The 193,337-nt window shown below is 66.8% G+C and carries 167 protein-coding genes and 9 pseudogenes (1 of these 176 only partly in view); 86 read left to right on the top strand and 90 right to left on the bottom strand.

All coding sequences use genetic code 11. The annotated features are described in order from the left end of the window. Positions 1 to 33: 33 nt before the first annotated feature. Positions 34 to 705 (bottom strand): annotated as a pseudogene (locus tag C1I89_RS03280) (porin); the annotation flags it as partial. A gap of 74 nt (positions 706 to 779) precedes the next feature. Between C1I89_RS03280 and C1I89_RS03275 the strand changes: the two are divergent. Beyond that, on the top strand, positions 780 to 1,745 hold the full coding sequence (locus tag C1I89_RS03275) for an IS5 family transposase (protein ID WP_102770808.1): 966 nt from the start codon (positions 780 to 782) through the stop codon (positions 1,743 to 1,745). Between the two features lie 157 nt (positions 1,746 to 1,902). Here C1I89_RS03275 and C1I89_RS03270 read toward each other — a convergent pair. From C1I89_RS03270 to C1I89_RS03260, 3 genes and pseudogenes are all read right to left on the bottom strand, one after another. Beyond that, a pseudogene (locus C1I89_RS03270) lies at positions 1,903 to 2,304 on the bottom strand (porin); the annotation flags it as partial. A 321-nt stretch (positions 2,305 to 2,625) separates the two neighbouring features. Beyond that, on the bottom strand, positions 2,626 to 3,927 hold the full coding sequence (locus C1I89_RS03265) for a TRAP transporter large permease (protein WP_102771343.1): 1,302 nt from the start codon (positions 3,925 to 3,927) through the stop codon (positions 2,626 to 2,628). After that, positions 3,920 to 4,390 carry a TRAP transporter small permease gene (locus C1I89_RS03260; protein WP_102771342.1) on the bottom strand — a complete coding sequence of 157 codons (471 nt, stop codon included), beginning with the start codon at positions 4,388 to 4,390 and terminating at the stop codon, positions 3,920 to 3,922. Before C1I89_RS03260 ends, C1I89_RS03265 begins: the two co-directional genes overlap by 8 nt. 2 nt (positions 4,391 to 4,392) lie before the next feature. Here C1I89_RS03260 and C1I89_RS03255 point away from each other — a divergent pair, with 2 nt between their 5' ends. Continuing rightward, complete coding sequence (locus tag C1I89_RS03255) at positions 4,393 to 5,664, top strand: IS256 family transposase (protein WP_047350851.1); 1,272 nt, start codon at positions 4,393 to 4,395, stop codon at positions 5,662 to 5,664. Between the two features lie 68 nt (positions 5,665 to 5,732). Here C1I89_RS03255 and C1I89_RS03250 read toward each other — a convergent pair. The 3 genes and pseudogenes from C1I89_RS03250 to C1I89_RS03240 form a co-directional block, all read right to left on the bottom strand. After that, a pseudogene (locus tag C1I89_RS03250) lies at positions 5,733 to 5,822 on the bottom strand (TRAP transporter small permease); the annotation flags it as partial. A gap of 7 nt (positions 5,823 to 5,829) precedes the next feature. Further along, entirely contained in the window at positions 5,830 to 6,810 is a 981-nt protein-coding gene (locus tag C1I89_RS03245) for a TRAP transporter substrate-binding protein (protein WP_102771341.1), read from the bottom strand. Beyond that, positions 6,800 to 8,020 (bottom strand): ISL3 family transposase, encoded by a 1,221-nt coding sequence (locus C1I89_RS03240; protein ID WP_102770835.1) that lies wholly within the window; start codon positions 8,018 to 8,020, stop codon positions 6,800 to 6,802. Before C1I89_RS03240 ends, C1I89_RS03245 begins: the two co-directional genes overlap by 11 nt. 417 nt (positions 8,021 to 8,437) lie before the next feature. On the opposite strand from C1I89_RS03240, the gene C1I89_RS03235 reads away from it, so the two are divergent. The 4 genes from C1I89_RS03235 (at position 8,438) to C1I89_RS03220 (ending at position 14,736) form a co-directional block, all read left to right on the top strand. Beyond that, positions 8,438 to 9,403: an IS5 family transposase gene (locus C1I89_RS03235; protein WP_102770808.1), complete on the top strand. Its 966-nt coding sequence runs from the start codon at positions 8,438 to 8,440 to the stop codon at positions 9,401 to 9,403. 196 nt (positions 9,404 to 9,599) lie between these two features. Further along, positions 9,600 to 10,370: an NAD(+) diphosphatase gene (gene nudC / locus C1I89_RS03230; protein WP_102771843.1), complete on the top strand. Its 771-nt coding sequence runs from the start codon at positions 9,600 to 9,602 to the stop codon at positions 10,368 to 10,370. A 130-nt stretch (positions 10,371 to 10,500) separates the two neighbouring features. Beyond that, a complete protein-coding gene (locus tag C1I89_RS03225) occupies positions 10,501 to 11,010 on the top strand; it encodes a winged helix DNA-binding protein (protein ID WP_102771340.1) in 510 nt (169 codons plus the stop codon). A 102-nt stretch (positions 11,011 to 11,112) separates the two neighbouring features. Further along, positions 11,113 to 14,736 (top strand): hydantoinase B/oxoprolinase family protein, encoded by a 3,624-nt coding sequence (locus C1I89_RS03220; protein WP_102771339.1) that lies wholly within the window; start codon positions 11,113 to 11,115, stop codon positions 14,734 to 14,736. 36 nt (positions 14,737 to 14,772) lie between these two features. Here C1I89_RS03220 and C1I89_RS03215 read toward each other — a convergent pair whose 3' ends face one another. Beyond that, the gene (locus C1I89_RS03215) at positions 14,773 to 15,807 is read right to left on the bottom strand and encodes a C45 family autoproteolytic acyltransferase/hydolase (protein ID WP_102771338.1); all 1,035 of its coding nucleotides are present in this window, start codon (positions 15,805 to 15,807) and stop codon (positions 14,773 to 14,775) included. A 162-nt stretch (positions 15,808 to 15,969) separates the two neighbouring features. On the opposite strand from C1I89_RS03215, the gene glnH reads away from it, so the two are divergent. The 3 genes from glnH (at position 15,970) to glnQ (ending at position 18,178) form a co-directional block, all read left to right on the top strand. Next, complete coding sequence (gene glnH, locus C1I89_RS03210) at positions 15,970 to 16,722, top strand: glutamine ABC transporter substrate-binding protein GlnH (protein ID WP_102771337.1); 753 nt, start codon at positions 15,970 to 15,972, stop codon at positions 16,720 to 16,722. Between the two features lie 74 nt (positions 16,723 to 16,796). After that, a complete protein-coding gene (gene glnP / locus C1I89_RS03205; RefSeq protein WP_102771336.1) occupies positions 16,797 to 17,453 on the top strand; it encodes a glutamine ABC transporter permease GlnP in 657 nt (218 codons plus the stop codon). Continuing rightward, positions 17,450 to 18,178 carry a glutamine ABC transporter ATP-binding protein GlnQ gene (glnQ, locus tag C1I89_RS03200; RefSeq protein WP_102771335.1) on the top strand — a complete coding sequence of 243 codons (729 nt, stop codon included), beginning with the start codon at positions 17,450 to 17,452 and terminating at the stop codon, positions 18,176 to 18,178. The genes glnP and glnQ overlap by 4 nt, the downstream gene beginning before the upstream one ends. 12 nt (positions 18,179 to 18,190) lie before the next feature. Here the strand turns inward: glnQ and C1I89_RS03195 are convergent. Beyond that, a pseudogene (locus tag C1I89_RS03195) lies at positions 18,191 to 20,044 on the bottom strand (RelA/SpoT family protein); the annotation flags it as partial. Positions 20,045 to 20,165: 121 nt separating this feature from the next. Between C1I89_RS03195 and tnpA the strand changes: the two are divergent. Next, the gene (gene tnpA / locus C1I89_RS03190) at positions 20,166 to 20,597 is read left to right on the top strand and encodes an IS200/IS605 family transposase (protein WP_026437438.1); all 432 of its coding nucleotides are present in this window, start codon (positions 20,166 to 20,168) and stop codon (positions 20,595 to 20,597) included. A gap of 108 nt (positions 20,598 to 20,705) precedes the next feature. On the opposite strand, the pseudogene C1I89_RS03185 reads toward tnpA, so the two are convergent. The 5 genes and pseudogenes from C1I89_RS03185 to C1I89_RS03165 form a co-directional block, all read right to left on the bottom strand. Further along, positions 20,706 to 21,149, bottom strand: a pseudogene (locus C1I89_RS03185) (HD domain-containing protein); the annotation flags it as partial. A gap of 22 nt (positions 21,150 to 21,171) precedes the next feature. Further along, positions 21,172 to 21,375, bottom strand: coding sequence for a DNA-directed RNA polymerase subunit omega (gene rpoZ / locus C1I89_RS03180; RefSeq protein WP_102771334.1), 204 nt, complete (start codon positions 21,373 to 21,375; stop codon positions 21,172 to 21,174). Between the two features lie 44 nt (positions 21,376 to 21,419). Beyond that, positions 21,420 to 22,052: a guanylate kinase gene (gmk, locus tag C1I89_RS03175; RefSeq protein WP_168202110.1), complete on the bottom strand. Its 633-nt coding sequence runs from the start codon at positions 22,050 to 22,052 to the stop codon at positions 21,420 to 21,422. Positions 22,053 to 22,148: 96 nt separating this feature from the next. After that, positions 22,149 to 23,069 (bottom strand): c-type cytochrome, encoded by a 921-nt coding sequence (locus C1I89_RS03170; protein ID WP_102771332.1) that lies wholly within the window; start codon positions 23,067 to 23,069, stop codon positions 22,149 to 22,151. Next, on the bottom strand, positions 23,066 to 23,755 hold the full coding sequence (locus tag C1I89_RS03165; protein WP_102771331.1) for a c-type cytochrome: 690 nt from the start codon (positions 23,753 to 23,755) through the stop codon (positions 23,066 to 23,068). The genes C1I89_RS03170 and C1I89_RS03165 overlap by 4 nt, the downstream gene beginning before the upstream one ends. Before the next feature lie 198 nt (positions 23,756 to 23,953). Between C1I89_RS03165 and C1I89_RS03160 the strand changes: the two genes are divergently transcribed. Continuing rightward, positions 23,954 to 24,724: an SDR family oxidoreductase gene (locus tag C1I89_RS03160; RefSeq protein WP_102771330.1), complete on the top strand. Its 771-nt coding sequence runs from the start codon at positions 23,954 to 23,956 to the stop codon at positions 24,722 to 24,724. A gap of 40 nt (positions 24,725 to 24,764) precedes the next feature. Here C1I89_RS03160 and C1I89_RS03155 read toward each other — a convergent pair whose 3' ends face one another. Then, on the bottom strand, positions 24,765 to 25,364 hold the full coding sequence (locus tag C1I89_RS03155) for a C40 family peptidase (protein ID WP_102771329.1): 600 nt from the start codon (positions 25,362 to 25,364) through the stop codon (positions 24,765 to 24,767). A gap of 261 nt (positions 25,365 to 25,625) precedes the next feature. Between C1I89_RS03155 and C1I89_RS03150 the strand changes: the two genes are divergently transcribed. Together C1I89_RS03150 and C1I89_RS03145 are read left to right on the top strand one after the other, a co-directional pair. Beyond that, positions 25,626 to 27,125: an AMP nucleosidase gene (locus C1I89_RS03150; protein WP_440130614.1), complete on the top strand. Its 1,500-nt coding sequence runs from the start codon at positions 25,626 to 25,628 to the stop codon at positions 27,123 to 27,125. A 157-nt stretch (positions 27,126 to 27,282) separates the two neighbouring features. Beyond that, positions 27,283 to 28,842 (top strand): amino acid permease, encoded by a 1,560-nt coding sequence (locus C1I89_RS03145; RefSeq protein ID WP_102771328.1) that lies wholly within the window; start codon positions 27,283 to 27,285, stop codon positions 28,840 to 28,842. A 48-nt stretch (positions 28,843 to 28,890) separates the two neighbouring features. On the opposite strand, the gene C1I89_RS35080 is transcribed toward C1I89_RS03145, so the two are convergent. From C1I89_RS35080 to C1I89_RS03090, 11 genes are all read right to left on the bottom strand, one after another. Continuing rightward, the gene (locus tag C1I89_RS35080) at positions 28,891 to 29,163 is read right to left on the bottom strand and encodes a PIN domain-containing protein (RefSeq protein ID WP_258231325.1); all 273 of its coding nucleotides are present in this window, start codon (positions 29,161 to 29,163) and stop codon (positions 28,891 to 28,893) included. 145 nt (positions 29,164 to 29,308) lie between these two features. Further along, a complete protein-coding gene (locus C1I89_RS03135) occupies positions 29,309 to 29,560 on the bottom strand; it encodes a type II toxin-antitoxin system Phd/YefM family antitoxin (RefSeq protein WP_102771327.1) in 252 nt (83 codons plus the stop codon). A 61-nt stretch (positions 29,561 to 29,621) separates the two neighbouring features. Then, on the bottom strand, positions 29,622 to 29,972 hold the full coding sequence (locus C1I89_RS03130; RefSeq protein WP_102771326.1) for an L-rhamnose mutarotase: 351 nt from the start codon (positions 29,970 to 29,972) through the stop codon (positions 29,622 to 29,624). A gap of 11 nt (positions 29,973 to 29,983) precedes the next feature. Beyond that, positions 29,984 to 30,760, bottom strand: a complete 777-nt coding sequence (locus C1I89_RS03125) for an SDR family oxidoreductase (protein WP_102771325.1) — start codon at positions 30,758 to 30,760, stop codon at positions 29,984 to 29,986. A gap of 23 nt (positions 30,761 to 30,783) precedes the next feature. Continuing rightward, positions 30,784 to 31,629: an amidohydrolase family protein gene (locus C1I89_RS03120; protein ID WP_258231324.1), complete on the bottom strand. Its 846-nt coding sequence runs from the start codon at positions 31,627 to 31,629 to the stop codon at positions 30,784 to 30,786. A 41-nt stretch (positions 31,630 to 31,670) separates the two neighbouring features. Continuing rightward, entirely contained in the window at positions 31,671 to 32,948 is a 1,278-nt protein-coding gene (locus C1I89_RS03115; RefSeq protein WP_102771324.1) for an L-fuconate dehydratase, read from the bottom strand. A gap of 37 nt (positions 32,949 to 32,985) precedes the next feature. Further along, complete coding sequence (locus tag C1I89_RS03110) at positions 32,986 to 34,005, bottom strand: ABC transporter permease (RefSeq protein WP_102771323.1); 1,020 nt, start codon at positions 34,003 to 34,005, stop codon at positions 32,986 to 32,988. 7 nt (positions 34,006 to 34,012) lie between these two features. Beyond that, entirely contained in the window at positions 34,013 to 35,527 is a 1,515-nt protein-coding gene (locus tag C1I89_RS03105) for a sugar ABC transporter ATP-binding protein (protein ID WP_102771322.1), read from the bottom strand. After that, a complete protein-coding gene (locus C1I89_RS03100) occupies positions 35,524 to 36,564 on the bottom strand; it encodes a sugar ABC transporter substrate-binding protein (RefSeq protein WP_102771840.1) in 1,041 nt (346 codons plus the stop codon). The genes C1I89_RS03105 and C1I89_RS03100 overlap by 4 nt, the downstream gene beginning before the upstream one ends. Positions 36,565 to 36,786: 222 nt before the next feature. After that, the gene (locus C1I89_RS03095; protein WP_102771321.1) at positions 36,787 to 37,071 is read right to left on the bottom strand and encodes a helix-turn-helix domain-containing protein; all 285 of its coding nucleotides are present in this window, start codon (positions 37,069 to 37,071) and stop codon (positions 36,787 to 36,789) included. 189 nt (positions 37,072 to 37,260) lie between these two features. Continuing rightward, on the bottom strand, positions 37,261 to 38,202 hold the full coding sequence (locus C1I89_RS03090; RefSeq protein ID WP_102771320.1) for a YicC/YloC family endoribonuclease: 942 nt from the start codon (positions 38,200 to 38,202) through the stop codon (positions 37,261 to 37,263). Between the two features lie 186 nt (positions 38,203 to 38,388). On the opposite strand from C1I89_RS03090, the gene rph reads away from it, so the two are divergent. Beyond that, the gene (gene rph / locus C1I89_RS03085; RefSeq protein WP_440130613.1) at positions 38,389 to 39,123 is read left to right on the top strand and encodes a ribonuclease PH; all 735 of its coding nucleotides are present in this window, start codon (positions 38,389 to 38,391) and stop codon (positions 39,121 to 39,123) included. 39 nt (positions 39,124 to 39,162) lie between these two features. On the opposite strand, the gene C1I89_RS03080 is transcribed toward rph, so the two are convergent. Further along, positions 39,163 to 40,539 (bottom strand): MmgE/PrpD family protein, encoded by a 1,377-nt coding sequence (locus C1I89_RS03080; protein ID WP_440130612.1) that lies wholly within the window; start codon positions 40,537 to 40,539, stop codon positions 39,163 to 39,165. A gap of 2 nt (positions 40,540 to 40,541) precedes the next feature. Next, a complete protein-coding gene (locus tag C1I89_RS03075; RefSeq protein WP_102771317.1) occupies positions 40,542 to 41,699 on the bottom strand; it encodes an acyl-CoA dehydrogenase family protein in 1,158 nt (385 codons plus the stop codon). Positions 41,700 to 41,929: 230 nt separating this feature from the next. On the opposite strand from C1I89_RS03075, the pseudogene C1I89_RS03070 reads away from it, so the two are divergent. Further along, positions 41,930 to 43,363, top strand: a pseudogene (locus C1I89_RS03070) (methyl-accepting chemotaxis protein); the annotation flags it as partial. A gap of 135 nt (positions 43,364 to 43,498) precedes the next feature. Here the strand turns inward: C1I89_RS03070 and C1I89_RS03065 are convergent. After that, complete coding sequence (locus C1I89_RS03065) at positions 43,499 to 45,349, bottom strand: EAL domain-containing protein (RefSeq protein ID WP_102771315.1); 1,851 nt, start codon at positions 45,347 to 45,349, stop codon at positions 43,499 to 43,501. A 108-nt stretch (positions 45,350 to 45,457) separates the two neighbouring features. Between C1I89_RS03065 and rdgB the strand changes: the two genes are divergently transcribed. The 5 genes from rdgB to ntrC all read left to right on the top strand — a co-directional run bounded on the left by rdgB (position 45,458) and on the right by ntrC (position 51,625). Then, on the top strand, positions 45,458 to 46,081 hold the full coding sequence (gene rdgB / locus C1I89_RS03060; protein ID WP_102771314.1) for an RdgB/HAM1 family non-canonical purine NTP pyrophosphatase: 624 nt from the start codon (positions 45,458 to 45,460) through the stop codon (positions 46,079 to 46,081). Between the two features lie 7 nt (positions 46,082 to 46,088). After that, positions 46,089 to 47,312, top strand: coding sequence for a radical SAM family heme chaperone HemW (gene hemW / locus C1I89_RS03055; RefSeq protein ID WP_102771313.1), 1,224 nt, complete (start codon positions 46,089 to 46,091; stop codon positions 47,310 to 47,312). 183 nt (positions 47,313 to 47,495) lie between these two features. Beyond that, positions 47,496 to 48,908, top strand: a complete 1,413-nt coding sequence (gene glnA / locus C1I89_RS03050; RefSeq protein ID WP_102771312.1) for a type I glutamate--ammonia ligase — start codon at positions 47,496 to 47,498, stop codon at positions 48,906 to 48,908. Positions 48,909 to 49,067: 159 nt separating this feature from the next. After that, complete coding sequence (gene glnL / locus C1I89_RS03045) at positions 49,068 to 50,132, top strand: nitrogen regulation protein NR(II) (RefSeq protein WP_102771311.1); 1,065 nt, start codon at positions 49,068 to 49,070, stop codon at positions 50,130 to 50,132. Continuing rightward, a complete protein-coding gene (gene ntrC / locus C1I89_RS03040) occupies positions 50,132 to 51,625 on the top strand; it encodes a nitrogen regulation protein NR(I) (RefSeq protein WP_102771310.1) in 1,494 nt (497 codons plus the stop codon). Before glnL ends, ntrC begins: the two co-directional genes overlap by 1 nt. A gap of 21 nt (positions 51,626 to 51,646) precedes the next feature. On the opposite strand, the gene C1I89_RS03035 is transcribed toward ntrC, so the two are convergent. Then, positions 51,647 to 52,561, bottom strand: coding sequence for a LysR family transcriptional regulator (locus tag C1I89_RS03035; protein WP_102771839.1), 915 nt, complete (start codon positions 52,559 to 52,561; stop codon positions 51,647 to 51,649). A gap of 170 nt (positions 52,562 to 52,731) precedes the next feature. On the opposite strand from C1I89_RS03035, the gene C1I89_RS03030 reads away from it, so the two are divergent. From C1I89_RS03030 to C1I89_RS03020, 3 genes are all read left to right on the top strand, one after another. Further along, the gene (locus C1I89_RS03030) at positions 52,732 to 53,430 is read left to right on the top strand and encodes a pirin family protein (RefSeq protein ID WP_102771309.1); all 699 of its coding nucleotides are present in this window, start codon (positions 52,732 to 52,734) and stop codon (positions 53,428 to 53,430) included. Between the two features lie 81 nt (positions 53,431 to 53,511). Beyond that, the gene (locus tag C1I89_RS03025) at positions 53,512 to 54,417 is read left to right on the top strand and encodes a pirin family protein (RefSeq protein WP_102771308.1); all 906 of its coding nucleotides are present in this window, start codon (positions 53,512 to 53,514) and stop codon (positions 54,415 to 54,417) included. A gap of 62 nt (positions 54,418 to 54,479) precedes the next feature. Then, entirely contained in the window at positions 54,480 to 55,457 is a 978-nt protein-coding gene (locus tag C1I89_RS03020; protein WP_102771307.1) for a Bug family tripartite tricarboxylate transporter substrate binding protein, read from the top strand. A gap of 6 nt (positions 55,458 to 55,463) precedes the next feature. Here C1I89_RS03020 and C1I89_RS03015 read toward each other — a convergent pair whose 3' ends face one another. The 3 genes from C1I89_RS03015 to C1I89_RS03005 all read right to left on the bottom strand — a co-directional run bounded on the left by C1I89_RS03015 (position 55,464) and on the right by C1I89_RS03005 (position 59,109). Next, positions 55,464 to 56,240: an ABC transporter ATP-binding protein gene (locus tag C1I89_RS03015; RefSeq protein WP_102771838.1), complete on the bottom strand. Its 777-nt coding sequence runs from the start codon at positions 56,238 to 56,240 to the stop codon at positions 55,464 to 55,466. A 5-nt stretch (positions 56,241 to 56,245) separates the two neighbouring features. Then, positions 56,246 to 57,916 carry an ABC transporter permease gene (locus C1I89_RS03010; RefSeq protein WP_102771306.1) on the bottom strand — a complete coding sequence of 557 codons (1,671 nt, stop codon included), beginning with the start codon at positions 57,914 to 57,916 and terminating at the stop codon, positions 56,246 to 56,248. Between the two features lie 149 nt (positions 57,917 to 58,065). Next, on the bottom strand, positions 58,066 to 59,109 hold the full coding sequence (locus tag C1I89_RS03005; protein ID WP_102771305.1) for a Fe(3+) ABC transporter substrate-binding protein: 1,044 nt from the start codon (positions 59,107 to 59,109) through the stop codon (positions 58,066 to 58,068). Positions 59,110 to 59,447: 338 nt separating this feature from the next. Here C1I89_RS03005 and C1I89_RS03000 point away from each other — a divergent pair, with 338 nt between their 5' ends. Further along, positions 59,448 to 60,224 carry a ferredoxin--NADP reductase gene (locus C1I89_RS03000; protein ID WP_102771304.1) on the top strand — a complete coding sequence of 259 codons (777 nt, stop codon included), beginning with the start codon at positions 59,448 to 59,450 and terminating at the stop codon, positions 60,222 to 60,224. A gap of 157 nt (positions 60,225 to 60,381) precedes the next feature. On the opposite strand, the pseudogene C1I89_RS02995 reads toward C1I89_RS03000, so the two are convergent. The 3 genes and pseudogenes from C1I89_RS02995 to C1I89_RS02985 all read right to left on the bottom strand — a co-directional run bounded on the left by C1I89_RS02995 (position 60,382) and on the right by C1I89_RS02985 (position 63,204). Beyond that, positions 60,382 to 61,426: pseudogene (locus C1I89_RS02995) on the bottom strand (Bug family tripartite tricarboxylate transporter substrate binding protein). Positions 61,427 to 61,462: 36 nt separating this feature from the next. Further along, a complete protein-coding gene (locus C1I89_RS02990; RefSeq protein WP_102771303.1) occupies positions 61,463 to 61,846 on the bottom strand; it encodes an AtuA-related protein in 384 nt (127 codons plus the stop codon). Next, positions 61,843 to 63,204: an acyclic terpene utilization AtuA family protein gene (locus tag C1I89_RS02985; RefSeq protein WP_102771302.1), complete on the bottom strand. Its 1,362-nt coding sequence runs from the start codon at positions 63,202 to 63,204 to the stop codon at positions 61,843 to 61,845. Before C1I89_RS02985 ends, C1I89_RS02990 begins: the two co-directional genes overlap by 4 nt. Before the next feature lie 99 nt (positions 63,205 to 63,303). On the opposite strand from C1I89_RS02985, the gene C1I89_RS02980 reads away from it, so the two are divergent. The 10 genes from C1I89_RS02980 to C1I89_RS02935 all read left to right on the top strand — a co-directional run bounded on the left by C1I89_RS02980 (position 63,304) and on the right by C1I89_RS02935 (position 73,961). Next, complete coding sequence (locus tag C1I89_RS02980; RefSeq protein ID WP_102771301.1) at positions 63,304 to 64,239, top strand: LysR family transcriptional regulator; 936 nt, start codon at positions 63,304 to 63,306, stop codon at positions 64,237 to 64,239. Between the two features lie 45 nt (positions 64,240 to 64,284). Next, entirely contained in the window at positions 64,285 to 64,671 is a 387-nt protein-coding gene (locus C1I89_RS02975; protein WP_102771300.1) for a Rid family detoxifying hydrolase, read from the top strand. A gap of 42 nt (positions 64,672 to 64,713) precedes the next feature. Beyond that, the gene (gene recG / locus C1I89_RS02970) at positions 64,714 to 66,804 is read left to right on the top strand and encodes an ATP-dependent DNA helicase RecG (RefSeq protein WP_102771299.1); all 2,091 of its coding nucleotides are present in this window, start codon (positions 64,714 to 64,716) and stop codon (positions 66,802 to 66,804) included. 62 nt (positions 66,805 to 66,866) lie between these two features. Beyond that, positions 66,867 to 67,817 carry a LysR substrate-binding domain-containing protein gene (locus tag C1I89_RS02965; RefSeq protein WP_102771298.1) on the top strand — a complete coding sequence of 317 codons (951 nt, stop codon included), beginning with the start codon at positions 66,867 to 66,869 and terminating at the stop codon, positions 67,815 to 67,817. A 117-nt stretch (positions 67,818 to 67,934) separates the two neighbouring features. Further along, entirely contained in the window at positions 67,935 to 68,435 is a 501-nt protein-coding gene (locus C1I89_RS02960; RefSeq protein ID WP_102771297.1) for a Dps family protein, read from the top strand. A gap of 102 nt (positions 68,436 to 68,537) precedes the next feature. After that, positions 68,538 to 69,611: a phytanoyl-CoA dioxygenase family protein gene (locus C1I89_RS02955; protein ID WP_258231323.1), complete on the top strand. Its 1,074-nt coding sequence runs from the start codon at positions 68,538 to 68,540 to the stop codon at positions 69,609 to 69,611. Next, positions 69,604 to 70,410, top strand: a complete 807-nt coding sequence (locus C1I89_RS02950) for an SDR family NAD(P)-dependent oxidoreductase (protein ID WP_102771296.1) — start codon at positions 69,604 to 69,606, stop codon at positions 70,408 to 70,410. The genes C1I89_RS02955 and C1I89_RS02950 overlap by 8 nt, the downstream gene beginning before the upstream one ends. After that, complete coding sequence (locus C1I89_RS02945) at positions 70,403 to 72,013, top strand: LTA synthase family protein (protein WP_102771295.1); 1,611 nt, start codon at positions 70,403 to 70,405, stop codon at positions 72,011 to 72,013. The genes C1I89_RS02950 and C1I89_RS02945 overlap by 8 nt, the downstream gene beginning before the upstream one ends. Positions 72,014 to 72,218: 205 nt before the next feature. Further along, the gene (locus tag C1I89_RS02940; RefSeq protein WP_102771294.1) at positions 72,219 to 73,325 is read left to right on the top strand and encodes an ABC transporter permease; all 1,107 of its coding nucleotides are present in this window, start codon (positions 72,219 to 72,221) and stop codon (positions 73,323 to 73,325) included. Between the two features lie 129 nt (positions 73,326 to 73,454). Next, on the top strand, positions 73,455 to 73,961 hold the full coding sequence (locus tag C1I89_RS02935) for a polysaccharide biosynthesis/export family protein (RefSeq protein ID WP_258231322.1): 507 nt from the start codon (positions 73,455 to 73,457) through the stop codon (positions 73,959 to 73,961). A 146-nt stretch (positions 73,962 to 74,107) separates the two neighbouring features. Here the strand turns inward: C1I89_RS02935 and C1I89_RS02930 are convergent, their stop codons facing one another. After that, positions 74,108 to 75,073 (bottom strand): IS5 family transposase, encoded by a 966-nt coding sequence (locus C1I89_RS02930; RefSeq protein WP_102770808.1) that lies wholly within the window; start codon positions 75,071 to 75,073, stop codon positions 74,108 to 74,110. 187 nt (positions 75,074 to 75,260) lie between these two features. Between C1I89_RS02930 and C1I89_RS02925 the strand changes: the two genes are divergently transcribed. Genes C1I89_RS02925 through C1I89_RS33950 form a run of 6 tightly spaced genes read left to right on the top strand, consistent with a single transcriptional unit; the run spans position 75,261 to position 80,177 of the window. Further along, positions 75,261 to 75,644: a hypothetical protein gene (locus C1I89_RS02925; protein ID WP_258231321.1), complete on the top strand. Its 384-nt coding sequence runs from the start codon at positions 75,261 to 75,263 to the stop codon at positions 75,642 to 75,644. A gap of 9 nt (positions 75,645 to 75,653) precedes the next feature. Further along, the gene (locus C1I89_RS02920; protein WP_102771292.1) at positions 75,654 to 76,448 is read left to right on the top strand and encodes an ABC transporter permease; all 795 of its coding nucleotides are present in this window, start codon (positions 75,654 to 75,656) and stop codon (positions 76,446 to 76,448) included. Positions 76,449 to 76,453: 5 nt separating this feature from the next. Beyond that, a complete protein-coding gene (locus tag C1I89_RS02915) occupies positions 76,454 to 77,110 on the top strand; it encodes an ABC transporter ATP-binding protein (RefSeq protein ID WP_102771291.1) in 657 nt (218 codons plus the stop codon). 36 nt (positions 77,111 to 77,146) lie between these two features. Further along, positions 77,147 to 78,274 (top strand): non-hydrolyzing UDP-N-acetylglucosamine 2-epimerase, encoded by a 1,128-nt coding sequence (gene wecB / locus C1I89_RS02910; protein WP_102771290.1) that lies wholly within the window; start codon positions 77,147 to 77,149, stop codon positions 78,272 to 78,274. After that, on the top strand, positions 78,271 to 79,776 hold the full coding sequence (locus C1I89_RS02905; RefSeq protein ID WP_102771289.1) for a capsular polysaccharide export protein, LipB/KpsS family: 1,506 nt from the start codon (positions 78,271 to 78,273) through the stop codon (positions 79,774 to 79,776). The genes wecB and C1I89_RS02905 overlap by 4 nt, the downstream gene beginning before the upstream one ends. Further along, entirely contained in the window at positions 79,776 to 80,177 is a 402-nt protein-coding gene (locus C1I89_RS33950) for a hypothetical protein (RefSeq protein ID WP_146196861.1), read from the top strand. Before C1I89_RS02905 ends, C1I89_RS33950 begins: the two co-directional genes overlap by 1 nt. A gap of 108 nt (positions 80,178 to 80,285) precedes the next feature. On the opposite strand, the gene C1I89_RS02900 is transcribed toward C1I89_RS33950, so the two are convergent. Beyond that, positions 80,286 to 81,251, bottom strand: a complete 966-nt coding sequence (locus tag C1I89_RS02900) for an IS5 family transposase (RefSeq protein WP_102770808.1) — start codon at positions 81,249 to 81,251, stop codon at positions 80,286 to 80,288. A gap of 535 nt (positions 81,252 to 81,786) precedes the next feature. On the opposite strand from C1I89_RS02900, the gene C1I89_RS02895 reads away from it, so the two are divergent. From C1I89_RS02895 to C1I89_RS02885, 3 genes are all read left to right on the top strand, one after another. After that, positions 81,787 to 82,752: an IS5 family transposase gene (locus tag C1I89_RS02895; RefSeq protein ID WP_102770808.1), complete on the top strand. Its 966-nt coding sequence runs from the start codon at positions 81,787 to 81,789 to the stop codon at positions 82,750 to 82,752. Between the two features lie 206 nt (positions 82,753 to 82,958). Continuing rightward, on the top strand, positions 82,959 to 84,017 hold the full coding sequence (locus C1I89_RS02890) for a glycosyltransferase (protein WP_181390875.1): 1,059 nt from the start codon (positions 82,959 to 82,961) through the stop codon (positions 84,015 to 84,017). 108 nt (positions 84,018 to 84,125) lie between these two features. After that, positions 84,126 to 85,676: a glycosyltransferase family A protein gene (locus C1I89_RS02885; protein WP_102771287.1), complete on the top strand. Its 1,551-nt coding sequence runs from the start codon at positions 84,126 to 84,128 to the stop codon at positions 85,674 to 85,676. 50 nt (positions 85,677 to 85,726) lie between these two features. Here C1I89_RS02885 and C1I89_RS02880 read toward each other — a convergent pair whose 3' ends face one another. The 8 genes from C1I89_RS02880 to C1I89_RS02845 all read right to left on the bottom strand — a co-directional run bounded on the left by C1I89_RS02880 (position 85,727) and on the right by C1I89_RS02845 (position 102,688). After that, on the bottom strand, positions 85,727 to 87,040 hold the full coding sequence (locus C1I89_RS02880) for a capsule biosynthesis protein (RefSeq protein ID WP_102771286.1): 1,314 nt from the start codon (positions 87,038 to 87,040) through the stop codon (positions 85,727 to 85,729). A 53-nt stretch (positions 87,041 to 87,093) separates the two neighbouring features. Beyond that, positions 87,094 to 89,160, bottom strand: a complete 2,067-nt coding sequence (locus C1I89_RS02875; RefSeq protein WP_258231320.1) for a capsular polysaccharide biosynthesis protein — start codon at positions 89,158 to 89,160, stop codon at positions 87,094 to 87,096. Positions 89,161 to 89,176: 16 nt separating this feature from the next. Then, entirely contained in the window at positions 89,177 to 90,136 is a 960-nt protein-coding gene (locus tag C1I89_RS02870) for a KpsF/GutQ family sugar-phosphate isomerase (RefSeq protein ID WP_102771285.1), read from the bottom strand. 44 nt (positions 90,137 to 90,180) lie between these two features. Further along, on the bottom strand, positions 90,181 to 91,479 hold the full coding sequence (gene kdsB, locus C1I89_RS02865) for a 3-deoxy-manno-octulosonate cytidylyltransferase (protein ID WP_102771835.1): 1,299 nt from the start codon (positions 91,477 to 91,479) through the stop codon (positions 90,181 to 90,183). Between the two features lie 5 nt (positions 91,480 to 91,484). Next, positions 91,485 to 92,339, bottom strand: a complete 855-nt coding sequence (gene kdsA / locus C1I89_RS02860; protein WP_102771284.1) for a 3-deoxy-8-phosphooctulonate synthase — start codon at positions 92,337 to 92,339, stop codon at positions 91,485 to 91,487. A 76-nt stretch (positions 92,340 to 92,415) separates the two neighbouring features. Then, positions 92,416 to 93,756: an aminotransferase class I/II-fold pyridoxal phosphate-dependent enzyme gene (locus C1I89_RS02855; RefSeq protein WP_102771283.1), complete on the bottom strand. Its 1,341-nt coding sequence runs from the start codon at positions 93,754 to 93,756 to the stop codon at positions 92,416 to 92,418. Between the two features lie 7 nt (positions 93,757 to 93,763). After that, positions 93,764 to 101,371, bottom strand: coding sequence for a type I polyketide synthase (locus tag C1I89_RS02850; RefSeq protein ID WP_102771282.1), 7,608 nt, complete (start codon positions 101,369 to 101,371; stop codon positions 93,764 to 93,766). A gap of 720 nt (positions 101,372 to 102,091) precedes the next feature. Next, complete coding sequence (locus tag C1I89_RS02845; RefSeq protein WP_102771834.1) at positions 102,092 to 102,688, bottom strand: RBBP9/YdeN family alpha/beta hydrolase; 597 nt, start codon at positions 102,686 to 102,688, stop codon at positions 102,092 to 102,094. Positions 102,689 to 102,956: 268 nt separating this feature from the next. Here C1I89_RS02845 and C1I89_RS02840 point away from each other — a divergent pair, with 268 nt between their 5' ends. The 5 genes from C1I89_RS02840 (at position 102,957) to C1I89_RS02820 (ending at position 108,325) form a co-directional block, all read left to right on the top strand. Continuing rightward, complete coding sequence (locus C1I89_RS02840; RefSeq protein WP_102771281.1) at positions 102,957 to 104,084, top strand: branched-chain amino acid ABC transporter substrate-binding protein; 1,128 nt, start codon at positions 102,957 to 102,959, stop codon at positions 104,082 to 104,084. 96 nt (positions 104,085 to 104,180) lie between these two features. Beyond that, positions 104,181 to 104,882, top strand: coding sequence for a response regulator (locus C1I89_RS02835; RefSeq protein ID WP_102771280.1), 702 nt, complete (start codon positions 104,181 to 104,183; stop codon positions 104,880 to 104,882). After that, positions 104,875 to 106,188 carry an ATP-binding protein gene (locus tag C1I89_RS02830; RefSeq protein ID WP_102771279.1) on the top strand — a complete coding sequence of 438 codons (1,314 nt, stop codon included), beginning with the start codon at positions 104,875 to 104,877 and terminating at the stop codon, positions 106,186 to 106,188. Before C1I89_RS02835 ends, C1I89_RS02830 begins: the two co-directional genes overlap by 8 nt. 117 nt (positions 106,189 to 106,305) lie before the next feature. Further along, positions 106,306 to 107,400: a serine hydrolase domain-containing protein gene (locus C1I89_RS02825; RefSeq protein WP_102771278.1), complete on the top strand. Its 1,095-nt coding sequence runs from the start codon at positions 106,306 to 106,308 to the stop codon at positions 107,398 to 107,400. Between the two features lie 34 nt (positions 107,401 to 107,434). After that, positions 107,435 to 108,325 (top strand): MipA/OmpV family protein, encoded by an 891-nt coding sequence (locus C1I89_RS02820; protein ID WP_102771277.1) that lies wholly within the window; start codon positions 107,435 to 107,437, stop codon positions 108,323 to 108,325. A gap of 48 nt (positions 108,326 to 108,373) precedes the next feature. Here C1I89_RS02820 and C1I89_RS02815 read toward each other — a convergent pair whose 3' ends face one another. The 4 genes from C1I89_RS02815 to ugpB form a co-directional block, all read right to left on the bottom strand. After that, positions 108,374 to 109,462, bottom strand: coding sequence for a sn-glycerol-3-phosphate import ATP-binding protein UgpC (locus tag C1I89_RS02815; RefSeq protein ID WP_102771276.1), 1,089 nt, complete (start codon positions 109,460 to 109,462; stop codon positions 108,374 to 108,376). A gap of 53 nt (positions 109,463 to 109,515) precedes the next feature. Then, entirely contained in the window at positions 109,516 to 110,367 is an 852-nt protein-coding gene (gene ugpE / locus C1I89_RS02810) for a sn-glycerol-3-phosphate ABC transporter permease UgpE (protein WP_102771275.1), read from the bottom strand. A gap of 18 nt (positions 110,368 to 110,385) precedes the next feature. Further along, positions 110,386 to 111,267, bottom strand: coding sequence for a sn-glycerol-3-phosphate ABC transporter permease UgpA (gene ugpA, locus C1I89_RS02805; RefSeq protein ID WP_102771274.1), 882 nt, complete (start codon positions 111,265 to 111,267; stop codon positions 110,386 to 110,388). A 370-nt stretch (positions 111,268 to 111,637) separates the two neighbouring features. Continuing rightward, on the bottom strand, positions 111,638 to 112,951 hold the full coding sequence (gene ugpB, locus C1I89_RS02800) for a sn-glycerol-3-phosphate ABC transporter substrate-binding protein UgpB (protein WP_102771273.1): 1,314 nt from the start codon (positions 112,949 to 112,951) through the stop codon (positions 111,638 to 111,640). A gap of 194 nt (positions 112,952 to 113,145) precedes the next feature. On the opposite strand from ugpB, the gene proC reads away from it, so the two are divergent. The 7 genes from proC to C1I89_RS02770 all read left to right on the top strand — a co-directional run bounded on the left by proC (position 113,146) and on the right by C1I89_RS02770 (position 117,410). Continuing rightward, on the top strand, positions 113,146 to 113,979 hold the full coding sequence (proC, locus tag C1I89_RS02795) for a pyrroline-5-carboxylate reductase (protein WP_102771272.1): 834 nt from the start codon (positions 113,146 to 113,148) through the stop codon (positions 113,977 to 113,979). After that, positions 113,976 to 114,530 carry a queuosine precursor transporter gene (locus tag C1I89_RS02790; protein WP_102771271.1) on the top strand — a complete coding sequence of 185 codons (555 nt, stop codon included), beginning with the start codon at positions 113,976 to 113,978 and terminating at the stop codon, positions 114,528 to 114,530. Before proC ends, C1I89_RS02790 begins: the two co-directional genes overlap by 4 nt. Positions 114,531 to 114,673: 143 nt before the next feature. Then, complete coding sequence (locus C1I89_RS02785) at positions 114,674 to 114,967, top strand: hypothetical protein (protein ID WP_102771270.1); 294 nt, start codon at positions 114,674 to 114,676, stop codon at positions 114,965 to 114,967. Between the two features lie 11 nt (positions 114,968 to 114,978). Beyond that, positions 114,979 to 115,671 (top strand): hypothetical protein, encoded by a 693-nt coding sequence (locus tag C1I89_RS02780; protein WP_102771269.1) that lies wholly within the window; start codon positions 114,979 to 114,981, stop codon positions 115,669 to 115,671. Positions 115,672 to 116,073: 402 nt separating this feature from the next. Further along, complete coding sequence (locus C1I89_RS33945; RefSeq protein WP_146196860.1) at positions 116,074 to 116,340, top strand: hypothetical protein; 267 nt, start codon at positions 116,074 to 116,076, stop codon at positions 116,338 to 116,340. A 101-nt stretch (positions 116,341 to 116,441) separates the two neighbouring features. Continuing rightward, positions 116,442 to 116,762, top strand: coding sequence for a TolC family protein (locus tag C1I89_RS02775; protein WP_308810264.1), 321 nt, complete (start codon positions 116,442 to 116,444; stop codon positions 116,760 to 116,762). Between the two features lie 12 nt (positions 116,763 to 116,774). Further along, positions 116,775 to 117,410 (top strand): TolC family protein, encoded by a 636-nt coding sequence (locus C1I89_RS02770; RefSeq protein WP_102771267.1) that lies wholly within the window; start codon positions 116,775 to 116,777, stop codon positions 117,408 to 117,410. Positions 117,411 to 117,435: 25 nt separating this feature from the next. Here the strand turns inward: C1I89_RS02770 and C1I89_RS02765 are convergent, their stop codons facing one another. The 3 genes and pseudogenes from C1I89_RS02765 to C1I89_RS02755 form a co-directional block, all read right to left on the bottom strand. Next, complete coding sequence (locus C1I89_RS02765) at positions 117,436 to 118,452, bottom strand: Bug family tripartite tricarboxylate transporter substrate binding protein (protein ID WP_258231318.1); 1,017 nt, start codon at positions 118,450 to 118,452, stop codon at positions 117,436 to 117,438. 46 nt (positions 118,453 to 118,498) lie between these two features. Next, positions 118,499 to 118,732 (bottom strand): annotated as a pseudogene (locus C1I89_RS02760) (transposase); the annotation flags it as partial. A gap of 65 nt (positions 118,733 to 118,797) precedes the next feature. Then, positions 118,798 to 119,277, bottom strand: a pseudogene (locus C1I89_RS02755) (CoA transferase); the annotation flags it as partial. 116 nt (positions 119,278 to 119,393) lie between these two features. Here C1I89_RS02755 and C1I89_RS02750 point away from each other — a divergent pair. The 6 genes from C1I89_RS02750 (at position 119,394) to C1I89_RS02725 (ending at position 125,569) form a co-directional block, all read left to right on the top strand. After that, positions 119,394 to 120,299 (top strand): LysR substrate-binding domain-containing protein, encoded by a 906-nt coding sequence (locus tag C1I89_RS02750; RefSeq protein ID WP_102771266.1) that lies wholly within the window; start codon positions 119,394 to 119,396, stop codon positions 120,297 to 120,299. A gap of 337 nt (positions 120,300 to 120,636) precedes the next feature. Next, complete coding sequence (locus C1I89_RS02745; RefSeq protein ID WP_102771265.1) at positions 120,637 to 121,752, top strand: high-affinity branched-chain amino acid ABC transporter substrate-binding protein; 1,116 nt, start codon at positions 120,637 to 120,639, stop codon at positions 121,750 to 121,752. A gap of 190 nt (positions 121,753 to 121,942) precedes the next feature. Next, a complete protein-coding gene (gene livH, locus C1I89_RS02740) occupies positions 121,943 to 122,869 on the top strand; it encodes a high-affinity branched-chain amino acid ABC transporter permease LivH (protein ID WP_102771264.1) in 927 nt (308 codons plus the stop codon). Then, positions 122,869 to 124,104, top strand: coding sequence for a high-affinity branched-chain amino acid ABC transporter permease LivM (locus tag C1I89_RS02735; RefSeq protein ID WP_181390873.1), 1,236 nt, complete (start codon positions 122,869 to 122,871; stop codon positions 124,102 to 124,104). The genes livH and C1I89_RS02735 overlap by 1 nt, the downstream gene beginning before the upstream one ends. Next, entirely contained in the window at positions 124,101 to 124,868 is a 768-nt protein-coding gene (gene livG, locus C1I89_RS02730) for a high-affinity branched-chain amino acid ABC transporter ATP-binding protein LivG (protein ID WP_102771262.1), read from the top strand. Before C1I89_RS02735 ends, livG begins: the two co-directional genes overlap by 4 nt. Next, on the top strand, positions 124,868 to 125,569 hold the full coding sequence (locus tag C1I89_RS02725; protein WP_102771261.1) for an ABC transporter ATP-binding protein: 702 nt from the start codon (positions 124,868 to 124,870) through the stop codon (positions 125,567 to 125,569). The genes livG and C1I89_RS02725 overlap by 1 nt, the downstream gene beginning before the upstream one ends. Positions 125,570 to 125,693: 124 nt before the next feature. Here the strand turns inward: C1I89_RS02725 and C1I89_RS02720 are convergent, their stop codons facing one another. The 3 genes from C1I89_RS02720 to C1I89_RS02710 are packed head-to-tail and all read right to left on the bottom strand — an operon-like array spanning position 125,694 to position 128,885. Then, entirely contained in the window at positions 125,694 to 126,437 is a 744-nt protein-coding gene (locus C1I89_RS02720) for an aspartate/glutamate racemase family protein (RefSeq protein ID WP_102771260.1), read from the bottom strand. A gap of 1 nt (position 126,438) precedes the next feature. Then, positions 126,439 to 127,905 carry an N-acyl-D-amino-acid deacylase family protein gene (locus tag C1I89_RS02715; protein WP_102771259.1) on the bottom strand — a complete coding sequence of 489 codons (1,467 nt, stop codon included), beginning with the start codon at positions 127,903 to 127,905 and terminating at the stop codon, positions 126,439 to 126,441. A gap of 2 nt (positions 127,906 to 127,907) precedes the next feature. Continuing rightward, on the bottom strand, positions 127,908 to 128,885 hold the full coding sequence (locus tag C1I89_RS02710; protein ID WP_102771258.1) for a Bug family tripartite tricarboxylate transporter substrate binding protein: 978 nt from the start codon (positions 128,883 to 128,885) through the stop codon (positions 127,908 to 127,910). A 132-nt stretch (positions 128,886 to 129,017) separates the two neighbouring features. On the opposite strand from C1I89_RS02710, the gene C1I89_RS02705 reads away from it, so the two are divergent. After that, a complete protein-coding gene (locus C1I89_RS02705; protein WP_102771257.1) occupies positions 129,018 to 129,986 on the top strand; it encodes a LysR family transcriptional regulator in 969 nt (322 codons plus the stop codon). On the opposite strand, the gene C1I89_RS02700 is transcribed toward C1I89_RS02705, so the two are convergent. Next, positions 129,983 to 130,603 carry a glutathione S-transferase family protein gene (locus C1I89_RS02700; protein ID WP_102771256.1) on the bottom strand — a complete coding sequence of 207 codons (621 nt, stop codon included), beginning with the start codon at positions 130,601 to 130,603 and terminating at the stop codon, positions 129,983 to 129,985. The two genes, C1I89_RS02705 and C1I89_RS02700, sit on opposite strands and share 4 nt — an antisense overlap. A gap of 116 nt (positions 130,604 to 130,719) precedes the next feature. Between C1I89_RS02700 and C1I89_RS02695 the strand changes: the two genes are divergently transcribed. After that, entirely contained in the window at positions 130,720 to 131,889 is a 1,170-nt protein-coding gene (locus C1I89_RS02695) for a PQQ-dependent sugar dehydrogenase (RefSeq protein WP_102771255.1), read from the top strand. Continuing rightward, on the top strand, positions 131,886 to 132,524 hold the full coding sequence (locus tag C1I89_RS02690; RefSeq protein ID WP_102771254.1) for a glutathione S-transferase family protein: 639 nt from the start codon (positions 131,886 to 131,888) through the stop codon (positions 132,522 to 132,524). The genes C1I89_RS02695 and C1I89_RS02690 overlap by 4 nt, the downstream gene beginning before the upstream one ends. On the opposite strand, the gene C1I89_RS02685 is transcribed toward C1I89_RS02690, so the two are convergent. Together C1I89_RS02685 and C1I89_RS02680 are read right to left on the bottom strand one after the other, a co-directional pair. Next, the gene (locus C1I89_RS02685; protein WP_102771253.1) at positions 132,475 to 133,437 is read right to left on the bottom strand and encodes a DMT family transporter; all 963 of its coding nucleotides are present in this window, start codon (positions 133,435 to 133,437) and stop codon (positions 132,475 to 132,477) included. The genes C1I89_RS02690 and C1I89_RS02685 overlap by 50 nt on opposite strands. Before the next feature lie 67 nt (positions 133,438 to 133,504). Further along, a complete protein-coding gene (locus C1I89_RS02680) occupies positions 133,505 to 133,882 on the bottom strand; it encodes a DUF423 domain-containing protein (protein WP_102771252.1) in 378 nt (125 codons plus the stop codon). A 183-nt stretch (positions 133,883 to 134,065) separates the two neighbouring features. On the opposite strand from C1I89_RS02680, the gene parS reads away from it, so the two are divergent. Together parS and C1I89_RS02670 are read left to right on the top strand one after the other, a co-directional pair. Next, complete coding sequence (gene parS / locus C1I89_RS02675) at positions 134,066 to 134,533, top strand: type II RES/Xre toxin-antitoxin system antitoxin (protein WP_102771251.1); 468 nt, start codon at positions 134,066 to 134,068, stop codon at positions 134,531 to 134,533. A 40-nt stretch (positions 134,534 to 134,573) separates the two neighbouring features. After that, on the top strand, positions 134,574 to 135,083 hold the full coding sequence (locus C1I89_RS02670) for an RES family NAD+ phosphorylase (protein WP_102771250.1): 510 nt from the start codon (positions 134,574 to 134,576) through the stop codon (positions 135,081 to 135,083). A 6-nt stretch (positions 135,084 to 135,089) separates the two neighbouring features. Here the strand turns inward: C1I89_RS02670 and C1I89_RS02665 are convergent, their stop codons facing one another. The 4 genes from C1I89_RS02665 to rocD form a co-directional block, all read right to left on the bottom strand. Next, positions 135,090 to 136,148, bottom strand: a complete 1,059-nt coding sequence (locus C1I89_RS02665; protein ID WP_102771249.1) for an alcohol dehydrogenase — start codon at positions 136,146 to 136,148, stop codon at positions 135,090 to 135,092. Positions 136,149 to 136,181: 33 nt separating this feature from the next. Further along, on the bottom strand, positions 136,182 to 137,390 hold the full coding sequence (locus tag C1I89_RS02660; protein ID WP_102771248.1) for an ABC transporter substrate-binding protein: 1,209 nt from the start codon (positions 137,388 to 137,390) through the stop codon (positions 136,182 to 136,184). A 207-nt stretch (positions 137,391 to 137,597) separates the two neighbouring features. Then, positions 137,598 to 138,539: an arginase gene (gene rocF, locus C1I89_RS02655; protein ID WP_102771247.1), complete on the bottom strand. Its 942-nt coding sequence runs from the start codon at positions 138,537 to 138,539 to the stop codon at positions 137,598 to 137,600. Positions 138,540 to 138,564: 25 nt separating this feature from the next. Continuing rightward, complete coding sequence (gene rocD / locus C1I89_RS02650) at positions 138,565 to 139,773, bottom strand: ornithine--oxo-acid transaminase (protein ID WP_102771246.1); 1,209 nt, start codon at positions 139,771 to 139,773, stop codon at positions 138,565 to 138,567. A 146-nt stretch (positions 139,774 to 139,919) separates the two neighbouring features. Between rocD and C1I89_RS02645 the strand changes: the two genes are divergently transcribed. Then, entirely contained in the window at positions 139,920 to 140,741 is an 822-nt protein-coding gene (locus tag C1I89_RS02645) for a MetQ/NlpA family ABC transporter substrate-binding protein (protein WP_102771245.1), read from the top strand. Positions 140,742 to 140,910: 169 nt separating this feature from the next. Beyond that, positions 140,911 to 141,888: a GGDEF domain-containing protein gene (locus C1I89_RS02640; protein WP_102771244.1), complete on the top strand. Its 978-nt coding sequence runs from the start codon at positions 140,911 to 140,913 to the stop codon at positions 141,886 to 141,888. 24 nt (positions 141,889 to 141,912) lie between these two features. Here C1I89_RS02640 and C1I89_RS02635 read toward each other — a convergent pair whose 3' ends face one another. Next, positions 141,913 to 143,121 (bottom strand): MFS transporter, encoded by a 1,209-nt coding sequence (locus C1I89_RS02635; RefSeq protein WP_258231317.1) that lies wholly within the window; start codon positions 143,119 to 143,121, stop codon positions 141,913 to 141,915. A 91-nt stretch (positions 143,122 to 143,212) separates the two neighbouring features. Between C1I89_RS02635 and C1I89_RS02630 the strand changes: the two genes are divergently transcribed. After that, a complete protein-coding gene (locus tag C1I89_RS02630) occupies positions 143,213 to 143,668 on the top strand; it encodes an Lrp/AsnC family transcriptional regulator (RefSeq protein ID WP_102771242.1) in 456 nt (151 codons plus the stop codon). 5 nt (positions 143,669 to 143,673) lie between these two features. Here the strand turns inward: C1I89_RS02630 and C1I89_RS02625 are convergent, their stop codons facing one another. From C1I89_RS02625 to C1I89_RS02610, 4 genes are all read right to left on the bottom strand, one after another. Next, on the bottom strand, positions 143,674 to 144,834 hold the full coding sequence (locus tag C1I89_RS02625; protein ID WP_102771832.1) for a metallophosphoesterase: 1,161 nt from the start codon (positions 144,832 to 144,834) through the stop codon (positions 143,674 to 143,676). 86 nt (positions 144,835 to 144,920) lie between these two features. Beyond that, entirely contained in the window at positions 144,921 to 146,150 is a 1,230-nt protein-coding gene (locus C1I89_RS02620) for an alpha-hydroxy acid oxidase (protein ID WP_102771241.1), read from the bottom strand. A gap of 103 nt (positions 146,151 to 146,253) precedes the next feature. After that, positions 146,254 to 147,117, bottom strand: a complete 864-nt coding sequence (asd, locus tag C1I89_RS02615; RefSeq protein ID WP_102771240.1) for an archaetidylserine decarboxylase — start codon at positions 147,115 to 147,117, stop codon at positions 146,254 to 146,256. Positions 147,118 to 147,252: 135 nt separating this feature from the next. Further along, a complete protein-coding gene (locus tag C1I89_RS02610) occupies positions 147,253 to 149,607 on the bottom strand; it encodes a cytochrome P450/oxidoreductase (RefSeq protein ID WP_102771239.1) in 2,355 nt (784 codons plus the stop codon). Positions 149,608 to 149,721: 114 nt separating this feature from the next. On the opposite strand from C1I89_RS02610, the gene C1I89_RS02605 reads away from it, so the two are divergent. Then, positions 149,722 to 150,558, top strand: a complete 837-nt coding sequence (locus C1I89_RS02605; protein ID WP_102771238.1) for an IclR family transcriptional regulator — start codon at positions 149,722 to 149,724, stop codon at positions 150,556 to 150,558. Here the strand turns inward: C1I89_RS02605 and C1I89_RS02600 are convergent. Further along, positions 150,543 to 151,481: a LysR substrate-binding domain-containing protein gene (locus C1I89_RS02600; protein ID WP_102771237.1), complete on the bottom strand. Its 939-nt coding sequence runs from the start codon at positions 151,479 to 151,481 to the stop codon at positions 150,543 to 150,545. The genes C1I89_RS02605 and C1I89_RS02600 overlap by 16 nt on opposite strands. 126 nt (positions 151,482 to 151,607) lie before the next feature. On the opposite strand from C1I89_RS02600, the gene C1I89_RS02595 reads away from it, so the two are divergent. Both C1I89_RS02595 and C1I89_RS02590 read left to right on the top strand, forming a co-directional pair. Beyond that, positions 151,608 to 152,570 (top strand): Bug family tripartite tricarboxylate transporter substrate binding protein, encoded by a 963-nt coding sequence (locus tag C1I89_RS02595; protein WP_102771236.1) that lies wholly within the window; start codon positions 151,608 to 151,610, stop codon positions 152,568 to 152,570. Beyond that, positions 152,567 to 154,159: a sulfatase family protein gene (locus C1I89_RS02590; RefSeq protein WP_102771235.1), complete on the top strand. Its 1,593-nt coding sequence runs from the start codon at positions 152,567 to 152,569 to the stop codon at positions 154,157 to 154,159. The genes C1I89_RS02595 and C1I89_RS02590 overlap by 4 nt, the downstream gene beginning before the upstream one ends. 16 nt (positions 154,160 to 154,175) lie before the next feature. Here C1I89_RS02590 and C1I89_RS02585 read toward each other — a convergent pair whose 3' ends face one another. From C1I89_RS02585 to C1I89_RS02560, 6 genes are all read right to left on the bottom strand, one after another. Then, positions 154,176 to 155,807, bottom strand: coding sequence for an ATP-binding cassette domain-containing protein (locus tag C1I89_RS02585; protein ID WP_102771234.1), 1,632 nt, complete (start codon positions 155,805 to 155,807; stop codon positions 154,176 to 154,178). Between the two features lie 113 nt (positions 155,808 to 155,920). Beyond that, on the bottom strand, positions 155,921 to 156,946 hold the full coding sequence (locus C1I89_RS02580) for an alpha/beta hydrolase family protein (RefSeq protein ID WP_108627523.1): 1,026 nt from the start codon (positions 156,944 to 156,946) through the stop codon (positions 155,921 to 155,923). 24 nt (positions 156,947 to 156,970) lie between these two features. Further along, positions 156,971 to 157,840 (bottom strand): HpcH/HpaI aldolase/citrate lyase family protein, encoded by an 870-nt coding sequence (locus C1I89_RS02575; protein WP_102771232.1) that lies wholly within the window; start codon positions 157,838 to 157,840, stop codon positions 156,971 to 156,973. Positions 157,841 to 157,851: 11 nt separating this feature from the next. Then, positions 157,852 to 158,565, bottom strand: coding sequence for a response regulator transcription factor (locus C1I89_RS02570; protein WP_102771231.1), 714 nt, complete (start codon positions 158,563 to 158,565; stop codon positions 157,852 to 157,854). 256 nt (positions 158,566 to 158,821) lie between these two features. After that, a complete protein-coding gene (locus tag C1I89_RS02565) occupies positions 158,822 to 159,292 on the bottom strand; it encodes a hypothetical protein (protein ID WP_102771230.1) in 471 nt (156 codons plus the stop codon). A gap of 31 nt (positions 159,293 to 159,323) precedes the next feature. Further along, complete coding sequence (locus C1I89_RS02560) at positions 159,324 to 160,445, bottom strand: 3-deoxy-7-phosphoheptulonate synthase (RefSeq protein WP_102771229.1); 1,122 nt, start codon at positions 160,443 to 160,445, stop codon at positions 159,324 to 159,326. A gap of 227 nt (positions 160,446 to 160,672) precedes the next feature. On the opposite strand from C1I89_RS02560, the gene C1I89_RS02555 reads away from it, so the two are divergent. Together C1I89_RS02555 and C1I89_RS02550 are read left to right on the top strand one after the other, a co-directional pair. Next, a complete protein-coding gene (locus tag C1I89_RS02555; RefSeq protein ID WP_102771228.1) occupies positions 160,673 to 161,899 on the top strand; it encodes an EAL domain-containing response regulator in 1,227 nt (408 codons plus the stop codon). Positions 161,900 to 162,026: 127 nt separating this feature from the next. Continuing rightward, a complete protein-coding gene (locus tag C1I89_RS02550) occupies positions 162,027 to 163,337 on the top strand; it encodes a ferredoxin reductase family protein (RefSeq protein ID WP_102771227.1) in 1,311 nt (436 codons plus the stop codon). Here C1I89_RS02550 and C1I89_RS02545 read toward each other — a convergent pair whose 3' ends face one another. Continuing rightward, positions 163,338 to 164,978 carry a mucoidy inhibitor MuiA family protein gene (locus C1I89_RS02545; protein ID WP_258231316.1) on the bottom strand — a complete coding sequence of 547 codons (1,641 nt, stop codon included), beginning with the start codon at positions 164,976 to 164,978 and terminating at the stop codon, positions 163,338 to 163,340. 110 nt (positions 164,979 to 165,088) lie between these two features. Further along, positions 165,089 to 165,985, bottom strand: coding sequence for a LysR family transcriptional regulator (locus tag C1I89_RS02540; RefSeq protein ID WP_102771226.1), 897 nt, complete (start codon positions 165,983 to 165,985; stop codon positions 165,089 to 165,091). Between the two features lie 127 nt (positions 165,986 to 166,112). Between C1I89_RS02540 and C1I89_RS02535 the strand changes: the two genes are divergently transcribed. From C1I89_RS02535 to C1I89_RS02525, 3 genes are all read left to right on the top strand, one after another. Next, positions 166,113 to 167,366, top strand: a complete 1,254-nt coding sequence (locus tag C1I89_RS02535) for an MFS transporter (RefSeq protein WP_102771225.1) — start codon at positions 166,113 to 166,115, stop codon at positions 167,364 to 167,366. Between the two features lie 62 nt (positions 167,367 to 167,428). Further along, positions 167,429 to 168,112: a DUF2325 domain-containing protein gene (locus C1I89_RS02530; RefSeq protein WP_102771224.1), complete on the top strand. Its 684-nt coding sequence runs from the start codon at positions 167,429 to 167,431 to the stop codon at positions 168,110 to 168,112. 55 nt (positions 168,113 to 168,167) lie between these two features. Continuing rightward, complete coding sequence (locus tag C1I89_RS02525; RefSeq protein ID WP_102771223.1) at positions 168,168 to 171,158, top strand: PAS domain-containing protein; 2,991 nt, start codon at positions 168,168 to 168,170, stop codon at positions 171,156 to 171,158. On the opposite strand, the gene C1I89_RS02520 is transcribed toward C1I89_RS02525, so the two are convergent. Then, positions 171,155 to 172,552: an RNA polymerase factor sigma-54 gene (locus C1I89_RS02520; RefSeq protein ID WP_440130611.1), complete on the bottom strand. Its 1,398-nt coding sequence runs from the start codon at positions 172,550 to 172,552 to the stop codon at positions 171,155 to 171,157. The genes C1I89_RS02525 and C1I89_RS02520 overlap by 4 nt on opposite strands. A 193-nt stretch (positions 172,553 to 172,745) precedes the next feature. Next, positions 172,746 to 173,687, bottom strand: coding sequence for a sigma-54 interaction domain-containing protein (locus C1I89_RS02515; protein WP_258231348.1), 942 nt, complete (start codon positions 173,685 to 173,687; stop codon positions 172,746 to 172,748). A 238-nt stretch (positions 173,688 to 173,925) separates the two neighbouring features. Here C1I89_RS02515 and C1I89_RS02510 point away from each other — a divergent pair, with 238 nt between their 5' ends. Continuing rightward, positions 173,926 to 175,302, top strand: coding sequence for a sigma-54-dependent transcriptional regulator (locus C1I89_RS02510; protein ID WP_102771220.1), 1,377 nt, complete (start codon positions 173,926 to 173,928; stop codon positions 175,300 to 175,302). A 4-nt stretch (positions 175,303 to 175,306) separates the two neighbouring features. On the opposite strand, the gene C1I89_RS02505 is transcribed toward C1I89_RS02510, so the two are convergent. Continuing rightward, on the bottom strand, positions 175,307 to 175,687 hold the full coding sequence (locus tag C1I89_RS02505; RefSeq protein ID WP_102771219.1) for a hypothetical protein: 381 nt from the start codon (positions 175,685 to 175,687) through the stop codon (positions 175,307 to 175,309). A 125-nt stretch (positions 175,688 to 175,812) separates the two neighbouring features. Between C1I89_RS02505 and C1I89_RS02500 the strand changes: the two genes are divergently transcribed. The 3 genes from C1I89_RS02500 (at position 175,813) to C1I89_RS02490 (ending at position 177,279) form a co-directional block, all read left to right on the top strand. Beyond that, positions 175,813 to 176,031: a hypothetical protein gene (locus C1I89_RS02500; protein ID WP_102771218.1), complete on the top strand. Its 219-nt coding sequence runs from the start codon at positions 175,813 to 175,815 to the stop codon at positions 176,029 to 176,031. 70 nt (positions 176,032 to 176,101) lie between these two features. Then, the gene (locus C1I89_RS02495) at positions 176,102 to 176,674 is read left to right on the top strand and encodes a hypothetical protein (protein WP_102771217.1); all 573 of its coding nucleotides are present in this window, start codon (positions 176,102 to 176,104) and stop codon (positions 176,672 to 176,674) included. Further along, entirely contained in the window at positions 176,671 to 177,279 is a 609-nt protein-coding gene (locus tag C1I89_RS02490) for a DUF4142 domain-containing protein (protein WP_258231314.1), read from the top strand. Before C1I89_RS02495 ends, C1I89_RS02490 begins: the two co-directional genes overlap by 4 nt. Positions 177,280 to 177,297: 18 nt before the next feature. Here C1I89_RS02490 and C1I89_RS02485 read toward each other — a convergent pair whose 3' ends face one another. The 5 genes from C1I89_RS02485 to C1I89_RS02465 form a co-directional block, all read right to left on the bottom strand. Beyond that, positions 177,298 to 178,185: an SDR family oxidoreductase gene (locus C1I89_RS02485; protein ID WP_102771216.1), complete on the bottom strand. Its 888-nt coding sequence runs from the start codon at positions 178,183 to 178,185 to the stop codon at positions 177,298 to 177,300. Positions 178,186 to 178,247: 62 nt separating this feature from the next. After that, positions 178,248 to 180,716, bottom strand: a complete 2,469-nt coding sequence (gene ligD, locus C1I89_RS02480; protein WP_102771215.1) for a DNA ligase D — start codon at positions 180,714 to 180,716, stop codon at positions 178,248 to 178,250. 20 nt (positions 180,717 to 180,736) lie between these two features. After that, complete coding sequence (gene ku, locus C1I89_RS02475) at positions 180,737 to 181,648, bottom strand: non-homologous end joining protein Ku (protein WP_102771214.1); 912 nt, start codon at positions 181,646 to 181,648, stop codon at positions 180,737 to 180,739. A gap of 75 nt (positions 181,649 to 181,723) precedes the next feature. Beyond that, complete coding sequence (locus C1I89_RS02470; RefSeq protein ID WP_102771213.1) at positions 181,724 to 182,065, bottom strand: DUF883 family protein; 342 nt, start codon at positions 182,063 to 182,065, stop codon at positions 181,724 to 181,726. A gap of 74 nt (positions 182,066 to 182,139) precedes the next feature. Beyond that, positions 182,140 to 182,469, bottom strand: a complete 330-nt coding sequence (locus C1I89_RS02465; RefSeq protein ID WP_102771212.1) for a four-helix bundle copper-binding protein — start codon at positions 182,467 to 182,469, stop codon at positions 182,140 to 182,142. 147 nt (positions 182,470 to 182,616) lie between these two features. On the opposite strand from C1I89_RS02465, the gene C1I89_RS02460 reads away from it, so the two are divergent. Beyond that, positions 182,617 to 182,880 carry a hypothetical protein gene (locus C1I89_RS02460; protein ID WP_102771211.1) on the top strand — a complete coding sequence of 88 codons (264 nt, stop codon included), beginning with the start codon at positions 182,617 to 182,619 and terminating at the stop codon, positions 182,878 to 182,880. Here the strand turns inward: C1I89_RS02460 and C1I89_RS02455 are convergent. After that, entirely contained in the window at positions 182,866 to 183,933 is a 1,068-nt protein-coding gene (locus C1I89_RS02455) for a DNA topoisomerase IB (RefSeq protein ID WP_102771210.1), read from the bottom strand. The two genes, C1I89_RS02460 and C1I89_RS02455, sit on opposite strands and share 15 nt — an antisense overlap. A gap of 100 nt (positions 183,934 to 184,033) precedes the next feature. On the opposite strand from C1I89_RS02455, the gene C1I89_RS34390 reads away from it, so the two are divergent. Together C1I89_RS34390 and C1I89_RS02450 are read left to right on the top strand one after the other, a co-directional pair. Further along, entirely contained in the window at positions 184,034 to 184,195 is a 162-nt protein-coding gene (locus C1I89_RS34390) for a hypothetical protein (protein WP_181390871.1), read from the top strand. 49 nt (positions 184,196 to 184,244) lie between these two features. Continuing rightward, entirely contained in the window at positions 184,245 to 184,397 is a 153-nt protein-coding gene (locus C1I89_RS02450) for a DUF3309 family protein (protein ID WP_102771209.1), read from the top strand. Positions 184,398 to 184,440: 43 nt separating this feature from the next. On the opposite strand, the gene C1I89_RS02445 is transcribed toward C1I89_RS02450, so the two are convergent. Further along, a complete protein-coding gene (locus C1I89_RS02445) occupies positions 184,441 to 185,274 on the bottom strand; it encodes a universal stress protein (protein ID WP_102771208.1) in 834 nt (277 codons plus the stop codon). Between the two features lie 497 nt (positions 185,275 to 185,771). Between C1I89_RS02445 and C1I89_RS02435 the strand changes: the two genes are divergently transcribed. Next, positions 185,772 to 186,686, top strand: coding sequence for an EAL domain-containing protein (locus C1I89_RS02435; RefSeq protein WP_102771207.1), 915 nt, complete (start codon positions 185,772 to 185,774; stop codon positions 186,684 to 186,686). A 151-nt stretch (positions 186,687 to 186,837) separates the two neighbouring features. Continuing rightward, on the top strand, positions 186,838 to 187,005 hold the full coding sequence (locus C1I89_RS34385) for a hypothetical protein (protein ID WP_168202118.1): 168 nt from the start codon (positions 186,838 to 186,840) through the stop codon (positions 187,003 to 187,005). A 78-nt stretch (positions 187,006 to 187,083) separates the two neighbouring features. On the opposite strand, the gene treY is transcribed toward C1I89_RS34385, so the two are convergent. The 3 genes in view from treY to treZ are tightly spaced (each overlapping or abutting the next) and all read right to left on the bottom strand, a layout consistent with a single transcriptional unit that may run on beyond the window. After that, a complete protein-coding gene (gene treY, locus C1I89_RS02430; RefSeq protein WP_102771206.1) occupies positions 187,084 to 189,708 on the bottom strand; it encodes a malto-oligosyltrehalose synthase in 2,625 nt (874 codons plus the stop codon). Beyond that, positions 189,705 to 191,762, bottom strand: coding sequence for a 4-alpha-glucanotransferase (gene malQ, locus C1I89_RS02425; RefSeq protein WP_102771205.1), 2,058 nt, complete (start codon positions 191,760 to 191,762; stop codon positions 189,705 to 189,707). The genes treY and malQ overlap by 4 nt, the downstream gene beginning before the upstream one ends. Then, positions 191,759 to 193,337, bottom strand: partial view of a malto-oligosyltrehalose trehalohydrolase gene (treZ, locus tag C1I89_RS02420; RefSeq protein ID WP_102771204.1) — the 3' portion only. 209 nt of this gene lie beyond the right edge of the window; 1,579 of the gene's 1,788 nt are visible here — the last part of the coding sequence; its start codon lies off the right edge, out of view; the stop codon is at positions 191,759 to 191,761. Before treZ ends, malQ begins: the two co-directional genes overlap by 4 nt.

Raw genomic sequence — 193,337 nt, 5'->3', positions numbered from 1 at the left:
AGCCGGGCTCCGCGGAGCCCGGCGCGAGAGACATCAGAAGATGTGGCGGAAGCCCACGGCGGCGCCGACCTGGTTGCTCTTGCCGGCGATTTCGCCGCTGGCGGCGTCGCTGACCTTGTTCCAGTCCACGGTGCCGTACAGCTGCGAGCGCTTGGACAGCGAGTACTCGGCCACGGCGACCAGCGCGTAGCGCTTGCCCTTGTCGCCTTCTTCCTCGACGTTCTTGCTCTGGTCGAAGTAGGCCGCGCCGGTGATGGCCCAGCGCGGCGTGGCCTGCCACGTTACGCCGGCGAAGTAGCCGTTGTCCTTGCGGTCCAGGTTGGCGGTGGTGGTGCCGCCCATGACGCCGTTGACCCAGCCGGTTTCGTCGCGGCCGTTGTAGTAGCCGACGAACAGCTTGGCGCCGTCGAACTGGTACGAGGCGTTCAGGTTCCAGACGCGCTGGCGCAGGTCGGAATCGGTGCCCGCGTAGGTCTGCTGGTATGCCGCGCCCAGGCCCAGCTGGCCGATGGTGTAGCGCAGGCTGGCGCCGTACTGCTGGCCGGCCTTGTGGTCGTCCCAGTCTTCGCCGTTGGCCCACGACAGCACCATGGACAGGTCGCCGAAGGTATTGGCGTACTTGGTCATGTTGTTGGTGCGCACGCGCGACATGGCGGCCGGCAGCCAGGCGTTCTGGTCGTAGTTGCCCACGGTCAGCGGATCGAAGGGAACCTCTGAACAAGTCCAACGAACCTGTCAGAATATAAGTTATTGAAAACAGTCCGATCCGAGTGAACCCGATGAGCCAGTTGAGTTTTTCCGAAGCCGAGTACGTTGGCAAACGCAAGAAAACGCGCCGTGAGAAGTTTCTGGCCAAGATGGAGCGTGCGGTGCCGTGGAAGCTCTTTGCCGATCTGGTCGATCCGCATTACCCCAAACCGGGCATCGGTCGTCCACCGTATCCGCTGGAAACGATGCTGCGCATCTACTTCATGCAACTGTGGTTTTCGCTGTCGGACCCGGCCATGGAAGAGACGCTGTACGACAGCTTTTCGATGCGCCAGTTTGCCAAACTGCCTGGAGGTCGTGTGCCGGACGAGACCACCATTTTGAACTTCCGTCATCTGCTCGAGCAGCACAACATTGCCGACCAAGCGCTTGAGGCGGTCAACCTGCTGTTGCAGGATCAAGGCATTCAGGTGCGCAAAGGCACCATTGTGGACGCCACAATTATCGATGCACCCAGCTCGACCAAGAACGCCAGCGGCACGCGGGACCCCGAGATGCATCAGACCAAAAAGGGAAACCAGTGGCACTTTGGGATGAAGGCCCACATTGGGGTTGATCTTCACAGCGGGCTGGTCCACACGGTGGTGGGCACCGCTGCCAATGAGCATGATGTTACTCAGGCGGCTGCGTTGCTGCATGGTGAAGAAACGTTGGCTTTTGGCGATGCCGGTTATCAAGGCGTAGACAAACGACCCGAGCACCAAGGGCGTGACGTAACCTGGCACATTGCCATGCGCCCCGGCAAACGGCGCGCCTTGGGTAACAGCGCAATTGATCGTTTGACGCAAAACATTGAGCGGGCCAAATCCAGTCTTCGAGCCAAGGTTGAGCATCCGTTTCGTGTCATCAAATGCCAATTCGGGTTTCGTAAAGTCAGATTCCGTGGACTGGCCAAGAACACTGCGCATTTGAAAATGTTGTTTACGCTGTCCAATATCTGGATGGCACGCCGCCCGTTGACGGCGGTGGCAGGGTAAGTGCGCCCAAAAAGCGCCAACAGGCCCGAAAACGGGCCTGATCGGGGTGCAAACAACCCGAAAGTGGCGATGATTTGAGCAGTTTTTAACCATTTTTGAATACTTTGGTCATGAGGTCGATTTTTGGATGTTTGAAATCGAGTTCTTCAGACCTTCCGAAGTAATCGGCCAGCAGGTCGAACATCGGCGTGTTCTGCAGGCCCAGGGTGAGCGTACCGATCTGGCCGCCGTCCAGGCCCACGTAGGCCAGGCGGCTGAAGGCCTTGCTGGTGTCCGAACCCCTGCCGTTCTGCAGGTTGATGCCGTTCTCCAGGCGGAAGAAGGCGCGGTTGCCGCCGCCCAGGTCTTCCGAGCCGCGCAGGCCCCAGCGGCTGTTGGAAATGGCGCCGTTCTCCATCGACACTCGGCTGCCGTCTTCGCCGACCGCGCCGGAGCTGGTGCTCAGGTAGCGGATGCTGACGTCGGCGATACCGTACAGGGTGACGCTGGTCTCGGCGGACGCCGTGCCGGCGGCCATGCCCAGGCCGGCAAGGGCGAGCGATAGGGTGATGCGTTTCATGCGGGTCTCCTCCTGATGTAGCTGTTCTTGGTTGCGCCGGGCTTGTGGCCCGGCCAGATGCGCGCGGCGGATCGCCGGGCGCCGGGCCGGCCGCTCCGACGCTTGGGGTAAGCGCGGGTCCGGGCGGCCGCCCAGGTGGCACAACTGAACCCATGCCGGCAAGCGGCATGGGCGCCTCGGGATTCTAGAAAAGTTGGCGCGCCAGCAGGGGACGGATTCGTTCGGCGTTTTCCCGGGTTTACAGAATCGCAAACCGCGAGAGCGCCGGAAAAATAAAAAACCCCGGTGCAAACCGGGGTTTTCGGGGCGAGGGGCCCGGCACTACAGCGTCATGTGCTGCGGCAGCCAGGTCGCTATGCCGGGCACCAGATAGAGCAGCAGCACGGCCAGGATCATCAGGAAGAACATCGGCATCGAGGCGCGCGCGATGTACGGCAATTCCCTGCCGCTCATGCCCGAAAGCACGAACAGGTTGAAGCCCACCGGCGGCGTGATCTGTGCCATTTCTACAACGAACACGATGAAAATGCCGAACCAGATCAGGTCCAGGCCGGCGGCCTGCACCGTCGGCAGCAGCACGCCCATGGTCAGCACCACGATGGAAATGCCGTCCAGGAAGCACCCCAGCACGATGAAGAACACCATCAGCGCCATGATCAGCCCGAATTGGGACAGGCCCAGGCCGCCGATCCACTCGGCCAGCGCGCGCGGCAGGCCGATGTAGCCCATCGCCAGCGTCAGGAACTGCGCGCCCGCCAGGATCAGCGCGATCATGCAGTACAGCCGGGTGGCGCCCAGCAGCGACTGCATGAAGCTGGAGCGGTTCAGCGAGCCCTGCAGCGCCGACAGGATCAGCGCGCCCACCACGCCCACCGCCGCGGCTTCGGTGGCGGTGGCGATGCCCGAATAGATCGAGCCCAGCACCGCCGCGATCAGCAGCAGCACCGGGATCAGGTGGCGCGAGCGCGACAGCTTCTGCATGAAGGTCAGGCCCGGATCGGCCGCCGGCACCGCCTTGGGATTGCGGATCGCCCACCAGGCGATATAGCCCATGAAGAGCCCGGCCAGCAGCAGGCCGGGCACGATGCCGGCGATGAACAGCTTGGCGATGGACACGTCCGCCGCCACCCCGTACACGATCATGATGATCGAAGGCGGGATGAGCAGGCCCAGCGTGCCGGCGCCCGACAGCGTGCCGAGGATCTTGTCCTCGGGGTAGCCGCGGCGCGTCAGCTCGGGGATGGTCATCTTGCCGACGGTGGCGCAGGTGGCCGCCGACGAGCCCGAGACCGCGGCGAAGATGGCGCAGCCGATCACGTTGGTGTGCAGCAGGCGGCCCGGCAGCCGGTTGAGCCAGGGCGCGAGGCCCTTGAACAGGTCTTCCGACAGGCGCGTGCGGAACAGGATTTCTCCCATCCACAGGAACAGCGGCAGCGCGGTCAGGGTCCAGCTGGAGGCCGCGCCCCAGATGGTGACGGCCATGGCGTCGCCGGCCGGACGGCTGGAGAGGATCTCCATGCCGATCCAGGCCGTTCCCGCCAGGGTCAGGCCGACCCAGACCCCGCAGCCCAGCAGCGCGAAGATCGAGACGACCAATAGGGTAATGACGAGAATTTCATTCATGGGTTTGCTGCGAAGTGGCGGCGGCCTGGCCGCGTAGGCGTCGGATCAGTTCGTCGATCAGGGCGACCAGGAACAGCACCGTGCCGATCGCCATGCTGATCTGCGGAATCCACAGCGGCGTGGCGTCGTTGGACGTGGAGATGTCGTTGAACTGCCATGAGTCGTACGTCAGCTTGATGCTGAAGAACGCGAAGGCGGCGGCCAGCACGCAGCCCACGGACAGCGCGAAGAGGTCCAGGCGGCGGCTGGCGGCCGGGTTGAGCGAATTGAGCAGCAGCGTCACACGGATGTGTTCGCCGTGCTTGAAGGTGCTGGACAGGGCGAGAAAGCCGGCGGCGGCCATGAAGTACCCGGCATAGGCGTCCGTGCCGGGGATGTTCATGTGGAGCTGGCGCGCGATGATCGCGGCCAGGAGCTTGTCAGAAATTTTGTGTGTGAGGCATAGCATGTCGACAAGGAGCATGAATGCCACGCAAGACCAAACCCACCGCTTTGGCGGACCAGGCGGCACAGCCGCAATTTCACATCCCGGCCGAGCTGCTTGACCAGTTGGTGACCGGGCCCATGACGCCGGGCCAAGTCCAAGGGCTGTTCGATCAGTTCAAGAAGTCAATTCTTGAGCGGGCGCTGGGCGCCGAGATGAGTCATCACCTAGGCTATGCGCCCGGCCAAGCCAAGCCCACAGGCGGATCAGCCAACCACCGCAACGGCAAGAGCACCAAGACCGTACTGACCGATGTGGGGGCGCTGCGCATCGATGTCCCACGCGATCGCGAAGGCAGCTTCGAGCCGCAGCTCATTGGCAAGCACGAGCGGCGCTTTACGGGTTTCGACGACAAGATCATCGCCATGTACGCACGCGGCATGACGGTGCGCGAGATCCAGGGTTTCCTGGCTGAGATGTACTCGGTGGACGTCTCGCCCGAGCTCATCAGCCGTGTCACCGATGAGGTGATGGGCGAGGTCACGGCCTGGCAGACACGGCCGCTGGAGGCGATGTACCCGGTGGTGTTCTTCGATGCGCTGCGGGTCAAGATTCGCGAGGATGCGGTGGTGCGCTCCAAGGCCGTCTACCTGGCGCTGGGCGTACTGCCTGACGGCTCGCGCGACATCCTGGGAATCTGGATCGAGAACACCGAGGGGGCGAAGTTCTGGATGAAGGTCTTCAACGATCTGAAGACGCGCGGGGTGCAGGACATCCTGATTGCCGTCACCGACGGCCTCAAGGGCATGCCAGAGGCGCTGGGCGCAGTGTTCCCGGCGACGACGCTGCAGACCTGCATCGTGCACCTGATCCGGGGTGGCCTGGACTTTGCGTCATGGAAAGACCGCAAGGCGCTGGCCGCAGCCATCAAACCCATCTACACCGCGGTGAGCGCCGAGGCGGCCGAGGCCGAGTTGGATGCGTTTGCGGCCGGCCCCTGGGGGCAGCGGTTCCCGACCGTGGTCAGCGCCTGGCGCCGGGCCTGGGACAAGGTCATCCCGTTCTTCGCCTTCCCGCCCGAGGTGCGGCGCGTGATCTACACCACCAACGCCATCGAGAGCGTGAACGCACGGCTGCGCAAGATCATCAAAACGCGCGGCCACTTCCCCAGCGACGAGGCGGCCACCAAGCTGATCTGGCTGGCGCTGCGCAACATCACCGCGGACTGGGGGCGGGCGGCCAACCACTGGAAATCAGCGATGAACCAATTTGCGATCCTCTACGAGGACCGATTTACCAGATCGGGCCAGTAAGATCACCAAGCCGCCTCACGATTGAGTGACGGATTCAACAGCCTCACACACAGAAATCCTGACACTCCCGCGGCCAGCACCGAAACCAGTACGCCGATCGTGCACAGGCCGGCCAGCAGGCCGGCCGCGCCGTAAAGACCATCTAGAAAGCGGCGCATGGAAATATCACTGCTTCTTGTAGGCGTCGATCATGGCCTGGCCGTCCGCGCCGGCCTTCTTGAGCCAGTCATCCAGCATGCGCTTGCCGATTTCCGACAGGCCCGACTTCAGTTCGGCGGTGGGCTGGATGGTCTCCATGCCGTTCTTGGCCAGTTCCTGCTGGTACCACTTGTTCTTTTCCTGCGACAGTTTCCAGCCGCGTTCCTCGGCCTGCGCGCCGGCCTTCTTCAGCGCGGCCTGGGTGGCCGGATCGAGCGCGTCGAACGCCTTCTTGTTGACGATGATGGCGTTCTTGGGCAGCCAGGCCTGGGTGTCGTAGAACTTCTTGATGTACTCGTAGGTCTTGGTGTCGTAGCCGGTGGAGGCCGAGGACATGTAGGAATCGATCACGCCGGTGGCCATGGCCTGCGCCAGTTCGGCCTGCTGCACCGTCACCGGCTGGGCGCCGACCAGTTCGGCGATCTTGGCCGTCACGGGGCTGTAGGCGCGCCACTTCAGGCCCTTCATGTCGGACACCTGCTTGATGTCGCGGTTGGCGAAAATGCCCTGGGGCGGCCAGGCCACGGCGTACAGCAGCGTCATGCCGTGCGCGTTCAGCTTCTTCTCCAGGAACGGCTTCTGCGCCTGGTACAGCTTGAACGAAGCGTCGTAGCCGGTGGCCAGGAAGGGCAGGCCGTCGAGTTCGTAGACCGGATCTTCGTTGGCGAAGTTGGTCAGCAGGATTTCGCCGATCTGGGCCTGGTTGCCCTGCACCGCGCGCTTGATCTCGGGCGCCTTGTACAGCGAGGCGTTGTTGTGCAGCGTGATCTTCAGCTTGCCTTGCGACAGCGTGTCGACGTCCTTGATGAAGGAGGTCAGGTTTTCGACGTGGAAGTTGCTGGCCGGGTAGGCGCTGGGCAGGTCCCATTTGGTCTGGGCCTGCGCGCCCGCGCTGAACGCCAGGACGATGCTGCCGGCCAACAGGGAAAGTTTCGGTTCATCGAGTATTACCGGGGAAGGCTGCGCGGATTTTCAGGAAGAAGTACTCCTGATCGCGGTAGCCGTAAGCGCGGCGCTTGATGACCTTGATGGTGTTGTTGATACCCTCAACGATGCTGGTGTTCAAGGGATGGCGGCATCTGGCCAGGATGCCGTGCAGGTACGCTTTGAGACGCTGAGCAAAGGTACTGAGCGCGTCAATGCCGCTGCACTCGGCCTGCTCACACCACTGCTCCCAGGCCTGTTGAGCCCAGGCGGGCTTGCGATAGAACCACAGCCGCTTGAGCTCATCACGCAAGACATAGACGGTGAGTAACGGCTGATTGGCGTGCAGCAATTCATCGAGCCGCACGCGCTGCTGGCGATCCAGGTTGTCTCGGTTGCGTAGCAGCAGCCAGCGGCTGGACTTGATGACTTTGCGCGCCGGGCGATCCTGCCGGAGTCGATTGGCTTGATCAACGCGCACCCGATCGATGACCTCACGCCCGTACTTGGCCACGACATGGAACAGGTCGTAGACGATCTCGGCTTGCGGGCAGTGCGCGCGGATCTCCAGTTCGTAGGCGGTGGTCATGTCGATGGCCACCGCCTTGATGCGTTGGGCGGCACCTTCGGGCAGTTGCTCGAAGAAGGCCCGTGCCGTCTCGCGCGAGCGGCCCAGACCAAGCCACAGCACCTGGCGGCTGGTGGGGTCGACCACGACGGTGGCATACCGATGGCCCTTGTGCAGGGCAAACTCATCCATTGCCAGGTATTCGATACGCGACCAGTCCGGCTCCGGGATCGATGCACGCAGTCGCGCCTTATCCACCGTCTTGACCGTGTGCCAGCCCAGATCAAAGAACCTGGCCACCGCCTGCACGTTGCTCGATTGCAGCAGTTGGCTGCAGGCTTGTGCCAGCCGATCCGTGACACGCTGATAGCGTCCCAGCCAGCCGAGCCGCTCCAGACGCGGGCCGCCGCACCGCTCACACCAAAGCCGCCGTCGCGGCACATGCAGCACCACCCGATACTCGAACAAGGGCAGGTCGCGCACGCGTCGCACCGTCGTCTCGTGCACCTGGCGACACCGCGCGCCGCACTGCTCGCAATGCATGGCCTTGGCCGTGGGCTTGAGATACAGCGACACCGTGCGCCCATCGCCTTCAGGCCACACCACGCGATCCACCCGATAGCCGTCCCAGCCACCCAGGGACTCCAACAGCTTGCGATCCAGCATCGTCCGATCCTCCTGAACACCAGAAACTGGCCTCAAGAGTACGAAATCTGGCCAAATCGCTCCACGCTATTCTGCGATGAACCAAAGTTTCTTGTACATGGGTGGTTCTTCCTTGCGTATGGTAGAGCCGGGCGGTGCCCGACAGGCATTGCGAAAGCGAGCGCTGCGGCAATGACGCGCAGCTGAAAAGCCGTGCCATTCTAAGTTGCCGTGCGGCGGCGGGGCGCGTGAAATCGCGTCTTTACGGGTTATTCCTAGGGCGGCGCGCGGGCCCACGATGCTTGAGGGTTCAATCGTTGGACGCTGCGCGTTCGCGCCGCTTGCGGCCGCTGTTTTTCTTCTAAGGAACCTCTGAACAAGTCCAACGAACCTGTCAGAATATAAGTTATTGAAAACAGTCCGATCCGAGTGAACCCGATGAGCCAGTTGAGTTTTTCCGAAGCCGAGTACGTTGGCAAACGCAAGAAAACGCGCCGTGAGAAGTTTCTGGCCAAGATGGAGCGTGCGGTGCCGTGGAAGCTCTTTGCCGATCTGGTCGATCCGCATTACCCCAAACCGGGCATCGGTCGTCCACCGTATCCGCTGGAAACGATGCTGCGCATCTACTTCATGCAACTGTGGTTTTCGCTGTCGGACCCGGCCATGGAAGAGACGCTGTACGACAGCTTTTCGATGCGCCAGTTTGCCAAACTGCCTGGAGGTCGTGTGCCGGACGAGACCACCATTTTGAACTTCCGTCATCTGCTCGAGCAGCACAACATTGCCGACCAAGCGCTTGAGGCGGTCAACCTGCTGTTGCAGGATCAAGGCATTCAGGTGCGCAAAGGCACCATTGTGGACGCCACAATTATCGATGCACCCAGCTCGACCAAGAACGCCAGCGGCACGCGGGACCCCGAGATGCATCAGACCAAAAAGGGAAACCAGTGGCACTTTGGGATGAAGGCCCACATTGGGGTTGATCTTCACAGCGGGCTGGTCCACACGGTGGTGGGCACCGCTGCCAATGAGCATGATGTTACTCAGGCGGCTGCGTTGCTGCATGGTGAAGAAACGTTGGCTTTTGGCGATGCCGGTTATCAAGGCGTAGACAAACGACCCGAGCACCAAGGGCGTGACGTAACCTGGCACATTGCCATGCGCCCCGGCAAACGGCGCGCCTTGGGTAACAGCGCAATTGATCGTTTGACGCAAAACATTGAGCGGGCCAAATCCAGTCTTCGAGCCAAGGTTGAGCATCCGTTTCGTGTCATCAAATGCCAATTCGGGTTTCGTAAAGTCAGATTCCGTGGACTGGCCAAGAACACTGCGCATTTGAAAATGTTGTTTACGCTGTCCAATATCTGGATGGCACGCCGCCCGTTGACGGCGGTGGCAGGGTAAGTGCGCCCAAAAAGCGCCAACAGGCCCGAAAACGGGCCTGATCGGGGTGCAAACAACCCGAAAGTGGCGATGATTTGAGCAGTTTTTAACCATTTTTGAATACTTTGGTCATGAGGTCGATTTTTGGATGTTTGAAATCGAGTTCTTCAGACCTTCCCTAAGATTGCGCTATTTACTGCATGGGCCGAGGCTGCGCGTGAATTTCGTTTTTCGTCGTGATGAATTGTTGGTCCAAGCCGATTCCGGCGTGCTGCCGGACATGGATCTGTGCGAACGCATCGGCGTGCGCGCCGAGGTGCTGCAGCCGATCTGGATGCTGCCCGACACGCCCCACCGCACCGTGCACGTGGAGCCCGGCGTCGACGCGCCCGAGGGCTATGCGTTCCGCAAGCTGCGTTCGCTGTTCGGCGTGCTCGACGACGAGCGCATGGCGCTGGCCGGGCGCGCCTACCAGATCGCCGAATGGGCCCGCACGCACCGCTACTGCGGCGCCTGCGGCGAGCGGGCGCAGCGTTCGCCCACGGAATTCTGTCTGCGCTGCCCGTCCTGCGGCTTCTCGGCCTATCCGCGGATTTCGCCGGCCATGATGGTGCTGATCCGCAAGGGCGACAGCATCCTGCTGGCGCGCCACACCGCCACGGCGACGGCGCGCTACACGGCGCTGGCGGGCTTCGTCGAGCCGGGCGAGAGCATCGAGCAGACCATCCACCGCGAGGTGCTCGAAGAGGTCGGCCTGAAGGTCGGCAACCTGCGGTACTTCGGCAGCCAGTCCTGGCCGTTCCCGCATTCGCTGATGGTGGCGTTCACGGCCGACTACGTCTCGGGCGAGATCCGCGTGCAGGAAGACGAGATCGCCGACGCGCGCTGGTTCGGCCCGGGCGATCCCATGCCCGAGATCGCGGCGCGTATTTCCATTGCCGGCTCGCTGATCCGGGCCAATCTGCCGATGGGCTGGTCGGCGCCCTGACGATTTTTTTCAAGGCCTAGGGGTATTCCCTGTAAAGCGGGGAAATCGGCCGTCTGACGATTACTTTTTATTGATGAAATGTCGATAAATTATTAGTATTTCGTCCAGACCAACCCGGCTCCCGCTTTCCATGAAATCCGCCTTGATCGCTTCATCGGCCCATCTCGCCAGCGGCAGCGCGCCTGACCTGTCCGAGGTGGAATTCGGCCTGATGATCGCCGGCCACGCCTTCGACCGCTGGACCGTGCGCTGCATGGCCGCGGCCGGGCTGCCCGACCTGACCGCCACCGACGTGATGGTGTTCCACCACGTCTATCACCGGCAGCGCGCCAAGAAGCTGGCCGACATCTGCTTCACGCTCAACGTCGAGGACACCCACATCGTCAGCTATTCGCTCAAGAAACTGGAGCGCATCGGCGTGGTGCGCGGCGAACGCAGCAGCAAGGAAGTGTTCTACAGCGTCACGGAAGAGGGCGCGGCGGTGCTCAAGCGCTACGCCGACATCCGCGAGCAGTGCCTGACCTCGGGCCTGAACGCGCCGGGCGCGGGCGGGCTGGAGTTCAGCCGCCAGCTCGCGCATACGCTGCGCGCGCTGTCCGGCCTGTACGACCAGGCGGCCCGGGCCGCGACGTCGCTCTGAGCGGCCCACGCACCCATATCAATAAAGATCCGGGGCAAGTCCCCGCCATTGGCAACCGGCCGCGCCCAGCGCCGCGGCGGCTTTCTGTATTCAAGGACACCTATGAAGTGGCAATTCTGGATAGACCGTGGGGGCACCTTTACCGACATCGTGGCGCGCCGTCCCGACGGCACCACCACCACGGCCAAGATGCTGTCGGAGAACCCCGAGCAGTACCGCGACGCGGCGGTGGCCGGCATCCGCAAGCTGCTGGGCATCGCGCCCGGCCAGCCGGTGCCCGCCGAGCAGGTCGAATGCGTGAAGATGGGCACCACGGTGGCCACCAACGCGCTGCTCGAACGTAAGGGCGAGCGCACGCTGCTGGTGACCACGCGCGGCTTTCGCGACGGCTTGCGCATCGCCTACCAGAACCGGCCGCGACTGTTCGACCGCAACGTGGCGCTGCCCGAGATGCTGTACGAGTCGGTGTTCGAAGCCGACGAGCGCGTGGCGGCCGACGGCGCGGTGATCCGCGAGCTGGACGAAGCCAGCCTGCGCGCCGGCCTGCAGGCCGCCCATGACGCCGGCATCCGCGCCGTTGCAATCGTTTTCATGCACGCCTGGCACGCGCCGCAGCATGAAGCGCGCGCCGCCGCCATCGCCCGCGATATCGGTTTTCCGCAGGTCTCGGCCTCGCACGAGGTCAGCCCGCTGATCAAATTCGTGTCGCGCGGCGACACCACGGTGGTCGACGCCTACCTGTCGCCCATCCTCAAGCGCTACGTGGATCAGGTCGCCGGCGAGCTGCCCGGCATCCGCCTGATGTTCATGCAGTCCAGCGGCGGCCTGACCGACGCGCACCGCTTCCGCGGCAAGGACGCCATCCTGTCCGGCCCGGCCGGCGGTATCGTGGGCATGGTGCGCACCAGCGAGACGGCGGGCTTTCCCAAGGTGATCGGCTTCGACATGGGCGGCACCTCCACCGACGTGTCGCACTACGCCGGCGAGTTCGAGCGCGAGTTCGAAACCCTGGTGGCGGGCGTGCGCATGCGCGCGCCGATGATGAGCATCCACACCGTGGCCGCCGGCGGCGGCTCCATCCTGCATTTCGACGGCGCGCGCCTGCGCGTGGGCCCGGATTCGGCCGGCGCCAATCCCGGCCCGGCCTGCTACCGCCGCGGCGGCCCGCTGGCGGTGACCGACTGCAACGTGCTGCTGGGCAAGATCCAGCCGGATTTCTTCCCCAAGGTGTTCGGCCCCAACGCCGACGAGGCGCTGGACCGCGACGTGGTGGCGCAGCGCTTCCAGGCCATGGCCGATGAAGTGCGCGCCGCCACCGGCCGCGACATGACGCCGGAACAGCTGGCCGAGGGCTTCCTGGAAATCGCCGTGGGCAACATGGCCGAGGCCATCAAGCGCATTTCGGTGCAGCGCGGCCACGACGTGACCGAGTACGCGCTGACCGTGTTCGGCGGCGCGGGCGGGCAGCACGCCTGCCTGGTGGCCGACGCGCTGGGCATGACCACCGTGTTCGCGCATCCGCTGGGCGGCGTGCTGTCGGCCTACGGCATGGGCCTGGCCGACCAGACCGACATGCGCCAGAAGACGGTGGAGAAGGTGCTGGACGCCGGACTGATGGGCGAGCTGGCGGGCGAGCTGGACGAACTGGCGGGCCAGGCGGTGGGCGAACTGCGCCGCCAGCACGTGGCCGAGGGCGACATCGCGGTGCAGCGCTGCCTGCACCTGAAATACCGCGGCACCGACACCGCGCTGGAAGTCGCGTACGGCGGGCTGGAGCAGGTGCGCCGCGATTTCGAGGCCGCCTACCGCCAGCGCTATTCCTTCCTCATGCCCGACCGCGAACTGGTGGTGGAGACCATTTCGGTCGAGGCCACCGGCGGCGGCGAACGCGTCGCCGCGGCGCAGGCGGCCCGGGTGCGCGAAGGCGCGCTGGCCGCCCGCCGCAGCGTGCGCATGTACAGCGGCGGCGCCTGGCGCGACACGCCCCTGTACGTGCGCGAGGACATGGCGGGCGGCGACGTGGTGGCCGGTCCGGCCATCATCTCCGAGCCCAACCAGACCACCGTGGTCGAACCGGGCTGGCAGGCCGAGCTGACCGCGCAGGATCACTTCGTGATCCGCCGCGTCGAGGCCCGTCCGGAGCGTCGCGCCATCGGCACGCAGGCCGACCCCGTCATGCTGGAGGTGTTCAACAACCTCTTCATGTCCATCGCCGAGCAGATGGGCTACCGCCTGCAGAACACGGCTTATTCGGTCAACATCAAGGAGCGTCTGGACTTTTCCTGCGCGATCTTCGACGCGCAGGCCCGCCTGATCGCCAACGCGCCGCACATGCCGGTGCACCTGGGTTCCATGGGCGAGTCGGTGCGCACCGTCATGCAGGCCAACGCCGGCCGCATGGCGCCCGGCGACGCCTATGTGGTCAACGATCCCTACCACGGCGGCACTCACTTGCCGGACGTGACCGTCATCACCCCGGTGTTCGACCGCGAGGGACGCGAGATCCTGTTCTACGTGGGCTCGCGCGGCCACCATGCCGACATCGGCGGCACCACGCCCGGCTCCATGCCACCCGATTCCAGGACCGTGGAAGACGAAGGCGTGCTCTTCACCAACTTCCAGCTGGTCAAGAACGGCGAGTTCCGCGAGGCGGCGGCGCGCGGCATCCTGGGCTCCGGCCGCTGGCCGGCGCGCAACCCGGACCAGAACATCGCCGACATGCACGCGCAGATCGCCGCCAACGAGAAAGGCGTGCAGGAACTGCTGCGCATGTGCGATCACTTCGGCCTGGACGTGGTGCGCGCCTACATGGGGCACGTGCAGGACAACGCCGAAGAGGCGGTGCGCCGCGTGATCTCGGTGCTCAAGGACGGCAGCTACGAGTACCCGCTGGACAACGGCGCGGTGATCCGCGTGGCCGTGCGGGTGGACACCGAGGCGCGCAGCGCGGTGGTGGACTTCACCGGCACCTCGCCGCAGCTGGACAACAACTTCAACGCGCCCGGCGCCATCGCGGTGGCGGCGGTGCTGTATGTGTTCCGCACCCTGGTCAACGACGACATCCCGCTGAACGACGGCTGCCTGGTGCCGCTGTCCATCATCCTGCCGGAAGGCTCGATGCTGCGCCCGAATCCGCCGGCCTCGGTGGTGGCGGGCAACGTCGAGACCTCGATGTGCATCGTCAACGCGCTGTACGGCGCGCTCGGCGTGCTGGCCGCCAGCCAGGGCACGATGAACAACTTCACCTTCGGCAACGCGCGCCATCAGTACTACGAGACCATCTCGGGCGGCACCGGCGCGGGGCCGGTGCGCATCGACGCCGCCGGCCCGCACGATCCGGGCTTCGCGGGCACGTCGGTGGTGCAGGCGCACATGACCAACTCGCGCCTGACCGATCCGGAAGTGCTGGAGTTCCGCTTTCCGGTGCGGCTGGAGTCCTACGAGATCCGCAAGGGCTCGGGCGGAGCGGGGCGCTATCCGGGCGGCGACGGCGGCATCCGCCGCGTCCGCTTCCTGGAGGAGATGACGGCGGCCATCCTGTCGAACAACCGCCGCTATGCCCCCTTCGGCCTGGCCGGCGGGCAGCCCGGCGCGATGGGCCGCAACGCCGTCGAGCGCGCCGACGGCAGCGTCGAGGAGCTGGGCCCGCAGGACAGCGCGCAGCTGCATCCGGGCGACGTGTTCGTGATCGAGACGCCGGGCGGCGGCGGCTACGGACAGGCCTGATGCCGCCGGGCGCCGCGCTGGCGGCGCCCGTGCGCTTCACTCCGGTTCCGACATGACGTCCAGCGCGATCTCCGCCTTGTTCCTGCGGTCGTAGACGCGCAGCGTCACGTCCGGGTCGCGGATCTCGAAGACCGCGGTGGCGAGGGTGTTCTCCTCGTCGGGATCGTCCGCGGCCATGCGCAGAATGGGCAGATCGCCCTCGGTGTCGTGCAGCGCGGCCAGCAGGTCGGCGCTGCCGGCGCCGGCCGACCAGCCGTCCACGATGCGCTCGATGCGGTGCTGGCGCGCCCGCGAAGAGTCGGTGATGACCTGCGCCAGCCCGGCGGTCTGCGCGTGCACCATGTGGTTGGCATGGCCGTAGCGCGGGCCGGTATCGAGCACCGAGGTGGCGCCGGGCGCGACCTCCACGCTGAACATGCGCGGGTCGCCCGCGGCGCCCAGCAGATGGTGAAAGCCCCCGGAATGCGGCAGCGCGCGCAAGAGCGCCACGGCCTCGTCGAGCGTGGCGCAGTCGAGCACGGCGCGCGCCAGCAGCATGCGCGGCACGCCGGGATGGCGCTGGCGCGTGCGCAGGTTGTTGATGGTCTGGACCAGGCCGGCGCGGTTGGCCCCGAAAGTGTGGCCCGGCAGCGAGCCGGGATAGTAGAAGCTCAGATAGCCGGGCGCGTCGTCCAGCGCCACGTCCACCAGGTGGCAGCGCCCGCGCAGGTAAGGGTCGCCGTCTTCGTTGTGGGCGATCCAGCGCGCGCCGTCGGCGGTCCGCAGGGCCACCGACGTGCAGCCGTCGGCCGTGCTGTGCAGCAGGTCGCCGCGGCAATTCCACAGCAGCACGTCCTCCAGCGGCAGGCGCAGGCCCTCGGCCAGCCCCTCCAGCTCTTCCCAGACCGCCGGCAGCGCGGCGCGGGCCTGCTGCCCGAGTTCGTCCAGGAAGGCGTGGCCGCGCCACGGCCGCAAGGCTTCCCAGGTGCCGCTTTGCGCCAGATAGGCGGACATGATGGGGCGGGCCAGCTTGCCCAGCGCCACGCCGGCCTGGCGGCGGTTTCCACAGATGCGCACGTACTTGTAGGCCATGTGATTCTCCGGGTGTCCAGCCGATTGTATTTTTTCGGAAGCAGCCGGTGTAGGGGATGCGTTAAGATCCTCGGTAAGTTGCCCCGAGGACTCGGTGTAGCCCAGGAATCATGCCCTTACAACAACCGAGGGGGGCCGACGGTTCCCCAAGAGGAGAGTTTCATGATCAAACGCAAAGTCGCCGCCGCGCTGGCCGGCCTGTCCCTGGCCATGTTCGGCGCCGTCTCCGCCGCCCAGGCCCAAGGCAAGGAATTGGTGGTCGCCACCGATACCGCTTTCGTTCCGTTCGAGTTCAAGCAGGGCAACACCTACACGGGCTTCGACGTCGATCTCTGGGCGGCCATCGCCAAGGAACTCAACCTGAAATACAAGCTGCAGCCCATGGACTTCGCCGGCATCATCCCCGGCCTGCAGACCAAGAACATCGACGCCGCGCTGGCCGGCATCACCATCCGCGACGACCGCAAGAAAGTCGTCGACTTCTCCGATCCCTATTACGAAAGCGGCCTGTCCATCCTGGTCGGCGAAAAGAACACCGACATCAAGGACGCCAAGTCCCTGGCCGGCAAGAGCGTCGCGGTCAAGACCGGCACCGCCACCGTGGACTTCCTGAAGGCCCAGGTGCCGGACGCCAAGCTCAAGCTCTTCCCCAACATCGACAACGCCTACCTGGAACTGGCCACCGGCCGCGTGGACGCCGCCGTGCACGACACGCCCAATGTCCAGTACTACGCCAACACGGCGGGCAAGGGCCGCGTCAAGGTGGTCGGCTCGGTCAAGAGCGGCGACTTCTACGGCATCGCCTTCCCCAAGGGCAGCGACCTGGTGCCGCAGGTGAACAAGGCGCTGGCCACGCTCAAGTCCAACGGCGAATACGACAAGATCTACGAGAAGTGGTTCGGCAAGAAGCCCTGACGTCCCGGGCTTGAGCCGCTACCTGGGCGCCCGCGCCTTGCGGGCGCCCCTTGCCGGATCATGGGGGGACTATCGTGGAGTTCGACTGGACTGTAATCAAAGACGCGTTACCCAACCTGCTGGAGGGTACGCTGATGACGATCAAGATCACCTTCTGGGGCTTGGTCGGCGGTTTCCTGCTGGGGGCGCTGTCGGGCGTGACCCGCGCCTACGGGCATCCCATTCTTTCGGCCATCGCGCAGGTCTACGTCGCGGTCATCCGCGGCACGCCGATCGTCGTGCAGGTGATGTTCATCTACTTCGCGCTGCCGCTCCTGGCCGATATCCGGGTCGAGGCGGAGTGGGCCGCCATCGCCACGCTCATCATCAACTCGGGCGCCTACATCTCCGAGATCGTGCGCGGCTCGCTGCTGTCGGTGCACAAGGGCCTGAAAGAGGCCGGGCAGGCCATGGGCCTGCCGTTTCACAAGATCCTGTTCTACATCATCGGGCCGGTGGCGTTTCGCCGCATGATCCCGCCGCTGGGCAACCAGTGCATCATCAGCCTGAAGGACTCGTCGCTGTTCATCGTGATCGGCGTGGCCGAACTGACCCGCCAGGGCCAGGAAATCATGGCGAGCAACTTCAGCGCGGTCGAGATCTGGTCGGCGGTGGCCATCATCTACCTGATCCTGACCGGCCTGCTGGCGCTGACGCTGCACCTGGTCGAAAAAAGGATGCGCATACTATGAGCATGGTCGAATTTCACGAAGTCACCAAACGATTCGGCGAGTCGACGGTGCTCGACGAGATTTCGCTGAGCATCGACGCGGGCGAAGTGGTGGTGGTGGTCGGCCCGTCGGGTTCGGGCAAGTCCACCTTCCTGCGCTGTATCAACGTGCTTGAAACCATCAACGGCGGCGACCTGCTGGTCGACGGCCTGAGCGTCCTGGGCGGAGCGGCGCAGGTGCGCGAAATCCGCCGCGAAGCCGGCATGGTGTTCCAGCAGTTCAATCTGTTTCCGCAGATGACGGCGCTGGAGAACGTCATGTTCGGGCCGGTGCACACGCGCGGCCAGAGCCGCGACGAGGCGCGCGAACTGGCCGAGGGCCTGCTGGCCAAGGTCGGGCTGGCCGAGCGCATGAACCACTATCCCTCGGAGCTGTCAGGCGGCCAGCAGCAGCGCGTGGCGATCGCGCGCGCCCTGGCGATCAAGCCCAAGCTGATGCTGTTCGACGAGCCCACCTCGGCGCTGGACCCGGAGCTGCGCCACGAGGTGCTGAAGGTCATGCGCGACCTGGCCGAAGAGGGCATGACCATGGTGGTCGTCACGCATGAAATGGAATTCGCCCGCAAGGTCGGCAGCCGCCTGATCTTCATCGACGCCGGCAAGATCGCCCACGACGGCCCGCCGGCCGAACTGCTGGGCAACCCGCCCAGCCAGCGGTTGAAGGATTTCCTGCAGCACGTGGCCTGACGCGGCCGGCGCCTACCCCTTCACCCGCACGATCTTCTGCACCTGCGGCACGTGGCGGATGGCGCGGATGACCTGCGCCAGGTGCTTGCGGCTGTCGACCTGGATGGTCAGGTGCAGCGACACCGTCGAGACCGCGTCGTCGTGCATGGTGACGTGCATGATGTTGGCGTCGGCCGCGGTGACTTCGGCGGCCAGCCTTCCCAGCACGCCGCGCTCGTTGCGGGTGACGATGTCCAGGCGCGTGGACAGGTGCTTGGCGGTGTGGGCGTCCCAGCCCACGTTGATCCAGCGTTCGGGTTCGCGCAGCCGCTGGCGCAGCGCCACGGGGCAGTCGGCGGTGTGCACCACCAGTCCGTGCCCCATGCGCATGCCGGCGACGATGGGATCGCCCGGCAGCGGGCCGCAGCAGGGCGCCAGTTGCACGGCCTGGCCTTCGTTGCCCCGGATCAGGATGGGCGCGCTGCGCGCCGAGGTCAGTTCGTCCACGGCCGCGGCGGTGGTGGCGACCAGCTGGTGTTCGGGCGCGAAGCGGCGCGCCACGACGGCCGCCAGGCGCTTGCCCAGGCCGATGTCGGCCAGGATTTCCTCGCGCGAGCTGGCGCCGGTGCTGCGCGCCAGTTTCTGCCAGGCCGGGTCGTCGGTGGCCGGCAGCGGCATGCGCAGTTCCTGCATGGCCTGGCCGAGCAGGCGCTCGCCGAAGGCCACCGATTCCTCGTACTTGACGGTGCGCAGGTAGTGGCGGATCTCGGAGCGCGCGCGGCCGGTGCGCACGTAGTTGAGCCACTGCGCATTGGGCCGCGAAGCGGGGGAGGTGACGATCTCCACTGTGTCGCCGCTGTTGAGTTCGGTGCGCAGCGGCACGAACTCGCCGTTGACCTTGGCCGCCACCGCCTGGTTGCCGATGTCGGTGTGGATCGCGTAGGCGAAGTCCACCGGCGTGGCGCCGCGGGGCAGCGAGATGATCTTGCCGCGCGGCGTGAACACATAGACCGCGTCGGGGAACAGGTCGACCTTGACGTGCTCCAGGAATTCGCCGGAGTCGCCGGTCTGGCTCTGGATGTCCAGCAGCGATTGCAGCCACTGGTGGGTGCGCTTCTGCAGGTCGTTGAGCGTCAGGTCGGCGCCCTTGTAGAGCCAATGCGAGGCCACGCCTTCCTCGGCCACGTGATGCATGTCGCGCGTGCGGAACTGGAATTCCACCGGCGTGCCGTAGGGGCCGACCAGTGTGGTGTGCAGGGACTGGTAGCCGTTGACCTTGGGAATGGCGATGTAGTCCTTGAACTTGCCCGGCACCGGGCGGTAGAGCTGATGCAGCGTGCCCAGCGCCAGATAGCATTCCGGCAGCGTGTGCACGATGACGCGAAAGCCGTAGATGTCGAGCACGTCGGAGAACGACTTCTTCTGGTCGACCATCTTGCGGTAGATGCCGAACAGGGTTTTCTCGCGGCCTGTGACTTCGGCCTCGATGCCGGCGGCGGGCAGGGCGGCGCGCACCGAATCGGCGATCTTGGTGATGACTTCGCGGCGGTTGCCGCGCGCGGCCAGCACCGCCTTGTACAGCACCTGATAGCGGTTCGGGTACATGGCCGCGAAGCACAGGTCCTGCAGTTCGCGAAACAGCAGGTTCAGGCCCAGCCGGTGCGCGATGGGCGCGTAGATGTCCAGGGTTTCGCGGGCGATGCGGCGGCGCTTTTCGGGATTGACCGCGTCCAGCGTGCGCATGTTGTGCAGGCGATCGGCCAGCTTGATGAGGATGACGCGCACGTCGCGCGCCATCGCCAGCAGCATCTTGCGAAAGCTCTCGGCCTGCTGCTCGGCCTTGGTGGCGAAGTCCAGGCGGTCCAGCTTGGACAGGCCGTCGACTAGCTACCAAAAGGAGGCCCCCCGGCTCTGCCGGGGAGGCAGTAGAAGTTTGACTTTTCAGGAGGTTGTCCACCGTAGAGACTTTCAATCGTGAGCCGCCAAGCAAACGAAAGGAAGAAACACGATGGACAAGTATGAAAGTTTGAGTCACACGGCCTGGGATTGCAAATATCACGTGGTCTTCATCCCCAAGTGTCGAAGGCGAACGCTGTACAAGCAGCTACGCGAACACCTGGGTGAGGTATTCAGAAAGTTGGCCGCGCAAAAGGAATGCAGGGTTGAAGAGGGGCATCTGATGCCCGATCACGTGCACATGATGCTGTCGATCCCACCGAAGTACTCGGTGTCGCAGGTGGTGGGCTTTATCAAAGGCAAGAGCGCAATCCACCTTGCGCGGGTGTACGGAGAGCGAAAGCGCAACTTCGTGGGTCAGCACTTCTGGGCGCGAGGGTACTTCGTCTCGACGGTGGGACGCGACGAAGCGGTGATACGGGAGTACATCCGAAACCAGGAGAAGGAAGACGAGAGGTTGGACCAACTCGGTCTATGGAGGTGAGTAGCCACCGATAGGTGGCCCCAAGAATGAGGGGCCGCGTTAGCGACCCCTTACAGCCGCTTTGAGCGGCTCACATCCCGAATGCCCCCGGCTTTGCCGGGGGATGGTTACTTCCGCGACCTCGGGGCCGAATTTCTCGGCCAGCTCGTGCTTGGCGATGCCCTGGTCTTCCATGACATCGTGCAAAAGCGCCGCGGACAGCGCGTTGGCGTCGAGCTTCCAGCCGGCGCAGATTTCAGTGACCGCGATGGGATGCGAGATGTAGGGCGAGCCGCTGGCGCGGAACTGGCCCAGGTGCGCCTGGTCGGCGAAGCGATAGGCTTCGCGCACGCGCTCCACATCTTTCTTGTCGAGATAGCTGCCGATGATTTCGGTCAGCGGCGCCAGCGAGGCGACCGGCGAGGCGGTCGCGTCCGCCGCTTCCTGGGCGGCGACGGACGGCGGCGCGGGGAGGTTCTTGGCTTTCTTGCCCGTGCGGCGCCCGAGACGGGAGCCGGCGCGCAGTGCGGCAAGCAGACCAGATGAGGCGTACTTCAGCCCGGGAAAAGCCATGCTTGCCGCCCCCCGAATCGGATCAGGTCGGAACCTTGCGCAGCATTTCCACGCCGGTGAGGCCGCCGGCGATTTCGCGCAGGGCGGTGACCGTGGGCTTGTCTTTGCTGTCCAGGCGCGGGGCATGGCCTTGCGCCAGCTCGCGGGCGCGGTAGGTCGCGGCCAGCGTGAGCTTGAAACGATTGGGGATTTGAGTCAGACAGTCTTCGACGGTAATGCGAGCCATTAGGACACCTGGTGCTGATGGAGGATAGGGAGAATGCTTGCGCTTCAGTGTTCGGCCGGGATGCCGAGTTGCGAGAACAACTGGCTGTGCCGGGCGGCCTGAGACGAAAAACGTAGCCGGGCGGCGCTGACTATTTGAGTCAATTCCGACAAGGCTACGCTAAATTCTTGATTAATAATAACATATTCGCATTCAGGCGCGTGCGCGATTTCGCCGCCGGCGGCCATCAGCCGGCGCGCGATCACTTGCGGTTCGTCCTGGCCGCGCGCCTTCAGCCGGCTTTCGAGTTCGTCGATGGACGGCGGCAGCACGAACACGCCGATCGCGCCCGGAAAGCGCTGGCGGACCTGGCGTGCGCCCTGCCAGTCGATCTCCAGCAGCACGTCGCGTCCGGCGCGGGTGGCTTCGTCGATGCGGTCGCGCGGCGTGCCATAGAAATTGCCATGCACTTCCGCCCATTCCAGCAGGTTGTTGGCTTCGCGCAGGCGCTGGAATTCGGCCGTGGACACGAAGCGGTATTCGCGGCCGTCTTCTTCGCCGGGGCGCGGGGCGCGGGTGGTGCAGGAAATGGAGAGCAGGATGGAAGGGTCTTGCTGCAGCAAGGCCTTGACCAGGCTGGACTTGCCGGCGCCGCTGGGCGCGACGACCATGAAGACGTTTCCGGGGTTGGCGTGCATGAATGTGATCGGGGCGTAATGCTAAGACTGAGAGGATAGCAAATCGCGCGGCGCGGCAGGGCGAAAACCCTGGCCGCGCCGCATATTCCGCGATCCTCAGCCGCCGGTACTGGCGCCCGCCGCGTTCAGCTTGCCGCCGGGGGCCGGCGCCTCGCTGCCCAGCAGATGGCCGTTGACCTCGATCCCGTACAGCGAATCCTCGCTGTCGTGATACTTGGCCCGCGTGGCCGCGACCGACTCGGTATAGCGCGGGTCCTGCGGGCGTTCATGCGCGTTCATGAAGTAGGCGACGTCCCAGGCTTCCTGGTCGCTCAGCATGCCGGCCTGTCCCAGCGGCATGTTGGCCTTGATGAAGCCGGCGGCGTTGCCGATCTGGTGCATGCCCGCGCCCCAGTTGAAGGAATCCGGACCCCACAGGGCCGGGAACACCCAGTGCTTGCCGTTCTTCTGGCCCTGGCCCTCGGCGCCGTGGCAGAGCGCGCAATATTGCGCGTAGACCTTGCTGCCGCGCACGTAGTCGGCCTTGCTGGCCGGCGGCGGCAGCTTGCGGTAGCCCTGGCCCTCCAGCTTGACGCCGGTGGGCGCCTTGCTGGCCAGCCAGAACATATAGGTCTGCAGGGCCGTGAGCGTGGGATCGTCGGCCGGCGGCGCCTTGCCGTTCATGCTGAAGCGGAAACAGCCCTGCAGGCGCTCGGCCAGCGTGTTGACGTGGCCGTTCTTGGCGCGATAGGCGGGATACAGCACGTAGGCGGCCCACATCGGGGCGGAATCGGGACGGCGGCCGGCGTCCAGGTGGCAGCTGACGCAGTTCAGGTCGTTGCCGACGAACTTGCCGGCCAGTTTCGGCGTGTGCAGGAAGATCTGCTCGCCTTCGCGCACGGCCTTGCCGAACTCGTCGTCGGGCAGGGACGCGGCCGAAGGCGGCGTGAACGAAGGACGCGGCTCGGCGGCCGACAGCGAGGCGGACGCGGCCAGGCCGGCGGCGGCGCAGAGCAGGCGCAGGCGCAGGGCGGTCATTGTTTTGCTCCGGTAGCGGCGGTGGAGGTGGCGGCCTTGGGCAGGCCGGCGTAGTAGGCGGAGACGGCGTCGATTTCGTCTTCGGAGAGGCGGGTCGCCACGGCCGGCATCAGGCCCAGCGGGCCGGGCGGGCGCTGGCCCTGGCGCCAGGCGCGCAATTGTCCGGCGATATAGGCCGCGGGCTGGCCGGCCAGCGCGGGGAAATTCTGGCCCACGCCGATGCCGCCGGGTCCGTGGCACTGGTTGCAGGCGGGCACGTTCTTGTCCCAGGCGCCGCGGGTGGCCAGCCAGGCGCCGGTGTCGGCCGGCCTGGCCGGCTGCATGGCGGTGGCGGCCAGGCGGTCCAGGTCCAGCGGCGAGGGCAGTTCGGCGTAATAGCGCGCCACGGCTTCGCGCTGCGCGGGGTCCAGCGCCTTGGCCGTGGCGGCCATGACCGGGCTGACGCGCGAGCCGTTGGCCATGGCGTCGAGCTGCTCTTGCAGGTAGCTCGCGCCCAGGCCGGCCAGCTGCGGGAAGCCGGCGGCCGGATTGCCTTCGCCGCGCGCGCCGTGACAGGTGATACAGGCCGGCGCGCCGTTGGCGCCCTGCGTGCTGATCTGTTTGCCATCTGGCGCGCCCTGGGCGGCCGCCGAGGCGGCGTACAGCGCGCCCAGCATGAGCGCGCCGGATAAGGACCGTGGGGTCATGAAACCTGCTCCGTAGTGGTGAATCTGGTAATAAGCTAATTCCTCAAAATTATATAAATACTTGTGACGGATCAACACCAAAACGGTCGTTTGATGGCGTAACGCCTGGGGAAACGGTGTTCGGATTGGAACCTTCGCTTGCAGCATCCGGCAGGCGATTCGGGTAGCATCTCGCGGATTGATAACAAGGAGAATCCGATGCAGACGAACGAGATCGATCCCCCGCGCGTAGCCCTGGTGACCGGCGCCGGCACCGGCATAGGACGCGCGGTGGCGCTGGAATTCCTGGCGCAAGGCTATCGGGTCGTGCTGGCCGGACGCCGGCGCGATCCGCTCGAGGCAACCCGCACGGCGGCGGGCGAAGACGGGGTGAGGGCGCTGGTGGTGCCCACGGACGTATCGGACGAACAGGCGGTGCGCGAGCTCTTCGACGCCACGCAGCGGGAATACGGCCGCCTGGACGTGCTGTTCAACAACGCCGGGCGCGGCACGCCGGCCATGCCCATCGAAGAACTGCCGGTGGCGCTGTGGCGCGAGGTGGTCGACACCAACCTGACCGGCATGTTCCTGTGCGCGCAGGCCGCCATCCGCGTGATGAAGGCGCAGAATCCGCGCGGCGGGCGCATCATCAACAACGGCTCGATCTCGGCGCATGCGCCGCGGCCGTTCTCCATCGCCTATACCGCCACCAAGCACGCGGTGACGGGGCTGACCAAGTCGATTTCACTGGATTGCCGGCCGTACAACATCGCCTGCGGCCAGATCGACATCGGCAACGCGGCCACCGACATGACCGAGCGCATGGCCGCCGGCATTCTTCAGGCCGACGGCAGCACCAAGGTCGAGCCGCGCATGGACGTGGCCCATGTGGCCCAGGCGGTGGCCGCCATGGCGCGCCTGCCGCTGGACGCCAACGTGCAGTTCATGACCATCATGGCCACCAACATGCCTTTCGTCGGGCGCGGCTGATACCGGGCGCGGCGCTGCGCCGCGCCTTTGCAGCGACCCGTCAGTTCGAATCGACCTGGGCCAGCATCTGGCCCGGTTTCGTATCCAGGTAGCGCCGCGCGCCGACGTAGCGCTTGGCCCAATAGGAATTCTGCATTTCGTCCACGCGCACCTTGGTGCCGCGGCGCGGCGCATGCACGAACTTGTTCTGGCCGATATAAATGCCCACGTGCGAGGTCACGCCGCGTCCGCGGGTGGCGAAGAACACGAGGTCGCCGGGGCGCAGTTCTTTCTTGTTGCCGACCGACTCGCCGGCGGTGCGCTGGGCGCGCGCAGTGCGCGGCAGTTCCAGGCCGGCGATCTCGCGGAACACATACAGCACCAGCCCGCTGCAATCGAAACCTTCGGCGTCGTCGCCGCCCCAGCTGTAGGGGGTGCCGATGGCGTCCAGGCCGGCCTGCACCACGCGGTCGCGCAGGGTGGGCACAGTGGGTTCCTGGGCCAGGCGCAGGCCGTTGAGCGTCGGGCGGGCTTGTTCGGATCGCAGCGACGCCTGGGCGGCGTCGGGAATCCAGGAGAGCGTCAGGGCGATGATGGGCGCTGACAGGAATACGGGGATGCGGAATCGGGCAGTTCGGGCTTTTCGCGTGGGCGGCGTCATTACGTCACTTCAGGAATCGGAGTGGGCGGCATGGCTTTGCCTGGGCAGGCAAGCCGGCGGAAAGGGGGCGGTTCCGGGACGCATGACCCCGGATTGCCACGACATTGTAATGGAATAAAGTTTCATTACATTTGTAGTGCAATGCAGCATCGTTGTCGGCAGACGTTACCGGCCGCCGCCGTCGGCCGGCGCCGGAATATGACGCTCCCGGACACCCGCGCTCGGGCATAATCGGCGGGATATGCAAGGGAGCAGAACTCGATGATGAACGCAGTACATCCGTTGTCTTCCATGAACCGGCCGGACCCCGTGCCTTTCGAGCCGTTCCAGGATGCCGTGTCGGCGGTCGAGCGGCTGATCGAAATCTACTCGCGCAATACCGCGTTCCTGCGGGCGGCGTTTCACGACGTGCTCCAGGGCGCCGGCAACGGCCGCGCCCGCGTCCGCGCCTACTATCCCGCCATCCGCATCGTGGTCGAGACCTACGACCCGATCGACACCCGGCTTTCCTACGGCCACGTGGCCGAGCCCGGCATCTACCAGACCACCATCACGCAGCCGGCGCTGTTTCGCGACTACCTGATCGAGCAGGTCGGCCAGCTGCTGCAGAACCACCGCGTGGCGGTGGAAGTGGGCGAATCCGATTCGCCCATCCCGCTGCATTTCGCCTTCCCCGAGGGCGCCTACGTCGAAGGCGAGCACCTGGAGGCGCTGCGCCGGCCGCTGCGCGACCTGTTCGACGTGCCGGACCTGGCCGTGACCGACGACGCCATCGTCAACGGCTCGTGGCGCGGCAAAGAGGGCGAGCCCAAGCCGCTGGCGCCGTTCACCGCCCAGCGCGTGGATTATTCCCTGCACCGCTTGCAGCACTACACCTCGACCGCGCCGGCGCATTTCCAGAATTTCGTGCTGTTCACCAACTACCAGTTCTACGTCGACGAATTCTGCGCGCGCGCCCGCGCGCTCATGGCCAGCGGCAACGAAGACTATGAAATGCTGGTGGAGCCGGGCAACCGCATCACGCGGCGCGGCGAAAGCGGGCCGGGCAACGAGGAGCAGGGCGTGCGGCTGCCGCAGATGCCGGCCTACCACCTGGTGCGCGGCGACCATTCCGGCATCACGCTGGTCAACATCGGCGTGGGCCCGTCCAACGCCAAGACCATCACCGACCACATCGCGGTGCTGCGGCCGCACGCCTGGCTGATGCTGGGCCATTGCGCCGGCCTGCGCGACTCGCAGAAGCTGGGCGACTACGTGCTGGCGCACGGTTACGTGCGCGAAGACCACGTGCTCGACGACGACCTGCCCACCTGGGTGCCGGTGCCGGCGCTGGCCGAAGTGCAGGTGGCGCTGGAGCAGGCGGTGGAAGAGGTGGCCGGGCTGTCGGGCTGGGACCTCAAGCGCATCATGCGCACCGGCACGGTCGCCACCATCGACAACCGCAACTGGGAGCTGCGCGACCACCTCGAACTGGTGGAGCGCTTCGCGCAATCGCGCGCCATCGCGCTGGACATGGAATCCGCCACGATCGCCGCCAACGGCTTTCGCTTCCGCGTGCCGTACGGCACCCTGCTGTGCGTGTCGGACAAGCCGCTGCACGGCGAACTGAAGCTGCCCGGCATGGCCAGCGCCTTCTACCGCCGCCAGGTGAACCAGCACCTGGAAATCGGCATCCGGGCGCTGGAGCGCCTGCGCGGCATGCCGCCCGAACGGCTGCATTCGCGCAAGCTGCGCACCTTCATGGAAACCGCCTTCCAGTAGCTACGCAGCGGGCCGCGGCGGCGGCCAGGTGATCCGTCCCCGAAGCACTTTCATTTCGCCAGTCGGGGCCGATTGCGCTATTCTCGCCGGTTGCTTGGAAATCCCCAGGCGCCGGCGCGACCCGCGCGGGCGCCTTCATGACCTGAAGGAATGCATTTTGGCAGCATCGGAACACGATGAACGCCGCGCCGGCGGCTCGCGCGCGACACAGGCCGGGCGGCCGTCGGAGCTGCGCCGCTCCCTGTCCGCGCGGCACCTGACGATGATCGCGGTGGGCGGCTCCATCGGCACCGGCCTGTTCGTGGCCTCGGGCGCGACCATTGCCAAGGCCGGCCCGGGCGGGGCGCTGCTGGGCTATGTGCTGATCGGGCTGATGGTGTATTTCCTGATGACCAGCCTGGGCGAACTGGCCGCCGCCATGCCGGTGTCGGGTTCGTTCTCGACCTACGGCGCGCGCTACGTGGAAGACGGCTTCGGCTTCGCGCTGGGCTGGAACTACTGGTACAACTGGGCGGTGACGGTGGCGGTGGACCTGGTGGCGGCCCAGCTCGTCATGGCGTACTGGTTTCCGGACGTGCCGGGCTTTTACTGGAGCGCCTTGTTCCTGCTGCTGACCTTCGGCCTGAACGCGATGTCGGCGCGCGGCTTCGGCGAAGCGGAATTCTGGTTCGCGCTGATCAAGGTGATCGCGGTGCTGGCCTTCGTGGCCATGGGCGTGATGATGCTGCTGGGCATCATCCGCGGCGGCGAGGCCGGCGGGCTGGAGAACTGGACCGTGGGCGATGCGCCGTTCGCGGGCGGCTTCGCCGCGCTGATCGGCGTGGCCATGGTGGTGGGCTTTTCGTTCCAGGGCACCGAACTGATCGGCATCGCCGCCGGCGAGTCCAAGGACCCGGCGCGCAACCTGCCGCGCGCGGTGCGCCAGGTGTTCTGGCGCATTCTGCTGTTCTACGTGATGGCCATCCTGGTGATCGGCCTGCTCATTCCCTATACCGACCCGCACCTGCTGCGCAACGAAGTCGAGGACATCAGCGTCAGCCCGTTCGCCCTGATCTTCGAACGCGCCGGCCTACTGGGCGCGGCCTCGGTCATGAACGCCGTGGTGCTGACCTCGGTGCTGTCGGCCGGCAACTCGGGCATGTACGCGGCCACGCGCATGCTCTACAGCCTGGCCCGCGAGGGCAAGGCCCCGCGCATCTTCGGCCGCATCTCGCGCACCGGCGTGCCGCTGTGGGCGCTGCTGGCCACCACGGCCGTCGCCGCGCTGTGCTTCTTCACCTTCCTGTTCAGCCCCAACGCCGTCTACATCTGGCTGCTGAACACCTCGGGCATGACGGGCTTCATCGCCTGGCTGGGCATCGCCATCAGCCACTACCGCTTCCGCCGCGGCTACCTCAAGCAGGGCAACAACCTCGCGGACCTGCCGTACGTGTCGCCGTTCTTCCCGTTCGGCCCGATCTTCGCCTTCGTGCTGTGCCTGGTCATCACGCTGGGCCAGAACTACCAGGCCTTCCTGCAGGACCGGATCGACTGGGGCGGCGTGGTCGCGACCTATATCGGCATCCCGCTGTTCCTGCTGATCTGGGCCGGCTACCGCCTGGCCCGCGGCTCGCGCTTCGTCAGCTACCGCGACATGAAATTCCCGGACGCCCGCGCCCGCAGCGAGTATCTGGACTCGGCCCTGCGCGGCGAGCCGGCGGCGGGGGAGGCGCGCTGAGGCAGGGCGGATCGAACCCGGGCCGGCATGGCCTGGACGCCGCTGTCCTTAGGGATGAGCGGATTCCCACGGATTGATGATATCGAGGCCGTGGTGTTGAAAGTCCCGCTCGTTGCGCGTGACCAGTGTCAGTCTGTGCGTAAATGCGGTGGCCGCAAGCAAACTGTCTATGGCGGGCATCGCCCGCCCGGCCTTGGCCATCAGGCGTCCCCAGCAGTCCGCGACCGCTTCGTCAACGGCCAGCACGCGCCCACTGAAGAATCGGGGCAGCTCGACCTCCAGCCAATCCAGGTAGCGGCGCTTTCGGTCGTCATCCGACATCTGCTCTATGCCTTTGCGCAGCTCCCCAGCGTCAGTACGGATAGGAACAACGCCGTGGGTGGGCAATTCTCCATCCAGCCGACCACGTTGCCATCCGGTTGTTTCCGGCGCAATTCCGATAGGACATTGGTGTCGATCAGATAGCTCAAAGTCCTTCCTCGCGGGTCAGGCTGCGGTCACGGGAAAAGTCCAGATCTTCGTCTCCGGCCAGCGGAGATCGGCGCATGAAGGCGACGAGAGATTCTCCGGTGCCTGCAAGCTTGTCGTAGTCGGCCCGGGAAAGGACGATCGCCACAGGTCGACCGTGGACGGTAATTTCCTGCGGACCTTGGCTTGCGGCCGCCTTGACGAGTTCGGACAAGCGGGATTTAGCTTCCTGCATTTGCCAGGCATGCATACCTACCTCCTGGTTCTGACTAGACTGGTCAGATTTTAACGGCTATCCCCGAGTGCGCCAATCAAGTGGCGAGCGGCTGCTCGTCCAGATTGAAAATGCGCCGCATCGGCGTCCATTTCTCCCCAGGAGGCGTCCACGGCGTCGGCGCCTGGAAGGTCCACATCAGCGCTTCCCATTCCCGCAGCCGGGTGTCGCTCCCGGCGGACCGCGCCATGGCCTCGGGGTCGTATACGGCGTCGTCGGTGTCCATCACCATCACCATGCGGGTGCCCAGGCGGTAGATCTCCATACCCAGCACGCCGTGGCGGCGCAGGTGCGCCGCCACTTCGGGCCAGATGCGGCGGTGGTGGGCTTCGTACTGCGCGATCGATCCGGCGTCGTCGCGCAGGTCCAGCGCGTAGCAATGGCGCATGGCTGTCTCGTTCAGGTCAGGGCGCGGTCCAGGTGGGTGTAGCCGCCGTCGACGAAGAGCCACTGGCCGGTGGTGTGGGACGCGCGGTCCGACAGCAGGAATACGACGGTGTCGGCGATTTCGTCGGACGTGGTCATGCGGCGTTCCAGGGGGATTCTGGACACGATGTCCGCCAGTTTGCGCGGCGGATCGTCGAAGCCGTCCAACCAGCGCCGATACAGTGGGGTCATGACTTCGGCCGGCGCCACGGCGTTGACGCGCACGCCGTGTTGGGCCAGCGCCGCGGCCCATTCGCGCGTGAGCGAGAGTTGCGCGCCCTTGGATGCGCAATAGCCGCTGGTGCCGCCCTGGCCGGTCACCGCGGTCTTGGACGAAATATTGACGATGGCGCCGCGGCTTGCCTTCAGGTGGGCGAGGCAGTGGTGGGCCATCACGTAGTAGTGGATCAGGTTCGCTTCCAGCGAGCGCACGAAGGCTGCGCGTCCGGCGTCCAGACCCACGCCGTCGTTGACGCCGGCGTTGTTGACCAGCCCATCGATGCGTCCGCATGCGGCGGCGGCCTGTTCGACCGCGTCGCGGCAGGCCGCCTCGTCGGTCAGGTCGAGCAGGAAGAAGCGCGCCTTCGGCTGCAGGCCCAGCAACTCGCGCTCGAATGCGCGCGTCATCGGGCGCTTGCCGCAGATCAGCGGAATCGCGCCTTCTTGCGCCAGGCGCAGCGATATCGCCGCGCCGATGCCGCTGGCGCCGCCGGTGACGAAGATGGTCTTGTCTTGCAGGTGCAGGTCCATGGAAGCCTCGCTCTTCGGAAAAGTCACGTCAGGCCGTAGCACGCCGCGGCGGCGCCGCCCCATAGCGCGGCCCGTTCGTCGGCCGACAGGCGGCCGCGCGCCCAGTCCTCCACGATTTGGTGGGCCTCGCCATAGGCGCCGGCAAGCAGGCAGACCGGCCAGTCCGAGCCGTACATCAGCCGGCGCGGTCCGAAGACGCGCAAGGCGGCGTCCAGGCAGCGGATGATGTCTGCCCTGTCCGTGGCTTGCAGGCCGCGCCGCCAGTCAGCCTCGGTGACCAGGCCGGACAGCTTGCACGCGACGTGCCCCATGTCCCGGAATTTGTCTAGCGAGGCGCGCCAGCGGGCATGGGCGCCGGCGTCCGAGGCCATGGCCGCCAGGGGCGGCTTGCCCAGGTGGTCCAGCACCAGCCAGTGCGCGTCATGCCGGGCGCAAAAGGCCGCGGCGGCGTCCATCTGAGGGCTGCGCACCAGCACGTCATAGGCATGGCCCCGGGCCTGCAGCAACGCGATGCCGCGCCGCACCGCCGGCGAGGCCAGAAAGGCGTCGGGATCGGGCTCGTCCTGCACCTGATGCCGCAGGCCGCAAAGGCGCGGCGTGCCGCGCCAGGCTTCCAGCCGCGCCTCCAGGTCGCCGCCGGCCAGGTCCGCCCAGCCGACCACGCCGCGTATCCAGCCGTGCCGGCGCGCCAGTTCCAGCAGAAAATCGGTTTCGGCGATGCTGCCGCGCGCCTGCACCGCCACGACGCCGTCCAGCCCGGCCGCCTGCAAGGCGGGCAGCAGGTCGGCCGGGTTTCTGTCCTGCCTGAGCGCGGCCATGTCGGCGCCGATCCAGGGATGGCCTTCGGCCGAGTAGCGCCAGAAATGCACGTGCGCGTCGATGCGCGGCGGGACGGCGGGCGTGGCATGGTTCAGGGGCGGTGCCGGTACCGCTCCAGCGATTCGGGTTTCATCTCGATCGAGAAACCGGGGGCGCGCGGCGGCATATAGGCGGCATTGCGTATGACGCAGGGGTCGATGAAGTGCTCGTGCAGATGGTCCACGTACTCGGTCACGCGGCCCGCGCGGGTCCCGCTGACGCAGACATAGTCGATCATGGACAGGTGCTGCACGTACTCGCACAGCCCCACGCCGCCGGCATGGGGGCACACCGGCAGGCCGTACTTGGCGGCCAGCAGCAGCACCAGCAGCACTTCGTTGACGCCGCCCAGCCTGCATGCGTCGACCTGCACGATGTCGATGGCGCCCCGCATGATCATCTGCTTGAACAGGATGCGGTTCTGGCACATCTCGCCGCTGGCGACCTTGATGGGCGCGACGCCCAGCTTCACGGCGCGGTGGCCTTCCACGTCGTCGGGGTTGGTGGGCTCCTCGATGAACCAGGGCTTGGCGAAGGCCAGCTGGCGCACCCAGTCTATGGCCTGGCCGACTTCCCATACCTGGTTGGCGTCGAGCATCAGGTGCCGGTGCGGCCCCAACGCTTCGCGGGCGATCGTCACGCGCCGGATGTCGGCGTGCAGATCGCGGCCCACCTTGAGTTTGACGTGATTGAAGCCGTTGGCCAGGGCTTCATGGCACAGGCGCCGCAGCTTGGCGTCGTCATAGCCCAGCCAGCCGGCCGAGGTGGTGTAGCAGGGATAGCCCTCGCGTTCCAGCGTGCGTATGCGCTGCGCCTTGCCGGCTTCCTGCCGGCGCAGCAGGACCAGCGCCTCCTGCTGCGTGATGCCGTCGGTCATGTAGCGGAAATCCAGGGCGCGCACGAACGCCTCGGGCGAGAGATCCGCGACCAGGCGCCACAGCGGCTTGCCCTCGGCCTTGGCCCACAGGTCCCAGGCCGCGTTGACCACCGCCGCGGTGGCCAGGTGGATCGCGCCCTTGTCCGGACCGATCCAGCGCAGCTGGCTGTCCGAGGTGACGTGGCGCCAGAAACCGCCCATGTCGGCGCGTATCGAGTCCAGGCTCAGGCCTTCCACCAGGTGCCGCAGGGCCTTGATCGCGGCGCAGCAGATTTCGTTGCCGCGGCCGATGGTGAAGGTGAGCCCGTGGCCTTCGAGCCCGGGCTGGTCGGTCTCCAGGATCACGTAGGCCGCGGAATAGTCCGGATCGGAATTCATCGCGTCCGAGCCGTCCAGCTGGCGGGAGGTCGGAAAACGCAGGTCCAGCACACGCATGGATCGGATTCTGGTCATGGTCGCCCCATGGGGAAGTTGCGCAAGCGGTCGTGGGTCATTGCTGGTTTTCGCCCGTAAGCTTGGCCACCATCAGCGCGCCCAGGATGATGGCGCCGTAGATGGCCTGGATCCAGAATGACGGCACCTGGGCCAGCGTCAGCAGGTTCTGCACCATGCCCAGCAGCAGCACCCCGCACAGCGCGCCGAACATGCCGCCCTTGCCGCCGTCCAGCGATACGCCGCCGATGACCGCCGCGGCGAAGACGGTGAAGATCATGCCGTTGCCCTGGTTGGCGTTGATGGCGCCCACATAGCCGGTCAGGATCAGTCCGCCCAGGGCGGCCAGCGTTCCGGCCAGCGTGAAGACGCCCCAGGTGACGCGGTCCACGTTGATGCCCGCCGCGCGCGCCGCCGGCGCGTTGCCGCCGATCGCGTACACGGCGCGTCCCAGACGGTGGTAGCGCAGCATGACGCCGGCCGCCGCGAAAACCAATGCCGCCAGCCACACCGACCAGGGCAGGCCCAGCAGCGTAGAAGAAGCCAGCGCGAAAAACGGCTGCGGCATGTCGAACAGCGTGCTGCCGCGGGTCGCGCCCACGAGCATGCCGCGCAGCACGATCAGCATCGCCAGCGTGACGATGAAGGCGTTGAGCCGCAGCTTGACCACGAGCAGGCCGTTGAGCAGGCCGACGCAGGCGCCGGTCAGCAGCGTCGCCGCCAGGCCCACCGCGACCGGCAGCTCCGTGCCGAAGCCGCCCGCGGCCGCGGGGATGACCAGCATCGCACCTATGGCCGGCGCGAAGCCGACGGTGGACTCGACGGACAGGTCGAACTTGCCGGTCAGGATGATCAGGGTTTCGGCCACCACCACCAGCGCCAGCGCGGCCGAGGCGCCCAGGATGCCGATCAGGTTGTCGCGCGTCAGGAAGCTGGGGCTGACCAGCGCGCCCAGCACGAACAGGATGACCAGGGCCGGAATCAGGGCGAAGTCGCGCAGCCGTCCCAGCCCCGGCCGGCCGCCCAGGCGCCTGCCCGTGGCGTGGATCGTCGGCTCGGGGCTGGCGTGCGCCGCCATGGCGGAATCAGTTTTCATGCAGGCTGACTCCTTCGATGCGGGCGATCAGTTCGCTGTCGTTCCAGCCGGCCGCGAATTCGGCCGTGACCTCGCCGCGCGTCATCACCAGCACGCGGTCGCAGATGCGCAGGTCGTCGAGCTCGCTGCTCGACAGCAGAATGGCCTTGCCTTCCTGCCTGACCGCGTCCACCGCGGCCAGCAGGGCTTCCTTGGACTTGATGTCCACGCCGACCGTGGGGTCGATCAGCACCAGCACGTCCGGCGTATTGGCCAGCGCGCGCGCCATGACGATCTTCTGCTGGTTGCCGCCCGACAGGCCCGAAACGATCTGCCCGGGGCCGCTGGCCGCGATGTCCAGCGCATCGATCGCCGCCTGGGCCGACTGCCGCTTGCGGCGCGGGCAAATGAAGCCGAACCGGCCCAGCCGGCCGGGGATGGTCATGGTTGCGTTCTCGCCGACCGACTGCGTCAGCACCAGGCCTTCCTGGTGACGGTCCCGGGGCACGCAGCCCACGCCGCGCGCCAGCGCCGCCGCCACGTTTCCCGGCGGCAGGGCTTCGTCACGCACCGTGATCGTGCCGCCGGCCGCGCGCCGGAGACCGGCGACCGTCTCGGCCACGCCGCTGCGGCCGCTGCTGGCGCTGCCGACCAGGCCCACGATTTCCCTGCTGCGCACCTGCAGGCTGACGTTGGCGAAGTCGGCGCCGTGCAGGCCGCGCACGTCCAGCACCACGGGCGTGCGGAGCTGGCGCGGGCGTCCGGCCGCGTCCGGAATCTGCAGGCCGCCGCGTTCGCCCGTCATCGCTTCGATCAGCGTTTCCTTGGGCAGCTCGGCCACCGGCAGGGTCAGGATATGGCGCGCGTCGCGCAGCACCGTCGCGGTCTGGCAGATCTCGTAGGTTTCCTGCAGATGGTGCGAGATGAACAGAAAGGTGACGCCGCCGTCCTGCAGGTCGCGTATGCGGCGGAACAGGCGCTTAATTTCCTCGCCGTCCAGCTGGGCCGTGGGCTCGTCCAGGATGATGAAGCGCGCGCCATGCGACAGCGCGCACGCGATCTCGACCAGCTGGCGCGCCTCGACGCTCAGGTCGCCGGCCCGCGCGTCTTCGTGCACGTCTACCTGCCAGGCGTCGAGCAGGGCGCGCGCCTGGCGGCGCAGCGCCTTCCAGTCGATCAGGCCGCCGCGCAGCGGCTGGCGGTTGATGAAGAGGTTTTCGGCGACGCTCAGGCCTTTGATGATGGTCGAGTGCTGGTACACGCAGGCGACCTGCCGGCGCCACGCGATGCTGTCGGCCAGCGGCGGAGCCGGCTGCCCGTTGAAGGCGATGGCGCCGGCGTCGGGCCGGCGCAGGCCGGTCAGCATGGAGACCAGCGTCGACTTGCCGGCCCCGTTGCGTCCGAGCAGCGCGTGCGATTCGCCGGGCATCACGGTCAGGCTCACGTCGCGCAGCGCGTACGTGGCGCCGAACCGTTTCGACAGCCCGCGTGCCTGCATCACGGGCGTCGGCTGCCGCGCGCTCATTGCTGGTTGGCCCACAGCGACTGGTCGTCGACGTTCTGCCGGGTCACCAAGGGCGCGGGAAGCTGGTCTTCCAGCACCCCGGGCAGGACTTCGACCACCACGCTGCCGTGGTCGGTCGGACCGGGCTTGAACGCCTGGCCCGCCATCGCGGCCTTGACGTAATAGAGCCCGAATTTGGCGTACAGGTCGGCCGGCTGCGACAGGGTGGCGTCGATATGGCCCTTGCGGATCGCGTCGTACTCCTGCGCGATGCCGTCGTTGCTGACGATGACGATATGCCTGGCGTCGCCGGCCGGATGCAGCAGACCCTTGCGCCGCAAGGTCTGCAGGGTCGGCGCCAGGTACACGCCGCCGGCGTGCATGTAGATGCCCTTCAGGTCCGGATTGGCCGACAGCAGGCTGTCCAGGGCCGCGGCGGCCGCGTCGGACTTCCAGCCGGCGGGGATCTCCAGCACCGTCAGGGCGGGGTAGTCTTTCATGCAGGCGCGGAAGGCTTCGGCGCGGTCGCGTCCGTTGACCGAGGCCAGGTCGCCCATGATCTGCACCACCTTGCCCGATTTCACGTGCTCGCCCAGGTATTGGCAGGACTTGGTGCCATAGGCGCGGTTGTCCGCGCGCACCACGATGGCCACCTTGCCCCTGGTGGGAGCCACGTCCACGGCGACGACGGGCACGTTCTTCTGTTCCGCCAGCTCCAGCGCGCGGCTGATGGCGGCCGAATCCAGCGGCGCGACCACCAGCCCCTTGGTGCCGAGATTGAGCAGGTTGGAGACGTCGGTGATCTGCTGTGCCGGGTCCTGGTTGGAATTGACCGGCGCCAGGATGTCGGCCTCGAGCTGCTTGGCGAACTGCAGGACGTAGCCGTTGTACGCCTGCCAGAACGGCGAGGTCAGCATCGGCAGGTTGACGCCGATCCTGTCCGCGGCCGCGGCGTGCGCAATGCCTGCGGCGGGCGCGGCCAATGCGATGGCCAGTATCAGTCGTTGGAGAAAACGCGGGCGCGGCGCCCGCGCCGGGATGGCGCGCAATGCTTTCATGATCTGGTCTCCGCAGATGCCGCCGTTGTCGCAGGGGATGCGTAGCAATCGCCGTGATCCAGCGGCCAGTCACAGCTTTATTTGCTGCCGACCAATATATTCATCTGCGGAAAAATGGCTACCGATCGCCCGAATTCTGGGATTTTTCCCAGATGAACGGCACAACGCCCCGGCGGCCATGCGCGGCCGCCGGGGCGTTGTCTGTGCACTGAGGCTTATGACTCAGGCGAGCGCTTCGATGACCGCCTCGGGATTCCGTTCGATCACGTTGAGCAGAACCAGCGCCGGCCCTCTCGGGGAACGGTCGCCGCGCTCCCAGTGCCGCAAGGTCGCGGTGGAAAAGCCGAAGCAAGCAGCGAACTGCTCCTGGGTCATGCCCACTTTGGCGCGCACGGCCTTCACATCGACCTTGCGGGGACGATGCACGCGCACGCCACGAGCGTCGCCCTTGGCGTGGGCAATCGCTTCCTGCAAGCCTTGCTTGATGCTGTTGAATGCGGTGCTCATGATTTCGCTCGCCCTTTCCAGATGCTCACCAATATCTCGACCAGGCTGGCCAGATCGTTGCGCGTGCATGGCTTGGTACGCGTTCCATTTTAATCCAATGGATTAGTGGAAGGAAGAGCAATTGACCGGAGACTCGGGCGGCCCGGCGCTGAAACGCCTCGGACGCCACGGCGTGAGCCGCCCGATCCATCATTCGATGTTCTGCGCCTGTTCCCGCATCTGCTCGATCAGCAGTTTCAGGTCCATGGCGGCGCGGGTGACGTCCATGCTGCCGGCCTTGGAGCCCAGGGTGTTGGCTTCGCGGTTCATTTCCTGGAACAGGAAGTCCAGGCGCTTGCCGGCGCTGCCGGCCGGTTTCTTGTCGCCGTGTTTGCCGCCTTGCTTGCCGCCGCCGTCGGTGAGCAGGTGGCGCAGTTCTTCCAGGTGCGAGCGCAGGCGCGACAGTTCCTCGGCCACGTCGATGCGCAGGGCGAACAGGTTGGCCTCCTGCGACAGGCGCTCGGACAGCTCGGCGCCGGTGATGTGCGCGAAGCCGCCGGGGAAGGCCGATTCCACGCTTTCGCGCAGCTTGGCGGCGAGCTTGTCGCGATGGTCGGCCAGCAGCTGGGGCAGGTGGGCCTGGACGGTGTCGACGATGCGGGCCACGCCGTCGGCGCACTCGCGCATCATGCCGGCCAGCCGCTCGCCTTCGCGTTCGCGGCCTTCCTGCAGCTGGATCAGCGCCTGGCGGGCGGCCTGCAGGCAGGCCGCGCCCCAGACCTGCGGGTCCAGCGCGTCATTGGCGCGCTGGCCGGGCCAGTTGAACAGTTCGACCAGTCGCGGCGGGGCGATGTCGGGCAGGATGCGGCGGGCGGCCTGCAATTGTTCGGCCAGGTCTTCGAGCCAGGCGGGATCGAGCTTGGACAGGTCGGCGCTGGCGTTGCGCGTATAGGAGACGCGGATCTCGACCTTGCCGCGCCCGAGATTGGCGGTCAGGAGTTCGCGCAGCGGCGTCTCCACGTGGCGCAATTCGTCGGGCAGGCGGAAGTACAGGTCGAGGAACCGGCTGTTGACGCTGCGCAGTTCCAGCGCCAGCGTGCCTTGTTCCAGGTCTGCGCGGGCGTTGCCGAAGGCGGTCATGCTGCGAATCATGGTGTGCGTATCCTGGTGATGCATGTATCGGGGGCCCGGTAGCGCCAAAGCCCGCCGGCCGTGGCGCAGCCTGGCCGGCGGGGACGTTGGAACCGGGGTATCTCGCGGCAGGATACTCCAAGCGGCGCGTTCCTGCGGCCCCAGCCCGTACAATGCGCCCCATCCATGCCATCTCAGGAGCTGCCAGTGACCACTGCCCCCACCATCGCCCGCCCGTCGGGCCGCGCCGTCGACGAACTGCGCCCGTTCAGCCTCGAACGCGGATTCACGCGCTACGCCGAAGGTTCGGTGCTGGTGAAGGCCGGCAACACCCACGTGCTGTGCACGGCCAGCGTGCTGGACAAGGTGCCGCCCTTCCTGAAGGGCAAGGGGGAAGGCTGGGTCACCGCCGAATACGGCATGTTGCCGCGCGCCACGCACACCCGCGGCGACCGCGAGGCGGCGCGCGGCAAGCAAAGCGGCCGCACGCAGGAAATCCAGCGCCTGATCGGGCGCAGCCTGCGCGCGGTGTTCGACATGAAGGCGCTGGGCGAGCGCACGCTGCACCTGGACTGCGACGTGCTGCAGGCCGACGGCGGCACGCGCTGCGCCAGCATCACCGGCGCCTGGGTCGCGGCGGCCGACGCGGTGGCCTTGCTGATGAAGCGCGGCGACCTCGCGACCAATCCGATCCGCGACGCGGTGGCGGCGGTGTCGGTGGGCCTGGTCGAGGGCCGCGCGGTGCTGGACCTGGACTACCAGGAAGATTCGGCCTGCGACGCCGACGTGAACGTCATCATGACCGGCGCCGGCGCCTTCGTGGAGGTGCAGGGCACGGGCGAGGGCGCGACCTTCACCCGGGCCGAGCTGGATACGATGCTGGTGCTGGCCGAGGCCGGGATCGGCAGGCTGGTGCAGGCGCAGCGCGCGGCGTTGGCCTGATGCCGGGGCGCAGGCGGGTGGCGCGTCACGCCGCGCCCTTCACCCCTGCGCCAGCAGCATCCCCACCTTGTCGGCCTTCTCCAGCCCCCAGATCGCGGCGATCAGCCCGCGCAGTTCGGCTTCGGTCGCGGCGTCCGCGTAGCGGCCCAGGCTGAGCGTCTTGTCCTCGATCTCGGCGCGGCTCAGGGTATTGCCCGGGTCGCCCTTGGGTTCGTCGACACGGCTGTGCAGCTGGCGGCCGTCGCGGGTGTAGACCGTGACCTTGCCGATCCAGCGCTGCGGATAGGCGCCGTCGACTTCCGGGTCCAGTTCCATTTCGACCTTGCCGCGGAAGGCCGCGACGCCGGGGTCGTCCAGGCCGGCGTCGAACTCGGCCAGGCCGGCGCGGCCCTGGCGCGCGATCAGGGCCAGCACGGTCCCCATCGAGAACTTGGACTGGTGCACGGTCTGCGGGTTGACGACCGGACCCAGCACGTCGATGGCGCCCTGGTGCACGTGAGCCACGACGCGTTCGATGTCGGCCTCGGTCAGCTTGTGCTCGCGCAGCGCCAGCTGCAGCGCGTCCGCGGCCGGATGGGTGTGGCGGCAGGAGGCGTGGAACTTGAACGAGGTTTCGGCCAGGGCCCAGCGCTCGCCCAGGCGGTCGCACAGGCGCGCCGGATCGGCGTCGGTGGACATGCCGGCCGCCATGCCCTGCGGGCCTTCCAGTATGTGGCGCGCGCCGGTGAAACCGTCCTGCGCCAGGTAAGCGGCGGTGATGCCGTCGGCGGCGGCCTTGGCCGTGTGCAGCTGCTTGGAGTCGGCGGCGTCGCGCAGGAACTCCCACAGGCCCGCGGCCTGGGTGCCGGCCGAACCCAGCGCATGCAGCATGGCTTCGGGCGACAGGTTGAGCAGGCGTCCGGTGGTGACGGCGGCGGCCAGCGTGCCGGCGGTGCCGGTGGTGTGGAAGATCTTGTAGTGCGAGCGGCCCAGGTATTCGCCCACGCGGATGCCGACCTCGTAGCCGGCGACGGCGGCCACCAGCAGGTCGCGGCCGCTGCGGCCCAGCGCCTGCGCCACGGCCAGCGCGGGCGGGAACACCACGGCGGCGGGGTGGAACACGGAGCCGTTGTGCACGTCGTCCTGTTCGACCACATGGGCCGCGGCCGCGTTCACCATCGCCGCGAACAGCGGCGTGGTGCGGCGGCGCGTGATCAGGACTTCGCTGGGGCCGTCGGCCGGGCCCATGGCGGCGGCGTAGCGTTCGATGGCCTGCACCGGGCGGGCCGAGGCGCCGGCCAGAATGGACGCCAGGCAGTCCAGCAACAGGTCTTCGGCGCGGCGCAGGACCGGCGCGGGGATGTCTTCGTAGCGCAGATTGGCGGCAAAGGCCGCGAGTTGGGCGCTCAGGTGCGGGGTGTCTTTGGCTGCGGTCATGGTCAGAAGGAGCGGGGCAGGCCCAGGATGTGTTCGGCGACGTAGGAAAGAATCAGGTTGGTCGAGATCGGCGCGACCTGGTAGAGGCGGGTCTCGCGGAACTTGCGTTCCACGTCGTATTCGTTGGCGAAGCCGAAGCCCCCGTGGAACTGCAGGCAGGCGTTGGCCGCTTCCCAGGACGCGTCGGCCGCCAGCAGCTTGGCCATGTTGGCCTGCGCGCCGCAGGGCTGGTGCGCGTCGAACAGGCGGCAGGCCTCATAGCGCATCAGGCTGGCCGCCTCGACGTTGATGTGGGCGCGCGCGATCGGGAACTGCACGCCCTGGTTCTGGCCGATGGGACGGCCGAACACCATGCGTTCCTTGGCGTAGGCGGTGACCTTGTCGACGAACCAGTAGCCGTCGCCGATGCACTCGGCGGCGATCAGGGTGCGTTCGGCGTTCAGGCCGTCCAGGATGTACTTGAATCCCTTGCCTTCCTCGCCGATCAGGTTTTCCTCGGGGATCTCCAGATTGTCGAAGAACAGCTCGTTGGTCTCGTGGTTGACCATGTTCGGGATCGGGCGGATGGTCATGCCGTGCTTGACGGCGTGGTGCAGGTCCACCAGGAAGATCGACATGCCTTCCGATTTGCGCGTGACCTGCTCCAGCGGGGTGGTGCGGGCCAGCAGGATCATCAGGTCCGAGTGCTGCACGCGCGAGATCCAGACCTTCTGGCCGTTGATCACGTAGCGGTCGCCGCGCTTGACGGCGGTGGTCTTGATCTTGGTGGTGTCGGTGCCGGTGGTGGGCTCGGTCACGCCCATGGACTGCAGGCGCAGTTCGCCGGCGGCGATGCGCGGCAGGTATTCGCGCTTCTGGGCTTCGGAGCCGTGGCGCAGCAGCGTGCCCATGTTGTACATCTGGCCGTGGCAGGCGCCGGAATTGCCGCCGCTGCGGTTGATCTCTTCCATGATGACCGAGGCTTCGGTCAGGCCCAGGCCGGAACCGCCGTACTCCTGCGGGATCAGGGCGGCCAGCCAGCCGGCCTCGGTCAGCGCGCGCACGAAGGCTTCCGGGTAGCCCCGTTCTTCGTCGATCTTGCGGAAGTACTCGGAGGGGAATTGGGCGCAGAGGTCGCGTACGGCTTCGCGGATGTCCTGGTAGGCGTGGGCGTTGGGCATGAGGCTGTTTCTGATGGGTGGTAATGGTTCGGTACAGCGTTGAATGTGCCGCAAGGCGCCGGCCATGCCAATTCACAATTGGTTAATACGGGGTTCCTGTTCGCAAAAGCGCAGTTTCATGACGGGCGTTTGTCAGGAGCAAGGCCGGGTTGTGTCAAGAAATTGCCAAACTGCATACCCATAATTTCCGCCGGTGCCGCCGCGGGCGGCAAGGTTACTGACGGACGGATATGCGGAAAAACATCAGGGTCACGACGGCGTTGTCGGCCATTCTTGCGTTGTTTGTGGTGCTGTTCGCGGTGGCGGCGGCCGCCGGCATCGTCGTGCTGCGCGACAACCGCGCCGGCATCGAGGCGCTGGGCCGGGGCAGCATCGAGCGGGCCAGCGACCTGGCGGACATGACCAGCCGGCTGTTCCAGGCCCGCGCCGCGCTCACCGACGCCAAGACTGCCATGGAAAGCGGCCTGCAGGAGGCGCGCGACGAGTCGCTGGCGCATGCCGCCGAACTGCTGGAACAGGCCGTCGCCAGCCTGGGCCGGCTGCGCGCCAACCCGGACGCCAGCGCGCAGGGCAAGCCCTTGTTCGACCAGGTGCTGGCCGCCCACAAGGCCTTCGCCGGCCAGACGCTCGCGCCCATGCTGGCGGCCATCAAGGGCTGGAACGGGATCGAGGTGAACCGGCTGGTGGACAAGGTGCTGCCGGCCAGCGGCGCGGCCTACGTCAAGCAGGCCGACGCCTACCAGGCTTACGCCCGGGCGCAGGGCCAGGCCGCGGTGGCCGAGGCCAGCCGTACGCTGGAAAGCGTGATCGCGGTGGCCGCCGGCGTGCTGGCGGCCGTGCTGATCCTGGCCGTGCTGATCCGGCTGGCGTTTCGCCGCGGCATCCTGCGCCCGCTGAACGAGGCCGGCGCGCATTTCGACCGCATCGCCGACGGCGACCTGACCGGCGCCATCGCCATGCGCGGCGACAACGAAATCGGCGTGCTGTACTCGGCCATGCGCCGCATGCAGACCGGGCTGTCGGCCGCGGTGGCGTCGGTGCGGCAGGGGGTCGAGGAAATCCATACCGGCGCTAGCGAAATCGCCGCCGGCGGGGCCCACATGTCCGAGCGCAGCGCCCGCCAGGCCGATTCGCTGCAGGAAGCCGCCGCCAACCTGACGCAGCTGTCCCACACCGTGCAGCTCACCGCCGGCAACGCCGACCAGGCCAGCCGCCAGGCGCTGGGCGCCACCGAACTCGCGCAGCGCGGCGGCCAGGCGGTGGAAGAAGTGGTGCACAGCATGCGCGGCATCGCCGACAGCGCCCGCCGCATCGAGGAAATCGTCGCGGTGGTCGACAGCATCGCGTTCCAGACCAACATCCTGGCGCTCAACGCCGCGGTGGAAGCGGCGCGCGCCGGCGAGCAGGGCAAGGGCTTTGCGGTGGTGGCCGGCGAGGTGCGCTCGCTGGCGCAACGCAGCGCTCAGGCGGCCCGCGAGATCAAGGGCCTGATCGAGGATTCCGCGCAACGGGTCGAGGCCGGCGTGCGCCAGGTGGGCCTGGCCGGCGACACCATGCGCGACATGGTCGTGTCGGTGGACCGGGTGACCCAGCTGGTGGCGGAGATCTCCAGCGCCACGGCCGAACAGGCCGCCGGCATCGCCTCGGTCAACGATGCGGTGGCCGACATCGAACGCGCCACCCAGGAAAACGCCGCCATGGTCGAGCAGACGGCGGCGGCCGCCGCCGCGCTGGAAGCCCAGGCGCAGGGCCTGCGGCAGGCGGTGGCGGTGTTCCGTATCGCCGCCGGGGCCCAGGCCTCAGCTATCGAGATTCGGCAGGGGGGCGCCGGCGTAGCGCTCGGTCACCAGCGACAGATTCCCATGCTTGACCTTGTGCTTGACGTGGGCGGCGGCCGAGGCGATGGCCTCCGGGCGGATGCGCTCGCATAGCGACGGCGTGACGGTCAGCGCGCCCACGCCCAGCGTCACGAAAGGGAAGAAGCGCGGCACGCCGTAGCGGTCCTCGGCCTCGATGCCGCCGTTGCGGCGGCCGGCGTCGTCGTACAGGTCGATGGCGCGCTCGTTGAATTCCGCGATGATGCGGCGGGCGCGGTCCAGCCAGTCGGGGCTGCGCAGCAGCACCACGAAGTCGTCGCCGCCCACGTGGCCCACGAAATCGCGCTGCGGGTCGCAATGGCGCTTGATGACCTCGGCGGTCAGCATGATCATGTCGTCGCCGCGCCAATAGCCGTACACGTCGTTGAAGGGCTTGAAATTATTCAGGTCGCCATAGCAGATGGTGAAGTCGTCCGCGTCTTCGAGCAGCGCGGCGATGTGGCGGCTGATGGGGATGTTGCCGGGCAGCGAGGTCAGCGGATTGGCGTAGCGCGCCGCCTCGATGCGCATCTCGGTCACCGAGCGCACCAGCGTCTCGCCGGTGGCCAGGCCGTCGTAGCGGCCCTCGCGGGTGATGATCAGGCCGTCCATCAGGTAGCGCTGGTCTTCGGAAATCAGCACGTGGCTGAGCTGGTCGATGGACACGTTCTGGTCCACCAGCACCGGCTCGGCGTTCATGAAGCTGGAGCAGGCGTTGCGGCCGAACAGCTCGCGGGTGTAGCGCTGCGCATAGTGTTCGAGGAAGTCGCGCCGGTTGATGATGCCCACCGGCCGGTTGTCGGCGTCCACCACCGCGACCGCGTGCATCTCCTTGTGCTCGATGAACAGCCGGTGCACGTCGTCGTTGGTGTGTTCCTGCAGCCGGGCGGCCGGCGCCTGCACGCGCAGGCTGGCCGCGGTGCCGCCGGCGGCGCGCGGCGGTGGCGAGGCGGGCGCGCGCTGCCGCAGCGTGTCGCGCAGCCGCGGGGCCAGCTCGGTCACCAGGGTTTCCTCGGGCCGGCCCAGGAACCAGCCCTGGGCGTAGCGGATGTCCAGTTCGCGCACGGCCGCCAGGTCCTCGGCGGTCTCGATGCCTTCGGCCACGACGGCGGTGCCCAGGTGCTGCGCGACCTTCAGTATGGCGCGCACCAGCTGCTGCTTGCGCTCGTCCTGGCCGATGCCGTGGAAGAAGTAGCGGTCTATCTTGACCAGGTCCGGCTGCATCTCGGACCACAGCCGCAGGTTCGAATTGCCCACGCCGTAGTCGTCCAGCGCCACGCGCATGCCGAATTCGCGCAGACAGGCGAAGGCGCAGGCGGCCTCGTCCATCTGCTCGGCCAGCGAGTCCTGTTCGGTCAGTTCGACGATGATGCTGGATGGCGCGAGTTCGCAATCCTTGAGCAGGCGGCGCGGCAGGTCCTCGCCCCACAGGCTCCAGTAATGGATCAGGGCCGAGCCGGACAGGTTCAGGAACAGCTTGCCGGCGGCGTCGTGGCGCTGGAAGCCCTGAGCCCCGGCGCGGAAGCTGGCCAGCTCCAGTTGCGGATGCAGGCCCTGGCGGCGCGCTTCGGCGAACAGCGCGTCGGGGAAATGCAGCGCGGTGTCGGCCGGCCCCCGGATCAGGCTTTCATGGCCATAGACGCGGCTGTGGGACAGGTCGATCACCGGCTGGTAGCGCGCATGCAGCAGGCGGTGGCGCAATATGCCGGCGAGATTGATGGGAGAGGAGGGGTCCGGAAGGGCGGAGGTCGCGCGGGCCGCGGCCGGGCGGGACGAGCTGGGGATGAGATCCATCGCCGGTGCGTTCAGATACGTTCAGTGACAAGTTGTTCATCATGACAAGAAATTATGTCCGGCTTGTTGCGCCGGCGCGCGTCTGGCCGCGCCTATACAATTTGCGCTATGACTTCTCCCAAGATCCCTGATTCCCTGCGCCGCGTCGTGTTGGCGTCCAACAACGCCGGCAAGCTGCGCGAGTTCTCGGCCCTGTTCGCGCCCCTGGGCATCGAACTGGTGCCCCAAGGCGAGCTGGACGTGCCCGAGGCCGAAGAGCCGCACGTCACCTTCGTCGAAAACGCGCTGGCCAAGGCCCGCCACGCCAGCCGCCTGACCGGGCTGCCGGCCCTGGCCGACGATTCCGGCCTGTGCGTGGCCGCGCTGGACGGTGCGCCGGGCGTGTACTCGGCGCGTTACGCACAGATGCACGGCGGCGAAAAATCCGACCAATCCAATAACGCCTTGCTGGTGGAAAAGCTGGCCGGCGTGGCCGACCGCAGCGCCTGGTACGTGGCGGTGCTGGCCCTGGTGCGCTCGGAAAACGACCCGCGCCCGCTCATCGGCGAAGGCCTGTGGCACGGCGAGATCATCGACCAGCCCGAAGGGGCCAACGGCTTCGGCTACGACCCGCATTTCTACCTGCCCGACCTGGCGCTCACCGCCGCCAGCCTGGACCCGCAGGAGAAAAACCAGGTCAGCCACCGCGCCCGCGCGCTGCGCGAACTGCTGGGCAAGCTGGGCAACGCATAAAGCACGCATGTCCATCATCATCCCCATCCGCAACGATATGGGCGCGCCGGCATCGCGCCCGCGGCCGGCCGGCGGCTCGGTGCTGACCAGCCTGCCGCCGCTGTCGCTCTACGTGCACGTACCCTGGTGCGTGCGCAAATGCCCGTACTGCGATTTCAATTCGCACGCCGCGCCAGGCGGCGAGATCCCGGAACGCGCCTATCTGGAAGCGCTGCGCAGCGACCTGGAGCAGGCGCTGCCTTCCATCTGGGGCCGACAGGTAGTGTCGGTCTTCATCGGCGGGGGCACGCCCAGCCTGCTGTCGGCCGCCGGCCTGGACGAGCTGCTGGCCATGCTGCGCGCCTGCCTGAACCTGTGGCCCGACGCCGAGATCACCATGGAGGCCAATCCGGGCACGGCCGAGGCAGGGCGCCTGCGCGACTACGCCGCCAGCGGCGTGACCCGGTTTTCGCTCGGCATCCAGAGTTTCGACGACGCCCAGCTCAAGAAGCTGGGCCGCATCCACGACGCCGCCCAGGCCAGAAAGGCCATCGAGATGGCGCAGCGCGCCGCGCCGCGCGTCAACCTGGACCTGATGTTCGCGCTGCCCGGGCAGACCCAGGAAGCCTGTGTGGCCGACCTGCGCGAGGCCGTGGCCTTCGGCACCGAGCACCTGTCGCTCTATCACCTGACGATGGAGCCCAACACGGTGTTCGCGAAGTTTCCGCCCGAGGACCTGCCCGACGACGACGCCAGCGCGGCCATGCAGGACGCGATCGAGGCCGAACTGGCCGCGGCCGGCCTGGACCGCTACGAGGTCTCGGCCTACGCCAGGCCGGGGGCGCGCTGCCGCCACAACCTGAACTACTGGGAATTCGGCGATTACCTGGGCATCGGCCCGGGCGCCCACGGCAAGCTGTCGTTCCACGACCGCATCGTGCGCGAGGCGCGGCTGCGCAGTCCCGATTCCTGGATGCGGGCCGCGCTGGCCCGCGACGGCAGCCATGTCTCGGAAAGCCGCCAGGTCGGGGCCGACGAGCTGCCGTTCGAGTTCATGCTCAACGCGCTGCGCCTGAAAGCGGGCGTGCCGGCCAGCAGCTTCGAGGAACGCACCGGCCTGTCGCTGGCCGTGATTGCGCACCAATTGGAGGCGGCCTCGCAACGGGGCCTGCTGGACGCCGATCCGACCCGGCTGCGGGCCACCGCACTGGGATGGCGCTTCCTCAATGACCTGCAGGAAATGTTCCTGTAGCAAGCTTGCACCAGAGTGGGGCAGTCGTGCCCCACGCTTTGCACCAATATGGTGCTACATTTTCACTTCTCCGCATATTCGTCCCCGGGCAATCCCGGGGCCGAAAGCTGGCACGCATATTGCTTCATCGTTTATGCCAGTCGACGGGCAAGGCCCTCGACCCTTTTATCTAATGGAGATGACATGGCAAGCCCGAAAGACGTCCTGAAACAGATCGCCGACAACGAAGTGAAATTCGTGGATTTCCGCTTTACCGACACGGTCGGCCGTGAGCACCACGTTTCCGTGCCCACCTCCGCGATCGACGAAGACAAGCTGGAAAGCGGTCAGGCTTTCGACGGTTCCTCGATTCCGGGCTGGAAGGGCATCGAGGCTTCGGACATGCTGCTCATCCCCGACCTGGCCACGGCCAACCTGGACCCGTTCCGCGAAGAGCCGACCCTGATCCTGTCGTGCGACGTGGTCGAGCCGTCGGACCTCAAGGGCTATGACCGCGACCCGCGCTCGCTGGCCAAGCGCGCCGAAGCCTACCTCAAGTCCTCGGGCCTGGGCGACACCGCCTACTTCGGTCCGGAACCCGAATTCTTCGTGTTCGACGGCGTGACCTGGAACACCGACATGTCCGGCACCTTCGTCAAGATCAAGTCGGAAGAGGCCTCCTGGTCCACCGGCCTGGACTTCGAAGGCGGCAACACCGGCCACCGTCCCGCCGTGAAGGGCGGCTACTTCCCCGTGCCCCCGGTCGATTCGTTCCAGGACATGCGCTCGGAAATGTGCCTGCTGATGGAACAGATGGGCGTGCCGGTCGAAGTGCACCACCACGAAGTGGCCGGCGCCGGCCAGCTCGAAATCGGCACCAAGTTCAGCACGCTGGTGCAGCGCGCCGACTGGACGCAGATCACCAAGTACATCATCCATAACGTGGCCCACGCCTACGGCAAGACCGCCACCTTCATGCCCAAGCCCATCGTCGGCGACAACGGTTCGGGCATGCACGTGCACCAGTCGATCTGGAAGGACGGCCAGAACCTGTTCGCGGGCAACGGCTACGCCGGCCTGTCGGAATTCGCGCTGTACTACATCGGCGGCATCATCAAGCACGCCCGCGCCTTGAACGCCATCACCAACCCCGGCACCAACTCGTACAAGCGCCTGGTCCCGCACTACGAAGCCCCGGTCAAGCTGGCTTACTCGGCCCGCAACCGTTCGGCCTCGATCCGCATCCCGTACGTGGGCAACCCCAAGGGCCGCCGCGTCGAAGCGCGCTTCCCGGACCCCCTGGCCAACCCGTACCTGGCCTTCTCGGCCCTGATGATGGCCGGCCTGGACGGCGTGCAGAACAAGATCCACCCGGGCGATCCGGCCGACAAGAACCTGTACGACCTGCCGCCGGAAGAAGACGCCAAGATCCCGACCGTGTGCTCGTCGCTGGAGCAGGCCCTGGAGGCGCTGGACAACGACCGCGAGTTCCTGACCCGCGGCGGCGTGTTCAGCAACGACATGCTGTCGGCCTACATCGACCTGAAGATGGGCGACGTGAACCGTCTGCGCATGACCACGCACCCGGTCGAATTCGACATGTACTACAGCCTCTGATCGTCCGAGGTTGCGGCCGGCGGAAAACGGCGTGACGGGCAGAAACCAGGGCCCGCCGCGCCGGCGCCGCCGGCTCGCGGCCCGGTCCGACGCCCGCCAGGCGCACGCCCGGCGGGCGGGCCGGGTGCCGCTTTCCCCTCACATTCGGGTATGTAGAAAATGAATGTAGAAGCTCTCGATCTGCTGGCGACGTCCGTTTTCCTGGTCAACGAACGCGGCCATATCGAATACGCCAATGCGGCCGCCGAGGATTTGTTCGGCCGCTCGCGCAAACAGCTGTGCGGGCACTCCGCCGCCACGCTGTTCGACAGTCCGGAAAACATACAGTCCTCCATCGACCGCGCCGCCGCCGGCCGTTACGGCGACGTCAGGCAGCTGGGCAGCCTGCGCCGCGCCGCGGAATCCGTCGAGGTCTCGGTGACCACCGTCGGGCTGACGGGCCAGCGCTGGCCCGTGCTGATAGAAACCCGCGAAATCGAGCAGCGCGTGCTGGCCGACCGCAACCACCGCCTGGTCGACGAAATCGAAGCGCACCGCGAACTGCTGCGCAACCTGGCGCATGAAGTCAAGAATCCCCTGGGCGGGCTGCGCGGCGCCGCGCAACTGCTGGAGGCCGAGCTGCCCAGCGCGGCGCTGGCCGAATATACCCAGGTCATCATTTCCGAAGCCGACCGCCTGCAGGCGCTGGTGGACCGCCTGAGCGGCCCGCAGCGGGTGCCGCTGAATGCGCGGCCGGTGAACATCCACGAGATCTGCGAGCGCGTCTGCGCGCTGATCCAGGCCGAGTTCCGCAACGAGGTCACGCTGCTGCGCGACTACGACGCGTCGATGCCCGACCTGAAGGGCGATGCCGCCCGACTGATGCAGGCCGTCCTGAACGTGGCGCGCAACGCCGCGCAGGAACTGGTCGCGCGGCCCGCGGGCCCGCACACCGAACCCGGAGTGGTCACGCTGCGCACCCGCGTGGCGCGGCAGGTCATGCTGGCGCACAGGCAGCACCGCCTGGCGCTGGAGCTGTCCATCATCGACAACGGTCCGGGCGTGCCGGACCATATCCGAGACCGCATCTTCCATCCGCTGGTGACGGCGCGCGCCGGCGGCACCGGGCTGGGCCTGAGCCTGGCCCAGGACTTCGTGCAGCAGCACGGCGGCATCATCGAATTCGAATCCCGACCCGGGCGCACCGAGTTTCGCCTGGTTCTTCCGATGGAGCCCGCACACTGATGAAACCCGTATGGATCGTCGACGATGACCAGGCCATCCGCTGGGTCCTGGAAAAAGCCCTGGCGCGCGCCGGCGTGCCCACGCGCAGCTTCTCGCAGGCTGCCGACGTGCTGGAGGCGCTGTCGCGCGACACGCCGGCCGCGCTGGTGTCCGATATCCGCATGCCCGGCGGCAACGGCCTGGAACTGCTGCGCCAGCTCAAGGAGCGCCACGCCGGCCTGCCGGTCATCGTGATGACCGCGTTCGCCGACCTGGACAGCACGGTATCCGCCTTCCAGGGCGGCGCCTTCGATTACCTGGCCAAGCCGTTCGACGTGAACGAGGCGGTGGCGCTGATCCAGCGCGCCGTCCAGGAATCGGCGCAGCCCGAGAGCGCCGAAGGGCAGGGCGAATCGGCCCAGAACAACGAACGCTGGATGATGACGCAGTCCTCGTCCACCGCCATGCAGGAAGTGTTCCGCGCCATCGGCCGGCTGGCGCAGTCCAAGGTCACGGTGCTGATCACCGGCGAATCCGGCACCGGCAAGGAACTGGTGGCGCGCGCGCTGCACGGTCACGGCGTGCGGGCCGGCGGCCCCTTCGTGGCGCTGAACGCGGCCGCGATTCCGCGCGATCTGCTCGAAGCCGAACTGTTCGGCCACGAGCGCGGCGCCTTCACCGGCGCCAGCAGCCTGCGCCGCGGCCGCTTCGAGGAAGCGCACGGCGGCACGCTGTTCCTGGACGAAATCGGCGACATGCCGATCGAACTGCAGACGCGCCTGCTGCGCGTGCTGGCCGAAGGCAGCTTCTACCGCGTGGGCGGCGCGCAACCGGTGCGGGTCGACGTGCGCATCGTGGCCGCTACCCACCAGCCGCTGGAGCAGCGGGTCGAGCAGGGCCTGTTCCGCGAAGACCTGTTCCACCGCCTGAACGTGATCCGTCTGCGGCTGCCGCCGCTGCGCGAACGGACCGAGGACATTCCGGCCCTGGCCGCCCACTTCCTGAGCGCCAGCGCCCGCGCGCTGGGCGTGCCGGTCAAGCGCCTGACGCCCGAAGCGCTGGCGGTGCTGACCAAGTTCGACTTTCCCGGCAACGTGCGCCAGCTGGAGAACTTCTGCCACTGGCTGACGGTGATGGCGCCGGGCCAGACGGTGGAGCCGGCCGACCTGCCGCCGGAGATCCGCGCCATGGAGCACCCGCCGTACGCCAGCCCCGCGCCGCGCCCGGCCGCGCCCGTGGCCGGCGGCGGCACCGTGCTGGCCGCGCCTGCGCCGGCCGAGGACGCGGCCGCGGCGCGCAACTGGCAGGACTCGCTGCTGCGCGACGCGCAATACCGGCTCGAGCGTGGCGAACCCGCGGTCATGGCCACGCTGACCCGCCAGTTCGAGAAAATCCTGCTGCAAAGCGCGCTGGACGCCAGCCGCGGCCGCCGGGTCGAGGCCGCCTCGCGCCTGGGCATAGGCCGCAACACCATCACCCGCAAGCTGCGCGACCTGGGCATCGAGGACGAATAAGCCCGCCCACCGGCGGACGCCTCAGCCCAGGCCCAGCAGGCTTTCGCACAGCCGCGGGGATTTCAGCTTCTGCAGCCACCATTTCAAGGCCTCGCCCGGCGCCTCGGCGCGCCAGGCGTAGGCCAGGTGTTCCGTCGGCGACATGCCTTCGTCGGTTTCGCACGCCACCAGCACGCCTTGCGCCAGGTACGGCGCGGCCAGCGTCAGCGGCAGATAACCGCAGCCCAGGCCGCGCACCTGGGCGTCTATCTTGGCCTGCATCGTGGGCATCACCAGCGTGGGCTGCTCGGCCAGGATGCCGCGGGTCTGCGGCGGCAGGTTGCGCGAGGTGTCGGCCACGACCACCGCGCAATAGCGCGTGACGTCGGCGCGCGACAGCGGCTGCGGCAGGCTCGCCAGCGGATGATGCGCGGCCACGCAGAACGCGAACTGCATCTGGCCCATGGCCTGCGAGCGATACGGGCCGGTGGGTTCGCCGGCCGCGCCGGCGCCTATCGCCAGGTCGGCGCGGCCGCCGGTCAGCGCGTCCCACGCGCCGCTCAGCACTTCGCTGGAAAAGCGCAGCGTGGTGGCGCTTTCCAGCGCCTGGAATTCCTCGATCAGATCGTATAGCGGACGCCAGGGCAGCACCGCGCTGACGGCGATGCGCAACTCCACCTCCCAGCCCGTGGCGATGCGCTTGACGCGGCAGGCCAGGTCGTCGAGCGACTGCAGCACGTGGCGGCCGTCGCGCAGCAGCGTCTCGCCGGCCGGCGTCAGCAGCGCGCGGTGGCCGGAACGGTCGAACAGCAGCACGTCCAGCCCGTCCTCCAGCTTGCGGATGGAATAGGTGACGGCCGAAGGCACCTTGCCCAGTTCGCGGGCGGCCTTGGCGAAGCTGCCGTGGCGGGCGATCGCGTCGACCAGGATCAGGAGTTCAGGGGTGATCGGTTGCATGGCCAATGGTATTCAATTTATTTGAATGGTTCCGTCAAAATATAACGCTGAATCTGGCCGCCGGCGAGCGCACAATATCACTCATGCCGGTGTTGCAGCCCAGGCATCCAGGCACGAAACGAGGCGCTGGGCAGCAATACCATTCACATTATTGAAATAAGGAGTCCGCAATGCTTACCGTACGCCGCGCCGCCGAACGAGGCCATGCCAACCACGGCTGGCTGGATTCGTTCCACACCTTTTCATTCGCCAACTACTACGACCCGGCCCATATGGGTTTCGGCGCGCTGCGCGTGATCAACGACGACCGCATCGCCGCCGGCCGCGGCTTCGGCACGCACGGGCACCGGGACATGGAAATCATCACCTACGTGCTGGATGGCGCGATCGCGCACAAGGACAGCATGGGCAGCGGCTCGACCATCCTGCCCGGCAACGTGCAGCGCATGAGCGCCGGACGCGGCGTGATGCATTCGGAGTTCAACCCGTCGCCCGACACGCAGACGCACATGCTGCAGATCTGGATCGAGCCCGACGTCGCCGGCATCGCGCCCGAGTACGAAGAGCGCGAGTTCAGCGATGCGCAAAAGCGCGGCCGCCTGCAAGCCCTGGTGTCGGCCGACGGCGTCGACGGCTCGATGAAGATCCACCAGGATGCGCGGCTCTACGCCGGCCTGTTCGACGGCGCCGAATCGGCCACGCTGGAACTGGCCGCCGGCCGGCGCGCCTGGGTGCACGTGGCGCGCGGCAGCATCGTGGTCAACGGCGTCGAGCTGGCGGCCGGCGACGCGGCCGCCATCACCGGCGCCGATCGCGTCGAACTGAGCGGCGGCAAGAACGCCGAAGTGCTGGTGTTCGACCTGGCATGAGGCCAAGCCGGGCGCGATCCCGCGCCCGGCAGGCTTTAAGATGGCCGCAGGCCCCAACTTCCACACCCGGAGAGTCTCATCATGTCCACCTTGTCCGAAGCAGGCGATAGCGCCATCGAAACCGTGGTCGTCCCGCGCACCAGCGACCTGGGCGGGTTTTCTGTGCGGCGCGCCATCCCCTCGGCGCAGCGCCGCGCCGTCGGCCCGTTCGTGTTCCTGGACCACATGGGCCCGATCGAATTCGCCCCGGGTTCCGGCATAGACGTGCGCCCGCACCCGCACATCGGCCTGTCCACCGTGACCTATCTGTACGAGGGGTCGATGGTGCACCGCGACGGCGTGGGCAGCGTCAAGACCATCCTGCCCGGCGAGGTCAACTGGATGACCGCGGGCCGCGGGATCGTGCATTCCGAGCGTTCCTCGCCCGAAAGCCGGCAGTCGTCGCAGAAGCTCTGTGGCCTGCAGATCTGGGTCGGCCTGCCCAAGGCCCACGAGGAAACCGATCCCGGCTTTACGCACTACGGGCTGGACGTGCAGCCGGTGGTCGAAGGCGAGGGCGTGCGCGCCCAGGTCGTGGCCGGCTCGCTGTTCGGCAAGACTTCGGGCGTCAAGACACTGTCGCCGCTGTTCTACGGCGACCTGCAGCTGCAGGCCGGCGCCACCGTGGTGCTGCCGGCCGAGCATGAAGAGCGCGCGGCCTATGTGTCGCAAGGCAACGTGGAAGTCGACGGCCAGGAATTCGAAGGCGGGCGTCTCATTGTCTTCGCGCCGGGCCGGCCGGTGCAGATCCGCGCGAAGACCGCCGCGCGCTTCGCGCTGCTCGGCGGCGAGCCGCTGGACGGCCCGCGCTTCGTCTGGTGGAACTTCGTCTCCAGCAGCAAGGACCGCATCGAACAGGCCAAGCAGGACTGGCAGCGCAACCGCTTCGACCAGGTGGTGCCCGGCGACGAAACCGAGTACATCCCGCTGCCCGCGCCGCGCGCCTGAACGGCCCGGCGCGGCGGTATGATGCCCGTCCCGACTCAACAACAATCCGGGATGGAGACACCATGCATCGCTACACCGTCAACGCGCTGCGCGGCCTGGCCGCGCTGGCGCTGATCCACGGCGCCTCGGCGGCGCTCGCCGCCGGCTATCCGGCCAAGCCGATCACCTTCATCGTTCCGTACACCGCCGGCGGCACCACCGACCTGGTGGCGCGCACGGCCGGCCAGAAAGTGGCCGAAAAACTGGGCCAGCCCGTCATCGTCGAGAACCGTCCGGGCGCGGGCGGCAACATCGGCATGGACGCCGTGGCCAAGGCCGCGCCCGACGGCTACACCATAGGCTTCGGCGCGATCTCGACCAACGCGCTCAATCCCTTCGTCTATCCGTCGATGCCGTTCGATCCCACCAAGGACTTCACCGGCGTCAGCATGCTGGGCGCGTCCACCGTGGTGCTGGAAACCGGCCCGGCCCTGAAGGTCGGCAGCGTCAAGGACCTGGTGGCCTACGCCAAGCAGCACCCGGGCACGTCCTACGGCACGCCGGGAACCGGCACCTCCATGCACCTGGCCGGCGTCATGTTCGACCAGCTCACCGGCGCCGGCATGCAGCACGTGCCGTACAAGGGCAGCGCCCCGGGCCTGAACGATCTGCTGGGCGGACACCTGCCGGTGATGTTCGACAACCTGCCGGCCTCGCTGCCGCACATCAAGGCAGGCAAGGTGCGGGCCCTGGCGGTCACCGGCAGCAAGCGCGCGCCCGCGCTGCCCGAGGTGCCGACGCTGGCCGAGCTGGGCTATGAGGCCGCGGTGGTGGACCCGTGGTTCGCCGTCTACGGCCCGGCGAAAATGCCGCCCGAGGCGACCCGCGCGCTGAGCGAGGCGTTCCAGTGGGCGCTGGCGCTGCCCGAGGTCAAGAACAAGCTGGAGCAGGCCGGCTTCATGCCCTACGGCTCCACGCCCGAAGAGGTCGAGCGCCTGACCCGCACCCAGCACGAGGCCTTCAAGGCCTTGTCGCAGAAGGTCAAGCTGTCGGCGGACTGAGGGAAATCAGCGGCCGCGGGCGTAGGCCTGCTCGCGCCGCTCTTCCAGCGCCTCGCGGCGGATGAAATCGCGCACGAAGTCGTTGGCGGGATGGTGGTGCAGGTTGTAGGGCGTGTCCCACTGCGCCACGCAGCCCTTGGCCATGACGCCGATGCGGTCGGCGATGGCGAAGGCCTCGGCCTGGTTGTGCGTGACCAGGATGGCGGTGTGGCCGGTGCTCTTGAGGATGTCGCGGACCTCGAAGGCCAGCCGCTCGCGCGTGTCCACGTCCAGGTTGGAGAACGGTTCGTCCAGCAGCAGCAGGTCGGGCGAGGGCGCCAGCGCGCGCGCCAGGGCCACGCGCTGCTGCTGCCCGCCCGAAATCTCGTGCGGGTAGCTGTTGGCCGCATGCGCCAGGCCCACCAGTTCCAGCATTTCCTCGACGCGGCGGGCGCGCTCGGCGCGCGCCAGCTTGCGCAGCCCGAAGGCCACGTTCAGCGCCACCGTCAGGTGCGGGAAGAGGGCGTAGTCCTGGAACATCATGCCGACGCGGCGCAGCTCGGGCGCCACCTGCACGGCGGGCGAGGAGATCACGGCGCCGTCGAGCAGGATGCGGCCGGCGCGCACCGGCTCGAAGCCGGCGATGGCGCGCAGCACGGTGGTCTTGCCGCAGCCGGATTCGCCCAGCAGGCAGCCGATATGGCCCACGGGCAGCCCCAGCGTCAGGTCCTGCACCACGGGCTTGAGGCCGGCGGGCGTGTCGTAGGCCAGGGAAAGGTGATCGAGTTCTAACAGATCGGGCACGATGATCAATGTCCCATTTTCAGATTGGTCCGCGCCAGCAGAATGACGGGAAATAGGCCGGCCAGCACGATGGCCAGCGCCGCCACGGCGCCTTCCTCGTACGTGCCGCGGGCGGCTTCCGCATAAAGCCAGGTGGCCAGCGTGTCGAAATTCATCGGGCGCAGCAGCAGCGTGGCCGGCAGCTCCTTCATGGCGTCCACGAACACCAGCAGCGCGCTGGCGGCCAGCGCCGGGCGCAACAGCGGCAGGTGCACGCGGCGCAGCGTGCCGGCCGAGCTTTCGCCCAGCAGGCGCGAAGCCTGTTCGAGCGAAGGCGGAATGCGCGCCAGGCCGGCTTCCAGCGCCCCGGTGGAGATGGCCAGGAAGCGGATGGCGTAGGCGCACACCAGCGCGCCCATCGAGCCCATCAGGAACAGGCCGCCGGTGCCGAACACCTTGGCGACCGCGGTGTCGATCCACACGAACGGGGTGAGCAGGCCGATGGCCAGCACAGTGCCGGGCACCGCGTAGCCCAGGCTGGCGATGCGGGCACAGGCGCGGCCCGGATTGAAGCCCGAGCTTTCGCGCAGCGTGCGTCCGGCCCAGGCCACCACCAGCCCGCACAGCAGCGTCACCAGCGTGGCGCTGAAGGCCACGATCAGCGTATTGCTCAAGCCCCTGAGCAACTGGTCCGACACGCCGCCCACCAGATGCAGGCGCTTGTAGGTTTCCACCACCAGGTACAGCGCCGGAGCGACGAAGCCGGTCAGCACCGGAATCCAGCCCAGCGCCACCGCGGCCGCGGCGGCCGTGCCGCGCAGCCGGCGCGGCTGCATCGGGCGCATGCGCTGGGTATTGGCGTAGCGCTGGCGCTTGCGCCCGTGGCGCTCCAGCAGGATCAGGCCGATCACGATCGCCAGCATGGTCAGCGCGATCTGGGCCGCGCCGGCCAGGTCCGAACGCGTCACCCAGGTGGTGTAGACCGATACCGTCAGCGTCTGCACGCCCAGGAATTCCGAGGCGCCGATATCGTTCAGGGTTTCCAGGAGCGCCAGGCTCACGCCCACCACGATGGCGGGGCGGGCCAGCGGCAGGGCCACGCGGCAGAACACCGCCACGCGGCCAGCGCCCAGCGTGCGGGCGGCTTCCAGCAGGCTGGCGGCCTGCGTCATGAACATGACGCGGGTGCTCAGATAGACATAGGGATACAGCACGAAGCCCAGCACGAAGATCGCGCCGTAGATCGAGCGCAGGTCCGGCAGGCGGAACTGGCGCGGGCTGTCGTAGCCCAGCAGCGCGCGGATCGCGCTTTGGATGGGGCCGATCGGATGCAGCAGGTCCAGATAGGCGAAGGCGATGATGTAGGTCGGCACCGCCAGCGGCAGCAGCAGCGCCCAGGTCAGCACCCGGCGGGTGGGGAACTCATAGGCCGTCACCAGCCAGGCGGCGCCCGTGCCCAGCAGCGTGACCACCACGCCCACGCCGGCCAGCAGCATGGCGGTATTGGCCAGCGCCTGCGGCAATACATAGTGGGCGAGGTGCTGCCAGTGGGCCAGTTCGCCGCCCAGCGCCCACCAGCCCAGCGTCAGGACGGGCGCAAGCACGGCCAGCGCGATCAGGGCGGCGCCGGCCAGCCAGCCGGCCCCGCGTTCAGTCCAGCGCAGACGCAGCGGCCGGGGCAAAGATTCTGTGTGCATGCTTCAAAGTCGATGGCATCAAAGGCAAGGCCTGCTCCCCCGCGAAAGAGGGGAGCAGGCCCTGCGCGCGGACCGGCAAAAAACGTCCGCGCGCCTGTTACTGCCCCAAGGCGCGGCCGCGCGGCATGGCGCGGCACGCCGGGAGCTTATCAGTTGTCGAAACCGACCTTGTCCACCAGTTCGCTGGCCTGCTTGCGGTGCTTGGCGATCTCGGTCAGCGGCAGCGGGTCCACCTTCAGCTCGCCGAAGCTGGCGACGACGGGGTCCAGCTTCACGCCCTTGCGGACGGGATACTCGTAGTTGGCCTGCGCGTACAGGGCCTGGGCCGGTTCGGAAACCAGGAAGTCCAGCAGCTTGATCGCGTTGGCCTTGTTGGGCGCGTGCGCCGCCACGGCCGCGCCGCTGACGTTCACGTGGGTGCCGCCGCTCCTGGCGTTGGCGAAGGTGGGGCGCACGACCTTGATGGCGTCGCCCCACTTGCGCGCGTCGGTGCCGGGCTGCGCGTTCTTCATGTGGCCCACGTAGTAGGCGTTGGCCAGGCCGATGTCGCAGATGCCGCCCAGGATGTCGCGCGCGACGTCGCGGTCGCCGCCGGCGGCCTTGCGGGCCAGGTTGGCCTTGACGCCGCGCAGCCACTTCTCGGTGGCCTCGGCGCCGTCATGCGCGATCATGGAGGCGACCAGCGCGGTGTTGTAGGGATGCTGGCCCGAGCGGATGCAGACCTTGCCCTTCCACTTCGGGTCGGCCAGGTCTTCGTAGCGGAAGCTCTCCAGCTTCAGGTCCTTTTCCACGTACAGCACGCGGTCGCGCAGCGACAGCGCATACCACTTTCCGTCGGCGCCGCGCAGGTTGGCGGGAATCACCGATTCCAGGGTCTGCGACTTGATCGACTGGGTCACGCCGCCGTCCACGAGGTCCAGCAGGTTGCCGATGTCCACGGTCATGAGCACGTCGGCCGGCGACTTGGCGCCCTCGGCCTTGACGCGCTCGAGCAGGCCGTCCTTGACGAACACGGTGTTGACCTTGATGCCGCTTTCCTTCGTGAAGGCGTCGAGCAGCGGCTGGATCAGCTTGGGCTCGCGGGTGGTGTAGAGGCTGACTTCCTCGGCGGCGTTGGCCGACACGGTGAAGGCGGCTGCGCCGGCCAGCGCCAGGGCGCGCAGCAGCGAATTCAATTGGGGACGCTTGATCATGAGGAGGGGCTCCGGCTAGGGCTGCGGCAGCAAGCCGCGCCGGGCGTCTTGCTGCTGCTCAAAAACGGTCTGCTAACGAAAATGATTATCAAATTGGAAGGCGACGATACCAGGAAGCTTTGCGTCATTCAACTATCTGTCAGTGGACGCGCCGATCCATTGATCCCCATCAAGACGGCATAAGGGTATTACGGAATAATGAGAGCAATTATCATCGAGACCCTGTAGAATAGGGTCAACCCTAATGCCTGCCGCGTCTTTTGTGCGGTAGGGACCTGACCCCGCGGCGCAAGCCGGGCCCAACGCCCGGGGGCCGTCCGCCCCTAACTAGATGCGACATGGCTGCTTTCAATACTGAGCGCGTACTGAGCGTGCACCACTGGAACGACACCCTGTTTTCCTTCACCACGACGCGTGACGCGGCCTTGCGGTTCCACAACGGCCACTTCGTGATGATCGGCCTCGAAGTCGAAGGCAAGCCGCTGCTGCGGGCCTATAGCATCGCCAGCGCCAACTACGAAGAAAACCTCGAATTCCTCAGCATCAAGGTGCAGAACGGCCCGCTCACCTCGCGCCTGCAGCACCTGAAAGAGGGCGACACCATCCTGGTCAGCCGCAAGCCGGTGGGCACGCTGGTGGTCGACGACCTCAAGCCCGGCAAGCACCTGTTCCTGTTCGGCACCGGCACCGGCCTGGCGCCCTTCATGAGCATCATCAAGGACCCGGACGTCTACGAACGCTTCGACAAGGTCATCCTGGTGCACGGCGTGCGCTGGGTCAGCGAACTGGCCTACGCCGACTTCATCGAGCGCGAACTGCCGAACAACGAATTCTTCGGCGACGTGGTGCGCGAAAAGCTGGTCTATTACCCGACCGTCACGCGCGAGCCGTTCCGCAACCAGGGCCGCATTACCGAGCTCATGGAAAGCGGCAAGCTCTGCGAGGACATCGGCATTCCCCAGATCAACCCCGAAACCGACCGCGCCATGATCTGCGGCAGCCCGCATATGCTGGCCGACATCAGCGCCATGCTGGACAAGCGCGGCTTCGTCGTCTCGCCGGGCGTGGGCCAGCCGGGGGACTACGTCGTCGAACGGGCGTTCGTGGACAAATAAGCCGCTGCGCTTGTCCGGAAGAAAACAGAAAACCCATCGCGTATATGGCGATGGGTTTTTTGTTGGGTAATGATGGGTTTCGCGCGCTTGATATTCGAGTTCTTGTGAAATCTCTCTCGCGCTATACCCATCCTACGAGAAACATGGACCCGTTTCCTTATTCCGGCTGTATCCCCGCCTTCTTGATAATCTCCCCCCACTTCTTCGACTCGCCCTGCTGGAACTGCGCCAGTTCCGCCGGCGTCGACGTGGCGGGATCGGTCCCGGTCTGCGTATAGAACTGCTTGGCGGCCGCGCTCTGGGTGGCCTTCACCAGCAATTCATTCAGGCGCTTGACCACGTCCGGCGGCGTGCCGGCCGGCGCGTAGGCCGCGAACCAGTAACCCATCTCGTAACCCGGCACGCCCGCTTCGGCGATGGTGGGCACGTCGGGCGCCAGGGCGGAGCGCGCCGTGCCGGTCACGCCCAGCGCGCGCAGCTTGCCCGACTTCACCTGGGGCAGGCCGGTGGCGGTGTCGGTGATCATCATGTCGATCTGGCCGCCCAGCAGGTCGGTGACCGCCAGCGGATTGCTNCTGGGGCAGGCCGGTGGCGGTGTCGGTGATCATCATGTCGATCTGGCCGCCCAGCAGGTCGGTGACCGCCAGCGGATTGCTCTTGTACGGCACGTGCAGCAGCTGGATGCCGGCCATCTGCTGCAGCAGCTCGCCGGCGATGCGGCTGCTGGAACTGCCGCTGCCGAAGCTCAGCTTGCCGGGCTGCTTCTTGGCCTGCGCCAGGAACTCGCCCACCGTCTTGGCCGGGGAGGCGGGGTTGACCACCATGATCTGGCCGCCCTTGCCCAGCAGGGTCAGCGGCGCGTAGTCCTTGACCGGATCGTAGGTCAGGCTCTTGTACAGGTGCTCGTTGGCGGCATGGGTGGTGTTGGTGGTGATCAGCACCGTATAGCCGTCGGGCGTGGCGCGCGCGCCGGCGGCCGCGCCTATCATGGCGCTGGCGCCCGGCTTGTTCTCGATGACGACGGCCTGGCCGGTCTGTTCGGTGACGCCCTGGCCGATGGCGCGGCCGATCTGGTCGGTGGCGCTGCCGGCCGCGAACGGCACGATGAAGGTGATGGGCTTGGCCGGGAACTGGGCCAGGGCCGGCAACGGCAGGGCGGCGGCCAGCAGCAGGGCCAGGCGGCCCTTGAAAGCAATGCGCATAGGTGTCTCCTGTGGTGTTTCTTATAAGGACTGCAATCAGGCGGCCGCTGGGCGGTCGCCGGGGATGTCGGGCAGCCGGCTGGCCAGCTCGGGGCTGACGTCCACCGCCATGTCCAGCAAACGGAACGACAGGCTTTTGCCGTGCGTGTCGAGATTCAGTGCGTCGTTGACTCCGCCGTCCAGCACGCCTTCGAGCACCAGATTCATGGCGTGCAGCGTGGGCAGCAGGTAGCGGGTCACCCGCTTCGGGCGCCGGTAGCCGAACCAGGCCGCGACCCGGGCCTCGCTGACCTGGGCGGCCAGCACCTCATAGCATTCGGAGTCCCAGGCGATCAGGCTGAGATTGGAGATATCGCCCTTGTCGCCGGAACGGCTGTGCGCCAGGCGGTACAGGGGCACGGAAACCAGCTCGGGGCTCATTGCGCGGCCTCCTCGAGAAAAGACCAGCCGCTGGGCACGGCGGCGCGGGGCAGGGTGCAGGACAGCATGTTCAGCCGCGGGCGCAGCGCGGTGCGCACGCCGCCGCCGCCGGCCGGGCCGCAGGTATAGAGCGCGTTGACCTCGCGCAGCACGCTCTCGGCCAGCTTGCGGTCCAGGTGTTCGGTGGCGATGCGCAGGCGCACGTCGCGCGCATGCCCGTCGGGCAGGGCGCGGCGCATCTCGCCGGCGTCGTCGCCCAGGATGCTGATAGCGCCGATCAGGTCGGCGCGCAGCCGCAGCGCCGGATCGACGCGCTTGCGCACGATGTCCGCGGCCAGCCGCGCACGGGCCTCGGCCTGCACGCCCGCGTACGAAATCTCGGCCTCGGCCAGCCAGCCGCCGCGGTAGCAGACGTTCACCTTCAGTTCGTCGGGTCGCGCATGGCCGGTAATGCCGCGCACCGCTACGCGGTCGCCGCCCAGTTCCTCCACCGTAGCCTGGCTCAGATCGGCCACCACGTCCGGCGTCAGATAGCGCGCCGGGTCGTGGACTTCGTACAGCAGCTGTTCCTTGACCGTGCGCGCATCCACCATGCCGCCGGTGGCGTCGGCCTTGCCGATCGTGAATTCGCCGTCGGCATGGATCTCGGCTATCGGGAAACCGGCGGCGTGCACGTCGGGCACGTCCTTCAGGCCCGGCACGCAGAAATAGCCACCCGTCACCTGCAGGCCGCATTCCAGCATATGGCCCGCCATGGTGGCGCGGCCCAGGCGCGGCCAGTCATCCAGCCGCCAGCCGAAATGGGCCAGCGCCGGTCCCAGCGTCAGCGACGGGTCGGACACGCGGCCGGCCACCACCACCTGCGCGCCCGCGGCCAGCGCCTCGGCGATCTCGGTCGCGCCCAGATAGGCATTGGCGCTGACCACGTCCAGCCCGTCCAGCGCCGCGCCCAGGCGCTGGCGCAGGGCATCGCGCTGCGCGGCGCTGGTGAGCGCGTCGCCATGCACCACCGCGATGCGCGGCGCCGGCAGGCCTTGCTCCCGGGCCAGCGCGGCGATGCGGCGCGCCGCGCCGGCCGGATTGGCCGCGCCGAAATTGCCCACGATGCTGATGCCGTGGCGCAGGCAGTCGCCCAGCACCGGCCCGACCAGTTCGTCCAGCAGCGGCTCGTAGCCGCGTTCCGGGTCGTCGTTGCGGGCCAGCTGCGCCAGCGCCAGCGTGCGCTCGGCCAGAGTCTCGAAGATCAGCACGCCGCCGCCGCGGGTGGCCAGCGTGCGCACCACGGCCGCGGCGCCGTCGCTGCGGTCGCCGGAGAACCCGGACGCGCAGCCGATGAGCAGGGGAGAGCTTGAAGGCATGGAGAAAACCGCCTGGTGAAATCACTGTATGCGGCCACTATAGGCAGCGCCAGCTAATCAGTAAAATAGAAAGATCAGATCAATTCATAAAGAAAAGCCATGAATCTATCTGCCCGCCAGCTGCGCGCCTTCGTGGCCCTGGCCGAAGAAAAGCACTTCACCCGCGCGGCGCAGCGCTGCCATCTGACGCAGCCGGCCTTCAGCGCGCTGATCCGGCAGCTGGAAGACAGCGCCGGCCTGCGCCTGTTCGACCGCGACACCCGCAACGTCGAACTCACCGCCGAAGGGCGCATCCTCGACGCCACCGCGCGGCGGCTGCTGGCCGACATGGAACTGGTGATGGACGACCTGCGCGACCACGCCGCGCGGCGCCGCGGGCGCGTGGCCCTGGCGGCCTTGCCCTCGCTGGCCGCGGGCTGGCTGCCCGGGCTGCTGGCGCGCTTTCGCGAGGCCCATCCCGGCATCGTGCTGGACCTGCGCGACGCGCTGCTCGACCCGTGCCTGGACATGGTGCAGGGCGGCCAGGTGGATTTCGCCGTGGCCTCGCGCCGCCCCGACATGGCCGACCTGGACAGCGAATTCCTGCACGCCGACCGCTATTACCTGGTGTGCCGCGCCGACCATCCGCTGGCGCAGGCCGGCGCCGTCCGGCTGCGCGACATCCTGCGCTATCCTTTGATCCACCTGGCGCGCGGCAGCAGCGTGCGCAAGCATCTGGACCAGGCCTTCGGCGCCGACGCGCCGGCGCCGGTCTTCGAGGTCGAGCACCTGGCCACCGCCACCGGCCTGGTGCGGGCCGGCCTGGGCATTTCGGTGGTGCCCGCCATGACGCTGTTCCATTTCGGCGGCCCGGACCTGCGCATCGTGCCGCTGGCCGGCAAGGCGCTGACCCGGCCGCTCTACCTGGTGCGGCGCAAGGGCCGCACGCTGTCGGTGGCCGCACAGGCGCTGTACGACCTGCTGCGCGAGCACAGGGGAGATATCGATCAGGGACCGGGCATTCCGCCACTTTCGCGAATGTCTATTGCTGTTTAAACTTCGATAGTTGTAGCTTCTATCCGTCACCCAAGGATTCCGCCCATGAGCAAGCAAATCATCCATACGGACACCGCGCCCGCCGCGGTCGGCCCTTACTCGCAAGCGGTTGCCGCAAGCGGCACCAAGACTGTCTACCTCTCGGGCCAGATCGGCCTCGAACCGGGCACCGGCGACCTCGTCTCCGAGAACTTCGACGCCCAGGTGCGCCAGGCCTTCGCCAACATGCAGGAAGTCATCAAGGCGGCCGGCGGCACGCTCGACAACGTCGTCAAGCTCACGCTGTTCCTGACCGACCTGGGCAAGTTCACCGCCGCCAACGCCATCATGGCCGAGATCATTCCGCAGCCGTTCCCGGCGCGCTCCACCATTGGCGTGGCCAGCCTGCCCAAGGGCGCGCAGTTCGAGGTCGAAGCCATCCTGGTCCTGTAGGACCCGCCCGGGACGTTTCGCACCCAGGGGGTCTATTTCTTCATGCCGGCCGCGGCAGCAGCCTCCAAGCGATCCGGCGCCGACACCCAAGGCGCCGGCAAGGCCATGACGGATACGGAGCGCAAGCTCCGTAACCTGGGCCTGGTGCTGCCCGAGGACTTCGTGCTGCACCTGCCGCTGCGCTACGAAGACGAAACCCGCGTCGTCCCCATCTCCACGCTCAGGCCCGGCTTTCCGGCCCAGGTCGAAGGCGAGATCACCAAATCCGAGGTGCTGTACCGCCCTCGGCGCCAGCTCACCGCCACCCTGGCCGACGAGAGCGGCGAACTCCAATTGCGCTGGCTGAACTTCTATCCCAGCCAGCAGAAACAAGTCACCGTGGGCAAGCGCCTGCGCGCGCGCGGCGAAGTCCGCGGCGGCCTGTTCGGCCGCGAGATGATCCACCCGCGCATGACCAGCGCCGACGCGCCGCTGCCCACCGCGCTGACCCCCGTCTATCCCAGCACCGAAGGGCTGCCGCAACTGACGCTGCGCCGCGCCATCGCGCAGGCGCTGGACCGCGCCGACCTGTCGGACACCTTGCCCGAAGCCGCCCGCGCCCGCTACGACCTGCCGCCTTTCGAGCCCGCCATCCGCGCCTTGCACACGCCCGCCCAGGGAGAATCCGAGGCCGCGCTGCTGGACCGCGTGCATCCGGCCTGGCGGCGCATCAAGTTCGACGAACTGCTGGCCCAGCAGCTCTCGCTGGCGGCCGCGCGCGCCGCGCGCCGCGTCAAGGAAGCCGAGGCGCTGCCCGTGCGCAACGAACCCGGCGGCCTGGTCGCGCGCCTGTACGAAGCGCTGCCGTTCAAGCTCACCGGCGCGCAGCAGCGCGTGGTCCAGGAAATCTCGGCCGACCTGGCCAAGCCTTACCCCATGCACCGCCTGCTGCAGGGCGACGTGGGCAGCGGCAAGACCGTGGTGGCGGCCATCGCCGCCGCCCAGGCCATCGCCGGCGGCGCCCAGGTTGCGCTGATGGCGCCCACCGAAATCCTGGCCGAACAGCACTTCCGCAAGCTGGTGTCCTGGCTGCAGCCGCTGGGCGTCAACGTCGCCTGGCTCAGCGGCAGCCTCACCGCCAAGGCGCGCCGCGAAGCCGCGGCCGCCGCCGCCGACGGCAGCGTGCAACTGGTGGTCGGCACCCAGGCCCTGATCCAGGACCATGTCGAATTCCACCGCCTGGGCCTGTCCATCGTCGACGAACAGCACCGCTTCGGCGTCGGCCAGCGCCTGGCGCTCACCCGCAAGGGCGAAACCGTGCGCGGGCGCATCGTGCCGCATCAGCTCAACATGAGCGCCACGCCCATACCCCGCACGCTGGCCATGACCTTTTTCGCCGACCTGGACGTGTCCGTCATCGACGAACTGCCGCCGGGGCGCACGCCGGTCCTGACCAAGCTGGTCTCGGACGCGCGCCGCGAAGAAGTCATCGCCCATATCGCCCAGGCCGCGCGCGGCGGCCAGCAGGCCTACTGGGTCTGCCCGCTGGTCGAGGAAAGCGAGGCGCTGGAGCTGCAAACCGCCGTCGACACCTACGAAGGCATGCGCGCCGACCTGCCGGACCTGCGCATCGGGCTGGTGCACGGCCGCCTGCCGCAAGCCGAAAAAGCCGCCGTCATGCAGGCGTTCCGCGACGGCGACATCGACCTGCTGGTGGCCACCACCGTCATCGAAGTCGGCGTCGACGTGCCCAACGCCTCCCTCATGGTCATCGAGCACGCCGAGCGCTTCGGCCTGGCCCAGCTGCACCAGCTGCGCGGCCGGGTAGGGCGCGGCACCGCCGAATCGGTCTGCGTGCTGCTCTACCAGACCCCGCTGTCGCAGGTCGCGCGCGAACGCCTGCGCGCCATGTTCGAAACCTCCGACGGCTTCGAAATCGCGCGGCGCGACCTGGAACAGCGCGGCCCGGGCGAATTCCTGGGCACGCGCCAGTCCGGCATGGCGCTGTTGCGCTTCGCCGACCTGGAAACCGACGCCGCCATCGCCGAGGATGCGCGCGACGCCGCCGTATGGCTGCGCGCCGAATACCCCGAGGCCGTCGAGGCCCATCTGGCGCGCTGGATGCGCGGGCGCGAGGATTTCCTGCGCACATGAACCATTACCTACCGACCGCCGGCGCTGCCGCCGGCGCACAACCCGCGGGGGCGTAGTCCACCATGACTCTCACCGAACTCAAATACATCGTCGCCGTCGCGCGCGAGCGCCACTTCGGCCGCGCGGCCGAGGCCTGTTTCGTCAGCCAGCCCACGCTCTCGGTCGCGATCCGCAAGCTCGAAGACGAACTGGGTGTCACGCTCTTCGAACGCGGCGGCGCCGAAGTCGGCGTCACGCCCATCGGCCAGCGCATCGTCGCCCAGGCGCAGAAAGTGCTGGAAGAGAGCGCCAGCATCAAGGAAATCGCACGCCAGGGCCACGACCCGCTGGCCGGCCCGCTACGGGTCGGCGTCATCCACACCATCGGCCCGTACCTGCTGCCCAGGCTGGTGCCGGTGCAGATCGCGCGCACCCCGCAGATGCCGCTGCTGCTGCAGGAGAACTTCACCGTGCGGCTGGTCGAACTGCTGCGCCAGGGTGAAATCGACTGTGCCATCATGGCCTTGCCGCTACCCGAAGCCGGCCTCGTCATGCAGCCCCTGTACGACGAACCCTTTGTCGTGGCCGTGCCCAATGACCACGAACTGGCGCGGCGCAAGGCCATCGACGCGCAGGACCTCAAGCAGCAGACCATGCTGCTGCTGGGCAGCGGCCACTGCTTCCGCGACCAGGTGCTGGAAGTCTGCCCCGAACTCTCGCGCTTCTCCGCCGCCAGCGACGGAATCCAGCGCACCTTCGAAGGCTCCTCCCTCGAAACCATCCGCCACATGGTGGCCGCCGGCATCGGCGTCACCGTCCTGCCCGTGACCGCCGTGCCCGAGCAGCCGCCGGCCAACAGCCTCTTGCGCTACCTGCCGTTCGAAGGCCAGGTGCCCGAGCGCCGCATCGTGCTGGCCTGGCGCCGCAGCTTCCCCAGGCTGGCCGCCATCGAGGCGCTGGCGCAGGCTGTCTACGCCTGCGAACTGCCCGGCGTCCGGATGCTGACCGACGAAGTCGCGGCGATGCAGGACTGATCGCTTGCGCATCGTCAACACCTGCCGCGCCTGACGGCGCCGGCGCTCAACTTTGCCGCAAATCATCATCCCCGCAGTGGTATTCTTGTTTTGCAATTTCACCAACAGGAGTTAGCAATGGCCAAGTCCCCCAAGAAGACCTCCAGCGTTCCGCGCATCAACATCGGTATCTCGGACAAGGACCGCGCCGCCGTCGCAGGCGAACTGTCCAAACTGCTGGCCGACTCGTACACGCTGTACCTGATGACGCACAACTTCCACTGGAACGTCACGGGACCCATGTTCAACACGCTGCACCTGATGTTCATGACCCAGTACACCGAAGAGTGGAACGCGCTCGACAGCATCGCCGAACGCATCCGCGCACTGGGCCACTACGCGCCCGGCACCTACCGCGAATTCAGCAAGCTCTCGTCCATCTCCGAGCCGGACGCCGTGCCCGAGGCCCTGGAAATGGTGCGCCTGCTGGTCACCGCCAACGAATCCGTCGCCAAGACCGCGCGCGCCGCCTTCGAGAAGGCCGACGCCGCCAACGACCAGCCCACGGCCGACCTGCTGACCCAGCGCCTGGACGTGCATGAAAAGAACGCATGGATGCTGCGCAGCCTGCTTCAATAAAATTTGGTGCGATTCGCTTACAATGGCCGGCCGTCCTTACCGACGGCCGGATCTTTGTGAACCCCGACAATGGCCGCCGAGAGGCGGCCATGTCTATGCGACGTGCCAAAGAAAACGCCCCAGACGCCACCTTCTGCCACCTTCCCATCCGCCGCGCACTGGCTGCGCTGGCTCTGCGCGCCGGTGTGGGTGCTGGCGCTGGCGACCGAAGCCAAATCCTTCAAAGACAATCCCATCCTCGGCAGCCGCAGGCTGAACCGCGCCGGCCTGCACATCGCCCGCGTGCGGCTGGCGCAGCGGCTGGCCGACAGTCGCCGTAAACGCCTGGCCCACCTCCTGGACGAACAGGACCGCAGCGACTTCGACCGCGACGGCTTCATCCTCAAGCCCGATTTCCTGCCCGCGGCCACCCTGGCCGCCGTCGAACGGGAACTGGCCAGCGCCGCCGGCCAGGTGCGCGAAATGGAGCAGGGCGACGCCATCACCCGCCGCATGTCGCTGGACGCCGGCGCGCTCAAACACATGCCGGCCACGCGCCAGCTGCTGCAAGGCGAACAATGGCTGGGGCTGCTCAGCTACGCCGGGTCGTTCCGCTGCCATCCCATGAACTACCTGCAGACCATCCTGGCGCACGCGCGCCCGGCGCCTGCGGACCCGCAGCTGCAGCTGCATTCCGACACCTTCCATCCCACCGTGAAAGCCTGGCTGTTCCTGAACGACGTGGGCGCGGAAGAGGGGCCTTTCGTCTACGTGCCCGGCTCGCACCGCATCAACCGCCGCAGGCTCGCCTGGCTGCGCCGCCAGTCCATCGACGCCTGCACGCTCGACCGCATGAGCGCACGCGGCTCGCTGCGCGTCTCGCGCACCGCGCTGCGCCGCATGGGCTACCCCGAGCCGCGGGTCTTCGCCGTCAAGAAAAACACCCTGGTGGTCGCCGACACCTCCGGCTTCCACGCCCGCGGCGCAAGCCGCCAACCGTCCACCCGCATCGAAATCTGGGGCTACGGCCGCCGCAACCCCTTCCTGCCCTGGACCGGCTGGGACCTTCAGGGCCTGCCCGGCCTGAAGGGCAGGACCGTGCCGCTCTACTGGCGCGCCCGCGACCTGGGCGAAGCCCTGGGCCTGCGCCGCAACCCGTGGCGCCGCGTCGCGCCTACCGATACTGGCCATGAATAGCGTCCACCCCCGTGCCGAAACCCGCGAACCCGGTTTCCCCCGCTGCGTCCTGATCACCGGCGCCACCGGCGGCATAGGCGGCGCCCTGGCGCTCGAGTACGCCTCCGCCGGCGCCAAGACCCTGATCCTGCAGGGGCGCAACGCCGACCGCCTGCAGGAACTGCGCGCCGCCTGCCAGGCGCTGGGCGCGCGCGTCCTGACCCACGAACTCGACGTGCGCGACCATGACGCGCTGATGGCCTGGCTGGCCGACGTGTGCGAAGCCGAAATGCCCGAACTCGTCATCGCCAACGCCGGCGTCAACATCAACACCGGCCCGCAGCAGCAAGGCGAACAGTGGCGCGACGTGCACCGCCTGCTCGACGTCAACGTCAAAGCCGTATTCGCCACCGTGCACGGCGCGCTGCCCGCCATGCGCAGGCGCGGCCACGGTCAGATCGCCCTCATCAGCTCGCTGGCGGCCTGGCGCGGCCTGCCCGAAACCCCCAGCTACAGCGCCAGCAAAGCCGCCGTCAAAGCCTACGGCGAAGCCATGCGCGACGCCCTGGACGCCGAGGGCATCCGCTTCAACGTCGTCATGCCCGGGTACGTCGAATCCCAGATGTGCTTCGACATGCCGGGCCCCAAGCCTTTCCTCTGGAAAGCCGACAAAGCCGCCCGCGTCATCCGCCGCGGCCTGCAGGCCAACCGCGCCCGCATCAGCTTTCCCTTCCCGCTGAACCTGGGATGCTTCCTGCTCTCCGTCATCCACCCCGCGGTATCCGGCTGGATACTGAAAAGGTTGGGCTACGGTGATTGAAGCCTTCTGGATCCCGCTGCTGCCGCCTTACCTGATAGGACTGGCGCTCACCTGGGCCATCGAAACTCTGCTCGTGCCGCGCCCCGTCGCCCCGTGGCGCCGGCCCGCGGCCGCGCTGGGCGCGCACCTCGGCGTCTGGACCCTGGCCTTCGCGCTCGAACTCGCCCTGTTCCGGCGCCCGTACTTCGCCGTCGCCAACGTCCTGGCCATCCAGCTCCTCATCGTCCTGGTCAACAACGCCAAATACCACGCGCTGCGCGAACCCTTCGTCTACCCCGACTTCGAATACTTCACCGACGCCATCAAGCATCCCCGCCTGTATTTGCCGTTCTTCGGCCTGGCGCGGGCGTTGGCCGCCGGAGGAGGGTACGGCGCCGCCCTGTGGGCCGGATTGGCGCTGGAAGACTCCGTCACCGCGGGCGCCGGCCTGTGGCTGGTATCGTTCGCCGAACTGCCCCAGGAACACCTGTTCGATCCCACCGCGCCGCTCATCCCGTTCTTCGCCCACACCGCCGCGTTGGCCATCGCCGGCCTGGCCCTGGCCATGCTTGCCGGCAGGCGTAACCCCGTCAGCTTCGACGCCTGCAACGACCTGCGCCGCCTGGGCCTGATCGCGGCCCTCTGGGCCTACGGCCGCGCCGAACGCCAGCCCACCGCAGACCTGCGCAGCCGCGCCCCGTTCGCCAACGCCAAACCCCCGGACGTCCTGCCGGACCCGCTGCCCGACCTCGTCGTCATCCAGAGCGAGTCCTTCTTCGACGCCCGCCGCGCCTATCCCCAGATCCTGCGCGAAGACATCCTGGCCAACTTCGACCAGCTCAAATCCGAAGCCATCGCCCACGGCCAATTGAAAGTCCCGGCCTGGGGCGCCAACACCGTACGCACCGAATTCGCCTTCCTGTCGGGCATGGGGCCGGACGAACTGGGCATCCACCAATACAACCCCTACCGCAGACTGGCCGGCCAGGGCTTTCCCACGATCGCGTCATACCTCAAATCGCTGGGCTACCGCACCGTCTGCGTCCATCCGTACCACCGCAGTTTCTACCGGAGGGACAAAGTCCTGCCGCTGCTGGGATTCGACGAATTCATCGGCATCGAAGCCTTCCAGCACGCCAGACGGGACGGCCCCTACGTGGGGGACAGGGCGCTGGGCGATTACATCGCTCACATGCTGCAACAGGAATCAGACCAACCCTTGTATCTGCACGTGATCACCATGGAGAACCATGGTCCGCTGCATTGGGAGAGCGTGGATGAGGCGGATGTGGCGGACGTGTTCAAGGGACGGATGCCGGACGGCTGCCGGGACCTGGTGGCCTATGCACGGCATCTGCGCAATGCGGATGCGATGTTTGGGAGGGTGAGGGAGGTGCTGATGGGACGGAACAGGCCGGCTTCGTTATGCATCTTTGGGGATCATGTGCCGATCATGCCGGGGGTGTATCGGAAATGCGGGGCATCAGATGGAGCGACACCATATCTGCTGTGGAGTTCAGGCCGCAATGATGACATTGGACGACCACAACCGGACTACGGCATAACCGAGCTTGCGTGGGCTAATCTGAAATCGGTCACGACGCTGCACGGCGAGGACGCATAAATCGGCCACCTAGTACAAGGAAATTACATATGATGAAATATTTAGTCTCATATAGACGCAATATGCATAATAAGCGGCTCGCCATGTAACGGATCCTATGTGCAATCTGGGTACAATTCGTGCGCCAAGCCTGCAGATTTCCATAGTAAAAAAACCGCAACATATTAGTAGCAAGTAGTCGTATTTAGTAGCGCTCCAACAAATAATGATGAATTTCGAAAAATTGAAGTCAAAACAGCTTGCGCTTTGGCTCGTCGGTATTCCGATGATTTTGGCGGTGTTGTACTACAGTTTCTTCGCCCTTGATCGTTACGTTAGTACGGCTCAGGTGGCAGTTCGCCAAGTGGGAAACAACGAAACTCCCCAAATGCCCGGATTGGCTGTGATGCTTAGCGGACTGAACCCCACGTCCAGGGAAGAAACGCTCTATCTGCGAGTATTCCTGACATCGCAGGACATGCTTAATGTTCTTCAAGAGAAGATCAACTGGGCTAAACACTACGAGGGAAGATGGCGAGATCCGCTATATCTGCTTCCGAGCGATGCTCCTCAAGAAGAGCTGCTTGAATACTATCAGCGTGTAGTGACGACACATTTCGATGACCAAACCGGTCTTCTCAACGTCACCGTTCAGGCATTTGATCCTGAGTTCGCAGAGGAAACGCTCAGAGTAATGCTGCGTGAAAGCGAACGCTTTGTGAACGAGCTGTCTCATCGAATGGCTCGAGAACAAATGGCATTTGCCCAGAGCGAACTGGCGAAGGCCCGGGCTGTGTACGAAGAACGCCGTGAAGACATGCTCGCATTTCAGAGCAAGAATAACTTGCTTGACGCGGAGGCCAGTGCGAAAGCGCGCGCTGAGATAATTGCCGAACTTGAAGCCAATCTGACAAAAGAACGAACCGCTTTGAAGGGCTTGACGGGAACTTTGAATGCGGATACGCCACAGGTTCGGCAACAGAGAAATCGAATTCGCGCGCTTGAGCAGCAACTGAATGCAGAAATCCAACGGCTGGTATCTGAAAAAGGCGGCGATAAGCTCAACGTTGTAGCGTCTCGCTACCGGAATCTAACCATAGATGCCGCGATTGCTGAAGAGGCTTACAAATTCGCAGTGAGTTCGGTTGAGTCATCGCGTATCGAAGCGAGCAAAAAGTTGCGCAGTCTAGTTACCGTCGTTTCTCCGAATATGCCGGATAAAGCTACCTATCCGGAACGAATTTATAACCTGATCACTTTGTTTATTGCAACGCTACTCTTTTATGGGATCGCCAGATTCGTAATTGCGACCATCGAAGATCATAAAGATTAATTATTCAACCAGAATATGACTGTTAAATCAATTCGCTTCACTTTGCGAGCGTCAACCATATGTTTACCACTGGTATTGGCCGGTTGCGGCAGCCTATTGTCGTCGGCTGGACCTTCGCGATTTGCCGTGATGAACAGTGACGCCACGCAAGACTATATTCTGGTGGATTTGACCGCTCAGACAATTGCTCCCTACATGAGGCCACCAGAACCGGAGTTAAGCAGTTCGGTGGCGTTGCCCGATGTTCCGGAAATACGTCTGGTGCCAGGCGATGTTTTGCGCATTATGATCGCCGATACGGCCACAGATGGAGCGATATTTGCTCCATTGTCGGTTGGCGGAACTGTCTTTGACAATCAGCGTATCGATAGCAAAGGCACTATCTCTCTTCCGTATGTCGGGCGAGCAAAAGTATCAAACATGACCCCTGGAGAGGTTGAAGCATCGATACGGAAAAGATTGAAAGGAATCACTAGCGATGCGCAGGTACAGGTCACGCTGACTGGGGATTTGTCCGGTTCCGTTTTGGTAGTTGGCGCGGTCAAGACTCCCGGCAGATTTTCCGCACTGCAAGGACCCCTTACTCTGCTGGATGCGATCAATCGTGCGGGAGGGCCGGTTCTAGGGAAGGTCTGAAGAACTCGATTTCAAACATCCAAAAATCGACCTCATGACCAAAGTATTCAAAAATGGTTAAAAACTGCTCAAATCATCGCCACTTTCGGGTTGTTTGCACCCCGATCAGGCCCGTTTTCGGGCCTGTTGGCGCTTTTTGGGCGCACTTACCCTGCCACCGCCGTCAACGGGCGGCGTGCCATCCAGATATTGGACAGCGTAAACAACATTTTCAAATGCGCAGTGTTCTTGGCCAGTCCACGGAATCTGACTTTACGAAACCCGAATTGGCATTTGATGACACGAAACGGATGCTCAACCTTGGCTCGAAGACTGGATTTGGCCCGCTCAATGTTTTGCGTCAAACGATCAATTGCGCTGTTACCCAAGGCGCGCCGTTTGCCGGGGCGCATGGCAATGTGCCAGGTTACGTCACGCCCTTGGTGCTCGGGTCGTTTGTCTACGCCTTGATAACCGGCATCGCCAAAAGCCAACGTTTCTTCACCATGCAGCAACGCAGCCGCCTGAGTAACATCATGCTCATTGGCAGCGGTGCCCACCACCGTGTGGACCAGCCCGCTGTGAAGATCAACCCCAATGTGGGCCTTCATCCCAAAGTGCCACTGGTTTCCCTTTTTGGTCTGATGCATCTCGGGGTCCCGCGTGCCGCTGGCGTTCTTGGTCGAGCTGGGTGCATCGATAATTGTGGCGTCCACAATGGTGCCTTTGCGCACCTGAATGCCTTGATCCTGCAACAGCAGGTTGACCGCCTCAAGCGCTTGGTCGGCAATGTTGTGCTGCTCGAGCAGATGACGGAAGTTCAAAATGGTGGTCTCGTCCGGCACACGACCTCCAGGCAGTTTGGCAAACTGGCGCATCGAAAAGCTGTCGTACAGCGTCTCTTCCATGGCCGGGTCCGACAGCGAAAACCACAGTTGCATGAAGTAGATGCGCAGCATCGTTTCCAGCGGATACGGTGGACGACCGATGCCCGGTTTGGGGTAATGCGGATCGACCAGATCGGCAAAGAGCTTCCACGGCACCGCACGCTCCATCTTGGCCAGAAACTTCTCACGGCGCGTTTTCTTGCGTTTGCCAACGTACTCGGCTTCGGAAAAACTCAACTGGCTCATCGGGTTCACTCGGATCGGACTGTTTTCAATAACTTATATTCTGACAGGTTCGTTGGACTTGTTCAGAGGTTCCCTAGAGCCACATCTTATTAGGGTGGTCGTTCGCACTGGCAACAAGTCATTCCAATTCAACTATGAAGATTTGCTGTCGGGACGAAACCAAGTTTTGCCTCCTGGTGCGGAGGTAGTGCTTGAACGGGCCAGGAAACGATTTGTCGCCATGGGGGCAGTGGGTGCTCCCGGTTTGCACGACTTGCCGTCAAACAACCCTAGCTTGCTAGAGGTTCTAGGGACTGTCAAGGGACTGAACGAAGTCAAAGCGGACGCGGCTGGCGTATTTGTCTTTCGGCTCGTTGACGAAAAAGACGCCATTACAGGCGAGCTGAAATCCGCAGCCAAAGTGTTTCGGCTTGATTTGAAGCAGCCCGCCGCCATGTTTCTCGCGCGACAGTTTCTGGTTCATCCGGAGGACGCCGTTTATGTGACAAATGCTGCGGTATACGAGTGGCAGAAAATCATATCGCCCATTGTTCAGGTTCTGGTGCTGGGTCGAACGATAGAGAATTTCTAATCAAGAATTATGCAAGCCAAGCGGTCGCCCATCGGTATCATTCGAGCAGTATTGTTTGCTCTCGTACTTCGTGAAGTGCGGGGGCGATTTGGCATTAATCGCCTTGGCGCATTCTGGTTTGTTTTTGAACCGCTTGCCCACATTATCGTTCTTCTCGCCATGTTCTCCCTGATTCGAGGCGTGGGGAGGATTGGCGCAGGGCCTGATATATTGGTTTTTCTGGTAACGGGGATTATCCCTTTTTTAATGTTCAAAAACATAACATTGAAGGGAATGGAGGCAATTAATGCAAACAAGGCCCTATTCGCGTATCGTCAAATAAAGCCAATAGACACGATTCTAGCGAGGACCATAACTGAGACCGCTCTGATGATCTGTGTTTATGTCGTGATCATGGCTGCCTTAGGCTTTTGGGGGGAGCGGGATGTATCAATTTCTCGTCCGATTATGTTCATGGCGATGGTGTTGTTGGGAATCTCGCTATCATTCGGTCTGGCTCTAATATTTTGTGTAATTGGGGAAGCGATGCCGGAATTAAAAAACTTCATAAAGATCGCTTATATGCCCTTGTATTTTCTATCAGGAGTCGTCATGCCGTTGTGGGCGGTTCCCCCCACGATGCGGGAATACCTTTGGTGGAACCCATACGTACACATAATTGACGGCATACGAGAGGCCACGTTTGAATATTATCCTCATGTAAAAGGGGTTGATTTTCTTTACGCCGCAGATGTTGCATTGATTGTGATGTTCCTTGGAATAATGCTGTACCGTGCCCGCCGCCAGCAGCTGATCGCCATTTAGATATTATGATCAAGCTGATATCCGTTACCAAATCCTATCGCACGAATCAGGGTAGGAAATACGTATTCAGGGATCTTAATGCGGAGATCCCGTCAGGGAAAAGCGTCGCGATTATCGGAAAGAACGGTGCCGGAAAGTCTACGCTGATGCGCCTGCTGGGAGGCCAAGATGCACCGGACAAAGGCAAGATAATCACGGATAAATCAATTTCCTGGCCTGTGGGGCTTAGTGGTGGATTTCAAGGATCACTAAGCGGACGGCAAAACGTCAAGTTCGTTGCGCGGGTTTATGGAGCAGAGGGCGAGCGTATGGCGCAGGTTGTGCGCTATGTTCAAGAGTTTGCCGATATCGGGGACTATTTCGATCAGCCGGTCAATACATATTCATCCGGGATGAGGGGAAGAGTCGCCTTCGGTCTTAGTCTGGCTTTTGATTTTGATTATTACTTGGTGGACGAGGCGATGTCCGTTGGAGACGCTCATTTCAAGCGTAAAGCTACGGAGGCATTTGAACAGAGGATCGGCCGAGCTCATGTATTGCTGGTTACTCATGGGATGAGTCAAGTGAGGTCACTGTGCGATATGGTTTTATTGTTGAAAGGCGGCAAGTTGATCGCCTACGATGATGTGGAAGAAGGTATCGCAGCTTATTCGGCCGAGTGAATCTGTGTGTTTTCTATAATTTCTGGAAATTGAAACGTGAAAGTGCTGGTAGTGTTTGGTACGCGGCCCGAAGCCATAAAGATGGCCCCATTGGTACTCGAGTTCCGTAAGGCGGCCCCACAAATCGAACTACGGGTTTGCGTTACCGCTCAGCATCGTGAAATGCTGGATCAAGTTCTGACTATATTTGATATTCATCCGGACTATGATCTTAACCTGATGAAAGTGGGGCAAAGCCTTTCGGATATCACTACGGCAATATTGAACGGCATGCCAGCCGTTCTGGAAGACTATGCTCCGGACTGGGTCCTTGTTCACGGCGATACTACGACGACTTTTGCCGCTTCGCTTGCATGCTTCTATAAGCGAATCAAAGTCGCTCATGTAGAAGCAGGATTGCGCACGGGCGATATAAATTCACCCTGGCCCGAGGAGGCAAATCGGAGGCTCGCTTCCGTACTGACCGCTCGGCATTTCGCTCCCACGACCGAATCCCAGCAGAATCTTCTTGACGAATCGATTGTGCCGAACACTGTGATCGTCACGGGAAACACGGTGATTGATGCGCTGCTGCTCATCTCGAACCGGATCGGTGACGATAGTAATTTGATGCATCGGTTGAGCCAGAAGTTTTCCTTTCTGAAGAGCGACAGCAAGAAAATTCTGGTCACGGTACATCGCCGTGAGAATCACGGCCCCAATATAGCAAATATATGCGAAGCAATTAAGCATGTTGCGGTGCAGAGAAAGGATGTGGAGTTTATTTGCCCAGTTCATCTAAACCCCTCTGTGCAAGGTGCCTTCAATACTCGGCTGAAGGGTATTGAAAATGTGCACCTCATTGCACCGCAGGAGTATTTGGACTTCATTTATCTGATGAAAGCATCGTATTTGATACTGTCGGACTCTGGCGGTATTCAAGAGGAAGCGCCTTCGCTGGGGAAGCCAGTGCTAGTGCTGCGGGACACCACGGAAAGGCCAGAAGCGCTTGCTGCTGGAACTGTACGTCTCATTGGATGCGATACGACTCATATCGTCGAGTCGGTTAATGCGCTGTTAGATGATTCGCAAATGTACAGAGCTATGGCAGATGCGAAAAACCCGTATGGCGATGGTACTGCATCAAAGAAAATTGTTGAAAGCTTTTTGAGAGATATGTCGTGATTATTTTTTCAGATAAGTCAAATTTCAAAAGAGCCAATTTTCCCGCGCTTTTTGACTTTTTGGAGGGCGAGGGCGTTGAGCACACATATGATGAAGCAAATGGGGATTTAAAGACGGCTTGGGGCGTCTACGACTTCACGACATTCGGCCCCACGCATCGAATGGTGGCGGAGTCGGACCAAACGCTATATCGAGGCATAGATATCTCCGAGTCTGTTAAGGATGAGTTATATAGCAAGTACGCCTTGCACCCTGATTGGGCCTTGTCGGAGAAACAGTCCGAAGAGGAGCTTTATCAGTTCATGCAGGATAGATTTAGCGCGGAAATTCGGAATTGTCGTGCTGCTGCGTGCTATTGGGTAGACTACTGGGATAGCGTGTTTGCTTCCGTTAAGCCCGTTGCTGCGATCACTTTTGGCGGCAACCTTATATACTCCAAAATTTTTCTCGCCGTGGCGAAGCAGAGGGGCGTTCCCGGATTTGTTGCGGAACATTTTTTTACCGGGAACGATTTCTATCTAGAGCCTCGCTACACATCTATTCCCAATGCAAGTTTTCTGAGAAGCCGCCGGTTTACTGACGCGATAAATGGTGGAAAATCTCAACGATACTCGTCCGCATGGCGAAAGATATATTCCCAGAAGAACAAGAATGTGTCGCAGCCTGCATATGCTTCCTATCGGCTGCGAGGGTACGCCCTAATTCTTGCCCAAGTGCCAAACGATTTTTCTATTTTTTCATCAAACAACAAGTGGAAAAATTCAATCGGATTCTACAAGAAAGTAATCAGTGAAATTTTGCAGTGCTCCAAAGATCCCGTAGTGGTGAAGGTTCATCCCTACGAGCGGAAGAAAAATAAGGATGCATCCGTTAGTACATTCGATGCATTAAAAGAATACCGCGAGATGTTGGATAGCACGTATCGAGCTCGCCTGCATATCGTGGAAGACTACTCGCTTCCAGGCCTCATTTCCGGCTGCAAATATGCCATAACCTTGAACTCTCAAGCTGGGTTGGAGGCTGTAGGACATGCCAAGCCTCTTATCTGCTTTGGAGGTGCGTTTTATGGCGGCCGGGGTTTCACTATGGATCTTGATGATATCTCGGATATTGGAAAAGCTATCGAGTCGGCTGAGTTTTCGGAGAAGACGCTCAGTGGCTATGTCAGTTTTCTTAGTGCTGCATTTTCACATTTGATTGGGGTGGGCGAAGCGGGCAAAATAAAAGGGATATTTGGATCCTTGGAATTGAAGAAGCGAAGGGAGGCTGTAACGGCTGATCCCGAAATACAAGTTGAACAGAATATCAAGGCTCCGAATCCGGATGCATCGTCTCACGATATCGTGTTGAAGAAGCTCCCAGTTTCTGCAAGACATGTAGGTACAAGTGGTTCCCATAGGAAGACGAAGAGGCTGTGGGAAAAGTTTAAGAGAGATCCACGGGGCTATTGCCTGGACAGTAAACACGCCATTTTGCGATTCATTGGTAGAAAGGTTCTGTGATGCTCGGTACGATTTTTGTTGACAACGCCTTTTCAGCGGACTATGAGTCTCCCTTATTTCCGCTGTTCTTTCCTGAGATTGCGAGTAGCTTCAAGGTTACTAGTTCCTTTTCAGATCTGGATTCGTCAAAGTTTCCGATACTTACCAATATTACGGATTACGTAGCGAAACGGCTCGCAAAGAGTTCGGTACGTAAGTACGGCTTGATCTTGGATGGGCGGAAGAACTGGGCCGATTGGTTTCGCGTTATAGCAGAGGCCGAATTCGTTGTTCTTCTTGGGGGGGATGGTGGACTTGAAAAGTTGAAGCATGCCCGTCAAGTGCACTGGATTCTGCCCGAATTGGGAACTAGGGAAGGTCTGAAGAACTCGATTTCAAACATCCAAAAATCGACCTCATGACCAAAGTATTCAAAAATGGTTAAAAACTGCTCAAATCATCGCCACTTTCGGGTTGTTTGCACCCCGATCAGGCCCGTTTTCGGGCCTGTTGGCGCTTTTTGGGCGCACTTACCCTGCCACCGCCGTCAACGGGCGGCGTGCCATCCAGATATTGGACAGCGTAAACAACATTTTCAAATGCGCAGTGTTCTTGGCCAGTCCACGGAATCTGACTTTACGAAACCCGAATTGGCATTTGATGACACGAAACGGATGCTCAACCTTGGCTCGAAGACTGGATTTGGCCCGCTCAATGTTTTGCGTCAAACGATCAATTGCGCTGTTACCCAAGGCGCGCCGTTTGCCGGGGCGCATGGCAATGTGCCAGGTTACGTCACGCCCTTGGTGCTCGGGTCGTTTGTCTACGCCTTGATAACCGGCATCGCCAAAAGCCAACGTTTCTTCACCATGCAGCAACGCAGCCGCCTGAGTAACATCATGCTCATTGGCAGCGGTGCCCACCACCGTGTGGACCAGCCCGCTGTGAAGATCAACCCCAATGTGGGCCTTCATCCCAAAGTGCCACTGGTTTCCCTTTTTGGTCTGATGCATCTCGGGGTCCCGCGTGCCGCTGGCGTTCTTGGTCGAGCTGGGTGCATCGATAATTGTGGCGTCCACAATGGTGCCTTTGCGCACCTGAATGCCTTGATCCTGCAACAGCAGGTTGACCGCCTCAAGCGCTTGGTCGGCAATGTTGTGCTGCTCGAGCAGATGACGGAAGTTCAAAATGGTGGTCTCGTCCGGCACACGACCTCCAGGCAGTTTGGCAAACTGGCGCATCGAAAAGCTGTCGTACAGCGTCTCTTCCATGGCCGGGTCCGACAGCGAAAACCACAGTTGCATGAAGTAGATGCGCAGCATCGTTTCCAGCGGATACGGTGGACGACCGATGCCCGGTTTGGGGTAATGCGGATCGACCAGATCGGCAAAGAGCTTCCACGGCACCGCACGCTCCATCTTGGCCAGAAACTTCTCACGGCGCGTTTTCTTGCGTTTGCCAACGTACTCGGCTTCGGAAAAACTCAACTGGCTCATCGGGTTCACTCGGATCGGACTGTTTTCAATAACTTATATTCTGACAGGTTCGTTGGACTTGTTCAGAGGTTCCCTAGGCCGCGTGCCGAGACAGCCTGGCCGGTCACGGACCTACATTCGCTTGATAATCTCTATTCAGACTTGCTGGATGGCAAGGTGGTTTCCCCCCACTTGTACGTGCTTTATAGCAATGTTGCAGCGGCGGTACAGTCATATGCTGAACGGTTTTCCCAGTTGGGTGTCGAATTACGTTTCTTAAAGGCAAATGCCGATATGTTTTCGGCGATTTCCCGTGACGGACTGGAGATTTTTCATCCGTCATCGGAAATGTTAAGAGCGATGTCGCATGCTCAAAGGGATTCTGTACGCAACGAGGGTGGGCCGATCGGCATACAGAAGTTTTGTCTGCTCCTTAAAGAATGTGTAGTCCCCGAACGCATCGATGTCAGCAATAGGAACTTGGGAACCTCTGAACAAGTCCAACGAACCTGTCAGAATATAAGTTATTGAAAACAGTCCGATCCGAGTGAACCCGATGAGCCAGTTGAGTTTTTCCGAAGCCGAGTACGTTGGCAAACGCAAGAAAACGCGCCGTGAGAAGTTTCTGGCCAAGATGGAGCGTGCGGTGCCGTGGAAGCTCTTTGCCGATCTGGTCGATCCGCATTACCCCAAACCGGGCATCGGTCGTCCACCGTATCCGCTGGAAACGATGCTGCGCATCTACTTCATGCAACTGTGGTTTTCGCTGTCGGACCCGGCCATGGAAGAGACGCTGTACGACAGCTTTTCGATGCGCCAGTTTGCCAAACTGCCTGGAGGTCGTGTGCCGGACGAGACCACCATTTTGAACTTCCGTCATCTGCTCGAGCAGCACAACATTGCCGACCAAGCGCTTGAGGCGGTCAACCTGCTGTTGCAGGATCAAGGCATTCAGGTGCGCAAAGGCACCATTGTGGACGCCACAATTATCGATGCACCCAGCTCGACCAAGAACGCCAGCGGCACGCGGGACCCCGAGATGCATCAGACCAAAAAGGGAAACCAGTGGCACTTTGGGATGAAGGCCCACATTGGGGTTGATCTTCACAGCGGGCTGGTCCACACGGTGGTGGGCACCGCTGCCAATGAGCATGATGTTACTCAGGCGGCTGCGTTGCTGCATGGTGAAGAAACGTTGGCTTTTGGCGATGCCGGTTATCAAGGCGTAGACAAACGACCCGAGCACCAAGGGCGTGACGTAACCTGGCACATTGCCATGCGCCCCGGCAAACGGCGCGCCTTGGGTAACAGCGCAATTGATCGTTTGACGCAAAACATTGAGCGGGCCAAATCCAGTCTTCGAGCCAAGGTTGAGCATCCGTTTCGTGTCATCAAATGCCAATTCGGGTTTCGTAAAGTCAGATTCCGTGGACTGGCCAAGAACACTGCGCATTTGAAAATGTTGTTTACGCTGTCCAATATCTGGATGGCACGCCGCCCGTTGACGGCGGTGGCAGGGTAAGTGCGCCCAAAAAGCGCCAACAGGCCCGAAAACGGGCCTGATCGGGGTGCAAACAACCCGAAAGTGGCGATGATTTGAGCAGTTTTTAACCATTTTTGAATACTTTGGTCATGAGGTCGATTTTTGGATGTTTGAAATCGAGTTCTTCAGACCTTCCCTTGGTCAATATTGTTTGTTTCCGACCTACCTATCTTTTCTTGGATCTGGTGAAGCGCTTCGAGGCTGTGGGCTGCGTTATGTCAGACTTCCCATTGCGCGATGCCAAATCGTATATTTGGATGCGGCCACAAGAGATTTGGCATTATGAAATGCTACTGTCGGGGGATACCCATAGGGAAATTTCAGCTACATATAAACGAGCGTTTGAGGAGGACGGCAATAAGAACGCGGACATAGAAGATATTTTGCGGCGTTCAGTTGCTATCCATCACGGTACTTGTTACGAGCCGCTCTATCAGTTTGATTACGAGCGTCTGGCTCGCAGTTTAAGAGCTGTTGAACGAGTCGTTGGGGTATGCGAGTTCGAAGAGTGCTATGGCCCCAGTCACGTGATCGCCAATTCAAAGAATTTCGAATTTGTGCCGATTGGATATGACCATAAGCTCTTTAACGAGTCACACAGAAAAAGCGTAGAACTGCCGCCGCGGTCAAAGCTGAAGCTTGGATTCGTCGGGCGTGCTTATGGCACCTTCGATAAAGAGCATTTGAAGGTCAGCCGTCTTGCCGAGCCCAAGGGCTATCGGAAAGGGGGAGATCTACTGTTGGACGTGGCGATGCGTTTGAAAGCTCTAGGTCTGCCTTTTGAATTGCATATCGTTGGCCAGAATTGGGAGCATCTAGTAGAATTGCTGGACCGCTACGGCATCGAGTATGTCTACTACGCGAGAGATAAGAATATTACATACACCGATTACCCATCCGTCTACGCAAAAATGGATGCCTTGCTTATTACCGCTCGATGCGAAGGCGGGCCAGTCAGCGCAATTGAAGCGTTGTCTCTCGGGGTTAAAGTTATAAGCACCAACGTTGGAGTCGTCCGATTTTTGGCTCAGCATATGCAAGATACGGACGGTTGTAGCATATTTGATTACGATAAAAAGTGGCACATCGCGGAAACCGAACTGGCAGTCGAGGCGATCGAGAACGTTTATCGAAACGGACGATCCATCAGCGATTATTCAAAGACGTACAACCGAGTTTTAGATTTTACGACGGATGCGTGGGTTAACCGAATTGCGGAAATTGCACGGACTGTTAAGGCGTAGAATTAGAGCTTATCTTCCCTCTTGATAGGCTTTTTGATGGCCATGGTAATGAAATACCATGGCCATTGTTGTACGCGGAGCTAACTATTTTTCTATAATTTTATAAAAATGACGCCTATTCTTTCTATTGTTGTTCCGAGCTTTAATCGGCTGTATGAAACGGATGCTTGCGTGCGTACACTGATCGCCCGGAAGAAGCCAGGGTCCTGGAATACTGAGATTATTATCGTCGATGATGGTAGCACTGACGGCACAGGTCAGTACTTTGCCAATTTTGAATCGCCCGGGCTGCAGGAGAAAGGGATCGCGGTCAGAGCTGTCGTCACGGACAAAGCTACGGGAACGTCTCGAAATCCTGGGTTTGCCAGGAATGCTGGTTTGAAAGCGGCACGAGGTGAAATAGTCGCTTTTGTCGATTGTGATATTACCCATAGCACTGACCCAATTTCCGCAACTGAAAAAGAGTTCAGTTTGGAATCGGACGTCTATGTGACTGGTGTTTTTTTTCGAGCAATGATCGGACCTGAAAAGTGCGTCTTTGACGGTCCGCGAGGCGCCACCGGCGATATGCCGCACGGCGGCTGGTTGGCGGCTCCACGTGCGGAGCTAATCAAGATCGGGGGGTACGACGAACGCTATCAACAGTATGGCAATGAGGATCATGATATGGTCCAACGCTTGAGGCGCCATGGTCTTAAGCATCGTATCAGTCCACATATTCTATACTCTCATCCGCATCAGTACAGCACGGGGCGGGATAAGTCGAGTAGCGCTCTGACTGATCTTCAGATGGATATTCAACGTAACGACACTACTGTTGTACGTAATGTGGGCAAGGAGTGGGGCTATTTTTCTCCACTGGAGAGTACGCGTACCGTAGGTCGGCAGTCTTCTCCGGCTTCCAGTCCCAACGCTATTGCGGCACGTCATCCCGCCGCAACTGCTGCCCCATCGCCCATGGACGGTTCTTTGCTACGGGAAATACTATTTACGCTGGAGCACGTAAAGCATAAGGTAGCTGGTCTTGATTCCGTTCCGAATGCTCTTCGTAATATCCAGGCCGTGACCACATCCCTGGATGTCGATATTTTTAAGGGGGCGTCGGTCAAGAGTTCAATAAAAGTATTTGGTGGTCATGCATTCGATCAACTGCTGGCGACAACGTCATTCCACAGGATTCTTTTGGCGAATACTCCGGACGCCACTCTTGCAGAGGCGTTGAGATCGGCATCAAAGCAGGTGGAAGAGAAGACTGTCGCCGACAGCGATGAAACGGCGGCATCGACGTCTCCATATGATGTCGTCTGGACCTCTGCCTTACATCGCGTTAGGAATCCAGGAGTCTTTATTGATAATCTAAAGAAATACTTGATTCCGGGCGGTACTTTGGTTATCAATGCGCCGTGTGCGAATAATGCTCTGGGTTCTGGAAATTTGACGATGTGGAATGCAGGGCTAATTATTTACAACCTCGTTCGTGCCGGGATTGATTGCAAGCACGCTCGCGTTTGCACGACGAAAACCATAGTCTCCGTTATTGTCACGCTGACTGGACGATATGTTCCGCCGGATATTTCTTTCAATACGCTCGGTGATTTTTTTCCGATACCGATAGCACAACATTTTGACGGCCGTATTTCGCTTGTTAATTGGAGATAGAAGCCTATTGTGTACGGGTGGCTGCCCGTGTGGTAGCCATGACGCCAAGCCTATTTCTCTATCGAATCAAATTGCATATCCGGCATTGAGGACGGATAAGAGGCCGAGATGTCGCGAATTCTCGGCTGCTCCGGTTGATTGATGATTTTGGTTAGGCAATTTTCGATTGCGAGAAGAATGCCTTGCTTAGAATAGAAGCCGCCGTTTATTTGTGAGTGATTGATGACCACATTTCTGAAATTCTGAAACAATCTTGCATTGGGCTTTGTTTTTTGCCTCCAGAATGCATCCAGGCCATGTTGAAATGTGAGCCCGGGTAAATTGTAAATGGCTTGCCCTAGAGCGATAGTGGGGCAACCATGAACGAGAGAGGATCCCCCCACCGTACTATTTACTGTTATTACGCCGGCTGCATTGGAGAGTATCGCTGGAAGGTTGCCGCTTTCGAGGTATATGATTCTTTCAGAGATGTCGAGTTCGCGCGCCCATTTCAGCAGCAAATGGCGATAGTTAACCAGGCCTGGATCCAGCGGATGTATTTTTATCGCGAGCCGAGTTTGGCTTGGTGCGTGTTTAGCAAAAGAGAGCACCGTCGCTCGCATTGCCTCTGCCATGCTTTTGAATGGCGAATGATGCACAATCTGCGCGTCATTCGCCAATTGAAGCGGCATCAGATAGAACGGTGTATGAGGGGCTTCTGCAATTAAAAGCTCAACGAGCTTGCTCGACTGTTTCTGTAGCCGCTGTATTCGCAATCCTCGCCGGATATATCCCAGATACTCAGTCAACGGGGAGTACGGCACATGACTGCGTACACCCCTATGAAGGATAGGATTCAACCCCGCCCAAAAGTTATACCCCACGTCATACGCAGCCCGCTTCCAGAATGGCGCCTTGAACGACGTTCCATTGCCGAAATGCGGGACGTGCTTCGCTTGTTCACGATACCAGTCAGGGTCCCGGGGCAGGCTGGAATGGCCGTTGACGCCGCCTTGCTCCAGCGTGATCCAGAACGGCCGAAAATAGCCTTCCTCGAAGACGTGCACGCGTAGATTGAGTGCTTTGGCCAGCTCGATCGCCGGCCGATGAACGGGGCGGCAGTCTCCAAATAGGACGATGTCCGTCGTACCGTGGGCCTCGAATTGCTGTTTGTAGAAGTCTGGCAACGCGTCCATCGGGCCGCGATAAGAAACGGCGTTTCCGCGTCTCCAGTACATGCGGTCGCCTACCGTGAAGTTGACTTTGCGCACGTCGTGCCCGCGCGCTCGCAATGCGTCGGCCAGCCTGGGGAAGAACGGCGAGCAGACACCTTGCAGAAACAGGAAGCGCTGTTTCTGAAGCGTGGTGCGAAGGGCGGGGGGCATGCCGGTCACGGGAGCTGGGTTTCCTTCAGGACGGTGGGTGTGGGCAGCGGGCACTATCTCTTGAGCGCAAAGCCGGCTTTGGCCCAGAGACGGACTTTGTGGAGCTGGCGCTGCAGGTATGTCTTGCGTACCGACGCGAGCCGGTTGTCGGCGATCAGCTGGTCTCGCTTGCGGATGATCTGGGTGATGGCGGCTTCGCAGCTGGTGAAGCCGTTCAATGTCCAATCCCAGTACGCGGGGTAGTGCAGCATGGCGCCGGCCACGAGTTCATCCAGGGTCAGTTGCCGGTTGCGGCGGGCGATTCGTGCGTGGTCTATGGTCAGGCCCCAGCCGGCGTAGAACGGGTTGCCGTAGGTCACTACGGTCTTGCCGCGCAGCAGGGCGTCGAATCCGCTTAGCGAGGTCATGGTGTGGAGCTCGTCGCAGGCTTCGATGCAGCTCACGATGGACACCTGGGTTTCGATGGCGTCCGCATAGCGCAGGGCGTCGTTGCGGTGCACGCGGCCGGCGCGATTGCGGACCATGACGTCTGGATGGGGCTTGTATACGAGGAACGCGTCGGGGCAGGCCTGCCGCGCAGCTTTCAGCAGGGACAGGTTGTCGCGGATGTCGGGGCAACCGTATTTGATCGAGGCGTCGTCTTCGACCTGGCCCGGCACGAGCACGACGCGGCGGCCGCTCTGGCGCCAGGCGGGCGGCGTGGTGGGCTCGATGTTGTACTTGGTCAGCCCGTTTTTTACGATCAGCTCGCGCACCGATGCGGCGCGACGCCGGTCGATGTCCGTGAATTCATGGGTATTGAGCAGTTGTTCGAGGCCGCTGGGCTGTCGAGCGTCGAAGTACAGGCCGTGCCGGTCGATGACGAGGGAGTGCGGCGGAATGAAGTCGGAGCCCAGCCCGACGGAGCGGATGAATCCGTCTTCCATGCGCAGCAGCTTGGCTCCTGAGCGCTGGGCGAGGGAGGCGACGGCCTCGGATGGATTGGCGCCCCACACGACCAGGCGATCTTCGGGCGTGAGAGCCAGCCGGTTCGCGGCTTCGGCATGAGGCACGAAATGCACTTGCCGATGGGACTGGCCGAGAAAGGACTTTACGTTTTCCGCCTTCCAGCGCCGGTAGCCCACGGCGATGGTCCGTCCGGTGCTTGCCTGATGCATGCGACGCTGAAAGCTCAGCCAGTCGATCACGTCGAAGATCGTGCCGCGCTCGTGGGTTTGGGGATTCAGGTAGCGCGAGTAGTGCAGGTAGGCGGCGGAAAACAGTTCGTCGACGGAGCGGGCGCGGTTGCGGCGCGGGCAGGCGAGGCGATCGTCGGTGCTGCCCCAGCCGGCATACCAGGGCATGCCGAAGCACGTCACCGGAACGCCGTGCAGCAGGGCTTCGAAGCCCATGTGCGAGGTGACGACGTAGACGCGGTCCATATGCCGCAGCACGCTCGCGGGGCTGGCAGGGTCGCGCAGCATGACGGTGCGCGGGTCGGACGCGATATCGGACAGGTAGCCGCGCTTGGCGCCGCGGCTGACTTCCGGGTGCGTCTTGACGTAGATGGTGGCGTCGGGATTTTCTTCCCGGGCGGCGGCGAGCATCGTCGCGAACGACTGTGCGTTGGCCATGCCGCGTTCCACGCTGACGTCTCCTGCCGTCTGGTCCACGACCAACACCCGGCGGCCCGGCCGCAGGAACGATTCCGGTCGCAGGTCGGGCGCCAGGTTGTATTTGCTGAGACCCTCCGAGATGATGCGGTCGCGCGCTTGCGCGTAGCAAGCGCCTTCTCCGGCCAGGAGATCCTTGTCCGAGGTCAGCAGGTTTTCCAAGGCGGACGGCTGGCCGGCGGCGTAGTAGATGCCTTCCGGGTCGACCACGATCGACAGGGTGGGGTGCTCGCGGCCGGTGCCGTAGGACCGCAGGAATCCATCTTCAAGGCCGATGAAGGGCAAGCCGTGCTTCGCGGCGATGGCGCGCGGCTTATGGGTCGAAGGGCGGAATCCCCAGCCCGCGAGTCCGCGCAGGCCTTGCTGCGATAGCTGTTTCGCCGTGCGTACGGGCACTACCGGCTCGCCCAGCAGGGCGGGCAATCCGGGAAGCTCGGCGATGGGGCGGGAGAAGGTTCCGATCGGCACGGCAGGTATGCGAGGCTTATTGATCGGACTCGGTCTGGTCGACGTCGAAGATCTGGAGCACGCCCGTCACTTGCTGTTTGTCGTCGACGACGATCAGTTCCTTGATCTTCTCTTCGTGCATCAGTTCTTCGGCCACGACCAGGCGTTCGGACTGGTTGATGGTCTTGGGCGTCTTGGTCATGATGTCCGAAGCGGTGAGCGTGGTGCTGGCGTCTTCTCTTTCGAAGGCGCGGCGGATGTCGCCGTCGGTAATGACGCCGCAAAGCTGGCCGGCGTTCATGACGATGGCCAGGCCGAGGCGGCCGCGCGTGATGGTCTGTATGACTTCCCGGAAGCTGGCGTCATGAGCGCAGAATGGCAGCGCGCGCGAGTGCATCACGTCGGAGATGCGCGTGAGCAGCTTGCGCCCCAGGCTGCCGCCCGGGTGGAAGCGGGCAAAGTCTTCGGGCTGGAAGTTGCGCGCGGTGGAAAGCACGACGGCCAGGGCGTCGCCCATGGCGAGGGTGGCGGTGGTGGAGCTGGTGGGCGCCAGGTTGTTGTTGCACGCCTCGTGCGGCACCGAGATGTCGAGGGTGACGTCGGCGTTGCGCGCCAGGGTGGAGTTCATGTTGCCCGTCATCGCGATGACCAGGTTCTTCTGGTACTGCATGAAAGGCAGCAGGCGGATCAGCTCCTCGGTCTCACCGCTGTTGGAAATCATGAGCGCAACGTCGATCGGGCGGATCATGCCCAGGTCGCCATGGAATGCTTCGCCGGGATGCACCGAGAACGACGGAGTGCCGGTAGAGGCCAGGGTGGCGGCGATCTTCTTGCCGACGATACCGGACTTGCCCATACCCACGACGACGACGCGTCCCTGCATGTTGAGGATGCAGTCGATCGCCTTCTTGAAGTCGCCGTTGAGGCGGTTGCTCATTTGCTGAAGCGCGTCGATTTCGGTTGCGATCACGCCCCGTGCGGTATCCAGGTAGTCCATGTTCAATTCAGTCCGTTCTTTATTCGAATTAGTATGCGTGCTGTCTATTGGCGCATTTCCGTCATGACGGTTTGGTAGCCCGCGGCGTCGCGGAACACCGATGCCTTGCCTTGCGCGTCCAGAATCCGGTCCGCCAGTTCGCGGAAGGCGCCCTGGCCGCCCGCGGTGTCCAGGCTGTAGCTGGCTTGCGATTTGATGTAGCCCGGCGCGTCGGCCACGGCGAACGAAAGTCCGCAGGCGGCGAAGGCGGGCAAGTCGATGCTGTCGTCGCCGATGCATGCCGTCTGGGCGGGCGTGACGCCCGCATCGGCCATCAGTTGCAGGCAGGCCGCGTGCTTGTCCTTGACGCCGAATGCGCTAAGCGAGAGGCCGAGGTCCTGCACGCGCCTGATGAGCGCGGGCGAGCTCCTTCCGGAGAGCACGGCGACGCGCACGCCGGACTCCTCCAGCAGGCGCATGCCCAGGCCATCGCGTACGTGGAAGGTCTTGAGCGCTTCGCCCTGGGAGTCATAGTGCAGTTGGCCGTTGGTCAGGACGCCGTCGACGTCGGTGATGACCAGCCGGATGTCGGCCAGGGAAGGCGCGGTGGTTTCGGGTTCGCCGCTCATGAGCGCGCGCACGCGCGCCAGGCATGCGGGAGTGTCGACGCCGGGCCCGGTGGGTTCGACGCGGAAGGCGCGTATTTTCATGCCGGCGGCAAGCAGCCGCAGCTGTTCGAGTTTTTCCGCTCGTTCCAGCATTGGTTGCGGCAGCGTGGCGTACCGGGCGACCACGTCGCGGCGGTAGGCGTAGACGCCCACATGCTTCAGGTAATCGGCGTTCGCGTCGGCGTCGCGCGGATAGGGGATCGGGGCGCGGCTGAAGTAGAGCGCATCGCCATTGTCGGCCAGGACCGCCTTGACCGTGTTCGGGTCCAGCGCCTCTTTGCCGTCTATGGCGTGGCAGAGCGTGCCGACATGCACCGAGGGGTCGCCGAGCATGCCCTTGACGAGCAGGTCGATGTCGGCGGGGCGGACCAGGGGTTCATCGCCCTGCAAATTGACGTAGATGCCCGCCGGGACCGATTGCATCACTTCGCCCAGGCGGTCGGTGCCCGATTGATGGTCGGGGGAGGTCATGACGACATTGCCGCCGAAGGCCCGCACCGCGGCGGCCACGCGCTCGTCGTCGGTGGCGACCAGTACGACGTGCGCCGCTGCGACTTCGAGGGCGCGCTCGTACACATGCTGGACCATGGGCTTGCCGAGAATGTCGGCCAGCGGCTTGCCGGGCAGCCGCGAAGACGCATAGCGGGCAGGGATGACGATCGCAACCCGGGTGTCTTTGGACAACGTGGTGTTCATGTCCATTACCGGATGACGAGCGGGGCGAAGGACTTGACCAGGTCGTCCACTGCCTTGACCTGGCTCAGGTAGGCTTCGAGGTGTTCCAGCGGCAGGGCGCTGGGGCCATCGCATTTGGCCTTGTCCGGGTCCGGATGGGCCTCCAGGAACAGGCCGCCCAGGTTCAGGGCCATGGCCGAACGCGCCAGTTCCGCGCTTTGCGCACGGCGGCCGCCCGACGCCGCGCCGCCCGGATCGCGCTGCTGCAGCGCATGCGTCACGTCGAAAATGATGGGAAGGTTGTCGCAAGTCTGCTTCATCACGCCAAAGCCCAGCATGTCGACGACCAGGTTGTCGTAACCGAAGCATGAACCCCGGTCGCAAAGAATGAGCTGGTCGTTGCCGGCCTCGCGGAACTTTTCCACGATGTGGCTCATTTGCGAGGGGCTGAGGAACTGCGGCTTCTTGATGTTGATGATCTTGCCGGTCTTGGCCAGGGCGACCACCAGGTCGGTCTGCCGGGCGAGGAAGGCCGGCAGTTGCAGAACGTCAGCCACTTCGGCGACGGCGGCGGCCTGCCACGGCTCATGGACGTCGGTAATGACGGGAACGCCGAACTCGGCCTTCACCGCTTCGAAAATGCGCATGCCTTCTTCCAGGCCCGGACCGCGGTACGAGTGGATGGAAGAGCGGTTGGCCTTGTCGAAGCTGGCCTTGAAAACGTACGGAATACCCAGTTTGGAGGTGACTCGCACATATTCGGCGCAAGCCTGCAGGGCCAGGTCCCTGGATTCCAGGACGTTGATGCCGCCGAAAAGCACGAAAGGCAGTTCGTTGCCGACCTGGATGTTGTCGCGAATGCTGATGACCTGCGCAGCCATTGGGTTCTCCATGTGTATATCGGTTGTGCGAATCCAGGTTCGCATCGGTGTTGTTCGGTGAGCGGATCGTTCGGCGCTATAGCGAGTCGCTCAACGCCTTGATCGTCGCCACGATCTGCTCTTCCGTATGCATACAAGAAATAAAAAACCGCAGCCTCGCCGACTTCTCGGGCACGGCCGGATACAGAATCGGCTGCACGTTGATCCCTTGCTTGAAGAGTTCGGCCGACGCGCGCGTGGCTTTCAGCGAGCTACCGGTGATGGCGGGCACGACGGCCAGGCCGGTGCTGGTGCCGGTGTCTATCCCGGCGGCGCGGGCCTGTTGCAGGAAGAACCGGCCGCGGGCCTGCAGGGCGGCCACGCGGTCGGGCGATTGCTTCATCTTGCGCAGCGCCGCCAGCGACGCGGCGGCGACGCTGGGCGGCATGCCGACGCTGTACAGGAAGCCGGGGGCCAGGAATTTCAGGTGTTCGACCAGCGCGGTTTCGCCGGCGATGTAGCCGCCGCAGCCGGCCAGCGTCTTGCTCAGCGTGCCCATCCAGATGTCGACGTCCTTGCCGTCGACGCCGAAGTGTTCGCTGATGCCGTAGCCGCGCGTGCCCATGACGCCCAGGGAGTGGGCTTCGTCGACCATGAGAAAGGCGCGGTGGCGCTGCTTGACCTCGATGAAGCGCGGCAGGTCGGGGTAGTCGCCGTCCATGCTGTAGATGCCTTCCAGCACGATGAGGACGCGTTCGAACTGGCGGCGCTGGTCGTTGAGGATGGCGTCGAGCGCTTCCCAGTCGTTGTGGGGGAAGGGCAGGCGGCGCGCGCCGGAGAGCTGGATGCCTTGCAGGACGCTGTTGTGGATCAGTTCGTCGTGCAGCACCAGGTCGCGCGGGCCGAAGAGGTAGCCGATGGTGGAGACGTTGGTGGCGTGGCCGCTGACGAAGGTGATGGCGTCGTCCACGCCGTAGAGGGCGGCGATCTCGGTTTCGAGTTCGCGGTGCACGGGGCGTTCGCCGGAAACCAGGCGGCTGGCGGACACCGAGGTGCCGTAGCGGTCGATCGCGGCCTTGGCCGCGGCGATCACGTCCGGATCGCCGGACATGTTCAGGTAGTTGTAGCTGGCGTAGTTGATGTAGCCGTTGCCGCTGATCCGGGTGGCGGCGCCGGCGGTGCCTTCATGCAGCTTGAAGAAGGGGTTCTTGACGCCGAGGCGGCTGGCGCCGTCGTTGATGATGCGCAGCTGCTGGTAGCCGGGGTGGAGATGGAAGCGGTAGTGTTCCTCGGGGATCTCGGCTTTCTTTTCCGCGGGGCGCGCCAGCGCCTGGCCGGAGGGCGCGGCGGCCTGGCGCAACTTGCGCTCCAGCGCTTGCTGGATGAGTTTGTCTTTGATGCCGGCGGCAAGGCCGGGCAGCTTTTTTACGGTGCTCAAGTCTTGCCTACTGGATCATGCGTTGCTTGGGAAGGCTGCCGTTCTGCTTGATCTCGTCGACGAATTCGGAGACCGAGCTGGCGCCGACTTCGGCGGCGTGGTGCGCGACGACCTGCTGCACGCTGGCGGTGAGGGCGTCGCCGGCGTCGTGTTCGTCGCGCAGCAGCAGCACCAGGCGTTCGGCAAGCTTGGCCGGCGTGGGGCTTTCGTTGAGCGCCATGACGGGCAGGCGGATGCCGAAGCGGTTCTCCAGCGCGACCACCAGTTCCACGCCCATGAGCGAGTCCAGGCCCATGTCGTAGACCGAGCGGGTGGCTTCGATCTTGTCGGGCGCGACACGCAGGATTTCGCCGATCTCGGCCTTGAGCATGTCGGTGAAGCGCTCATGCAGGGCCTCGTCGTCCAGGGTGGCGATGAGGTGGGCGATGTCGTCGGCGCCGCTGTCTTCTTCGCCGGCGTCGCCGGCCTGGCGGGCGATGTCGGAGAACTTGGGCAGGCCGGAGGTGGGCAGGAAGCGGGCCAGCGCGCGCCAGTCCAGTTCCAGCACGCCGAGGCCGGAGGCGTCGGCGGCCAGCATGGCTTCGAGCGCGTCCAGCGCGGTCTGGGAGGCCAGGGCGCCGCCGCCCATGCGGCTTTGCAGGGCGTCCTTGATTTTTTCGTTGCGGGCCAGGAAGCCCACGTCGTCGATGGCGCCCCAGCGCACGCAGGTGGCCGGCAGGCCTTCGGCGCGGCGCTGGGCGGCCAGGCGTTCGAGCCAGGCGTTGGCGGCGACGTAGTTGCTTTGCCCCGGGTTGCCGAAGAGGGTGGTGGCCGAGGAATAGCAGATGAAGAGGTCCAGCGGCAGCGCGCGTGTCAGTTCGTGCAGGTGCTGCGCGCCCAGGACCTTGGCGGCCAGGGTACGCTGGATCTGTTCGGCGTTGGCGCTGCGGGCCAGGCCGTCGTCGATGACCACGGCGGCGTGGACCACGCCCTTGAGCGGCGGCAGCGTGGCGGCGGCGTCCTGCAGCAGGCCGGCCAGGGCGTCGCGGTCGGTGACGTCGCAGGCGGCGGCGTGGACGCGCACGCCCTGTGCTTCGAAGGCGGCGATGGCGGCTTTCGCGGCGTCGTTGGCGGGTCCGCTGCGGCTGATCAGGATCAGGTTGCGCGCGCCGCGCTCGGCCAGCCATTGCGCGGTGCGCAGGCCGAAGCCGCCCAGGCCGCCGGTGACCAGGTAGCTGGCGTCGGCCGGCAGCGCCAGGCTGTGATCGGCCTGGGCCGCCGGATGGTGCACGCCGCTGATGCCGTTGCGGTAGGTGACCACGATCTTGCCGATCTGGCGCGCCTGCTGCATGTAGCGGAAGGCGTCGACGATGTCGTTGGCGTCGAAGACGGTGTAGGGCAGCGGATGCAGCGCGCCCTGGCGGAACAGCGCCATCATCTCCGCGAACAGGCGCTGGGTGAGGTCGGGGCGCTCGTTCATCAGCTGGTCGGCGTCGATGCCGAAATAGCTGATGTTGTTGCGGAACGGGCGCAGGCCGATGCGGGTGTTCTCGTAGAAGTCGCGCTTGCCCAGTTCGAGGAAGCGGCCGAAGGGCTTGAGCACCCGCAGGTTGCGGTTGACGGCTTCGCCGGCCAGGGAGTTGAGCACCACGTCCACGCCGCGTCCGTCGGTGTCGGCGAGGATCTCGTCGGCGTAGGACAGCGAGCGCGAGTCGTAGATGTGGCGCACGCCCAGCAGGCGCAGCAGGTCGCGTTTTTCGTCGGAGCCGGCGGTGGCGTAGATCTCGGCGCCCAGCCATTGGGCGAACTGGATGGCGGCGATGCCGACGCCGCCGGCCGCGCCGTGGATCAGGATCTTCTCGCCTTCTTCGAGGCGCGCGAGGTGGTGCAGCGCGTAGTAGACGGTGAAGAAGGTGCTGGGAATGGTGGCCGCGGCTTCGAACGAGAAGCCTTCGGGGATGTGCGAGATGGCGCTGGGGCGGGTCAGCACGCGGTCGCCGAAGCTGGCCGGGCCGAAGCCCACGACCGCGTCGCCGACCTGGTAGCCGGCCGCGTCCGGTCCGACGCGGGTGACCGTGCCGGCGAACTCCAGGCCCAGGGTGGGGCCGGCGAAACCGTTCTCGATGGCTTCGTCGGACAGCAGGCCCAGGGCGTACATGACGTCGCGGAAGTTCAGGCCGGTGGCTTCGATGCGCACTTCGAGCTGGTCGCCGGCGGGCGCCGGGGCGGGGCAGGCTTCCCAGCGCAGGTTGCGCAGCTGGCCGGGGAATTCGAAGCCCAGGCGCACGGCGTGCGCCCCGGTGGCCTGGCTGGCCGGCGCCGGACGCGCGGCGATGCGCAGGCGCGGCGCATAGCGTTCGCCGTCGGGGCCCAGCAGGATTTCGTCTTCGTCGTCCATGGCGGACAATTCGCGCGCCAGGGCGTCGGCCAGGCCGCCGGCATGGGCCAGCGGCAGGTCCACCATGCGGATGCGGAAATTCGACGCTTCGTTGGCCAGGGTGCGGCCATAGCCCCACAGGGCGGCGTCGTTGAGCGCGTGCATGGCGGCGGGGGCCGGCGCATGGCGCAGGTATTGCGCGGCGTCGGCGGTGACCAGCCACACGGTGGCCGGCGTCTGGGTGCGTTCGCAGGCCTGGATGACGGCGGCGGCAAGCGCGCAGCGGCGGGTCTGCTTGGCCAGCAGCTCGTCGGGCGTTTCGTGGGCGTCGGGCCAGGCCAGGCCGTCGAGATGCACGATGTGTTCGACCGGACCGTCGGCGTCGCCGGCCAGCAGGGCGTCCAGCGCCTCGGGCGCGACGCCGGTCTCCAGGCGCACCTGGTGGCCGGCCGCGGCCAGGCTGGCCTGCAGCGCGGGCGCCAGGCCGGCGCCGTGTTCCGGGTTGCGGTCGGCCAGGATCAGCCAGCGCGCCGGCGTGGCGGGCTGCGCCGCGGTGTCGGCCGACTGCGCGGCCTCGAGGCTGGCGGTCAGCAGATAGGCGCCGGTGGCCGGCGATTGGCTGAATTCCAGCGAGCCATCGCATTGCAGGCCCAGGGATTGCAGGGTTTCCTGCCAGAAGGCGGCGGGCTGCTGGGTGGAGAGCTGTTCGCCGTTCTCGCCGGCCTGCCACCATTGCTGGCGCGCGCCGAAGACGAAGTCGGCCCAGGCGGCCGGATGGGCGCCGCAGAACAGCAGCACGCCGCCCGCGCGCAGGCTGGCGCGGGCGTGCTTGAGCGCGGCCAGGGCCGCGTCCAGGGTGTCGAATTCGCAGTGGAAGATGACGAGGTCGCAGCGCGCGGCCGGGGCGTCGCCGTCTTCGCCGATGCGTTCGGTGCGGGCGTTGGGATGGCGTTCCGCCTGCTGGTGGCCGACGTGGTCCAGCATGTCGGCGTCGGGCGAGGCGTAGCAGTAGTCGGCGACGTTGAAGTCCAGCGCGTCGCAGCAGTTGAAGTTGAAGAGCGGCGCGGCCTGGCCGACTTCCATGACGCTCAGGCGCTGGCCGGGCAGGCGGGCCGCCTGGGCCTGTTGCAGCACCGCGCGCAGGGCCGTGCCCAGGCGCTGGCCGCTGGCCGCGCCGAGCAGGCTGCGGTTGATGACGGCCGGCGTGGTGGCGCGCGGGCAGATCTGGTCGACGTCGGCCTCGCCGCGCAGCAGCGCGGGCAGGTGCAGGCCGATGCGGCCCACGGCGTGGACGATCTGCGCGTAGTCGGGGTATTCGCGCAGCAGCGTGTTCCAGATGTCGGTGGCGCCGCCTTCGCCGTTGTCGTCGGCGGGCAGCGCGATGCCGGACGCCTGCGCTTCGACGTAGCCGGCGGCCGTCAGGCGGGCGGAGATATGCCGCAGCAGGGGCGCGGCCTGCGGGGCGTGGCGGCCCAGTTCGGTGATCAGGGCCTGCGGCAGCAGGCGGCCGTCGGGCGCGATGGCGCGCAAGGCGTCCAGCGCGAAGCTGTCGCACAGGCTTTCCAGCAGCGGATCGACTTCGTCGGCATAGCGCGCGTGCGCGCCGCCTTCGGTGCAGGCGGCGACGGCTTCGGCCAGCGCGGCGCGCAGGGTCTGCAGTTCGACCGGGTTGGGGCCGAACGGCGCGCGCGGACGCGGCGTGGCGACGCTGTCCAGGAAGCTGAGATGGTCGGCCGCGGCCTTGCGCAGGCGGATGCTGCGAAAGCGCGCCTGTTCGACGGCGGCGATCTGCTCGCCGGCGGCGTTGTACAGCTCGAAGCTGGCGGTCAGCGAATGCGGGGCGCGGCGCTCCAGGCGCACGCGCGCGGCGGCCGGCTGGCCGGCGTTGGCGCGCAGGCTCAGGCGTCCGATCTTGGCGGGCACGTAGGCGATGCCCAGGCCCATGGCCGGGTCGTCGCGCAGCAGCTGGATGATGAGCTGGAACGCGCAGTCCAGCAGCGCCGGGTGCAGGTGGGCGGTTTCGAGTTCGGCGGCCAGGCAGGGCTGGGGTTCGAGCACGGCCAGCACGCTGGCGTCGGACTCCAGCCAGCCGTGCTTGACGGCGCGGAAGGCCGGGCCGTAGTCCAGGCCCACGGCGCGGGTCAGCGCGTTGTGGCTGTCGCCGGTGAAGTCGGGCGCGCGTTCCGGCAGGGCCAGGCCGGGCCGGGTCAGCCGGGTCAGGCGCGGCTCGCGCAGCAGGCGGCCGCTGGCGTGCCGGGTCCAGGGTTCGGTGCTGCCGGTTTCCTTGGACGTGATGCGGAAACGGCCGTCGCCGTCATCGAGCAGCAGGCGCAGCAGCTTGCCGGGCGCGGCACTGAGCAGCAGCGGCGCGTGGATTTCCAGCTCTTCCAGTTCGGCGCAGTCGGTGGCGCCGCCTTGCCAGCGCAGCGCGGCGGCCAGCGCGATTTCGGCGAAGCCGGTGCCGGGAAACACGACCGCGTCGCCGACGATGTGGTCGGCCAGCGTGGGATGGGATTGCGTGTCGAGCCGGTTCTCCCAGGTGTGCTCGTGCTGCGGCATGGGATAGCCCAGCAGCGGGTGCGCCAGCCGGCGCGTGAGCAGGCCCTGGGATTCGGGGGTGACCGGGTGCCAGTGGCGTTCGCGCTGCCAGGGATAGGTCGGCAGTTCGACCGGCGCGCCGGCCCACGGGAACAGCGACTGCAGGTCGAGCTGGCCGCCGCTGACGATGGCCTGGCCGGCGGCGTTCCAGATTTTCTCGGGATCGTCGCCGCCGCGCGTGGCGGTGCTGAGCACGCGGCCTTGCAGGTCGCCGGCCTTGAGGGCGTCGTTCAGGTACGAGCGCAGCACCGGGTGCGGGCCGACTTCGACGTAGACGTTATTGCCTTCGGCCACCAACTGCTGCGCGGCCTGTTCGAAGCGCACGGCTTCGCGCACGTTGCGCCACCAGTAGCCGGCGTCCAGCCCGGCGCCGTCCAGCGGCGCGCCGGTGACGGTGGAATAAAAGGGCACGTCGGCCGCGCGCGGCGCGATGCCGGCCAGCGATTCGCGGATGCCGGCCTCGATGGCGTCCATGGCCGGGCTGTGGAAGGCGTAGTCCAGGTCCAGGCGGCGATGGAACAGGGATTGTTCGGCCAGCGCCGCTTCCAGCACCGCCAGCGCTTCGGGCGCGCCGGCCAGGGTGGCGCCGCGGCCGCTGTTGAAGCCGGCCACGCACACGCTTGCGCCCAGGCCATGTTCGGCGATCAGGGCCAGCGCTTCTTCGCCGCTGACGCCCACGGCCGTCATGCGGCCCTGGCCCTTGGTCTGACCCTGCAGGCGGCTGCGCTGGAAGATGACGCGCACCGCGTCGGGCAGCGACAGCGCGCCGCAGGCCCAGGCGGCGGCGACTTCGCCCACGCTGTGGCCGATCACGGCCGACGGCACCACGCCGTGCTGGGCCAGCATGCGGGTGATGCCGACCTGCAGCGCAAAGAGCGCGGGCTGGGCGATTTCGGTGCGTTCGTAGCGGTCGTCGCCGTTCTCGCCGGCCAGTTCCTTGTGCAGCGAGAAGTCGGCGTACTGGGCGAACAGCGCATCCACTTCGTCGATGGCGGCGGCGAACACCGGATCGGCCAGCAGCCGGCGGCCCATGTTGGCCCATTGCGAGCCGTTGCCGGAATAGACCAGCACCGGGCCGCGCGCGGCGGGCAGCGCGCTGCCGGCGACCAGGCCGGGCTTGGCGTCGCCGCTGTCGGCGTATTGCTGCAGCAGGTCGGCCACCGCGTTGCACTGGGTGCCGAACACCACGGCGCGCTCGCCGTGCCAGTCGCGGCGCATGGCGGCGTGGTAGGCGGCGTTGTACAGGAACTTGGCGGGCTGGTCGCGCAGCGTCTGCGCCATCCGGCCGGCCGCGGCCCGCAGCGCGGGCAGGGTCTTGCCCGAGACCACGACGGGGATCGGGGCGGTCTTGGCCATCTTGCCTTCGGCGGCCGGGCTGCGCGGCGGGGCGCTTTCCAGGATGACGTGCGCGTTGGCGCCGCCGAAGCCGAAGGAGTTCACGCCCACCACCAGCTTGCCGGCGGGACGCAGCTTGCGGTTCTGCGTGACGACGTCGAGGTTCCAGTCCTGGAACTCGATCTTGGGATTGAGGGTCTTGATGCCGATGGTGGCGGGCACCTCGCGGTGGCGCAGCACGTACAGGGCCTTGACCAGGCCGGCCACGCCGGAAGCGGCTTCCAGGTGGCCCAGGTTGCTCTTGACCGAACCGATGGGCAGCGGCGCGTCCTTGCCGCGCTGCTGGGCCAGGGCCAGGCCGATGGCGCGGGTTTCGATCGGATCGCCGACCGCGGTGCCGGTGCCGTGCGCTTCCAGGTAGTCGATCTCGGCGGGCGAGATGCCGGCCTGTTCGTAGACCTGGCGCATCAGCGCGGCCTGGGCCTGCACGCTGGGCACGGTGAGGCCGGACTTGCGGCCGTCGGTGTTGACGGCGCTGCCGGCCACCACGGCCAGGATGGCGTCGCCGTCGGCGACCGCCTGGTCGTAGTCCTTCAGCACGAAGATGCCGCCGCCTTCGGAACGGACGTAGCCGTCGCCGGAGGCGTCGAAGACGTTGCAGCGCCCGCGCGGCGACAGCATGGACGCCTTGGAGAAGGTGATGAAGCCGTAGGGGTGCAGGTGCAGGCTGACGCCGCCGGCCAGCGCCTGGGTGCATTCGCCCGACAGGATGGCGCGGCATGCCTGGTGGAAGGCGACCAGCGAGGACGAGCAGGCCGTGTCCATGGCGATGCTGGGGCCGCGCAGGTCGAAGAAGTAGGAGAGGCGGTTGGCGGCGATGCTGGCGGTGTTGCCGGTCGCCATCGAGGCGTCGACGGCGTTCAGGTCTTCGGCCAGCCGGTAGGCGTAGTCGGAGCTGGCGATGCCGATATACACGCCGCAGTCCGAACCGCGCAGGGTGGAGGGCGCGATGCCGGCGTCTTCCAGGGCTTCCCAGCTCATTTCCAGCAGCAGGCGCTGCTGCGGGTCCATCAGCGCGGCTTCGCGCGGCGAGATGCCGAAGAACCCTGCGTCGAACCCGGAGACGTCGCCGATGGAGCCGGCGGCAAAGGTGTAGGCGGTGCCGGGATGGTCTTTGGCGGGATGCAGGTAGGCGTCGGCGGACCAGCGGTCCTGTTCGACCTGGGTGACCAGGTCGCGGCCTTCCAGCAGGGCCGGCCAGTAGCTGTCATGGGTGGTGCTGGGAAACCGGAACGAAAGTCCAACGACGGCAACGCGCTTACGCATGCAGAGTCCTTCTGGCCCCGCCACGCGGCGGGGGATGGTAAATGAGGGCGGTCGAACCGCAATGGCGGTCGGGGCCGGCCGAGGCTGCGGCGCCGGGACGGCCGGCGGCTGCGACGATCGGGAGTGCGGGAAGCCCGCGCCGGAAAATCAGGCGCGGGATAGACGGCCTGGGATGGCCGGAAGCTCCCGTCCAGGCGCTGCGAATAGCGTTATGGCGACGCCGGCGCCGCGGTTGCGCCGAAGCCGGGGCGCGAGAGTATTGCTCTGCATTCTCATTTTTTATTTTGTCGATCTGGCGACGAGATATGGCCTGCCGAACCTGCTCGATAACCGGCGAGCATGGCTTGGGCGCGGGCGAATCGCCGTGACATTTAGATGAATATGAGCCGATTTTACTGTATGTATAAGATTCAGCTAAATCCGGGAAGGAATGGCGGCGGACGGGGTTAACCCGTAGCGCCGCGCGCGCGTAAGCTGTCATTTCCCTGTCCCCGATGTTCCCGGCCGCTAGGATAACAACCATATGTAACCAAATTGGAGCAAGATTAATCAAAACGCTTCAACTGGGCGTAAGGGTTGTTGCGCAAGCGGCGTGTGCTGAAAGGTTTGCGGAAATCATCCGGCGATTACAAGAATTTCCGGTGCATTTCTGTTGCAAACAGTAGTCTGGATGCGTGATTTTACGCAACCAGGATGACCGCGCAGGACGGCTGCGGGCGTCTAGGACGCGTCGTAGAGCGGAATGGGCGGGATGCGCTTGGCGGGGGTGGGGATGCGCCAGGACGCCCGGCGGCGCAGGGCGCCGAGCAGTTTCAGGCCTTGCGGCCAGTCGCCCAGGCCGCTGTCGGCGTTGATGTGGCCGGCGCCGGACAGGATGACGATGCGGCTGCCCCAGTCGCCGGCGAAGGCGCGGGCGCGGTCCAGGCTGCAATAGGGATCGTCGTCGCTGGCGACCACCACGCTCTGGTAGGGCAAGGGCTGGCGCGGCACGGGCGCGAAGCTGCGCAGGCACTCGGGCGCGTCTGCGCGTTCCACGTCGGCCGGCGCCACCAGCAGGGCGCCGGCGACCTTGGCGCGCAGCGGCACCGGCAGCGCGGCGCTGACCAGGCAGCCCAGGCTGTGAGCGACCAGCAGCACGGGGCTGCGGGCCCGATCCACTTCCGCGGCCAGCGTGGCGATCCATTGCGCGGCGACCGGGTTCTGCCAGTCGCACTGTTCAAGGCGGACCGCAAGCGGCAGGGACGCGGCCCAGCGCGATTGCCAATGGTCGGGTCCGGAGTTTTTCCAGCCCGGGACGATGATCGGTTGGAGTCTCATGGCGGCCATCATGCCGCGCCGCTTTAGTAACTCAAACGAATAAATCGTCTTTTGCATATACGGCGACGGGCATAAGGCTGCGAGCGCGGCGGCCGCCGCGGTTTACGCGCCGCCCTCGTCGAAAAGCGGGTCGCGCGCCCTGCAAACAGGGGTATTTTTCAGTGTATGCTTGCCGTGCTAATGCACCGTAACCGGGCGTGAACACGGAAACAACCGGCGTGCGCACGGGTGCGGAACTAACGATTACAAATCATTAGAGGAGTCCAACATGAAGCCAGTATTCCGTCTGACCCCGGTCATCGCCGCGCTGGGCGTCGCCGCGGGCATGGCGTTCGGCGCGGCCGCGCAGGCGCAAACCATCAAGATCGGCGTCGTCGGCCCCACCACCGGCGCGGTCACCCAGTATGGCGATATGGTCCGTGAGGGCGTCGATACGGCGGTCGAGCGCATCAACGCCGCCGGCGGCGTGAACGGCAAGAAGCTGGAAACCGTGGTGATCGACGACGGCTGCGAGCCCAAGCAGGGCCCGGTCGCCGCCAACCGCGTGGTCAACAGCAAGATCGGCTTCGTCGTGGGCCACGTGTGCTCGGGCGCCACCATCGCCGCCGCCGACGTCTACAACAACGAGGGCGTGGTCATGGTGACCCCCTCGGCCACGTCGCCGGCCCTGACCGACGGCAAGAACTACGAGTTCATCTTCCGCACCATCGGGCGCGACGACCAGCAGGGCCCTGCGGCCGCCAAGTTCATCCTGGACAAGATCAAGCCCAAGAAGGTCGCGGTGCTGCACGACAAGCAGTCGTACGGCCAGGGCATCGCCACCGCGGTCAAGAACGACCTGGAAAAGGGCGGCGTCACCGTGGCGTTCTTCGAAGGCATCAACGCCGGCGACAGCGACTACTCGGCCGTCATCACCAAGCTCAAGAGCCAGGGCGTGGACTTCGTCTACTACGGCGGCTACCACCCTGAAATGGGCCTGCTGCTGCGCCAGGCGGCCGAGCAGGGTGTGAAGGCCAAGTGGATGGGTCCGGAAGGCACGGGCAACCCGGACATCAACGCCATCGCCGGCGACGCGGTCGAAGGCATGCTGGTGACGCTGCCGGCCGACTTCACCCAGAACGCCGCCAACGCCGACATCGTCAAGGCCTTCCAGGCCAAGAAGCGCAACGCCGCGGGCGCCTTCCAGATGACGGCCTACACGGCCACCCAGGTCATCGCCGACGGCATCAAGGGCGCGGGCACGGACGATCCCACCAAGGTCGCCAAGTACCTGCACGCCAACTCCTTCGATACCCCGATCGGCAAGGTGTCGTGGAACAAGCAGGGCGACCTGACGAACTTCGAGTTCGACGTGTTCGTCTGGCACAAGGACGGCTCCAAGACCGTCTACAAGTAATCCCGGGCGGCCTGCCGCCCAGTGATGCCGACCGGGCCGTGAGCTAGACTTGCGGCCCGGTTTTTAATTGCGCCACTGATCTTATTCTGCCCACCCATGACCAAGGCTTTGCTCGTCGAAGACGATCCGAAACTCTCGCGCCTGATCGCCCAGTTCCTGGAGCAGCACGGCTTCAACGTCGCGCAGGCCTTTCGGGGCGACCAGGCGGTGGAGGCGTTTCGCCGCCACGATCCCGCCATCACCATCCTGGACCTGATGCTGCCGGGCCGCGACGGGCTGCAGGTCTGCCGCGACCTGCGCGCGTTTTCCTCGGCGCCGATCCTGATGCTGACGGCCCGCGAGGATGACCTGGACCAGATCCTGGGCCTGGAGTCGGGCGCCGACGACTACGTGATCAAGCCGGTCGAACCGCGCGTGCTGCTGGCGCGGGTGCGGGCGCTGCTGCGGCGCCACGGCCAGGCCGACGAACCGCCCGAGCGCCTGGAGTTCGGCCCGCTGGCCATCGACCGGCGCAACCGCGCGGTGGTCCATGCCGGCGTGGAGGTCGATCTCACCACGATGGAGTTCGAGATGCTGTGGGCGCTGGCCAGCCAGGCCGGCCAGGTGCTCACGCGCGACGACCTGCTCAACGCCGTGCGCGGCATCGAGTTCAACGGGCTGGACCGCAGCGTGGACGTGTGCGTGAGCAAGCTGCGCCGCAAGCTCGACGACGATCCGCGCGATCCGGCGCGCATCAAGACGGTCTGGGGCAAGGGCTATCTGTTCTCGCCCAGGGCGCAAGAGGGCGACGATGCTTAGGTTCATCCTGCGGCTGTTCGTGGTGCTGGCCGTGGGGTTCGTGATTTCGAGCCAGGTGGTGGACCGCTCGGCCTCCTACCTTTTCGAGCCGCTGAGCGAAGGCTATACGCGCCAGGCCGTGCGCGGCCAGATGTACAGCCTGGTGCGCGAGCTGGGCCAGGTGCCCGCCGCCGACCGCGAGGCCTATGTGCGCGACCGGTTGGCGCCGCACTACGGCCTGGGGCTGAGGGTGGCGCCGGCCGCCAGCTTCGAGGCGAGCGAGGCCGAACGCAAACTCATCGCCGCGGGCAGTTTTTTCATCCGCGACGAGATGCAGACCTTCGTGGCGGCGCTGCCGGGGCCGGGCGATCAATGGCTGGAAATGAAGCTGCCGGCCGAGCCGCCGGTCGGGCCCTGGGTGCTGGTGGCGGTGTATTCGGCGCTGACGCTGCTGCTGGGCGCTTTCATGCTGGTGTGGGCGCTGCCCACCTGGCGCGACCTGGAGGCGCTGAAGACGGCGGCGCAGCGCATGGGGCAGGGCGACCTGCAGGCGCGCGCCCGGCTGTCGCGGCATTCCACCATACGGGGCCTGGGCGACACCTTCAATCAGATGTCCGAGCGGATCAGCGCGCTGGTCAGCAACCAGCGGGAACTGACCAACGCCGTCTCGCACGAACTGCGCACGCCGATCGCGCGGCTGTCGTTCGAGCTGGACATGATGGACCGCGAGGACGATCCCGAGGCGCGCCGGCGCCTGGTCGAGGAAATGAAGAGCGACGTGGCCGAGCTGGACAGCATGGCCTCGGAACTGCTGATGTACGCCCGGCTGGAGCACAAGGGCGACGGCGTCGCGCTGCAGCCGCAGGATGCGCGCGGCTGGCTCGAATCGGTGGTGCAGCACGCGGGTTTCGAGGCCGGCGTGGCGGGCGTGCGCTGCGAGGTGGCGCAGTGTCAGGTGCCCGAGGTGCATCTGCATCAGCGCTACATGACGCGCGCGCTCCTGAATCTGCTGCAGAACGCCATCCGGCACGCGGGCGGCCGGGTCCAGGTCAGCCTGCTGGGCGGTTCGGCGCGCGAGTACGTGCTGATGGTGGACGACGACGGCCCCGGCATCGCGCCGGCGGATCGCGAGCGCATTTTCGAACCCTTCATCCGCCTGGATGAAAGCCGCGATCGCGAAACCGGCGGCGTCGGCCTGGGGCTGGCGATCGTGAGCCGGGTGGCGCGCTGGCACAACGGCTCGGTGCGCGCCGAAGACAGCCCGCTGGGCGGGGCGCGCTTCGTCATCGCGTGGAAGGCGCTTTCCGCGCCGGGCCGCAGTACGTAAAGCAACTTCACAAACTCCCGCGACGATCTTCACAAACTCCATACAAAGCGGGAAAGATCGCGCGCAGGCGCATGGCTAGCATGACGGCACTTTCGTTCAGAGGAGCCGCCGTCCGCCATGTTTTGCCTGAGCCGCCTGCTTGCCGTCGCATCCCTGCTGGCCGTGATCGGCGGCTGCCAGGGCGTGCCGCCCGCCGCGCCCGCCGCCGTCGCGCCGGGCGACTACGCGGCGGTGATCGGCTACCTGGCCCAGCGCATCGCCTACGACATGGACGCGCAGAACGTGCCCGGCCTGTCCATCGCGCTGGTCGACGACCAGCGCGTGGTCTGGAGCACCGGCTTCGGCTATGCCGACGTGGCGCGGCACCGCAAGGCCAGCGGCGACACGCTGTACCGGGTCGGGGCCATCAGCAAGGTCGTCACCGCCGCCGGCGTACTGCGCGCCGCCGATGACGGCGCGCTGGGGCTGGACCGGCCGGCCTCGCAGGCGCTGCCGGACTGGGAGCTGCAGCCGCGCCGCAACGCCATGCAGTGGCTGGGCGCGCATCCCTTCACCGCGCGCGGCCTGATGGCGGTCCGTCCGGACGCGCCGGAAGACACCATGGGCCGGGCCCGCGCCGACATGGCCTACGCGCTGCTGGGCGACATGCTGGCGCAGGCGGCCGGCGAACCCTTCGACGCCTATATGCGCCGCGCCATCCTGCGGCCGGTGAACATGCCGCGCGCCGGCTTCGAGCCGGGGCCGCGCATGCTGCAGCTGCGCGCGGCGGGCTATCGGCGCGGCCACCCGTGGGCCGAGGCGCCGCAGGCCAATCCGCCGGCCGACGGACTGTGGCTCAGCACGACCGAGATGGCGCGTTTCTCCAGCATGTTGTTCGCCGGCGGCGCTCATGAGGGCAGGCGGGTGCTGAGCGCCGGCTCGGCGCACGCGGTGCTGGACCTGGAGACGGTGGCCAGCGGCATGGACCTGGAATGCCGGCTGGCGCTGTCGTGGCTGGCCGCGCCCTGCGCGGACATGATGGACGAAGCGCCGCTGCGCATGCATCGCGGCGCGACCGAGGCCTTCCATTCCCGCTGGGTGCTGGCGCCGCGGGAGAAGCTGGCGGTCCTGGTCATGGGCAATTCCGACACCAGCGAACCGCTGGTGGCTTCGATCTCCGCGGTGGCGATGGCGCTGATGCGCCAGGCCAGGCAGCGCGGCGACGCCGACTGAATCCTTTCCTCAACCTGTTTTCAGGAACCCTCCCATGAAGCGTATTCTTCGCTCGTCCATGTCCGTGCGCCGCGTCGGCGCGGCCTGCCTGCTCTCGCTGGGCCCGGGCCTGTGCCTGGCCGCCGACGAGGTCGCCGTCAATTCGGTCTATGGCCAGCGCGGGGCCACTTCACGCGGCCTGACCGTGCCCGACGCGCAAGGGCCGGCCGGCGAATGGCTGTTCTACGGGACGCTGGGCGTGGGCTACGCGCCGCGCTACAGCGGCAGCGACGAAGGCTCGGCGGTGCCCATCGTCGGGCTGGGGGTGCGCGGGCCGCACGGCTTCTTCCTGGGCACCGATCACGGGCTGGGCTGGGAGACCGAGGCGCTGGACAGCACCTTCCGCTTCTACCTGGCGCCCAGCGCGTCGCGCAAGGACCGCAAGCATGGCTTCGAGGGGTCGGACAAGCTGCGCGGCATGGGCGAGATCAAAAGCCGCGCGCAGATCGGCATGGACGCCGAGACCACGCTGGGCCCGGTGACCCTGTCGGCGACGCTGGCGCACGCCTTCAAGAAGAGCGGCGACAGCGACGTGGGCAGCGCCTACACCATGCTGAACCTGGGCGCCGGCGCCACGGTCTACGAAGGCGCGGCCGGCCTGGTGTCGGTGGCGCTGTCGGGCACCTTCGGCGACGGCAACTACATGCGTACCTGGTATGGCGTCAGCGCGCGCCAGTCGGCCAATTCCGGCTATCGCCGCTACAGTCCCAAGGGCGGCCTGGAGAGCGTGGGCCTGGGCGCGACATGGACGCTGCCGCTGGACGAGTCATGGTCGTGGACGGTGGGGGCGGAGGCGCGGCGCCTGTTCGGCGACGCCGCCGACAGTCCCATCGTGCGCGAGCGCAACCAATACACGATCGGCACGATGGTGACCTACACGTACTGAGCAGGAGTAATGCCGGCCCCGTCCGGGGCCGGGGATGCCTGTGCAGGCTTACAGGCCTTGCACGCGGCGGCCGGTATCGGGTTCGAACCAGTGCAGCGGGTGGCGGCCGTCCGAGCCCACGTTGACGCGGTTGCCGACCTTGGCCGACGATTCCGAAAGCTGGCGCGTGGTGCAGCGGACCACCAGCGTGGCCTTGCCGCAGCGGCAGTGCACCAGCTGCTCGGAGCCCAGCGTTTCCACCATTTCCACTTCGGCCGGCACGCCCTGCGTGTTCAGCAGCATGTGCTCGGGGCGCATGCCCAGGATCACCTTGCGGCCGCGCACCGGGGCGGGCACGTCCAGCGGCGAGATTTCCAGCGGGGTGCCGTCCACCGTCTCCATCGTGCCGTCTCCGGCTACGTTCACTTCCATCAGGTTCATCGGGGGCGAGCCGATGAAGCCGGCCACGAAGGTGGAGGCGGGCTTTTCGAACACTTCCATCGGCGTGCCGATCTGCTCGGGCACGCCCTGGTACATGACGATCATGCGATGGGCCAGGGTCATGGCCTCGACCTGGTCGTGCGTCACGTACAGGCTGGTCGTGCCCAGGCGGCGGTGCAGCTTCATGATTTCCAGGCGCATCGCCACGCGCAGCTTGGCGTCCAGGTTCGACAGCGGTTCGTCGAACAGGAACACCTTGGGCTCGCGCACGATGGCGCGGCCCATGGCCACGCGCTGGCGCTGGCCGCCGGACAGCGCGCGCGGGCGGCGGTCCAGCAGGTGCGACAGCTCCAGGATCTGGGCGGCCGCGTCCACGCGCTTCTTGATCTCTTCCTTGGAGAACTTGCGGATCTTCAAGCCATAGGCCATGTTCTCGAACACGGTCATGTGCGGGTAGAGCGCGTAGTTCTGGAACACCATCGCGATGTCGCGTTCGGCCGGCTCCAGGTTGTTGACGACCTTGTCTTCGATGAGGATCTCGCCGCTGGTGACCGTCTCCAGGCCGGCGACCATGCGCATCAGGGTGGACTTGCCGCAGCCCGACGGGCCGACGATGACGATGAATTCACCGTCCTTGACGTCCATGTCGATGCCATGGATGACCGGCACATTGCCGGCATAGGTTTTCTTGACGTTGCGAAAGCTGAGAGTAGCCATGTGTTATTCGTATACGGAGTCGTGTTGGGGCGGCGAGGGCGGGAGAGCGGGGGTCACTTTTCAGTGTCGACCAGACCCTTGACGAACCATTTCTGCATCAGGATGACGACCAGCGCCGGCGGGATCATCGCCAGCATGGCGGTGGCCATGGTGATGTTCCATTCGGTCACGCTGTCGCCGCCGCTGATCATGCGCTTGATGCCGATGACGACGGGGTACATGTCTTCCTGCGTGGTCACCAGCAGCGGCCACAGGTACTGGTTCCAGCCGTAGATGAACTGGATCACGAAGAGGGCGGCGATGCTGGTCTTGGACAGCGGCAGCAGCACGTCGCGGAAAAAGCGGATGGGCCCGGCGCCGTCGATGCGCGCGGCCTCGATCAGCTCGTCCGGCACGGTCAGGAAGAACTGCCGGAACAGGAACGTGGCCGTGGCCGAGGCGATCAGCGGCAGCGTCAGGCCGGCATAGCTGTTGAGCAGGCCCAGGTCGGCCACCACCTTGTACGTGGGCGCAATGCGCACTTCGACCGGCAGCATCAGCGTGACGAAGATCATCCAGAAAAAGAACATGCGGCCGGGGAAGCGGAAGTACACCACCGCGAAGGCCGACAGCAGCGAGATGGCGATCTTGCCGATGGAAATCGCCAGCGCCATGATCAGGCTGACGTACATCATGCGGCCCACGGGCGCGCCCGAGGAGCCGCCCGACGAGCCGCCGAACAGGGCCTGCATGTAGTTGTCGACGAAATGCTTGCCGGGAATGAGCGACATCGGCGCGGAAGCCACTTCCTGCGCGGTCTGGGTGGACGCGACGAAAGTGACGTAGAGCGGAAATGCCACCATCGCCACGCCGCAGAGCAGAATGACGTGGGCCAGAATATCCAGCCAGGGACGGCGTTCAACCATTGTTATCAGCCTCGAAAATCAATACTGCACTTTGCGGTCGACGTAGCGGAACTGCACGACCGTCAAGGCAATCACAATGAACATCAGCACCACCGACTGGGCCGCGGACGAGCCGAGATCCAGGCCGCGGAAGCCGTCGCTGTACACCTTGTAGACCAGGATCGAGGTCGACGTGCCGGGACCGCCCTGCGTGGTCGTGTCGACGACGGCGAAGGTGTCGAAGAAGGCGTAGATGATGTTGACCACCAGCAGGAAGAAGGTGGTGGGCGACAGCAGCGGGAACACGATGCTCCAGAAGCGGCGCGCCGGGCTGGCGCCGTCGATCGCGGCGGCTTCGATGAGCGAGCGCGGAATCGACTGCAGGCCGGCCAGGAAGAACAGGAAGTTGTACGAGACCTGCTTCCATACCGCGGCGATCAGCACCAGCAGCATGGCCTGGTTGCCGTCCAGGCGCGGGTTCCAGTCGACGCCGGCGTGGCGCAGCGCCACGGCCAGGATGCCGACGGAAGGCGAAAACAGGAACAGCCACAGCACGCCGACCACGGCGGGCGCCACGGCGTAGGGCCAGATCAGCAGCGTCTTGTAGAGACCGGCGCCGCGGATGACGCGGTCGGCCATGACGGCCAGCAGCAGCGACACGCCCAGGCCCACCACCGCCACGAGGATGGAGAACACCGCGGTGACGCGGAAGGAATCGAGATACGCCTGTTGCGAGAACAGGTCGATGAAATTATCCAGCCCGACGAATTCGGAGGACAGGCCGAAGGCGTCTTCGAGCCGCATGGACTGCCACATGGCTTGTCCGGCGGGCAGGAAGAAGAAGACCACCGTAATGGCAATCTGCGGCAGGAGCAGCAGATAGGGCAGGGTCTTGTGCCCGAATACAACGCGTTTTTCCATAGGGGGAACCCAAGGTACACAAAAACGGCGGTTGGATTAGGGCCTGTCCACACTAAAAGGAGCCACGCACAGGCCCGAAGGGTAAGTATCCAAATGAGCGCCTCTCCGCGTTGCGAATGCTCGCCGGGGACCTGCCACGACTGCGCTTCGCGCCTTGATAGTCGCTCATTTGGGTACTTATGCGTGGCTCCTTTTAGTGTGAACAGGCCCTAACCGCCGCCTGAAACCGTCTTCATAAAATGCGACAGGCTTAAAGCCCCAGAAAAGCAGGGCCTTAAGCCTTGTACTGCGTGGTGCTGAATGGCCCAAGTCCTTGTTACGGCATGGAAAATACCGATTGACAGAACCGGGCCGGCAATTCAGAGGGGCGTTACTTTACACTCTTCTCGAACTTTTCCAGCAGCTCGTTGCCGCGCTTGACGATGTTCTCCGCGCCGTCCTTGGCCGAGACCTTGCCCGACACGATGCGTTCGATTTCGGCGTCTTCGATCTCGCGGATCTGCGGCAGGAAGCCCAGGCGCAGGCCGCGCGACTGCGCGGTGGTCTCGACGTTGAGCTGCTTGACGCCGACTTCGGTGCCCGGGTTCTTGTCGTAGAAGCCTTCCTTCTTGGTCAGCTCGTAGGCGGCCTTGGTGACGGGCACGTAGCCGGTCTGCTGGTGCCAGCGGGCGGCGATTTCCGGGCTGGCCAGGAACTTGAAGAACGCGGTCACGCCCTTGTAGGTTTCCGGCTTCTTGTTGGCGAAGACCCAAAGCGAGGCGCCGCCGATGATGGTGTTCTGCGGCGCGCCCTGCACGTCGGCGTAGTAGGGCAGGGTCGAGGTGCCGAATTCGAACTTGGCGTTCTTCGCGATGTTGGCGCGCAGGCCCGACGAGCCGGTGATCATGGCGCACTTGCCGCTGATGAAGAGCGAGTTCGGCTCGTCGCCGCGCCCGCCGTACATGAAGATGCCGTCCTTGGCGAGCTTGGCCAGGTTGTCCAGGTGGCGCACGTGCAGCGGGGTGTTGACCGCCAGGCGCGCGTCCAGGCCGCCGAAGCCGTTGTCCTTGGTGGCGTACGGCACGTTGTGCCAGGCCGAGAACGTCTCCAGCTGGACCCACGACGGCCACGAGGTGGTGTAGCCGCATTCCTGGCCGGCGGCCTTCAGCTTCTGGCCGGCGGCGGCCAGTTCTTCCCAGGTCTTGGGCGGATTGTCGGCGTCCAGGCCGGCCTTCTTGAAGGCGTCCTTGTTGTAGTAGAACACCACGGTCGAGCTGTTGAAGGGCATCGACACCAGCTTGCCGTCGGCCGACGAATAGTAGCCGGCCACGGCGCCGATGAATTCCTTCGGATCGATCGGGTTGCCGGCTTCCTCGGACATCTGCTGCACCGGCTTGATGGCGCCCTTGGCGTACATCATGGTGGCGGTGCCGACTTCGAACACCTGGAGGATGTCGGGCGCATTGCCGGCGCGGAACGCGGCGATGCCGGCGTTCATGGATTCACCGTAGTTGCCCTTGTAAACTGCCTTGACCTGGTAATCGGGGTTTTTCTTGTTGAACTCTTCGACAAGGCCGTTCACCCGGTCGCCCAGGGCGCCTTCCATCGAGTGCCAGAACTGGATCTCGGTGGCTGCCTGCGCCGAGGCGCCGGCAAAAGCCGTCATGATGGCGGCAAAAGTTAAGGCAATACGGTGGGATCGCATAGAGAGGTTCCTCCAGGTTGGGCGTGTTGCGACCGGGGTGTCCGGGCACGAAAAACACGACACCTTATGAATTGTTTGTGACAAAACCGTGACTTTCACATCACTCTAAACGCCTGTCAAATTGCGCGTTTTAGGCGCGAACGAACATTTTTCCTTTTTTCCCCTACGGGAACTACCGATTACAATCGCCGGCTATGAAAAACGAACTTTCGATTGCGTTCATTGGTGGCGGCAATATGGCGGCCGCCCTGGCATCTGGCCTGGCGGGCAAAGTATGCGCCGCCGACCGCGTCCATGTCATTGACATAAACCAGGAGGCCCATGCCGCCTGGCAGGCCCGCGGCATGACCACCGCGACGGCCCCCGATGAGGCCCTCGCGCGCGCCCGCGTATGGGTTTTCGCTGTCAAGCCACAGAACATGAAAGACGTTGTGGCTTCCACGCGTCAGTGGTTGCGCGAAGACACTTTGGTGGTAAGCGTCGCGGCCGGCATCCGCGCCGACACGCTGGCCGGCTGGCTGGGCACGCCCGAGGCGCCGTTCAAGCGCCTGGTGCGCTGCATGCCCAACACGCCGGCTCTGGTGGGCGCGGGCATGACCGGGCTGGCCGCGCTCGACGGCGTCGGCCAGGCCGACCGCGAACTGGCGGCCGAACTGCTGTCCAGCGTGGGCGAGGTGGTCTGGGTCAAGGACGACGCCGCGCTCGATGGCGTAACGGCGCTGTCTGGCAGCGGCCCGGCCTATGTCTTCCTGTTCCTGGAGGCGCTGGTCGCCGGCGGCCAGAAGGTCGGGCTGACGGCCGAGCAGGCCAAGCAGCTGGCCCTGGGCACGCTGGCCGGCGCCACGCGCCTGGCCGCCGAATCGTCCGAGCCGTTGTCCACGCTGCGCGAACGCGTCACGTCCAAGGGCGGCACCACCGCCGCCGCGCTCGACGCCTTCGGCGCCGCGGGCTTCGCCGGCATCGTGGAAGACGCCATGACCGCGGCCGCGCGGCGCTCGCGCGAGCTGGCGCAGGAGTTCGGCAAATGAGCACGGCGGCGCGACGCTTTCCGGCCATGAGCCGCACGCAGTTCGGCATCGCCGTGCTGTGCATGCTGCTGGTGGTGGTGGGCTCGAACATCCTGGTCCAGGTGCCGCTCAACGACTGGCTGACCTGGGGTGGGCTGTCCTACCCGGTGGCGTTCCTGGTCACCGACCTGCTGAACCGCCGCTTCGGTCCCGCGGCCGCGCGCCGCGTGGCCTGGTGCGGCTTCGCCGCTGCGCTGATCGTATCGGTATGGGTGGCGTCGCCGCGCATCGCGCTGGCCTCGGGCCTAGCCTATATCTGCGCGCAGTTGGCCGACATCCAGGTCTTCGACCGCATGCGCGACCAGCGCTGGTGGCGCGCGCCGCTGGTCTCCGGCACGCTGGGCGCCATGCTCGACACCGCCGTGTTCTTCAGCGTCGCCTTCGCCGCCACCGGCGCGCCCTGGGTCACCTGGATGCTGGGCGACCTGGCGGTCAAGCTGGCGGTCAACGTCAGCATGCTGGCGCCGTTCCGCGCCCTGATGTGGAACCTGGCCAAACCGGCCAACGCCTGAAAACAAAGCCGGCGCTGCAATGGCGCCGGCCTGCCGCGATAGCCGTTCCGGACGCGTCTGAAAAGCGCGTCGCGGGCATATGGACTTCAAGCGGCTATGAATAAGATCGTTCGCTCCCGCAGCGCTCTGTAGAGAGGTCCGACATGGACAACGATCTGGAAGACACCCAGGAAAAAACCGACACCTGGAAACCGCATGCGTGGTCCGAGGAAGAAATCGTGGCCGCCGTCGCGCACCTGAAGCGCCGCATCCCCCAGGAATGGGAGAGGCTGGAGCACCTGGAGCGCACGACCGGCGAGCTTCTGGATACTCGCGAGGCGATCTGCGAATTCGCCGAGTTGATGGACGTTTACGGAGGCCGCTTCGATCATCGCGACGTGATCTGGCTGCTCGGATGCGTGCGCCGGGCACGTCGCAAGGACCTGGGTCTGGATTAGGCGTCCATGCGATGAGAAAAATCCTGCTTTTGAGAACCAGCTTTCTGGAAAACGGCTGGCATACCGCTGGAGCCGCATATCTGGATGAAGTGGCCGTACGCGCCCATCAGGATGGCTACGAACTGGAGGCGACGGACGTCGTCGCCTATGAATTGAGCCGGTCGAAAATTGGACTCAATGTCCAGGAATGGTTGTTTGACAACAAGGTTCGGATTAGCTCGACGCGGGTGTTCCACGAATACTGGCGGCATCAGCAGAGCATGCTGATGGGCGTTCCGATACCGGGCAACCGCGAAATAAAGAAAACGCTACTGTTGAACCTGGATTTTGTAGAAGGAGCCTTGTTCATCGGCGGCGCCGCAATCCTGGACCAATTGGTCATGCAGGCCGATAAAGACGGATTCGTAGTTGAAATGACGGATGTCGTTGCCTATGAACTCAGCCGATCGAAGATCGGGTTGGAAGTTCAGGAGTGGTTGAATACCAGAAGTATTCGATTGGTTTCAACACAGGAATTCCATTCGTACTGGAAGTATCAGGCGGCCAAAATGCCAGGAGATCCGCAGTACGAATCTCGGATTCTTGGCGTCGCGGACGGCAAGAACTCCTCCATTGTGGAACATATGCTGGCTGAGAGGACTGCGGGCAACGTAGTCATGGTCGCTTCGGACGACCCGTTTTTTACGGGTTTGGGCGATGAGTAGCTGGCGGCCGCTCACAAAGAGCAGGTCGATTGCACCCGCAAGAGATTGATGCTGCGCCCCGGGTGTCGAGATTTGTCTTAGATATGTTCCAGCGTCATGCTGGTCCGACTGTATCAACGGGCAGTATCCTGCCGATACAGCGTAGTGCTTGTGAACTTCAATTATTTCTCATCGCTCATAGCACTTGAGGAAATATCCCAAGACTCGTCTTAATGACGCGTCAACATCACGCAAGTGCGTTTGTACGGGGATAAGACTTATTCGCCGATGTATTGCTGTGTGCTCCGAGAGCAATGTTGGATGACAGGAAAGATAAAAAAGTTTGCAGTGAGGCGCAGTGTGCACGTCGGGTGACAGAAGGTAAGGGCGAAGAATGCGCTCCGTAAGATTAGGAGAAAAATCATGCAAGCCGATGGTTGGGTTCCCTACGAATGGTCTGATGAAGAAGTCGCGGAAGCTATTGCCTATTTGAAAGCCAAATACCCTGAGGCGTGGAAAGAGTCCGAAGAACTGGAGATAGCTACTGGGGACCTTAGGGAAGCACCGTCAGCTAACATAGAAATGGGCGCTCTTTCTCTCGCTTATAAAAAGTCATTTGATCATCGGGACATAATTTTCTTGTACAGAGAAATTCGTAACGCGCGTCGGGCGAATTTGGGGCTGGAATGAATATGAAAAAGTATTCTTTCTGGACAATGATTTTCTCTCAAGACTATGGAGCATAGACGGACGGTCACTCCCGGACCAGTCAGCCAACATGGTCCAGCAGAGTGGCGCAGGCCTATATGAACGCGCTGTATGCCGTCGACCAGATCGACCTGGTCCGTGCGCAGAAGCGCGCCTACGAGGCGGAGAAGCTGCGTAATGAGCGTTGGCTTACCGCGGGCGAAGGCAACCGCACCGACGTGCTGGAAACCCAGGCCCGATTCGACCTGGCCTTGGCGCAGGAGATCGAGGCCCGGGACGGCCTGGATGTGGCGTTGCAGGCATTGGCTGCGCTGGTGGGCAGGGAGGTCCGGGCGCAGGACCTGGACCCCTTGGGCCGGGGTTTCGTCGTGGCGCCGCTGGAACCGGGAGATTTTGCCTATTGACGCCGGACGGCCCTGGCGGGCAACGCAGAACTGGCCGCGCTGCGCCACGCCGTGGACGCCGCGGATCGCATGATCGGCAGGGCGCGGGCAGGCCATATGCCCAGGGTCACCGCCCAGCTCAGTGCGGCGAGGGAAACCTCCCACCTCGCCAACAGTCGCGCGCAGCAGGCTATGACGAGTTCGATCGGTCTGCAGGTGAGCATCCCGATTTTCTCGGGAGGGGGCACCTCGGCGGCGCTCAGGCAGGCGGTAGACAACAAGGAGCGCCTGCGCTTGGAGAGCGAGGCCAAGGCGTTGGAAGTGCTCAATGACCTGCGCAGGCAGTTCAACCTCCACAACAGCAGCGCGGCCAAGTTGAAGGCTTATCGACTCGCTGCCGCTTCGGCACGCGAGCTGATCTTGGCCATGAGAAAAAGCGTCGCGAGCGGGGAGCGGGTCAACGCGGACGTCCTGGACGCGGAGCAGCGCTACTTCGACGCGCTGCGGAATCTGGCGCGGGCGCGTTATGCGTATCTGCAGGCGGGTTTGAAAATCCGGTATCTGGCGGGAACGCTCACCGCGGGCGATGTGCGCGCCGTGAGCGAATACTTCGTGCAAGGCGGTGGGCGTAGCGGGGCGGACGATGCTTCCGCACCTCCGCGTTTCTGAACCCCCGTTCGCACCGCCGCGATCCTCAATTCGCCTGCGCTCCCGATTGCCGGATCAGGTTCGACCATTTATCCAGTTCGTCCTGGCCGAATTTGTCGATGCCGCTCATGGTGACGTCGCTTTTCTCCAGGCCCTGGGCTTCGAGCTTGGCGACGATGTCCGGGCTGGACAGCGCCGCGGCGGCGGAGTCGCGCAGGGTTTGCAGGACGGGAGCGGGCGTGGCGGCGGGGGCGTACAGCATGAACCAGGCCTGCAGGTCGAATTCGCCGCCCAGCTGTTCGGCGATGGTGGGCACGTCCGGCGCGGAGGCGCTGCGGCGCATGACGGAGGTGCCGAGCGCGCGCATCTTGCCGGACTTGATGTGCGGCAGCACGGCCAGCGGGTGGTAGAACATGAACTGGGTCTGGCCGGACATGACGTCGGTCAGGGCTTGGCTGCCTTCTTTGTAGGGGATGTGCACCATGGTGCCGCCCAGGCGCGACTTGAGCAGTTCGCCGGCCAGGTGGCCGGAGGTGCCGGTGCCGGCGGAGGCGAAGCTGATGCCGCCGGGTTTGGCGGCGGCGGCCGCCAGGTCCTGGAGGCTGCGTACCGGCGAGCCGGCGCCGACCACCAGCAGGGTCGGGGTGTAGCCGACCAGCGCGACCGGCTTGAAGTCGCGCAAGGGGTCGTAGCCGAGCTTGGGATAGAGGGCTTTGTTGATGGCGTGCGTGCCGACCGTGCCCATGACCAGGGTGTAGCCGTCGGCCGGGGCGCGGGCGACGAGTTCGGTGCCGATGGAGCCGCCGGCGCCGGCGCGGTTTTCGATGATGACGGGTTGTCCCAGCGATTTGGACATGGCGTCGGCCAGCATGCGGGACACGGTGTCGGTGGTGGTACCGGGGCCGAACGGGACGATCATTTTTATCGGGCGTTCGGGGAAGGCGGCGGCGCGCGCCGGCTGTGGGACGAGACCCAGCGCGCAGGCGCCCAGGGCCAGCGCCGCAAGGGCGCGGCGCATGGGGTTGGGGCGGACGGGCCGCGGGCGGGCGGTGGTCGGTTGCATGGTGTTTGTCTCCTGTGTGTTTTTAGCGCCGTATATGGTGGGCNAGTGTCAGGTCCGAGACCGCCTTGCGCAGCCGGTCATTCTCTTTCTCGAGCTCCTTCAGCCGCTTCACCTGGTCACCCTTCAGGCCACCGAACTCCTTGCGCCACCGGTAATACGTAAACTGCGTCACGCCGATCAAACGGACCGCTTCTCCGACAGAACGACCTTGCGACAACAGAACATCGACTTGGCGCAGCTTCGCCACGATCTCTTCGGGTTTGTGCTTCTTCTGGGGCATTCCAACGTCCTCCTACGGCTCAATAGCCTACTTCAGGGAGGACCACTTTTCAGGGGGCAGACCAGCCCCACGACGCGGGGATGCTCCGGATTCACCAGCAGGTTGAGGAATCCGCTGGCGGCCTGGGCCACGGTGTCGTAGGCCGGGCGTCCGGCCGCCGGGCCGGTCTGGCCGAAGCCGCTGATCGCGCAATAGACCAGGCGCGGGTTGATGGCGCGCAGCCGCGCCTCGCCGGCACCCAGGCGCTCGGCGGCCCCGGGGCGGAAATTCTGGATATAGACGTCGGCCTCGCGGATCAGTTCGTCGAATACGCGCGCGTCCTCGGGGTTCTTGGCGTCGAGTTCGATGCTGCGCTTGTTGCGGTTGTAGGTCTGATAGTGCGGGCTGTACAGCCCGCCCTTGAAGGCGCGGAACGGGTCGCCCGTGCCCGGCTGCTCGACCTTGATGACGTTCGCGCCCAGGTCGGCCAGCAGCATTGCGGCCGCGGGGCCGGTAATGAAGGTTCCCTGTTCGATGACGGTGATGCCATCCAATACCTTGGACATGCGTGTTCCTCTTGCGGATTGCTGCGAACCGCAAGACTATCGGCCGCCGAGAAAAGATGAAAATGATTAATATCGTCCATCATCATTGATGCCATCGATTGTTTGGGGGGCAAGACATGGAGCTGCGGCATCTCCGGTACTTCATTGCGCTGGCCGGGTCGCTGAATTTCACGCGGGCGGCCGAGCGCGTGCACGTGACGCAATCGACCCTGTCCCACCAGATCCGGCAACTGGAGGACGAGGTGGGGCAGCGCCTGTTCGACCGCATCGGCAAGCGCGTGGTGATGACGGAGGCGGGGGAGACTTTCCTGGCCTACGCCCAGCGCGCGCTCAGGGAGATCGACCAGGGGCTGGGCGCGATCAAGCAGGACGTCGCGCTGGTGACGGGCCTGGTTCGGGTTGGCACCACCCATACCTTCAATCTGAATTTCATTCCGGATTGCGTGGCGCAGCTGTTGCAGCGCAGCCCCGGGGTGAAGGTGCTGATCGAAGAGTTGCCGGCAGACGCCATCGCCAGCGAGCTGGAGGCCGGCCGGCTGGACATCGGCGTGGCCTACCGGCCCGAAGGCGCCAGCGCGCTGCGCTTCGAGCCGTTGTTCAACGAGGAACTGGTGCTGGTGGTGTCGGCCAGCCATCCGCTGGCCGGGCGGCGGCGCATCCGCATGATCGAGCTGCATCGCGAGCCGCTGGTGATGCTGCCGGCCGGGTTTTCGACGCGGCGGATCCTGGACGAGTGTTTCCAGGCCGCGGGCGCGGCGCCCGAGGTCGTCGCGGAGATGAACACCATCGCCGCCATGCTGGGCATGGTCGCGCGCATGAACGTGGGCGCCATCGCCGCGGCCAGCGCGATCGCGCCGGACCCCGGGCTGCGCCTGATACCCATGGAAAATCCCACGCCCATGCGCACGCCGGGCCTGCTATTCAATAATGCGCATCCGCAAAGCCGCGCATGCCGCGCATTCGTGGCGCTATTGCGCAGGCGCGCGCTGGGGCAGGTCGCATTATCCGTAAGTCCCGCGTAAGTACTGTATTCGAATGCGCGGTTAAACGTCGTATTAATGGCCATCGCATATAAACCCGCATGCACGATTTTCGTGGGGTGCGCCAGCGGTCTTGCAAACTCTGTTCGCGAATTCTCCTGCGATTTCATGGGCTTGCGGAGCCAATCCGTCACGATTAAAGGCGGCTCGCAAAATATTGGGGATTACACGCAGTGACAGTGTGGCGGCTTGCTTCCAGAATACCGCCCACATCGTGATTTCGCCCAAGAAGCCGGCGACGGGCGTCGCGCAATATCGGAATAAATGCCGTAAATGCGCGCCGAACAGAGCCGCTCACAACCTCGCTGGAGAACTCCGCATGAAGTTTCTGCATCGTCTTACCCCGGTAGCCGTCGCGCTTGGTGCACTTGCCCTGGCCGGCGCCGTGCATGCAGCCGACACGATCAAAATCGGCATTCCCCAGCCCATGACCGGGCCCAACACGCAGTACGGCGACCAGATCCAGGCCGGCGCGCTGACGGCCATCGAGACCATCAACGCCAAGGGCGGGGTCAAGGGCAAGAAGCTCGAGCCCATCCTGATCGACGACGGCTGCGAACCGAAGCAGGCCGTGCCCGCCGCCAACCGCGTGGTCAACTCCGGCGCCAAGTTCGCCGTGGCCCATGCGTGCTCGGGCGTGACCGTGGCCGCGGTGAAGGTCTATGAGGAAGAGGGTATCGTCGGCATCACCCCGGGCGCGACCTCGCCGCTGGTGACCGACACCATCAAGCCGCATTTCTTCTTCCGCACCATCGGCCGCGACGACCAGCAGGGTCCGTACGCCGCCAACTACATCGCCAAGACGCTCAAGCCCAAGAAGGTCGCCGTGCTGCACGACAAGCAGACCTACGGTTCGGGCGTGGCCACGCAGGTCAAGGACACGCTGGCCAAGGAAGGCGTGAACGTGGCGATGTTCGAAGGCATCAACGTCGGCGACAGCGACTATTCGGCCATCATCACCAAGCTGAAGTCGGCCGGCGTGGACCTGGTGTACTTCGGCGGCTATCACCCCGAGCTCGGCCTGCTGCTGCGCCAGTCGCGCGAGCAGGGCCTGCAGGTCCAGTTCATGGGCCCGGAAGGCACGGCCAACCAGGACCTGGTGGCGATCGCCGGCCCGGCCATCGAAGGCCTGCTGGTCACGCTGCCGGCCGACTTCACCAAGCTGCCGGGCAACGAAGGCATCGTGAAGGCGTTCAAGGACGCCAAGCGCGATCCGGACGGCGCCTTCCAGATGCCGGCGTACGCCGCCGTGCAGATCCTGGCCGACAGCATCAACGCGGTGGGCGAGGACCCCGCCAAGGTGGCCGACTACATGCACAAGACGACCTTCAACACCGGGATCGGCAAGGTCGAGTACGACGCCAAGGGCGACCTGAAGAACTTCGAGTTCGCGGTCTACAAGTGGGACAAGAACGGCAAGAAGACCCAGCTGTAAACTCGCGATCCCGCCGGCGGCTCGCCGGCGTGTAGGGTCTGTCGTCCTCGTTTCGCCGCCATCCGCATGGCAAGCGCCAAAAGCGCTGCGGGGGCGGCGGGAAGCGGCGGCAGGCCCTTATAAAATACGCCCAGGTTTCCGGCTCCGGGTCTCTCTACCGGAGCCGGAACTATTTGGAGCAAGAGAAATAATGTCTGACCTCATACCCCAACTTACCCAGCAATTCTTCAATGGATTGTCTCTGGGCGCGATCTATGCGTTGATCGCCATCGGCTACACAATGGTCTACGGCATCATCGGTATGATCAACTTCGCCCACGGCGAAATCTATATGATCGGCGCCTACGTCGGCCTGGTCACACTGACCGCCATCGGCACCAACAGCGGCCTGCCGATGCCGTTCATCATCGCGGCCATGCTGGTCGTGTCCATCGTGGTCACCGGCATCTACGGCTTTTCCGTGGAACGGGTGGCCTACCGCCCGGTGCGCGGCAGCCCACGCCTGGTGGCGCTGATCTCGGCCATCGGGATGTCGATCTTCCTGCAGAACTGGGTGGCCCTGGGCCAGGGCGCGCGCGACATGGCCGTGCCTTCGCTGGTCTCGGGCGCCTGGCAGTTCCAGATGGGCTCCGACTTCGATGTGACGGTGCCGTATTCGCGGCTGATGATCATCGTGGTGACGGTGCTGCTGATGATCGCGCTGACGCTGTTCATCAAGTATTCGCGCATGGGCCGCGCCTCGCGCGCCTGCTCGCAGGACATGCACATGGCCAATCTGCTGGGCATCGACACCAACCGGGTGATCTCGTTCACCTTCGTGATGGGCGCGATCCTGGCGGCGGTGGGCGGCGTGCTGATCGCCATCACCATCGGCAAGCTCAATCCCTTCATCGGCTTTCTGGCAGGCATCAAGGCCTTTACCGCGGCGGTGCTGGGCGGCATCGGCAGCATCCCGGGCGCCATGCTCGGCGGCGTGCTGCTGGGGCTGGCCGAGACCTTCGCGGCCGCCTACATCTCGTCGCAGTACAAGGACATCGTGGCGTTCTCGCTGCTGATCCTGATCCTGCTGTTCCGTCCCACCGGGCTGTTGGGCAAACCTGAGGTGGAAAAAGTCTGATGTCGAACAACACTCTTAAAAACGCCACGATGGCGGCCGTGCTGACGGCGGTCATCGTCACGCCGGTCTTCGGCCTGCAACTGATCCGCCAGGGCGCGCGCACCAGCATGGAGGCCAACTGGTCGCTGGTGGCGATCGCCGCCGCGGTGGTGTTCGTGTTCCAGCTGCTGCGGCCCTGGATCGCCAAACCCTTCCAGAAGCTCAAGACGGGCCTGCCCACCTTGCCGGCGGCGCCGGCCAAGAGCCACAAGCCGCTGGCGCTGCTGCTCCTGGCGATCGCGGTGATCTGGCCGTTTTTCGCCGGCCGCAGCTCGGTGGACATCGCCACCCTGGTGCTGATCTACGTGATGCTGGGCCTGGGCCTGAACATCGTGGTGGGCTTCGCCGGCCTGCTGGACCTGGGCTTCGTGGGCTTTTACGCGGTGGGCGCCTATACGTACGCCTTGCTGTACCACTGGGGCGGCTGGAGCTTCTGGGAAGCGCTGCCGTTCTCGGGCGCGATGGCGGCGCTGTTCGGCTTCATCCTGGGCTTTCCGGTGCTGCGGCTGCGGGGCGACTACCTCGCCATCGTGACGCTGGGCTTCGGCGAGATGATCCGGCTGCTGCTGATCAACCTGAACACGCTGACCGGCGGCCCGGACGGGATTTCCGGCATTCCCAAGCCGACGGTGTTCGGCATGGAGATGACGCGCCGCGCCAGCACGGAAGGGGGCACCACGTTCCATGACTTCATGGGCTGGACCTTCGAGAACCAGCACATGGTGATCTACCTGTACCTGATGGCGCTGCTGCTGGCGCTGATCACGCTGTTCGTGTCGACCCGGCTGATCCGCATGCCGGTCGGCCGCGCCTGGGAGGCGCTGCGCGAGGACGAGATCGCGTGCCGTTCGCTGGGCCTGAACCCCACGCGCATCAAGCTCTCGGCGTTCACGCTGGGCGCGATGTTCGCGGGCTTCGGCGGCGCGTTCTTCGCGGCGCGCCAGGGCATGGTCAATCCGGAGTCCTTCACCTTCATCGAATCGGCGCTGATCCTGGCCATCGTGGTGCTGGGCGGCATGGGCTCGCAAGTGGGCGTGATCCTGGCGGCGGTGCTGCTGACGGTGCTGCCCGAGGTGGCGCGCGAGTTCGCCGAGTACCGGATGCTGATGTTCGGCCTGGTGATGGTGTTGATGATGATGTGGCGTCCGCAGGGGTTGTTGCCCATGAAGCGTCCCCACGTGGAGCTGGCCAAATGAGCGAGGCATTGCTGAAAGTTTCCGGGCTCACCATGCGGTTCGGCGGCCTGCTGGCCGTCGACAGCGTGGCGTTCGAAGTCAAATCCGACGAGGTGTTCGCCATCATCGGCCCCAACGGGGCCGGCAAGACCACCGTGTTCAACTGCGTGGGCGGCTTTTATTCGCCGACGGCGGGCGAGATCATCATGGACGGCCAGGCCATCACCGGCCTGCCCAGCCACAAGGTGGCGCGCCACGGCCTGGTGCGCACGTTCCAGAACGTGCGGCTGTTCAAGCAGCTGACCGTGCTGGAGAACCTGCTGGTCGCCCAGCACACCCAGGTGGAGTCGCGGCTGCTGCCGGGGCTGCTCAAGCTCAAGTCCTATCGCCAGTCCGAGGCCGATGCGCTGGCGCGCGCGGCCCAGTGGCTGGATTTCATGGGGCTGCGCGAGTATGCCAACCGCGAGGCGGGCAACCTGGCCTACGGCCACCAGCGCCGCCTGGAGATCGCGCGCTGCATGATCACCAAGCCGCGCCTGCTGATGCTGGACGAGCCGGCCGCCGGCCTGAACCCGCAGGAAAAGCGCGACCTGCAGGCGCTGATCGACCAGCTGCGGCGGGAGTTCGGCGTGGCGGTGCTGCTGATCGAACACGACATGAGCCTAATCATGGGCATTTCCGACCGCATCCTCGTCATGGAGCACGGCAAGCCCATCACCACCGGCACCCCCGAGCAGGTGCGCAACGACGAGCGCGTCATCAAGGCGTACCTCGGGGAGGAATGATGCTTAAGCTGGAAAACATACATACCTACTACGGGGCCATCCAGGCGCTCAACGGCGTGTCGGTGGAGGTCAACAAGGGAGAGATCGTCACGCTCATCGGCGCCAACGGCGCCGGCAAGACGACGCTGCTGATGACGGTCTGCGGCAATCCCCGGGCGCGCGAGGGCAGGATCACCTTCGAGGGCGAGGACATCACCCACAAGGACACCCACCACGTCATGCGCAGCGGCATCGCCATCTCGCCCGAAGGGCGGCGGGTCTTCAAGGACCTGACGGTGGCCGAGAACCTGAAGATGGGCGGCTTCTTCTCCAAGCGCGATGAGATCGAGGCGGGCATCGACCACGTCTACGGCCTGTTCCCGCGGCTCAAGGAGCGCGCCAGCCAGCGCGCCGGCCTGATGTCGGGCGGCGAGCAGCAGATGCTGGCCATCGGCCGCGCGCTGATGACGCGTCCGCGCCTGCTGCTGCTCGACGAGCCCACGCTGGGCCTGGCCCCGCTGGTGATCGCGCAGATCTTCGACATCATCCGCGAGATCCGCGAGCAGGGCGTGACCGTGTTCCTGGTGGAGCAGAACGCCAACAAGGCGCTGGGCGTGGCCGACCGCGGCTACGTGCTGGAGAACGGCCGGGTGGTGCTGCAGGACAGCGGCGCCAACCTGCTGGTCAACGACCAGGTGCGCAAGGCGTACCTGGGCGGTTGAGGTTTTTCCCCGCGAAGGGAGATTGGGCGCATCGGGAGATGCGCCTTTTTTTGTTTTTGGGGGGCGATGGGTTTCGCGCGTTCGACAGTCGGGTTCTTGCTTCGGGATTCTCGCGCTGCACCCATCATGCAGCGATCCGCTCCCGCTCCCGGTCCGCCTGGTAATGGCCGATGGCGGCCAGCGCCAGCGCGTCGATGGAGTCGGTGAGGGTCACGCCCAGGCTGGGGCGCAGCGCGTGCGGCACGGCCAGCGGCAGTTCGGTGCAGCCCAGCACCACGGCGTCGGCGCCGCGGGCGCGCAGGCGGACGATGCATTCGGCGGCCGGCGCGTAGGCGTCTTCCAGGCGGTTGGCCTTGACGGCGCGGATCGATTCCATGCAGTAGCGCTCGACCTCGTCCTCGTCGGGCACGACGCAGTCGTAGCCCTGGGCCTGCAGGCGCTGCTGGTACAGGCCCAGCTTGAGGGTGGCGGCCGTGCCCATCAGGCCGATGCGTCCGCGCGGCAGGCCGAGCCGGCGCAGGTCGTCGATGACGGCCTGGATGATGTGCAGCACCGGCAGGCGGGTGGCGGCGGCGATCTGCTCGTACCACAGGTGGGCCGTGTTGCACGGGATGGCGATGAGCTGCGCGCCGGACTGTTCCAGGAAGCGCACGCCTTCGACCATATAGGGCAAGGGGCTTTCGCCGCCCGCCATATGGGCGCTGGAACGGTCGGGGATGCGGGGATCGTTGCGCAGCAGGGTGGGGATGTGCTGCTGGTCGACGGCGGCGGGCGTCAGGGCCGCCAGGCGCAGGGCAAAAGCGGCGCCGGCCATGGGGCCCATGCCGCCCAAAACACCCAGGTAACAACCCTGGGAATGGCTATTCACTTTATTCACTCCGAGCTGATGCTGCACCGGGCGTCAGAACCTGGCCCGGGCGTTCGGCGCCGGTCCGTTCCCCGTCCCACACGCGCTTGCCATTGACCCAAACTGCCTGGATGCCCTGGCTTGCCTGAATGGGAGCTGAAAAAGTGGCCACGTCTGTGACGGTGGCGGGATCGAACAGCACCAAGTCGGCATGATACCCCTCCCGGAGGCGGCCGCGGTCCGCGATGCCGTACTGGTCGGCCGCCAGGCCGGTCATTTTGTGGATGGCCGACTCCAGCGACAGCAGGCGCTGCTCGCGCACCATGGTGCGCAGCACGTTGGTGAAGGTGCCCCACTGGCGCGGATGCGGATGCGGGTCGAAGGGCAGGCCGTCGGAGCCGACCATGGTCAGCGGGTGCGCGAAGATGCGCGACACGTCGGCCGGGTCCATCAGGAAGTAGATGGCGCCGGCCGGGGCCAGGCGCTCGACGGCGGCCGCGTCGTCCAGGCCGAGTTCGGCCATGACCTCGGCGAAGTCGCGGCCGGTGGCCCCCGGGTAGCCCTTGGACCAGGTGATCAGCGTGCGGCTGGCCAGCCGCGCGCGGTCCAGCCGCAGCATGGTGGAGGTGGCGGGATAGGGGTGGCAGTCCAGGCAGACCGGCTGCGCGGCGGCGGCGCGGCTGATCAGGTCCAGCGTTTCGCGGCTGCGGCCGTGATTGCGTTCGCCAGCAAGCTTGTGGTGCGAGAACACCACGCGGCAGCCCAGCTCGCGCCCGACCAGCAAGGCTTCTTCCATGGCCGGCACGATATGGTCGGCCTCGTCGCGCAGATGGGTGGCGTAGACGCCGGCGCGGCCGCGCAGCGGCGCGCAGACGTCGATGATTTCGTCCGTGGTGGCGGCGCTGGCGGGCGGGTAGAAGGTGCCGGTGGACACGCCGAAGGCGCCCGCGTCCAGCGCCTCGCGCAGCAGTTCGCGCATGGCGGCGCGCTCGGCCTCGTCGGCTGCGCGCGAGGTGTCCTGCATGACGGCCACGCGCAAGGTGCTGTGGCCGACCAGCGGCGCCACGTTGACGGCGGGCGGCGCGGCGCGCAGCGCATCGAGCCAGGCCGCGAAACTGGCGTAGCGGAACAGCGGGGCGGGGCCGAGCAGGTCCAGCGGCTGCGGAATCTCGGCGCGCGCCAGCGGCGCGAGACTGATGCCGCAGTTGCCGGTGACCACGGTGGTCACGCCCTGCGACACCTTGGGCCGCATGTCGGGATGCGCCAGCAGATAGCCGTCGTCGTGGGTGTGGGAGTCGATGAAGCCGGGCGCCAACGCCAGGCCGCGCGCGTCGATGACGGGCGCGCCGGGCGGGTGGTCGAATTCGCCGACGGCGGCGATACGCTGGCCGCTGACGGCCAGGTCGCCGCGGCGGGCGGGGCCGCCGGCGCCGTCGATGAGCGTGGCGCCCGCCACGATGAAGTCTGCTTGCAAACGCGTTGCGGTCATGTTCAGTCTAGTTTCTCGATGCCGGCGGATTCGATGATGCCGCGCCACTTGGCGGTTTCGCGGTCGATCAGCTTCTTGAAGTCGGCCGGCGATCCGCCGGCGGGTTCGGCGCCCAGCGTGGCCAGGCCGGCGCGCACGTCGGGAGCCTGCAGCGCCTTCTGGATGGCGGCGTTGAGCGTGGCCACCACGTCGTCGGGCGTGCCCTTGGGCGCGACCACGCCGCCCCAGGAGACGGTCTCGTAGCCCTTGACGCCGGCTTCGTCCAGGGTCGGGACCTCGGGCATCAGCGGCAGGCGCTTCAGGCTGCTGACGCCGATGGCGCGGACCTTGCCGGCCTTGACCAGCGGCGCGGCCTCCGAGGTGTTGACGAACAGGTAGTCCAGGCGTCCGCCCAGCAGGTCCTGGATCGCCGCGGGGCCGCCGTTATAGGGCACGAACATCACGTCGACCTTGGCCATGCTTTTGAACAGTTCGCCGCCCATGTGGCCGGTGGTGCCCACGCCCGAGGCGCCGTAGGACAGCCGGCCGGGCTGCTTGCGGGCGCGGTCGATCAGGTCCTGCACGGTTTTGACCGGGGAGTCGGCCGGCACGATGAGCGCGTTGTACAGGTCGAACAGGTGCGCGACGGGCGTGAGGTCCTGGTCCACGTCGTAGGGCAGGCGCTTGAAGAGCGAGCGGTTCACGGCCAGCGTGTTGATGTTGCCGTAGCCCACGGTGTAGCCGTCGGCCGCGGCGCGCTTGACCAGCGTGATGCCGATGTTGCCGGCCGCGCCGGGGCGGTTTTCGATGACCAGCGTGGCGCCGGTGTCGCGCGCCAGCTGGGTCGTGATCAGGCGCGACAGCACGTCGGGCGAGCCGCCGGCCGCGGACGGCACCACGAAAGTGATGGGCTTGTCGGGATAGGCGGCGGCGAAGGCGCTGGCCGAGAGCGTGACGCCGAGCGCCAGTGCGGCCAGGCCGCGGAGGTAGCGGTTGCGCATGATGGATTTCCCCTGGTTTGTATGGTGATCGTGGCCGCAGGTTACACCCGGGCCCGGGCCGCGCCGTCATCGAAAAATGTCTAAAACCTATAATCGGCCGTTATCGATCTGGCGCGACTGAGCGGGGGAAAAATGGAGATGGACGCCTATTCGGACGAGGTCGGACCGACTGCCGGCAGACCCTTGAACCTGAGGCAGATAGAGGTGTTCCGGGCCATCATGATGTCCGGCTCGATCAGCGGGGCCGGGCGCATGCTGCACGTGTCGCAGCCGGCCGTCAGCCGCGTGCTGGCGCTGACCGAAAGCCGCCTGGGCTACCGGCTGTTCGACCGGGTCAAGAGCCGGCTGTCGCCTACCGCCGAGGCCCGCCGGCTGTATGCCGAGGTGGAGCAGGTGTACGGCGGCATCCAGCGGGTCAACGACCTGGCCGCCAGCCTGGCGCAGTCGGGCGCGGGGATGCTGAAGATCGTGGCCAGCGCCAGTTTCGGGCAGCGCCTGATTCCCAGGGCGCTGGAGCGGCTGCGCAGCCGCAACGCGGACGCGCGGGTCGATTTCCGCAGCGTGACTTTCGACGAACTGGCCGCGTATTTTCTGTCGGGCCAGGCGGACATCGGCATTTCGATGCAGCCGCCGGACCATCCCAACCTGACCTCGCTGCGCCTGGCGCAGGCGCCGGTGGTCTGCGCCTTGCCGCCGGCGCATCCGCTGGCCGCGCGCGCCGTGGTGCGCCCCGAGGACTTTTCGACGGCGGCGTGGATCGGCTATCCGCAAGATACGCCGCTGGCGCGCGCCTTGCAGCCGTTCTTCGGCGGGCAGGCGGCCTGTCCGGCCGCGATCGAGGTGCATTCGCCGGTGACCGCCTGCGCCTTCGTGCAGCAGGGGCTGGGGCCGGCGCTGGTGGACGCCTGGTGCGTCACGCCGGAGCAGGCCGGGCACATGGCGCTGCGCCCGATCGAGCCGCCGGCTTCGGTGGACATCTGGGCCACGCATTCCAACCTGAGCGCGCCGCCGCTGCTGGCGCGGCGCTTTCTGGCGGCGGTGAAAAAGACGCTGGAGGCCGAGGGGCCGGGCGTCGCCACGCCGGGCGCCGCTGCGCCTTAGGCGGCTTGCAGCCCTTCGGCCTGGAGCGCGGCCTGCACGCCCTTGTCGGCTTCCATGCGCTTGAAGAACGCGGCCAGGTTGTCCAGGCCGGTCAGGTCGACCGACTTGCCATGCGCCCAGCGCAGCACCACGTAGAGGTAGGCGTCGGCGATGGACGGCTTGTCGCCCACCAGGTAGGACTTGCCGGCCAGTTGCCCGTCGAGCTGCGCGAACAGTTTGGTCAGCAGCTTGGAGGCCGAACCCGCCAGCTCCTTCTGCGCGCCTTCTTCGCCCAGGAAACGGGAAGCGCCGAAGATCATGGAGAAGGTCTTGTGCACGTCGGAATTGATGAAGCCGAGCCAGCGGCGCACTTCGGCGCGCGAGCGGGCGCTGCCGTCGCCCATCAGGCCGGATTCCGGCGCCTGCTCGGCCAGATATTCGAGGATGGCGGCATTCTGCGTCACGGTCCAGTCGCCGTCGGACAGCGCGGGCACGGCGCCCAGCGGATTGACCTTGAGGAACTCGGGGCCCTTGAGCTCATCGCGGCTGAGCTTGTGCGTCTGGTAGGGTTTGCCAAGCCATTCGAGGACGATGTGGGAAGCGAGCGAACACGCGCCGGGCATGTAGTACAGTTTCATCTGATGGGTGCTCCACGGAGGTAGGACAGGAGACTCCCGTCCCTGGCCGATATGGTACGCCACCGGCGCGCCGGGTCCGACACAACGCCTCAACCGAGTTGCCGCCGGAGATGTCCATGCCGCCACGATACGCCGCCCACGCGCGCGCCTTGCTCCTGACCCTGTCCGCGCTGTGCGCGGCCCCCGCCGCGGCGGCTTCCGATCCTGCTTCCGAGGCGCCCGCCGTGGCCGCCCGCGTCGAGGTGGTGGCGCGCGGGCTGGACCACCCCTGGTCCATGGCCTTCCTGCCCGGCGGCGACATGCTGATCACCGAACGTTCCGGCGGCCTGCGGGTGTGGCGCGCCTCGGGCGGGCTGTCCCAGCCGCTGGCCGGCGTGCCCAAGGTGCTGGCGCAGGGGCAGGGCGGTTTGCTGGACGTCGCGCTCTCGCCCGATTTCGCCGCCGACCGCTATGTCTATCTTTCGTATGCCGAAGCCGGCGGCGCCAAGAGCGGCGCGGCCGTGGGCCGCGGCCGCCTGTCGGCCGACGGCGCGGCGCTCGAGAACTTCCAGGTGCTGCTGCGCCAGGAGCCCAAGCTGTCGTCGGGCATGCATTACGGCGCGCGGCTGGCGTTCGACCGCAAGGGCTACCTGTTTGTCGCGCTGGGCGAGAACAACCAGCGTCCCACCGCGCAGGACCTGGACAAGCTGCAGGGCAAGGTGCTGCGGCTCAACGCCGACGGCTCGGTGCCGCCGGACAATCCCTTCGTCGGGCGGGCCGGCGCGCGGCCGGAGATCTGGTCGTACGGCCACCGCAATCCGCAGGGCATGGCGCTCAATCCGTGGACCGGCCAGATCTGGGAGAACGAACACGGGCCGCGCGGCGGAGACGAGATCAACCTGGTGCAGCCGGGCAAGAACTATGGCTGGCCGCTGGCGACCCACGGCATCGATTATTCCGGGCGGCCCATACCCGAGGCCAAGGGCGAGAGCCTGCCCGGCATGGAGCCGCCGCTGTACTGGTGGCCCAAGTCGCCCGCCATCAGCGGCATGGCGTTCTATGACGCCGATCGCTTTCCGGCGTGGCGCAATTCCGTATTCATCGGCGCGCTGGGCTCGCAGGACCTGATCCGGCTGACGCTGGAGGGCGACCGCGTGGTGGCGCAGGAACGGCTTCTGGCCGAGCGCAAAAGCCGCATCCGCGACGTGCGGCTGGGGCCGGACGGTTATGTGTACGTGTTGACGGACGCCTCGCCGGGCGAGCTGCTGCGGGTGGCGCCGGCGCAATCGGGAGGAGGAACGCGATGAAACCGTATGAGCTGATCGGGTCCGCGGGCTGCGGCTCGGCCATCGTCGAGATGGCGCTGGTGCTGGCCAACGTGCCGCACACGCTGACCGACGTTCCGTATCTGAAGCCCGGGCCGCAGCGCGACCGGCTGCTGCATCTGAATCCGCTGGGGCAGGTGCCGACGCTGATTCTGCCGGACGACGAGGTCATGACCGAGAGCGCGGCCATGATCCTGCACCTGAACGACGTGGCGCCGCAGGCCGGCCTGGCGCCGCCGCCGGGCAAGCCCGAGCGCGCGCGCTTCCTGAACCTGCTGGTGCGGCTGGTGGGCGCGATCTACCCCACTTTCACGTATGGCGACGATCCGCCGCAATGGACCACCGCAGGCGCGCCGGCCGAGCTGCTGCGCGAACGCGTGCACATGCGGCGCGCCGAACTGTGGCAGGAACTGGAGCGGCAGGCCGGCGCGCCCCACATGCTGGGCCGGCGCTTCTCGGCGCTGGACCTGTACGTGACCGTGATGACGCACTGGCGTCCCGGCCAGGCCTGGTTCGAGTCGAATTGTCCGGCCCTGACCGCGGTGGCGCGCGAGGCCGCGCAGGAGCCTAACGTGGCGCGCGTGCTGCGCCGGAATTTTCCGCCGCCGACCGAGTGACCGCGGGCGCGGGACGGCGCGCGCGCGACTTGCCGCGCGCCTCGCGCACGGCGATGTACACGCCGCTGCCGGCGATGAACAACGCGCCCAGGTAGGCGTAGGCGTCGGGCGCCTCGCGCCAGAAGATCCAGCCCAGCACCGTGGCCCAGATCAGGCCGGTGTAGTCGAAGGGCGCGACCACCGAGGCCGGGCCGATGCGAAAGCCCTGCGTGATCAGGGCCAGGCCCAGCGTGCTGAAGAGCGCCACGGCGCCGAAGTACGGCAGGTCCTGCATGGCGGGCGTCTGCCAGACCCAGGGCAGCCCCACGGCGCTGCACACCAGCTGGCCCAGCACGATGTAGAACGTGGTGGTCAGCATGCCTTCGCCGCGGCTGATGCCGCGCGCGGTGATCATCATGACCGCGTAGAGCAGGGCGGTGGTCAGCGGATACAGCGTGGCGATCTGGAATGCCTGCGTGCCGGGGCGCACCACGATCAGCACGCCGGCGAATCCGGCCAGCACCGCCAGCCAGCGCCTGCCGTCCACGCGTTCTTTCAGGACCAGCACGGACAGCGCCGTGACGAACAGCGGCGCCGCGAACGCGATGGCCGTGGCCTCGGCCAGCGGCAGCGCACGCAGCCCCAGGTAGAAGCAACAGGCCGACACCACGTTGATGACGCCGCGCGTCAGGTGCAGGCCGGGATGCGTGGTGCGCAGCACGCGCCGCCCGCCCAGCCACAGCGCCAGCGTCATGACGAAGGGCAGCGCGATCAGCGCGCGCAGGAACAGGATCTGCAGCGGGTTGTAGCTGGCGCCCAGCCACTTGGCGTTGGCGTCGCTCAGGGTCAGGAAGAAAATGCCGCCCACCACGCAGGCGATGCCTGCGGCGGCGGAGGGATTCTGGGCGGCGGGCAATGCGGTGGAAGTGGACATCTACAGCCTGGGAAAGCGGCGGTTCCTGCCGCCGGGTATGGGGAAACGGAAAAGGCGCGGCGCGCGATCAGGGCTGGGCGCGGTAGGCGGCCAGCGCCACCATCGCCCAGGCGGCCAGAAAGGCCGCGCCGCCGAAAGGCGTCACGATGCCCAGGCGGTGGGTTCCGGTCAAGGACAGCACGTACAGGCTGCCGGAGAACAGCACGATGCCCACGAACATCACCACGCCGGCGGCCGACAGCAGCGGCGAACCGTAGCGCGCGCCCAGCAGGGCGATGGCGAGCAGGCCCAGCGCGTGGATCAGGTGGTACAGCACGCCGGTCTGCCAGACCGTCAGCAGTTCGGGCGTGATCATGCGCTTGAGTCCGTGGGCGCCGAAGGCGCCGGCGCCTACCGCCACCAGGAGATTCAACGCTGCGAGTATCGTAAGTTGCCGGTCCGTCATCGTCTGTCCTTCGTGTGTCTGACTAATCGTGTTACAGCTGCCTATGATAGGCCCAAATCCGGCCCCGGCCGGACCGCGCGCCCCGCGCCGGGTCCGGGATCGGAGGCTTGCCGGTTGAATTCCAAATGAGCTATCATAAATTCAATTTGGAACACAGGCCGCCGAACGGCCCAGGAGCGTCCCATGACCCTCGTCCTTGCCGATAAAGCCCCGACCAAGCGCCCGGCGCGCCCTGTCGCCAGGCGGACCAGGCAACTGTTCCGCGGCCTGGTCGACAGCCCGCTGATCGACATGGCGCGCGACGTCAGCCGCGGCCTGCCCGCGCAGATGGTGGACGACGCCGCCGACTACCTGCAAGTGCCCAAGTCGGAAATCATGGCCATCACCGAGGTCAAGGCGGCCTCGCTGTCGCGCTGGGCCCGCGAAGGCCTGATGCTGCCCCTGGGCGAATCCGACCGCCTGGCCCGCGTGGCGCGGGTGGTGAGGGTGGCGCGCCAGGTGCTGGGCAGCGAGGAAGAGGCGGTGCAGTGGCTCAACACGCCGGTGCCGGCGCTGGGCAACGTCAAGCCGCTGTCGCTGCTGACGTCCGACGCCAGCAGCCGCATCGTCGAGGACACGCTGGCGCGCGCGGCAGCGGGCGTTTATGCATGAGCCGCGCATATCGAAAGACACGGCCTGAAGGCGCGGCCCGATGAGCGCCAAGGTTTCGCTGTGGCGCATCGGCACCACCGCCGGCAAGTACCGGGCCGACGATCTCAGCGGCGGCGGCGCGGCCGCGGTGGGCGGGCGCTACAACAGCCCGGGCACGCCGGTGGTCTATACCTCGTCCTGCGTGGCCCTGGCCGTGCTGGAGACGGTGGTGCATTTCGCGGCGCGCGCCTCGGAGCAGGCCAACCGCTACCTGATCGAGCTGGCCGTGCCGCACGCCGTCTATGAAGCCAGGCAGGTGCTGGATATCGACCAGCTGCAGCAGGATTATCCCTTCTGGGACGCGGTGCCCTTTGCCGAGGCGGCGCAGGGCGTGGGCGACAACTGGGTCGCCTCGGGCGTGTCGGCGCTGCTGCAACTGCCCAGCGCCATCGTGGCCAGCCGCGGCGTGCCGGACTGCAACCTGCTCATCAACCCCGCGCATCCGGACGCCGCCCGCATCGAGGTGGTGCGGCGCGAACGCTTCATCTACGATCCGCGGCTGCGCGGGTAGGGCGGCTCAGTCGGTCAGCACGGCGCGGCCCACCACCTTGCCGGCGCGCAGCGCCGCCAGCACGCTGTCGGCCTCGGCCAGGGCGTGGCGGCGCACCGGAATGGGAGGCACCTTGCCGGCGCGCACCAGTTCCATCAGTTCCTGCAGTTCGGCCAGGTTGCCCACGTAGCTGCCGATGATGGACAGCGCCTTCATGGGGATCAGCGCGATCGGCCACGACGAGGCGCCGCCGAACAGCCCCACGATGACGAGCTTGCCGCCCTTGGTCAGGAAGTCGAAGGCTAGCGAGGTGGTGGCGGGCGCGCCGACCAGGTCGATCGCGGCCTGCACCGGCTTGCCGCCCGCGGCCGCCATGATCTGCTGCGCCGCGTCGGGCGCGGCGCCGTCGATCGCCGCCAGCGCGCCGGCGTCCAGCGCGGCCTGGCGCTTGGCCGGGTCGATGTCGACCATGATGGCGCCGGCCCCGCCCAGCGCCTTGAGCACGGTCAGGCTCATCAGCCCCAGGCCGCCGGCGCCGAAGATCACCACGGGATGCTCGCGGTAGACGTCGGCACCGATCTTCTTGAGCGCCGCATACGTGGTCAGGCCCGAGCAGGCGTAGGGCGCGATCTGCGCCGGGTCGAGGTCGCCGATGTCTATCAGGTAGCGCGGGTGCGGCACCAGGATGTGGTCGGCGTAGCCACCGGCGCGGTGCACGCCCAGGCAGGCTGGGGCGGAGCAGTGATTCTCCATGCCCGCCAGGCAGGGCGCGCACTTGCCGCAGCCGATCCAGGGGTACACCAGGTAGTTGCGGTCCGGCGCCAGCCCCTGCGCTTCGGGGCCGGCCGCGACCACGGCGCCGACGGTTTCATGGCCCATGGTCAGCGGCAGCGAAACGCCGCGGTCCTTCAGGGACAGCGTGCGGCCCTGGCCCAGGTCGTAGCCGCCTTCCCACAAGTGGATATCGCTGTGGCAAACGCCGGCCGCGCGAACCTTGAGCAGCACCTGCGTCCCTTGCGGCGTGGGCGTGGGCGGGTTCATTTCCTCTAGCGGTTGGCGGAAGTTCACGACGCAATAGCACTTCATGGGTGTCTCCTGTTGTGAGGTATTGCCGGGGTATTACTTCTTGACGCTGGGGCATTCGCTGTCGGCCAGCGACACGAATACCTTGTCGCCGGGCACCGTCGACAGGATACGGTAGAAGTCGCCGGCGTACTTGGACTCGGCGGGTTTTTTCACTTCCACCAGATACAGGTCCATGATGACCCGGCCGTCCTCGGGGCGGATGCGGGCGTTCTTGATGAGCTTGGTGGTGATGGGCAGCTCGCGCATCTTCTGGTTGACGGCCGCGCCGTCGAAGGTGCCCGCGGCCTGGGCGGCCTGCAGATAATGGGTGGTCGCGACGTAGCTCAGCGCCTGCACGATGGACGGCGCGCGGGTCACGCCCATTTTTTCCTGCCAGCGGCGGGTCCAGGCGCGGGTGTCCTCGTCGGCGTCCCAGTAGAAGCCGGTGGGAAAGGTCAGACCCTGGGCCACGGGCAGGCCCATGGCCTGGACGTCGTTGATGAAGGTCAGGAAGGTCAGCAGCCGCTGCTTGCCGCCGGTCAGGCCGAATTCCTGGGCCTGCTTGATCAGGTTGACCAGGTCGCCGCCGGCGCTGGCCAGGCCCACCACGTCGGCCCGCGACGATTGCGCCTGCACCAGGAAGGACGCGAAGTCCAGCGCGCCCAGCGGATGGCGCGTGCTGCCCAGGACCTTGCCGCCGGCGTTCTGTACGAAACGCGTGGCGTTGCCTTCCAGCGACTTGCCGAACACGTAGTCGGTGGTGATGAAGTACCAGGACTTGCCGCCGCTTTCGACCACGCTCTTGACCACCGCATTGGCCAGCGCGTAGGTGTCGGGCGCCCACTGGGTGCTGAGGTTGCTGCACTGCTTGCCGCTGAAGTCTCCGGCGAAGCCGCCGCTGATCAGCGCGGTGCCGCCTTTTTCGCGCGCCACGCCCTGTGCGGCCAGCCCGGCCGAACTGGCGCCGCCGTCCACCACCGCGACCAGGTTCTGGGTGTCGAACCAGCGGCGCACCAGCGCCGAAGCCACGTCGGCCTTGTTCTGGTTGTCGGCGCCCACGACCTCCACGGTCTTGCCGGCCGCCTTGCCGCCGAAATCCTCGACCGCCATGCGGACCGCCATTTCCGAGCCCAGTCCGCCCAGATCGGAGTAAATGCCGGAACGGTCGTTGGATACGCCCAGGCGCACCACGTCGGATTGGGCTTGGGCCGCGCCTGCGGCCAGGACGGCGGCCAAGGCCGCCAACAGGGGGGTGATACGCATCTGCTTGCCTCCCGGCCCGCGCGCGAGCCGATTATTGGTATTGGGGTTGGGGACGCGGTGTATCTGGCCTGACCGTCGGTGCTCCAGCCGACTGAAAAGTTTTTCTGTAGTGTGAATAAAAATGCCTGCACGTGAATTTATTTTCACGTACAGGCAAAGTCAATTAGGTGGATCGCGCGGGCGCGTGCCGCAATGCGGCTGCTTGCCTCAAACGCCGCGGCGCATCAGGGTGGACTTGCCGAACAGGCTTTCGATGAGGTCCACGGCCAGCTCCGCGGTCTTGTTGCGCACGTCGAAGGCCGGGTTCAGTTCGACCACGTCGAGCGAGCGCATCAGGCCGGTGTCGGCGATCATCTCCATGCACAGCTGGGCTTCGCGGTAGGTGGGGCCGCCCGGCACCGTGGTGCCCACGCCGGGGGCGATCTCGGGGTCGAGGAAGTCCACGTCGAAGCTGACGTGCAGGTGGGTGTCGTCGTCCAGGCCGGCAAGCGCGGCCTGCATGGTGGCGCGCATGCCCATTTCGTCGAGGTAGCGCATGTCGAACACTTCCAGGCCGGCTTCGTGGACCAGGCGCTTCTCGCCCTGGTCCACGCTGCGGATGCCGATCTGGCGGACCCAGCCGGCTTCGATGTCGGGGGTCTGGCCCGACAGGCCGGTGATCTGGGCCGGACCGTAGCCGCACAGGCAGGCCACGGGCATGCCGTGGATGTTGCCGGTGGGCGTGAGCGCGTTGGTGTTGAAGTCGGCGTGCGCGTCCAGCCACAGCACCCGCAGCTTCTTGCCCGCCGCGCGGCAGTGGCGCGCCACGGCGCTGATGGAGCCGATGCCCAGGCAATGGTCGCCACCCAGCAGAATGGGCAGGTTGCCCTGGCTCAGTTCGTCGTGCACGGCGTCGTGCACCGCCCGGTTCCAGGCCGCGACTTCGTCCAGGTGGCGGTAGCCTTCGACCGGCGGCTGCCAGGGGTTGGCCGGGCCGTACAGATTGCCGCGGTCGACGACCTCGAAGCCCTGGGCCTCGATCACGGGGCCCAGATCGGCCACGCGCAGGGCCTCGGGGCCCATGGAGGCGCCGCGGGCGCCGGCGCCGATGTCGGTGGGCGCGCCGATGAGCGCGATGCGGCGGGGCAGGTTGGCGGTATGGGGATGCAAGTGGCGCTCCGGACGTAAGGCGTGGTCAGGGGGCGGATAGTACCGCGGTGAGCTGGTCGCAGGCCCAGTCGATCTGGTCGCGCGTCACGATCAGGGGCGGCGACAGGCGCAGGGTATGGCCGTGGGTGTCCTTGACCAGCATCCCGCGTGCCTGCAGGCGTTCGCACCACAGGCGCGCGCCGCCGGCGTCCGGTTCCAGCTCCACGGCCAGCATCAGGCCGCGGCCGCGCACGGCGCGCACCGGGCCGGGCAGCGCCCGCAGGCGTTCCAGGAAGTACTCGCCCATCACGGCGGCGTTTTCTATCATGCCTTCCTCGGTCAGCACGCGCAGCGCGGCGCGCGCGATGGCGCAGGCCAGCGGGTTGCCGCCGAAGGTGCTGCCGTGCTGGCCGGGCTGGAACACGCCCAGCACGTCGGCGTTGGACAGCACCGCGGACACGGGATAGAAGCCGCCCGACAAGGCCTTGCCGATCAGCGTCACGTCGGCCTCGATGCCTTCGTGCTCTTCGGCCAGCAGCCGGCCGGTGCGGCCCAGGCCGGTCTGGATTTCGTCCAGGATCAGCGTGACGCCGCGTTCGGTGCAGCGCTGGCGCACGCGCGGGAAATAGCCGGCCGGGGGCAGGATCACGCCGGCTTCGCCCTGGATGGGTTCGACCAGGAAGGCGACGGTATGGGGCGTGATGGCGGTCTCGAAGGCCGCGTAGTCGCCGAAGGGAACGATCTTGAAGCCCGGCGCGAAGGGGCCGTAATGCCCGTAGGCATCCGGGTCGGTGGAGAATCCGACGATGCCCAGGGTGCGGCCATGGAAATTATTGGCGCAGACGATGATCTCGGCCCGGTTCTCCGGCACGCCGCGCACTTCGTAGCCCCATTTGCGCACCGCCTTGATGGCGGTTTCCACCGCCTCGGCCCCGCTGTTCATGGGCAGGATCTTGTGCGCGCCGGTCAGGCGGGCGAGGTCTTCGTAGAAGGGCGCCATCTGGTCGTGGCGGAAGGCGCGCGAGGTCAGCGTGAGCTTTTGCGCCTGTTCCGTCATGGCGGCCAGGATGGCCGGGTGGCAGTGGCCCTGGTTGACGGCCGAATAGGCCGACAGGCAGTCGAGGTAGCGGCGGCCGTCCACGTCGTAGAGCCAGACGCCGCTGCCGCGCGCGATCACGACGTCCAGCGGATGGTAGTTGTGCGCGCCCAGCTGGTCTTCGACCATGTCGCGGTGGGATGTCAATACGGCGCTCATGCGGTTCTCCCGAGGTCGTACTGCTGCCATCTTAGCGCTCCTGGCCGGTCGTTGGATTGCCATTGCATGACCAAGGCCTTTGCCGGCCGCGGCCGGCGCCTGCTGCACAATAGCGCCTGCGCCGGTTTTCTTCCTGGAAGGTTTTCATGCTGCTGCAACGACTGATTTCGACTTTGACGCGCGGCGCGGCCGCGGCCGTGCTGGCTCTGGCCGCGGCGGGCGCCGCCACGGCGCAGGACAAGCCGCTGCGCATCGGCGTGATCCCCAGCGTGGCCAACGTGGCCACCGAACTGGCCATCGAGCAGGCCAGGCGCGAAGGGCTGAACGTGGAGCTGGTGGAATTCAACGACTGGGTGCTGCCCAACATCGCGGTGGCCGACGGTTCGGTGGACGCCAATTTCTTCCAGCACGAACCGTTTCTGCAATTGTTCAACCAGCGCCGCGGCGCCAACCTGGTGCCGGTGGCCTATGGCTATTCCACCACGATCGGGCTGTTCTCCAAGAAGCTGAAAAAGGGCGATGCGGTGCCCGAACGCGCGACCATCGCGGTGCCCAACGATCCGGTCAACACCGGGCGGGCCCTGTTGCTGCTGGAGTCCATGGGCCTGATCAAGCTCAAGCCCGGCGTGGCCCACCGGGCGGCGCTGGAAGACGTGACCGACAATCCCAGGCGGCTGAAGTTCGTACAGATCGAGGGTTCGCAGTCGGCGCGCACCTTCGACGACGTGACCGCGTCGGTCACGTACACCACTTTCGCCAAGCAGGCGGGCATAGACGAAAAGGACGGGCTGGCGTTCGACAACACCGACCCCGTCAACGTGCGCCGCTACGCCATCCGCTGGGTCGCCACGCCCGCGGGGGCGCAGGATCCGCGGCTGCTGCGCTTCATCTCCATCTATCAGCAGTCGCCCGAGGTCAAGGCCAAGCTGCGCAGCCTGTACGGCGATCTGATCGACTTTCCCTGGTAGGGAATTCCCCGGGCGGGCGTTGACGATTCTTGGCAGTCGCCGGCGGATATCGAACGTATACTGGCTCGGACATATCCCAGCCAGGCACGACGGCGCCGTCGATGCCGCGTAGCCGGTCCGGCTTATCCGCCGGCCTGGCCGGCCGCCGCCATCCACCGATCGCAGAGCCATGCTCAGTACTCCGTTCAATATCGTCGCGGCCAGCGTCCAGACGCTGGCCCCAGGATCGCCGGCCGGGCTGGATGCGACGGAGTGCGGGCAGGAACTGCAGCGCCTGCGCGAGGTGGTGGCCCAGTACGAGGCCCTGTTCCAGACGGCGCCGGTGCTGATCAACGCTTTCGGGCCGGACGGCCGCTGCACGCTGTGGAACGAAGCCTGCGAACGGCGTTTCGGCTGGTCGAGCGCCGAGATTATGGCCGCCAGCGAGCCGCTGGCGCTGTTCTATCCCGATCCGCAGCTGCGCCAGCGGGTCATCGACACCGTCGGCCCGCAGCCCAGCCGCTCGTTTCGCGAATGGCATCCGCTGGCGCGCAACGGCGAGCGCCTGTCGGTGTTGTGGTCGAACATCCGCCTGCCCGACGGCAGGGTGATCAATATCGGCATGGACGTCACCGACAGCCGGCGCACCGAGGCCGCGCTGGCCCGCATGGCGCGGGTCGACAGCCTGACCGATTGCTGGAACCGGGCCGAGATCCTCAAGCGCGTGGAAGACCGGCAGGCCGAAGCCCGGCATGGCGAAGACGGGCCGAATACGGTGCTGATGCTGGACATGGACTATTTCAAGCAGGTCAATGACCGCTACGGGCACCTGGGCGGCGACGCCGCGCTGCGCCATTTCTGCGATCAGCTGCGCGCCTGCGTGCGGGAATGCGATTCCATCGGCCGGCTGGGCGGAGAGGAATTCCTGGTGCTGCTGGCCGGCGCGGACGTGGACGTGGCGCAGGCGGTCTACGCGCGGCTGCGCGCCAGCCTGCGCCAGAACCCGGCCGAGATCGACGGCGAAGCGGTGACGCTGTCGGTCAGCGGCGGCATTGCGCGGTTTTCGCCCGACGACGCGAATGCCTCGGACGTGCTGCGCCGGGCCGATTTCGCGCTTTACCAGGCCAAGCGCGCCGGCCGCGATTGCGCGGTGCAATACCGCATCTGAATCCCCGAAGCGCCTCCCCGCCGGTCAGGCGGCGGCCCGTCCGCGCGCGGCGCGCCCGCGGTTCAGGCGCCAGTGCAGGCCCGCGGCCGCGCAGGCCAGGGCGGCGGCGGCTGCCAGTCCCAGCGCCTCGAAGCCGGCGTGGGTATAGATGGTGCCGGCGATGGCGGTGCCCAGGCTGGAACCCAGGTAGGTGGTGCAGGTGTTCAGGCCCAGCACCGCGCCGCGTTCCTCGGGGCGGGCGCGCGATAGCAGCAGCACCAGCAGGTTGAGGCTGAGCTGCGAGGCGGCGCCCCACAGCACGGCGACGGCGAGCACCGCGGCCAGCGAATGGGCCGCCGGCAGCAGGCCCAGGTAGACCATGGCGATCACGCCCAGCGCCAGCGGCAGCGCGCGGCGCGGGCCGGCGCGTTCGATCAGCGGCGCGCCCGTCACGCCGGCCAGCAGAAAGCCCGCGCCATACGCGAACGCGATAAAGCCCACCTGTCCGGCCGATAGCGCCAGCAGCGCGCGCACGTGATCGGCCAGGAACGCGTAGACGCCGTAGAAGGCGGCGGAGAACGCCAGGCAGCCCAGCAGCAGGACCGGCACGTCGCGGTAGGACAGCGGCGCCAACAGGCGCGACAGGCGCAGCGCAGCGGGGTTGGCCGCGCGGCGCTCGGGCAGGCGTCGCAGGCCCAGCACGGCGACCGCGGCGCACAGCGCCAGCGTGGCGTAGGTGGCGCGCCAGCCCACCGCGTCGGAAATCAGGGCCGACAGCGGCACGCCGGCCACCAGCGACACCGACCAGCCGGCGATCACGCGCCCCAGCGTGCGCGCTTCCTGTCCCGGCGGGGCGATCAGGGAGGCCGAGCCGTAGGCGGCCGGCAGGATCACGCCGGCCGCGCCGCCGGCCAGGGCCTGGGCCAGCGTCAGCACGATCCAGTGCGGCGCGGCCGCGGACAGGACCAATGCGGCGATCAGCACGGCCATGGCGCCCAGCAGCGCGCGCCGGATGCCGATGCGGTCGATGCGCGCGGCCAGCAGGAAGGCGCTGGCCGCCGTGGCCGCGCCGTAGGCCGAGATGGCGGTGCTGATGGTCAGCGCCGAGGTCGAGAACGAACGCGCCACGTCGCTCAGGATGGGGCTGAGCGCCAGGCCGTTGGAACCCACCACGCTGACGGCGAACATCAGCGCGGGGACGGAAGAAACTGGGGATTTGGACAGCGAACTGCTGGGGGTGTCACGATTCGGCATCCGGGGATTTTATTGGAATAAAATAAGGGTTAACTCCTATATTCCCTTATTCCATAAAAGTTCGAATGCCGTTCGGCATAACACGATTCCAATGTCAGACCTAGACGACCGCGACCGAAAACTGTTAACGCTGCTGGCGGCCGACGCCACGCCCAGCTATGCGGAGCTGGGCAAGATGCTGAACCTTTCCGCCCCGGCGGTGCACGAGCGGGTCAAGCGCCTCAAGCGCGACGGGCTGATCAAGGGCATCGCCGCCCGGCTGGACGGCGCGCGCATCGGGCGCCCGCTGCTGGCCTTCGTGCACGTGGACACGGCCAACTGGACCATTACGCAGCAGGTGCTGGGGCTGGCCGAACTGAACGAGGTGGAAGAGATCCACACCATCACCGGCAAGAGCGCGATGCTGCTGAAGGTGCGGGTGCGCGATACCCAGGCGCTGGAGCTGTTGCTGGCGCGCATCCACCAGATCGAGGGCATCACCAACACCACCAGCGATATCGCCCTGACCAGCTACCTGGAGCGCGGGCCGCTGCCGGACAACGCCTGAGGCGATCAACACGAGCGCAGCCGCAGCCGCGTGATTTCGGAGGGCGCGCCCAGGCGCTTGGGCGGGCCCCAATAGCCGGTGCCGCGGCTGACGTAGACCCACATATTGCCCAGGCGGTGCAGCCCGGCGGTGTAGGGCTGCTGGAAGCGCACGAAGTATCCCCACGGAAAGAACTGGCCGCCATGCGTGTGGCCGGACAGCTGCAGGTTGAAGCCCAGCGCTTCGGCCGCGGCGGCGCTGCGCGGCTGATGGGCCAGCAGGATGCGGGGACGGGCGTCGGCCGGTGCGCCGGCCAGCGCGCCGGCGGGACTGCTGCCGTGCCGGGGATCGTAGGCGCCGGCGCCGTAGTCGGTGACGCCGGCCACCACCATCGGCAGGCCCAGGGGATGGATCACCGCATGCTCGTTCATCAGCACGCGCAGGCCCAGGCGGCGGAACTCCGCCACCCAGGGCGTGACGCCCGAATAGTATTCGTGGTTGCCGGTGACCAGGTAGACGCCGTAGGGCGCGCGCAATTCGCCCAGCGGGCGGGTGTGATCGGCCAGCTGCTCCACGCTGCCGTCGACCACGTCGCCGGTGATGGCGACCATGTCGGGCAGCAGCCCGTTGACGGCGTCGACGATGGCGCGGACGTAGTTCCGCTTGATGGTGGGACCGACGTGGATGTCGCTGATCTGCACGATGGTGAAGCCGTCCAGGTCGGGCGGCAGGTTCGAAATGGGCACGTCCACGTCGACGATGCGGGCGCGCCGCCGCGCGTTGACCAGGCCCACCAGCGTGCCGCACAGCGCCAGCAGCGCGACCGCCCAGGCGCTGAACTGGCGCAGCGCGCGCCAGGGCGGCGAGACGTCCAGCGGCAGCGTGGCCAGCCAGCCCAGCAGCAACAGCGCGTCGCGTATCACCGTCAGCACGAACAGCGACGAGAACAGCCCCATGGCGAAGAGCCCGACCCAGGCATTGCGGTCGCCCCAGGGCGCGTGCATCGAGGAGCGGGCCAGCATGCCCAGCGGAATCAGGATGCAGGACAGCGCCAGCAACAGTATGGCCGCCGCCGAGCCGGCGCCGCCCAGCAGGGCGTCGGGGATCAGGCGTGCGCCCACATAGACGTGGGCCAGCGCGCCCAGGGTCAGGAAACGCAGGAAAAACGTGGATTGGCGTAGCGACATCGGCGGCGCGGGCGCGCCCGGGGCGCGCATGGCAAAAGAACCGCCATTCTATGCCGGGGCCGGAGCGCCGCTGATACGAATCTGCCTTAATCTGCCAGGCTCTCGCGGGCCAGCAGGCCTGCGTCCATTTCGCGCAAGGTATTGATTCCCAGCATGGCCATGTTGCGGTCGATCTCGGCGCGCAGCAGGCCGATGGCATGCGCCACGCCGGCCTCGCCGCCGACCGCCGCCGCATAGTTGAAGGGGCGGCCCACGAACACGTGGCGCGCGCCCAGCGCCAGGGCCTTGAGCACGTCGCTGCCGCGGCGGATGCCGCTGTCCATCATCACCGTCATGTCCCCGGCGGCCGCGACCACGCCGGGCAGCGCGCGCAGCGGCGAGATCGCGCCGTCGAGCTGGCGGCCGCCGTGGTTCGAGACGATGACGCCGTCGGCGCCGTGGCTGCGGGCCAGCGCCGCGTCCTGCGGGTGCAAGATGCCCTTGATGATCAGCGCGCCGGGCCATTGCCGGCGGATGCGGGCCACGTGTTCCCAGTTCAGGTGGTCGCGCGCGCTGAAGTCGCGCAGCACCGAGGCCGAGACGATGGGCGCGCCGCGCGTGGCGAAGGAATTCTCGAAATGCGGCATGCCGTGCTTGAGCAGCGTGCGCAGAAAGGTGCCGGCCAACCAGCGCGGGCGCGTGACGCCGTCCCAGGCCAGCCGCAGGCTGGGCTTGAGCGGCGTGGAAAAGCCGGTGCGCACGTTGTTTTCGCGATTGGCCGACACCGGGATGTCCACCGTCAGCACCAGGGTTTCGAAACCGGCGCGGCGCGCGCGTTCGACCAGCGCGTCGATGCGCTGCGGATCGCCCGGCAGATAGGCCTGGAACCAGGTGCCGGGCGCTTCGCGGATCACGTCTTCCAGCGGAATCAGCGAAGTCCCGCTGAGGATGGCCGGGACGCCTTGCGCGCGGGCGGCGCGCGCCAGCACGATGTCGCCGCGGTAGGTCGACAGCGCGCTGATGCCCATCGGCGCGATGCCGAAGGGCGAGGCGTAGCGGCGTCCGAACAGTTCGGTCTGCTGGCTGCGGCGCGACACGTCCACCAGCACGCGCGGCGCGAACGCGTAGCGGCCGAAGGCCTCGCGGTTGCTGCGCAGCGACTGGTTGTCTTCGGCCGCGCCGGCGATGTAGCCGAAGATCGGGCGCGGCAGGCGGCGGCGCGCGGCGGCCTCGAAATCATCCAGCGACAGCATGCGTTGCAGCGCGCGCGGCAGCGGCCGCGAGGCCTCGGCGGGGCTGCTGCCGGGAACGGTGACGGACGGAAGGATGGATGTCATGGCGGGCCCGCAAAAGCCCGTAATCTAGCAACGCGGATTCATCGCATAAAGCGAATAAATCCCGACATCCAGATTCGATTTTGGAGAACAAGCCCTGCCGGCTTCAGGCCGGCAGCGCCATCAGTTCGCCCATGCGCACGGGGCCCAGCACCGCGGGCGTGTCGGCCCAGCGGATCTTGCCCGGCCCGAACAGCACGATGGCGGTCGAACCCAGCTTGAAGCGGCCCATTTCGGCGCCCTTGGCCAGATGGATGGGCGCGCGCGCGGCGTCGTCGTAGCGCACGGCGCGCACGCGGCGCTTGTGCGGCGTGACCAGCCCGGCCCACACGGTTTCGATGGAGGCCACGATCATCGCGCCCACCAGCACCAGCGCCATCGGCCCGTATTCGGTGTCGAAGATGCAGACCACTCGCTCGTTGCGCGCGAACAGGCGCGGCACGTTGCGCGCCGTCAGCGGGTTGACCGAGAACAGGCGGCCCGGGACGTGGATCATTTCGCGCAGCGTGCCGGCGACCGGCATGTGCACGCGGTGATAGTCCTTGGGCGAGAGGTAGACGGTGGCGAATTCGCCGCCCTGGAACGGCGCGGCGCGTTCGGCGTCGCCGCCCAGCAGCTCGGCCAGGCCGTAGGAATGGCCCTTGGCCTGGAAGATGCGGCCGTGCTCGATGGCGCCCATCTGGCTGATGGCGCCGTCGGCGGGGCAGACCACCGAACCCGGCTCGTCGTCGCAGGGGCGCGCGCCTTCTTTGAGCGCGCGGGTGAAGAAATCATTGAAGCAATCGTAGGCCAGCGGATCTTCCTGCAGGGCCTCGCGCATGTCCACGCCGTAGCGGCGCACGAAACGCGAGATCATCCAGTTCTTGACCGCGGGTTCCCGGCAGTCGGCGGCCAGACCGAAAAGGCGCGACACCAGGTGGTGGGGCGCGAGGTACTGGCTGGCGAGAAATAATTGGTCTTTGATCGGCATGCTTGGGAAGGCCCGGCGACAAAAAAACGCGTCCCGCGTGTTGCGGGACGTCGTGATGAGCGGGGCATGGATTGTAACGCGTTCAGGCCCGTTTCAGGCGAATGCGCGGCGCCGGGCGTTGCGGCGCGGCGCGCGCTACAGCTCCAGCACGATGCGGCCTTCGCGGGCGCGCGAGCAGCAGGCCATCATGCGCTGGCCGGCCTCGCGTTCGGCGCGCGTGAGCACCACGTCGCGATGGTCGATGGCGCCGTCCAGCACGCGCACCTCGCAAGACCCGCAAAGCCCTTCCTCGCAATCGCTCTGCACGTCGATGTTGGCGCCGCGCAATGCCGCCAGCAGGGTCTGGCCGGCCGGCACCTGCACCACGATGCCGGAGTCCTTCAGCTCCGCCTCGAACGCGTGTTCGCGCGACGGGTCCAGCGTGGCCAGGCTGGAATGGAAATGCTCCACGCGCAAGGCGTCCTCGGGCCAGTGCGCGCAGGCCTGCTGCAGCGCGCTCAGCATGCGCTCGGGACCGCAGGCGTAGATCTGGGCGCCGGCGTCCGGCCGGGCGAGCAGGGCGGCGAAATCGTTGCGGCCGCCTTCGTCGCCGACGTGCAGGTGCAGGCGCTCGCCGTGCAGCCCGGCCAGTTCGTCCAGCAGCGCCATGCAGCGGCGGCTGCGGCCGCTGTAGTGCAACTGGTAGTCCAGGCCCAGTTCGCGCGCGCGGCGCGCCATGGCGCTGATGGGCGTGATGCCGATGCCGCCGGCGATGAGGATCAGGCGCGCGGCGCTTTCGTCCATCCGGAAATGATTGCGCGGCCCGCGCACCCGCACGCTGCTTCCGGGGCGCAGGTGTTCATGCACCCAGGCCGAGCCGCCGCGGCCATCGGCCTCGCGCAGCACCGCGATCTCCAGCGCGCCGCTGTCGGCCGGGTCGCCGCAAAGCGAGTATTGGCGCGACAGCCCGGTGTCGCCGCATTCGATGTCGATGTGGGAGCCGGGCGTCCAGCGCGGCAGCGGCTTGCCGTCGGGCGAGGCCATGCGGATGCGCGCGACGCCGTCGGCCGCGGCGGCGACCGAGGTCACCACCAGCTTGCGGCTGATGGCGTGGGTCGAGGGTTCGCCGATGCGCACCGGCTGGCTGCGGGCCAGCAGCGAGGGATCGCGGCGTTCGGGATTGGCGGCCGGGTCCCATTCCACCCACAGGTGTTCGGGGCCGCGGAACGAGGTGTTGGGTACATAGGTGAAGCGCTGCTCGGCCAGGCGCAGGTGCGGCAGCCGGCGGGTCAGCTCTTCCAGGAAGATCTGCATCTCCATGCGCGCCAGGTTCTTGCCCATGCACTGATGCGCGCCGTAGCCGAAGGTCAACTGGTCGCTGGCGTTCTCGCGGCGGATGTCGAAAAAGTCGGCGTCGGCGAAATGGCGCTCGTCGTGGTTGGCCGAGGACGACACGATCAGCAGCTTGGCGCCGGCGGGGATCGCGACGCCGGCGATCTCGGTGTCGCGCGTGGCCAGGCGCCGCCACGCGGCGACCGAGCCGTTGTGGCGCAGGCATTCCTCGACCGCGTTGGGCAGCAGGCCCGGGTCTTCGCACAGCTCGCGCCAGGCCTCGGGGTGCTGCAGCAGGAGCTTGATGGCGTTGGCCGAGGCGTTGGCGGTGGTCTCGTGCGCGGCGACGATGCCGGCCATCATCATCGAATGCAGATAGGAGTCGGTGACCACGTCGGGGAATTCGCGCTGCTTGCGGATGCCGTACTGCATCCAGCCCGGCGCGTCGGGGTCCTGGCGCATCTTGTCCAGGATCTTGCCCGCCAGCTGCCAGAAATTGCCCACGGCATGGGCCACGGCGACCTGTTCTTCGGGCTTGGGCCGGCCCCAGGTGTTGACGGTGTGCGCGATGGAATATTCGCGCAGCCGGTCCATGTCTTCCTCGGGCACGCCCAGGAAGTGCAGGGCGACCGTCAGCGGCACTTCCCACAGCATCTGGTCGACCAGGTCGGCGCGGCCGTCGTCGATGAAGCGGTCCACGTATTCGCGGGTGAGCCGGCGCACCATGGGCTCATGGTGCTTGAGGGCCTCGGGCGTGAACGGGTCCATCAGCGCGCGCCGGCGCGCCATGTGGGCCGGCTCGTCTTCGTTGACCAGGGTGCGGTTCATGGCGTAGCCGTAGCTTTCCAGCACGGCGTTGGCCTCGGGGCCGGTGGGGGTGATTTTTTCCAGCGCGATGGACGGGCTGAAGGTGTGGTTGTCGCGGAACACGGCCTTGATGTCGTCGTAGCGCGTGACCACCCAATAACCCAGCTTGGGGCTGTAGAACACCGGTTCCTGTTCGCGCGCCCAGCGCACGTATTCGGGCGGGTCCTGCTGGTAGCCGTCGCCGAAGGGGTCGAACTCGGCCGCCCGCGGGCTGACGGGACAGCCCCGGGCCGCGGCCAGGGCGGCGTGGTCGACGGGACAGCCGCCGGCGTTGCCGGCGGGCGAAGGCGATTGCGGGGAGGGCTGGGCCATGACGATCACTCCGGATTACAATTGCGTAAATCATATACGCATAGCGTAAATTTTCAATTGGGGTAATCTCCGGGCAGGTCAGCCGCCGGCTGACGGCCTATCCCTCGCGCCGCCATGAGTCAGACTTCCGAATCCAGCCCCAATTCCGTCCCGTCCGCCGACGCGCCGCGGCCGCGCCAGCGGCGCCAGCGCGTGCAGGCCGCCGAAACCGGCATGGTGGTGTTGAAGGAGCTGGGCCGCCTGGGCGGGCGCGCCAGCCTGACGCTGCTGGCCACGCGCCTGGAGGAAAGCCCGGCCAAGGTGCACCGCTATCTGGTGAGCCTGATGGAGGCGGGCCTGGTGGCGCAGGACGCCGCCAGCCAGCAGTATTTCCTGGGCCTGGAAGCGATGCTGCTGGGCCTGGCGGCCCTGCGCCAGGCCGATCCCATCCGCCTGGCCGAACCCGGGCTGATCCGGCTGCGCGAAGGGCTGGAGGTGACCTGCTTCATCGCGGTCATGGGCAACAAGGGGCCGACCATCGTGCGCTTCGAAGAGCCGGGCCTGCCGGTCACGGTGAACGTGCGCATGGGCTCGGTGCTGTCGATGCTGTGGTCCGCCACGGGCCGGGTGTTCCTGTCCCTGCAGGACGACGCGCGGGTGCGCGCCCTGGCGGAGGCGGAATTGGCGCGCGCCCCGGCCGAGCTGCGCGCGCAGCTCGACCCCGCCGATCCGATCGGCCGTCTGCGCCGCGAGGTGCTGGAACAGGGCTGCGCCACGGTGCGCGACACCAACCTCAAGGGCATCAGCGCCGTGTCCGCGCCGCTGCTCAATCATGACGGCCGGCCGTGCGCGGCGCTGACCGCGCTGGGCGCCACCGGGGGTTTCGATCCATCGCCGGACGGGCCCATCGCCCGGGCGCTGCGGCGCGAGGCCGAGGCCGCCAGCGCGCTGCTGGGCTACCGGGCCGGCTGAGATCCGTCCGCGGCCTGGCCGCGCAGCCACGCCAGGGCCGCCTGCACCGCGGGCGCGCCGGCCGAGTTGCGGTTGATCACGGCACCGATGTCGCCGAAGTTCGCCTCCAGCCGCAGCGGCAGGATGGCGACGCCGCCTTGCCGTTCGCAATAGCGCGCGATCGCCCGGGGCAACGCCGCCAGCCAGTCGTGCCGCGCCAGCAGCGCAAGCGTCGCAAGCAGTGAGTTGGACTGCAGGCTGGACGCCGGCGCGCGCACGCCGGCGCGCAGAAAAGCCTCTTCCAGCCGCTCGCGCATCAACGTGTCCTCCAGCGGCAGCACCCAGGGCCAGCGCGCCAGTTCCCCGGTTTCCAGGGTGTCGCGGCCGGCCAGAGGATGGTCGGGGCGCGCGACGGCCACGATCGGTTCCTCGTACAGGCGGATGACGTCGCAGTCCGGCGGCAGCATGCGGCTGGCCAGGCGTCCCAGCACGATATCGAGTTCGTCGCGGGCCAGCTTTTCCAGCAATTCGTTGAGCGCGCCCTCGACCAGCTTGATCTCCAGCCGCTCGACCTGCGGCATGAGGTGCGCGACCAGCTGCGGCGCGAGCCTGGGCGCGGCCGAGGGCAGGGTGCCCAGGCGCAGCAGGCTGGCGCCGCGCTCTTCGGCCGCCTGCAGTTCGGCGGCGACCCGGTCGGCCGCGCCCAGGCTGTAGCGGGCGTGGCGCACCATAACCATTCCGGCATGGGTGGGGTGGCTGCCCTGGGTTCCGCGTTCGAACAGGGCGTAGCCCACCTGTTCTTCCAGCTGGGCCAGGGCCTTGGAGGCGGCGGGCTGCGACATGTGCATGCGCTCGGCGGCGCGCCCGAGATGCCGCTCGTCGTCCAGCGCGACCAGCAGTTCGGCGTGGCGCCGCTTGAGGTGGGTGCCGGCTCGCTTGGTCATGGCCGAACATATCCTTGCGGTTATGAATAGTTCAGTTTATTTCATTTCACAGCGCCCGAGCCGGCTGGGCATACTTGCCGCTCGATAGATCAGGCGCCGGGACAGGGCGCCGGGATGGAGACAGCAATGAAAAGGTTGTGGATGGCCCTGGCGGCGGGCTGGGCCTGCGGCATGGCGGCGCCCGGCGCCGCGGCCGAGGCGTATCCGGCGCGGCCGGTGCAGATCGTGGTGCCGTTCGCGCCGGGCGGCGCGGTGGACGTGCTGACGCGCCAGCTCGCGCAGCGCCTGGAGCCGCGCGGCTACACGCTGGTGGTGGAGAACAAGCCGGGCGCGGGCGGCAATATCGCCGCCGGCCAGGTGGCGCGGGCCGCGCCGGACGGCTATACGCTCCTGATGGGCACCACCAACACCCACGGCATCAACAGCGCGCTGTACGACAAGCTGCCGTACGACCCGTTGCGCGACTTCGCGCCGGTCGGGCTGGTGGCGGACAACGTGGTGGTGCTGTTGGCCAACGCCGACTTTCCGGCGTCCACGCTGGCCGAGGCCGTCAGCCTGCTCAAGCAGAACCCCGGCAAGTACACCTACGGCTCGCCCGGGCTGGGCACGGTGCACCAGCTCGCCATGGAACAGCTCAAGCGGGCCGCGGGCCTGGAAGTGGTGCATGCGCCGTACAAGGGCGCCGCGCCCGCCATGGCCGACCTGGTGGCCGGGCACGTGCCGCTGATGATAGGTGGGATCGCCCCGGCCATTCCGTTCCTGGCGTCGGGCCGCGTCAAGGTGCTGGGCGTGGCCAATACCGAGAAATACGCCGCGCTGCCGGACGTGCCGCTGTTCTCCGACGTGGCCGCCAACGTCGGAGTGCGTTCGTGGATCGGCCTGTTCGCGCCCGCGGGCACGCCGCAGGCCGTGCTGTCGCGGCTGAGCGAGGACCTGCGGGCCGTGCTGACCGACGCTTCCTTCGCCCAGGCGCTGCAGCCGCTGGGCATGGTGCCCATCTACATGACGCCGCAGGCGTTCGGCGACATGGTCGCGCGCGACATGCCGGCCTGGCGCGCCGCGGTGGAACAGTCCGGAGCGAAGCAATGACCCCGGCCGCCCAGCCCGTGAACTTCCTGCTGTTCATCACCGACCAGCATCGCGCCGACCATGTCGGCGCCTATGGCAACCGCGTGGTCCGCACGCCCAACCTGGACCGGCTGGCCGCCGGCGGCTGGCGCGCCGACAACATGCACGTGGCCACGCCCATCTGCATGCCCAACCGGGCCAGCCTGATGACGGGGCGCTACCCTTCCGCGCACGGCGCGCGCCACAACGGCATCGCGCTGTCGCTGCGCAGCCGCACCTTCGTCGAAGCCATGCGCCAGGCCGGCTACGGCACCTCGCTGGTCGGCAAGGTGCACCTGCAGAACATGACCGACATCGCGCCTTCCTGGCCGGTGCGGGCCGAAGACCGGCTGCCGCACGAGGCCGTGACGCCCGACGCCGGGCGCTACGACCAGGAGCTGCGCAAGCTGTGGCTGGAGCGCGACGACCACGACCTGAGCCTGCCGTACTACGGCTTCGAGCAGGTGGACCTGGTCGACGACCATAGCGACGACGTGCACGGCCATTACCGCCGCTGGCTGCGCCGCGAGTATCCCGAGGTGGAAGCCATGATCGGCCCGGCGCAGGCCACGCCCGCGCCGGAATACGCGCTCACGCAGATCCGCCAGGCCTGGCGCACGCGCGTGCCGGAAGCGCTGTATCCCACCGCCTATATCGCCGACCGCAGCATCGAGGCGCTGCGCGGCTACGCGGCGCAGGGGCGGCCGTTCTTCATGCAGTGTTCGTTTCCGGACCCGCACCATCCGTTCACGCCGCCCGGCCGGTTCTGGGACATGTACCGGCCCGAGGACATGGAGCTGCCGGCGTCCTTCCATTCGGCCGAGCCGCCGCCTCCCCACGTGGCCTGGCTGCGCGCCCAGCGCGACGCCGGCACGGCGATCAGGCACACGCCGGCGATCTTCGCCTGCAACGAGCGCGAGGCGCGCGAGGCCCTGGCGCTGAACTACGGGTCCATCGCCAATATCGACAACCAGATCGGCCGCGTGCTGGCGGAGCTGGACGCGCTGGGCCTGGCCTCCAACACGGTGGTGATCTTCACCAGCGACCACGGCGACTACCTCGGCGACCACCAGCTGATGCTGAAGGGGCCGATCCACTACCGCGGCCTGACGCGGGTGCCGTTCATCTGGCGCGATCCTGCCTCGGCCGGCCGCCCGGGCGCGGCCAGCGTAGCCTTGCTCAGCACCATCGACGTGGCGCCCACGGTGTTGGCGCGCGCCGGCGTGCAGCCCTATAACGGCATCCAGGGCCGCGATATGGCGGGCCTGATCGCGGGGCGCGAGACGGCGTTGCGCGACGCGCTGATGATCGAAGAGGAAGGCCAGCGCGTGATCCTGGGCTTCGACAGCCGCATCCGCTGCCGCACGCTGCTGGCCGAGGGCTTTCGCGCCACGGTGTACGACGGCGCGCGCTGGGGCGAGCTGTACGACCTGGCGCGGGACCCGCATGAAACGCGCAATCTGTGGGACGACCCGGCCCACGCCGGCGTGCGCGCCCGGCTGATGGAGCGCCTGGCCTACGGCATGCTGGAACACATCGACACCAGCCCGTATCCCACGGCGCTGGCCTGACCGGCCCGGGGACGGCTTACGCGGCCTTGGCGCCCAGCTTGGTCTGGTACAGCCAGTTCTTGTAGTCGTCCAGGTCGCCGTCGAAGGGGCTGACCTTGCCGTCGGCCACGATGATGAACTGGTCGGTGGTGGCGCGCAGCAGATGGCGGTCGTGCGACACCAGCACCAGCGTGCCTTCGAACTGCGCCAGCGCCGAGGTCAGCGCCTCGCGGGTTTCCAGGTCCAGGTGGTTGGTGGGCTCGTCCAGGAGCAGCAGGTTGGGGCGCTGCCACACGATGAGCGCCAGCGCCAGCCGCGCCTTTTCGCCGCCGGAGAACGGCGCGATGGAACTGGTGGCCATGGCGCCGTTGAAGTTGAAGCTGCCCAGGAAGTTGCGCAGCTCCTGCTCGCGCACGTTGGGCGCGGCCTTGGTCATGTGCCACAGCGGCGATTCGTCGTGGCGCAGCATCTCCACCTGGTGCTGGGCGAAATAGCCGATCGACAGGCCCTTGTTGAACTGCGTGTCGCCGGCCAGCGTATCCAGCTCGCCGGCGATGGTCTTGATGAAGGTCGACTTGCCGGCGCCGTTGATGCCCAACAGGCCGATGCGCTGGCCCGCCTGCAGCGAGAAATTGATGCCCGAGACGATGATCTTGTCGGAGGCGGCCTGCGTGTCCTCGTCGATGCTGCGGTAGCCGGCGCTGACCCGGTCCATGGTCAGCAGCGGATTGGGCGCGCGCAGCGGCTCGCGGAACTCGAACGAGAACTCGGCGGCCGCGCGCAGCGGCGCCACTTCCTCCATGCGCGCCAGCGCCTTGATGCGGCTTTGCGCCTGGCGCGCCTTGCTGGCCTGCGCCTTGAAGCGGTCGATGAAGGATTGCAGGTGCGCGCGCTGGCGCATCTGCTTCTCCATCATGCCCTGCGCCAGTTCGAGCTGGGCGGCGCGCTGGCGTTCGAAAGACGAATAATTGCCGGAGTAGCGCTTGAGCTTGCGTTCGTCGATATGGACGATGACGTTGACCACGCCGTCCAGGAAATCGCGGTCGTGCGAGATCACGATCAGCGTGCCGGGATAGCGCTTGAGCCAGTCCTCCAGCCAGATGATGGCGTCCAGGTCCAGGTGGTTGGTGGGCTCGTCCAGCAGCAGCAGGTCGGACGGGCACATCAGCGCCTGCGCCAGGTTCAGGCGCATGCGCCAGCCGCCGGAGAAGCTGGTCAGCGGCAGATGCATCTGCGCCTGGGTGAAGCCCAGGCCGGTCAGCAGCTGTTCGGCGCGCGAATGCACGGTGTAGGCGTCGGCGTCGGCCAGCGCGGCGTAGATGTCGGCCATGCGCAGGCCGTTCTCGGCGCTTTCGGGCTCGGCCTCCAGGGCCGCCAGCTCGGCTTCCAGGCGGCGCAGCGTGACGTCGCCGTCGATCGCGTATTCGATGGCGGGACGGTCCAGCGCGGGCGTCTCCTGCGCCACGTGCGCCATGCGCCAGTTCGCCGGGAAGTCCAGGTCGCCCTGGTCCGCGTGCAGCGTGCCGCGCAGCAGCCCGAACAGGCTGGACTTGCCGGCGCCGTTGGCGCCGATCAGGCCGATCTTGTCGCCCGGGTTCAGGAGCAGGTCGGCGCGGTCGAGCAGCGGCTTGACGCCGCGGGCGAGTGAAACTTGTTGGAAGCGGATCATGGAGGAGCTGGCGCGGCCGCGCTCCCGCCGCAGGCTGCGGCGCAAAGAGGGACCGGGGAAGGGTCGGTATTGTACAGATCCCCGGTAGGCGCCCTAAGCCCGCGATCGGGTCCTCACCTTGGCAGACCGGCGGCAAGCGCCTGCAGGGCAAGTTGAACGGCGGACTTGTGAACTTCTTGACGATCGACGCCGGGGAGGTCGATGCACAGTTCCGGCTCCAGCTTGCGTCCAGCCTCAGTCCCGGCGCAGAGCAAGGTGTAGTGTCCGACATGAGCGCCAAGAGAATGCAGTTTGCAACGCGGCAGTCGTTCCGCCAGCCACATGGCGCAGGGTTCGATAGGCGCTTCACGGTCGGCTTCTCCCGCCAGCACGGTCACGGGAACCGCGATCTCGGCGAGGCTGTTCGGCGTGAAGGCGCGCACCGGCGGCGCGGGAGCAAGGGCGACAACGACCCTTACCCGCGGGTCGGCGCAGGAAGCGGACTGGCGCTCCCACGATGTTCGAAAGACCGCGCTATCACGCAGCAACGGTTCAATATGACCACCGAGGCCCGGAAATTCGCGCGGCACCCGGCCGGAGTCTGAAGTTCCAGCCCATTGGTTGAAGCGATCCATATCGGTGATTGCGCCGAGAATGGAGACAGCCGTATATCCGCCAAGAGAGAAGCCGACGCACGCGACCCGTGAGGTATCGAGGCGGCCAGCGAAAAAACCCTCGTTTGCGAGCGAATCGAGCGCTACGGATAGATCCCGCGGACGTTCCCACCAGCACAGGAAACCCTCGGGTCGGTATGGCTCAGAAGCGGTATTGCCGTGATGATCGACACCGATCACCACGTACCCGGCGGCAGCCAAGGCTCGGGCGATCCAGCCCAGGCTCGTCGCCGTTCCGCCGGTGCCGTGCGAGAGCAGCACGACGGGGTATTGCCGCCATTTCTCGTTGATCGGCGCGTCGCGCGCGACCGTTCCCATGAGGAACAGGGGCTCCGTGGAGGGGACTGCGAGCGGTCGTTCGACCGCATCGGGGCTCGCGGTGTACCACGCGTGCCAGCGAATAGGGCGTGGTCCGTCATTCGACCAGTTCCGGCGAGAGGCATCGTAGGCATGACCTTGCCGATAGCCGACCTTGGAGCTTTCCATAGATACCCTCCTGACTTGCGCATTTCAAGCCCGCGCGATGGCCTCGGCCAGCGCCAGCACGCGCAGCGCTTCCTGCGCGTGCAGGTTTTCCACCAGCGCGCCGTCGACCACGGCCACGCCCTGGCCGGCAGCCTGCGCCGCGCGCCAGGCTTCCAGGCGCCGGCGCGCGCCGGCCAGTTCGTCCTCGGTGGGCGCGAACGCGGCGTTGGCGGCCGCGATCTGTTTCGGGTGGATCAGCGTCTTGCCGTCGAATCCCTGGTCGCGCCCCTGCTTGCAGGCCGCGGCCAGGCCGGTGTCGTCGTGCAGGTCCAGGTGCACGCCGTCCAGCACGGCCAGGCCGTGGGCGCGCGCCGCCATCACCGCCAGCGAGCGCGCCAGCAGGGTTTCTTCGCGTGACGGCGTGTGGCGGGCGTGCAGGTCCTTGACCAGGTCGGAGGTGCCGACCACGATGGCGGCCAGCCGGGGATGCCCGCCGGCGATGGCGTCGAGGCGCAGAAAGCCCAGCGGCGTTTCCGCCATCGCCCATAGCGGCAGGCCGGCGGGCGCGCCGGCTTCGTCCAGCGCCTGCGCCAGCGCCGCCAGTTCGGCGGCCGACTGCACCTTGGGCAGCAGCACGGCGTCGGCGCCGGCGCGGGCGATGACGCGCACGTCGTCGCGGCCCCAGGGCGTGTCCAGCGCGTTGACGCGCACCACGCATTCGCGCCGTCCGTAGCCGCCGGCGCACAGGGCGGCGGCTACCTGTTCGCGCGCCTGCGCCTTGGCGTCGGGCGCGACGGCGTCTTCCAGGTCCAGGATCAGGACGTCGGCGTCCAGGCTGCGCGCCTTGTCGAGCGCGCGGGCGTTGGCCCCCGGCATGTACAGGACGGAACGGCGGGGACGGATAGGGGAGTGCATGGTCGGGATTCTCAGGGTTGGACGCCGCCGACGATCTGCACGGGTTCGGTGCAGACGTAGCCCACGCCGTAGACGGTGCGGATGCCGAGGTCGCCGCCGGTCTGTTCGCGCAGCTTGCGGCGCAGCCGGTGCACGTGCGCATCGAGCCGGTGGGTGTCGTAGGCCGCTGCGCTGGCGCCCAGGGCCTCGATCAGGCGGGCGCGCGACAGCGGCAGCGGGGCGGCCTGGACCAGGGCGCCGACCAGCCGGCTTTCGGTGTCGGTGATGTCCACGCGCACCTGCCCGGGCGAGAGCAGCACGCGGCGCGCCGGATCGAAGCGCCAGCCGCCGGGCCGGGCCTCGCCGTCGCCGGGCACCACGCGCAGGCGGCGGGCCAGCGCCACCAGGGTGGCGCCCAGCTCGGCCAGGTTGACGGGTTTGGTCAGGTAGTGGTCGGCGCCCAGGCTCAGGCCGGACACCTTGTCTTCGCTCAGCAGCCGTCCGGTGAGCATGATGATGCCCATGGACGGAAAGCTGGTGCGCAGGTGCGATACGCGGGTCAGCGCGTCGCCGTCGGGCAGCATGGCGTCCAGCACCAGGATGCCCGGGGTCACGTCGAGCAGCAGGCGGTCCAGCTCGGCCAGCGAGCCGGCGGTGAGGATGGGACCGCCCAGGCCGAGGTCGGCGATGAACTCGGCGATGGTATCGCGCCAGTCCCGGTGGTCGTCGACGATGACGATGGTCACGGCGAATATGGCGCCAGCGCTTGCACGAGGGGCGCTCCAAGGGCTAACACGCTATCCGCTCCTTCCATCCGAGGCTTGTTATCGGCGGAGAATATCATCAACGCCGCACTGCGGCATCGGTAAGCGGGCGCAGGCAGGGGTGGTCAAAAATTGAGCAGCCCCTGCGGCATCGCCCGAAAGGCCATCAGCCGTGCGCGCGAGCCATTCTTATCCACAGAAATTGTGGATAAGCGCCGGACCTGTGGATACCGCCGCTTCAGGCGGGCAGGCGCTCGACCGGAACGCCCGCGGGCACCTGGCGCAACCGGTCGCGCGTGATGCGCAACGCGGAAAAGCGCGTTTTGCGCGCCGCGGCATTCTGCAGCAGGACGGACAGCACCGCGCCCTTGTCCTGCACCCACTGGGTCTTGCCGCGCAGCAGCTTCATCGCGTTCTCGGCCGTGCCCAGGCGGTAGGACATGGCGTCGATCTGGATGGTGTGCCTGCCGTCGAAGCGCGAGGCGTCCTGGTCGGTGAGCGCGGCGGCGTCGAGGTTGCTGCTTTCGTGGTCGATGCGGTAGATGAACTGCAGGCCGCTATGCGGGTCCTGCACCACGATGAGCTTGTCCGAGCCGGAGACGTCGGACAGCATGCCGATCACCCGCGACTCGACCAGTTGGTTGCCGCGCTGCTCCTGCGTGTACAGGAAGATGGTGGGGAGGGGCGGGGCGGAGAAGCTGCTTTCCATATCGAAGACACCGTGCCTGTGACGCCGCCTTTTACGCCCGGGCGCGGCGCTGGCGCACCGCCTGCGCCAGCATGTCGAGCACCGGCTCGGTCTGGATCCAGCCCAGGCAGGCGTCGGTGATGGAGACGCCGTGGCGCAGCGGCTGGCCGGCCTTGAGGTCCTGGCGGCCTTCTTCGAGGTGGCTTTCGATCATGACGCCGGTGATGCGCGCGTCGCCCGCGGCCAGCTGGGCCGCGATGTCGCGCGCCACGTCGACCTGGCGCAGGTGCGACTTGTTGGAGTTGGCGTGCGAGCAGTCGATCATGACCTGTTCGCGCTGGCCGGCGGCGCGCAGCGCGGCGCAGCTGGCGTCGACGCTGGCGGCGTCGTAGTTCGGGCCCTGTTTGCCGCCGCGCAGGATGACGTGGGTGTCCTGGTTGCCGCGGGTCTCGAAAATGGCGGCCATGCCCATTTTGGTCATGCCCATGAAGGCGTGCTTGGCGCTGGCGGCCACCATGGCGTCGGCGGCGATCTGCACGCCGCCGTCGGTGCCGTTCTTGAAGCCCAGCGGACAGCTCAGGCCGGAGGCGAGCTGGCGGTGGCTGGGGCTTTCGGTGGTGCGCGCGCCGATGGCGCCCCAGGAGATCAGGTCGGCGATGTACTGCGGGCTGAGCAGGTCCAGGAATTCGGTGGCGATCGGCAGGCCCAGGCCGCTGATGTCCAGCAGCAGTTCGCGCGCGCGGCGCAGGCCTTCGTTGATGCGGAAGCTGCCGTCCAGGCGCGGGTCGTTGATATAGCCTTTCCAGCCCACCGTGGTGCGCGGCTTCTCGAAGTAGACGCGCATGACGATGAGCAGATCCTTGCGGTAGTGCTCGGCGGCGGCGCGCAGGCGGCCGGCGTATTCCATGGCCTGGTCGCGGTCGTGGATGGAGCAGGGGCCGACCACCAGCACCAGGCGGTCGTCGCGGCCGTGCAGCACGTCGGCGATTTCGGCGCGGCTGCGTTCGACCAGCATCTGGATTTCGCTCGATACCGGCAGTTCGTCCTGCAGCAGGGCGGGTGAGATCAGCGGCCGCACGGCGCCGATGCGGGTGTCGTCCGTGCGCGTATTGTCCTGGGTGGAGTCGGCCGTACCGACCTCGCGGTCGTGCAGGGGATCGTCAATGCGGGTCAAGGGAAGCTCCGTGCCGTAGATGCGGGAAAGACCGCCATTATCGCACCGCGCAGCCGTCCGGTTGCCTACGTCCGGCTGATGGGCCGATTTCTACGTCTATCGGCGACGCTATGGCATTAACCCGTTAGCGATAAGGACAGGTCCTGCACCGATAACGTAGCATTGCGGCTACAGTGTTCCTGCGGCCGCCTGCAAGGGCCCGCCCTATTCGACTAGGACGGTAGACAATGCCTAAGACCGACGCCGGCGCGACCCGACGGATTCTTCTCGTGGAAGACCATCCCGTCGAACGCGCCTATCTGCAGAACGTGCTTCTGGCGTTCGGTTTTCGGCGGGTGGCGGGGCTGGGCAGCAGCGCCGAGGCCGTCGGCGCGCTGACGCGCCAGTTCTACGACGTGGTCATCAGCGACATCGTGGTGGGCGAGGGCGACGGCACGCGCCTGCCCAACGAGCTGCGCCGCCTGGTCGACGCCGGCCGCCTCAAGCGCATGCCTCCCATCATCTGGATCAGCAGCCTCAGCGACGAGCTGCTGCAATCGCACGTGCGCCTGGCGCTGCAGGCCGGCTGCCCGTCGGCCCAGGCGCTGTCCAAGCCGGTTTCGCGCAGCGCCCTGCAGCAGGCCATGAAGACCGCGCTGCGCAGCATCGACGAACACGACGCGGCCTCGCCGCAGCCGAATGCCGTGCGCCGCGACGTGATGGAAGTGGCGCTGGGGCACGCGCTGATCACCGGCCAGGGCATGAGCGTGGTGCTGCAGCCGCAGATGAGCCTGTCCACGGGCCGCGTGCTGGCGGCCGAGGCGCTGTCGCGCTGGGAGCATCCCGAACTGGGCGCCATACCGGCGGTGGATTTCGTGCCGGCCGCGCACCGGCTGGGCCTGGACCGCATGCTGTTCAGCCGTGTCACCGACCGCGTCATCGAGGTGCTCGGCCGCATGCATGCCCAGGACATCGCGGTGCCCATCGCGATCAACGCCTCGGCGTCCACGCTGTGCACCCGCGACCTGCCCGCGCTGCTGGAGCAGCGCGTCGGGCAGGCCGGCCTGCCGGCGCGGCTGGTCAAGGTCGAGCTGACCGAGGACGAGCCGGTCACCGACTGGCTGGCGCTGTCCTCGGTGCTGAACCTGCTGCGGGTGCGCGGCTTCGAGCTGGCGATGGACGATTTCGGCGCCGGCATCGCCTCGATGCGGCTGTTCTCGGCCATGCCGTTCACCGAGCTCAAGATAGACCGCGACTTCATCGTGCACATGCATCGCGAGCCGGCCTCGCGCGCGGTGGTGGCCGCCGCGATCGAAATGGGCCGCGTGCTGGGCCGCCGCGTGGTGGCCGAAGGCGTGGAGCACGAGCGCGACCTGCAGCTGCTGCGCGAACTCGGCTGCGACGTGGCGCAGGGCTACGGCATCTCCATGCCGCTGGAGCCGGACGCCTTCATCGAATTCTGTCGCCAGCACTGAACGGCTTGACCGCAATCAAGCGCTTGCCCGCGGGCCGGCGGGCAGGCGGCCGCGCCGCGCTACCATTGATATAGGGACGCCTTGCCGGTCGGCGGGCGCCCGGACCTTCAAATGGAGCGATGGAACGATGCGACGCATCCTTGCTGCGGTGCTGCTGGTCTGTTTGCTGGCGTGGGCCGGCGCCTATAGCGCGCTGCCCCCCGCCGAACTCAATGTCTGGATCGTGCGCGATCAGCTGATCCTGCTGACCGGGCTTTCCGCTTACGCGGTGATGACGCTCATCATGCTGCTGGCGGTGCGGCCGATGTGGCTGGAGACGCGGCTGGGCGGGCTGGACAAGATGTACCGGCTGCACAAATGGAGCGGCATCCTGGCCACGGCGCTGGCCGCGGCCCACTACCTCATCAAGGTGGGCAAGCCGGTGCTGCTGGCCATGTTCGATCCCGTGCCCAAGACGCCGCGCACGGCCGCCTTGCTGGACATGTTCCGAGGCTCGGCCAAGGACATCGGCGAATGGGCGGTGTGGATACTGGTGGCGCTGGTGCTGCTGACGCTGTGGCGCCGCTTCCCGTATCACATCTGGCGGCAGGTGCACCGGATCTCGGCCGTGATTTTCCTGGTGGTGGCGTTCCATGGCGTGGTGCTGGCGCCGGCGGCATGGTGGAGCCAGCCGGTCGGCTGGCTGCTGGCCGCCTGTACGGCGGTGGGCGGCGTGTGCGCGCTGATGGCGCTGGCCGGGCTGATCGGCCGTTCGCGGCGCTACAAGGGCCAGGTGCTGGCCATCGACGCGCTGTCCGACGACATCCTGTCGCTGACCTGCAGGGTGGAGGGCGACTGGCATCACCGCGCCGGGCAGTTCGCCTTCCTGACAGCGGACCGGCGCGAAGGCGCGCATCCGTTCACGGTGTCGGGCGCCGACGACGGCACGGGCCGCGTGGAGTTCTCGATCAAGGCGCTGGGCGACTACACGCGGCGGCTGCAGAAAAGCCTGAAGGTGGGCCAGGCCGTGACCATAGAGGGGCCTTACGGCTGCTTCGATTTCGAGCGCGACGATGGCCGCCCGCAGATCTGGGTGGCCGCCGGCATCGGCGTCACGCCGTTCATCTCATGGCTGGAGTCGCTGCAGGCCGAGCCGGCCCGCGCGCCGAACGCCACGCTGTATTACTGCGTGCGCAACGCCGACGAGGCGCCGTTCGCCGAACGGCTGAAGACGCTGTGCGCGCACGTTCCCAACGTGACGCTGAAAATCCGCTACAGCGATACCGAACGGCCGCTCAGCGCGGCCGAGCTGGCCGCGGACCACAAGCCGGGCATGCCCTGGCCCAGCGTGTGGTTCTGCGGTCCGATCGGGTTCGCCGACGCGCTCAAGGACGGGCTGCATCGCCGCGGCATGCCGGTGGGCGAGCTGTTCCACCAGGAAGCCTTCCAGATGCGCTGATCAGAGGCCGGACACCTCGACGTCGCCCGGGTAGTCGACCGAGAACTTGAACACGGTTTCGCGCGTCTTGCCCGGTTCGAGTTCCCAGTCCCAGGCGATCCGGCCGTCGGCTTCGCGCTTGATGTCGCGCTCGGCCGGCGACAGCAGCTTGACCGTGATCTTCTCGTTGCGCGAGACCGGCAGGCGGTCCTTGAAGCTGATGCGCTCCTTGGTGGCCTTGTTGTTCTTGACCGTGAACTTGTATTCGTAGGTCACGCGCTGGCCGCTACCCGAAAAGCCGGTGCTCTCGGTATAGCGGTTGACCAGTTCGCGCTTGATCGAGATGCCGTCGTCGGCGCCCAGCGCCAGGTCCATCTTCTCGCCCGGCATCACCGCCTTGAGCCGGCCGGCGGCCACGAAAGCGTCGTCCAGGTAGGTATTGAGCGGCCCGGCCAGGAACGGGAAGGCGGTGTCGTTGCTGGCCTGCGCGGTCAGGTAGGCGGTTTCGCGCAGCGCGGGGGTGGACTGGTATTGCAGCGTGGCCGGCAGCTTGGCGGCGGCGATGGCCACGCGCTGGGTGGTGTTGTCCGAAGGCAGCGTGGCGGGGTTCTTGATCTGGAACGAGGCGCTGGTGGCTTCGTTCTGCACCTGCGCGGTGACGACCTCCACGGGCCGGGGCGCGGGCCTGGCCAGGGTGTAGGCGGCGTCCTCCATCGGCGCGCCGCTGCGCGCGCGGCTCTCGGCCGCGATCTCGGCCTGCTTGCGGGCCGTGGGCGCGGGCGGAGGCGGCGGGGCGGCCACGTCGACGATCCAGGGCTGCAGCGCCGGCGCGCCGCCGCCCAGCGAGGGGCGCGCGGTGGACAGGGTGAGCTTGACGTTGTTCCAGTCCTCGCCGGTGTTCTGGCGGATCACGCCGAAATATCCCAGGTCCACGCTGCGCTCGGCCAGGCGCAGGCGCGCGTCGTACGCCGGCGTCCAGTGGGCGCCGCCCACGGCGTAGGTCAGGTTCAGGTCGACCTTGCCGGCGCGCGCCAGGTTCACGCGCAGCGTGACGGTCTTGCTGCGCCGGGCCTGCGTGTCCTGCAGCCGGGCCAGCTGGTTGCGCAAGGCTTCGATGTCGCGCTCCAGCGCCGCCTTGCGCTCGCCCACCTGGCGCAGCGCGGCCAGCGTACGGGCAAGCGAGTCCGCGCTGAGCGACTGGATGGCCTTCAATTCTTCCAGCGTCGGACGCGCGCCGTCCTTGCCCGGCTCGGTGGCGCCGCGCTGCATCATCAGCACCAGTTCGCGCTGGTTGTCCAGCACCGCGGCCTCGTCCTCAAGCGCGCCATGCCGGCCTTCCAGTTCGCGCAACTGGTCTTCCAGCTGCCTGACGCGGGCGTTGGCGGCGTCGGCCTGGAAGGCGTCGCTGACCTTCACGTCCAGCAACGTGGCCTGGCCGGTGCTGTTGGCGGAGACCTGGACCGAGTTTTCCTGCAGGGATGCGGGCAGCTTTTCCAGCACCAGTTCGTGCTCGCCGGCGGGCAGCTCGGCGCTGCTGGCGCCGCGTGTCACGACCGCGCGGTCCTGGTAGACCGTCACGGCGCCGATGGAAGAGGGCAGCCCGGCGGCCGCGCCCAGGCCGGGAATCGTCGCAATGGCCAGGGCCAGAAGAGTACGTCGCACGGGATCACCTTTATATGGAAGTTCGAAGCGGCGCCGGGCCGCGGACCCGGCGAGCGCGACAATTTACATTGCCCCTCTGGCGCCGGTTTTACAGAAGGTGTCAAAGCACTTCAGGAATCGGGGTGCGCCAGCTCGCGCAGCAGTTCCACCGCGTTGGACGCCGCGGCGGAGCGGTCGTGGCGGCGGTAGGCCATGTCCAGCAGCGCGTGCGGCGCGTCGCCCTTGATCGGACGGTACTCGATGCCTTGCGCGCCCATGTGGCGCATGGCCGCCGGCACCACCGAGATGCCGACCCCGGCCGCGACCAGGCTGACGATGGAGGCCATCTGCGGGGCTTCCTGGATCACGCGCGGCGTGAAGCCGGCGCGCTGGCAGGCCGACTGGATGGCGTCGTACAGGCTTGCGCCGATGGGCCGCGGATACAGCACGAAGTCCTCGTCGGCCAGCGCGGCCATGGGGATGGCGCGCTTGCGCACCAGCCTGTGGTCCGGCGGGAGCGCGACCAGCATGGGCTCGTTGAGCACGCGCTCGGACTCGAACTCCGGGTCGGCGACATAGGGAGGGCGCACGAAGGCCACGTCGACCTCGCCGGCGCGCAGGCTGCGCAGCAGCGACACGCTGGTGCTTTCGGTCAGCGTGATGCGCACGCCGGGATAGCGGTCGCGGTAGGCGCGGATGGCGCGCGGCAGGTAGGGATGGAACACGGCCGAGGCGGTGAAGCCCACGGTGATCGCGCCGCGCTCGCCGCGGCCCAGCCGGCGCGCCGTGTCCACGGCCCGGTCGGCGCCGGCCAGGATGGCGCGCGCGTCTTCCAGGAACTGGGCGCCGGCCTCGGTCAGCGCGATCCCGCGCGGCAGGCGCAGGAACAGCGGCGTGCCGATCTCGCGTTCCAGCTGCTGGATCTGCTGGCTCAGCGGCGGCTGGCCAATGCCCAGCCTGGCGGCCGCGCGGGTGAAATGCAGCTCTTCGGCGACGGCGGTGAAGTAACGCAGGTGGCGCAACTCCATGATGGCGCGGTCCTATCGTTATTAGATATGGTGGGTAGCAGTTTCATATATTGGACGTATGCAAGGGAAAAGTCTATCTTGAATGGGCGCGCCGGTCCTTCCGGCCCGATGTTTTTCGAGAACCCAGATGTCCGCCGCCATACCTTCTCCCGCCGCACCTTCCGATTACCTCGTCCGCGGAACGCCCAGCCTGCACCGCGCCCAGTGGGCCTTGTTCGCCGCCGGGTTCTCCACGTTTTCGCTCTTGTATTGCGTGCAGCCGCTGATGCCGCTGTTCACCCACGAATTCGGCGTGTCGCCGGCGCAAAGCAGCCTGGTGCTGTCGCTGTGCACGGGACTGCTGGCCGCGGCCATTTTCCTGGTGGGCCTGTTTTCGCAGTCGCTGCCACGCAAGCGCGTCATGACGCTGTCGCTGGCGGCCTCGGCGCTGCTGGGCACGGTCGCGGCGGTGGCGCCGGACTGGCACAGCCTGCTGGCGCTGCGCGCGCTGCAGGGCGTGGCGATGGGCGGGGTGCCGGCGGTCGCGATGGCCTATCTGGCCGAAGAAGTCGAACCGGAGACGCTGGGCCTGGCGATGGGGCTGTATATCAGCGGCAGCGCCTTCGGCGGGCTGTCGGGCCGGGTCATCACCGGGCTGGTGGCCGACCATTTCGGCTGGCGCGCGGCGCTGGGCACGCTGGGCGTGCTGGGCATGGCGGCCGCGCTGCTGTTCGCCTGGCTGCTGCCGGCTTCACGCCGCTTCAGCGCGCAGCGCGGGCGCGGCTGGGCCGGCGTCTGGGCCGACGTGCGCGCCGGCGTGGGCGCCCACCTCCGGAACGGCCCGTTGTGCGCGCTGTTCGCGCTGGGCGGCCTGCTGATGGGCGCCTTCGTCACCGTCTACAACTATGTCGGCTTCCGGCTGCTGCAGCCGCCGTTTTCGCTGAGCCAGACCTTCATCGGCTCGATCTTCGTGGTCTACCTGGTGGGCATCTTCGCCTCCACCTATTGCGGCCGGCTGGCCGACCGCCACGGCCGCGGCCTCATGCTGTGCGCGGCCACCGGCCTGGCCCTGGCCGGGCTGCTGTTGACGCTGTCGGACTCGCTGCCCGTGCTGATCGCCGGCATCGTGGTGTTCACGTTCGGCTTTTTCGCCGCCCACGCGGTGGCCAGCGGCTGGGTAGGGCAGATGGCCCGGGGCTACAAGGCGCTGGCGGCGGCGCTGTACCTGCTGGTGTACTACGTGGGCTCCAGCGTGCTGGGCTCCCTGGGCGGACACTTCTGGGCCGACGGCGCCTGGGGCGGGGTGGCGGCGATGACCGGCGGGCTGCTGGCGCTGGCGCTGGCGATCAGCGCCGGCCTGTACCGGCGCGCCGCTCGAGCGGCCGCCTTGCAGCAGGCATAGCACAAAAGCGATTAATTCTCATTTAAACTCGTGGCTCGATGCATTCCGATCCGAGAGCCGCGATGCCTGATTCCATCTCCGATTGCCAGACCCTGCGGCGCGAACACGCCGCGCTGTTGGCCGCCTACGGCCAGGCCCAGTCCCATTGCAGCCGCCTGTTGACCGCGCAGGCGGCGCGCATACTCCACCTCGAAGCCGAAACCATGCGGCTGCGCGCCGCCGTCATCGTGCGCGACACGGCGCTGGCCTGGGCGCGCCAGGACCGCGAGGCGCTGGAGCTATCGGCGCCCGGGCTGCCCAGACGCGCGGCGCTGGCGCGCACCGTGACCCAGCTGATCGAACGCATCCGCACGCTGTCGCGCGAACGGCTGGCCTGGCAGAGCCAATGCGGCGGCGCGCGGCCGCCCGCCGCCGCCGGCATGCCGGCGGCGATGGCGTTGCAGCGCAAGTCCGTGCTGTGCGTGGGCGCCGACGCCGTGGCCCTGGCGCTCACGCGCAAGGTGGTGGAGACGGCCGGCGGACGCTACCTGGGCCATAGCGGCGACGCGCACAGCGCCGAGGCGCTGGAAGCCAGCCTGGTGCAGGCCGATCTGGTCATCTGCCAGACCGGCTGCGTCAGCCACGGGGCTTACTGGCGCGTGAAGAACCATTGCACCCGCACGGGCAAGCAGTGCGTGCTGGTCGACAAGCCGGAAGCCTTGAGCGCGCTGCGGCTGGACAGGGAACCGTTGCGTCGAGTTACCTAGCGTTTCGGCAGCCCGGCGTCCCCCGCAATACAGTCTTGGTGGTGGGGGAGCCTAAATGCTGACCAAGCGAGACCGCGTCGCGCTGCCCTGGACGGACACCCTGGCCCGTCTGGAGGATGAGCGCATCATGCTCGAACGCATCGCCGCCGGCGTGCCGCTGGCGCAGGTGCTGGAGCACGTCCTGCACGCCATCGAGGCGCAATCCAGCGTGGAGCTGCGGACTTCCATCGCGATGTTCGACGAAGCCGCGGGCTGCCTGCGGCACGGCGCGGCGCCCAGCCTGCCGCCCGCGTTCAACGCCGCCGTCGACGGCGCGGCCATCGGCCCGGACATGGCGTCGTGGGGCGCGGCCGCGCACTCCGGCTGCCCGGTCTATGTCGAGGACATCGCCACAAGCCCGATCTGGGCGCGCTGGCGCGACCTGGCGCTGGCCAACGGGCTGCGGGCCTGCTGGTCCACTCCGATCAAGGCGCCCGACGGCCGGCTGCTGGGGGTGTTCTCCAATTACTACGGCGCGCCGCGCGCGCCGTCGGCGCACGATATCGACGCCATCGCGCTGGTGACGCGCAGCGCCGCGCTGGCCATCGAACGCCACCTGACCGAATCCGCGCTGCGCCGCAGCGGCCAACGCTGGCGCGCCATGTTCGAAGGCATGCAGGAGGCCTTCTTCCTCAGCGAAGCCCTGCGCGACGAGAACGGGCGCATCGTCGACTTCCGCTTCCTGGAGGTCAACCCGGCTTTCGAGCGCCAGAGCGGCATGCAGGAGGGCGACACGCTGGGCCACACCCTGCGCGAGATGATCCCGGGCGTGCCGGGACAGATCATGGACACCTTCGCGCGGGTGGTGGAAACCGGCGAAGCGGCGCAGTTCGAGTTCGCCGTATCCACACCCCGGCAGGCCTGGTACGAGGCGCGCGTGCGCAAGGTGGAAGCGGACCGCATCATGGCGCTGTTTCTGGACGTCACGGCGCGCAAGGCGGCCGAAGGCGAGTTGTGGGAAGGGCAGCACCGCAAGAACCTGCTGCTGGCGCTGGGCGACCGCATGCGGGAACTGCATCTGCAGTCCGCCATCGAACAGGCGGCCTGCGAAAGCCTGGGCCAGCACCTGGCGCTGGGGCTGGTCGCGGTGCTGGACGGGGCCGGCGGCGAGACGCCGCCCACGCTGTCGGCCTGCTGGCGCTCGGCCGCCGACAGCGAAAACCTGGAGCCGCTGCAACTGGACCGCCTGGGCGACGAATACTACGCCGCCCTGGCGCACGGGCGCACCACCTATCTGCAGCCTCTGCTGGCGCAGGTCCAGGGCGATATCCGGCCGTGGGCCATCGTGGTGCCGACCCGCCGCTGGGGCCGGCCGGACGCGGCGCTGCTGGCGCGCCCGCAGGCCGGCAGCCGGTTGCGCCACGCCGACATCGCGTTCATCGAAGAAGTGGTCGAGCGCATGTGCGGTGCGGTCGAGCGTTCGCAGTACGCGCGCGTGCTGGAACAGCGCGTGGAAGACGCGATCGCCGAGCGCGACCGCATCTGGCGGCTGTCGCCGGAACTGCTGGCGGTGGTCGACCGGCAGGGCCGCTTCGTCAGCGTCAATCCGGCGGTGCGCACGATCCTCGGCTGGAGCGCGGAGCAGTTTCTGTCCATGAGCCTGCCTGAGCTGATCCATTCCGAAGACCTGGCGGCCACGCTGGCGGCCTGGGTCCGGCCGGCCGACGGCGAGCCGGCGCAGACCGTGCGGCACCTGGAGAACCGCGTGCTCAAGCGCGACGGCGGCCATTGCTGGATCACGTGGAGCATGTCCTGGTCGAACGACAGCCTGTACATGGCGGGCCGCGACGACACCGACCTGAAGCTGCAGGCCGAGGCCCTGCGCGAAGCCGAGACCGCCTTGCGCCAATCGCAGAAGATGGAGGCGGTGGGCCGCCTGACCGGCGGCATCGCCCACGATTTCAACAACATGCTGCAAGGCATCAGCGGCGCCCTGTACCTGATCGAGCGCAAGCTCGGCGCGGGCACGCCGGAACAGGCGCTGCGCTTCGTCGCGGTGGCGATGGATTCTGCCAATCGCGCGGCCCATCTGACCCAGCGCCTGCTGACGTTTTCGCGCCGCCAGCCGATAGACCCCAAGCCGTTCAGCGTGGCGTCGGCGCTGCAGTCCATGGCCGATCTGTTCCGCCGCTACACGGGCGAACGGGTACGGCTCACCTTCGACGTGGAGCCCGGCCTGTGGACCGTGTGCTGCGACAAGAACCAGTTCGAGAACGCCATGCTGAACCTGGTCATCAACGCGCGCGACGCCATGCCGCAAGGCGGCGTACTGACGGTGGCCGCGCGCAACCTGCGGGGCGACGAACCGTCGCTGCGGCAGGCGCTGGAAGTGCAGCCGGGGCCATTCGTGGAAGTGGCGGTCTCCGACGAGGGCTGCGGCATGACGCCGGAAGTGCTGTCGCACGCCTTCGATCCGTTCTACACCACCAAGCCGCAGGGAGAGGGCACCGGGCTGGGCCTGTCGATGATCTACGGCTTAGCCCGGCAGGCCGGCGGCGCGGCGACGCTGCAAAGCGCGCTGGGCCAGGGCACCACAGTGCGGCTGCTGCTGCCGCGCCATGAAGGCGCGGAGGAATGCGCGCCGCGGCGCGCGGCGCCCACGGAGCCGGCGCCGCCGCTGAAGTGCAAGGCGGTAGTGGTCGTGGTGGAGGACGACGCCAACGTGCGCGACATGGTGCATGAATGCCTGGTGGAGCAGGGCCTGCAGGTGCATACCGCGGCCGACGGCGAGGCCGGCCTGGAACTGGTGCTGTCCACGCGCGACATCGACCTGCTGGTGACCGACGTGGGCCTGCCGGGGCTGAACGGGCGGCAGCTGGCCGACGCGGCGCGCGCGGCCTATCCCGACCTGAAGGTGCTGCTGATGACCGGCTACGCCGGCAAGGCCGGACGCAACGGCGACCTGCTGGAGCGCGGCATCGAACTGATCGTCAAGCCGTTCTCGCTGGCCACGCTGGGCGAACGTGTGCAGCGCATGCTCCAGACCGCGGGAGCGCCCGGCGCCTAATGCTGGCGCCGCAGCTCGGCCGGCGGCACGCGCAACTGGCCGCGGTACTTCGATACCGTGCGGCGCGCCAGCAGGATGCCGTTGGCGGCCAGTTGCTGGGTCAGCGCCACGTCCGACAGCGGCATGGCCGGGTCCTCGGCCTCGACCATTTCCTTGATCAGGGCGCGCACCGCGGCCGCCGAGCAGGAGCCGCCCGATTCGGTGGCCAGCTCGCGCGAGAAGAAGTGGCGGAACTCGAACACGCCGCGCGGCGTCACCATGTATTTGCCCACGGTGGCGCGCGATACCGTGGACTCGTGCATGTCCAGGTCGTCGGCCACTTCGCGCAGCATCAGCGGGCGCAGGGCCACGTCGCCGTACTCGAAAAAGGTCTGCTGGCGCTTGACGATGGCCTCGGCCACGCGCTGGATGGTGGTATAGCGCTGCTCGACGTTGCGCACCAGCCAGCGGGCCTCCTGCAGTTCCTGGGCCATGGGGCTGCGGTCGTCGAGGCGGGCGCGCCGGAACAGGTCGGCGTAGGTGCGGTGCAGCCGGGCCTGGGGCATGGCGTTGCGGTTGGGCAGCACGCGCCAGCGCGCCTGCCATTTGTCCACGAACACGTCCGGAATCACATAGGCCGGCGCCTCGGCGCTGTAGCGCGCGCCGGGCTTGGGGTCCAGGCTGCGGATCAGCGCGCAGGCCTGGCGCAGCGCGTCCTCGGTGCAGCCCAGGGCGCGCCGCAGGCCGGCGCTGTCGTTCTTGGCCAGGCGCGGCAGATGCCGCAGCACGATGTCGCGGGCCAGCGCAAGCGTCTCCGGCGCGGCCTCCGTGTCGGCGGCCAGCTGCAGCATCAGGCATTCGGACAGATCGCGCGCCGCCAGGCCGGGCGCGTCGAGCTGCTGGACCAGGCGCAGCGCCATCATCCATTCGGTCTCTTCGGGCGGCGGATCGAACTCGCCCTGGGAATTGCCGCAAAGCTCGCACAGGGAGGTGCGCAGATAGCCGTCGTCGTCCAGCGCGTCGATGATGAACTCCGCCAGCAGGCGGTCGCGCGGCTTCAGGTGGTAGTTGCCCAGTTCCTGCGACAGGCGCTGGTGCATGGACGGCGTGGCGCAGACCCATTGGGCCTGGTCGATCGCGCCGTCGCCGGCGGCGCGGGTGGGATAGTCTCCCGAATAGGAAGGAGCATCGGGCGGCGGCTGGTCGGCGTCGGAAGCCGGCGCCGGCGCTTCGGGCGCAGGGGCTTCGTGGGCGGCGTGCGCCTGCGGGGCAGGCGCCGGCGCGCCGTCCTGTTCGTCCTCGGGATTTTCCAGGAACGGGTTGGTGGCCAGCGCGTGTTCCACCGCGGTGGTGAATTCCAAGGCTGTCATCTGCAGCAGCTTGACCGATTGCTGCAGGCGGGGCGCCAGAGTCATTTGCTGGCGCAGGCGCAATTCTTGCGTAGGGTAGCCCAATCGAGACTCCAGGATGAGGGCCGCCGGACGGCAGCGCACCCTGGTATACATGCAAATTCCGTGCCAGCCGCGGCGGCGGGCGGGCAGGCGGCCCGCACGCGCCGCGCAGGGCCGGTATTACAAAGCCGCGGTAAGAATTGCCCAGCCGGCCGGTTCAGCTTTCGCCTACGTCCAGGCCGTAGGCGTCGAGCCGGTTGTAAAGGGTCTTGAGGCTGATGCCCAGTGTCTGCGCAGCCAGCCGCTTGTCGCCCTCGTGGTGGGCCAGCGTGGCCAGGATGTACTCGCGCTGGGCGCGTTCCAGCGGCATGCCGACGGGCAGACATAGCGTGCCGTCGCGCAGCTCGCCGCGAGGCACGTCGCGCGCCCGCGCCAGCGCGCTGGCGTCGAGTTCGGCGTCGGCCAGGATATAGGCGCGCTGCACCGTGTTGCGCAGCTCGCGCACATTGCCCGGCCAATCGTGCTGCGCAATCGCCTCCTGCATGGCGCGGGAGAAGGCTTTTTGCGTGCCGTGCTCGCGGTTCAGCGCGTCCAGGAAGCGCTGGGCCAGTATCCGCGCGTCGTCGCCGCGCTCGCGCAAGGGAGGCACGCGCAGCGGCACCACCAGCAGCCGGTGCAGGAAATCCTGCCGCAGCCGGCCTTCCGCCACGGCGGCCTGCGGGTCGCGGTTGCTGGCGCAGATGACGCGCACGTTGGCGCGCAGCAGGTCGGCCCCGCCGACACGCTGGTACGTGCCCGATTCCAGCACCCGCAGGAAGTGCACCTGCATGTCCGGCGGCATTTCGGTCACTTCGTCCAGGAACAGCGTGCCGCCGCTGGCGTACTCGAAATAGCCGGCGTTCTGCGCCACCGCGCCGGTGAAGCTGCCTTTTTCGTGGCCGAACAATTCGGCATGCGCCAGCGTGCCGCTGATGGCGCCGCAATTGACGGCCACGAACGGCTGGTCGCGGCGGTCGCTGGTTTCATGGATGGCGCGCGCGACGATTTCCTTGCCGGTGCCGCTTTCTCCCACAATGAAGACGCTGGCGTCGGTGGCGGCCGCCAGCCGGAGCTGGGAGGCCAGTTTCTGCATCGCCGGCGAAAGGCCGTCGGCGTCCATCAGCGCCGAAGGGGAGGCGGCGGCGGCATCGCGCGCGGCGGCATTGACAGTGCGATTGGCCATGCGGATTCCTTGGCCCGGGCGCGGGCCGTTGTCCAGATTGCATCGTAGAGGGCGGCCGCGGCGGCGTATGCGACCAGTTGCAAGTATTCGAAAACGTTGATGGAAAGTATCCAATATTTACCCATCGCGCGACGCCAGCCGCTATGCTGAACCGTGGCTCAACAAGGAGCAGGGAATGCCCCATTTGCTGATCGTCGACGACGACGCCGCGATACGCGAAACGCTGGCCGAAATAGGCCGGGAGAGCGGTTTTTCGGTGGCGCTGGCCGCGAGCATCAAGGATGCGATGATCCAACTCGAACGGCAGGCGCCCGATCTGGTCCTGACCGACGTCCGCCTGCCCGAGGGCAGCGGCATGGACATCTTCAAGAACGCGGCCGCGGCCAGCGCCGAGGTCGTGGTGATGACCGGCCACGGCACGGTGGACAACGCCGTGCAGGCGCTGCGGCTGGGCGCCACCGACTACCTGGTCAAGCCCATCTGCATGGAGCGGCTGAACGATATCCTCACGCGCATCGCCGCGGGCGCGGGCGGCGACCTGGCCGGCCAGCCGTTCGAGGAGCCGGGACGTTTCGGCAAGATGTACGGCGCTTCCGAACGGATGCGGGACCTGTACCGCCAGCTGGGACGCGTGGCGCCCACCAACGTCACCACCCTGGTCATCGGCGAAAGCGGCACCGGCAAGGAACTGGCGGCCCACGCCATCCATGAACTCAGCCCGCGCCGGCAGCGGCCCTTCATCGCGGTCAATTGCGGCGCGATTTCGCCCAACCTGATCGAAAGCGAAATGTTCGGCCACGAACGCGGCAGCTTCACCGGCGCCGACCGCCAGCACAAGGGCTACTTCGAGCGCGCCGACGGCGGCACGCTGTTTCTGGACGAAGTGACCGAGATGCCGCTGGACCTGCAGGTCAAGCTGCTGCGCGTGCTGGAGACGGGCCAGTTCATGCGCGTGGGCACCAACCGCGAGATCGCCTGCGATATCCGCATCGTGGCCGCCACCAACCGCAATCCCGAACAGGCGGTGCGCGAAGGCAAGCTGCGCGAGGATCTGTATTACCGGCTCAGCGTGTTCCCGGTGGAGCTGCCGCCGCTGCGCGAGCGCGGTGACGACATCCTGCTGCTGGCGCGGCGCTTTCTCGCCACGCAGAACCAGGAGTCGGGCACCAGCAAGGATTTTTCCCCGGCCGCGCTGCAACGGCTGCAGCAGTACGAATGGCCGGGCAACGTGCGCGAGCTGAAGAACTTCGTGCGCCGCGCCTTCATCATGGCCGACGGCAATGTGCTGGAGGCCGACATGCTGGCGCCGCAGGTGTCTCCGTCGGGCGCCTCGGCCACGGGCGGGCGCGTCAGCGTGCCGGTGGGCGAGACGCTGGCCGAGGTGGACCGGCGGCTCATCCTGGCCACGCTGGAGCGCTGCAACGGCGTCAAGAAGCAGACGGCGGCGATGCTGGGCATCAGCCCCAAGACCCTGTACAACCGGCTCGAAGAATACGCCGCGGCGGGCTATGTGCTGCCGGGCGAACCCGGGGCCCGCCCGCCGCGGCGCTAAGGCCTTATTTGCCGTAGCGGGCCTTCAGGTCCGCGATACAGGCATCCTTGGCGTTGCCCGACATGGCGTCGCATTTCTGCTTGCCGACCTTATAGTCGGCGTCGTTGCGCGTCTTGGCGGCGTCGCGGTTGGCTTCGGCCTTCTGCTTGCCGGCCTTGGCCTCGGCCTTGGCCTTGTCGCGCGAGGCTTCCGCCTCCTGCTGGCAGATGTCCTTCTGGTTGCCCTTCATCGCGTCGCAGCGCTTCTTGTCGAGTTTGTACTGATCGTCGATCTGGTCGTCGCTGCGCACGGCGGCGGCGCCCGACGCGGGCTGCGCCGGCGCCTGGAAGGCGAGCGCGCTCAGGCCCAGGGCCACGGCAGGAAGAACGGCTAGGGACAGTTTCATGGTTGACTCCTCGGGTTGTGGTCCGACCACGCGCGGACCCGGGCGTCGACACGCAAGCGGCGTTCCCGGCGGGCCGGGCATGCGGCTTGCAGACCCGTTCGCGTTGCAGCAAGAGAGGGATCGGCATGGATACCGAACGTAAACGCGACGGCGGCGCGCGCGCCAATACGCCGCAGGACGAGACCGAAGCCGCGCATCGCAGCGGCAAGCTGGGCGCGGACAAGCCGGGCTTCGGCAAGCCGCCGGCGCATCCGGCGCGCCCGGCCGACAAGAAACCGAACGAGAAGGGGCCGGAGTTCGAAGAGGGCGGCCAATACCCGGGCAAGCGTCCCGGCGGCAAATAGGCGGGAGCCGGCGCGCGGGCATGGCGGTTGCTGGGCTAGCCGCAAGCCATTCCCGTACCGGAGGTTTCCCATGGCCTTGATCGTCGCCGCCCGATTCGACACCTTCGACGAGGCCGCCGTGGCGGCCCGTCAGCTCTTCGACCAGGGCTTCACCGAGGACGACATCCATACGTTCTACATCAACACGGCGGGCGAGCACGCGCGGTTTCCCATAGGCGGAGACCGCATCGCCGACCCCGACGCCAAGGGCGGGCACTTCGGCGCCGTGGCCGGCGCTTCCGTGCTGGGCCTGCTGTTCGCGCTGGCCGGCGGGCTGGTGGCGGCGCGGCTGGCCGCCTCCATCCTGGTCGTGATTGCCGCGGCCGGCGTCGGCGCCTACCTGGGCGCGCTGGCCGGCGCGCTATGGGTCGTGGGCCGCGGCCGGCGCGCGCGTCCCGGCGTGCCGGCCGCGCCCGACGAGCATCCGGACCTGAGGCCGGCCGGCGTCATGCTGGCGCTGCACGTCGCGCCGGACCGCGATGCGCTGGCGCGCAGCGTACTGCGGCAGGCCGGCGGCAAGGACATCGAAAGAGCGCAGGGCCGCTGGCTGGAAGGCAAGTGGGAGGACTTCGATCCCCTGACCCCGCCCCGGAGAGCGGCATGAGCGCGCCGCGGATGCGCGCCTGGACCGCGGCGCTGCTGCTGGCCGCGCTGGGGCCGTTGCAGGCGCAGGACCTGCCCGAGGCCGACGCGCGCTTTCTGCAGGCGGCCGCGGGCTCGGGCATGTTCGAGATCGAGGCCGCGAGGCTGGCGCAGCAGCGCGCCGACAGCCGCGCGGTCAAATCCTATGCGGCGCAGATGCTGGAGCAGCATCGCGCCATCGACAAAGAACTGAGGACGCTGGCGCAGCGCAAGCAGGTGACGCTGCCCGACCAGCCGTCCGAGCCGGACCGCAGCACGCTGGAACAACTGCGCAACCGCAGCGGGGCGGACTTCGACGTGGTCTACGCCAAGCGGGCCGCGGTGGACGCGCACGTCATGGCCAACCGCCTGTACGAGACCGCGGCGCGCGAGTCGGAGGACCCGCAGGTGCGCGATTTCGCCACGCGCGTGCTGCCGGTGGTGACCCAGCACCTGGCCATGAGCCGCGAGTTGCAGCAGGGCCGGCCCGCCAACGGCGACAAGATCCAGCCGCCGGTCAAGGGCGAGGCGCCGGCGGTGTCGCCCGCCTCGCGCGACGCGCCGGCCTCGATCGCGCCGCCCAAATGATGGGGCGGCGGCCCGGCATCAGTCGCCGGCGCTGCCGGTGATCGGCAGCACGATGCCGGTGATGTAGCTGGAACAGACCGGCGAGGCCAGGAACACGTAGGCGGGCGAGATTTCCTCGGGCTGCGCCGGGCGTCCGAAATCCGTGTTCTTGCCGAACTCCCGGATGGCCTGCGGACTCTGGTCGGCCGGGTTCAGCGGCGTCCACACCGGACCCGGCGCCACCGCGTTTACGCGTATGCCCTGGCCGGCCAGGTTGGCCGCCAGCGAGCGCGTGAATGCGTGGATCGCGCCCTTGGTGGTGGAATAGTCCAGCAGTCTGGCGCTGCCGCGCAAGCCCGTCACCGAGCCGGTGTTGATGATGGCGGCGCCGGCCTTCAGATGGGGCAGGGCGGAGCGCGCCATGTAGAAATAACCGGTGATGTTGGTGCGCAGCGTCCGGTCCCATTTGTCGTTATCGATCTCCGGCAGCGTATCGGTGTGCTGCTGGTAGGCGGCGTTGTTCACCAGGATGTCCAGCCTGCCGAAGGCCTGCACCGCCTGCTGCACCGCGCTCTCGCAAAAGGCCGGGTCCTGCACGTCGCCGGCGATCAGCACGCAGCGCCTGCCTTCTTCCTGGACTGCGCGGCAGGTGGCTTCGGCGTCTTCGTGTTCGTTCAGGTAGACCAGGGCCACGTCGGCGCCTTCGCGCGCATACAGCACGCAGACCGCGCGGCCGATGCCGGAATCGCCGCCGGTGACGATGGCGGCCATGCCTTCGAGCTTGCCGCTGCCGCGATAGGAAGGGGCCTGGTACTGCGGCTTGAGCGCCATGTCCGCTTCTTCGCCGGGCTTGTCCAGATGCTGGCCGGGCATGGGCGGGGTCGGGTGCGGCCGCGCGCCGGTGTTGTCCTGGGTGGGTTTGCTCATGCGTCTCTCCTGGGTGCGTGTCTGCACCCACCGAGCAATCCGCGTTCCCACGCCGGCCGGCGCTACAGGCCCAGTTTCTTCAGCATGCGCGGGCCCACCGTCTTGCGGGCCGCTTCGTAGCCTTGCCAGGGATCGCCCAGTTCGCGCGCCAGCTCCACCGCGTTGCGGATATTGCAGGCCGCGCCGCGCCAGTCGCGTCCGGATTCCAGCGCGTCCCAGCCCACGGGCAGCGACACCGGCGCGCCGGCGCGGGCGCGCGCCGAGTAGGCCGCGATGGCGGTGGCGCCGTTGCCGTTGCGCAGATAGTCCACGAAGATGCGCCCGTGGCGGCGCACTTTGGACATATTGGAGGTGTAGCGCTCGGGGATGACCCGCGCCAGCTCATCGGCCAGCGCGCGCGCCAGGCCCTTGACCACGTCCCAGGGCTGGGTCGCGCGGATCGGCGCGACCAGGTGCAGGCCCTTGCCGCCGGTGGTCTTCAGGAACGGCGTCAGGCCGATTTCCTGCATCAGGCCGCGCGCCAGCTGCGCGCCTTCGGCGACCGCCTGCCATTGCACGTCGGGACCCGGGTCCAGGTCTATGGTGATGCGGTCCGGCTCGTCGGGCCGCGGCTGGCGCGCGCCCCAGGTATGGAACTCGATGACGCCGCGCTGCACCATGGCCAGCACGCCTTCCAGCGAGCGGATCAGCAGGTGTTCGCCGTCGCGTTCCAGGCCCTCGGGCAGCCGGCCGCTGATGTGCTTCTGGAAAAAGCAGGTGGCGTCGGTGCCGTCCGGGCAGCGCAGCAGCGCGATGCGCCGGCCCCGCAGATGCGGCAGGATCAGCTCGCCGGCCGACTCGTAATAGCGCGCCAGGTCCAGCTTGGTGGTGTCCGGGTCGTGCATGATGACCCGGCCCGGATGCGTGATGCGGACCTGGCCCACCTTGTCGGCGGCCTTGTCCGTCCTGGCGGCGGGGGGCTCGGGCGGGGGGGCTACCCGTTCGCCCTCGACCTCGCTGGCCGGCTTGTCCTCGCGCAGCCCGACGAAGGAAGCCTGGCGCAGCAGCTTGTCCTGGGTGACGCTGGCGTAGCGGATTTCCGCCACGAGTTCCGGCTTGACCCAATGGATTTCGCCCGCGCTCTGCCCGTAGCGCCCGGGGCCGGGCAGCTCGCCCACGAACGGGCTGGCGTCCGTCTCCAGTGCGTGCAGCTTCTTGTAGAGCGAGGCCAGGGTGGCGGCGGTGAAGCCTGTGCCGACGCGGCCCGCGTATTCCAGCTTCCGGCCCTTGCGCAGGCCCACCAGCAGCGCGCCGAAATGCTTGCGCGCGCCGGCCGGCGCGGTGTAGCCGCCGATCACGTATTCCTGGCGCGGCCGGCACTTGAGTTTCAGCCAGGCCGTGCCCCGGCCCGCCACGTAGCGCGAATCCAGGCGCTTGCAGATCAGCCCTTCCAGGCTCAGCCGGCAGGCTTCGGACCAGGCCGCGCGTCCTTCGGTGCCGTCGGCCACCTCCAGGCGCTGCGTCATCTGCAAGGGGACGCCGTCCGGCAGCGCGGCCAGCACCTGCTCCAGGCGCGCCTGGCGCTCGGACAGGGGCAGATCGCGCAGGTCCTCGCCGTCCCAGTAGGGCAGGTCGAAGGCCATGAACGACAGGTCCTGGGTGCGGCCGTCCAGCGCGTTCTGCAGCAGCTGGAAGTCCGATATGCCGCGCTCGTCCAGGCAGACCACCTCGCCGTCGATCCAGCCGTCGGGCAGGTCCAGCGCATCCAGGGCGTCGGCCAGCACGGCCATGCGCGCGGTCCAGTCGATGCCGCTGCGGCTGACCAGGCGCGCGCGTCCGCCGTGCACGCGGCACAGGATGCGATAGCCGTCGTACTTGACCTCGTAGGACCAGCCCGTTCCCTGCGGCGGAGCCTCGACCAGCGTGGCCAGTTGCGGCGCGAGCGTGGCCGGCAGCGCCGCGCGGCGCGTGGCCGGCCGGGCGCTTTTGGTCGTTTTCGTCGTCTTCGCCGCCTTGGCGGGCTTTTTCGCCTCGGCCTTGCGGGCCGCCTCGGCGTCATCGCCTTCGAGCGCCGCCTCGTCGTCCAGCTTGCGCAGCAGCCATTGCTTGTCTTCCTTGCCCAGGCGCAGCAGGGCCCAGGCGCCGTTCAGGGTGCCGCCGTGCAGGGTGAAGCGCAGATGCCCGCGCGCCAGTCCGCGCCTGGGGTCGCCGTCCGGCGTCCAGGTGCCGCGGTCCCAGATGTCCACGTGGCCGGCGCCGTAATGGCCCTTGGGGATGTCGCCCTCGAACTTGCCGTATTCGACCGGGTGGTCCTCGACCTTGATGGCCAGACGCTTGACGTCCGGATCGCGGCTGGGGCCCTTGGGCACGGCCCAGCTCACCAGCACGCCGTCGAGTTCCAGGCGGAAGTCGTAGTGCAGCGCGCGCGCCTCGTGGCGCTGGACCACGAAGGACAGATCGCCGGCGCGGCGCGCGCGCGGCGCCTTGCCGGCAGGCTCGCGGGTGCCGGTGAAGTCGCGCATCCTGCGGTACTGAGCCAGCGGTTCGCTCATGGGAACTCCTTATGACCGGCTCACGCCGCCTTGCGCCTGGCGGACGCGCCGGACTTGGCGGCAGTTTTGGCGGCAGTTTTCTTGGCGGCGGGCTTTTTCTTCGGCGCGGCGCGCTTGGCCGGCGCCTTGCGGGCGCCGCCGCGCTGCTCGATGCTCTGCTTGAGCAGCGACATCAGGTCTATCACCTTGGCCGATTCGCGCGGCGCCTTCGCGCCGTCCTCGGCTTCGGCCAGCACGTGGGTGCGGCCGGCCTTGATCTTCTTCTCGATGGCCGCCAGCAGGTCTTCGCGATAGTCGTCGCGATAGGCCTGCGGGTCCCAGGGGCCGGTCATCTCCTCGACCAGCCGCAACGCCATGTCGCGTTCGCGCGCGGCCGGCGCGGCGGTCTTGCCGGCGGGCAGGTCCAGGTCATCGGCCGACAGGATCTCGCCGGCGTAGCGCAGCGTGATCAGCATCAGGGCGTCGCCCTGCGGCAGCAGCGCGCACAGGTATTGGCGCGTGTGCAGCACCACGCGCGCCAGCCCCAGCCTGCCGGCCTGGCGCAGCACCTCGCGCAACAGCACGTAGCCTTTTTCGCCGCGCCGGTCCGGCGCCAGGTAGTAAGGGGTGTCGTAGTAATAGATCGGCACTTCGGCGGCGTCGACGAAACCCTGGATCTCCACCGTCTGGGTGGCGGCGACGTTGGCGCGCTTGAAGTCCTCGTCGTTCATGTAGACGTATTCGCCTTTTTCGTACTCGTAGCCCTTGACGATGTCTTCCGAGGCGACGGGCTTGCCGGTGCGCTTGTTGATGCGCTGGTAGCCGACGGGCGCGTCGTCGCGCCGGTCTATCCAGTCGAAATCCAGGCGCTGCGGCCGCGTGGCCGCATGCACCACGATGGGCACGTGCACCAGGCCGAACGAGATCGCGCCTTTCCAGATGGTACGCGGCATGGCCGCCTCCAGAGGTCGGGGACGGGATGAGCAGCAAGCCGCATGCCCGGCGCCGGGCATGCGGCCGCGGCCGCGCTACTGGCGGCCGACCACCACGCCGAACAGAAAGGCCGCGCCGGCCACCAGCCCGATCGCCTGCCACGGCCGGGCATGGATGTACTCCTCGGTGCAATCGATGGTTTCGCGCATCAGGTCGCCCGCATTGTCGGAAGCGTCGCGCAGGCTGCGCCGGGTGGCGCGCAGCTGCTCCGACAGCCGCTCGCGCAGCGCCTCCAGATCGGTGGCTTCCTTATCGTTGAGAGTGGCCTCCAGTTCGTCGATCCAGGATTCCGGATGCCGCGCGCGGCGGCGCAGGCTGCTGTTGTCCGGGCCGTTCTCGGGAAAATCGGAGGGCAGGGGGGTGTTGGTAGTGGCCATCGCAAGCTCCTGGCGGTCGGGCTGGAAAAGCGTCTTGCAAGCCGGCCCGGGACGGCGCGCAAGACGGGTCGGGATCAGGGCCCGAGCATGTCGCGGCAGGCCAGCGCGCAGCCCAGGCAGGCGCCGGCGCAGATCTGGCAATGCTGCGCCGGCGACGCCGAACACGCGCGGGCGCAGGCGTCGCAGAGCGGGGCGCACAAGGCGCACAGCCCCTTGGCGAACTCGCCGTCGCGCGCCAGCATGGCCGCGCACAGCCGGCAGACGGCGGCGCAATCCGTGCACAGGCCGATGGCCCGCTGCATGCCGGCGGCGTCTTCCCGCAGGCACATCGCGGCGCACGCGTCGCAGGCCACGGCGCATTCGTAGCAGGCTTGCACACACAGGCCGAAATTTGAGTCTCGCATTGCATCTCCTTGTGAGCCGCCGTGCCTGCCGGCAATCGGCGTGCCCGGCCGGGGCGGGCACATCCGCTTGCAATTTCGCCGCGCCGGGGGCTTTTCCGGCGCACGCGACGCCGTAGCATGAAAGACCGGAACCGGAAGGAGATACGCATGAAACCCGCAGCCAAATCCGGACATGGCAAGTCCGCCCGCGCCCGCAAGGGGCCACAGGACGGCGCGCAAGACAACGTTAAGATACTGCCGCCTCGCGGTCCCGTCGACGTTCCGCGCATGCCGGACAAGCCGGACGCCTCGACACCGGACGAAGCCGCGCGCGACCGGCGCGCCGTGGTGGACAATCGCACCGAATCGAATTGGGCCGACGGCTCGGCGCCGCAGCCGCGCGCCAAGAACGCGCGTTCATCGATTCTTTGAGCCAGGCCCGCGGCCGCCTCGTTGCAGAAAGGCGAGCAGCCGGCGCTCGTCGGCGTCCAGCCCGCGCGGGCCGTCCGGCGCGCGTGCGCGCGGCGGCAGCCGGCCTTCCAGATAGGCCTCCAGGATGGCCGGATGCACATAGCAGGCGCGGCACACGGCCGGCGTGTTCGCCAGGCGCTGCGCCACCTGGCGGATGACCTCCACCACCGCCTGGCGGGCGCGGGCCGGGTCCGGCTCGGGACGGCGTTGCAGCGCGGCGAAGGCCAGCACCGACCCCGCCCAGGTGCGGTAATGCTTGGCGGTGAAATCGCCCGCGCCGGCCTCGCGCAGATAGGCGTTGACCGCGCCCGAATCCACCGGATGGCTCTCGCCTTCGTCGTCCAGGTACTGGAACAGCTGCTGTCCCGGAATATCCATGCAGCGCTTGATCACGCGCGCCACGCGCCGGTCGGCCAGCCTGACGTCGTGCGCCACGCCGCTCTTGCCGTGAAAGCGGAAACGGATGCGGCCGCCGGCCACGCTGGCGTGGCGGCGCTTGAGCGTGGTCAGGCCGTAGGAACGGTTCTGGCGCGCGTATTCGCGCGCGCCGATGCGGATCAGCGTGGTCTCCAACAGCCGCACCAGCGTGGCGATGACCTTGTCCTGCGACAGCCCGGGCGCGGCCAGGTCGCGCTGCACGCGCCTGCGCACGCGCGGCAGCGCCAGCCCGAAGGCCGCCAGGCTCTGGTATTTGTCGGCGTCGCGCACCGCGGTCCAGTCGGGGTGGTAGCGGTACTGCTTGCGGCCGCGCGCATCGCGGCCCGTGGCCTGCAGATGTCCGCGCGGGGTGGGGCAGATCCACACGTTTTCATAGGCCGGCGGTATCGCCAGCGCGTCGATGCGCGCGATTTCAGCCGCGTCGCGGATGCGGCGTCCCTGCGTGTCCAGATAGGCGAAGGCGCGGCCGTTGACCCGCATTCGGGTATAGCCGGGCCGGGCGTCGTCGACATAGACCAGGCCCGCCTCGGTGGTGGCGGACGGCGCGGACGCAGCGGTGGAGCGGGCGGATTTCATGCGGGCAGGGCAGGCGTGGAAGGAAGCGCGGCAAGCAGCATCCCGCGTGCCCGGGCACGCCGCTTGCTGCAAGCGGCTGGGATTCCCGAAGGAGGCCGCCATGCAAACTTTTTTCCATATGCACGTCCCACCCAAACCCGATCCGATTCCGCCGGGTTCGCCGCCGGGCGACCTGCCCGTGGACCCCGATACCGACGAACCGGACGTCGATCTGCCCCCGCTGTCGCCGCCCGGCAAGGAAATCACCCCGCCCGGGAAGTGATGTCCGCCCGTCGTTCCAGAACTCGAATCGATAAAGACGAGGAGTCGCCATGTCGACCATTCTGCTGATCATCCTCATCCTGCTGCTGATAGGCGCCGTGCCGGCCTGGCCGTACAGCAGGGGCTGGGGCTACTTCCCCAGCGGCATCCTGGGCATTCTGCTGATCGTGTTGATCGTGATGCTGCTGACCGGACGCTTGTAGGCGCGCGGCGGCGGGCGCGCGGACACCGCGCGCCCGGTTCCCGCTAGTGGGAGAACATGACCGGCAAGGTCATGTTTTTCAGGATCGACGCGGTGGCGCCGCCCAGCGCCCACTGGCGCAGCTTGCTGTGGCCATAGGCGCCCATGACGAGCAGGTCCGCGCTGAAGTCCGCGGCCGCGTTCAGGATGGTGCTGCCCACTCCCACGCCCTTGACGTCGCGGCGCACGTGCTCGGGCGCCGGCATGCCGTGGGCTTCGCAGAAGCTGGCCAGGTCCTCGAACGCGATCTGCGCCTTGCCGCGCGATTCGCCTTCCTCCATGGTCAGCACGATCAGGGTCGAAGCCAGGCGCAGCATGGGCGCGGCGTCGGCCAGCGCGCGGGCGGCTTCGCGGCTGCCATCCCAACAGCACAGCACGCGCTCGCCGATCACCGGGAAGGCGCCGATGGACGGCACCACCAGCACCGGACGGCCGGCCGTCAGCAGCGTCTGCTCGACGAACTCGATCTCGTGCGCGGCTTCGACGTCTTCGCGGTTCTCCTGGCTGACGACGATGAGGTCGCTGGCGCGGCCCAGCGCCGCGACGGTGGCGCTGGGCGAGGCTTCGCCGGCGCGCACCGCCGCCGGCACGTCGGCGGCCGCGGCGGAGGCGAGAAAGCCGTTCAGCACCGCATCGCGGCTCTGGGTCTGCAGTTGCTCCATGACGCTGGCGGCGCGCGACATCAGCACCGATTCGCCGTAGTAGTACTGCGGCGGCGCGGCGTTGGCGTAAATGCCGACGAGCTCGGCCTTGTGGCGGCGGGCCAGCCCGAGCGCGGCGTCGGTGCGGCGCTTACAGTCGAATCCGTGATCGAGGTGTACGGAAATGCGGCGGTACATGATGGCCTCCTGGGTTGAACGTGATCGGTCAACAACATGGTTGCGCGTTCGGTGCGATCGGCCCTTGATAAGGGTCAACCCGTACTCAGTTTCCACGAACGGCCGCAACTCCCCGCCATCGCATTGGCAACCAAAAGTGTCGGCCATCGCGTTAAAGACCGCGGGAGTACATATGGACACACTTCTGTATCTTTGCCGCGTCAAATATGAAAATTTGCCTGGAACAAACATAGGAAATCGCATAAAAAACGCTGTAGCTGGGAATACTCATGTCCAAATGTGCCGCTTTCTGCGCCCGGACAGCGCAGGCTCTGCCCGGTGGCACGCAAGGAGCGTCGGCATGACGTCGAATCACGAGGCTTCCACAGGCTCGGTGGCGAGCGACGACGAGATCGCCGCATTGGTAAATGGCAAGGATGGGCTGCGCGTGCTGCTGCAGCCGCAGGTGGACCTGTTGACGGGCCGTATCGTGTNGGTGGCACGCAAGGAGCGTCGGCATGACGTCGAATCACGAGGCTTCCACAGGCTCGGTGGCGAGCGACGACGAGATCGCCGCATTGGTAAATGGCAAGGATGGGCTGCGCGTGCTGCTGCAGCCGCAGGTGGACCTGTTGACGGGCCGTATCGTGTCGGCCGAGGCGCTGGCGCGCTGGCATCATCCGAGACTGGGCATCGTCATGCCCGGCGAATTCATTCCCGCAATCAACCGGCTGGGCCTGGACAGGGCCTTCTTCGAGCGCGTGTCCCTGCGCGCGATCGACATGCTGCTCACCCTCAGGCGCGCCGGCATCGCGGTGCCCCTCGCGGTCAATGCGCCCGCGTCCACGCTGTCGGACGAGCGCGCGGTGGACTTCTTGCTGGGCCGCATCCACGCCGCCGAACTGCCGGCTTCGCTGCTGCGCGTGGAGCTCACCGAAGACCAGCCGATCCGCGAACTCGACGTGCTGCGCGCGGCGCTGCTCAAGCTGGAGAACGCGGGCTGCGAGGTCAGCCTGGATGATTTCGGCACCGGCCACGCGTCGCTGAAACTGCTCTCGGCCATTCCGCTGTCCGAAGTCAAGATCGACCAGTATTTCGTCACCCGCATGCGGCGCAGCGCCGTGGCGTTCGAGGTACTGCGGGCGGCGGCCGAGCTGGCCAACCGGCTGGGCCGGCGGGTGGTCGCCGAAGGGGTGGAGAACGTGGCCGACATTCCCGCGCTGCGCGCCGCGGGCTGCCGCTACGGGCAGGGCTTCGCGCTGGGCCGGCCCATGCCGCTGGACGAACTGATGATGCGCCTGCGCACGCAGCGCGAGCGCGGCGAGGCGCTGGCCGCGCCCATCCCGTACGCCTCGACCTGGCTGGACGCCTATGACGACGCCCGCCAGGACGCGCCGCCGGCGCGTCGCACGCGCCACGTCACCACGCAATAGCGGCGCGCCCGCGCAGAATTTACCGGGCCGGCGCGCGGTTCTTGGCGTTTTTTTCCCTCTTGCATGTCGGGTTGCCCGGCCGTCGGCCTTGGGCACGCGGGTTGCTCTGCATAGTCCGGCGGAGTGTGTCCGCTTCATCAGGAGACGTGCAATGTCGACTCAGAACCAGCCCGACCAGCAGAAGCAGCCCCAGAAACAGCAGAGCCAGGAAGACCAGCGGGACCGTCGCCAGCCGGGGCAGCAATCCGGCCAGCAGGCCGACAAGGGCCGCCAGCAGCAAGGCCATGCGCCGGGGCAGCAAAGCAAGATGCCGCGCTGACGCCCCAAGGCCGCGCGCCGCGCCGCAAGGCGCGACGCCGGCGCAGGCCCTGTCCTGGTTGCCGGGCAGGGCCTTTATCTATTCATCGCCAGGCGGCCCCGACAGGCAGAGCGCCACCGGCAGGTCGCGCAGCGCTTCGGCCAGCGGCAGGCTGCCGTCGGCCAGCAGCGTCATGCGCCGGCCGTCCAGCGCGTTGCGCCAGCGGGCGGCAGGCAGGCGCAGCACCGTATCGGCCCAGTAGCCTCGCGCGGCGTCGGCGCGGCCGCGCGCATAGTCCGCCAGCGCCAGCGCGCACAGATGCGGCGCGACGATGAGCGCGTCGCCGTCGGCGTGGCGGCGCAGCCAGGCCAGCACCTGGCCGGACCGGGGGCCGTGCACGGGCACCGCCTCGCAATCGGCCCCGGCGTACAGCGCGGGCGTGCGCGCGCGCGCCGCCAGCAGCCGCTGGATCAGCGCCAGCTTGACCGCGCCGCTGCGCCAGGCCGCGTCCGACAGATCTGGGGCCGAAGCCGCACGCGCCTGCGCCAGCAGCGCCTCGCGGCGGGCGTAGTCCACCGGGCGGCGGTTGTCGGGATCGACCAGGCTGAAGTCCCACAGCTCCGTGCCCTGATACAGGTCCGGCACGCCCGGCAGCGTATTGCGCAGCAGGGTCTGGACCAGGCTGTTGACCATGCCGGCGGGCGCCAGTCCGGCGGCGAACGCGGCGATCTCTTCGAGCAATCCGCGGCCCGCGGGATCGGCGCGCAGGAAGTCCAGCAGGCCCTGGGCGGCGTCCTCGTAGGCTGGGTCCGGATCGGTCCAGCTGGTGTGCAGCTTGGCTTCGCGCAGCGCCTTGGTCTGCCATTGCCCGATGCGCCCGAACCAGTCCGCTAGCGCCGCGTCGTCCGGCATGTCGTCGCCCGCGCTCCAATCGGCCGGCCACGCGCCCACCAGGGTCTGCACCAGCAGATAGCGGTCGGCCAGCGTCGGCGCGTCGTTCGCCGCGGGCAGCGCCTGTATCCAGCGCAGCGCGGTATCGCGCCAGCGCTGCGGCATTTCGCTCAGCGCGGCCAGGCGGGCGCGCGCGTCTTCGCCGCGCTTGTGGTCGTGCGTGGCGGTGGCCAGCATGGCGCGCGGATGCGCCTGGGCGCGCGCCCGCGTGCGCGCCAGGAACTCGGCCGGCGCCAGCGCAAAGCAGTCGGGCGCGGCGCCGACCTCGTTGCGCGACAGCAGCGGTCCGTAACGGTAGAACAGCGTGTCTTCCAGCGCCTTGGCGGCCAACGGCGGAGTCAGTTGCTGGAAGCGGCGCAAGGCCAGCGCGCGGACCTCGGGGTCCGGCCCCGGCGAGCCGTCCAGCCACCCGTCCAGCAATTCCAGCAAGGCCGCGTCGGCGCCGCCGGCCGGGGCCGGCAGCAGTTGCGCCGCGCGCGCGAAGGCGGCGCGGCATACGCGGCGGTCGGCCTCGCCGCGCCCGCCGTCTTCGGCATAGCTGCGGTAGACGGGAAATGCCGTCAGCACGGCCGACAGCGCGCGGTCGATGGCCTGCGCGCTCCAGTCGCGGGTGCGCAGGTCCTGGCGGGCGATGCGCGCCAGGCAGCGCGCCAGCGCCAGCCGTTCCGACGGAAAGTGGCGCGCCAGCATGCGGCGGCGCGCGGCTTCCAGCTGCTCGCGCGGGGCGCGCACGTCGCCCGTCAGGGCCTGCCAGAATACGCGCAGCGGCGCTTCGGCGTCCGGGGCGTGCAGCAGCGCGCCGACCTGGTCCATGAAGTCGTAGCCGGTGGTGCCGTCCGTCCGCCAGCGCGGGTCCGGGCTTTCTTCGGGGGCCAGGATTTTTTCCACCACCACATAGGGCTCGCCGGCCTGGGCCAGGCGCTGGCCCAGGCGGCGCAGATAGGCCCCCGGCGCGGCCAGCCCGTCGATGTGGTCGATGCGCAGGCCGTCCAGGATGCCCTCGGCGTATAGCCGCAGCACCATCGCGTGGACCGCCTCGAACACCGCTTCGTCCTCGACGCGCACGCCCACCAGTTCGCTGATTTCGAAAAAGCGGCGCCAGTTGATCTGGTCGGGCGCGGTGCGCCACCACGCCAGCCGGTAATGCTGGCGTTCCAGCAGTTCGTGCAGGCGCCGGCGGCTCGCGTCCCGCGCGGGGTCGTACATATCCTCCAGCGACGCGCCGGACAGGCCGCGCGGAATCGAGGGCGCGGCCACGGGATACAGCGCGCCGGCGGCCTCCAGCGCGGGCGCGCCGCCGTCCGGATCGTGGCGCAGCCGGATCGCGCCGCGCGCCAGCGCCTCGCCATAGGGCTCGGCCAGCACCGGCAGCAGCACCTTGCCGCGCAGCGCGGCGTCCGGCGGGTCCCAGTCGATGTCGAAACAGCGCGCGTGCGCGCTGGCGGCGCCGTGCGCCAGCACGTCGCGCCACCAGCGGTTGTCCGGGTGGGCGGCCATGTGGTTGGGCACGATGTCGGCGATCAGCCCGAGCCCGCGGCCGCGGGCCGCCCGCGCCAGGCGCCGCAGCGCCGGCTCGCCGCCCAGCTCGGGATTGACGCAGCCGTGGTCGATCACGTCATAGCCGTGGGTGGAGCCGGCGCGCGCGCGGGTGATGGGCGACAGGTACAGGTGGCTGACGCCCAGGTCCGCGTAATAGCCCACGCGCGCGCAGGCGTCGTCCAGTGTGAAGCCGGCGTGCAATTGCAGGCGGATGGTGGCGCGTGGGGCGGTCATGGCGGGCCTCGCTCGCGGCCGGCGCGCAGCGCGTCCAGCCGCAGCCGCGCGCCGGGCTCTTCGAAGCAGGCGCGGTTGTCCAGCGGCAGGCGCTGGCGCCAGTTGGGATGCTGGTCTATGGTGCCGGGCAGGTTGGGCTGGTCCAGCGCTCCGGCCAGGTCCTCCATCGGCGCCAGCAGCAGCGGGCAGGGCGCGGAAGACACGAAGCGCAGCAGCGCGGGCACGGGCGGCGCGGCGGGCGCCGTGCGCTCGTCGGCGCCGATGGCCTGCGCCAGCAGCGCGCGGTCGGCGGCGCGTTCGCGGCGCAGCGTGTCGGCGCTTTCTCCCGGGCCGAGCAGGCCGAGGCGGGCGCGCCAGTCTATGTCGTGGCCGGCCCACCAGCCGCGCAGCGTGGGCAGGTCGTGCGTGGTCGTCATGGCCGCGGCGGCCGGCGGCCACGCGCTCGCGGGCAGGAACGGGGCGGATTCGCCGGGCCGGCGCATGAACCACAGCACGTCCATGCCCAGCACGCCGTGCGCGGCCAGCGTGTCGTCGAAGCCCGCGGGCACGGTGCCCAGGTTCTCGCCTATCACCAGCGCGCGGTGCCGCCACGCTTCCAGTGCCGTCAGCGCCAGCAGCGTGCCGAGCGGATAGCGCAGATAGGCGCCGCCGCCGGCCGGCGCGCCATCGGGCACCAGCCACAGCCGGGCCATGCCCAGGATATGGTCGATGCGCACGCCGCCGGCGTGCGCCAGCGTGGCGCGCAGCATGTCGATGAAGGCGGCGTAGCCGGAAGCCGCCAGCGCGCGCGGCGAGAATGCGGTCAGGCCCCAGTTCTGCCCCTGCGGGTTATGGATATCGGGCGGCGCGCCGATGGCCATGCGCGGCATCAGGTCGGCCTGGCGCGACCAGGCGTGGCTGCCGTCCGGACTGTCGCCCACCGCCAGGTCGGCCACCAGGCCGATCCGCATGCCGGCCTCGCGGCCCGCGGCGTGCGCCTGCGCCAGGCTTTCGGCCGCCAGCCATTGCGCGAAACAATGGAAATCCACCTCCTGGGCATGGAGGCGGGCAAAGCGGCGCACGCAGGGCGACTCGGGGTCGCGCCATTGCGCCGGCCATTGCGGCCAGGACGTATCCTCGCCGCCGCGCGCCGCGTGCAGCGCTTCGAACACCGCGTGGTCCCGCAGCGCCTGGCCCTGCGCGGCGCAGAAGCGCGCATATTGCTGGCGCAGGTCGGTCGCGGCCACCGCCTGGAACTGGCGGTGCAGGGCGCGCAGCAGGCGCTGGCGCCGCGCGCCCGCGTGGGGCCAGTCTATCCAGGGCGCCGCGCCGTATCCGCCGGGTTCCTCGACCTGGGCGCGGCGCAGCGCCGCGGCGCCCAGCACCGCCACCGGATTGGCGTACAGCGTGTTCAGGAACAAGCGGCTGGACGGCGCGTAGGGGCTGCAACGCGCCGGTTGCGCCGCAAACATGGCGTGCACCGGGCTGATGGCCAGCGCGTCGGCGCCCTGGGCGCCGGCCAGCCGCGCCAGTTCGCGCAGCGCGCCGAAGTCGCCGAAGTCGTCCTCCGGCTGCGGCCCGCCCGGGACCGGCGCGCGCCGGAGGCTGTAGACCTGCGCGCACAGGCCCCAGCTGCGCGGACGGGCCTGTCCGGTCAGCTCCGCCATGCCCGGCGTGCGGCGCGGCGCGACCGCCAGCACCGCGTCCTGTCCCGAAGCGAAGGACAACGCGTGATAGCCCGGCTCGTCGGGCGCGGTCAGCAAGGGGCCGGCCGCGCCCTCGATCAAACGGCCGGACTCGCAGCGGATCTGATACGCGCCGCGCGCGTCGCGCGGCAGTTTCAGCGGATCGCCGGCGCGCGCCGCGAGCAGCGGCGGCAGCCGCGCCGCTTCCTCGTCCAGCCGGTCCGCGCTTTCGCGTATGTCTCGGGCGCTGGCCGCGGGCAGGCCCAGGGCGGCCAATAGCGCCCGCAAGGCGTCGGGCGAGACGCGCTGCGGGCGCTGGCGCGCGTCGGTCCAGTGTTCCGCGATGCCGGCCCTGGCGGCCAGCGCCGACAAAGCGTCGTCCGCGCTCATGCCGGCTCCTCCAGCAGCCACACGGTGGTGTCGCCGCAAAGTTCGCCGCGCGCCAGGCCGTCGCGTCCGCCGGCCAGGGATTCGAACAGCAGCGTGGCGTACAGGTCCGCGCCCGGCAGCAGCGCCTGCGGCAGCGGCAGGCGGCGCGGCCCCAGGTTGGCGTAGACCTCCAGCCGCGCGCCGTCGGCCAGCCGCCAGCGCGCGAACACGCCGTGGCGGCCCACGGCGCTGGCGCCCAGGCTGACCGCGCCGGCCAGCCTGGGCGCGATCAGGCGGGCGCGCAGCTGCAGCAGGGCGGTATAGGTCTCCAGCCATTGCCGCGCGTCGTCGCCGGGTTCGGCGTGGCTGGCCAGCCAGGTCGCGGGGTCGTTGGGATCGGGCAGGCGCCGCGCCGCGTCGGCCCCCGCAAACTGCGCGAAGCGCGCGAACTCGCGCCGCCGGCCGTCGCGCACGGCCTGCGCCAGCGCCGGGTCGGCATGGCTGGTGAAATAAAGAAAAGGCGTGCGCGAGCCGTGTTCCTCGCCCATGAAGATCAAGGGAATCTGCGGCGCCAGCAGCTGCAGCGCGACCGCGGCGCGCAGCCGCGCCGGCTCGTCGACCAGGCTGGTCAGGCGTTCGCCGAAGGCGCGGTTGCCGGTCTGGTCGTGGTTTTGCAGGAACAGCACGAAGGCGGTCGGCGGCAGGTCGGCGCTGGGCTCGCCGCGCGGCTCGCCGCCGCGGTAGGGCGAGGGCTGCCCCTGGTAGAGCCAGCCCTCGGACAGGCAGCGCGCCAGCGCCTCGGCCGGGCGATCGGCGTAGTCGGCGTAGTAGCCCTGGGTTTCGCCGGTCAGCAGATGGTGCAGCACGTGGTGCGCGTCGTCGTTCCATTGGGCGTCATAGTCGCCGCAAAGCAGGCTGGCGCGGTTGTCGTCGTTTTCCAGCACCAGATGCACGCGGCGTTCGGCCGGGACGCGGCGGCGCACCTCGGCCGCCAGCTCGTGCAGCCACCGGTGGCCGACGATGGCGTGCACGGCGTCCAGCCGCAGGCCGTCGAAGCGGTACTCGGTCAGCCAGTACACCGCGTTGTCCTTGAAGAACTGGCTGACCGCCGGCTGGCGGAAGTCGATGGCGTCGCCCCAGGGCGTGTGCGCGTCCTTGCGGAAGAAGGGCGCGGCGTAGCGCGCCAGATAGTTGCCGTCCGGCCCGAAGTGGTTGTAGACCACGTCCAGCATCACGCCCATGCCCAGGCCGTGAGCGGTGTCGATCAGCCGCTTCAGCTCCTCGGGCGTGCCGTAGGCGGTGTCGGGCGCATAGGGCAGCACGCCGTCATAGCCCCAATTGCGCGGGCCGGGAAAATCGGCGATGGGCATCAGTTCCAGCAGCGTGACGCCCAGCGCGGCCAGCGCCGGCAGGCGCGCCTCCAGCTGCGCGTAGCCGCCTTCCAGGCCGGCGTGCGTTTCGTAAAGCACGCTCTGTTCCCAGGGCAGGCCGCGCCAGTCCGGATGGCGCCAGGGATAGGCGTCGGGCGCGACCACGATGCTGTCGCCGTGCACGTCGCCGTCCTGCAGGCGCGAGGCCGGATCGGGCATGACGGTA

The sequence above is a fragment of the Achromobacter pulmonis genome (genome assembly GCF_002885955.2).
Lineage (GTDB): Bacteria > Pseudomonadota > Gammaproteobacteria > Burkholderiales > Burkholderiaceae_B > Achromobacter > Achromobacter pulmonis_A.
Note: the sequence above shows the minus strand (reverse complement) of the source record. Positions and strands in the feature narration are given on the sequence as shown.

Bases quoted from the DNA above. Each gene is read 5' to 3' on its own strand.
- C1I89_RS03275 (WP_102770808.1), top strand. From the start codon at position 780: ATGAGCCAGTTGAGTTTTTCCGAAGCCGAGTACGTTGGCAAACGCAAG.
- C1I89_RS03265 (WP_102771343.1), bottom strand. From the start codon at position 3,927: ATGAATGAAATTCTCGTCATTACCCTATTGGTCGTCTCGATCTTCGCG.
- C1I89_RS03260 (WP_102771342.1), bottom strand. From the start codon at position 4,390: ATGCTCCTTGTCGACATGCTATGCCTCACACACAAAATTTCTGACAAG.
- C1I89_RS03255 (WP_047350851.1), top strand. From the start codon at position 4,393: ATGCCACGCAAGACCAAACCCACCGCTTTGGCGGACCAGGCGGCACAG.
- C1I89_RS03240 (WP_102770835.1), bottom strand. From the start codon at position 8,020: ATGCTGGATCGCAAGCTGTTGGAGTCCCTGGGTGGCTGGGACGGCTAT.
- C1I89_RS03235 (WP_102770808.1), top strand. From the start codon at position 8,438: ATGAGCCAGTTGAGTTTTTCCGAAGCCGAGTACGTTGGCAAACGCAAG.
- C1I89_RS03225 (WP_102771340.1), top strand. From the start codon at position 10,501: ATGAAATCCGCCTTGATCGCTTCATCGGCCCATCTCGCCAGCGGCAGC.
- C1I89_RS03220 (WP_102771339.1), top strand. From the start codon at position 11,113: ATGAAGTGGCAATTCTGGATAGACCGTGGGGGCACCTTTACCGACATC.
- C1I89_RS03215 (WP_102771338.1), bottom strand. From the start codon at position 15,807: ATGGCCTACAAGTACGTGCGCATCTGTGGAAACCGCCGCCAGGCCGGC.
- glnH (WP_102771337.1), top strand. From the start codon at position 15,970: ATGATCAAACGCAAAGTCGCCGCCGCGCTGGCCGGCCTGTCCCTGGCC.
- glnQ (WP_102771335.1), top strand. From the start codon at position 17,450: ATGAGCATGGTCGAATTTCACGAAGTCACCAAACGATTCGGCGAGTCG.
- tnpA (WP_026437438.1), top strand. From the start codon at position 20,166: ATGGACAAGTATGAAAGTTTGAGTCACACGGCCTGGGATTGCAAATAT.
- rpoZ (WP_102771334.1), bottom strand. From the start codon at position 21,375: ATGGCTCGCATTACCGTCGAAGACTGTCTGACTCAAATCCCCAATCGT.
- gmk (WP_168202110.1), bottom strand. From the start codon at position 22,052: ATGCACGCCAACCCCGGAAACGTCTTCATGGTCGTCGCGCCCAGCGGC.
- C1I89_RS03170 (WP_102771332.1), bottom strand. From the start codon at position 23,069: ATGACCGCCCTGCGCCTGCGCCTGCTCTGCGCCGCCGCCGGCCTGGCC.
- C1I89_RS03165 (WP_102771331.1), bottom strand. From the start codon at position 23,755: ATGACCCCACGGTCCTTATCCGGCGCGCTCATGCTGGGCGCGCTGTAC.
- C1I89_RS03160 (WP_102771330.1), top strand. From the start codon at position 23,954: ATGCAGACGAACGAGATCGATCCCCCGCGCGTAGCCCTGGTGACCGGC.
- C1I89_RS03155 (WP_102771329.1), bottom strand. From the start codon at position 25,364: ATGACGCCGCCCACGCGAAAAGCCCGAACTGCCCGATTCCGCATCCCC.
- C1I89_RS03150 (WP_440130614.1), top strand. From the start codon at position 25,626: ATGATGAACGCAGTACATCCGTTGTCTTCCATGAACCGGCCGGACCCC.
- C1I89_RS35080 (WP_258231325.1), bottom strand. From the start codon at position 29,163: ATGTCGGATGACGACCGAAAGCGCCGCTACCTGGATTGGCTGGAGGTC.
- C1I89_RS03135 (WP_102771327.1), bottom strand. From the start codon at position 29,560: ATGCATGCCTGGCAAATGCAGGAAGCTAAATCCCGCTTGTCCGAACTC.
- C1I89_RS03130 (WP_102771326.1), bottom strand. From the start codon at position 29,972: ATGCGCCATTGCTACGCGCTGGACCTGCGCGACGACGCCGGATCGATC.
- C1I89_RS03125 (WP_102771325.1), bottom strand. From the start codon at position 30,760: ATGGACCTGCACCTGCAAGACAAGACCATCTTCGTCACCGGCGGCGCC.
- C1I89_RS03115 (WP_102771324.1), bottom strand. From the start codon at position 32,948: ATGACCAGAATCCGATCCATGCGTGTGCTGGACCTGCGTTTTCCGACC.
- C1I89_RS03110 (WP_102771323.1), bottom strand. From the start codon at position 34,005: ATGGCGGCGCACGCCAGCCCCGAGCCGACGATCCACGCCACGGGCAGG.
- C1I89_RS03105 (WP_102771322.1), bottom strand. From the start codon at position 35,527: ATGAGCGCGCGGCAGCCGACGCCCGTGATGCAGGCACGCGGGCTGTCG.
- C1I89_RS03100 (WP_102771840.1), bottom strand. From the start codon at position 36,564: ATGAAAGCATTGCGCGCCATCCCGGCGCGGGCGCCGCGCCCGCGTTTT.
- C1I89_RS03095 (WP_102771321.1), bottom strand. From the start codon at position 37,071: ATGAGCACCGCATTCAACAGCATCAAGCAAGGCTTGCAGGAAGCGATT.
- C1I89_RS03090 (WP_102771320.1), bottom strand. From the start codon at position 38,202: ATGATTCGCAGCATGACCGCCTTCGGCAACGCCCGCGCAGACCTGGAA.
- C1I89_RS03080 (WP_440130612.1), bottom strand. From the start codon at position 40,539: ATGACCGCAGCCAAAGACACCCCGCACCTGAGCGCCCAACTCGCGGCC.
- C1I89_RS03075 (WP_102771317.1), bottom strand. From the start codon at position 41,699: ATGCCCAACGCCCACGCCTACCAGGACATCCGCGAAGCCGTACGCGAC.
- C1I89_RS03065 (WP_102771315.1), bottom strand. From the start codon at position 45,349: ATGGATCTCATCCCCAGCTCGTCCCGCCCGGCCGCGGCCCGCGCGACC.
- rdgB (WP_102771314.1), top strand. From the start codon at position 45,458: ATGACTTCTCCCAAGATCCCTGATTCCCTGCGCCGCGTCGTGTTGGCG.
- hemW (WP_102771313.1), top strand. From the start codon at position 46,089: ATGTCCATCATCATCCCCATCCGCAACGATATGGGCGCGCCGGCATCG.
- glnA (WP_102771312.1), top strand. From the start codon at position 47,496: ATGGCAAGCCCGAAAGACGTCCTGAAACAGATCGCCGACAACGAAGTG.
- glnL (WP_102771311.1), top strand. From the start codon at position 49,068: ATGAATGTAGAAGCTCTCGATCTGCTGGCGACGTCCGTTTTCCTGGTC.
- ntrC (WP_102771310.1), top strand. From the start codon at position 50,132: ATGAAACCCGTATGGATCGTCGACGATGACCAGGCCATCCGCTGGGTC.
- C1I89_RS03035 (WP_102771839.1), bottom strand. From the start codon at position 52,561: ATGCAACCGATCACCCCTGAACTCCTGATCCTGGTCGACGCGATCGCC.
- C1I89_RS03030 (WP_102771309.1), top strand. From the start codon at position 52,732: ATGCTTACCGTACGCCGCGCCGCCGAACGAGGCCATGCCAACCACGGC.
- C1I89_RS03025 (WP_102771308.1), top strand. From the start codon at position 53,512: ATGTCCACCTTGTCCGAAGCAGGCGATAGCGCCATCGAAACCGTGGTC.
- C1I89_RS03020 (WP_102771307.1), top strand. From the start codon at position 54,480: ATGCATCGCTACACCGTCAACGCGCTGCGCGGCCTGGCCGCGCTGGCG.
- C1I89_RS03010 (WP_102771306.1), bottom strand. From the start codon at position 57,916: ATGCACACAGAATCTTTGCCCCGGCCGCTGCGTCTGCGCTGGACTGAA.
- C1I89_RS03005 (WP_102771305.1), bottom strand. From the start codon at position 59,109: ATGATCAAGCGTCCCCAATTGAATTCGCTGCTGCGCGCCCTGGCGCTG.
- C1I89_RS03000 (WP_102771304.1), top strand. From the start codon at position 59,448: ATGGCTGCTTTCAATACTGAGCGCGTACTGAGCGTGCACCACTGGAAC.
- C1I89_RS02990 (WP_102771303.1), bottom strand. From the start codon at position 61,846: ATGAGCCCCGAGCTGGTTTCCGTGCCCCTGTACCGCCTGGCGCACAGC.
- C1I89_RS02985 (WP_102771302.1), bottom strand. From the start codon at position 63,204: ATGCCTTCAAGCTCTCCCCTGCTCATCGGCTGCGCGTCCGGGTTCTCC.
- C1I89_RS02980 (WP_102771301.1), top strand. From the start codon at position 63,304: ATGAATCTATCTGCCCGCCAGCTGCGCGCCTTCGTGGCCCTGGCCGAA.
- C1I89_RS02975 (WP_102771300.1), top strand. From the start codon at position 64,285: ATGAGCAAGCAAATCATCCATACGGACACCGCGCCCGCCGCGGTCGGC.
- recG (WP_102771299.1), top strand. From the start codon at position 64,714: ATGCCGGCCGCGGCAGCAGCCTCCAAGCGATCCGGCGCCGACACCCAA.
- C1I89_RS02965 (WP_102771298.1), top strand. From the start codon at position 66,867: ATGACTCTCACCGAACTCAAATACATCGTCGCCGTCGCGCGCGAGCGC.
- C1I89_RS02960 (WP_102771297.1), top strand. From the start codon at position 67,935: ATGGCCAAGTCCCCCAAGAAGACCTCCAGCGTTCCGCGCATCAACATC.
- C1I89_RS02950 (WP_102771296.1), top strand. From the start codon at position 69,604: ATGAATAGCGTCCACCCCCGTGCCGAAACCCGCGAACCCGGTTTCCCC.
- C1I89_RS02940 (WP_102771294.1), top strand. From the start codon at position 72,219: ATGATGAATTTCGAAAAATTGAAGTCAAAACAGCTTGCGCTTTGGCTC.
- C1I89_RS02935 (WP_258231322.1), top strand. From the start codon at position 73,455: ATGAACAGTGACGCCACGCAAGACTATATTCTGGTGGATTTGACCGCT.
- C1I89_RS02930 (WP_102770808.1), bottom strand. From the start codon at position 75,073: ATGAGCCAGTTGAGTTTTTCCGAAGCCGAGTACGTTGGCAAACGCAAG.
- C1I89_RS02920 (WP_102771292.1), top strand. From the start codon at position 75,654: ATGCAAGCCAAGCGGTCGCCCATCGGTATCATTCGAGCAGTATTGTTT.
- C1I89_RS02915 (WP_102771291.1), top strand. From the start codon at position 76,454: ATGATCAAGCTGATATCCGTTACCAAATCCTATCGCACGAATCAGGGT.
- C1I89_RS33950 (WP_146196861.1), top strand. From the start codon at position 79,776: ATGCTCGGTACGATTTTTGTTGACAACGCCTTTTCAGCGGACTATGAG.
- C1I89_RS02900 (WP_102770808.1), bottom strand. From the start codon at position 81,251: ATGAGCCAGTTGAGTTTTTCCGAAGCCGAGTACGTTGGCAAACGCAAG.
- C1I89_RS02895 (WP_102770808.1), top strand. From the start codon at position 81,787: ATGAGCCAGTTGAGTTTTTCCGAAGCCGAGTACGTTGGCAAACGCAAG.
- C1I89_RS02885 (WP_102771287.1), top strand. From the start codon at position 84,126: ATGACGCCTATTCTTTCTATTGTTGTTCCGAGCTTTAATCGGCTGTAT.
- C1I89_RS02880 (WP_102771286.1), bottom strand. From the start codon at position 87,040: ATGCCCCCCGCCCTTCGCACCACGCTTCAGAAACAGCGCTTCCTGTTT.
- C1I89_RS02870 (WP_102771285.1), bottom strand. From the start codon at position 90,136: ATGGACTACCTGGATACCGCACGGGGCGTGATCGCAACCGAAATCGAC.
- kdsB (WP_102771835.1), bottom strand. From the start codon at position 91,479: ATGAACACCACGTTGTCCAAAGACACCCGGGTTGCGATCGTCATCCCT.
- kdsA (WP_102771284.1), bottom strand. From the start codon at position 92,339: ATGGCTGCGCAGGTCATCAGCATTCGCGACAACATCCAGGTCGGCAAC.
- C1I89_RS02850 (WP_102771282.1), bottom strand. From the start codon at position 101,371: ATGCGTAAGCGCGTTGCCGTCGTTGGACTTTCGTTCCGGTTTCCCAGC.
- C1I89_RS02845 (WP_102771834.1), bottom strand. From the start codon at position 102,688: ATGAGACTCCAACCGATCATCGTCCCGGGCTGGAAAAACTCCGGACCC.
- C1I89_RS02840 (WP_102771281.1), top strand. From the start codon at position 102,957: ATGAAGCCAGTATTCCGTCTGACCCCGGTCATCGCCGCGCTGGGCGTC.
- C1I89_RS02835 (WP_102771280.1), top strand. From the start codon at position 104,181: ATGACCAAGGCTTTGCTCGTCGAAGACGATCCGAAACTCTCGCGCCTG.
- C1I89_RS02830 (WP_102771279.1), top strand. From the start codon at position 104,875: ATGCTTAGGTTCATCCTGCGGCTGTTCGTGGTGCTGGCCGTGGGGTTC.
- C1I89_RS02825 (WP_102771278.1), top strand. From the start codon at position 106,306: ATGTTTTGCCTGAGCCGCCTGCTTGCCGTCGCATCCCTGCTGGCCGTG.
- C1I89_RS02820 (WP_102771277.1), top strand. From the start codon at position 107,435: ATGAAGCGTATTCTTCGCTCGTCCATGTCCGTGCGCCGCGTCGGCGCG.
- C1I89_RS02815 (WP_102771276.1), bottom strand. From the start codon at position 109,462: ATGGCTACTCTCAGCTTTCGCAACGTCAAGAAAACCTATGCCGGCAAT.
- ugpE (WP_102771275.1), bottom strand. From the start codon at position 110,367: ATGGTTGAACGCCGTCCCTGGCTGGATATTCTGGCCCACGTCATTCTG.
- ugpA (WP_102771274.1), bottom strand. From the start codon at position 111,267: ATGGAAAAACGCGTTGTATTCGGGCACAAGACCCTGCCCTATCTGCTG.
- ugpB (WP_102771273.1), bottom strand. From the start codon at position 112,951: ATGCGATCCCACCGTATTGCCTTAACTTTTGCCGCCATCATGACGGCT.
- proC (WP_102771272.1), top strand. From the start codon at position 113,146: ATGAAAAACGAACTTTCGATTGCGTTCATTGGTGGCGGCAATATGGCG.
- C1I89_RS02790 (WP_102771271.1), top strand. From the start codon at position 113,976: ATGAGCACGGCGGCGCGACGCTTTCCGGCCATGAGCCGCACGCAGTTC.
- C1I89_RS02785 (WP_102771270.1), top strand. From the start codon at position 114,674: ATGGACAACGATCTGGAAGACACCCAGGAAAAAACCGACACCTGGAAA.
- C1I89_RS02780 (WP_102771269.1), top strand. From the start codon at position 114,979: ATGAGAAAAATCCTGCTTTTGAGAACCAGCTTTCTGGAAAACGGCTGG.
- C1I89_RS33945 (WP_146196860.1), top strand. From the start codon at position 116,074: ATGCAAGCCGATGGTTGGGTTCCCTACGAATGGTCTGATGAAGAAGTC.
- C1I89_RS02765 (WP_258231318.1), bottom strand. From the start codon at position 118,452: ATGCAACCGACCACCGCCCGCCCGCGGCCCGTCCGCCCCAACCCCATG.
- C1I89_RS02750 (WP_102771266.1), top strand. From the start codon at position 119,394: ATGGAGCTGCGGCATCTCCGGTACTTCATTGCGCTGGCCGGGTCGCTG.
- C1I89_RS02745 (WP_102771265.1), top strand. From the start codon at position 120,637: ATGAAGTTTCTGCATCGTCTTACCCCGGTAGCCGTCGCGCTTGGTGCA.
- livH (WP_102771264.1), top strand. From the start codon at position 121,943: ATGTCTGACCTCATACCCCAACTTACCCAGCAATTCTTCAATGGATTG.
- C1I89_RS02735 (WP_181390873.1), top strand. From the start codon at position 122,869: ATGTCGAACAACACTCTTAAAAACGCCACGATGGCGGCCGTGCTGACG.
- livG (WP_102771262.1), top strand. From the start codon at position 124,101: ATGAGCGAGGCATTGCTGAAAGTTTCCGGGCTCACCATGCGGTTCGGC.
- C1I89_RS02725 (WP_102771261.1), top strand. From the start codon at position 124,868: ATGCTTAAGCTGGAAAACATACATACCTACTACGGGGCCATCCAGGCG.
- C1I89_RS02715 (WP_102771259.1), bottom strand. From the start codon at position 127,905: ATGACCGCAACGCGTTTGCAAGCAGACTTCATCGTGGCGGGCGCCACG.
- C1I89_RS02710 (WP_102771258.1), bottom strand. From the start codon at position 128,885: ATGCGCAACCGCTACCTCCGCGGCCTGGCCGCACTGGCGCTCGGCGTC.
- C1I89_RS02705 (WP_102771257.1), top strand. From the start codon at position 129,018: ATGGAGATGGACGCCTATTCGGACGAGGTCGGACCGACTGCCGGCAGA.
- C1I89_RS02700 (WP_102771256.1), bottom strand. From the start codon at position 130,603: ATGAAACTGTACTACATGCCCGGCGCGTGTTCGCTCGCTTCCCACATC.
- C1I89_RS02695 (WP_102771255.1), top strand. From the start codon at position 130,720: ATGCCGCCACGATACGCCGCCCACGCGCGCGCCTTGCTCCTGACCCTG.
- C1I89_RS02690 (WP_102771254.1), top strand. From the start codon at position 131,886: ATGAAACCGTATGAGCTGATCGGGTCCGCGGGCTGCGGCTCGGCCATC.
- C1I89_RS02685 (WP_102771253.1), bottom strand. From the start codon at position 133,437: ATGTCCACTTCCACCGCATTGCCCGCCGCCCAGAATCCCTCCGCCGCC.
- C1I89_RS02680 (WP_102771252.1), bottom strand. From the start codon at position 133,882: ATGACGGACCGGCAACTTACGATACTCGCAGCGTTGAATCTCCTGGTG.
- parS (WP_102771251.1), top strand. From the start codon at position 134,066: ATGACCCTCGTCCTTGCCGATAAAGCCCCGACCAAGCGCCCGGCGCGC.
- C1I89_RS02670 (WP_102771250.1), top strand. From the start codon at position 134,574: ATGAGCGCCAAGGTTTCGCTGTGGCGCATCGGCACCACCGCCGGCAAG.
- C1I89_RS02665 (WP_102771249.1), bottom strand. From the start codon at position 136,148: ATGAAGTGCTATTGCGTCGTGAACTTCCGCCAACCGCTAGAGGAAATG.
- C1I89_RS02660 (WP_102771248.1), bottom strand. From the start codon at position 137,390: ATGCGTATCACCCCCCTGTTGGCGGCCTTGGCCGCCGTCCTGGCCGCA.
- rocD (WP_102771246.1), bottom strand. From the start codon at position 139,773: ATGAGCGCCGTATTGACATCCCACCGCGACATGGTCGAAGACCAGCTG.
- C1I89_RS02645 (WP_102771245.1), top strand. From the start codon at position 139,920: ATGCTGCTGCAACGACTGATTTCGACTTTGACGCGCGGCGCGGCCGCG.
- C1I89_RS02640 (WP_102771244.1), top strand. From the start codon at position 140,911: ATGCTCAGTACTCCGTTCAATATCGTCGCGGCCAGCGTCCAGACGCTG.
- C1I89_RS02635 (WP_258231317.1), bottom strand. From the start codon at position 143,121: ATGCCGAATCGTGACACCCCCAGCAGTTCGCTGTCCAAATCCCCAGTT.
- C1I89_RS02630 (WP_102771242.1), top strand. From the start codon at position 143,213: ATGTCAGACCTAGACGACCGCGACCGAAAACTGTTAACGCTGCTGGCG.
- C1I89_RS02625 (WP_102771832.1), bottom strand. From the start codon at position 144,834: ATGTCGCTACGCCAATCCACGTTTTTCCTGCGTTTCCTGACCCTGGGC.
- C1I89_RS02620 (WP_102771241.1), bottom strand. From the start codon at position 146,150: ATGACATCCATCCTTCCGTCCGTCACCGTTCCCGGCAGCAGCCCCGCC.
- asd (WP_102771240.1), bottom strand. From the start codon at position 147,117: ATGCCGATCAAAGACCAATTATTTCTCGCCAGCCAGTACCTCGCGCCC.
- C1I89_RS02610 (WP_102771239.1), bottom strand. From the start codon at position 149,607: ATGGCCCAGCCCTCCCCGCAATCGCCTTCGCCCGCCGGCAACGCCGGC.
- C1I89_RS02605 (WP_102771238.1), top strand. From the start codon at position 149,722: ATGAGTCAGACTTCCGAATCCAGCCCCAATTCCGTCCCGTCCGCCGAC.
- C1I89_RS02600 (WP_102771237.1), bottom strand. From the start codon at position 151,481: ATGACCAAGCGAGCCGGCACCCACCTCAAGCGGCGCCACGCCGAACTG.
- C1I89_RS02595 (WP_102771236.1), top strand. From the start codon at position 151,608: ATGAAAAGGTTGTGGATGGCCCTGGCGGCGGGCTGGGCCTGCGGCATG.
- C1I89_RS02590 (WP_102771235.1), top strand. From the start codon at position 152,567: ATGACCCCGGCCGCCCAGCCCGTGAACTTCCTGCTGTTCATCACCGAC.
- C1I89_RS02585 (WP_102771234.1), bottom strand. From the start codon at position 155,807: ATGATCCGCTTCCAACAAGTTTCACTCGCCCGCGGCGTCAAGCCGCTG.
- C1I89_RS02580 (WP_108627523.1), bottom strand. From the start codon at position 156,946: ATGGAAAGCTCCAAGGTCGGCTATCGGCAAGGTCATGCCTACGATGCC.
- C1I89_RS02575 (WP_102771232.1), bottom strand. From the start codon at position 157,840: ATGCACTCCCCTATCCGTCCCCGCCGTTCCGTCCTGTACATGCCGGGG.
- C1I89_RS02565 (WP_102771230.1), bottom strand. From the start codon at position 159,292: ATGGAAAGCAGCTTCTCCGCCCCGCCCCTCCCCACCATCTTCCTGTAC.
- C1I89_RS02555 (WP_102771228.1), top strand. From the start codon at position 160,673: ATGCCTAAGACCGACGCCGGCGCGACCCGACGGATTCTTCTCGTGGAA.
- C1I89_RS02550 (WP_102771227.1), top strand. From the start codon at position 162,027: ATGCGACGCATCCTTGCTGCGGTGCTGCTGGTCTGTTTGCTGGCGTGG.
- C1I89_RS02540 (WP_102771226.1), bottom strand. From the start codon at position 165,985: ATGGAGTTGCGCCACCTGCGTTACTTCACCGCCGTCGCCGAAGAGCTG.
- C1I89_RS02535 (WP_102771225.1), top strand. From the start codon at position 166,113: ATGTCCGCCGCCATACCTTCTCCCGCCGCACCTTCCGATTACCTCGTC.
- C1I89_RS02530 (WP_102771224.1), top strand. From the start codon at position 167,429: ATGCCTGATTCCATCTCCGATTGCCAGACCCTGCGGCGCGAACACGCC.
- C1I89_RS02525 (WP_102771223.1), top strand. From the start codon at position 168,168: ATGCTGACCAAGCGAGACCGCGTCGCGCTGCCCTGGACGGACACCCTG.
- C1I89_RS02520 (WP_440130611.1), bottom strand. From the start codon at position 172,552: ATGACTCTGGCGCCCCGCCTGCAGCAATCGGTCAAGCTGCTGCAGATG.
- C1I89_RS02515 (WP_258231348.1), bottom strand. From the start codon at position 173,687: ATGGACGCCGACGGCCTTTCGCCGGCGATGCAGAAACTGGCCTCCCAG.
- C1I89_RS02510 (WP_102771220.1), top strand. From the start codon at position 173,926: ATGCCCCATTTGCTGATCGTCGACGACGACGCCGCGATACGCGAAACG.
- C1I89_RS02505 (WP_102771219.1), bottom strand. From the start codon at position 175,687: ATGAAACTGTCCCTAGCCGTTCTTCCTGCCGTGGCCCTGGGCCTGAGC.
- C1I89_RS02500 (WP_102771218.1), top strand. From the start codon at position 175,813: ATGGATACCGAACGTAAACGCGACGGCGGCGCGCGCGCCAATACGCCG.
- C1I89_RS02495 (WP_102771217.1), top strand. From the start codon at position 176,102: ATGGCCTTGATCGTCGCCGCCCGATTCGACACCTTCGACGAGGCCGCC.
- C1I89_RS02490 (WP_258231314.1), top strand. From the start codon at position 176,671: ATGAGCGCGCCGCGGATGCGCGCCTGGACCGCGGCGCTGCTGCTGGCC.
- C1I89_RS02485 (WP_102771216.1), bottom strand. From the start codon at position 178,185: ATGAGCAAACCCACCCAGGACAACACCGGCGCGCGGCCGCACCCGACC.
- ligD (WP_102771215.1), bottom strand. From the start codon at position 180,716: ATGAGCGAACCGCTGGCTCAGTACCGCAGGATGCGCGACTTCACCGGC.
- ku (WP_102771214.1), bottom strand. From the start codon at position 181,648: ATGCCGCGTACCATCTGGAAAGGCGCGATCTCGTTCGGCCTGGTGCAC.
- C1I89_RS02470 (WP_102771213.1), bottom strand. From the start codon at position 182,065: ATGGCCACTACCAACACCCCCCTGCCCTCCGATTTTCCCGAGAACGGC.
- C1I89_RS02465 (WP_102771212.1), bottom strand. From the start codon at position 182,469: ATGCGAGACTCAAATTTCGGCCTGTGTGTGCAAGCCTGCTACGAATGC.
- C1I89_RS02460 (WP_102771211.1), top strand. From the start codon at position 182,617: ATGAAACCCGCAGCCAAATCCGGACATGGCAAGTCCGCCCGCGCCCGC.
- C1I89_RS02455 (WP_102771210.1), bottom strand. From the start codon at position 183,933: ATGAAATCCGCCCGCTCCACCGCTGCGTCCGCGCCGTCCGCCACCACC.
- C1I89_RS34390 (WP_181390871.1), top strand. From the start codon at position 184,034: ATGCAAACTTTTTTCCATATGCACGTCCCACCCAAACCCGATCCGATT.
- C1I89_RS02450 (WP_102771209.1), top strand. From the start codon at position 184,245: ATGTCGACCATTCTGCTGATCATCCTCATCCTGCTGCTGATAGGCGCC.
- C1I89_RS02445 (WP_102771208.1), bottom strand. From the start codon at position 185,274: ATGTACCGCCGCATTTCCGTACACCTCGATCACGGATTCGACTGTAAG.
- C1I89_RS02435 (WP_102771207.1), top strand. From the start codon at position 185,772: ATGACGTCGAATCACGAGGCTTCCACAGGCTCGGTGGCGAGCGACGAC.
- C1I89_RS34385 (WP_168202118.1), top strand. From the start codon at position 186,838: ATGTCGACTCAGAACCAGCCCGACCAGCAGAAGCAGCCCCAGAAACAG.
- treY (WP_102771206.1), bottom strand. From the start codon at position 189,708: ATGACCGCCCCACGCGCCACCATCCGCCTGCAATTGCACGCCGGCTTC.
- malQ (WP_102771205.1), bottom strand. From the start codon at position 191,762: ATGAGCGCGGACGACGCTTTGTCGGCGCTGGCCGCCAGGGCCGGCATC.